229 protein-coding genes and 1 riboswitch (2 of these 230 running past the window's edge) are annotated in these 230686 nt (G+C 41.6%); of the genes, 218 read left to right on the top strand and 11 right to left on the bottom strand.

What is annotated here, in order from left to right; genetic code table 11:
- Together pyc and NST24_RS07310 are read left to right on the top strand one after the other, a co-directional pair.
- On the top strand, positions 1-1769 hold the 3' portion of the coding sequence (gene pyc / locus NST24_RS07305) for a pyruvate carboxylase (RefSeq protein ID WP_041507351.1). 1678 nt of this gene lie to the left of the window's left edge; 1769 of the gene's 3447 nt are visible here — the last part of the coding sequence; its start codon lies beyond the left edge, outside the window; its stop codon occupies positions 1767-1769.
- A gap of 100 nt (positions 1770-1869) precedes the next feature.
- Positions 1870-3303, top strand: a complete 1434-nt coding sequence (locus NST24_RS07310) for a deoxyribodipyrimidine photo-lyase (protein WP_342462492.1) — start codon at positions 1870-1872, stop codon at positions 3301-3303.
- 39 nt (positions 3304-3342) lie between these two features.
- On the opposite strand, the gene NST24_RS07315 is transcribed toward NST24_RS07310, so the two are convergent.
- Positions 3343-4266, bottom strand: coding sequence for a heme A synthase (locus NST24_RS07315; RefSeq protein WP_024720295.1), 924 nt, complete (start codon positions 4264-4266; stop codon positions 3343-3345).
- A 389-nt stretch (positions 4267-4655) separates the two neighbouring features.
- On the opposite strand from NST24_RS07315, the gene cyoE reads away from it, so the two are divergent.
- The 6 genes from cyoE to ctaG all read left to right on the top strand — a co-directional run bounded on the left by cyoE (position 4656) and on the right by ctaG (position 10840).
- On the top strand, positions 4656-5573 hold the full coding sequence (gene cyoE, locus NST24_RS07320; RefSeq protein ID WP_024720296.1) for a heme o synthase: 918 nt from the start codon (positions 4656-4658) through the stop codon (positions 5571-5573).
- Between the two features lie 278 nt (positions 5574-5851).
- Complete coding sequence (gene coxB / locus NST24_RS07325) at positions 5852-6919, top strand: cytochrome c oxidase subunit II (protein ID WP_342462493.1); 1068 nt, start codon at positions 5852-5854, stop codon at positions 6917-6919.
- A gap of 188 nt (positions 6920-7107) precedes the next feature.
- On the top strand, positions 7108-8979 hold the full coding sequence (gene ctaD, locus NST24_RS07330) for a cytochrome c oxidase subunit I (protein ID WP_007499823.1): 1872 nt from the start codon (positions 7108-7110) through the stop codon (positions 8977-8979).
- Complete coding sequence (ctaE, locus tag NST24_RS07335) at positions 8976-9599, top strand: cytochrome c oxidase subunit III (RefSeq protein WP_089374148.1); 624 nt, start codon at positions 8976-8978, stop codon at positions 9597-9599. The genes ctaD and ctaE overlap by 4 nt, the downstream gene beginning before the upstream one ends.
- Before the next feature lie 2 nt (positions 9600-9601).
- Positions 9602-9931: a cytochrome c oxidase subunit IVB gene (gene ctaF / locus NST24_RS07340; RefSeq protein WP_003211520.1), complete on the top strand. Its 330-nt coding sequence runs from the start codon at positions 9602-9604 to the stop codon at positions 9929-9931.
- A gap of 30 nt (positions 9932-9961) precedes the next feature.
- On the top strand, positions 9962-10840 hold the full coding sequence (gene ctaG / locus NST24_RS07345) for a cytochrome c oxidase assembly factor CtaG (protein ID WP_326111703.1): 879 nt from the start codon (positions 9962-9964) through the stop codon (positions 10838-10840).
- A gap of 31 nt (positions 10841-10871) precedes the next feature.
- Here ctaG and NST24_RS07350 read toward each other — a convergent pair whose 3' ends face one another.
- The gene (locus tag NST24_RS07350) at positions 10872-11237 is read right to left on the bottom strand and encodes a YugN family protein (RefSeq protein ID WP_342462494.1); all 366 of its coding nucleotides are present in this window, start codon (positions 11235-11237) and stop codon (positions 10872-10874) included.
- Between the two features lie 161 nt (positions 11238-11398).
- Here NST24_RS07350 and NST24_RS07355 point away from each other — a divergent pair, with 161 nt between their 5' ends.
- The 9 genes from NST24_RS07355 (at position 11399) to coaD (ending at position 16460) form a co-directional block, all read left to right on the top strand.
- A complete protein-coding gene (locus NST24_RS07355) occupies positions 11399-11821 on the top strand; it encodes a CBS domain-containing protein (protein WP_045034299.1) in 423 nt (140 codons plus the stop codon).
- 122 nt (positions 11822-11943) lie between these two features.
- Positions 11944-12987 carry a CAP domain-containing protein gene (locus NST24_RS07360; RefSeq protein ID WP_008345031.1) on the top strand — a complete coding sequence of 348 codons (1044 nt, stop codon included), beginning with the start codon at positions 11944-11946 and terminating at the stop codon, positions 12985-12987.
- A gap of 109 nt (positions 12988-13096) precedes the next feature.
- Entirely contained in the window at positions 13097-13510 is a 414-nt protein-coding gene (locus tag NST24_RS07365) for a YlbD family protein (RefSeq protein ID WP_024720298.1), read from the top strand.
- A gap of 19 nt (positions 13511-13529) precedes the next feature.
- Positions 13530-13778 carry a YlbE-like family protein gene (locus NST24_RS07370; protein ID WP_017359376.1) on the top strand — a complete coding sequence of 83 codons (249 nt, stop codon included), beginning with the start codon at positions 13530-13532 and terminating at the stop codon, positions 13776-13778.
- A gap of 73 nt (positions 13779-13851) precedes the next feature.
- Positions 13852-14259 (top strand): hypothetical protein, encoded by a 408-nt coding sequence (locus NST24_RS07375; RefSeq protein WP_007499810.1) that lies wholly within the window; start codon positions 13852-13854, stop codon positions 14257-14259.
- Positions 14260-14316: 57 nt separating this feature from the next.
- The gene (locus tag NST24_RS07380; RefSeq protein WP_007499807.1) at positions 14317-14766 is read left to right on the top strand and encodes a YlbF family regulator; all 450 of its coding nucleotides are present in this window, start codon (positions 14317-14319) and stop codon (positions 14764-14766) included.
- 65 nt (positions 14767-14831) lie between these two features.
- Complete coding sequence (locus NST24_RS07385) at positions 14832-15104, top strand: YlbG family protein (RefSeq protein WP_008345023.1); 273 nt, start codon at positions 14832-14834, stop codon at positions 15102-15104.
- Between the two features lie 312 nt (positions 15105-15416).
- A complete protein-coding gene (rsmD, locus tag NST24_RS07390; RefSeq protein WP_007499805.1) occupies positions 15417-15974 on the top strand; it encodes a 16S rRNA (guanine(966)-N(2))-methyltransferase RsmD in 558 nt (185 codons plus the stop codon).
- Between the two features lie 3 nt (positions 15975-15977).
- Positions 15978-16460, top strand: coding sequence for a pantetheine-phosphate adenylyltransferase (coaD, locus tag NST24_RS07395; protein WP_041507346.1), 483 nt, complete (start codon positions 15978-15980; stop codon positions 16458-16460).
- A 13-nt stretch (positions 16461-16473) separates the two neighbouring features.
- Here the strand turns inward: coaD and ylbJ are convergent, their stop codons facing one another.
- On the bottom strand, positions 16474-17682 hold the full coding sequence (ylbJ, locus tag NST24_RS07400) for a sporulation integral membrane protein YlbJ (protein WP_342462495.1): 1209 nt from the start codon (positions 17680-17682) through the stop codon (positions 16474-16476).
- 156 nt (positions 17683-17838) lie between these two features.
- On the opposite strand from ylbJ, the gene NST24_RS07405 reads away from it, so the two are divergent.
- Positions 17839-18618 carry a patatin-like phospholipase family protein gene (locus tag NST24_RS07405; RefSeq protein WP_017367186.1) on the top strand — a complete coding sequence of 260 codons (780 nt, stop codon included), beginning with the start codon at positions 17839-17841 and terminating at the stop codon, positions 18616-18618.
- Positions 18619-18622: 4 nt separating this feature from the next.
- Entirely contained in the window at positions 18623-19651 is a 1029-nt protein-coding gene (locus NST24_RS07410) for a SepM family pheromone-processing serine protease (protein WP_017359372.1), read from the top strand.
- 122 nt (positions 19652-19773) lie between these two features.
- On the opposite strand, the gene NST24_RS07415 is transcribed toward NST24_RS07410, so the two are convergent.
- A complete protein-coding gene (locus tag NST24_RS07415) occupies positions 19774-21126 on the bottom strand; it encodes an IS1182 family transposase (protein ID WP_096880954.1) in 1353 nt (450 codons plus the stop codon).
- A 129-nt stretch (positions 21127-21255) separates the two neighbouring features.
- Positions 21256-22683, bottom strand: a complete 1428-nt coding sequence (locus tag NST24_RS07420) for a nucleotidyltransferase (RefSeq protein ID WP_342462496.1) — start codon at positions 22681-22683, stop codon at positions 21256-21258.
- Positions 22684-22709: 26 nt separating this feature from the next.
- Here NST24_RS07420 and NST24_RS07425 point away from each other — a divergent pair, with 26 nt between their 5' ends.
- The 3 genes from NST24_RS07425 (at position 22710) to gerR (ending at position 24101) form a co-directional block, all read left to right on the top strand.
- Positions 22710-23228 carry a DUF177 domain-containing protein gene (locus tag NST24_RS07425; RefSeq protein ID WP_045034234.1) on the top strand — a complete coding sequence of 173 codons (519 nt, stop codon included), beginning with the start codon at positions 22710-22712 and terminating at the stop codon, positions 23226-23228.
- A 21-nt stretch (positions 23229-23249) separates the two neighbouring features.
- Positions 23250-23423 carry a 50S ribosomal protein L32 gene (gene rpmF, locus NST24_RS07430; RefSeq protein ID WP_008354700.1) on the top strand — a complete coding sequence of 58 codons (174 nt, stop codon included), beginning with the start codon at positions 23250-23252 and terminating at the stop codon, positions 23421-23423.
- Positions 23424-23561: 138 nt separating this feature from the next.
- On the top strand, positions 23562-24101 hold the full coding sequence (gerR, locus tag NST24_RS07435) for a sporulation-specific transcriptional regulator GerR (protein WP_017359370.1): 540 nt from the start codon (positions 23562-23564) through the stop codon (positions 24099-24101).
- A 53-nt stretch (positions 24102-24154) separates the two neighbouring features.
- Here the strand turns inward: gerR and NST24_RS07440 are convergent, their stop codons facing one another.
- Entirely contained in the window at positions 24155-24634 is a 480-nt protein-coding gene (locus NST24_RS07440) for an N-acetyltransferase (RefSeq protein WP_007499784.1), read from the bottom strand.
- Between the two features lie 210 nt (positions 24635-24844).
- Between NST24_RS07440 and NST24_RS07445 the strand changes: the two genes are divergently transcribed.
- The 59 genes from NST24_RS07445 (at position 24845) to NST24_RS07735 (ending at position 87264) form a co-directional block, all read left to right on the top strand.
- Positions 24845-25738 carry a 2-dehydropantoate 2-reductase gene (locus NST24_RS07445; protein ID WP_342462497.1) on the top strand — a complete coding sequence of 298 codons (894 nt, stop codon included), beginning with the start codon at positions 24845-24847 and terminating at the stop codon, positions 25736-25738.
- Between the two features lie 65 nt (positions 25739-25803).
- Positions 25804-27423 (top strand): bacillithiol biosynthesis cysteine-adding enzyme BshC, encoded by a 1620-nt coding sequence (bshC, locus tag NST24_RS07450; RefSeq protein ID WP_058337376.1) that lies wholly within the window; start codon positions 25804-25806, stop codon positions 27421-27423.
- A 128-nt stretch (positions 27424-27551) separates the two neighbouring features.
- Positions 27552-27983: a division/cell wall cluster transcriptional repressor MraZ gene (gene mraZ / locus NST24_RS07455; RefSeq protein WP_003211163.1), complete on the top strand. Its 432-nt coding sequence runs from the start codon at positions 27552-27554 to the stop codon at positions 27981-27983.
- Between the two features lie 66 nt (positions 27984-28049).
- Positions 28050-28982, top strand: coding sequence for a 16S rRNA (cytosine(1402)-N(4))-methyltransferase RsmH (rsmH, locus tag NST24_RS07460; protein WP_125588912.1), 933 nt, complete (start codon positions 28050-28052; stop codon positions 28980-28982).
- Positions 28983-29018: 36 nt separating this feature from the next.
- A complete protein-coding gene (gene ftsL, locus NST24_RS07465) occupies positions 29019-29366 on the top strand; it encodes a cell division protein FtsL (protein WP_342462498.1) in 348 nt (115 codons plus the stop codon).
- Positions 29367-29373: 7 nt separating this feature from the next.
- On the top strand, positions 29374-31524 hold the full coding sequence (locus tag NST24_RS07470; RefSeq protein WP_024720306.1) for a penicillin-binding protein: 2151 nt from the start codon (positions 29374-29376) through the stop codon (positions 31522-31524).
- A 125-nt stretch (positions 31525-31649) separates the two neighbouring features.
- Complete coding sequence (locus tag NST24_RS07475; protein ID WP_017359366.1) at positions 31650-33569, top strand: stage V sporulation protein D; 1920 nt, start codon at positions 31650-31652, stop codon at positions 33567-33569.
- A 211-nt stretch (positions 33570-33780) separates the two neighbouring features.
- Positions 33781-35256, top strand: coding sequence for a UDP-N-acetylmuramoyl-L-alanyl-D-glutamate--2,6-diaminopimelate ligase (locus NST24_RS07480; protein WP_342462499.1), 1476 nt, complete (start codon positions 33781-33783; stop codon positions 35254-35256).
- A gap of 136 nt (positions 35257-35392) precedes the next feature.
- Positions 35393-36367 carry a phospho-N-acetylmuramoyl-pentapeptide-transferase gene (gene mraY, locus NST24_RS07485; protein ID WP_007499771.1) on the top strand — a complete coding sequence of 325 codons (975 nt, stop codon included), beginning with the start codon at positions 35393-35395 and terminating at the stop codon, positions 36365-36367.
- A complete protein-coding gene (murD, locus tag NST24_RS07490; RefSeq protein ID WP_342462500.1) occupies positions 36368-37723 on the top strand; it encodes a UDP-N-acetylmuramoyl-L-alanine--D-glutamate ligase in 1356 nt (451 codons plus the stop codon).
- A 59-nt stretch (positions 37724-37782) separates the two neighbouring features.
- The gene (spoVE, locus tag NST24_RS07495) at positions 37783-38883 is read left to right on the top strand and encodes a stage V sporulation protein E (protein WP_039166797.1); all 1101 of its coding nucleotides are present in this window, start codon (positions 37783-37785) and stop codon (positions 38881-38883) included.
- Between the two features lie 198 nt (positions 38884-39081).
- Entirely contained in the window at positions 39082-40176 is a 1095-nt protein-coding gene (gene murG, locus NST24_RS07500; RefSeq protein ID WP_024720309.1) for an undecaprenyldiphospho-muramoylpentapeptide beta-N-acetylglucosaminyltransferase, read from the top strand.
- Positions 40177-40206: 30 nt separating this feature from the next.
- Positions 40207-41118 (top strand): UDP-N-acetylmuramate dehydrogenase, encoded by a 912-nt coding sequence (gene murB / locus NST24_RS07505; protein WP_007499764.1) that lies wholly within the window; start codon positions 40207-40209, stop codon positions 41116-41118.
- Between the two features lie 136 nt (positions 41119-41254).
- A complete protein-coding gene (locus NST24_RS07510; RefSeq protein ID WP_039166792.1) occupies positions 41255-42034 on the top strand; it encodes a cell division protein FtsQ/DivIB in 780 nt (259 codons plus the stop codon).
- Positions 42031-42720, top strand: coding sequence for a DUF881 domain-containing protein (locus NST24_RS07515; RefSeq protein WP_007499760.1), 690 nt, complete (start codon positions 42031-42033; stop codon positions 42718-42720). Before NST24_RS07510 ends, NST24_RS07515 begins: the two co-directional genes overlap by 4 nt.
- 20 nt (positions 42721-42740) lie before the next feature.
- Positions 42741-43466 (top strand): DUF881 domain-containing protein, encoded by a 726-nt coding sequence (locus NST24_RS07520; protein ID WP_007499758.1) that lies wholly within the window; start codon positions 42741-42743, stop codon positions 43464-43466.
- Entirely contained in the window at positions 43466-43834 is a 369-nt protein-coding gene (locus NST24_RS07525; RefSeq protein ID WP_003210988.1) for a small basic family protein, read from the top strand. The genes NST24_RS07520 and NST24_RS07525 overlap by 1 nt, the downstream gene beginning before the upstream one ends.
- A gap of 159 nt (positions 43835-43993) precedes the next feature.
- Positions 43994-45316, top strand: a complete 1323-nt coding sequence (gene ftsA / locus NST24_RS07530) for a cell division protein FtsA (protein ID WP_007499754.1) — start codon at positions 43994-43996, stop codon at positions 45314-45316.
- 33 nt (positions 45317-45349) lie between these two features.
- Entirely contained in the window at positions 45350-46495 is a 1146-nt protein-coding gene (ftsZ, locus tag NST24_RS07535; protein ID WP_007499752.1) for a cell division protein FtsZ, read from the top strand.
- A 305-nt stretch (positions 46496-46800) separates the two neighbouring features.
- A complete protein-coding gene (locus NST24_RS07540) occupies positions 46801-51114 on the top strand; it encodes a S8 family serine peptidase (RefSeq protein ID WP_342462628.1) in 4314 nt (1437 codons plus the stop codon).
- A gap of 249 nt (positions 51115-51363) precedes the next feature.
- The gene (gene spoIIGA, locus NST24_RS07545) at positions 51364-52293 is read left to right on the top strand and encodes a sigma-E processing peptidase SpoIIGA (RefSeq protein WP_342462501.1); all 930 of its coding nucleotides are present in this window, start codon (positions 51364-51366) and stop codon (positions 52291-52293) included.
- A gap of 59 nt (positions 52294-52352) precedes the next feature.
- On the top strand, positions 52353-53072 hold the full coding sequence (gene sigE, locus NST24_RS07550; RefSeq protein WP_007499746.1) for an RNA polymerase sporulation sigma factor SigE: 720 nt from the start codon (positions 52353-52355) through the stop codon (positions 53070-53072).
- Between the two features lie 143 nt (positions 53073-53215).
- Positions 53216-53995, top strand: coding sequence for an RNA polymerase sporulation sigma factor SigG (sigG, locus tag NST24_RS07555; RefSeq protein ID WP_003211879.1), 780 nt, complete (start codon positions 53216-53218; stop codon positions 53993-53995).
- 150 nt (positions 53996-54145) lie between these two features.
- The gene (locus NST24_RS07560) at positions 54146-55084 is read left to right on the top strand and encodes a sugar-binding transcriptional regulator (RefSeq protein WP_024720314.1); all 939 of its coding nucleotides are present in this window, start codon (positions 54146-54148) and stop codon (positions 55082-55084) included.
- Between the two features lie 243 nt (positions 55085-55327).
- Complete coding sequence (locus NST24_RS07565; RefSeq protein ID WP_007499740.1) at positions 55328-56572, top strand: SAF domain-containing protein; 1245 nt, start codon at positions 55328-55330, stop codon at positions 56570-56572.
- Positions 56573-56584: 12 nt separating this feature from the next.
- Positions 56585-57016, top strand: a complete 432-nt coding sequence (locus NST24_RS07570; protein ID WP_008354650.1) for a transcriptional regulator GutM — start codon at positions 56585-56587, stop codon at positions 57014-57016.
- A 17-nt stretch (positions 57017-57033) separates the two neighbouring features.
- Positions 57034-57564: a PTS glucitol/sorbitol transporter subunit IIC gene (locus NST24_RS07575; RefSeq protein WP_003210918.1), complete on the top strand. Its 531-nt coding sequence runs from the start codon at positions 57034-57036 to the stop codon at positions 57562-57564.
- Between the two features lie 13 nt (positions 57565-57577).
- Positions 57578-58588, top strand: a complete 1011-nt coding sequence (locus NST24_RS07580; protein WP_024720315.1) for a PTS glucitol/sorbitol transporter subunit IIB — start codon at positions 57578-57580, stop codon at positions 58586-58588.
- A gap of 26 nt (positions 58589-58614) precedes the next feature.
- Entirely contained in the window at positions 58615-58971 is a 357-nt protein-coding gene (locus tag NST24_RS07585; protein ID WP_007499733.1) for a PTS glucitol/sorbitol transporter subunit IIA, read from the top strand.
- A 128-nt stretch (positions 58972-59099) separates the two neighbouring features.
- Positions 59100-59876 (top strand): ABC transporter ATP-binding protein, encoded by a 777-nt coding sequence (locus NST24_RS07590; RefSeq protein ID WP_019743283.1) that lies wholly within the window; start codon positions 59100-59102, stop codon positions 59874-59876.
- 79 nt (positions 59877-59955) lie between these two features.
- On the top strand, positions 59956-60192 hold the full coding sequence (locus NST24_RS07595) for a YlmC/YmxH family sporulation protein (protein WP_008344958.1): 237 nt from the start codon (positions 59956-59958) through the stop codon (positions 60190-60192).
- 212 nt (positions 60193-60404) lie between these two features.
- Positions 60405-61268, top strand: coding sequence for a peptidoglycan editing factor PgeF (gene pgeF, locus NST24_RS07600; protein WP_268355681.1), 864 nt, complete (start codon positions 60405-60407; stop codon positions 61266-61268).
- Between the two features lie 6 nt (positions 61269-61274).
- Positions 61275-61964 (top strand): YggS family pyridoxal phosphate-dependent enzyme, encoded by a 690-nt coding sequence (locus tag NST24_RS07605; protein WP_026050091.1) that lies wholly within the window; start codon positions 61275-61277, stop codon positions 61962-61964.
- Position 61965: 1 nt separating this feature from the next.
- Positions 61966-62424 carry a cell division protein SepF gene (sepF, locus tag NST24_RS07610; RefSeq protein WP_017359354.1) on the top strand — a complete coding sequence of 153 codons (459 nt, stop codon included), beginning with the start codon at positions 61966-61968 and terminating at the stop codon, positions 62422-62424.
- Positions 62425-62430: 6 nt separating this feature from the next.
- Positions 62431-62712, top strand: a complete 282-nt coding sequence (locus tag NST24_RS07615; protein ID WP_024720319.1) for a YggT family protein — start codon at positions 62431-62433, stop codon at positions 62710-62712.
- A gap of 54 nt (positions 62713-62766) precedes the next feature.
- Entirely contained in the window at positions 62767-63543 is a 777-nt protein-coding gene (locus tag NST24_RS07620; RefSeq protein ID WP_159145663.1) for an RNA-binding protein, read from the top strand.
- A gap of 26 nt (positions 63544-63569) precedes the next feature.
- On the top strand, positions 63570-64064 hold the full coding sequence (locus NST24_RS07625) for a DivIVA domain-containing protein (protein ID WP_008344947.1): 495 nt from the start codon (positions 63570-63572) through the stop codon (positions 64062-64064).
- Between the two features lie 356 nt (positions 64065-64420).
- The gene (gene ileS, locus NST24_RS07630; protein WP_008344945.1) at positions 64421-67186 is read left to right on the top strand and encodes an isoleucine--tRNA ligase; all 2766 of its coding nucleotides are present in this window, start codon (positions 64421-64423) and stop codon (positions 67184-67186) included.
- A gap of 160 nt (positions 67187-67346) precedes the next feature.
- The gene (locus tag NST24_RS07635; RefSeq protein ID WP_008344944.1) at positions 67347-67721 is read left to right on the top strand and encodes a hypothetical protein; all 375 of its coding nucleotides are present in this window, start codon (positions 67347-67349) and stop codon (positions 67719-67721) included.
- A 94-nt stretch (positions 67722-67815) separates the two neighbouring features.
- Complete coding sequence (gene lspA, locus NST24_RS07640) at positions 67816-68283, top strand: signal peptidase II (RefSeq protein ID WP_008344942.1); 468 nt, start codon at positions 67816-67818, stop codon at positions 68281-68283.
- Positions 68280-69194, top strand: coding sequence for an RluA family pseudouridine synthase (locus tag NST24_RS07645; RefSeq protein ID WP_342462502.1), 915 nt, complete (start codon positions 68280-68282; stop codon positions 69192-69194). Before lspA ends, NST24_RS07645 begins: the two co-directional genes overlap by 4 nt.
- Positions 69195-69364: 170 nt before the next feature.
- Positions 69365-69907, top strand: a complete 543-nt coding sequence (pyrR, locus tag NST24_RS07650; RefSeq protein WP_007499718.1) for a bifunctional pyr operon transcriptional regulator/uracil phosphoribosyltransferase PyrR — start codon at positions 69365-69367, stop codon at positions 69905-69907.
- 155 nt (positions 69908-70062) lie between these two features.
- Positions 70063-71391 carry a solute carrier family 23 protein gene (locus NST24_RS07655; protein ID WP_024720322.1) on the top strand — a complete coding sequence of 443 codons (1329 nt, stop codon included), beginning with the start codon at positions 70063-70065 and terminating at the stop codon, positions 71389-71391.
- A gap of 129 nt (positions 71392-71520) precedes the next feature.
- Entirely contained in the window at positions 71521-72444 is a 924-nt protein-coding gene (locus NST24_RS07660; protein ID WP_342462503.1) for an aspartate carbamoyltransferase catalytic subunit, read from the top strand.
- Entirely contained in the window at positions 72428-73714 is a 1287-nt protein-coding gene (locus NST24_RS07665) for a dihydroorotase (RefSeq protein ID WP_035392124.1), read from the top strand. Before NST24_RS07660 ends, NST24_RS07665 begins: the two co-directional genes overlap by 17 nt.
- Positions 73711-74805, top strand: a complete 1095-nt coding sequence (locus NST24_RS07670) for a carbamoyl phosphate synthase small subunit (RefSeq protein WP_019743288.1) — start codon at positions 73711-73713, stop codon at positions 74803-74805. Before NST24_RS07665 ends, NST24_RS07670 begins: the two co-directional genes overlap by 4 nt.
- Positions 74790-78005, top strand: a complete 3216-nt coding sequence (carB, locus tag NST24_RS07675; RefSeq protein ID WP_039166760.1) for a carbamoyl-phosphate synthase (glutamine-hydrolyzing) large subunit — start codon at positions 74790-74792, stop codon at positions 78003-78005. The genes NST24_RS07670 and carB overlap by 16 nt, the downstream gene beginning before the upstream one ends.
- Entirely contained in the window at positions 78002-78778 is a 777-nt protein-coding gene (locus NST24_RS07680) for a dihydroorotate dehydrogenase electron transfer subunit (RefSeq protein WP_342462504.1), read from the top strand. The genes carB and NST24_RS07680 overlap by 4 nt, the downstream gene beginning before the upstream one ends.
- Positions 78772-79704, top strand: coding sequence for a dihydroorotate dehydrogenase (locus NST24_RS07685; RefSeq protein ID WP_017359348.1), 933 nt, complete (start codon positions 78772-78774; stop codon positions 79702-79704). The genes NST24_RS07680 and NST24_RS07685 overlap by 7 nt, the downstream gene beginning before the upstream one ends.
- Positions 79676-80380, top strand: a complete 705-nt coding sequence (gene pyrF / locus NST24_RS07690) for an orotidine-5'-phosphate decarboxylase (RefSeq protein ID WP_159145666.1) — start codon at positions 79676-79678, stop codon at positions 80378-80380. The genes NST24_RS07685 and pyrF overlap by 29 nt, the downstream gene beginning before the upstream one ends.
- Positions 80381-80387: 7 nt before the next feature.
- Positions 80388-81026 (top strand): orotate phosphoribosyltransferase, encoded by a 639-nt coding sequence (gene pyrE, locus NST24_RS07695; RefSeq protein ID WP_017359346.1) that lies wholly within the window; start codon positions 80388-80390, stop codon positions 81024-81026.
- Between the two features lie 158 nt (positions 81027-81184).
- Positions 81185-81287: riboswitch (SAM riboswitch) on the top strand.
- Positions 81288-81361: 74 nt separating this feature from the next.
- The gene (locus NST24_RS07700) at positions 81362-81508 is read left to right on the top strand and encodes a YezD family protein (protein ID WP_008344920.1); all 147 of its coding nucleotides are present in this window, start codon (positions 81362-81364) and stop codon (positions 81506-81508) included.
- Positions 81509-81553: 45 nt separating this feature from the next.
- Entirely contained in the window at positions 81554-82255 is a 702-nt protein-coding gene (locus NST24_RS07705; protein ID WP_342462505.1) for a phosphoadenylyl-sulfate reductase, read from the top strand.
- Between the two features lie 13 nt (positions 82256-82268).
- A complete protein-coding gene (locus NST24_RS07710) occupies positions 82269-83333 on the top strand; it encodes an inorganic phosphate transporter (RefSeq protein WP_008344915.1) in 1065 nt (354 codons plus the stop codon).
- Between the two features lie 57 nt (positions 83334-83390).
- Positions 83391-84527: a sulfate adenylyltransferase gene (sat, locus tag NST24_RS07715; RefSeq protein ID WP_008344912.1), complete on the top strand. Its 1137-nt coding sequence runs from the start codon at positions 83391-83393 to the stop codon at positions 84525-84527.
- A 13-nt stretch (positions 84528-84540) separates the two neighbouring features.
- Positions 84541-85134 carry an adenylyl-sulfate kinase gene (cysC, locus tag NST24_RS07720; protein WP_008344911.1) on the top strand — a complete coding sequence of 198 codons (594 nt, stop codon included), beginning with the start codon at positions 84541-84543 and terminating at the stop codon, positions 85132-85134.
- 28 nt (positions 85135-85162) lie between these two features.
- Positions 85163-85918 (top strand): uroporphyrinogen-III C-methyltransferase, encoded by a 756-nt coding sequence (gene cobA, locus NST24_RS07725; protein ID WP_035700704.1) that lies wholly within the window; start codon positions 85163-85165, stop codon positions 85916-85918.
- 76 nt (positions 85919-85994) lie between these two features.
- Positions 85995-86780, top strand: coding sequence for a sirohydrochlorin chelatase (locus NST24_RS07730; RefSeq protein ID WP_342462506.1), 786 nt, complete (start codon positions 85995-85997; stop codon positions 86778-86780).
- Positions 86761-87264 carry an NAD(P)-dependent oxidoreductase gene (locus tag NST24_RS07735; protein ID WP_277519255.1) on the top strand — a complete coding sequence of 168 codons (504 nt, stop codon included), beginning with the start codon at positions 86761-86763 and terminating at the stop codon, positions 87262-87264. Before NST24_RS07730 ends, NST24_RS07735 begins: the two co-directional genes overlap by 20 nt.
- A 31-nt stretch (positions 87265-87295) precedes the next feature.
- Here the strand turns inward: NST24_RS07735 and NST24_RS07740 are convergent, their stop codons facing one another.
- Positions 87296-89005 (bottom strand): NFACT RNA binding domain-containing protein, encoded by a 1710-nt coding sequence (locus NST24_RS07740; RefSeq protein ID WP_342462507.1) that lies wholly within the window; start codon positions 89003-89005, stop codon positions 87296-87298.
- 165 nt (positions 89006-89170) lie between these two features.
- On the opposite strand from NST24_RS07740, the gene NST24_RS07745 reads away from it, so the two are divergent.
- The 17 genes from NST24_RS07745 to spoVM all read left to right on the top strand — a co-directional run bounded on the left by NST24_RS07745 (position 89171) and on the right by spoVM (position 106741).
- Positions 89171-91846 (top strand): calcium-translocating P-type ATPase, SERCA-type, encoded by a 2676-nt coding sequence (locus NST24_RS07745; protein ID WP_007499684.1) that lies wholly within the window; start codon positions 89171-89173, stop codon positions 91844-91846.
- Between the two features lie 83 nt (positions 91847-91929).
- The gene (locus NST24_RS07750) at positions 91930-92805 is read left to right on the top strand and encodes a YicC/YloC family endoribonuclease (protein WP_007499682.1); all 876 of its coding nucleotides are present in this window, start codon (positions 91930-91932) and stop codon (positions 92803-92805) included.
- A 76-nt stretch (positions 92806-92881) separates the two neighbouring features.
- Positions 92882-93151 (top strand): extracellular matrix/biofilm regulator RemA, encoded by a 270-nt coding sequence (gene remA / locus NST24_RS07755; protein WP_008344898.1) that lies wholly within the window; start codon positions 92882-92884, stop codon positions 93149-93151.
- 9 nt (positions 93152-93160) lie between these two features.
- The gene (gene gmk, locus NST24_RS07760) at positions 93161-93775 is read left to right on the top strand and encodes a guanylate kinase (protein WP_007499680.1); all 615 of its coding nucleotides are present in this window, start codon (positions 93161-93163) and stop codon (positions 93773-93775) included.
- 3 nt (positions 93776-93778) lie between these two features.
- Entirely contained in the window at positions 93779-93982 is a 204-nt protein-coding gene (rpoZ, locus tag NST24_RS07765) for a DNA-directed RNA polymerase subunit omega (protein ID WP_008344896.1), read from the top strand.
- Between the two features lie 115 nt (positions 93983-94097).
- Positions 94098-95315 (top strand): bifunctional phosphopantothenoylcysteine decarboxylase/phosphopantothenate--cysteine ligase CoaBC, encoded by a 1218-nt coding sequence (gene coaBC, locus NST24_RS07770; protein ID WP_342462508.1) that lies wholly within the window; start codon positions 94098-94100, stop codon positions 95313-95315.
- The gene (priA, locus tag NST24_RS07775) at positions 95312-97720 is read left to right on the top strand and encodes a primosomal protein N' (protein ID WP_251210740.1); all 2409 of its coding nucleotides are present in this window, start codon (positions 95312-95314) and stop codon (positions 97718-97720) included. The genes coaBC and priA overlap by 4 nt, the downstream gene beginning before the upstream one ends.
- Positions 97721-97735: 15 nt before the next feature.
- The gene (gene def, locus NST24_RS07780) at positions 97736-98218 is read left to right on the top strand and encodes a peptide deformylase (protein WP_008344891.1); all 483 of its coding nucleotides are present in this window, start codon (positions 97736-97738) and stop codon (positions 98216-98218) included.
- Between the two features lie 5 nt (positions 98219-98223).
- Positions 98224-99177: a methionyl-tRNA formyltransferase gene (gene fmt, locus NST24_RS07785; protein WP_041090553.1), complete on the top strand. Its 954-nt coding sequence runs from the start codon at positions 98224-98226 to the stop codon at positions 99175-99177.
- A complete protein-coding gene (gene rsmB / locus NST24_RS07790; RefSeq protein WP_039166732.1) occupies positions 99164-100507 on the top strand; it encodes a 16S rRNA (cytosine(967)-C(5))-methyltransferase RsmB in 1344 nt (447 codons plus the stop codon). The genes fmt and rsmB overlap by 14 nt, the downstream gene beginning before the upstream one ends.
- Before the next feature lie 3 nt (positions 100508-100510).
- Positions 100511-101599, top strand: coding sequence for a 23S rRNA (adenine(2503)-C(2))-methyltransferase RlmN (rlmN, locus tag NST24_RS07795; protein ID WP_024720337.1), 1089 nt, complete (start codon positions 100511-100513; stop codon positions 101597-101599).
- A gap of 3 nt (positions 101600-101602) precedes the next feature.
- Positions 101603-102373: a Stp1/IreP family PP2C-type Ser/Thr phosphatase gene (locus NST24_RS07800; protein WP_034647887.1), complete on the top strand. Its 771-nt coding sequence runs from the start codon at positions 101603-101605 to the stop codon at positions 102371-102373.
- The gene (pknB, locus tag NST24_RS07805) at positions 102367-104322 is read left to right on the top strand and encodes a Stk1 family PASTA domain-containing Ser/Thr kinase (RefSeq protein WP_041090547.1); all 1956 of its coding nucleotides are present in this window, start codon (positions 102367-102369) and stop codon (positions 104320-104322) included. Before NST24_RS07800 ends, pknB begins: the two co-directional genes overlap by 7 nt.
- A gap of 12 nt (positions 104323-104334) precedes the next feature.
- Positions 104335-105231 carry a ribosome small subunit-dependent GTPase A gene (gene rsgA / locus NST24_RS07810; protein WP_017367225.1) on the top strand — a complete coding sequence of 299 codons (897 nt, stop codon included), beginning with the start codon at positions 104335-104337 and terminating at the stop codon, positions 105229-105231.
- Between the two features lie 3 nt (positions 105232-105234).
- Complete coding sequence (rpe, locus tag NST24_RS07815) at positions 105235-105885, top strand: ribulose-phosphate 3-epimerase (RefSeq protein WP_217967218.1); 651 nt, start codon at positions 105235-105237, stop codon at positions 105883-105885.
- Between the two features lie 59 nt (positions 105886-105944).
- A complete protein-coding gene (locus tag NST24_RS07820; RefSeq protein WP_047947055.1) occupies positions 105945-106589 on the top strand; it encodes a thiamine diphosphokinase in 645 nt (214 codons plus the stop codon).
- 71 nt (positions 106590-106660) lie between these two features.
- Positions 106661-106741 carry a stage V sporulation protein SpoVM gene (spoVM, locus tag NST24_RS07825; protein ID WP_008354550.1) on the top strand — a complete coding sequence of 27 codons (81 nt, stop codon included), beginning with the start codon at positions 106661-106663 and terminating at the stop codon, positions 106739-106741.
- Between the two features lie 69 nt (positions 106742-106810).
- Here spoVM and rpmB read toward each other — a convergent pair whose 3' ends face one another.
- Positions 106811-106999, bottom strand: a complete 189-nt coding sequence (rpmB, locus tag NST24_RS07830) for a 50S ribosomal protein L28 (RefSeq protein WP_003212514.1) — start codon at positions 106997-106999, stop codon at positions 106811-106813.
- Positions 107000-107270: 271 nt separating this feature from the next.
- Between rpmB and NST24_RS07835 the strand changes: the two genes are divergently transcribed.
- The 93 genes from NST24_RS07835 (at position 107271) to NST24_RS08295 (ending at position 201120) form a co-directional block, all read left to right on the top strand.
- Positions 107271-107633 carry an Asp23/Gls24 family envelope stress response protein gene (locus tag NST24_RS07835; RefSeq protein WP_008344871.1) on the top strand — a complete coding sequence of 121 codons (363 nt, stop codon included), beginning with the start codon at positions 107271-107273 and terminating at the stop codon, positions 107631-107633.
- 15 nt (positions 107634-107648) lie between these two features.
- The gene (locus NST24_RS07840) at positions 107649-109322 is read left to right on the top strand and encodes a DAK2 domain-containing protein (RefSeq protein ID WP_017367228.1); all 1674 of its coding nucleotides are present in this window, start codon (positions 107649-107651) and stop codon (positions 109320-109322) included.
- Positions 109323-109469: 147 nt separating this feature from the next.
- Entirely contained in the window at positions 109470-110132 is a 663-nt protein-coding gene (gene sdaAB, locus NST24_RS07845; protein WP_017367229.1) for an L-serine ammonia-lyase, iron-sulfur-dependent subunit beta, read from the top strand.
- A gap of 20 nt (positions 110133-110152) precedes the next feature.
- A complete protein-coding gene (gene sdaAA, locus NST24_RS07850) occupies positions 110153-111055 on the top strand; it encodes an L-serine ammonia-lyase, iron-sulfur-dependent, subunit alpha (RefSeq protein WP_024720342.1) in 903 nt (300 codons plus the stop codon).
- The gene (gene recG / locus NST24_RS07855) at positions 111033-113081 is read left to right on the top strand and encodes an ATP-dependent DNA helicase RecG (protein ID WP_342462509.1); all 2049 of its coding nucleotides are present in this window, start codon (positions 111033-111035) and stop codon (positions 113079-113081) included. Before sdaAA ends, recG begins: the two co-directional genes overlap by 23 nt.
- A 112-nt stretch (positions 113082-113193) precedes the next feature.
- A complete protein-coding gene (fapR, locus tag NST24_RS07860; protein ID WP_008344859.1) occupies positions 113194-113760 on the top strand; it encodes a transcription factor FapR in 567 nt (188 codons plus the stop codon).
- A 15-nt stretch (positions 113761-113775) separates the two neighbouring features.
- Positions 113776-114774, top strand: coding sequence for a phosphate acyltransferase PlsX (gene plsX / locus NST24_RS07865; protein WP_342462510.1), 999 nt, complete (start codon positions 113776-113778; stop codon positions 114772-114774).
- Between the two features lie 15 nt (positions 114775-114789).
- On the top strand, positions 114790-115734 hold the full coding sequence (fabD, locus tag NST24_RS07870; protein WP_046343522.1) for an ACP S-malonyltransferase: 945 nt from the start codon (positions 114790-114792) through the stop codon (positions 115732-115734).
- Positions 115734-116477, top strand: coding sequence for a 3-oxoacyl-[acyl-carrier-protein] reductase (gene fabG / locus NST24_RS07875; protein ID WP_008344855.1), 744 nt, complete (start codon positions 115734-115736; stop codon positions 116475-116477). Before fabD ends, fabG begins: the two co-directional genes overlap by 1 nt.
- Positions 116478-116558: 81 nt before the next feature.
- Positions 116559-116792: an acyl carrier protein gene (acpP, locus tag NST24_RS07880; protein ID WP_003212028.1), complete on the top strand. Its 234-nt coding sequence runs from the start codon at positions 116559-116561 to the stop codon at positions 116790-116792.
- A 184-nt stretch (positions 116793-116976) separates the two neighbouring features.
- Positions 116977-117720 carry a ribonuclease III gene (gene rnc / locus NST24_RS07885; protein WP_017367233.1) on the top strand — a complete coding sequence of 248 codons (744 nt, stop codon included), beginning with the start codon at positions 116977-116979 and terminating at the stop codon, positions 117718-117720.
- A 105-nt stretch (positions 117721-117825) separates the two neighbouring features.
- Positions 117826-121386 carry a chromosome segregation protein SMC gene (gene smc / locus NST24_RS07890; RefSeq protein ID WP_046343525.1) on the top strand — a complete coding sequence of 1187 codons (3561 nt, stop codon included), beginning with the start codon at positions 117826-117828 and terminating at the stop codon, positions 121384-121386.
- A gap of 21 nt (positions 121387-121407) precedes the next feature.
- The gene (ftsY, locus tag NST24_RS07895) at positions 121408-122394 is read left to right on the top strand and encodes a signal recognition particle-docking protein FtsY (protein WP_017359097.1); all 987 of its coding nucleotides are present in this window, start codon (positions 121408-121410) and stop codon (positions 122392-122394) included.
- Positions 122395-122535: 141 nt separating this feature from the next.
- Positions 122536-122868: a putative DNA-binding protein gene (locus NST24_RS07900; RefSeq protein WP_008344844.1), complete on the top strand. Its 333-nt coding sequence runs from the start codon at positions 122536-122538 to the stop codon at positions 122866-122868.
- Between the two features lie 13 nt (positions 122869-122881).
- Complete coding sequence (gene ffh / locus NST24_RS07905; RefSeq protein WP_008344842.1) at positions 122882-124225, top strand: signal recognition particle protein; 1344 nt, start codon at positions 122882-122884, stop codon at positions 124223-124225.
- Positions 124226-124330: 105 nt separating this feature from the next.
- Positions 124331-124603 (top strand): 30S ribosomal protein S16, encoded by a 273-nt coding sequence (gene rpsP, locus NST24_RS07910; protein ID WP_003212139.1) that lies wholly within the window; start codon positions 124331-124333, stop codon positions 124601-124603.
- Positions 124603-124848 carry a KH domain-containing protein gene (locus NST24_RS07915; protein ID WP_012009937.1) on the top strand — a complete coding sequence of 82 codons (246 nt, stop codon included), beginning with the start codon at positions 124603-124605 and terminating at the stop codon, positions 124846-124848. The genes rpsP and NST24_RS07915 overlap by 1 nt, the downstream gene beginning before the upstream one ends.
- A 103-nt stretch (positions 124849-124951) precedes the next feature.
- Positions 124952-125338, top strand: a complete 387-nt coding sequence (locus NST24_RS07920) for a YlqD family protein (RefSeq protein ID WP_008344839.1) — start codon at positions 124952-124954, stop codon at positions 125336-125338.
- A 9-nt stretch (positions 125339-125347) separates the two neighbouring features.
- Entirely contained in the window at positions 125348-125872 is a 525-nt protein-coding gene (rimM, locus tag NST24_RS07925) for a ribosome maturation factor RimM (protein WP_008344836.1), read from the top strand.
- Positions 125869-126603, top strand: coding sequence for a tRNA (guanosine(37)-N1)-methyltransferase TrmD (gene trmD, locus NST24_RS07930; RefSeq protein WP_007499635.1), 735 nt, complete (start codon positions 125869-125871; stop codon positions 126601-126603). Before rimM ends, trmD begins: the two co-directional genes overlap by 4 nt.
- Positions 126604-126740: 137 nt before the next feature.
- Positions 126741-127088, top strand: a complete 348-nt coding sequence (rplS, locus tag NST24_RS07935) for a 50S ribosomal protein L19 (RefSeq protein ID WP_008344834.1) — start codon at positions 126741-126743, stop codon at positions 127086-127088.
- Between the two features lie 90 nt (positions 127089-127178).
- On the top strand, positions 127179-128027 hold the full coding sequence (gene ylqF, locus NST24_RS07940) for a ribosome biogenesis GTPase YlqF (protein ID WP_007499632.1): 849 nt from the start codon (positions 127179-127181) through the stop codon (positions 128025-128027).
- Positions 128028-128103: 76 nt separating this feature from the next.
- Entirely contained in the window at positions 128104-128868 is a 765-nt protein-coding gene (locus NST24_RS07945) for a ribonuclease HII (RefSeq protein WP_110487246.1), read from the top strand.
- Positions 128869-128896: 28 nt separating this feature from the next.
- On the top strand, positions 128897-130630 hold the full coding sequence (locus NST24_RS07950; RefSeq protein WP_342462511.1) for a glycosyltransferase: 1734 nt from the start codon (positions 128897-128899) through the stop codon (positions 130628-130630).
- On the top strand, positions 130627-130902 hold the full coding sequence (locus NST24_RS07955) for a FlhB-like flagellar biosynthesis protein (RefSeq protein WP_008344827.1): 276 nt from the start codon (positions 130627-130629) through the stop codon (positions 130900-130902). The genes NST24_RS07950 and NST24_RS07955 overlap by 4 nt, the downstream gene beginning before the upstream one ends.
- 176 nt (positions 130903-131078) lie before the next feature.
- Complete coding sequence (sucC, locus tag NST24_RS07960) at positions 131079-132239, top strand: ADP-forming succinate--CoA ligase subunit beta (protein WP_008344824.1); 1161 nt, start codon at positions 131079-131081, stop codon at positions 132237-132239.
- A 22-nt stretch (positions 132240-132261) separates the two neighbouring features.
- Positions 132262-133164: a succinate--CoA ligase subunit alpha gene (sucD, locus tag NST24_RS07965; protein WP_007499624.1), complete on the top strand. Its 903-nt coding sequence runs from the start codon at positions 132262-132264 to the stop codon at positions 133162-133164.
- A gap of 63 nt (positions 133165-133227) precedes the next feature.
- Positions 133228-134130 (top strand): DNA-processing protein DprA, encoded by a 903-nt coding sequence (dprA, locus tag NST24_RS07970; RefSeq protein ID WP_024720349.1) that lies wholly within the window; start codon positions 133228-133230, stop codon positions 134128-134130.
- Between the two features lie 194 nt (positions 134131-134324).
- Positions 134325-136400 carry a type I DNA topoisomerase gene (topA, locus tag NST24_RS07975; protein ID WP_008344821.1) on the top strand — a complete coding sequence of 692 codons (2076 nt, stop codon included), beginning with the start codon at positions 134325-134327 and terminating at the stop codon, positions 136398-136400.
- A 70-nt stretch (positions 136401-136470) separates the two neighbouring features.
- Positions 136471-137775: an FADH(2)-oxidizing methylenetetrahydrofolate--tRNA-(uracil(54)-C(5))-methyltransferase TrmFO gene (trmFO, locus tag NST24_RS07980; RefSeq protein ID WP_007499618.1), complete on the top strand. Its 1305-nt coding sequence runs from the start codon at positions 136471-136473 to the stop codon at positions 137773-137775.
- Between the two features lie 62 nt (positions 137776-137837).
- Positions 137838-138755, top strand: a complete 918-nt coding sequence (xerC, locus tag NST24_RS07985) for a tyrosine recombinase XerC (RefSeq protein WP_007499616.1) — start codon at positions 137838-137840, stop codon at positions 138753-138755.
- A 14-nt stretch (positions 138756-138769) separates the two neighbouring features.
- Positions 138770-139315: an ATP-dependent protease subunit HslV gene (gene hslV, locus NST24_RS07990; protein WP_007499614.1), complete on the top strand. Its 546-nt coding sequence runs from the start codon at positions 138770-138772 to the stop codon at positions 139313-139315.
- 16 nt (positions 139316-139331) lie between these two features.
- Positions 139332-140732 (top strand): HslU--HslV peptidase ATPase subunit, encoded by a 1401-nt coding sequence (gene hslU, locus NST24_RS07995; RefSeq protein ID WP_008344818.1) that lies wholly within the window; start codon positions 139332-139334, stop codon positions 140730-140732.
- 34 nt (positions 140733-140766) lie between these two features.
- The gene (codY, locus tag NST24_RS08000) at positions 140767-141546 is read left to right on the top strand and encodes a GTP-sensing pleiotropic transcriptional regulator CodY (protein ID WP_007499612.1); all 780 of its coding nucleotides are present in this window, start codon (positions 140767-140769) and stop codon (positions 141544-141546) included.
- A gap of 290 nt (positions 141547-141836) precedes the next feature.
- Positions 141837-142226: a flagellar basal body rod protein FlgB gene (gene flgB / locus NST24_RS08005; protein WP_017359092.1), complete on the top strand. Its 390-nt coding sequence runs from the start codon at positions 141837-141839 to the stop codon at positions 142224-142226.
- Positions 142226-142678 carry a flagellar basal body rod protein FlgC gene (flgC, locus tag NST24_RS08010; RefSeq protein WP_007499610.1) on the top strand — a complete coding sequence of 151 codons (453 nt, stop codon included), beginning with the start codon at positions 142226-142228 and terminating at the stop codon, positions 142676-142678. The genes flgB and flgC overlap by 1 nt, the downstream gene beginning before the upstream one ends.
- A gap of 11 nt (positions 142679-142689) precedes the next feature.
- Positions 142690-143007 (top strand): flagellar hook-basal body complex protein FliE, encoded by a 318-nt coding sequence (gene fliE / locus NST24_RS08015; RefSeq protein ID WP_007499609.1) that lies wholly within the window; start codon positions 142690-142692, stop codon positions 143005-143007.
- A gap of 50 nt (positions 143008-143057) precedes the next feature.
- A complete protein-coding gene (gene fliF, locus NST24_RS08020) occupies positions 143058-144650 on the top strand; it encodes a flagellar basal-body MS-ring/collar protein FliF (RefSeq protein WP_017359091.1) in 1593 nt (530 codons plus the stop codon).
- Positions 144651-144661: 11 nt separating this feature from the next.
- Positions 144662-145678, top strand: a complete 1017-nt coding sequence (gene fliG / locus NST24_RS08025) for a flagellar motor switch protein FliG (protein ID WP_034281776.1) — start codon at positions 144662-144664, stop codon at positions 145676-145678.
- Positions 145671-146435: a flagellar assembly protein FliH gene (fliH, locus tag NST24_RS08030; RefSeq protein ID WP_342462512.1), complete on the top strand. Its 765-nt coding sequence runs from the start codon at positions 145671-145673 to the stop codon at positions 146433-146435. Before fliG ends, fliH begins: the two co-directional genes overlap by 8 nt.
- The gene (gene fliI / locus NST24_RS08035) at positions 146432-147748 is read left to right on the top strand and encodes a flagellar protein export ATPase FliI (RefSeq protein ID WP_008344803.1); all 1317 of its coding nucleotides are present in this window, start codon (positions 146432-146434) and stop codon (positions 147746-147748) included. Before fliH ends, fliI begins: the two co-directional genes overlap by 4 nt.
- Positions 147749-147756: 8 nt before the next feature.
- A complete protein-coding gene (gene fliJ, locus NST24_RS08040) occupies positions 147757-148200 on the top strand; it encodes a flagellar export protein FliJ (protein ID WP_024720352.1) in 444 nt (147 codons plus the stop codon).
- Between the two features lie 12 nt (positions 148201-148212).
- Positions 148213-148899 carry a MotE family protein gene (locus NST24_RS08045; protein ID WP_342462513.1) on the top strand — a complete coding sequence of 229 codons (687 nt, stop codon included), beginning with the start codon at positions 148213-148215 and terminating at the stop codon, positions 148897-148899.
- A complete protein-coding gene (locus tag NST24_RS08050) occupies positions 148900-150222 on the top strand; it encodes a flagellar hook-length control protein FliK (RefSeq protein ID WP_342462514.1) in 1323 nt (440 codons plus the stop codon).
- Entirely contained in the window at positions 150222-150665 is a 444-nt protein-coding gene (gene flgD, locus NST24_RS08055; protein WP_041507305.1) for a flagellar hook assembly protein FlgD, read from the top strand. Before NST24_RS08050 ends, flgD begins: the two co-directional genes overlap by 1 nt.
- A gap of 21 nt (positions 150666-150686) precedes the next feature.
- A complete protein-coding gene (gene flgG / locus NST24_RS08060; RefSeq protein WP_008344796.1) occupies positions 150687-151481 on the top strand; it encodes a flagellar basal body rod protein FlgG in 795 nt (264 codons plus the stop codon).
- A 37-nt stretch (positions 151482-151518) separates the two neighbouring features.
- Complete coding sequence (locus tag NST24_RS08065; RefSeq protein ID WP_008344794.1) at positions 151519-151734, top strand: flagellar FlbD family protein; 216 nt, start codon at positions 151519-151521, stop codon at positions 151732-151734.
- Positions 151731-152159: a flagellar basal body-associated protein FliL gene (gene fliL, locus NST24_RS08070; protein WP_007499592.1), complete on the top strand. Its 429-nt coding sequence runs from the start codon at positions 151731-151733 to the stop codon at positions 152157-152159. Before NST24_RS08065 ends, fliL begins: the two co-directional genes overlap by 4 nt.
- A gap of 32 nt (positions 152160-152191) precedes the next feature.
- Positions 152192-153190: a flagellar motor switch protein FliM gene (gene fliM / locus NST24_RS08075; RefSeq protein WP_008354483.1), complete on the top strand. Its 999-nt coding sequence runs from the start codon at positions 152192-152194 to the stop codon at positions 153188-153190.
- Entirely contained in the window at positions 153180-154301 is a 1122-nt protein-coding gene (gene fliY, locus NST24_RS08080; protein ID WP_007499588.1) for a flagellar motor switch phosphatase FliY, read from the top strand. The genes fliM and fliY overlap by 11 nt, the downstream gene beginning before the upstream one ends.
- 27 nt (positions 154302-154328) lie before the next feature.
- Complete coding sequence (locus NST24_RS08085) at positions 154329-154691, top strand: response regulator (RefSeq protein ID WP_003212360.1); 363 nt, start codon at positions 154329-154331, stop codon at positions 154689-154691.
- Between the two features lie 18 nt (positions 154692-154709).
- The gene (gene fliZ, locus NST24_RS08090; RefSeq protein WP_041090515.1) at positions 154710-155369 is read left to right on the top strand and encodes a flagella biosynthesis regulatory protein FliZ; all 660 of its coding nucleotides are present in this window, start codon (positions 154710-154712) and stop codon (positions 155367-155369) included.
- On the top strand, positions 155362-156027 hold the full coding sequence (gene fliP / locus NST24_RS08095; protein WP_007499580.1) for a flagellar type III secretion system pore protein FliP: 666 nt from the start codon (positions 155362-155364) through the stop codon (positions 156025-156027). Before fliZ ends, fliP begins: the two co-directional genes overlap by 8 nt.
- A 16-nt stretch (positions 156028-156043) precedes the next feature.
- Positions 156044-156313 (top strand): flagellar biosynthesis protein FliQ, encoded by a 270-nt coding sequence (gene fliQ / locus NST24_RS08100; RefSeq protein ID WP_003211206.1) that lies wholly within the window; start codon positions 156044-156046, stop codon positions 156311-156313.
- Positions 156314-156319: 6 nt separating this feature from the next.
- Positions 156320-157099 carry a flagellar biosynthetic protein FliR gene (fliR, locus tag NST24_RS08105; RefSeq protein WP_007499578.1) on the top strand — a complete coding sequence of 260 codons (780 nt, stop codon included), beginning with the start codon at positions 156320-156322 and terminating at the stop codon, positions 157097-157099.
- Positions 157096-158184: a flagellar biosynthesis protein FlhB gene (flhB, locus tag NST24_RS08110; RefSeq protein WP_039166670.1), complete on the top strand. Its 1089-nt coding sequence runs from the start codon at positions 157096-157098 to the stop codon at positions 158182-158184. Before fliR ends, flhB begins: the two co-directional genes overlap by 4 nt.
- Before the next feature lie 29 nt (positions 158185-158213).
- Positions 158214-160247 carry a flagellar biosynthesis protein FlhA gene (gene flhA, locus NST24_RS08115; protein WP_007499573.1) on the top strand — a complete coding sequence of 678 codons (2034 nt, stop codon included), beginning with the start codon at positions 158214-158216 and terminating at the stop codon, positions 160245-160247.
- A complete protein-coding gene (gene flhF, locus NST24_RS08120; protein ID WP_342462515.1) occupies positions 160247-161365 on the top strand; it encodes a flagellar biosynthesis protein FlhF in 1119 nt (372 codons plus the stop codon). The genes flhA and flhF overlap by 1 nt, the downstream gene beginning before the upstream one ends.
- Positions 161362-162267 (top strand): MinD/ParA family protein, encoded by a 906-nt coding sequence (locus NST24_RS08125; protein ID WP_058337350.1) that lies wholly within the window; start codon positions 161362-161364, stop codon positions 162265-162267. The genes flhF and NST24_RS08125 overlap by 4 nt, the downstream gene beginning before the upstream one ends.
- The gene (locus tag NST24_RS08130; RefSeq protein ID WP_008344775.1) at positions 162264-163346 is read left to right on the top strand and encodes a chemotaxis response regulator protein-glutamate methylesterase; all 1083 of its coding nucleotides are present in this window, start codon (positions 162264-162266) and stop codon (positions 163344-163346) included. Before NST24_RS08125 ends, NST24_RS08130 begins: the two co-directional genes overlap by 4 nt.
- A gap of 5 nt (positions 163347-163351) precedes the next feature.
- Positions 163352-165379, top strand: a complete 2028-nt coding sequence (locus tag NST24_RS08135; protein WP_024720362.1) for a chemotaxis protein CheA — start codon at positions 163352-163354, stop codon at positions 165377-165379.
- A gap of 24 nt (positions 165380-165403) precedes the next feature.
- Entirely contained in the window at positions 165404-165865 is a 462-nt protein-coding gene (locus NST24_RS08140; RefSeq protein WP_008344771.1) for a chemotaxis protein CheW, read from the top strand.
- A 12-nt stretch (positions 165866-165877) separates the two neighbouring features.
- A complete protein-coding gene (locus tag NST24_RS08145; RefSeq protein ID WP_024720363.1) occupies positions 165878-166504 on the top strand; it encodes a chemotaxis protein CheC in 627 nt (208 codons plus the stop codon).
- The gene (locus NST24_RS08150; RefSeq protein WP_007499566.1) at positions 166504-167004 is read left to right on the top strand and encodes a chemotaxis protein CheD; all 501 of its coding nucleotides are present in this window, start codon (positions 166504-166506) and stop codon (positions 167002-167004) included. The genes NST24_RS08145 and NST24_RS08150 overlap by 1 nt, the downstream gene beginning before the upstream one ends.
- A gap of 24 nt (positions 167005-167028) precedes the next feature.
- Complete coding sequence (locus tag NST24_RS08155) at positions 167029-167796, top strand: FliA/WhiG family RNA polymerase sigma factor (RefSeq protein WP_007499565.1); 768 nt, start codon at positions 167029-167031, stop codon at positions 167794-167796.
- Positions 167797-167817: 21 nt separating this feature from the next.
- Positions 167818-168357 (top strand): Swarming motility protein SwrB, encoded by a 540-nt coding sequence (locus NST24_RS08160; RefSeq protein WP_212356364.1) that lies wholly within the window; start codon positions 167818-167820, stop codon positions 168355-168357.
- A 155-nt stretch (positions 168358-168512) separates the two neighbouring features.
- A complete protein-coding gene (gene rpsB, locus NST24_RS08165) occupies positions 168513-169247 on the top strand; it encodes a 30S ribosomal protein S2 (protein ID WP_007499561.1) in 735 nt (244 codons plus the stop codon).
- A gap of 91 nt (positions 169248-169338) precedes the next feature.
- Positions 169339-170220 carry a translation elongation factor Ts gene (gene tsf, locus NST24_RS08170; RefSeq protein WP_007499558.1) on the top strand — a complete coding sequence of 294 codons (882 nt, stop codon included), beginning with the start codon at positions 169339-169341 and terminating at the stop codon, positions 170218-170220.
- Positions 170221-170354: 134 nt separating this feature from the next.
- The gene (pyrH, locus tag NST24_RS08175) at positions 170355-171077 is read left to right on the top strand and encodes a UMP kinase (RefSeq protein ID WP_008344767.1); all 723 of its coding nucleotides are present in this window, start codon (positions 170355-170357) and stop codon (positions 171075-171077) included.
- 1 nt (position 171078) lies between these two features.
- A complete protein-coding gene (frr, locus tag NST24_RS08180) occupies positions 171079-171636 on the top strand; it encodes a ribosome recycling factor (RefSeq protein ID WP_008344764.1) in 558 nt (185 codons plus the stop codon).
- A 129-nt stretch (positions 171637-171765) separates the two neighbouring features.
- Positions 171766-172548 (top strand): isoprenyl transferase, encoded by a 783-nt coding sequence (locus NST24_RS08185; RefSeq protein WP_007499552.1) that lies wholly within the window; start codon positions 171766-171768, stop codon positions 172546-172548.
- 12 nt (positions 172549-172560) lie between these two features.
- Complete coding sequence (locus NST24_RS08190; RefSeq protein ID WP_007499550.1) at positions 172561-173355, top strand: phosphatidate cytidylyltransferase; 795 nt, start codon at positions 172561-172563, stop codon at positions 173353-173355.
- A 39-nt stretch (positions 173356-173394) separates the two neighbouring features.
- Positions 173395-174546, top strand: a complete 1152-nt coding sequence (gene dxr, locus NST24_RS08195; protein WP_342462516.1) for a 1-deoxy-D-xylulose-5-phosphate reductoisomerase — start codon at positions 173395-173397, stop codon at positions 174544-174546.
- Between the two features lie 6 nt (positions 174547-174552).
- Positions 174553-175818: an RIP metalloprotease RseP gene (gene rseP, locus NST24_RS08200; protein WP_007499546.1), complete on the top strand. Its 1266-nt coding sequence runs from the start codon at positions 174553-174555 to the stop codon at positions 175816-175818.
- 80 nt (positions 175819-175898) lie between these two features.
- The gene (locus tag NST24_RS08205; RefSeq protein WP_045034268.1) at positions 175899-177596 is read left to right on the top strand and encodes a proline--tRNA ligase; all 1698 of its coding nucleotides are present in this window, start codon (positions 175899-175901) and stop codon (positions 177594-177596) included.
- Positions 177597-177731: 135 nt separating this feature from the next.
- Complete coding sequence (locus tag NST24_RS08210) at positions 177732-181985, top strand: PolC-type DNA polymerase III (protein ID WP_282747424.1); 4254 nt, start codon at positions 177732-177734, stop codon at positions 181983-181985.
- 419 nt (positions 181986-182404) lie between these two features.
- Positions 182405-184255: a glycoside hydrolase family 9 protein gene (locus NST24_RS08215; protein ID WP_342462517.1), complete on the top strand. Its 1851-nt coding sequence runs from the start codon at positions 182405-182407 to the stop codon at positions 184253-184255.
- 17 nt (positions 184256-184272) lie between these two features.
- Positions 184273-186381 (top strand): glycoside hydrolase family 48 protein, encoded by a 2109-nt coding sequence (locus NST24_RS08220; RefSeq protein ID WP_268374173.1) that lies wholly within the window; start codon positions 184273-184275, stop codon positions 186379-186381.
- Positions 186382-186460: 79 nt separating this feature from the next.
- Positions 186461-187687 carry an endo-1,4-beta-xylanase gene (locus NST24_RS08225; protein ID WP_342462518.1) on the top strand — a complete coding sequence of 409 codons (1227 nt, stop codon included), beginning with the start codon at positions 186461-186463 and terminating at the stop codon, positions 187685-187687.
- Positions 187688-187710: 23 nt separating this feature from the next.
- On the top strand, positions 187711-188841 hold the full coding sequence (locus tag NST24_RS08230; protein ID WP_342462519.1) for a glycoside hydrolase: 1131 nt from the start codon (positions 187711-187713) through the stop codon (positions 188839-188841).
- Positions 188842-189082: 241 nt separating this feature from the next.
- Positions 189083-189556: a ribosome maturation factor RimP gene (rimP, locus tag NST24_RS08235; protein ID WP_008344744.1), complete on the top strand. Its 474-nt coding sequence runs from the start codon at positions 189083-189085 to the stop codon at positions 189554-189556.
- Between the two features lie 32 nt (positions 189557-189588).
- A complete protein-coding gene (gene nusA, locus NST24_RS08240) occupies positions 189589-190704 on the top strand; it encodes a transcription termination factor NusA (protein ID WP_007499530.1) in 1116 nt (371 codons plus the stop codon).
- A 15-nt stretch (positions 190705-190719) separates the two neighbouring features.
- Positions 190720-191004, top strand: coding sequence for a YlxR family protein (locus NST24_RS08245; protein ID WP_008344742.1), 285 nt, complete (start codon positions 190720-190722; stop codon positions 191002-191004).
- Positions 190997-191299, top strand: coding sequence for a YlxQ family RNA-binding protein (locus tag NST24_RS08250; protein WP_007499528.1), 303 nt, complete (start codon positions 190997-190999; stop codon positions 191297-191299). Before NST24_RS08245 ends, NST24_RS08250 begins: the two co-directional genes overlap by 8 nt.
- Before the next feature lie 19 nt (positions 191300-191318).
- On the top strand, positions 191319-193439 hold the full coding sequence (gene infB, locus NST24_RS08255) for a translation initiation factor IF-2 (protein ID WP_007499526.1): 2121 nt from the start codon (positions 191319-191321) through the stop codon (positions 193437-193439).
- Positions 193436-193714, top strand: coding sequence for a DUF503 domain-containing protein (locus tag NST24_RS08260; RefSeq protein WP_017359071.1), 279 nt, complete (start codon positions 193436-193438; stop codon positions 193712-193714). Before infB ends, NST24_RS08260 begins: the two co-directional genes overlap by 4 nt.
- 17 nt (positions 193715-193731) lie before the next feature.
- Complete coding sequence (rbfA, locus tag NST24_RS08265) at positions 193732-194082, top strand: 30S ribosome-binding factor RbfA (RefSeq protein WP_007499525.1); 351 nt, start codon at positions 193732-193734, stop codon at positions 194080-194082.
- A 68-nt stretch (positions 194083-194150) separates the two neighbouring features.
- A complete protein-coding gene (gene truB, locus NST24_RS08270) occupies positions 194151-195080 on the top strand; it encodes a tRNA pseudouridine(55) synthase TruB (protein WP_110487240.1) in 930 nt (309 codons plus the stop codon).
- Positions 195081-195098: 18 nt separating this feature from the next.
- Positions 195099-196049: a bifunctional riboflavin kinase/FAD synthetase gene (ribF, locus tag NST24_RS08275; RefSeq protein ID WP_342462520.1), complete on the top strand. Its 951-nt coding sequence runs from the start codon at positions 195099-195101 to the stop codon at positions 196047-196049.
- A 155-nt stretch (positions 196050-196204) separates the two neighbouring features.
- Positions 196205-196474 (top strand): 30S ribosomal protein S15, encoded by a 270-nt coding sequence (gene rpsO / locus NST24_RS08280; RefSeq protein WP_008354438.1) that lies wholly within the window; start codon positions 196205-196207, stop codon positions 196472-196474.
- 183 nt (positions 196475-196657) lie between these two features.
- On the top strand, positions 196658-198775 hold the full coding sequence (gene pnp, locus NST24_RS08285) for a polyribonucleotide nucleotidyltransferase (protein ID WP_041090492.1): 2118 nt from the start codon (positions 196658-196660) through the stop codon (positions 198773-198775).
- A 185-nt stretch (positions 198776-198960) separates the two neighbouring features.
- Positions 198961-199854, top strand: coding sequence for a polysaccharide deacetylase family protein (locus NST24_RS08290; RefSeq protein WP_234717186.1), 894 nt, complete (start codon positions 198961-198963; stop codon positions 199852-199854).
- Between the two features lie 33 nt (positions 199855-199887).
- A complete protein-coding gene (locus tag NST24_RS08295) occupies positions 199888-201120 on the top strand; it encodes a pitrilysin family protein (RefSeq protein ID WP_041090488.1) in 1233 nt (410 codons plus the stop codon).
- A gap of 52 nt (positions 201121-201172) precedes the next feature.
- Here the strand turns inward: NST24_RS08295 and NST24_RS08300 are convergent, their stop codons facing one another.
- Positions 201173-201436, bottom strand: coding sequence for an acyl carrier protein (locus NST24_RS08300; protein WP_052463354.1), 264 nt, complete (start codon positions 201434-201436; stop codon positions 201173-201175).
- Positions 201437-201606: 170 nt separating this feature from the next.
- Between NST24_RS08300 and NST24_RS08305 the strand changes: the two genes are divergently transcribed.
- The 3 genes from NST24_RS08305 (at position 201607) to NST24_RS08315 (ending at position 206182) form a co-directional block, all read left to right on the top strand.
- Positions 201607-202527 (top strand): aminoglycoside phosphotransferase family protein, encoded by a 921-nt coding sequence (locus NST24_RS08305; RefSeq protein WP_342462521.1) that lies wholly within the window; start codon positions 201607-201609, stop codon positions 202525-202527.
- Positions 202528-202700: 173 nt separating this feature from the next.
- Entirely contained in the window at positions 202701-204470 is a 1770-nt protein-coding gene (locus tag NST24_RS08310) for an ABC transporter ATP-binding protein (RefSeq protein ID WP_160757700.1), read from the top strand.
- Entirely contained in the window at positions 204467-206182 is a 1716-nt protein-coding gene (locus tag NST24_RS08315; RefSeq protein ID WP_342462522.1) for an ABC transporter ATP-binding protein, read from the top strand. Before NST24_RS08310 ends, NST24_RS08315 begins: the two co-directional genes overlap by 4 nt.
- Here the strand turns inward: NST24_RS08315 and NST24_RS08320 are convergent.
- Positions 206169-206429 (bottom strand): phosphopantetheine-binding protein, encoded by a 261-nt coding sequence (locus tag NST24_RS08320; protein ID WP_041507289.1) that lies wholly within the window; start codon positions 206427-206429, stop codon positions 206169-206171. The two genes, NST24_RS08315 and NST24_RS08320, sit on opposite strands and share 14 nt — an antisense overlap.
- A 101-nt stretch (positions 206430-206530) precedes the next feature.
- Between NST24_RS08320 and NST24_RS08325 the strand changes: the two genes are divergently transcribed.
- Genes NST24_RS08325 through NST24_RS08340 form a run of 4 tightly spaced genes read left to right on the top strand, consistent with a single transcriptional unit; the run spans position 206531 to position 210486 of the window.
- Positions 206531-207544, top strand: coding sequence for a hypothetical protein (locus NST24_RS08325; RefSeq protein ID WP_342462523.1), 1014 nt, complete (start codon positions 206531-206533; stop codon positions 207542-207544).
- A gap of 19 nt (positions 207545-207563) precedes the next feature.
- Positions 207564-208142 carry a CYTH domain-containing protein gene (locus NST24_RS08330; protein WP_342462524.1) on the top strand — a complete coding sequence of 193 codons (579 nt, stop codon included), beginning with the start codon at positions 207564-207566 and terminating at the stop codon, positions 208140-208142.
- Positions 208143-208147: 5 nt separating this feature from the next.
- The gene (locus tag NST24_RS08335; RefSeq protein WP_148780414.1) at positions 208148-209293 is read left to right on the top strand and encodes a nucleotidyltransferase family protein; all 1146 of its coding nucleotides are present in this window, start codon (positions 208148-208150) and stop codon (positions 209291-209293) included.
- Between the two features lie 23 nt (positions 209294-209316).
- The gene (locus tag NST24_RS08340; RefSeq protein WP_251185394.1) at positions 209317-210486 is read left to right on the top strand and encodes a hypothetical protein; all 1170 of its coding nucleotides are present in this window, start codon (positions 209317-209319) and stop codon (positions 210484-210486) included.
- On the opposite strand, the gene NST24_RS08345 is transcribed toward NST24_RS08340, so the two are convergent.
- Positions 210483-211565, bottom strand: coding sequence for a serine hydrolase domain-containing protein (locus NST24_RS08345; protein ID WP_342462525.1), 1083 nt, complete (start codon positions 211563-211565; stop codon positions 210483-210485). The two genes, NST24_RS08340 and NST24_RS08345, sit on opposite strands and share 4 nt — an antisense overlap.
- Positions 211566-211674: 109 nt before the next feature.
- Between NST24_RS08345 and NST24_RS08350 the strand changes: the two genes are divergently transcribed.
- The 20 genes from NST24_RS08350 to dpaB form a co-directional block, all read left to right on the top strand.
- Complete coding sequence (locus NST24_RS08350; RefSeq protein ID WP_073413546.1) at positions 211675-212904, top strand: methionine adenosyltransferase; 1230 nt, start codon at positions 211675-211677, stop codon at positions 212902-212904.
- A 2-nt stretch (positions 212905-212906) separates the two neighbouring features.
- A complete protein-coding gene (locus NST24_RS08355; protein WP_342462526.1) occupies positions 212907-213941 on the top strand; it encodes a hypothetical protein in 1035 nt (344 codons plus the stop codon).
- A 14-nt stretch (positions 213942-213955) separates the two neighbouring features.
- Positions 213956-214507, top strand: coding sequence for an AAA family ATPase (locus NST24_RS08360; protein ID WP_052472184.1), 552 nt, complete (start codon positions 213956-213958; stop codon positions 214505-214507).
- A 4-nt stretch (positions 214508-214511) separates the two neighbouring features.
- The gene (locus NST24_RS08365) at positions 214512-215501 is read left to right on the top strand and encodes a phosphotransferase (protein WP_342462527.1); all 990 of its coding nucleotides are present in this window, start codon (positions 214512-214514) and stop codon (positions 215499-215501) included.
- Positions 215498-216226, top strand: coding sequence for an SDR family NAD(P)-dependent oxidoreductase (locus NST24_RS08370; RefSeq protein ID WP_045034282.1), 729 nt, complete (start codon positions 215498-215500; stop codon positions 216224-216226). The genes NST24_RS08365 and NST24_RS08370 overlap by 4 nt, the downstream gene beginning before the upstream one ends.
- Before the next feature lie 14 nt (positions 216227-216240).
- On the top strand, positions 216241-217014 hold the full coding sequence (locus tag NST24_RS08375) for an SDR family oxidoreductase (protein WP_100325000.1): 774 nt from the start codon (positions 216241-216243) through the stop codon (positions 217012-217014).
- A gap of 16 nt (positions 217015-217030) precedes the next feature.
- Entirely contained in the window at positions 217031-217837 is an 807-nt protein-coding gene (locus tag NST24_RS08380) for a histidinol-phosphatase (protein ID WP_342462528.1), read from the top strand.
- Positions 217838-217861: 24 nt separating this feature from the next.
- Positions 217862-218944, top strand: coding sequence for a myo-inositol-1-phosphate synthase (locus tag NST24_RS08385; RefSeq protein ID WP_057079536.1), 1083 nt, complete (start codon positions 217862-217864; stop codon positions 218942-218944).
- Positions 218945-218947: 3 nt separating this feature from the next.
- Complete coding sequence (locus NST24_RS08390) at positions 218948-219799, top strand: HAD hydrolase family protein (protein ID WP_342462529.1); 852 nt, start codon at positions 218948-218950, stop codon at positions 219797-219799.
- A complete protein-coding gene (locus tag NST24_RS08395) occupies positions 219800-220936 on the top strand; it encodes an aminoacyl--tRNA ligase-related protein (RefSeq protein WP_342462530.1) in 1137 nt (378 codons plus the stop codon).
- The gene (locus NST24_RS08400) at positions 220923-222053 is read left to right on the top strand and encodes a nucleotidyltransferase family protein (RefSeq protein ID WP_041507277.1); all 1131 of its coding nucleotides are present in this window, start codon (positions 220923-220925) and stop codon (positions 222051-222053) included. The genes NST24_RS08395 and NST24_RS08400 overlap by 14 nt, the downstream gene beginning before the upstream one ends.
- Before the next feature lie 4 nt (positions 222054-222057).
- Positions 222058-223314: an ATP-grasp domain-containing protein gene (locus tag NST24_RS08405; protein ID WP_342462531.1), complete on the top strand. Its 1257-nt coding sequence runs from the start codon at positions 222058-222060 to the stop codon at positions 223312-223314.
- Complete coding sequence (locus NST24_RS08410; protein ID WP_342462532.1) at positions 223301-224611, top strand: type III PLP-dependent enzyme; 1311 nt, start codon at positions 223301-223303, stop codon at positions 224609-224611. The genes NST24_RS08405 and NST24_RS08410 overlap by 14 nt, the downstream gene beginning before the upstream one ends.
- Positions 224577-225770 carry an acyl-CoA dehydrogenase family protein gene (locus NST24_RS08415; RefSeq protein WP_327862075.1) on the top strand — a complete coding sequence of 398 codons (1194 nt, stop codon included), beginning with the start codon at positions 224577-224579 and terminating at the stop codon, positions 225768-225770. The genes NST24_RS08410 and NST24_RS08415 overlap by 35 nt, the downstream gene beginning before the upstream one ends.
- Positions 225771-225795: 25 nt before the next feature.
- A complete protein-coding gene (locus NST24_RS08420; RefSeq protein WP_327862074.1) occupies positions 225796-226791 on the top strand; it encodes a hypothetical protein in 996 nt (331 codons plus the stop codon).
- Entirely contained in the window at positions 226760-227314 is a 555-nt protein-coding gene (locus tag NST24_RS08425; protein ID WP_041507274.1) for a hypothetical protein, read from the top strand. Before NST24_RS08420 ends, NST24_RS08425 begins: the two co-directional genes overlap by 32 nt.
- A 12-nt stretch (positions 227315-227326) precedes the next feature.
- Positions 227327-229294 (top strand): asparagine synthase (glutamine-hydrolyzing), encoded by a 1968-nt coding sequence (asnB, locus tag NST24_RS08430; protein ID WP_342462533.1) that lies wholly within the window; start codon positions 227327-227329, stop codon positions 229292-229294.
- A gap of 61 nt (positions 229295-229355) precedes the next feature.
- Positions 229356-229628 (top strand): YlmC/YmxH family sporulation protein, encoded by a 273-nt coding sequence (locus NST24_RS08435; RefSeq protein ID WP_342462534.1) that lies wholly within the window; start codon positions 229356-229358, stop codon positions 229626-229628.
- 123 nt (positions 229629-229751) lie between these two features.
- Positions 229752-230654 (top strand): dipicolinic acid synthetase subunit A, encoded by a 903-nt coding sequence (gene dpaA / locus NST24_RS08440; protein ID WP_217967196.1) that lies wholly within the window; start codon positions 229752-229754, stop codon positions 230652-230654.
- Positions 230651-230686, top strand: partial view of a dipicolinate synthase subunit B gene (gene dpaB / locus NST24_RS08445; protein ID WP_017367267.1) — the 5' end (the start) only. 558 nt of this gene lie beyond the right edge of the window; the window shows 36 of its 594 coding nt (coding positions 1-36); its start codon is at positions 230651-230653; the stop codon falls past the right edge of the window. The genes dpaA and dpaB overlap by 4 nt, the downstream gene beginning before the upstream one ends.

Raw genomic sequence — 230686 nt, forward strand, 5'->3', positions numbered from 1 at the left:
AAGTTGCTCAGCCAACAGCAGGCTTATGGCCAGAGTTATTCAGTATGGAAATGTGGGGCGGTGCTACATTTGATGTGGCATATCGTTTCTTGAAAGAAGATCCTTGGGAAAGATTGAAAGAGCTTCGTCAAGAAGTGCCAAACACTTTGTTCCAAATGCTATTAAGATCATCAAACGCTGTCGGATATACAAACTATGCGGATAATGTGATTAAAGCATTTGTAAAGGAATCGGCAGAGGCAGGCATTGACGTCTTCCGTATTTTCGACAGTCTAAACTGGGTCAAAGGTATGACGCTTGCCATTGATTCTGTTCGTGAATCCGGCAAAGTGGCAGAGGCAGCGATTTGTTATACAGGTGATATTCTTGATCCATCACGTCCGAAATATGATTTGAAATATTATGTCTCTCTTGCGAAGGAGCTTGAATCCGCAGGCGCTCATATTTTAGGTATTAAAGATATGGCGGGATTATTAAAACCGCAGGCGGCTTATGAACTTGTATCTGCTCTAAAAGACGAGCTCACGATTCCAATCCATCTTCATACACACGATACGAGTGGAAATGGACTCTTCACCTATGCAAGAGCGATTGATGCAGGTGTTGATATTGTTGATGTTGCTGTCAGCTCTATGGCGGGGCTCACATCACAACCAAGTGCGAGCTCATTATATTATGCTTTAGACGGACATGAAAGAAAGCCCGAAATGAATGTTCAAGCGGTTGAACATCTTTCTCAATATTGGGATTCCGTCAGAAAATATTACCATGAGTTTGAAAGCGGAATGAATTCACCGCATACAGAAATTTATGAGCATGAAATGCCTGGTGGTCAGTATAGTAACCTGCAACAGCAGGCGAAAGGGGTCGGCCTTGGCGACCGCTGGAATGAAGTAAAAGAAATGTACAGACGTGTAAATGACATGTTTGGTGACATTGTGAAAGTGACACCGTCTTCTAAAGTGGTCGGAGATATGGCACTTTATATGGTGCAAAACGATCTGACAGAAGAGGATGTTTATGAAAAAGGAGCAACACTGGATTTCCCAGATTCGGTTGTTGAATTGTTTAAAGGCTATTTAGGACAGCCTCATGGCGGATTCCCAGAAAAGCTGCAAAAGCTGATTTTAAAAGGGGAGGAGCCGCTTACTGTCAGACCGGGTGAGAAACTGAAGCCTGTGGACTTTGAAGAAATCAAAAAGCAGTTCAAAGAATCACATGATCTGACGTTGACAGAACAAGATGCCATTGCATATGCTTTATACCCGAAAGTCTTTTCTGAATTTGTTCAAACAGCAGAAAGCTATGGAGATATCTCTGTTCTTGACACACCAACCTTCTTCTACGGCATGAGACTTGGTGAAGAAATTGAGGTAGAAATTGAAAAAGGGAAAACCCTCATTGTCAAACTCGTGTCAATTGGAGAACCGAATCCGGACGCTACAAGAGTGCTTTACTTTGAACTGAATGGACAGCCGCGTGAAGTGGTCATTAAGGATGAAAGCATCAAATCCTCCGTTCAAGAAAAAATGAAGGCAGATCGCTCAAATCCAAATCACATTGCGGCATCAATGCCAGGCACTGTCATCAAAGTACTTGTTGAAAAAGGACAGAAAATTTCTCAAGGTGAGCACTTGATGATCAATGAAGCGATGAAAATGGAAACGACGGTACAAGCACCGTTCTCAGCAGTCGTGGATGAAATTCATGTCACGAATGGAGAAGGGATTCAAACTGGAGATCTGTTGATTGTCTTAAAGCCTGAATAATGAGTGAGACACATCCACTGCGATGTGTCTTTTTTTGAGCGCATTAAAATGTGCAGCCGCCCGCTAGAGTGATTACACTATAGAATGAGGTGAAGAAAGAGTGGAAATTGTCGTGATTTGGTTTCGCCGAGATATGCGATTGGATGATCATATCGCCTTATCAAAAGCGATCACATATGCAAAAAAACATCAGTACCGATTATTTGCTTTTTATCATCTAGATCCATTTTTTACAGAAATGGAACTGGATTTGAACAACGAACATTTCTTTCAAAACTTGGCCAATTTCGTCAAGGAAGCGAGAGAATCTCACATGTATGTTCATCTCATTCATGATGATATTTTGTCCGCTTTTCAAAAGCTCATGGATGCTTATGACATCAATGCGGTCTTTTTTAATGAGGACGAAGTAGGAAATGGTCGAATTCGTGATGAGCAAGTGACCCGTTTCTTAGAAGAAAAGGGCATTCATGTGTCAAAGTGGCAAGATACGCATCTGCATGGGGCGAGAGATATTTTAAAAGCGGATGGTTCTCATTATCAAGTGTTTACTCCATACTATCAAGCGTGGCGGAAGCAGGAGAAGCAGTCTGTGATAAAAGTTGACAAATCATTTCTGAGCAGCAAGCATACGATTTGTGATGAGTCACTTTCTGAAAAGGGAGATGCGAAACTAAGGGACATCATCAAGAAATGTACAAGGAAATTCGATCAGATGGGATCAGACAAAGCGATGAGCACGCTAGGCGGCTTTATTCAAGAAAGATTGACGCATTATCATGAGAAACGAGATATTCCGTCTGTTTTTGGGACGAGCAAGCTGTCTCGGTTCTTAAAAACCGGGACCATTTCTATTCGCACAATCTTTCATGCGGTCAATGAGGAAGAACTTTTTGAAGATGAGGGCAAGGAAACATTTATGAAAGAGCTAGCGTGGCGCGATTTTTATCATATGATCTTTGCGCATTATCCAGAGATGAAAGAAAAAGAAATCAACTCCTCCTTTCAACATATAAAATGGAATGATGATGAGACACTTTTTGAAGCTTGGTGTAAAGGACAAACAGGCTTCCCACTCGTTGACGCTGGGATGAGACAGTTAAATGAAGAAGGCTGGATGCATAACCGTTTGAGAATGGTGACGGCTTCATTTCTGACAAAAGATTATCTCATCGATTGGAGAATGGGCGAGGCGTATTTCGCGAGAAAACTTGTCGACTATGATGAGGCTTCGAATATTGGAGGATTTCAGTGGGCAGCCTCTGTCGGAACGGATGCTGTTCCTTACTTCCGTATTTTTAACCCAACGACCCAGTCGAAACGATTTGACCCAAGCGGAGAATATATTAGAAGGTATGTACCAGAACTAAAGCATGTGAATGAAAAATGGATTCATGAACCGAGTAAAATGCCGATAGATGAGCAAATGAAATCGGGATGCGTGCTGGGGGATACATATCCTCTGCCTACAGTCGATCATCAAGAAAGACGAAAAAAGGCCATTTCGCTATTCGAAGAAGCGAAACAAACATAAAAGAAATCCCCCTTTTCGGATGAAAGGGGGATTGTATGTTTATCTGAAAGGCTCTCTATTTTCATATTTAAACCGGGCAATGAGTAAGCAGAAGTAGCATAGTACCCCAAACAAACAAGAAATAAAGAATGAATGAGCAAGCGCATAACCGAGTGCGAGCTGAGAATAAACAGACATGACACCAGAGATCGCTTGAAGTGTAATCAGAATGGCTGAAATGATCCATCCATAATACAGCTGCTTTTGTTCTTTATAATGTTTAAGGGCATGGAACATCGCAACAAATATCCAAACGAATAAAAGAAGGGCTGCTGCTCGGTGAGACATTTGAACCCATTGATTAAAATACGCTGGAAGTGCGCCGTCTTTTGAACAAAATGGGAAGACAGAGCATGCAAGACTTGATTTTGTATGTCTCACATAGGCGCCCGTATACACCACAATATACGTATATGTGATCAACCCATAAATATGGAACTGCATTCTTTTGCCGATATGAAGTGGCTTCACAAGCTTTGTTTCAGATCTGGTGGCTTCAAACACAAGCAGTGCCAGCAGTAAAACGGAAGCAAAAGAAATCAGTGAAATACCGAAGTGCAGTGCCATGACAAGTGCGTTAGAACCAAACACAACGGCGAGTGCCCCTAACAGCGCTTGAAGCAGTAAGAATATAATGGACATGATGACCAAAAATTTGGTTTCACGGAATACTGGACTGATTTTTTTCCAGCATAAGACCGCCAGTGCCAGTACAAGAATGGTGGAAACTCCTGTTGACATGCGGTGGCTCCATTCGATAATGGAAGCAGGGTTCATTTCTGGAAAGAAACGACCGTGGCAAAGGGGCCATTGTCTGCCGCAGCCAAGACCGGAGCCAGTTTTTGTCACAAGCGCACCGCCAATCAGAACGATCAGCATCACAAATGTTGTGACAACGCTCAATAACCTTAAAGCAAATTTCATCAAATGATTTCACCTTCTCTAAATAACTTCTGATCTAAATGAAAACCTCACATGCTCTCAAGTTTAAGCCAAATGCGTGTTCTGTTGCAATTCATAATGACCAAAGTTCACAAAAAAATGATATGTTAGTTCACAAAGTTTACAGATTTAGAGTGCTTGATCTTTCTTTGACAGTCTGATAGAAATAGAGGAGAGAATATTTCATTTTGCACCGCCTTCTGAAACGCACATCCTAATAAATTCACGAAAAGTTCACAAATAACTTCAAGTTTGTCGTTTATTATTTAATAGGATGTTTTTTTACAGCTCTTTATCTTGTATGATAGAGTTGTAACGATTTTACGTTTTATTCGTTCGTTTGAAGGTTTGGGCAAGGGAGGTTATACACATTGGCAAATTCCAAAACAGCCGCGGAAGCAGCTATTCATGGACAAATAGAAGAAACAACCGCTTTAAAAGATTTTCTTGCTCTTATTAAAATGGGCATCGTCAATTCCAATTTCATTACAACATTTACTGGAATGTGGCTTGCTTTTTATTTTACAGGTATGAGTTTCCTTGGGAATCTTGATATTGTGCTGTTAACAATGATTGGTTCTTCTCTTATTATTGCCGGTTCATGCGCCATTAATAATGCGTTTGACCGTGATATTGATATACTAATGGAAAGAACAAAAACAAGACCGACGGTGACAGGTAAAGTTCAGCCAGGTCAAGCGTATGCATTTGGTATTCTGCTTGTTGTACTTGGACTGATTATGCTTCTGATGACAACTGTTACATCAGCAGTGATTGGATTTATCGGTGTCTTTACTTATGCAGTTCTATACACGATGTGGTCTAAACGCCATTACACCATTAATACAGTCATTGGGAGTGTATCTGGTGCGGTTCCGCCATTAATTGGCTGGACAGCTGTTACAGGCACCATCGACACAACGGCTTGGGTCCTGTTTATGATTATGTTCATCTGGCAAATTCCGCATTTCTTATCACTTGCGATTAAGAAAACGGAAGATTACCGCAAAGCAGGTATTCCAATGCTGCCAGTTGTTTACGGCTTTGAAGTCACAAAACGCCAAATCATCATTTGGACAGCATGTCTTCTTCCGCTTCCATTTTTCTTAGGTGGATTAGGATGGCCGATTGTCGCACTTGGCACATTGCTGAACATTGGATGGCTCGTCATTGGTCTTATGGGCTTTAAAATGAAAGATATCATGAAGTGGTCAACACTCATGTTTGTTTATTCATTAAACTACTTAACGATCTTTTTCGTTGCGATGATTATTATTACACTATTCTAGAGTGAAATACACTTTGATCACATCAAAACAATGGCTATATCTTATAACACAACATTTTCTTACAACTATGAAAGCCGCCTGATATTCAGTTCTATTTAGGCGGCTTTCTGTTTATACATAGATGGTATTTTGAGTAAAAACATCATTTTTTTATGAAAAGAGGAAATGTAAGTGCTTTTATAAGAGGCGGGGGTTATGGATGGGTGAAAGGTGATTTTATAAATAAGAGGTAAAAGCGAAAGGCAAAGGAGATCAAGCAAAAGGGGTTGGGACAAATTATGATAAGAAAATGGCGTGTTTATTCACTGTTTCTCTTACTGACGCTCGTTTTGGCGGGCTGCGGTGAACCATACTTATCAACACTCAAGCCAGTTGGGGAAGTAGCAGATAAACAGTTTTTCCTAACGGTACTGAGTACACTTATTATGGTTCTTGTCGTTATTGTTGTATCGATCATTTTCTTTTACGTCATCATTAAATTCAAACGTTCTAAAGTGGGAGAAGATACGATTCCTAAACAGGTAGAAGGGAATCGTAACCTCGAAATTACGTGGACAGCGATTCCGATACTTCTACTCATTATTCTCGTTGTACCTGTTGTGGCATACACGCTTGAGCTAGGGGATACAAGCGCCATGGATAAGAAAAAACGAGATCCTGAAAAGACACTTGTAGTGAATGTAAGAGCCAGCTTATATTGGTGGGAATTTGAATACCCTGATTATGGGATTGTGACAAGTCAGGAATTGATTGTTCCAACTGATCAAAAGGTTTATTTTAAGCTGAAAGCATCTGATGTGAAACACTCATTCTGGATTCCATCAGCTGGGGGTAAAATTGATACAAATACAGACAACGAGAACAAGTTTTATTTAACGTTTGACTCAAAACGAACGAAAGATGCTGGAGAATATTTCTATGGGAAATGTGCAGAGCTTTGTGGTCCATCACATGCTTTAATGGACTTTAAAGTTAAAACGCTTTCTCAAGATGAGTTTTTAGGCTGGACGAAAAAGATGACAGATTATAAGAAGCCTGCATCTACGTCAGATCTAGCCCTTGAGGGTGAAAAACTCTTTAAAGAGAAAAACTGTTTAAGCTGTCATGCGGTAGAGCCTGGAGATGAACGGCCAGAGGCGGCAAGGACTGCACCAAACCTTGCAACCTTCGGAGAGCGGACAAAAGTAGCTGGAATTAAAGACATGAACAAAGAAAATGTCAAAGCATGGCTGAAAGATCCAGAGAGCTTTAAACCAGGTAATAAGATGACAAGGACGTACCCTAAACTAAATGACTCAGAAGCAGATGCACTCTACGAGTATTTAAAAGGTCTTAAAATACAGTAAATGCCTTGAGCAGCTTGAAGTTGCGCACATTCAAAAGGGTATACGATCTATGTGAAGTTTTTGTTAAGAGCTCCCGAATAAGTCTCTACATCCAAGAATAAGTCATCTGTCAGATATAGTCTGTTTTTAGAACGTGAAGATAGACATTGATATGAAAAGGGGCAAATGGGAGATAAGAGGGGGATTTCATGGTGAGTACAATAGCTAAAAAGCGGGGGTTTGGCGCTGTCTTATGGGATTACTTAACGACGGTTGACCACAAAAAAATTGCCATACTATATTTAGTGGCAGGGGGATTTTTCTTTTTAATTGGTGGCCTGGAAGCGATGATTATCCGTATTCAGCTAGCCATCCCTGAAAATGATTTTGTGAGTGCAGGGTTTTACAATGAAGTCATGACGATGCATGGAACAACGATGATTTTCCTTGCAGCAATGCCGCTTTTATTTGCATTAATGAATGCGGTTGTACCCATTCAAATCGGTGCACGTGACGTAGCGTTTCCATTTGTGAATTCACTTGGTTTTTGGCTGTTCTTTTTCGGAGGTATTTTCTTAAACCTTGGATGGTTTATGGGCGGAGCACCTGATGCAGGCTGGACTGCCTATGCGTCGCTCACGCTGAATTCAGAAGGACACGGCATGGATTTCTATATTTTAGGGTTGCAGATAGCAGGTATTGGTACGCTAATTGCCGGAATCAACTTTCTTGCAACGATTATTAATATGAGAGCGCCAGGTATGACGTATATGAGAATGCCGCTCTTTACCTGGACGACGTTTGTGGCATCCGCACTAATTTTATTCGCATTCCCGCCGCTGACAGCAGGACTTGCGATGCTGATGCTTGATCGAATGTTTGATACGAGCTTTTTTAATCCAGAGCTCGGCGGAAATACAATCATCTGGGAGCATTTGTTCTGGATTTTTGGACACCCAGAAGTGTATATCTTGATTTTGCCGGCATTTGGGATTTTCTCTGAGATCATTCCGGTGTTTGCAAGAAAAAGATTGTTTGGTTATTCGTCCATGGTGTTTGCGACTGTATTAATTGGTTTCCTTGGATTCATGGTGTGGGCGCATCACATGTTCACAACAGGACTTGGTCCAATTGCCAATGCGATCTTTGCCGTAGCCACAATGGCGATTGCGGTGCCAACTGGAATTAAAGTTTTTAACTGGTTGCTCACCATATGGGGAGGTAATGTGAAGTTCACAACGCCGATGCTATATTCAGTTGCGTTCATTCCGTCATTCTTACTTGGCGGTGTAACCGGCGTCATGCTTGCAGCAGCAGCAGCGGATTATCAGTTCCATGACACGTACTTCGTTGTGGCGCATTTCCACTATGTCATTATCGGTGGTGTGGTCTTCGGTATTTTAGCAGGTGTGCATTATTGGTGGCCGAAGATGTTTGGGAAAATACTGAATGAGAAGCTTGGGAAAATTGGCTTTGTGCTGTTTTTCGTCGGTTTCCATTTAACGTTCTTTATCCAGCATTTTCTCGGTCTTTGGGGCATGCCGCGCCGAGTCTTTACATTCTTGCCAGGTCAGGGTCTAGACCTTGGGAACTTGGTGAGTACGATTGGGGCACTGTTCATGTTTGTAGCAGTTGTCATCATGCTGATTAATATCATCTGGACGACAGCAAAAGGGGAGCGTGTATCGGGCGATCCTTGGGGAGATGGAAGAACGCTTGAATGGGCAGTATCTTCACCTCCGCCAGAATATAACTTTAAGCAGCTGCCTCTTGTACGGGGACTTGATCCATTATGGATTGAGAAAATGGATGGTAAAAAAGGAATGACAGCATCTGAACCGCTCGATGATATTCACATGCCGAATAATTCCATCTTGCCTATCATTATCTCATTCGGTCTATTTGTGTCAGCGTTTGGTTTTATGTATCGTCAAGAACACAGCTGGGGTCTACCGGTGATCTTCATTGGTCTTGGCATCACGTTTGCGACCATGCTCGTTCGCTCTCTTAAAGATGATCATGGATACCATATTCACAAAGAAGATTTGACGGATGACGATGACAAAGGGGTGAAAGCATAATGGAACCACAAAAAATGACAGCGGAAACCTTTCCGGCTTCTCCTGAGAAAGCCACGTTAGAAGGAAAGAATAAGTTCGTCGGGTTCTGGTTGTTTCTTGGGGGAGAAACGGTCCTGTTTGCATCTTTGTTTGCCACTTATTTGGCGCTGAAAAATTCAAATGCAGGCGGTGCAACAACAACTGAAATGTTTGACCTCACACTTGTCTTTATTGCCACAATGCTTCTGTTAACGAGCAGTTTAACGAGTGTGTATGCTATGTATCATATGAAAAACTTTGCCTTTAAAAAAATGCAGCTTTGGTTAGGTGTAACCGTTCTTTTAGGTGCTGGATTTTTAGGGGTAGAAATTTATGAGTTTTATCATTATGTGCATGCGTATGAATTTACCATTACGAGCTCTGCACTTGGCTCTTCCTTCTATACGCTTGTTGGAACACACGGGGCTCACGTCGCATTTGGACTTTGCTGGATCACCGCTCTGATGATTCGGAATATGAGACGCGGACTCGATTTATACAATGCACCAAAATATTATGTGGCAAGCCTTTATTGGCACTTCATTGATGTTGTGTGGGTCTTCATCTTTACCGTTGTATATTTAATGGGAATGGTGGGATAAGAATGGGAAATAAAAACACAAATCAGTCCAAAGTCGATCTTGTCTATCGGAAAAAGAAAAATGCCGAAGAAATGAAGCATCAGCTCATTTCTTTCGGCTTGATGATTGGTTTAACGTTTGTTGCCTTTTTAACAATCGCCTCTGAAGACGTCGGAAATTGGTTCGCTGTCCCTTTTATTTTACTGCTTGCAGTGATTCAGGTCGCTTTTCAGCTTTATTATTTTATGCACATGAACCAAAAAGGGCATGAAACACCCGCGTTGTTTCTTTACTCAGGTGTGTTTGTCGCGTTTATTACCGTTTTAGCCTTTTTGACCATTATTTGGTGGTAAGCTCGCTTTGCCCTTGAAGGAGGCGCAGCAATGGAAAACTTAGAGATATTTGGATTTCGTGCATTATGGAGTCCTTACTATTTGACATGTATTGTAGCAGCAGCCGCTTTTTATCTGCTTCTCGTGACGAAGGGTAAGCACCGTGCGACGGTGAAAGAGAAAACGCTGTTTCTCACGGGGCTTGTGTTGCTTTATGCAGTGAAGGGGAGCCCGATTGATTTAATGGGGCATATTATGTTCAGTGCGCATATGGCGCAAATGGCAGTGCTCTATTTGGTCATCCCGCCCCTTCTTATTACAGGTGTACCTGCGGCGATTTGGGAGCGGATCATTCAAACACGGGGTATTCAGCCGATTTTCCGCTTGTTTTCTAAGCCGTTGATTGCCTTGCTCGGATTTAACGGGTTGTTTTCGCTGTATCATATTCCGCTTGTGTTCGATTTTGTCAAAACAGATCCGTTTTATCACGCATTGATGACGGTTGTCATTTTTATCGCTGCCTTTTTCATGTGGTGGCCGCTTGTCCATAAAGTGCAAAGTCAGCCGCAGATTACAGGCATTTTAAAGCTTGGATATATTATGGCAGATGGGATTTTAATGACACCTGCCTGCGCACTCATTATGTTTAGTGAAGCGCCTATCTATGCCACTTATTCAGATGCCGGCGCATGGATACAAGCACTGCACCTATGCGTACCGAGTGATATGCTTGCTGGTCTTGCGCTTACGGGACCTGACATGTTTCATACATTGCCGCTGCTAGAAGATCAGCAGCTAGGTGCTATTTTGATGAAAATCATTCAGGAGATTGTATACGGATCGATTCTTGCTGTTGTCTTCTTTGACTGGGCGAGAAAAGAAAGAGCGAAAGATGCCGTACCAGATGCGCTCATTCCGAAATATGAATAAATGAAAAGCACAGCCGCAAGGGCTGTGCTTTTTATGCTTCAGCAGTTATCGCTTCTAGTTTTTCTTTCAATTGGTTCAGTGTTTTTTTGCTGGATTGAATAAGAGATTTAGGGAAATCTTCGCCTTCTCCATATTCAACACCATGCGGATAATAGTGTTTTCCAAGTAAAGGTGTCAGCAGCTGGATGTGGGCTTTTTTGGAGCCGACATCTCCCTCAGTGGCGTAGCCAGAGATCCGTAAGTAAAACGTCCCCTCTACCATGTTATACTTCCTGTCGTACGTCACACGCTCATAATCCCATTGATCGGCTCGTACAAATCCTTCACTTTCCATAATGAAATCTAATTTATTTAAGTCAGCTGTTACATTTTCAATCCCCGTGCCTTCAAACTTCACCCAAAACCCCTCCTTATAAAAATTCCCTTTACTGACAATCATAGTATGAAAGCGTTAAACTTTCAACTGTGAAGGGTATGTTCTTTTATAAGCTGGTTACAGTAATAAAGAAAATAACGGATGGAGGAATCAACGTGAAAACGAAAAAAATCAAAGATATCATGACGAAAAAAGTAGTGACGTTGCAAAAGGACGACAATGCGTATGAAGCGGCAGTCAAAATGAAAGATGCTGACATTGGTGCCATTCCAGTAGTCGACGGAGATCAGCTTGTTGGTATTGTCACAGACCGCGACCTTGTACTTAGAGGTATTGCTGAGAAAAAGCCGAACTCACAAGAGGTTGGTGCCCTCATGACGAAGGAAGTTTTGACAGCTGAAGAAGATGCAACCCTAGAAGAAATTGTCCGGTTGATGTCAGAACATCAGCTCCGCCGTATCCCGGTTGTCAAAAATGGGGCACTCACAGGAATCGTAGCCCTTGGGGATTTATCAGTTGAAGATTTATCAAACGATCGTGCAGGTGATGCTCTGACGGAAATCTCTCAACAAGACCAGGATCATGGCCAAGGATTTCTTCATTAGGAGGGGCATATTTTAAATTCGTGTTAAATAGGCTGTATTGTCGTTGATAAATGGAGCAAGTTTTGTTTAAATGACAGTAGAAGGTACTTTTTGTACCTTGCCAATTTAACGGAGGTGTTTATTTGAAAACTGTGCTGAAAACACTCTTCATCCTCCTGATTATATCTGGAACGTACGTTCTGTTTATTCAATATGGATCTTCACCAGAAAAAGAAAACAGCAATGAGCCGAAGGTGTCTAATGAAGAAACATCTAGCGATAAGCCGATCAACATTCCGAAAAAAGGTCTCATGTCCTTTATGGGGAAGTCTTCAAACGAAGTGCTTAAACAGCTAGGGGAACCAGATCGCATTGATCCTTCCGCATATGATTATGACTGGTGGATATACAATCAATCGAAGAAACACTATATTCAAGTAGGGGTAAAGGACAGTAAAGTGGTGACCTTGTTTGCGACAGGGGATGGGCTGAATGTTGAGCCGTTTAAAATCGGTCAAGCCACAAGTGAAGTGTTTAAAAAAACACAAATCGCTCCTTACATTCATGTAGAGGACGAGGGAAATTCATATCGCTTTGAATTCTCAGAAGATGATATGAATACCAGGCCGACGGTGAAAGTGGGAGATGATGTGTATGTCCAGCTCTACATGGATAAGTTTGAAAGCACTCTTTCGAGCATTCGAGCCTTTAACGCAGATACATTTGTCAAACAAAAGCCGTATGAAGTCGTTTATCGAGGTCAATTAATTGAACCTGAGGCGATATCAGGCGAAAAGTGGAAGGATATTGAAGCGTCGAGTCAAAAACAAATTTTTGATATGACCAATATTATCCGCCATAAGTACAAACTGCCGACCTTAAAGTGGGACGATGAAACCTCTGAAGTGGCATTCATGCATAGTGAGGACATGAAGGATCATCATTATTTCTCCCATGAATCTAAAAAATACGGCACGCTGAAAGACCGGTTAGAAAGAGGCGAGGTCGCATTTCAGCTTGCGGGGGAAAACATTGCGTATAATTATGTTGATGGCCCTGCAGCTGTAGAAGGTTGGCTGAATAGCGAAGGTCACCGGAAGGCATTGTTAAATCAAGATTACACGCACCTTGGCGTTGGTGTGAAAGAAAAGTATTATACACAAAACTTCATTAAGAAAACGTCTTAATCCTCTAAACAGCTGCGCACAGATGGCGGCTGTTTTTTTATGAAAAGGGCTCACCAAAATAGACCCAGATGTATATAGTATAGTAGGCATTTGTATGGGGGGTGAGGATATGACAAATAAGCAAAAGCAAACATCCATTGATGAATTTAAACAGTTCGTCAGACGCCATCCGAAATTAATTCAAGAAGTGCAGACGCAAGAAAAAAGCTGGCAAAGTTTATACGAGAATTGGGTCATGTTTGGTGAGGAAGATGACATGTGGTCTCCTTACCGGCAAACACAAACGGAAGAAGCAAAAGAAGAAAAAGCCGCTAAGCAAAGTGAACCGGGAAAAGCAGATTTTATGTCTAAAATGGTTTCTGCAGTGAAAAAAATGGACGCTGATCAAATGAATGAACAGATTAATAAAATGAGCCAGTCTATTTCCTCTTTACAAAGCTTACTCGGTCAATTTTCATCAAATGGCTCAAAGAAGGGTTCATCTGGAGGCAGCCAGCACCCATTCTCCTTCAGGAAAGATTAATTGAAAGGGGATGCTTTTGGTGCGGAGAGAAGTACAAGAGTTTGTCATGGCCGAAGAGGATCGAATCAAATTCATCAGGCAGCGCCCACTCTGGTATAGACAGTTAACGCGGCATCCTGAAAATGTCACTTCGTTTGAATTAGATAAAATGAACTTTTACGAAAAAACCATTCCTCATCGTGTGAGCCAGTTGAGCAATAGTGTCCAAATGGCTGAAATGATGATCCAGATGTTCCAAGCAATGCGCAATCAAAATGGAGCCGGGTGAGGCTTTTTTTGAGTTGATTAAGATGTCTATTTCATGAGCATCCTATGAAAGTAGACGAAAGGAGAATCAGAACATGAAATGGATGCTGTCAATATGCGCATTGCTTTTTCTTCTCACCGGATGTCAAAGTCAACATGATCAAGAGCAAGTAACTAGGCAAGAACCAGCAGTACCAGTCATGCAGCAGACGCAAAGTGAAATGAAGCAGCAAGGCTTTTTAAAATACAAAGTGCAGGGATCTGTTGTGTATATAGAAAGTACACTTCAAGATTTTCACCTTGAACCTTCACCCCTAAAAAAGGATAAGAAGGCTGGGTATTTTACTGTGTATGTAGACGGGAAACGGGCAGGCAATGAGTATACTGCGGCGTTTGTGGTCAAGCACCTTTCAAAAGGAAAGCATAAAATGACCGTTGTGCTCAATTCTCGTCACCCTGAATATAAGCAGAAAAGAGAGACGTGGGATGTATTTGTCACGTAAAAGCATTTTCTGATCCATAGGTTTCGTGGTAAACTATGAATTGGAGGTGCAACATTTATGTATGCGACAATCGAATCTGTGGAGCTCCAAGAGGAAGCAAATCAATTGGCTGCCATGATTCTTCAGTCGGAGGAGGCTGAACATTACCGCAACTGCTTTAAGCGTCTCCAGCAAGACGAAGAAGCCCAACAAATTATTGCCCATTTTACAAAAGTAAAAGAGCAATATGAAGATGTGCAGCGGTTCGGCAAATACCATCCGGACTATAGAACGATCTCAAAAGAAATGCGTGAGGTCAAAAGAAAGCTAGATCTTCACGATACAGTGGTTGATTTCAAAAAAGCAGAAACAGCGATTCAATCCATCTTAGATGAGATTAGTATTGAAATCGGTCAAGCTGTATCAGCATATATTAAAGTTCCAACAGGGAACCCATATTTTGATGGTCTATCATCATGCGGCGGTGGCTGTGGATCAGGAGGCAGCTGTGGCTGTAAAGTATCTTGACGAGACTTGAACGTCTCGTCTTTTACATAATGAACGGAAAGAATTGAAAAGCGGCAGGTGAAAAGATGGATACCAAACGTCAAGGGATGGTCGTTTGGCTGCATTCGTTAAAGCAGTCAAAAGCGCTAAGGAAATTTGGGAATGTTCACTATATTTCAAGGAAAATGAAATATGCAGTGATTTATTGTGATATGAATGATCTTGAGCGCCACATGGCAAAGCTCAGTTCATTGCCATTTGTAAAACGTGTTGAGCCTTCCTATAAACCTTTTATTAAATTAGAGTACGAATCGAAATTGGACAAAGCAAAAGAGTATGATTATAAGGTGGGCTTTTAAAGACACAAAAAAATCCCCGCGGCATCACCCGCGGGGTCCTTCTATTCTTAATGATTCATTAAGGAGAAGGCAAAGGGAGAGGAGAAACCGGAGGAAGAACTTATGGGGAAACGTAAGTCTTCTCCGCGGTTGGCAACAGCACCACATCAGATGCTGTTAACAGTAGTATGACCCTCTCTTTTGTGATCTATACATAGAAAATGAATGGAATTCAGTGCATTGTCCCATGTGGAGTGGATATGGTAAGATAATGTTGAATTTTTTGTCATCAAACAATATTCAATAGATGCAAGCAGAAAAAGTGGTGGAAAAATGAGAGTGATTTCTGGAACAAAAAAAGGCCGCACGCTAAAAGCCGTACCCGGCCAATCAACAAGACCAACAACAGATAAAGTAAAAGAATCCATTTTTAATATGATTGGACCGTATTTTGATGGGGGATGGGCCCTTGATTTATTTGCTGGAAGTGGTGGTTTAGGTATTGAAGCGCTTTCTAGAGGATTCGATCATTGTATATTTGTGGATCGAGATATGAAGGCGATTCAGACGATTAAAGGCAACTTGAATCAATTGTCGCTGATGGATCAAAGTGAAGTGTTTCGAAATGATGCAAACCGTGCACTCGCCGCTGTAGTGAAGCGAGAAGAATCTTTTCAAGCCATCTTCCTTGATCCGCCGTATAAAGATCAAAAGTTGAAAGCACTTCTTGATACGATTGATGAGCATTCCTTATTAGCAGATGATGGCGTCATTGTGTGTGAGCATGATAAAGATGTGACACTGCCAGAGGAAGCAGGACAGCTGCATATCTCAAGGCAGGAAATGTACGGAATGACTGGCATTACGATCTATAGAAAGCGGGGAAATTAAAGCATGGGGAATATAGCCGTTTGTCCGGGTAGCTTCGATCCAGTCACATTGGGCCATTTGGATATTATCAAAAGAGGGGCAAAGATTTTTGATGAAGTATATGTGTGCGTCCTCAATAACTCGTCAAAAAAGCCGTTGTTTACTGTTGAAGAGCGATGTGAACTCATTCGTCAAGCAACAAAGGAGCTACCAAATATCAAAGTGGAATCCTTTCATGGACTGCTCGTTGATTATGCGAAACAAAAAGAGGCGAAAGTCATTTTACGCGGACTTAGAGCGGTGACGGACTTTGAATACGAAATGCAAGGGACATCAATGAACAAAGTGTTGAATGATGACATTGAAACGTTCTTTATGATGACGAATAATCAATACTCCTTCTTAAGTTCAAGCATTGTTAAAGAAGTAGCGAAATATCATGGATCAGTCAAAGAGCTTGTACCGCAAGAGGTCGAAGCTGCGCTGAAAGAAAAATTTAAGGGATGAGTGCATTGTGCACTCATCCCTTTTTTAATTTCTGATAATAGAGCGCAATATACACGATCAGACTGAACAAGGTGATGAGAGGACCAGCAGATACAAGCTGATTCCATAACACGCTGCTAAACATCACGACTTGCTCGCTTGTTTCAAATGCCCCTGCTGGAAGCGCCATGTCTGCTTTAGAGACATAAAGGGGTTTGAATAACAAAAAGGCAAAGACGGCTGCGTAAATACCGTGAAGTAAACGGGCGAAGAAAAACGGTTTAAAGCGTATATCGGTTGCTGCCAAAATGCCAGCTACCTGAGCTTGAACGGAGAATCCGCTAAATCCTAAAATAAAGCTGACCACAATTGTTTTAGCGAGCAGGGAAACCTCTTGTGACCCTGTGAGCTGACTTCCTAATGTGATTTCAAATAGACCCGCAATCATGGCTAGATCTAATTCCGGCGGAAGGTGCATCGTTTTCAGTATAGAGCCGATCCCGATCGAGAGAAGATCTGTTACATGCACAACAGCGAGCATTTTACTAAAGACAGAAAATAAAATGATAAAGCCGCCAATCATAAAGAGCGTTTGAACAGATGACATGACAGCGTCACTTAATATTTGGCCAAGTGGTCTTTTTTCTGCGAGTCTTGCCATATGAAGAGCGCTGAATGCTTCTCGAATTGGAGGCATTAAAAATCCTTTTCGGCTTCTGAGGTGCGCATCATGACGTGCTTTATATCCGCGCATCGTCACCCCAACCGCGAGATTTCCTAAATAATGTGCACAGGCTAACACAATGCCTAAAGCTGGGTGATGAAAAAATCCTACAGCCACTGCTCCAAAAATGAACAAAGGGTTTGAAGAATTGGTAAACGACACAAGGCGTTCTGCTTCAATTCTTGTCAGCTGTCCTTCCTGCCGAAGTCTTGTCGTCAATTTAGCGCCAGAAGGAAAACCAGAGGCCATTCCCATCGCTAGTACAAATCCGCCGACACCAGGCACCCGAAAGATAGGCCGCATAAATGGCTCTAATAATACGCCGACAAATCTGACAATCCCGAAACTGATTAATAGCTCGGACAAAATAAAAAAAGGTAGCAGCGATGGAAAAACCACTTCCCACCACATTGCAAGTCCATTTTTCGATGCTTGCAAAGAGGCTTGTGGATGTGTAATCACAGTGGCTGTTAAAAAGATAAAAAAAGCAGCGATGAACAGAGTGTTCCATTTTTTCATGGAGATGTCGCCCCTTGCCGTTATAATCTATTGGCGAGCTCGTGATTAAAGAAAAAGAGATGCTAGCCGAGCCTGTCTTCTATTACTATACGATGAGAAGGGGCATGTTTAGACCTATAGATTCGTATATATGCATAGAAAGAGGAGGGTGGATTCATGAAACGACCGATTATCGGGCTTGCGTTGGGCTCCGGGGGTGCCAGAGGGATGGCGCATATCGGGGTTTTATCTAGTCTTGAGAAACAAGGAATTCAGGTAGATATGATTGCAGGAAGCAGTATTGGTGCTCTTGTGGGGAGCTTTTATGCGGCAGGACAAGACGTAGAAAAAATGAAAAAACTTGCACTTGTCTTCAGAAGAAAGTATTATGCTGACTATACACTGCCAAAAATCGGTCTGTTAAAAGGAAATCGAATTTTGCAGCTGATTCACACGTTTACATATGGGAAGAATATTGAAGAAATGCGCGTGCCTCTTGCGATTGTCGCCTGTGACCTTCAGACAGGGGAGAAGGTTGTGTTCAAAGAAGGGTCTGTCTCACAAGCAGTCAGGGCGAGCATTAGCATTCCGGGTGTGTTTGTTCCGCATGAAATAGGCGGCAGGCAATTGGTGGATGGAGCGGTAGTGGACCGCATTCCTGTCTCTGTTCTCAAAGAAATGGGGGCAGATCTCATTATCGCCTCTGATGTATCAAGGGTGAAAAAAACAGAAAAGGCAACGAGATTATCGGATGTCATTATGCAAAGTTTGGACATCCTTCAAAATGAATTGGTTCGTCATCAAACCATTCATGCAGATCTCATGATTCGGCCGAAGCTCGAGACCTTTAGCTCTAGTGCGTTTACACAGGTTCAAGAAATGATTGAAGCAGGTGAACTCGCCGCCGACCAACTAAAAGGAAAACTGAAAGATGTCATTGATAAATGGGAGTGTTAATCGAATGAAAAAATTAAATATTCGCTGGCTCAGCTTTTTTGCTGTTGTTCTAGTCTTATTTGGCTTAACTTTTGTGAAACTGCCCTATTACGTCACAAAGCCAGGTGATGCAACAGAAATTGCGCCACACATTCAAGTAGACGGAGGATATGGCGAGAAGGGCAGCTTTTCTCTTATGACCATTAAAGTAGGTCCAGCCAATCCATATACGTATTTGCTTGCAAAAATGAACAAGTATGACGAAATTGTTCCAGAAGAAAATATTAAAGCGGACGGAGAGTCTGATGAGGATTATATGAAACGGCAGCTGCAGCTCATGAAAAGTTCTCAAGAAAATGCGATGATTGCCGCTTATACAAAAGCAGGGAAAAAAGTAGATTATACGTTTAATGGCGTATATGCGAGCTATGTGATGAAAGGAATGCCTGCATATGGGAAGATTGAAGTTGGCGATAAGATCAAAAGCGTCGACGGCCATACATATGAGTCAGCAGATAAAATGGTTTCGTATATCAGCAGTAAAAAAGCAGGCACGACTGTCCGTTTTGTACTTGAACGTAATGGCAAAGAAATCACGCAGAACGTGACGTTGAAACCATTTAAAGAAGAGCCAAAACGAGTGGGAATTGGCGTATCACTATTTACAGACCGTCATGTGAAAGTGTCTCCTTCTGTGAAAGTGGATATTGAAAACATCGGCGGTCCATCGGCTGGTTTAATGATGTCACTTGAAATTTACAATCAGCTGACAAAAGAAGATGAAACACATGGCTATGCGATCGCAGGAACTGGAACGATTGATGCAGATGGTACAGTCGGACCGATTGGCGGAATTGATCAAAAGGTTGTTGCAGCAGACAAAGCAGGGAAAGACATCTTCTTTGCACCGAATGATAAAGGTGACCCAAACTCTGACTACAAAAATGCAGTCAAAACAGCAAAAGATATTAAAAGTGATATGAAAATCGTTCCTGTGGATACCATGCAGGACGCACTAAACTATTTAAACAAATTAAAAGAGAAAGCATCATAAAAAAAGAGCAGCCTGCAATCAGGCTGCTCAGATTGTAGAGAAACTCATGTTTTTCTACAATCTTTTTTATTTTCATCGTAATGATGATGGATGAGATTGATTGAAAAAGGCCTCCCACACACCTAACCTAGCTTCGCTAGATGTGTGGCAATCTTCTTCATGTTCTGACAGGCAGCTGTGAGAAGAACTTGCTCACTCACATTTTGTTTTCCCCTCAACCGGCAGTAGCGAAGCCCGTGCAGTTGTTTTGAATCTGCAAAGCTTCGCTCTATTTTTTCTTTTCTTTTTTTATATAGCTCTTTTCCAGAGACAGATAGACGATTTTGTCTGATCTTTTCTTTATGTTCTTCCCATATGTGTCTTGAGATGACTTTTTGATGATTTTTCGACCTTGTGCATCTTTCAAGGAAAGAACACGATGCACATTTTTTAGGATCTGATTTGTAGAATCGATAACCCTTTCGATCAGTTGTTGTATATAATAGCTTCTCACCATTTGGGCATATGTAATGATCATGTTCAGAGTCATACTTGAATTTCCACTTCTCAAATAAACCTCTTGTTGGATGAAAGCGTCTATGTGCGATGACACCAAAAATACGGCGATCTGATAAACCTTTACAGATTGGGGTCGTCAAATAACCAGAATCAAGGGCAACAGCTTCTACTTGAAAACCAAATCGTGCGATTTGGTGATCCAACCGATCAAGATACGGAACAGAATCATGGACATTACCGGGCGTGATGTGGGCATCCGTGATGATATTGTACTTCATATCCGTTGTACGGTGGTCTAGGTAGAAAAAGCCTTCCGGTTTGTTTTCACGATAAAGATAGCCACTTTCAGGATCAGTCGTACTTTGACGAATGTCTTTTTCCGTTTTCACCTCCTCTTTTACCTTTAAGGGCTTTTTTCCGTGTGCCACCCGATCTTCTTGGATCGCTTCTTCTAAATCATTTATATAGTTCTGGGTATCTTGTTCAATCGTTTTTCTCATATATTTATGTTTATTGGCATTGGCTTTAAGATGAGTTGAATCAGTAAAAAGAACGCGGCCTCCTACCATATCATGATTGATAGCTTGAAGCACAATCTCGTCGAAAATGTCTTGAAAAATCGTTGTATCTTTGAATCGAGTACGACGATTCCAGCTAATGGTCGAGTGATGAGGAACGGGATCATTGATGTTCAAACCTAAAAACCATCTATACGCCATGTTATAGTAAATTTCTTTTTCAAGTTGTCTTTCAGAACGGATACCGTACAGGTATCCGATAAACATCATTTTGAACAAAATAAGTGGATCAAGAGAAGGACGACCTTTATTCTCGCTATAATACGGTCTTACTTTATCTACGATAAATGAAAAATCAATGTACTGATCAATTTTACGAAGCAGGTGATCCTCTTCGACCAGTTGATCTAGCAATACAAATTCAGCTTCGTGCTGAGAAGAATTTCTAGTGTGGAACATGAGAAAAACACCTTCCTTTAGTGGGCTTTTCTCTATTATAAAATGAGGAGATGTAAATTTTAAGGAAAAAAATAAAGCTGTCGAGATTTTCTCGACAGCCTGAGCAGCCTGCAATCAGGCTGCTTTTTTCTATCGAGATGAAAAGAGTCCGCTCTCTTCATCATATCGAATCGGTGATGTTTTAAACTCTGCTTTTGTTAACTCTGTTTGCATGGGTTCACAGATGGGAAGGCTGAACACCCTTGAAGCGCGAATATCAAGATCAAGGGCGGGATGTGAAAAGGAAGACAGTTTACTCACAAGTGGTACATCCAACTCTTTTTTTACAAGAGACAAGTACTGTTGTCCTTTCCTTGTCATTCCAAGTAAACGAATATAGGGCGCTTTTTTCTCTTCAAGCAGCTCGTGCATCGTCTTTTTCTTCACGTTCATTAATAGATGCGTATTCATCCGCTGTAACCTTGTCCACGTATATCGTTTTGTTTTGACAAGTGATAGATACTCCTCGTAGGAAGACGCATGTGTTATGGCTTTTTGCATGCGGTGTTCAATGCCTTCTTCAATTTCATAGATGCCCTCTAGTTCACTCGTATCCATTGTATGAAAAACGTGTTTCAGAAAGCGAAAATAGGCTTCTTGCGTATGTAAAAGACCATATGAAGAATGATAGTCGTGTAATTGCTTTAAAGTAGCGTCTGGGAGGTAGGGCTTGACTGCTTGAAATGAGCTCTGTTCTTTTAAAGCTTTTCGGATACTTGTGGCGCTTGCGATTTTTTGGGTGTCAGGCAGTTCTTCATCATGATAATCAGATGCAATTCTTTGAGACGTAAAAGGCTGCATGTGAGGAGCTCTCTCTAAGATGGCTTTAACATAATGAAAGCCTAAAATGTTATTTGGTTTGGACAAATCCAGTAAGTGTTCAGAATGAATGGCTTCTTGAAACGCACCTGCTGCTGCTGTGGGATAACTAAGACCTTCTTTCACCTTTTCTTTTGTTAAAAGATCAATCTCTGCCTTTTTTTCATGCCAAGCGTGTGCTGTGCGCTCAAATGCGTTGATCTCTCCATCTTCACTGCCGAAAAAAAGAGAATGGCATTTTAATGCATCTAGGATGGACACAGCGCCATTGGCGAAGGTTTCTGCCTTTTGTACGGCATATATGTATGGAAGCTCACACACAATGTCTACGCCGTTTTGCAGTGCCATTTTTGTACGTGCCCATTTTGAGACGATGGCAGGCTCCCCGCGCTGGAGGAAAGAACCGCTCATGACGGCAATGGCAACATCTGAGGAGGTTTGTTTTTTCGCCTGATTCACATGATAGGCATGCCCATAATGAAATGGATTGTACTCGACAACGACTCCCACTGCTTTCAATAGATGTTCCGCCTTTCTTGCTATGGTTAAATGGTCTGTGCTACAGTAGCATAAGGGAAAAAAGAAGACCATTTTTTTCAGTGTAGGCATTCCGAGAACTGATGTCAAACAGCCCTTTGACATCATGAAGGACTGTAAAGAAAAAATATTGACAAATAGCATGATGAAAGCTATAATCATGTTTGTTGCTCTTAGAGGTGATACAATTGAAATGGACAGTTTATCAGTTACATCAAAAAGCTAAAAACAGCTTCGATTTTCATGAGACGGTTGACTTAAATGAACTTACTAGCCTTCATTCAGATATACGTCGCATTTCACCAGTAGAGGTGAAAGGGACTGGAGTGATCGAATCAAAGCAAGTCGCATTTGATTTAACCATCACAGGTGAAATGACATTGCCTTGTTCAAGAACGCTTGTTGATGTAAATTATCCATTTGCGATTTCAACAAAAGAACTATTTGTACTTCATAAGACAGACGACATAGAAGATGAAGACGTTTCTATTGTAGAAGACGATATCATCGACTTAACGCCTATAGTCAAGGAAGAAATTCTTCTTGAAGTGCCCATGCAAATCTTTTGCGACCAAGCTGACGTAAAAGGTGCTGCACCACAGGAAGGGAATGACTGGGCGGTCATTTCGGAAGATGCACATCAAAACCGAATTGACCCTCGTCTAGAAGGCTTGAAAAAGCTCTTAGAAGAAAATAATGAATCTTAACTCTTTAAGGAGGTGGGAATAATGGCTGTACCTTTTAGAAGAACTTCTAAAATGAAAAAAAGATTGCGTCGTACGCATTTCAAACTACAAGTACCTGGTATGGTAGCTTGCCCAGAATGCGGTGAAATGAAAATTTCTCATCGTGTCTGCAAATCTTGCGGAACATACAAAGGCAAAGACGTAAAAAGCAACTAATGCTTGATAAAAAAACGTGAGGGAATCTTCCCTTGCGTTTTTTTATTGATCTATTTTTTAGGTTTCTCTCCTGCAAATAGTCTATCTACTCTAGTAAGCGCATATGATGTGGTATTCAGATTCAGGGGGGATGATGAGTTGACGATTACACGGCAGGACGCATGGACACAAGATGAAGATTTACTTTTAGCAGAAGTTGTTTTAAGGCATATCCGAGATGGGGGTACCCAGCTTTCAGCATTTGAAGAGGTTGGAAAAGCATTGTCAAGAACAGCAGCAGCATGTGGATTCAGGTGGAATTCTTACGTCAGAAAGCAGTACCAGGCAGGCATTGAGCTTGCCAAAAAACAGCGAAAAGAACTGCGTAAAAAAATTGGTATCCATTCTTCGGGTTTACCGCAGCATGCGTTCACCATAGAAGAGAAGGCATCTTCTGATCAGACTGAACTGACGCTTCGAGAAGTAATTCGGTTTCTAGAGCAGCTTGAGAAAGAACCATCTGGTCCAGCTTATTTACGGGAGGAGCTTAAAGATGCACAGCATCAATTAAAATCACTCACCGAAGAAAATGAACAGCTGAAACGTCAATTAAAAATGACAGAAGAAGATTACCGGGCACTTATTGGTATTGTTGAAAGAGTCAAACAGAATATCAGCTTAAAAGATTACGCAAAATAAGAAAACGCCCCTCATAGATGGAAAGAGGGGCGTTTTCTTAATGATTAAAATGATTAAGCGGACTCACCTGTGTTCTTTTGAATATGTGCAGGCTCCCAAATGAGTGGGTTTTCTCCTTTATCGCGTTCCATATCATATTTCACCGCTTCAAAGCCCATTTTATCCCAAAAACCGGCGGATTTGACGCGTGGATTCGTTCGAATTGGAAGGCCAAAAGATTTTGCGAAATCAACAAGTGCTTCGCCGTATCCTTTACGTTGATATCCTGGCAACACTTCTAGCTTCCACAGCTCTAGATAATCATGATTATGGTCAAAATACGTCGTCGTCGAGCCATCTACTTGATAGAGGCTCATACGTGCCACAAGCTTATCTCCAAAGTAAATCCCATAAAATGGAGAGTTGCTGTCATTTTCAATCATATTACTTTCTAGGTCTTCAAGCATGGAAAGTTCTTGTATGCCATATTCCTTAAATTGTTTAAATTCCTCTAATGTTTTGTAGTTAATCAGAAGACGTTTTACTTGTGTCATGTGATCTTCCCCCTTACACACATAATGTCGACAGTGATGTCATTGAAGGCGTTTTCATCCCATCCGCCTAAAAAAGTTTTTACACTTATTATTATAGTTTTTTAATTAAAAAAATTCAATCATAGCGCATTATCTGCTTTTTGCATCGTAGCACGAAACTGGTAAAATAGTTGATAACATGAAGTAAACAGAAAAAGGGAAGTGCGGCAATTGAAAATTGGAATCATTGGCGGTGGTGCGATTGGTCTGCTTTGTGCCAGTTATTTATCAGAACATCATGATATCACCGTCTTTACAAGAAGGAAACAGCAGGCAGAAGAAATTCGAGCATTAGGCATTGAACGAATGGTAAGAGGGGAAACCATTCAATCAGCTGTTGGGGCCGATACGGGGGTCAAAGGAATATTTGATTTGCTGATTGTGACAGTGAAGTATCATCATCTGCAAGATGTTCTAGGGGAATTATCGGGACTGCCTCGTCATCGGATCTTATTTTTGCAGAACGGAATGGCCCACCTCGTCGATTTAAAGAACTGGAAAACGGCACATCAGTTATATATTGGTGTAGTAGAGCATGGCGCAATGAAGGTGTCTGATCGCGCAGTAAACCATACAGGAATTGGTGTCATCAAGTGGGGAGCATTTCTGCATGAGGAAAAAGAACCTATGGGTAGTGAACTATCAACGTGCGATTTTCAAATGGTTTATACAGATGAATGGAAGAAAGTACTGGAAGAAAAGCTGCTCGTCAATGTGTGTATTAATCCGTTGACGGCTTTATTACATGTGAATAATGGGGAATTGGTATCGAACCCGTCATATGAACATATGATGACATGTGCATTTGAAGAAGCGGCTTCCATTCTAGGGTTGCTTGAGAAAGATCGTCTATGGGCTCATGTGAAATCAATTTGCCATCAAACGGCTGCCAATCAATCGTCGATGCTGCAAGATATCGTCAAAGGCCGCCAAACTGAAAGAAAAGCAATCATTGGCTACCTTTTAAAAAAAGCTCAAGGTCAAGGGATGACGCCGCCATTCCTCACTTTCTTGAATAGAAGCTTGGAAGTATTGGAAAAAAAGCAAACAAAATCTTTTGAGTGAGCTCATTTACATGCTATACTTTTTTCGGGAAACTAACTATTTATTGAAGAAAGGAAGTTCTAAACATGCAATTGACTGAACTTTCCATCCGAAGTCAGAATTTATTCATACGTGATTATATAGAAGAAAAAAAAGAGATGACTGCTTTTTTTGATTATGATATACATTCTGAGCACACATGGAAAAAGAGATACGACGATCTCATGGAAAGGAGCTTCCCGCGCGAGGCTTTAGCGGATTATATGAGCGCATATCATGCAAAATTTGATTCGGCTGCCATGCGTGAGAATATTGAGAAGATCCGTGATGAACGGAGCGTCATGGTGGTTGGAGGACAGCAGGCAGGCCTCTTAACAGGTCCGCTTTATACCATACATAAAATCATTTCCATTATTCAGTTTGCCAAAGAAAAAGAATCAGAGCTTGGCGTTCCTGTTATTCCGGTCTTTTGGGTAGCGGGTGAAGATCACGACGTAGACGAAATTAACTTTGTGTACACGTCTGGCGAAAAAGGCCCAGTCAAACAAAAGCTTCCATTACATCATGTGAAAAAAACAGCTGCGAAAAGAACACCTCTCCACCAAGAGAAAACAGAGAGATGGCTTCGTGATGTATTTTCAACCTATGAGGAATCTGCTTACACAAATGACTTGTTTGATCAGCTTCTTCGATGTTTACGCAAATCAGAAACGTTTACTGATTTCTTTGAGTGGATTGTTTGCGATCTATTTGAAGAAGATGGACTGCTGTTATTGAATTCAGGAGACTTCGGCGTGAAGCCACTTGAACGTACGTTATTCAAGCAAATTGTGGAGTCGAGTGATGCGATCGTGGCTCACTTAAATAACACGCAGGCTGCCATGGAACAAGCGGGGTATCAGCCGATTATTGAAGCTGGTGACCATCAAGCCAACTTGTTTTACGAATATGATGATGAGCGTTTCCTCATTGAACAAGAGAATGGCCAATTTTCTATATCTGAAGTGGGGCTTACTTGGACAAAAGATGAGCTTTTGCAGGAAGTCGAGGAGCACCCAGAGCGGTTTAGCAATAATGTGGTGACCCGTCCATTGATGCAGGAAACCCTTCTTCCAACGCTTGCTTTTATGGCTGGACACGGTGAAGTGAACTATTGGGGTGAGCTGAAAGGCATCTTCGAGTACTTCGATGTCAAAATGGCACCCGTTCTTCCAAGATTGCACGTCACCATTCTTGAAAGGCATATTGATAAGAAGCTGCCGATAAGAGAATTGTCAGTTGAAGAAGTGCTGACAAAAGGCGTGAAAGAAAAGAAGGATGCGCACTTTCAGCAAAGTCTTCCAGACAGCTTCGTTCAATCGGTTCAACATGCCAAACGTGAATTAGCGAATGTTCACGAGGCCATGAGACAAGAAGCGCTAGAGATCGAACCAAGCTTTGAACAGCTATTAGATAAAAATGCCAAATTTATAGAAGACCAGCTTCAATTTGTTTATCAAAAGGTTGCAAAGCGTGTGGAAGAGAAGGAAGGATACATCCTTCGAGATTTTGAACGGATTGAAAATAGTTTAAAACCACTCGAAGCACCACAAGAAAGAATTTGGAATATCATGTACTTTTTAAACAAATATGGTCCAGAATTCTTCAAAACGTTCAAAAATCTGCCATTTTCATTTCAAAACAAGCAACAAATTGTCAAACTTTGAAATAAAGTTTTAATGAACCCTGACTAGTTCAGGGTTTTTTTTTATGTAGAAACAGTGTAAAATAAGTTTTGTGGAGAGAAGTGGTGGATAGTGGAGAGTATAGGTGAGAAAGTGGGGCTCTGATGATCATGTTCATGGGTGAATACCAACATACGATTGATACAAAAGGGCGCATGATCATCCCTGCTAAATTTAGAGACGGTCTCGGAGAACAGTTTGTGCTGACGAGAGGGCTTGATCAATGTTTATTTGGCTACCCTATGAGTGAGTGGAAACTAATTGAAGAGAAACTCAAAGCACTGCCGCTAACGAAAAAAGATGCACGTGCGTTTACCCGGTTCTTCTTCTCCGGCGCAGTTGAATGTGATCTGGACAAGCAGGGGCGCATTAACATCGCATCCAACCTACTCCAATATGCAAAACTCGAAAAAGAATGTGTGGTCATCGGCGTTTCAAATCGAATTGAGTTGTGGAGTAAGTCGATCTGGGAACAATATACAGAAGAGCAAGAAGATTCTTTTGCTGAAATTGCTGAAAACATGATTGGATTTGATATATAATAATCCCTTGTGCAGCAAGCTTTCTACACATTCATTTCTATTTGAAAAAGGTGGGACCATATCATCATGTTTCAACATGAGACAGTATTATTAAAAGAAACAGTTGACGGTTTAAACGTCAAAGAAGACGGTACATATGTGGACTGCACGCTAGGCGGCGCAGGTCATAGCTCATATTTACTATCTCAATTATCAGAAAAAGGTACATTAATTGGGTTTGACCAAGACGATGCTGCACTGGATCATGCACGAGAGAAGCTCGCGGATTCTAAAGCGAACATTCTTTTCATAAAAAGCAACTTCCGATATTTAAAAGAACGTCTGAATGAACAAGGTATTACAAGCGTAGACGGTGTGATTTTTGACCTTGGGGTTTCATCACCTCAGCTTGACACACCAGAGAGAGGCTTTAGTTATCACCATGATGCACCTCTTGACATGCGAATGGATCAAACAGCCGCATTGTCGGCAAAACAAGTGGTGAATGAATGGCCATTTGAAGATCTAGTTCGGATTTTCTACAAATATGGGGAAGAAAAGTTCAGCAAGCAAATCGCACGCAAAATTGAAGAAGCTAGAAAAAAAGCGCCAATTGAAACAACAGGAGAGCTTGTCGACATTATTAAAGAAGGAATTCCCGCACCTGCAAGACGAAAAGGCGGACATCCAGCGAAAAGAGTATTTCAAGCGATCCGAATTGCCGTAAATGATGAATTGAAAGTATTTGAAGAAGCACTAGAACAAGCAATAGAGTTACTCAATCCGAAGGGGAGAATTTCTGTCATTACATTCCATTCACTTGAAGATCGGATTTGTAAAAGTACATTTAAAGAAATGTCTTCTCTTCCAGAACTTCCGCACGGACTGCCAGTGATTCCAGAAGGACTTGAACCAAAACTGAAGCTGATCACGAGAAAACCAATCGTTGCATCAGAACAAGAGCTGGAATATAACAACCGTGCCCGTTCAGCGAAGCTCCGAATTGCAGAAAAAAAGTAAACGACACCATAGATGATGATAAAAAGGAGGTTTCTTATGAGTAATTTGGCTTACCAAAGAGAAGTAAAGCAACATCAAACCGAGCAACAAGGTCAATCGGTTGTGATTAGAAGAAGAGGTTCTATTACACTTGGTGAAAAAATCTTACTTGTCATGTTTGTCATGGCTCTCATGTGCAGCTCGATCCTCATCATTTCGAAAGCCTTTGCTGTTTATCACGCAAATATCGAAGTGCAGAAGCTAGAACAGCAAGTGTCTTTAGAATCGAAAAAGATCACTGAACTGCAAAAGCAAAAAGATTTACTAAGTGAACCAGAGAGAATCATTGAAGCCGCTAAAAAAGCAGGCTTAAGAATGTCGAAAGATGTTAAGAAGGTCGATTAACATGGCGATGCCTAAAAAGAATAAAATGATGAACAGAGGCGCGGCAATTGCGAGTATTTGCTTCGCCCTGTTTTTCTTTATCATCCTTGCACGTTTTATTTATATTCAGATTACGGGAACCGTCGATGGACAAGTGTTAGCTGCAAAAGCCAATGAACAATATCAATCGAAAAAAACACTTGAAGCCAAAAGAGGGTCCATTTTAGACAGAAACGGAAATGTGATTGCGGAAGATACATCTGTGTATAAACTGATTGCGATCATGAGCAAGAAAATGACGGTCGATCCAAAGCATCCGATGCATGTCGTTGACAAAGAAAAGACAGCAAAAGAGCTGTCAAAAGTCATTGATATGAGTGAGAGTGAAATTTTAAAGCGTCTGAATACAAAAGATGCGTTCCAAGTCGAGTTTGGTAAAGCCGGAAAGGATATTAGTTTTTCAACTAAGGAAAAAATTGAAAAGCTAAAACTTCCTGGGATCGCCTTTGAAAAAGATACAAAGAGGTATTATCCAAACGGCATGTTTGCTTCGAACTTAATCGGTTATGCTAGATTAGATGAAGCCACCAAGGACATGTCAGGCGCAATGGGTCTAGAAAAGGCTCTGAATAAATATTTAAAAGAAAAAGATGGCTATGTAACGTATAACAGCGACAGAAGCGGATGGGCACTTCCGAATAGTAAAGAAGACATCGTTGCCCCGAAAGACGGGAAAAACGTCACACTGACCATCGACCAAAAAATTCAAGCATTTCTTGAAGAAAGTATGACGCAGGTCGCTAAAAAATATAAGCCGAAGAAAATCATTGCGACAGTCGTTGATCCGAAAACTGGAAGAGTTCTTGCAATGGGACAGCGGCCAAGCTTTAATTTAAATGAACTCGACATTACGAATTATAACAACGATGTCATTTCTTACGCATTTGAACCAGGTTCAACGATGAAAATTTTCACACTTGCTGCTGCTATCCAAGAAGGAGTGTACCAAGGCAGTGACAAGTATCAGTCTGGTACTTATAAAGTAGGCGGCGGTCTTGTAAGAGACCATAACAACGGAAATGGCTGGGGAAAAATTGATTTTCATGAAGGTGTTCTACGTTCTTCAAACGTAGCTTTTGCGAAATTGGCAAAAGAAAAATTAGGTTTCACACGCTACGAACAATACTTGCAAAAATTCCATTTCTATGACAAAACAGGCATAGACTTGCCAAACGAAGCGTCTAGTAAAATCAATTTCAGATACGAATATGACAAAGCATCGACTGCTTATGGTCAGGCGTCCGCGATTACCCCAATTCAGCAAATTGAAGCGGCGACAGCCATTGCAAACGGTGGAACGATGATGAAGCCATATGTAATCGATCATATTACAGATCCGAACACAAACAAAACAATTTTACAGCACGAACCAACAGTAGCAGGAAAACCAATTTCTTCTGATACAGCGAAGCAAGTCCGTGACATTTTAGGTGAGGTCGTTTCCTCAAAAATTGGCACAGGACAGCCATATCAAATCAAAGGTTTTGATGTCGCTGGGAAAACGGGTACAGGACAAATTGGCGGTGCTGGCGGCTACCTTCAAGGGAGAAACGATTACGTCTTTTCATTTATGGGAATGGCACCAAAAGATGATCCGAAGCTGCTCGTTTATGTGGCTGTCCAACAGCCTCAGCTATCTGAAACACAAACAGGCTCAGCCCCTGTTTCAGAAATCTTTAACCCTGTGATGAAAAATAGTTTGCTCTATTTAAATATCGCACCAACAAAAACAGACGATAAAAAATCTGGCAAACAGAAAATAAAACAAGAAACAATGCCGTCATTCCTAGATTTAGAAGTGAAACAGGCAGAAACAGAAGCAAAAAACAAAAAGTTATCACCTGTTGTCATTGGTGACGGTCTATCCATTAAACGCCAATGGCCAAATGCGGGCTCTGAATTCTCTGAAAGCCAGAAAGTCTTTTTGAAAACAGCAGGGAAAACCATTAAAATGCCTGATATGACAGGCTGGTCCAGAAGGGAAGTTCTTCAATATGCGTCTATTTCAGGTGTGCATATTGAAACAAATGGACAGGGATATGCTGTCAAACAAAGCGTGAAAAGTGGAGCGGAGATTTCAGATAAAGTCGTCACAGTGACCTTCAAAAGTCCAAATTAACTTGAAAACCTAGCAAATCATTTGCTAGGTTTTTTTCTTTTGCTTGAGCGATGGACGAGATCGTTCTATAAAAAGACGAGCCTGCATATGATGAAAACAAGCCATATGTAAGGAGTGAACCGGGCGTGCGAGTGTCAAGTGTAACAGTGAGAAAACGATTGCTTTTCGTGCTGCTGTTTGGGGTGATCATTTTTTTCATCATAGATACTAGATTAGGATATGTGCAGTTTATTATGGGCGAGAAGCTGACAAGTTTAGCGAAAGATTCATGGAGCCGTAACCTTCCATTTGAACCAGAACGAGGAGATATTTTGGATCGAAATGGGGTGGAGCTTGCGACGAACAAAAGTGCTCCCTCTATTTTAGTCGTGCCGCGGCAGGTGAAAGACCCAGCAGAAACAAGCAAAAAATTAGCAGCAGTACTGAATATGTCTGAGGAGAAAGCGTACAAGCATGTCACCAAGAAAACGTCTATAGAGCGGATTTCTCCAGAGGGGAGAAAAGTATCTCATGAAAAAGCAAAAGAAGTCAGAGAACTTGATTTAGATGGAGTCTATGTAGCAGAAGACAGCATTAGACATTACCCGTTTGGAAGTTTCTTATCTCATGTATTAGGTTTTGCTGGAATTGATAATCAAGGCTTACTTGGGCTAGAAGCGTACTATGATGATGACCTAAAAGGTGAAAAAGGCTCTGTGAAATTTTATTCTGATGCAAAAGGGCAGAAAATGCCAGATGAAGCAGATGATTATACACCGCCTAAAGATGGGCTTGATATGAAATTAACAGTTGATTCAAAAGTGCAAACCATCATCGAACGAGAACTAGACAATGCCCAGGCAAAATATAACCCAGATGGCATGATTGCCATTGCCATGAATCCGAAAAATGGTGAGGTGCTGGGAATGTCGAGCAGACCTGACTTTGATCCGGCTGACTATCAATCAGTTGATTCAAAAGTATTTAACCGAAACTTACCGGTGTGGAGCACATATGAGCCAGGATCGACGTTTAAAATCATTACACTGGCAGCTGCCCTGGAAGAAAATAAAGTAAATTTAAAACGTGATCATTTTTTTGACAGCGGATCTGTGACAGTGGATGGCGCAAGGCTCAGATGCTGGAAAAAGGGAGGACATGGATCACAGTCGTTTCTAGAAGTGGTACAAAACTCTTGTAACCCAGGTTTCGTCGAGCTAGGCGACCGTCTTGGAAAAGATAAACTATTTTCTTATATTAAAAATTTCGGCTTTGGTCAAAAGACAGGAATCGACCTTCAAGGAGAAGGTAGAGGAATTTTGTTCCCGCTTGATCGTGTTGGTCCTGTAGAACAGGCAACAACAGCCTTTGGTCAAGGTGTATCTGTTACGCCGATTCAACAAGTAGCTGCAGTGGCAGCCGCAGTAAATGGAGGAACGCTTTACACGCCGTATATTGCAAAAGAATGGATCGATCCAATTACAAAAGAGGTAGTTAAAAAGCAATCACCAATTGCCAAGAAGAAAGTCATTTCAGCGGAGACGTCTAAAGAAATCAGGTATGCCCTTGAAAGTGTAGTCGCTCAAGGAACTGGTCGGAATGCATTCGTTGAAGGATATCGGGTGGGCGGAAAAACAGGAACAGCACAGAAAGTAAAAGACGGAAAGTACATGGAAAATAACCACATTGTGTCATTTATCGGGTTTGCACCTGCGGATGATCCAAGCATTGTTGTATATGTAGCAGTAGATAACCCAAAAGGCACGATTCAATTTGGTGGGACAGTAGCCGCACCTATTGTGGGCCATATTATGCGAGACAGTCTGCCTGAAATGGGCGTGAAAAAAAGAAAAGGACAAATTGAAAAGAAGTATCAATGGCTGGACACAAAAACCATTGAGGTACCGAATCTTGTAGGAGGATCTGTTTCTGACCTTGAATCACTCCTGATTAATTTAAAGATTGATGCTTCAGGAACTGGCAGTAAAGTGGTGAAGCAATCGCCTGCTGCCGGCACAAAGGTCAAAGAAGGTTCCACGATCCGATTATACTTAAATGATGAATAATAAAGAATGAACAGAGGGTAGCCGCACTCATTCGGCTGCCTCTTTTTGTTGAAAGAGAAGGGTGGCTTTAAAAAAAGAGCATAAAGTGTGCTTTTTCCAAGAGAAACTTAAGGAATACGCTGGATGTATCCTTTTTTTTACGATAAAATATAGACTGTGTGTTTTTTTCACAAGACATGCACGTGAACGAATTTGAGAGGTTTGATATGAAATGAAATTACAAGAACTCCTTACATACTTTAAAAGTGAAAACAGTGAACTGATAAACGAAAATCCGGAGATTACTTCCATTGAAATGGATTCAAGAGAAGTGAAAAAAGGGAGTCTTTTTGTCTGTATAAAAGGCTATACAGTAGATGGACATGATTACGCTGAAAAAGCAGTGAAAAGCGGGGCTGCAGCGATTGTAGCAGAACACCCACTTCACATAACAGATGTACCAGTCATTATTGTAAAACACTCTCAAAGAGCACTTGCAAGAATAGCAGATGCTTTTTACGAACACCCAACTCATAAACTCAATCTAATTGGTATTACAGGAACGAACGGGAAAACGTCCACAACACACATGATTGAGCAAATCATGAGAAAAGCCGATAAAAAAACAGGTTTAATCGGTACGATGTATATGAAGGTAAACGATGAAATTCTCGAAGTGAAAAACACAACACCTGAGAGTGTCACCCTTCAGAAGACCTTTAAGCAGATGCTTGATCAAGACGTAGATACGGCCATTATGGAAGTATCATCACATGCTTTGCATCTTGGGCGTGTTCATGGATGTGATTATGATATTGCCGTCTTTACAAATCTTACCCAAGATCATTTGGACTACCACAACACAATGGAAGAATATAAACATGCAAAAAGCTTGCTCTTTTCCCAGCTCGGAAGTGCCTTTCAGCACGATAAGCCGAAGCATGCCATTTTAAATGCAGATGATGAAGCGTCTAGTTATTTTGAAAAAGTCACAGCTGCTGAAATTATGACGTATGGCTTAGAGCAAGAAGCAGATGTAATGGCAAAGAACATTCAAATCAAACCAAAGGGAACACAATTTGATTTGATTACCCCAATCGGCACAAAAAATGTGACGGTTGCCCTTATTGGGAAATTCAATGTGTATAACATTCTAGCAGCTGTATCAGTAGGCATTGTATCAGGCTTAACGTTTGAAACGATCGTTAGTGCCATTGAAGAACTTGAGGGAGTCAAAGGAAGATTCGAACTTGTGAATTTTGATCAAGACTTCCCAGTCATCGTTGATTATGCGCACACACCTGACAGTTTAGAAAATGTACTGACTACGTGCAGAGAATTAACAGAAGGTAGAATTTTCTGTGTAGTTGGCTGCGGGGGCGACCGTGATAAAACCAAGCGCCCTCAGATGGCCCAAATCGCTGTGAAATATGCAGATGAGCCTGTTTTTACATCAGATAATCCAAGAAGTGAAGATCCATCAGCCATTTTGAAAGACATGGAAAATGGCGTGCCAAACGCCTATTATCACAGCTTTGTGAACCGGAAACAGGCCATCTTTTTTGCCATTGCTAATGCAAAAAAGGGCGATACAGTCTTAATAGCTGGAAAAGGCCATGAGACGTACCAAATTATTGGTGATCAAGTCTATGACTTTGATGATGCCAAGGTGGCAGCGGACGCTATTTTAGATCTAAACAAATCTTAAAAATGATGAAAAGAGTGTAATGAAATGAAGAATTTTGTACAAAAACAACATACGAAAGACACGAATGAATATCATAATAATGAATGCTATTTTCTAATGGAAAACGGCTTTGGAAATTCGGAAGGAGTAAAGAACAATGCTTGAACAGGTGATATTGTTTACAATCATAATGGGATTTTTAATCAGTGTTCTTTTATCCCCGATTTTTATTCCGTTTTTAAGAAGACTTAAATTTGGTCAAAGTATTAGAGAAGAAGGACCTCAGTCTCACCAAAAGAAATCTGGTACCCCAACAATGGGTGGAATTATGATTATCTTTTCTATTACAATTACAACGATCGTGATGATTAACAAATTCTCTGAGATTAGTCCAGAAATGTTTTTATTGTTATTTGTCACCCTTGGCTACGGATTATTAGGATTTTTAGATGATTATATTAAAGTAGCGATGAAGCGAAATCTTGGCTTAACATCGAAACAAAAACTGATCGGGCAAATTGTGATTGCTGTGATTTTCTATGCAGTCTTCCATTATTATGAGTTTGCAACGACTATTCGCATTCCAGGAACAGATGTCAGCTTTGACTTAGGATGGGCATACTTTATCCTCGTCGTTTTCATGCTTGTCGGTGGTTCTAATGCGGTAAACCTTACGGATGGACTTGATGGTTTATTATCTGGAACAGCTGCTATTGCATTCGGAGCTTTTGCTATATTGGCTTGGAATCAATCTCAGTATGATGTGGCGATCTTTTCGGTAGCAGTAGCAGGCGCTGTCCTTGGGTTCCTTGTCTTTAATGCGCATCCTGCAAAAGTATTTATGGGTGATACGGGATCGCTTGCTTTAGGCGGTGCCATAGTGGCCATTGCCATTTTAACGAAACTTGAGATTTTACTCGTCATTATTGGAGGAGTATTTGTTGTTGAAACGTTATCCGTTATCCTTCAAGTCATCTCCTTCAAAACAACTGGAAAAAGAATCTTTAAGATGAGCCCGCTTCACCACCACTATGAGTTAGTTGGCTGGTCTGAGTGGAGAGTAGTTGTCACCTTCTGGACAGCTGGTTTATTGCTTGCTGTTTTAGGAATTTACATCGAGGTGTGGTTATAATTGAATAGGATGCAAATGTTAAAAGACGAACATGTACTAGTACTAGGCCTTGCAAAAAGCGGATATGCGGCAGCCTCAATTCTTCACGAGCACGGAATAAACGTGACGGTCAATGACCAAAAAGCTTTTGAAGAAAACGAGCCTGCTCAGTTACTTTCTGAAAAGGGGATTGATGTCATTTGTGGCAGTCATCCTCTTCGTATGTTCGACGATAAAGAAATTACGATTTTAATTAAGAACCCAGGAATTCCTTATGAGAATGTGATGGTTCAAGAGGCGCTTCGCCGAAAAATTCCAGTTTGGACTGAAATAGAATTGGCGTATCATTTGACCTCATCTCCTTTTATTGGGATTACCGGATCAAATGGAAAAACGACCACGACCACTTTGATTTATGAAATGTTGAAAAAAGACAGTCAAAAAACATTGGTAGCAGGTAATATCGGAACGGTCGCAAGTGAAGTTGCCGCGCGTGCAGCGGGCGATGAATGGATCGTAACTGAGCTCTCTTCATTTCAGTTAATGGGAACCGTTGAATTCAGACCTAAAATCAGCTTAATTTTAAATATTTTTGACGCACATTTAGACTATCATCACACGCGTGAAGAATACGAAAAAGCAAAACAGAAAGTGTATGCACATCAACAAGAAGATGACATAGCTGTGGTTAACCTAGGTGATCCATCTGTTGTCAAACTAGCAGAAGATTCGAAAGCGCAAAAAGTGTTTTTCTCAGTTAAAGAGCCGGTAGCACATGGAGCGTTTATTAAAGGTGGTGCCATCTACTATATGAATGAACATGTCATTGACCTCAAGGATGTTGTTCTTCCTGGTGAGCATAACCAAGAAAATATTCTAGCAGCTATTTGTGTTGTAAAAAATGCAGGCTGCTCAAACGAAGCGATTGCGCAAGTTCTTACTACATTTAGTGGAGTGAAGCATCGTTTGCAATTTGTGGAGACGATTCAAAATAGAAAATTTTATAATGACAGTAAAGCGACCAATATACTGGCAACAAGTAAAGCTTTGTCTGCCTTCAACCAGCCGACCATTTTACTAGCAGGTGGACTGGATCGTGGCAATGAATTTGATGAATTAAAACCTTTTATGAAGAATGTAAAAGGAATGATTACATTTGGTGAGACTGCGCCTAAGTTTGTGAAGCTTGGTGAAGAGCTGGGAATACATCACGTAAAACATGTCGATAATGTTGAACAAGCAGTACCTGCGGCGTTTAGCATATCTGAAGAAGAAGACGTGATTTTATTGTCTCCAGCTTGTGCAAGCTGGGATCAGCATAAAACATTTGAAGAACGTGGAGACATGTTTGTAAACGCCGTGCATATGCTTAAATAAGGGCTTGTCTCTCATATGACTGACAGCCCAAATGAAATTATGCTTGGGGTGTCGGTCTCTTGACGAATAAGAAAACTTCTCCGGATTTTTTGCTTGTTGTCATTACGTTACTTTTATTGACGATTGGTTTAATTATGGTGTACAGCGCAAGTGCTGTGTGGGCATCGTATAAATTTGATGATTCGTTTTATTTTGCAAAAAGACAGCTTTTGTTTGCCGGAATCGGAGTTATCGCAATGTTTTTCATTATGCGGGTCGATTATTGGACGTGGCGGACTTGGTCAAAGATACTGATTGCAGTGTGTTTTCTCCTCCTTGTGCTTGTCTTGATTCCTGGTATCGGTATGGAGAGAAATGGTTCAAGAAGCTGGATTGGTGTCGGTGCGTTTAGTATTCAGCCCTCTGAATTTATGAAGCTTGCGATGATTGCGTTTCTTGCAAAATTCTTATCTGAAAAACAAAAGAATATCACATCCTTTCGTAAAGGTTTCGCCCCAGCACTAGGCATTGTGTTTTCTGCATTTGCCATCATTATGCTGCAGCCGGACCTAGGTACAGGAACGGTTATGGTTGGAACCTGTATTATTATGATATTTGTTTCAGGTGCGAGAATCGCTCACTTTATCTTTCTCGGTCTTTTAGGGCTTAGCGGATTCGCCGCACTTGTCTTATCAGCACCCTATCGAATAAAACGAATTACATCTTATTTAAATCCTTGGGAGGATCCACTTGGCAGCGGGTTTCAAATTATTCAATCCTTATACGCTGTCGGTCCAGGCGGTCTGTTTGGAATGGGGCTAGGTCAGAGTAGACAAAAATTCTTCTATTTGCCTGAGCCTCAAACAGACTTTATCTTTGCTATATTGTCTGAAGAACTTGGATTTATAGGTGGATCACTCATTTTGCTGCTCTTTAGTGTTCTATTGTGGAGAGGCATTAGAATAGCCCTCGGTGCACCAGATTTATATGGAAGTTTCTTGGCAGTGGGCATCATCTCAATGGTTGCCATTCAAGTAATGATTAATATCGCAGTTGTCACTGGTCTCATCCCTGTGACGGGCATCACACTCCCATTCATAAGTTATGGCGGTTCATCACTGACATTAATGCTGATGGCAATTGGCGTACTTTTGAATGTAAGCAGGTATGCTAGATATTAATGTGCTGATAGTTCATGAAACCATATAGACTTTTATTTTGCAAAAGTATGAAAAAATGATTTGAAGAGTGAAAATGGCAGTTTCTGTTTCGAAAACATGATGATTGACTCTTCTTTACAGGTTTTGACGGAGCCCTGTTGTTTAAAACAGGGTTTATACTTTGTTCAGAGCAGAAAAAAATTGAGGGGAAATGGTATAATGCGTATAGTTATTAGTGGAGGCGGAACAGGCGGGCATATTTATCCTGCTCTAGCTTTTATTAAAGAAGTGAAAAGACTGCATCCTGATGTGGAATTTTTATATATTGGCACTGAGAATGGGCTTGAAAAGAAAATTGTAGAAAGAGAAAATATCCCTTTTAAATCAATTGAAATTTCAGGTTTTAAAAGAAAGCTTTCCTTTGATAATGTAAAAACAGTGATGAGGTTTCTAAAGGGCGTCCAAAAAAGTAAATCTTATTTAAAAGAATTTAAGCCGGATGCTGTTATTGGAACAGGTGGTTATGTGTGTGGTCCAGTTGTTTATGCTGCGTCTAAGCTAAAAATCCCGACGATCATTCACGAACAAAATAGCCTGCCAGGCATCACAAATAAGTTTCTGGCACGGTATGTGAATAAAGTAGCCATCTGTTTTGAAGAAGCAAAGGAACACTTTCCTTCAGAAAAGGTTGTTTTTACTGGAAACCCAAGAGCCTCTGAAGTCGTCTCTATTAAAGAGGGAAAATCTCTTAAAGAGTTTGGGCTGGATGAGAAGAAAAAAACGGTTCTCATTTTTGGCGGGAGCAGAGGTGCAGCTCCAATCAATCGAGCAGTGATTGACATGCAAGATGAATTAAAGGCAAAGAACTATCAGCTTTTATATATTACAGGTGAGGTTCATTATGAAAAAGTGCTGAACGAATTAAAAGAAAAAGGTGAAGCACCGAATATGATCACAAAGCCTTTCTTGCATCAAATGCCGGAGTATTTAAAATCAATTGATGTCATTGTTGCAAGAGCGGGAGCCACAACGATTGCTGAAGTGACGGCACTTGGAATTCCGACCATCTTCATTCCAAGTCCATACGTGACCGCAAATCATCAAGAAATTAACGCTAGATCACTTGAAAAACATGATGCTGCGATCGTTTTAAGAGAATCAGAGCTTTCTGGAGATCGCTTGCTTCATGCAATTGATGAAATTGCTGGTAATGACGAGAAACTACATCAAATGAGCCGTTTAACAAAAGAACTTGGAGTACCAGATGCGGCCACACGTTTATATAATGTGTTAAAAGAAATTACGACTTCATGATGAATGATATGAGGTAAGGCGGAGGGTAATATGGAGAACTTGAAGAATGAATTATTAGAAGCGCAAGTTGGTAAAGTACTTGAAAATGAACCGCTTGCAAATCATACGACAATGAAAATAGGCGGACCGGCCGATCTATTAGTCATCCCTAAAGATGTCGATGCTGTCAAAACAATTATGGATCAGGTGAAAAAACATGATACTCAATGGACGGTCATTGGGAGAGGATCCAATTTACTTGTCCTTGATAAAGGAATTCGCGGGGTCGTTTTAAAGCTGGGCGCTGGGCTTGATCACTTAACTGTCAATGATGAAGAGATTACAGTTGGTGGAGGCTATTCAGTTGTAAGACTCGCGACGTCTCTTAGTAAGCAGGGGCTGTCAGGATTGGAATTCGCAGCTGGTATTCCAGGTTCTATTGGTGGCGCTGTTTATATGAACGCAGGAGCACATGGATCTGATATCAGCAAGATTCTTGTGAAAGCGAGAGTCTTATTTGAAGATGGAACGATCGAGTGGTTAACTAATGAGCAAATGAACTTTAGCTATCGAACTTCTGTGCTTCAAAAGGAACGACCTGGAATTGTTCTCGAAGCAGTGTTCAAGCTTAAACAGGACGAACGTGAGAAAATCACAAAGAAAATGCAGCAAAATAAAGATTATCGCAAGGAAACACAACCGTATAATAAACCATGCGCCGGCAGTATTTTCCGAAATCCATTACCTGAATATGCAGGACAGCTTGTAGAAAAGGCGAATTTAAAAGGATATCAGATTGGCGGCGCTAGAATTTCTGATATGCACGGAAACTTTATTGTCAATGCTGGTGGGGCGAAGGCTCAAGATGTGCTCGACTTAATTCAGTACATTCAAAAGAAAATCAAAGATGACTACAATGTAGAGATGCATACAGAAGTAGAAATTATTGGTGAAGCAAATTAAAGGCTACTACTTATGAATGATGGTATCACAGGAAAACAAACGGCATTTTTTCATGCCGTTTGTTTTCTAATCAATATGAGATAAAGAATGATCCAAAGGTGCGGACAAGCAGCTTTGAATGAGGTGAAGAGTATATATGCGGCCTGATCATGAAAATGAAAAGATCGTCAATATAGAAGAGCGAATCCCTAAAATTAAAGAACAAAGGAAGCAGAAAGCGAATCGGAGATTAATCTCTTTTATTCTGCTGTTTTTTATCATGGTTTTAATTATTGTCTATTTGCAAACACCAATCAGTAAAATTTCTTCTTTAACCATTACCGGTAATGAACATGTACCAACAAAACAGCTCGTTAAACTTTCGCAAATTAAAGAAGGCGAGACAGAGTTTTGGAATTTAAATAAAGATATAACAGCAGACCATATAAAGCAAAATAAGTTGATTAAAAGTGTCAGTATCAAAAAACATTTCCCTAATAAGGTCAGTATTGCTGTCAAAGAGTATGCAAATATTGCGTATCTGCAAAAGGGACATTTTTATTATGAGCTTCTTGAAAACGGGACGGCTTTGCCAGATGAAGTAACGCCAAGTCACGCAGGACCTATTTTTGTCGATTGGGACAATAAAGAGAAATTGAAGCAAACAGTGAAAGCTCTGAATCAACTGCCGGCTTCTATTCAGGAACTAATCTCAGAAGTATATTACGTACCGACTAGCTCCAATCAGTGGCTCGTTAAATTTTATATGAATGATGGAAACACCGTTATTGCATCAATTAAAACATTCGCAGATAAAATGACAACGTACCCTGCCATTGTCAAAGAGCTTTCGTCCTCTGAGAAAGGTACGATTCATATGGAAGTAGCTACGTATTTTGAAGCTTTTAAATCTAAGAAAAAGGAAGATGAACGTTGAGAGGCAAAACCGTCATATTCTCAATTGTAATGCTTGTTCTTGGATTTCTGATTTCTTTTTCATACCAATATACGAAGCAGCATCGAGCAGATGTCAATCGAACAGAACAATGGAAAAAAGAATATTCTTTGAAAAGTCAGCTAACAAAGCAAGAAAAGGCGAATCAAAAACTTGAAAAAGAACTTTATCGTCTTCAATCAAAAGTCCAAGAAACAGAGTTTGGTTTGAAAAATGAAAAAGAGCAGTATTTTAATGTTTTGGAAGATGTTGAGAAATACAGAATGTTTACAGGAGAAATAGGTGTAAAAGGGAAAGGGGTAAAAGTATCTCTTGAAGATGCATCTTATATCCCGAGTGGACAAAATGTCAATAATTACATTGTGCATGAGAGCCACATTTTCCATGTGATAAACGAACTATTTATATCAGGGGCATCTGCTGTAGCTATAAACGGACAAAGAATCACACACCAATCATACATACATTGTAACGGTCCAGTCGTCACGGTTGATGGTGTTCAACATCCAGCACCATTTGTCATTTCTGCTATTGGAGATCCAGCTGTTTTAATTCCTGCATTAAACATTGCAGGCGGGGTGGTTGATCAGCTGACAAGTGATCATATTTCCATGACGATTGAAAAGAAGGATATTCGTATGAATCCTCTTCTAAGAAACAAAGATTAAATGTGAAAAGGTGAGTGGTGTTGAGGAAAAAGAAGCCATTACTTAGTTTGACAGTCCTGATGGTCATATTTGGCATCATGGTCTCCATCCAGTTTAACTCTCTACAAAAGCCTAAAGTTCGCGATACTCGAGACGTTTGGGAATTAAGAGAGGATTTATCTGCATCTAAAAGTAAAGAACTGGATTTATTGAAAGAAATTGATAAATATGATGAAATGCTAAAAAAGTATGGCAACCAAGAAGATCAATCAAAAGAAGCACAATTAACAAAAACGTTGAAGGATTTGAAAGAAAAGGCTGGTTTTACAGAGGTAACGGGTGAAGGAGTTGAAATAGAAATTACTCAGCTTTTTTCTAAGGAACTTACCGGAGAAGAAGTCAAAAACATACCACCTGATCTTCTAAAAAAATTAATCAACGAAGCCAATATGTTTGGGGCAAAACATATTTCCATTAATGAACACCGGGTGATTAACACCAGTGTTATTCGAGATATTAATGGTACGACGAAAATGGATGGTTACAGCATAGATGGTGATACAGTCACGATTAAGATGGTCAGCGAGCAGGCCGATAAATTATACAGCCGTTTAAATGTATCAGATATTGGTGATTTGTTTGCTCAGGAAAATTTCAGTTTGAGTATTAGACCGCCGAAGAAAAAAATTCATTTAAAAGCATTTGACGGTACAATTCAATTAAATGAATTGAAGCCTCTTGACGATGTAAAGGAGGGAAAATCTTAATGTGGCTTCCTGTACTTGGTTTAATCATAGGAGTTGCGATCGGTTTCTTAACGAATTTTACGATACCGAATGAGTATTCTAACTATCTTTCCCTCGCCGTACTTGCTGCGCTTGATACATTGATTGGTGGAATCAGAGCACATCTGCAAGGGGCATACGATGAACTAGTGTTTGTATCAGGTTTCTTCTTTAATATTATACTCGCAATAAGTTTAGCTTTTCTGGGCGTCCATCTTGGTGTAGACTTGTATTTAGTCGGAATGTTTGCATTCGGTGTTAGATTGTTTCAAAATATCGCCGTTATTCGAAGAATTCTACTAACAAAATGGACAATTTCTAGAGAAAAAAAGAAAAAAAGTGAGTCATAAAAAAGGATATACATATGATGTAACGAATATTTTCAGTAATCCTAATAAAAAATGTTGATTTTTTAAGTTTTGTTACACACTTGTAAAAACACATTCATTGTATTGTTGTTCAGCAAATAATAGAATAGAAAGTATTGATATGTGAGGAGGTGCCATAGAATGAACAACAATGAAATTTACGTCAGCCTTGACATCGGTACATCCAATATAAAAGTCATCGTCGGAGAAATGGCGGATGATTCGCTTAACATTATAGGTGTTGGAAATGTCCCTTCAGAGGGGTTAAAAAAAGGATCGATTGTTGATATAGATGAAACAGTTCATTCTATTAGACAAGCATTTGAACAGGCTGAGAGAATGGTAGGTTTTCCTTTACAAAAGGCGATAGTCGGAATTAACGGAAACCACATTCATATTCAGAATACGAGCGGCGTGGTCGCAGTGTCTAGTGAAAATAAAGAAATACATGCTGAAGATGTGAGACGTGTCTTGGATGCTGCACAGGTAGTATCTATTCCGCAAGAACATCTCGTAGTAGACGTAATTCCGAGACAATTTATCGTCGACGGAAGAGATGAGATCACAGATCCGAAAAAAATGCTAGGTGTACGGCTAGAAGTGGATGGATCGTTAATCACAGGTTCTAAAACGATTCTACATAACTGGCTCCGATGTGTAGAGCGGGCTGGTATTGAAATTATGGATATTTGCTTGCAGCCACTCGCATCGGGTTCAGCGGCGTTATCGAAAGATGAAAAAAATCTAGGGGTAGCTCTTGTCGATATTGGCGGCGGCTCTACTACGATATCCGTATTTGAAAACGGGCATCTCTATTCTACTCACAGTATCCCATTGGGCGGAGAGAACATTACAAAAGATTTGTCTATAGGACTTAGAACTTCCACTGAAGAAGCTGAACGAATCAAAAAGCAATTTGGGCATGCATTCTATGATGAGGCATCGTCTGAGGAGACATTTGAAGTTTCCGTCATCGGTACGGACCAAAAACAGACGTATACACAACTTGAAGCAGCCAATATCATCGAAGCGCGATTAGAAGAGATTCTGCTTTTTGTGGCAGAGGAATTACGCAATATGGGTGTCCATGATTTGCCTGGCGGATTCGTTCTAACAGGTGGACAGGCAGCTATACCAGGTATCCTTTCTCTGGCACAAACGGTCCTACAAAACAATGTAAGAATCGCAAGTCCTAATTATATTGGGGTCAGGGAACCTCAATATATGACAGGAGTGGGCTTGATCCATTTTGCTTATCGCAATGCAAAGATTCAGGGCAGACAGGTTGGATTCCAAATGCCGGATGAAGCATTTCATGAAGTAGGCGCGTCCATGGAGCCGGTTTCTTCTACACCACAAGTAAAAGAAGCTCAGCCAAGACCGAAAGTGAAACAAAAAGCGCAACAAGAGACAAATAAAAAACCGGGCAAAATGAAAAAACTATTTAATATGTTCTGGGAATAGAACTAGATTTTCGACGGATTAGGAGGATTCAGCATGTTGGAGTTTGAAACAAATATAGACGGCCTAGCATCAATTAAAGTAATCGGTGTAGGTGGCGGCGGAAATAACGCTGTCAACCGAATGATTGAAAATGACGTACAGGGTGTCGATTTTATTGCAGTGAATACAGATGCACAGGCGTTAAACTTATCAAAAGCAGAAACAAAAATGCAAATCGGTGCTAAGCTGACAAGAGGGCTTGGAGCAGGTGCGAATCCTGAAGTCGGTAAAAAAGCTGCTGAAGAAAGCAAAGAACAAATTGAAGAAGTCCTAAAAGGCGCTGACATGGTCTTTGTGACAGCCGGTATGGGCGGTGGAACTGGTACGGGTGCTGCACCTGTCATTGCGAAAATCGCAAAAGATTCTGGAGCCTTGACAGTTGGAGTTGTGACTCGTCCTTTCACATTTGAAGGAAGAAAGCGTCAGCTTCAAGCAGTTGAAGGGATTGCTTCTATGAAAGAAGCAGTTGATACGTTAATCGTGATTCCAAACGATCGCCTGCTTGAAATTGTCGATAAAAACACGCCAATGCTTGAAGCATTCCGTGCAGCAGATAACGTGTTAAGACAAGGTGTTCAAGGGATCTCAGATCTCATTGCAACACCAGGTTTAATTAACCTTGACTTTGCTGACGTGAAAACGATCATGTCTAACAAAGGTTCAGCTCTTATGGGAATTGGTGTCGCAACAGGCGAAAACCGTGCTGCTGAAGCAGCGAAAAAAGCCATTTCTTCACCACTTCTTGAAACAGCGATTGATGGAGCACAAGGTGTTATCATGAATATTACGGGTGGTACGAACCTTAGTCTTTATGAGGTACAAGAAGCAGCGGATATTGTTGCATCAGCCTCTGATGAAGATGTCAACATGATCTTTGGATCTGTCATTAATGATAACTTGAAGGATGAAATTGTGGTCACAGTCATCGCAACCGGTTTTATTGAGCAAGAGCCGGAAGTGACAAAACCTCAAAGAAATCCATTAGGACAAGGATTAAAGCAAAATCAATCCATTCCACAAAAGCGTGAAGTAAAACGTGAGGAACATCAGCAAACATCATCACAACCAAGACAAAATACACAGTCAAGTGATGATACATTGGATATCCCAACGTTCTTACGTAACCGCAACAAACGATAAGCAAGCACGATTCAACCCCTTCCTTTGGAAGGGGTTTTTTATGTCTGCATGGTGAGAAGATCCTGAGCTTGATTGATATAAAAGTCTTGTTTCCGCATGTTATTTGGAACTATCGTATGTGTTTTGGCTTGAGTCTATTAAGTCAAAAGAATCATTTTTAATTCCCTTTACAAAAAACGACAAAATGTTGAACTTTATTTGACTACATTAATGAGAACACCATGAAACTTGTCATGATCAAAAAGAAGGGGGAGGGGCAGGATACACACTGTTTGACCATTTGAGGAGGAGGGATTTTATTGAAAGTGAAGTTTCGCAAAACCGCCGTCTATCGTTTCATGAGTCTTTTGGTGATTGGTACTTTAACGATGACAAGCTTTGGGATGGTTCAAGCAAAATCGACTTCTACCTCATATCAGGAGGAAGCCGTTTCCTCTAAGACAACAAAAGCCAAGATTTCTTCGAGATTAAAGAAGCAGTTTCAAAAGGAAGATAAGGTGACCTTCTTAGTCAAAATGAAGGAACAAACGAATGTACAAAAAGTAGCAAAAGAAGCTGTATCAAAAGCAAAAAAACAAAAATTAACCGCGGCTAAAATGCAGTACACAAAAAGATCAGCCGTTGTATCTGAGCTGAGAGCAACATCTGATGAAACGCAGCAAGCGCTCCTAGCGTATTTACAAAAGGAAAAAAAGAATAAGCAAGTGAAAGATATTCATTCCTACTATATTGTGAATGGTCTAGCTGTGACGGCAACAAAAGAAGTGATGGAAAAGGTTGCTTCTTTTCCAGAAGTAGCTCAAGTGCTGCCGAATGAAACACGTCAACTTCATCGTCCTGTTGATTTGAAGCATGCTAAGCCAAACAAACAAATCAAAGCAGTAGATGGAGTCGAATGGAATATTGCTCAGGTGCATGCACCAGAAGCGTGGGATTTAGGCTATGACGGGACTGGAACCGTTGTGGCAAGTATTGATACAGGTGTCGAATGGGATCATCCTGCGCTAAAAGAAAAATACCGCGGGTTTGACCCTGCTCGTCCGAACGAACCATCTCATGAACTGAATTGGTATGATGCCACGACAGGCTCTGAAGTCCCTTATGATGACTTGGAGCATGGGACCCATGTGACAGGCACAATGGTTGGTTCTGAGCCAGATGGAAAGAATCAAATTGGGGTCGCACCGGGAGCAGAATGGATTGCAGTGAAAGCTTTTTCAGAAGATGGCGGTACAGATGCTGATCTGTTAGATGCCGGTGAGTGGATTTTAGCCCCGAAAGATCAAAACGGAAATCCTCACCCAGAAAAGGCACCTGATGTTGTGAATAATTCGTGGGGCGGTGGCCCAGGTCTTGATGATTGGTATAAAGATGTAGTGAATGCTTGGAGAGCAGCAGACATCTTTCCAGAATTTTCAGCCGGTAATACCGATTTATTCAATCCAGGCGGTGCGGGTTCGATTGCAAATCCTGCTAACTATCAAGAAGCCTTTGCTACAGGTGCAACAGACCAGGACAACAAGTTAGGGTCTTTCTCCCTTCAGGGTCCTTCTCCATATGGCGTAATGAAACCAGATATTGCTGCTCCGGGAGTAAACATTCGTTCTTCGATCCCGGGAAAAGGATATGAGGATGGGTGGAATGGTACATCGATGGCAGGTCCGCATGTCTCAGCTGTTGTTCTTCTTCTTCGCCAAGTGCAATCAGACCTTTCTGTTGATGAAATTCAGCAAATTCTCATTGAGACAGCGAAACCACTGACAGATCAGCAATTTCCTGAATCCCCTAACAACGGCTATGGGGCAGGGTTAGTGGATGCAAGAGAGGCGATTACTGCTTTAACCAATGGAATCGGTACGATTGAAGGTCAGGTGACAAAAGAGGGAGAAGATACAGAACCACCTGTTTTTTCACATAAAGGTCCGAATGAAATTTTTGCTGCAACGCCAACCCCATTGACCATCACTGCAGAAGATGGGATAGCAGTGGCAAATGTTTCTTTGATTTACCGAGTAGATCAAGGTGAATGGGAGACGTTGCAAGCCGACCGCACGGATGGAAATCATTTAAAAGGAACCTATACGGTGCAGCTCCCTGAACTTGAGGGGGAAAACGTGACGTACCGATGGATTGTGAAAGATTTTGGAGAAAATGAAGCGGCATCAGATTCTTATACACTTCCAATTAAAACATCCATCACCACTGGCTACTCACAAGATTTTGAAGCATGGCCAAGTGGATGGTTCAGTGGTGGAACAAAAGATCCGTGGCAGTGGGGAAAACCGTCCACAGGTCCAAAACAAGCATTTAGCGGGGAACATGTCTATGCCACCAATTTAGACAGTCCTTATGAAAATAAAACGGACGCCAATTTGTCTATGCCGCTCATTGCTGTACCAGATTCAGGTTCTTCCTACCTGCAATATCAATACTGGCATGATCTCGAAGCCAATTATGATTATGTGCATGTCTATGTACAGCCAGAGGGTGAAGACGCCGTTCAAGTGACAGCTTATACGGGGAAAACAAATGCGTGGACAGCAGGCGAAGTTGATTTATCTGCTTATAAAGGGCAAAAAGTGAGAGTCCTGTTTCAGATAAGAACAGATGGCAGTGTCACAAAAGATGGCTTTTATTTAGATGATGTGAAAATCACAGATGAGGCTTTGTCTCAACAAGCTAAGAACCAGCTAGGTGTGATCAAAAAAGAAAAATCCACAAGCCAGAATAAGAAATCAGTTGATCCAAAAAAGGCAAAGCCTGCTAAAGTAAAAAATAAACATGTACACATTCAAAAGCAAAACAGTCATGATACTCCGTCTATTCAAGCTCTTCCAATGAAAGCACAAATCAGTGTTCTAGAAAGCGGAAAATCAACTTCCACCGATGAAGCGACAGGGAAATATCAGCTGTCTCAAGGAGCAGGAGAATGGACAGTGAAAGCGGAAGCTTACGGCTTTGAATCACGGTCCCAAAAAGTCAAAGTGGCATCAAAAGAAACAGCAGAAGCGAATTTCTCCTTACAGCCGCTAGAGAAACGAACGATCTCCGGCACGGTCGTCAATGAAACAACTGGTGAAAAGGTGAAGAATGCAACTGTTTATCTTGTGGAGGACGCAAAAATTGAGCCGGTGAAAACAGATGAATCCGGTGAATTTTCTCTAGAGGCATTAAGCGGTGTCTATACAGTCAAAATTTTTGCAAAGGGGTTTAAAGGCTATACGTTTACAGCGGATGTGACGGAAAAGCCACTTGAAAAGTCAGTGAAACTTGAGCCTTTTATCGGTTTTCCGGGAGAGATTGGCTACGATGATGGAACGGCTGAAAATGCGCGGGCTTTCTACGATCCTGGCAATGGCTGGGCTGTGAAGTTTTCATTAGAAAAAGGAAAAAAACAAGCACAAGTCACAGGTGGTCTTTTCCGGTTTTGGACATCAGAATGGCCAGCTCCTGGAGGCGATGAATTTGCTGTTGAAGTATATGATGCTTCCGGGAAGGGTGGCGCACCAGGTGAGAAAATCGCAGGACCTTTAAAAGCAAATGCACTGCGTAATGGTGAATGGACAAAAGTAGATTTAGAAGATCAAGCCATTACAGTAGATGGTGATTTCTATCTTGTTTATATTCAAACGAAAAAGAATACCGAATCGCCGGGACTTGCCACAGATGAAGATGGCCCTAATGCTGAAAGAAGCTGGCAGCTGACGAGCGGTGCTTTTTCTCCTTCTCCGAAAGAAGAGGGGAATTATATGATTCGTGCGCTCGTAAACTATGAAGCAGATGTACCAGAAATCACTTCTCCAAAGGAAGGAACCATTACAAATCAAGGTGAATTGACGATTGAAGGCACAGCCTCTCCGGGTCTCGATGTGGCCATTTATCAGAATGATGAAGAGGTGGCCAACGTCAAATCAGATGAGTCGGGTACTTTCAAAGAAAATGTATCTGTTCCAAGTGGAGAGCATGTCTTCACGGCGGCGACTGTAACGGATAAAGGCTCAACAAAACATTCCAAGCCAGTCAAGGTGATCATCGATCAAACAGCACCGACATTGACCATTGATACACCGAAAAAAGGCGACAAGTTTAATAGAGAATCACTCACGGTGGAAGGGAAAGTAGCGGATGATTATCTAGATCAAGTCACAGTCAATGGAAAAAAAGCGACCGTAAAGGATGGGGCATATTCTGCAAGGGTGCTGCTTGAGAACGGGAAAAATACAATCAAAGTGACAGCAAAAGATGCGGCAGGAAACAAAACGACTAAAAAGGTCGACATCGATGTACAATATGATGCACCTGTCATTTCTGAATTAACGCCAAAAGACAATATGAATCTATCATCAGGTGAATCGGTTAAGATTTCATTTAAAAGCAGGGAAAAGCTAGATGCCACCTTTGTTCTTCATATGCCGCTGACAAATGCTAGATCAAAACTTCAAAACACAACCGAACTGCCGATTCGTGAAGTAGCACCGGGAACGTATGAAGGCTACTGGACGGCGACATCTATTGCAAAAGCAAAAGGTGCGGTGATTGAAGTCATTGTCAAAGATGATTATGGAAATGTCACAAGACAGAAGGCAGAAGGAACACTCACCATCAATGAGAAAGAATGACAGCGAAAAAGACACGACTCTTCGGAGCGTGTCTTTTTTTGTGCAATGAATAGAGGAGACACTTGTCCAACAAATCATTCGGATGTTCTTTCTGTCTCATACGTCGACAAAAACGATAACAATCCACCAAAAGTTCTCTATCATCCCCTACAAGAATTGACAGACTTCCATCCGATGACTGTTTTATACTGGTACAAACAAGTGCAAGTACTGCTTTTGATTCTTTGTTTCAGATGAAAGGAGCAGAAGGTGGTCATTTATTTAGATGTCATTTGGCTGTTAAACTTTTGTTTTGATCTATTGCTGCTCTTACTCACGGCATTTATTCTCAAACGACAAGTGAAAAAAAGGCGATATATGTTTGGAGCTCTCATTGGATCGAGCATTGTTCTCTTGCTCTTTACGCCATTTGCAATGGTTGTGTCGCACCCTTTAGGCAAACTGCTTTTTTCTGTCTTGATCGTGCTTGGAACCTTTGGCTTTCAAAGATTTCGTTCCTTTTTTCAAAACCTGTTTGCTTTTTACTTTGTCACATTTTTGATGGGAGGGGGCATGATCGGGGTTCATTCGTTTTTGCAGACAAATACAGTCATTCAAGATGGACTGCTTATTTCACAAAATGATGGATTTGGTGATCCCATTAGCTGGCTTTTTGTTCTCACTGGCTTTCCGGCCATTTGGCTGTTTTCAAAGAAACGATTAGGAGAGGTTGGTGCGAAAAAAAGACAATATGACGAACAAGTACTTGTGGAGATACACATTCAAGGAGAAACAATCCGCTTAAATGGTCTGGTCGATTCTGGAAATCAGCTGTATGATCCATTGACGAAAACACCTGTCATGATCGTCCAGCTCGATCAGCTCACATCTATTTTCGGAGAGCCATTTATAGAAAAAATGAAACAGTTTCATCCTGTTGAAGTGATGCAAAAGCTCGATGACCATTTTCCGCTGCTCGATCGTTTAAGACTCGTTCCGTATCGCGCAGTCGGTCATGATCACGGGTTTCTACTATGCTTTAAACCAGATACGGTCGTCCTTTATACAAAAACGCATATGATCCAGCCAGCGAAGTGTTTTGTTGGGATGAGTCTAAGTGGATTATCAGCAGATCAGGAATTTCAATCCATCATTCATCCAGAGATGTTAGACGGAAAAATGATACAAGGGGTGTCGTAGTTTTTTTGTGATGTCTTTTATCTTACGAAGTCAACTGGACATTTAGAAGGGAGAAGAAGATGAAAAAATTAAAATTTAAACTCACTTACTACTGGTATAAACTCCTCATGAAGCTAGGGCTAAAGAGTGATGAGATTTATTATATTGGTGGAAGTGAGGCACTGCCTCCGCCATTATCAAAGGATGAAGAACAAGAATTGCTCGTTAAATTACCTAAAGGTGATCAAACAGCAAGAGCCATTTTGATCGAAAGAAACTTGCGATTGGTCGTTTATATCGCAAGAAAATTTGAAAACACAGGCATTAATATTGAGGATTTGATTAGTATCGGAACGATAGGCCTCATAAAGGCAGTAAATACGTTTAATCCAGAAAAAAAGATCAAACTGGCCACATATGCGTCTAGATGTATTGAAAATGAGATTTTGATGTATTTGCGCCGAAATAATAAAATCCGTTCAGAAGTATCCTTTGATGAACCGCTTAACATCGACTGGGACGGCAATGAATTGCTTTTATCAGATGTACTTGGGACAGATGATGATATTATCACACGGGATATTGAAGCAAATGTCGATAAAAAATTACTGAAAAAAGCGTTAGAACAATTAAACGATCGTGAAAAACAGATCATGGAACTGAGGTTCGGTTTAGTTGGCGGTGAAGAAAAAACCCAAAAAGATGTTGCCGACATGCTTGGTATTTCTCAGTCCTATATTTCAAGGCTCGAAAAAAGAATTATTAAACGATTGCAAAAAGAATTTAATAAGATGGTCTAAAAAATTTTTTTTGAAAGCTTTATCCCTGCACTGTCAAAGGGATCACCATTTTTTCACATCTTTCTCGTCGTAGACCGTGCATATTTTTCCATCCCACGGAGATACTGAACTTTGTACAACAGCTCCTGTAGGGAGGGAAAAAAGTGTCCAGAAATAAAGTGGAAATCTGCGGAGTCGACACCTCCAAACTGCCTGTTCTGAAAAACGACGAGATGAGAAAATTATTCAGACAGCTGCAAGATGAAGGTGATGATACAGCAAGAGAAAAGCTAGTCAATGGCAATTTGCGGTTGGTTTTAAGTGTGATTCAGCGTTTTAACAACAGAGGCGAGTATGTTGATGATCTCTTCCAAGTAGGCTGTATCGGATTAATGAAATCAATTGATAATTTTGATTTAAGCCACAATGTCAGATTTTCAACTTATGCGGTCCCTATGATCATAGGAGAAATCCGTCGATACTTGCGCGATAACAACCCCATCCGGGTGTCTCGTTCACTAAGAGATATTGCCTATAAGGCGCTTCAAGTCCGTGAGAGACTGATTAGTGAGACAAGCAAGGAACCAACGGCAGAAGACATTGCCAAAGTGTTAGAAGTCCCTCATGAGGAAATTGTTTTTGCCCTAGATGCCATTCAAGATCCTGTTTCTTTGTTTGAACCGATTTATAATGACGGAGGAGATCCGATTTATGTGATGGATCAAATTAGTGATGAACGGAACAAAGATACACAATGGGTAGAAGAATTGGCCTTAAAAGAGGGAATGCGCAGATTGAATGATCGAGAAAAAATGATTCTTCGCAAACGCTTCTTCCAAGGTAAAACACAAATGGAAGTGGCAGAAGAAATCGGCATTTCTCAAGCACAAGTATCAAGGCTTGAAAAAGCAGCAATCAAACAAATGAATAAAAATATTTTTTAAAGCCGCCGCTGATGTGCGGCTTTTTTCATTCTTTTTAGAGAACCCATCTGTAGTATTGACTCTGTTATTTTTTTCATTTAATCTGTTTTTAACAAATGTTATTTAAAATATCATTTGTGAGGGAATAGAGAAGCGGAAAGAAGGGTTATTATGACATTCCATGATGAAAGAAGGCTGCTCATTAAGGTTGCGCATATGTACTATGAAGAAGGCGCCACTCAATCTAAAATTGCAGAAGCTGTTGGGGTTAGCCGTTCGCTCATATCGAAATATTTGGCAAAAGCACGTGAAGCAGGAATCGTGGAAATCATTATTCATGATGAAGTAAATCAACAATATGGTTCGTTAGAAAGAAAAATAGAGCGAAAATATGGGCTGCGAGAAGTCGTGTGTGTGGAATCTCTCAGTCAAGAAACAACAAAAAGTCGAATAGGAGCTGCGGCTGCGGGCTTTTTATTAAAAGTCATGAAGGATGGACAAGTCATCGGTTTTTCATCAGGGACAACCTTGCATGAAATGGCGAAAGCGCTTACGTCTGTTCAGCATTTTCCGTCTGTAACATTTGTTCCGCTAGTCGGAGGCGTCGGAAATGAAGATGTTGATATTCATGCCAACTATATTATTGGAAGATGCTCAGAAGCACTCAAATCCAAATGTGAGTTTTTACATGTGCCTGTCATGCTTGATACGAAAGAAGCGAAAGATGTACTCATTAGACAGCCGTCGATCAAAAAAGTCATTGAATTAGGAGAATCATCAAATATCGCGGTCGTAGGAATAGGCGGGGTTCCGCAACATTCAACGATGGTGAAATCCTATATGACAAGTGGTGAGGAAGATATCCTGCAAGCGAAAGATGTCGCGGGTGACATTTGTTATAACTTTATTGATCATAAAGGTGAAGTGTATCCGCATCCGTGGAACGACCGGGTGATGGGGATCAGTCCTCTAAAACTGAAAGAGATCCCACTTGTGATTGGTGTCGCTGGAGGAGAAGAAAAAATTGAAGCGATCAGGGCAGCGTTAGAAGGTGGATTAATTCATGTGTTAATTACAGATGAACAAACCGGAGATGCCCTATTAAAGTAACTACCTAAGCCGATTAGGTAGTTTTTTTGAGTCTTTAGACTCAAAAAGATTGAGAATTTTATCGATTTTATCTTGACACAAAGTTGACACATCATATAAACTAAGTTCATAACAAATGATAAATAAAATAACAAATGTTACAAGAAACAGATTTTTGTTAATTTTTATAACATTTGTTAAAAGTTTCAGATTATTTTTCTAGCAATCTATTGTGAAGCAAGAAAACCTGAAAGGATGATTTAGATGTCAATTTATCAACAATTGTTAGCACGAGAACGCAGCGGAGATCCAATCAAAGTTGGGATTATCGGGGCAGGTCAAATGGGGTTTGGACTCATTTCACAAATTTCTAAAATTCCAGGCATGATTGTCGCAGGTGTTTGTGATATTCATCTTAGTGCAGCTGAGAAAGCAGCGAATTTTTACAAGCAACATGCGAAACCACATCAAATGGTCGTCACAAATGATTACAGAGAAGTGATTCAATCAGATTCTGTGGAAGTCGTTGTGGATGCAACAGGTGTTCCAGAGGTCGGAGCAAACATTTCTTTGGAAGCGCTTAATTCAAAAAAACATCTCGTTCTTTTAAATGTAGAAGTCGATATTACGATCGGCTTGGTCATGCATAAATTATTCACGAATGCAGGACTTGTTTACTCTGGATCAGCTGGAGATGAACCAGCAGCAACGCTAGAACTATATGAATTTGCAAAAACAATGGGGCTTGAAGTATTGGTTGCTGGGAAAGGTAAGAACAACCCATTCTTCCCAGAAGCAAACCCAGATACGTGTAAAGCTGAAGCAGATAGTAAACATATGAGTGCCCACATGCTGGCAGCATTCCAAGACGGAACAAAAACGATGGCAGAAATGAACCTATTAAGTAATGCAACAGGACTTTTGCCTGATAAAGTCGGCATGCATGGAGTAGAAGCGAATTTAGAAAATGTAGCAGATAAATTAAATCAAAAACAGCAAGGCGGCGTACTGGATAACTTCGGAGTCGTTGAATATGTAAATGGACTGGCACCAGGTGTCTTTGTCATCGTCAAGAGTGATCTTGAGCCAGTAGATGAAGAACTTCGCTACTTAAAAGTTGGAAAAGGTCCTCACTACACACTGTATCGTCCTTTCCACTTAGCAAGTCTTGAAACACCAGTGACGATCGCAAAAGCAGTCTTACAACACGATTCTTCAATCCATCCAATTGGTGTACCAGTATCAGAAACTGTCGCTGTGGCGAAAAGAGATATTAAAGCAGGAGAAACACTTGATGGTATTGGCGGATACTCCGTAAGAGGTGTACTTGAAACACATCAAGACATGAAAGCGAACGGCCACATCCCAATTGGCTTAATCAGCGGAAAAGTGGTAGCGAAAAAAGATATCAAATTGGGGCAATTCCTATCTCATGATGATGTAGAACTTGATGCAAGCACAACGGTCTGGAAGCTGCGTTCATTACAAGATCACTTATTTCAATCATAAGGACGTGAGGCTATGGAAAAATTAGCAATCGTACTTTGTATCATTTTGATTGTGCAGTATGGTTTATCGTTTATTCAAATCAAGTACTACCGCAAGAGCATGGATTCACTGATTGACGACTATAAAGGGAAACAAGGCTATCACTTGTTTTCAGGAATGGAGCGGCGCAAATTTGGTCCTGGAGCCATTGCGCTCATCATTGTCGATGAATCATACATCATTCAAAAGTGTCATGTGCTGGGTGGCGTCTCGATTTTGTCTAAATTTAAGGAACTGCCTTCCTATGAAGGAAAACATGTGGGGGCTGTGCTTGATGAGCATCACATGATGAAACAAACATTGAAAAAGCGCAAAAGGGGACCAGCTGTCATGCAAGCACTCTCCATGGCAGCGGAGCAGGCGCTTGTCTCGATTTCTAAAAAAAATATAACAAATGTGAACTAAGAAAGGGGAGATGAAACATGGAATGGATTCAATGGTTTGGAGAGCACTTTATCGGGATGTTTGAAGCCGGCGGAAAGCAATTCATGGGTCTTGTTACAGGTATCGTTCCAACGCTTGTTGTGTTACTTACTTTCACTTATGCTGTCATGAAGTTTATTGGAGAAGAGCGAGTGAATAGAGCGATTCAGTTTGCAGCGAAATATACCATTTTGCGCTATACGTTAATGCCGATCTTATCCGTTCTTATTTTGACAAACCCAATGGCTTATACGTTTGGCCGCTTCTTACCTGAAAAACAAAAACCAGCATTCTATGATTCAGCTGTTTCATTTGTTCATCCGGTGACATCGCTGTTCCCGTATGCCAACGCAGGAGAACTGTTTGTCTACTTAGGAATTGCGAACGGGATTAAAGAAGCTGGATACTCTATGTCAGAGCTGGCTGTTCGTTACTTCTTAGTCGGGATCGTTGTCATTTTACTTCGCGGAATCATTACGGAATGGATCACAAAGTACTTAGCAGGAAAAATGAAAGCGAATTCACAATAGGGGAGGGTTAGACATGACAAACCACAAAGTATTTGTTGCAAAAGGTGCTGGCGGATGGGGAAAAGGATTAGAGCTTGAACCAACCGGTAAAAGAAGAAAGGTCGTTTCCATTACAGGAGGAGGCATTCACCCAGTTGCACGAAAAATTGCAGAAATGACAGGGACAGAAGCATGTGATGGCTTTAAAAATTCTATACCAGAAGATGAAATGATGTGTGTTGTCATTGACTGCGGAGGAACAGCGCGAATTGGGCTTTATCCAATGAAACGCATTCCTACTGTCGATGTGCTGGCATCCTCTCCTTCTGGACCGCTTGCAAAACACATTACAGAGGATATCTTCGTATCAGGTGTCACAGAAAAAGATATTTCCTTTGCTGAAGCATCTGATAGTGAAGGGAATGTAGAAGGTCAAGAAAGCAGCGGCCCAATTGACAAAGAGAATTTCAAAGAAACCTATTCAAAACTGAAAGAGGAAAATATCGAACGTCAAGAAAAAGGGAATTTCCTCATGAGATTCTCAAGAGGAATCGGAAAAGTAACCGGCACATTCTATCAAGCTGGTCGTGATTCTGTTGATATGCTCCTTAAAAACATTATTCCATTCATGGCCTTTGTCAGTATGTTAATTGGAATTATCAATTATACAAAAATCGGTGATCTGATTGCCCATTTCCTTTCACCTTTGGCAGGATCTTTATGGGGGCTCTTACTGCTCGTTGTTGTCTGTACCTTACCGTTCCTATCGCCTGTCTTAGGACCTGGGGCAGTCATTGCACAAGTCATCGGTGTACTGATTGGTAGTCAAATTGCACTAGGAAATATTCCGCCTCAATTTGCTCTTCCAGCACTGTTTGCGATCAACGGTCAAGTAGGGTGTGACTTTATCCCGGTGGGGCTATCACTTGGTGAAGCGAAGCCGGAAACGGTACAATATGGGGTACCAGCTGTTTTGTATAGCCGTCTCATTACAGGCGTTCTATCTGTTGTGATCGCATACGTTGCCAGCTTCGGTATGTATTAAACGTATTAAAGGAGGAATCGAGATACATGGTAACACAATCTGTCGTAAAAGAAATTGGGATCTTAGTCCCGCAATTTAAAGAAGATAAGCTGATTGTTTTATTTGGACCAGCAGCGCCGCAGGAATTAAGAGATATGTCTGTCATTCATGAGTTTGAACACTTAGAAGAAGAGCCGCTGAAATTAGGCGGAACGATTCAAGTGGGCGACCAAACTTATACCATTACTGCTTTAGGCAATAAAGCAAATGACAACTTTAAGGAACTCGGCCATATTTCGATCTACTTCCAAGAGCCGTTTGATGATGTATTACCGGGAGCTGTCTTTGCATCCCCGCATACGTTTCCTGATATTAAAGAAGGCGTACGAATTGAAATTTCGTAACCATGGAAAAAAGCTGTTCCTTATAGGGAGCAGCTTTTTTGCGTTAGGTTTACTGATTGAAACATTTGCGATATGCTGTAGACGTTATTATTTGTATATTCAGAATTTTTATTCAGGGGGAAAAGATCGTGTCGCTTGACTTGAAGGATGTTTCTTTAAAACGAAATGGAAAATGGCTGCTTCGTTCTATTGACTGGCAGGTGAAAAACCAGGAACACTGGGTGCTTTATGGTTTAAATGGTGCTGGGAAAACGGCTTTATTAAATATGCTTTGCTCATATTATTTTCCAACGTCAGGTGAGATGACGGTGTTAGGCCATGTGTTTGGCAAGGAGGCGCTTGGTGAAAAACTAAGGAAAAAAATTGGTCTCATCTCTGCTGGTCTTGAAAAGAAGCTGCACAGAGATGACAATGCATTTGAAATTGTTTTGAGCGGGGCATTTGCTTCCATCGGACTTTATGAAACACCGACAGATGAGATAAGAGAGAAGGCGATTGATTTATTAAAAACATTTGGCTCGTTTCAATATGCCAATCGCACGTATGAAACCCTGTCGCAAGGGGAGAAACAAAAAGTGCTCATCGCAAGAGCTTTAATGAATGATCCGAAGCTCCTAATATTAGATGAACCTGTGACGGGTCTTGATTTTTTAGCAAGAGAACAGGTGCTAGAGACGATCTCATTGATTGCATCAAAACCAGATGCGCCCACATTGCTCTATACGACCCACCATGCAGAAGAGATTCTCCCGATTTTTCAGCACACCTTATTATTAAAAGAAGGTACTGTTTTTCATAAAGGGGAGACAAAGCAGATGATGACAAGTGACTTGCTTTCTTCCTTTTTTGAATGTCCAGTCGAAGTCATGTGGCAAAACGGCCGCCCTCACTTAAGTAAATTGTAGATAAGAGAAACTATTGGTCTGCTTCCCTGCTTTTCCATCATACATATTATAGTAGAAAACGAAAGGCGGGGAAGGACAGATGATCAGTATTTCTGAATTCCAAATCAAAGATGTCGTCGATGTGTCCAGCGGAAAAAAATTAGGTACTATTGGAGACATCGATATCAATGTCACGAGCGGTAAAATACAAGCGATTATCATTGGCGGTACAGGTAAAATGATGGGATTTTTCGGAAAAGAAGAGGAAATGATTGTCCCGTGGCGAAATATAGTAAAAATTGGCGAAGATGTGATACTTGTCCGTTTGTCTTCTTAATTTGTGTAAATTCCTCAACTAATAGATCAAATTTTCCTTAAAACAAGCTCTCCATTCTCAGCAATCAATGTCTTTTTCGGGTAAAAAGATTACGTTTTCATATCAATTTGAAAAAAAACCTGTAGAAAGGGCACATTTGAGTGTAATATTTAATGAATCCCACTAACTGTCTTAGCAGGTCTTGTGGTAAAATAGGAGCGATATAAAGAGAGATGAATGAAAGGTGGGAGGCAGCTTTGATAGACAAATATGACCCCTTTCAGCAGAAATCACCTTATGCAATGCTGATTCATGATTGGACGAACATGACATGTTCTGGAAAAGAGATATTGGCCGGTTTTACGACAAAAAATGGCGGCTTTAGTCTTTCTCCATATCAATCAATGAACACTGGACTCCATGTAGGAGATGATGCTTCTAGTGTCCAAATGAATCGTCAAGTCATTGCAGACGCTACTGCTGTGCCGCTCTCTAATTGGGTGTTTGCTGACCAAACACACGAGGATCGCATCATGAAAGTCACGAAGGAACAAAAGGGAAGAGGAAGTCTTCAGTATGATGAAGCACTCTCTAGAACAGATGGTTTATACACCTCTGAACCAAACATCATGCTCGCTCTTTGTTTCGCTGACTGTGTTCCGCTTTATTTTCTAGCTCCGCAATCTGGGCTGATTGGAACGGCTCATGCCGGCTGGAAAGGAACCGTCAAACAAATTGGCGCCAACATGGTTGATGCATGGGTTCGCCAAGAAGGCGCTGATGCCGATCATATACAAGTCGTCATTGGACCATCCATTGGCAGCTGCTGCTACATAGTAGATGATGTTGTCATAGATCAAGTGAAACAGCTTCCTTTTTCAACAGAGGATGTGTATTCCGAGATGTCACAAGGACAATACAAAATTGACTTAAAAACACTAAACAAAAACGTATTACTTCATGCAGGATTAAAAGAAGAAAACATACATGTCAGTTCGATGTGCACAAGTTGCAATAAGCAGCATTTCTTCTCACACCGGCGTGATCAAGGGAAAACAGGACGTATGATGTCTTTTGTCGGGTTTAAGGAGGCATAAGTGCAATTGAATGTACGAGAGAATCTCAGACAAATAAATGAACAAATAAACGAAGCATGTAAAAGAGCAGGTAGACATCCAGACGATGTATCGGTTGTCGCTGTCACAAAGTATGTCTCGATTGAACGAGCATTAGAAGCCAAGGATGCCGGAATTTTGCACTTTGGTGAAAATCGTGACCAAGGGTTACTTGAAAAACAGGCAGCCATAACCGATGAAAACATTAGCTGGCACTTCATCGGCAGTTTACAGACGCGAAAAGTGAAATCTGTCATTCAGACCATTGACTACTTACATTCGCTAGACAGAATGTCCCTTGCGAATGAAATTGAAAAAAGAGCGGATCACACGGTTCGCTGTTTTGTACAGGTGAACACATCACTTGAGGAGTCAAAACACGGCTTACAAAGCGAAGACGTGATTCCATTTGTCAAACAGCTGGCTGATTTCAAACATATTGAAATTGCTGGACTCATGACGATGGCTCCATTTACAGATGATCACACGGTGATACGAAACTGTTTTAAAACATTAAAAAGCCTTCAACAAGAGGTAAAACAACTGAACCAAGTAAATGCACCTTGTCAGCATTTATCGATGGGCATGTCAAACGATTTTGAAATCGCAATTGAAGAAGGTGCGACATTTGTTCGGATTGGCTCTTCACTTGTTGGAAATGAAACAGGAGGTGCGTGACATGAGCATAAAAAATAAGTTTAAAAGCTTCTTCACACTCGATGATGAAGAGTATGAGTACGAATATATTGATGAAGAAAGAGAACCAGCACAAGAAGAAAAAAACACAAAAGATAAAGCGGCATTTCAAGAGCGTCCTCAGGCAGGAAAACAAAATGTCGTCAGCTTGCAAAGCGTGCAAAAATCCTCTAAAGTGGTGTTAAGTGAGCCGCGTGTTTATGCAGAGGCACAGGAGATTGCAGATCATATTAAAAATCGGCGTGCAGTCGTCGTCAATTTGCAGCGCATTCAGCACGATCAAGCAAAGCGAATCATCGACTTCTTAAGCGGAACGGTTTATGCAATCGGTGGAGACATTCAGCGTATTGGCTCGAATATATTCCTCTGCACTCCTGATAATGTGGATGTATCTGGCACAATATCAGAGCTATTGACAGAGGAAGAACCTCAGAGGTGGTAAACCAAAGTGACTCTATATTACATTTTTCAGTTTCTACAGACTGTATTAACGATTTACTCATTCGCGATCATTATTTACATCTTTATGTCATGGGTACCATCTGCAAGAGAAACAGCGATTGGCCGCTTCTTGACAAACATTTGCGAACCGTATTTAGAACCATTCCGTAAAATTATTCCGCCAATTGGCATGATTGACATCTCGCCAATTGTGGCATTGCTTGTGATTCGTTTCGCATCATTGTATGGACTAACTGGTCTTTATAATATGATTGTACGATTCATGTAAACAGGCTGCCGGGCTTGGCATCTGCCAGGCTCTTTTACATAAAAGGGGAACAAAATGAGCGATATTTATCAACATTTTAGAAAAGACGAACAGCCATTTGTCGACCAAGTATTAGGCTGGAAAAACATCGTACTCGAACAATATCGAATGAAATTAACAGACTTTCTTGATCCTCGTGAGCAGTTCATTACCCAGTCCGTGATTCAGCATTCTGATGAACTGGGTCTCATGTTTTTTGGCGGGTATGAGGAAGCGGAGCGAAAAAGGGCTTTGATCTATCCTGACTATTTAGCACCGACCATACAGGATTTTGAACTGACTTGTTTTCAGGTGAACTATGCGAAAAAGTTTATTTCTATAGAACACCCCAACCTTCTCGGTTCGCTCATTGGGACAGGCCTGAAGCGTCAAAAATTCGGTGATTTGTTGTTTTCAGAGGACAACGTGCAATTTATTTGTACAAGCGATGTTGCCGATTTTGTTCGGGCTCAGCTGACGCATGTCGGCAGAGCATCTGTTTCATTAGAGGAAATCAGTAAGGCAGATCTTCAGCCAGTCATCAGCAAAACCGATATCAAAGAAGATACGATTTCTTCACTGCGGCTTGACGCTGTATGTGCTGCTGTCAGCCGTCAGTCTCGGCAAAAAGCACAGCTTTTGGTCAAAAATGGTCTTGTCAAAGTAAACTGGAAAGTCACTGAAGACCCTTCCTTTACAATTGGTGAAGGTGATCAGCTCTCTGTCAGGGGATTTGGCCGCTTTAGCTTAAAAACAATTGATGGGAAGACGAAAAAAGATAAATTCAAAGTAACATTTGAGCTTCTGACATAACGAATTTGAATCTGGAGGTGGCAAGAGTGCCATTAACACCTAATGATATTCATAATAAAACGTTCACAAAAAGTTTTCGCGGCTATGACGAAGATGAAGTAAATGAGTTTTTAAGCCAAGTACGTAAAGATTACGAGATCGTACTTCGCAAAAAGAACGAGCTTGAAGACAAAGTCAACGAGCTTGATGAAAGACTAGGCCATTTTGCAACAATTGAAGAAACATTAAACAAATCCATTCTTGTGGCGCAAGAAGCAGCAGAAGACGTGAAGCGTCATTCTGATAAAGAAGCGAAATTGATCATTCGTGAAGCTGAGAAAAATGCAGACCGTATTATCAACGAAGCGTTATCAAAATCAAGAAAGATTGCAATGGAAATCGAAGAGCTCAAGAAACAGTCGAAAGTCTTTAGAACTCGTTTCCAAATGCTCATCGAAGCTCAGCTTGATCTTCTGAAAAATGATGATTGGGATCATTTGCTGGAATATGAAGTTGACGCTGTCTTTGACGAAAAAGAATAAGCGCATCACCTTGACATGACGTGCTCATGTTGCATATAATACCATCATAAATTAACAAGAGATAAACGTTTGAAAGGGACACTCGCAGCGGTTACATGCGTAATAAAGCGAATCAGGGACGGTGGAAGCCTGACATTACGAAACGCTGCAATGAGATCACCCCTTTAGTTCCTTTTCTGAAATGAATGAGTAAGAAAAGGCGTCAGATCACGTTACGATTTTAGAGTGGATAAGCGGCAATTTCAAAGCGCTTGTCTAAAAGGGTGGTACCGCGAGACAAGCCTTCTCGTCCCTTATGGGATGAGAGGGCTTTTTTTATTGTTTTTTAATACGAATTTGCATGTGGAGGAATAGGTATGAACTACAAAGACACCTTATTAATGCCAAAAACAGAATTCCCGATGAGAGGGAACTTGCCGAACAAAGAGCCTGAAATCCAAGAGGAGTGGGCAGAAAAAGACATCTATCAAATGGTTTTAGAGCGGACAAAAGGACGCCCGACCTTTATTTTGCATGATGGACCTCCATATGCGAATGGTGACATTCATATGGGGCACGCACTCAATAAAATCCTCAAAGATTTTATTGTCCGTTTTAAATCAATGAATGGATTCCATGCACCGTACGTACCGGGCTGGGATACACATGGCTTACCGATTGAAACAGCCCTTACGAAAAATAAAAAAGTCAAACGCAAAGAAATGTCGACAGCAGAATTCCGTAAACTATGTGAGGAGTATGCTTGGAAACAAATCGAAGGTCAGCGCAATCAGTTTAAACGTTTGGGCGTAAGAGCAGACTGGGACAATCCATATGTGACATTGAAGCCTGAATACGAAGCGCAGCAAATTCTTGTCTTTGGTGAAATGGCGAAAAGAGGCTATATTTACAAAGGTCTTAAGCCTGTTAACTGGTCTCCATCAAGTGAATCAGCACTTGCTGAAGCAGAAATTGAATACAAGGACAAACGTTCACCATCGATTTACGTATCATTTAAAGTGAAAGATGGCAAAGGAGTACTTGAAAACGGCGAGCAGTTCATCATCTGGACAACAACACCTTGGACACTTCCTGCAAACCTTGGCATTTGTGTACATCCAAACCTAGAGTACAGCGTGCTTCAAGTGGGTGCTGAGCGATATGTCATCGCATCTGAGCTAGTTGAACAAGTGGCAAAAACACTTGGCTTTGAAGAGTACGAAGTTGTGAAAACCTTAAAAGGTAAAGAATTAGATAAGGTCGTTGCAGCACATCCAATTTACGATAGAGATTCTCTAGTGATGCTTGGCGATCACGTCACAACAGATGCAGGAACAGGCTGTGTTCACACAGCGCCAGGTCACGGGGAAGATGACTTTATCGTAAGTATGAAGTACGGTCTTGATGTGTTATGTCCAGTAGATGAAAAAGGTGTGATGACAGAAGAAGCACCTGGTTTTGAAGGACTATTCTATGAGGATGCCAATAAAGCCATCACAGAACAGCTTGAAGCAAAAGGCGCATTGAAAAAGCTCGACTTTATCACGCACTCCTATCCGCATGACTGGAGAACGAAAAAACCAACAATTTATCGTGCAACTGCTCAGTGGTTTGCTTCCATTAAAGATTTCAGAGAAGCACTATTAGATAATATTAAAGAAACGAAATGGGTTCCAGCTTGGGGCGAAACGCGCCTGTTCAATATGGTGCGTGACAGAGGTGACTGGTGCATTTCAAGACAGCGTGTATGGGGCGTTCCAATCCCAGTCTTCTATGCTGAAAATGGTGAGCCAATCATCACAGATGAAACGATTCAACACGTCTCTCAATTATTTAGAGAACATGGCTCGAATATTTGGTTTGAAAAAGAAGCAAAAGAATTATTGCCTGAAGGCTTTACACATCCAGGCAGCCCGAACGGTGAATTTACAAAAGAGCAAGATATCATGGATGTATGGTTTGATTCTGGTTCTTCTCACCAAGCGGTATTAGAAGAACGAGATGACCTGGTTCGTCCGGCAGACCTTTACCTTGAAGGTTCTGATCAATATCGCGGCTGGTTTAACTCATCTTTATCTACAGCAGTTGCAGTCACTGGAAAAGCGCCATATAAAGGTGTTCTCAGCCATGGCTTTACGCTTGATAAAGAAGGACGCAAGATGAGTAAATCATTAGGCAATACGATTGATCCGACGAAAGTAGCGAAGCAGCTTGGTGCGGAGATTCTTAGACTTTGGGTATCTTCTGTCAACTATCAAGCCGATCATCCAGTGTCTGACGACATTTTAAAACAAGTCGCAGAAGTTTATCGTAAAATCCGTAACACGTTCCGCTTCTTGCATGGTAACCTGTTTGACTTTGATCCAGCAGTCAATGCAGTACCAGTCGAAGAGCTTCGCGAAGTGGATCAATATATCTTAATCAAATTAAACAAATTGATTGATAAAGTGAAAAAAGCTTATGATGATTACGAATTTGCGGTTGTCTATCATGCCATCCACAACTTCTGTACGATTGAGCTTAGCTCTTTCTATCTCGATTTTGCAAAAGATGTGGTATACATTGAGCATGCGGATCATCCAGACCGCCGCAGCATGCAGACGGTCTTCTACGAAACATTAATGGCGTTAGTGAAGCTGACAGCACCAATTCTTCCGCATACAGCAGATGAACTATGGAGCCACTTAAGCTTTGTTGAAGAGCCAAGTGTTCAGTTAACAGATATGCCAGAAGGTGTAGCTGTTCCTCAAGCAGAAGCGACAGAAGTGAAGTTTGACCGCTTTATGGAAGTACGTGACGATGTGCTAAAAGCGCTGGAAATTGCGCGTAATGAGAAAGTCATCGGACGTTCACTTGAAGCAAGTGTGACCCTTTATGCAACAGAGGAAGTGAAAAACCTTCTTGCATCCATTAAAGAAGATGTGAAGCAGCTTTTTATCATTTCTGAGTTAACAGTAGAAGATGAGAAGCATGCAGACGCATCAGCGCCTGAATACACATCAGGACGTATTGTTGTTCAAAAAGCAGAAGGCGAACTGTGCGAACGTTCCCGCATTATTTCAAAAGATGTTGGCGCAAATCCAAAATACCCAACATTGTCGCTCAAAAATGCTGAAATCGTGGAGAAATATTACCAGAATTAACAGCGTGATATCACCAACTAGCGCCCCGCATATAGCGAGGCGTTTTTGATATAGAGAAAATGACAGCGTTTAGAACGAAAGGAAAAATCTTATGGCTTTAAAGTGAACAGGCGGGGCAACAATATGATTATCACGACAGGGCAGGAGTTGAAACAGCGACATGAATGGCGATCTAGAGACGATTTACATGGAACTCCTTCAAATGAGAGAAGAACTGCAATCGAAACTGTTTGAATATGCATCATTGCGTTCACCCGCTGAACATGTCACTTTCGATCAAGCAAAAACGACCACGCTTCTTTATCACATCAAAGAAGAACTGCAAGATGTTTCGCTCGCGATTGCAAAAATTGAACAAGGAACTTATGGCATATGCGAGGCGACAGGGCATACAATGCCCATTGAACAAATGAGTATTCTTCCGACAGCTCGTACGACTGACGACTTTTTATATCATAAGCAATACGAGAAAAAAGCATTCACCCCTTATCCTTATGAATCAAACGATTCTCATTTTGAAGCCTTCCACATGTAGGGAGGTTTTTGTCTGTCAACTAAAGTTTCTTTACTCCATCCTGTTTTCTTGATAAAATGCATAAAGACCAAAGTATGAAGATGGAGGAACGTGTGTGTTCTATTACATAATCGCATTCGTGATAATTTGTTTAGATCAATTAACAAAATGGCTCATTGTCAAACATATGATGCTCGGTGATTCTATTCCTGTGATTGATGGCTTCTTTTACATCACATCCCACCGAAATTCAGGAGCCGCATGGGGGATTCTCCAAGGACAAATGTGGTTTTTCTATGTGATCACACTCGTTGTTATTGCAGGAATTGTTTATTATTTGCAAAAACATGGACAAAAGGACAAGCTACTTGGCGTAGCGCTTGCCTTAATGCTTGGCGGAGCGATTGGAAACTTTATTGACCGTATTTTCCGTCAAGAAGTGGTTGATTTTGCTCATTTCGTATTTGGGGATTATCATTATCCAATCTTTAATATCGCAGATTCCTCTCTATGTGTGGGGGTCATTCTGCTCTTTATTCAAATGCTGTTAGATGGAAAGAAAAATAAGGAGTCAACTACATGAATCAAGTAAACATTGCCGTTTCAGAAGAACAAACGAGTGAACGGCTTGATAAATTTTTAAGCACAACTGAACCAGAATGGTCAAGAACCCAAGTCCAGCAGTGGGTGAAAGATGGGCTCATCGAAGTAAATGGAAAACAAGTGAAGGCCAACTATAAAGTACAAGCTGGAGATCAAATCAAAGTAGAGATTCCAGATCCAGAAGCACTAGATGTAGAAGCGGAATCAATGGATCTTGATATTTATTATGAGGATGAAGATGTACTAGTGGTCAATAAACCAAGAGGAATGGTCGTTCATCCAGCACCAGGACATGTGACAGGTACTCTTGTCAATGGCCTCATGGCTCATTGCAATGATTTGTCAGGCATTAATGGTGTGATGAGACCAGGAATTGTCCACCGGATTGATAAAGATACGTCGGGGCTTTTAATGGTCGCAAAAAATGATATGGCGCATGAATCACTCGTCAATCAGTTGGTGGCGAAAACGGTCACTAGAAAATACACAGCCGTTGTTCATGGTATCATTCAGCATGATACTGGAACGATTGATGCACCAATTGGTCGAGACAAAAAAGATCGCCAAAGCATGACGGTCACAAAAGAAAATGCAAAGCAGGCAGTCACTCATTTTGATGTGATGGAGCGCTTTAAAGACTTTACCGTTGTAGAATGCCGCCTTGAAACAGGAAGAACCCACCAAATTCGTGTTCATATGAAATACATTGGTTATCCGCTTGCCGGAGATCCAAAATATGGCCCGAGAAAAACCGTTGATTTCAATGGACAACTGCTGCATGCAGGCGTGTTAGGATTTGATCACCCTAGAACAGGAGAATATATGGAGTTTACAGCTCCAATTCCAGCTGATATGCAAGCTTTTATCGATTCATTAAGAAATAACAATTGACAGGCCGTTCTTTTTTTGAAATAATAAACGAAGAAATTGAGATTCTTTAAAACAGTCCAGAGAGGCTGAGAAGGATAACGGATCAATTTGTGCACGAGTATGCACAAATGAGCGCCCCTCTCTGCCCTTTGCAGAAGGGGCTTTTTATTTGCCAAAAAGAGGTGTAAAAGATGGAACAAAAAGCAGTTATTCTTGATGAACAAGCGATAAGACGAGCGCTTACCCGTATTGCACATGAAATGATTGAGCGCAACAAAGGGATGAAGGATGTCATCCTGGCCGGGATCAAGACAAGAGGTATTCATCTTGCAAAGCGCCTTGCAGAGCGCATCGAGCAAATTGAAGGAAACCCCGTGACTGTGGGTGAACTGGATATTACGCTATACCGTGATGACCTGACAAAAAAGACAGAGAATCAAGACCCGCTTGTCAAGGGTGCAGACATTCCAGCTGACATTAATGACAAAACACTCATTGTCGTGGATGATGTGCTGTTCACAGGCAGAACGGTGAGAGCAGCTATGGATGCGCTTGTGGATGTAGGAAGACCATCTTCCATTCAGCTGGCTGTTCTAGTCGACCGGGGACACCGGGAGCTGCCGATTCGAGCGGATTATATCGGAAAAAACATCCCGACATCAAAAGCAGAGACAGTCATGGTTCAGCTCAATGAAGTAGATCAAAACGACCTTGTCGCTATATATGAAAAATAACCTTTTTAAATGCATTCCAGAGAGTTTGCAAAGAGGGCAATAACAGAGACACCGAGCACACGACTAAAGTGACGTGTACGGTTTTTCTAGGCCTCTTTGCGCATACTCGCAAAGAGGCTTTTTTAATGAAAAAGGACACATCTAGGAGGAAAATCATGAGTCAGCAAAAAGCCAATTTAGGCATTCGAGATATCCCAAAACCGTTCACATGGCTGTCACTCAGCCTGCAGCACTTGTTTGCCATGTTTGGTGCAACCATTCTTGTACCAAAGATCATTGATATGAGCCCAGCCGTTGCGCTCATATCAAGCGGGGTTGGAACCATTGTGTACTTAATCATCACAAGAGGACAGATTCCGGCGTATCTTGGATCGTCCTTTGCCTTTATCGCCCCTATCTTGAATGTAAAAGCCACCGGCGGCCCTGGAGCCGCAATGGTAGGTGCCTTTATGGCGGGTGTGGCATATGCACTCATCGCATTATTTATCAAATGGCTCGGCACAGGCTGGCTAATGAAGCTTCTGCCGCCTGTCGTTGTAGGACCCGTTATTATGGTCATCGGACTCGGACTCGCTGGAACAGCTGTTAACATGGCGATGTACGTGGATCCAAATGCAAAGGAGCTTGTTTACAGCCTGAAGCACTTAATGGTTGCAGGCTTCACGCTCGCTGTCACCATTATTAGTATGATCTTCCTAAGAGGATTCCTTAGCTTGATTCCAGTCTTAATCGGCATTATCAGCGGCTACCTTTTTGCTTTAACACAAGGCATTGTGAACTTCCAGCCGGTTATTGACGCAAAATGGTTTGCTGTACCAGACTTTGTTGTGCCATTTGTCGACTATACACCTGCTGTGACCTTAAGCATTCTCACAGTGATGGTGCCGGTTGCCTTTGTGACCATGTCTGAGCACATCGGCCATCAAGTCGTGTTAAGCAAAGTTGTTGGACAAGATTTTATTAAAAAGCCAGGTCTTCATCGCTCCATTTTAGGAGACAGTGCGGCGACAATCTTCGCTTCACTCATCGGCGGACCTCCAACAACGACTTATGGAGAGAACATTGGCGTCCTTGCGATCACAAGAGTGTTCAGTATCTTCGTTATCGGCGGAGCAGCGGTGTTTGCGATCTGCTTCGGCTTTGTTGGGAAAATTTCAGCATTAATCAGTACAGTACCGTCCGCGGTTATGGGGGGCGTTTCGTTCCTGCTCTTTGGAATCATAGCCTCAAGCGGACTGCGAATCCTGATTGATCATAAAGTGAACTTTGAAGAAAAGCGCAATCTCATTATCGCATCAGTCATCTTAGTCATTGGAATTGGCGGGGCATTCATTGAGGTGAAACAAATCAATCTGACGCTGTCAGGAATGGCACTCGCTGCCATTACTGGCGTCCTGTTAAACATGATTCTGCCGCATCAGAAGGCAGAAGATGATGAGTCAAATGAATCGAATACCGAAAACCTTTTAAAAGAAGTCCAGTGAGGCTGACAAGGGTTCTAAACGGAGCAGAACGTGCGAAAGCACCCCTGCTTCTTTTGGAGAACCCTAAGCTGCCGAGGCTTAGGGTTTTTTGAACCTGAAAGTGATGAAAAACTAGAGGGGGCAGAAAAAATGAATGATTTATCGACAATGAGCAGCTTGTCAAAGGAAGAAATTTTACAGCTGATTGAAGAAGCATGTGCATTGAAAAAAGGGAAACAGGAACATGATTTAGCAGGTGAATTTGTAGCGAACCTCTTCTTTGAACCAAGTACAAGAACGCGTTTTAGCTTTGAGGTGGCAGAGAAGAAACTTGGAATGAATGTGCTGAACCTAGACGCAGCAAGTACCTCTGTTCAAAAGGGAGAGACCCTTTACGATACAGTGAAAACACTTGAATCCATCGGAGTCAAGGCATGTGTCATCAGAGACAGTACAGACGAATATTACAAAGAGCTGATTGGGAAGGTCGGGATTCCAATCATTAATGCGGGAGATGGCTGCGGTCAGCATCCTACCCAATCATTGCTGGATTTGATGACGATTTATGAAGAGTTTGGCGGTTTTGAAGGCTTAACGATCTCGATTCATGGTGATATCAAACATAGCAGGGTGGCAAGGTCCAATGCTGAAGTCCTCGCAAGACTAGGAGCGACAGTGCTCTTTTCAGGACCAGCATCCTTCCAAGATGAACAAAACCCTCATGGAACGTATGTCGAAGTGGACGAAGCCATGAAGCGGTCTGACGTGGTGATGCTGCTGAGAATTCAGCATGAAAGACACTCAGAAAAGATGGGCAACGAGGGTTACTTATCGACTTATGGATTAACAGTAGACAGGGCAAGCAAAATGAAAGAAAGAGCAATTATTATGCATCCAGCACCAGTAAATAGAGGTGTTGAAATAGATGATTCATTAGTAGAGTCAAAACAGTCAAGGATTTTCAAACAAATGGAAAATGGTGTGTATATCCGAATGGCTGTGTTAAAAAGGGCTTTTCAAAATAGCAGACTACATCAAAAAGGGAGAGATTCTGTCTATGTCATATCTCATTAAAAACGGTTTTATCTTAACAAGCACAGGGGAAAGAGTGCAGCAGGATATTAGGGTAGAAGGAAAAGTGATTCAAGCAATGGGTCACTTAGAAAGAGAAGACGGAGAAGAAGTCATTGATGCAGCAGGGCTATTTGTATCACCAGGTTTGATTGATCTGCATGTGCATTTAAGAGAGCCAGGCGGCGAGAAAAAAGAAACCATTGAAACAGGTTCTAAGGCAGCAGCAAGAGGCGGGTATACGACCATTGCAGCGATGCCGAATACAAGACCAGTTCCAGATACAAAAGAACAAATGGAATGGCTGATGAATCGAATCAAAGAGACCTCCTCTGTAAGAGTACTGCCATACGCTTCCATCACGACGAGACAAATTGGCGAAGAGATGACAGACTTTGCAGCGTTAAAAGAAGCGGGCGCATTTGCCTTTACGGATGACGGTGTTGGTATTCAAACCGCAGGCATGATGTACGAAGCAATGAAAAAGGCAGCAAGCCTTGATCAAGCCATAGTGGCGCACTGTGAAGATAACTCACTCATTTATGGAGGATGCGTTCATGAAGGAGACTTTTCAAAAGCAAATGGGTTAAATGGGATACCGTCAATTTGTGAATCGGTGCATATTGCAAGAGATGTCCTCTTAGCAGAAGCAGCGAATTGTCATTATCATGTATGTCATATCAGTACAAAGGAATCCGTCCGAGTGGTACGCGATGCAAAAAAAGCAGGCATTCGTGTGACGGCTGAGGTCTCTCCACATCACCTTCTCTTATGTGATGCAGACATTCCAGGTCTTGACACAAACTATAAAATGAATCCGCCGCTCAGAGGAGCAGAAGATCGCGAGGCACTGATCGAGGGACTTTTAGATGGCACGATTGATTTTATTGCCACAGACCATGCACCGCATACAGAAGAAGAAAAGAACGAAACGATGCAGAGGGCACCATTTGGGATTGTCGGACTTGAAACAGCGTTCCCGCTTCTGTACACACGTTTTGTGAAAACAGGGGAATGGACATTAAAAGAACTAGTTGATTATATGACCATCAAACCAGCAGAAGCCTTTGCTCTTCCATACGGAAAGCTGGAAGAAGGTCAAATCGCTGATATCACACTGATTGATTTAAACAAAGAAATGGCAATTGACAAAAAAAGCTTCTTATCTAAAGGGCAAAATACACCGTTTGACAAATTGACTGTATCAGGATGGCCGGTCATGACACTTGCATCTGGGAAAGTCGTTTATGAAGAGGGGAGACTAGTAAAATGAAGAGACGCTTAGTGCTAGAAAACGGAACAGTATTCGAAGGAACAGGTTTTGGCAGCTTAGAACCGTCAGTCGGAGAAGTCGTCTTTAACACAGGGATGACAGGCTATCAAGAAATTTTGTCTGACCCGTCGTACTGCGGACAAATTGTCACACTCACTTACCCGCTGATCGGCAACTATGGCATTAACCGTGATGATTTTGAATCGATCACACCGTTTGTGAAAGGGCTGATCGTGAAAGAGCTTTGTGAAAAGCCTTCAAACTGGCGCTCTTCATACTCACTTGATGAGTATTTAAAAATGAAAAATATCCCGGGTCTTAGCGGCATTGATACACGCAAGCTCACGCGCATGATTCGAAGTGCAGGTACATTAAGAGGAGCTTTTGCAGGACCGGATGAACAAGTAGAAGACGTTGTGAGCCGCCTTCAAACAATGCAGCTACCAACAGATCAAGTAAGCCAAGTATCTGTGAAAAATGCGTATCCAAGTCCAGGAAGAGGCAAAAGAATTGTGCTTGTCGATTTCGGCATGAAGCATGGCATTTTGCGCGAACTCAATAAGCGAGATTGTGATGTCATTGTGGTGCCATACAATATCACGGCAGATGAAGTATTACAGTTAAAACCAGATGGCATCATGCTTTCAAACGGACCTGGGGATCCAGTCGATGTGCCAGAAGCGGTTGAAATGATTCAGCAGCTGATTGGAAAGGTACCACTCTTTGGTATCTGCCTAGGACACCAGTTATTCGCGCTTGCGTGCGGCGCAAGTACAGAAAAAATGAAATTTGGTCATAGAGGATCCAATCATCCAGTCAAAGAACTAGCAACTGGCAAGGTAACCTTGACGTCTCAAAACCATGGCTACACGGTTAGCGCCATTAATGAAGACGTGCTTGAAGTCACACATATTGCGCTAAATGATAATACGATTGAAGGATTAAAACATAAAGAAGCACCAGCATTCACTGTCCAGTATCACCCAGAAGCATCACCGGGTCCAGAAGATGCGAACTACTTATTTGACGAGTTCATGGACATGATTCATACAACTGAGAAAGAAGGGGAAGAAGTATGCCAAAACGCGTAGATATCAAAAAGATTTTAGTGATCGGTTCAGGTCCAATCATCATCGGTCAGGCAGCGGAGTTTGACTATGCAGGCACACAGGCTTGCTTAGCGCTAAAAGAAGAGGGCTATGAAGTCGTTCTTGTGAACTCTAACCCTGCGACGATCATGACAGATACAGAAATGGCCGATAAGGTATACATCGAACCACTGACACCAGAATTTTTAACACGAATCATTCGAAAAGAACGTCCTGATGCGATTTTGCCGACACTTGGCGGACAAACTGGATTGAACCTTGCTGTTGAATTATCAGATCTTGGTGTACTCGCTGAATGCGGTGTTGAAGTACTAGGCACCAAGCTGTCAGCTATTCAAAAAGCAGAGGACAGAGATTTATTCCGTAATCTAATGAATGAATTAAATGAACCTGTACCAGAAAGTGAAATCATCCATAACCTTGAAGAAGCGATGGCATTCACAGATCAAATCGGTTTCCCGGTCATTGTTAGACCAGCCTATACACTAGGCGGAACAGGCGGCGGAATTTGTACAAATGAGCAAGAATTAAAAGAAATCGTCGAGAATGGACTGAAGTTAAGTCCGGTGACACAATGTTTGCTTGAAAAAAGTATCGCAGGCTTTAAAGAAATTGAATATGAGGTCATGCGTGACAGCGGAGATCATGCCATTGTGGTTTGTAACATGGAAAACTTTGATCCTGTCGGCATCCACACAGGTGACAGTATCGTTGTGGCACCAAGTCAAACGCTAAGTGATCGTGAATATCAGCTGCTTCGTAATGTGTCACTCAAGCTGATCCGTGCACTTGGCATTGAAGGCGGATGTAACGTACAGCTGGCGATTGATCCAGACAGCTTCCAATACTATATTATCGAAGTAAACCCGCGCGTGAGCCGTTCTTCTGCTCTTGCGTCTAAAGCAACTGGATATCCAATTGCAAAACTTGCAGCGAAAATCGCAGTCGGCCTAACACTTGATGAAATGATGAACCCAGTCACAGGTAAAACATATGCAGCGTTCGAGCCAGCACTTGACTATATTGTTTCAAAAATCCCGCGCTGGCCGTTCGATAAATTTGAATCTGCCAACAGACGACTTGGAACACAAATGAAAGCAACAGGTGAAGTCATGGCGATTGGCCGCACATTAGAAGAGTCTCTTTTAAAGGCTGTTCGTTCACTTGAAGCGGATGTGCATCACATTGAATTAAAAGACGAAGCGGACATTACAAACGAAGTGCTTGAAAAGCGGATTATCAAAGCAGGAGATGAGCGTCTGTTTTATATCGCTGAGGCGCTAAGAAGAGGCTATACTGTCGAACAGATTCATGAATTCTCGAAAATTGATTATTTCTTCCTTCATAAACTGGAAGGCATCATCGCATTTGAAAAGACACTAAAAGAAAACAAAGGCAATGTAGACGTTTTAAAAGAAGCGAAAGAAAAAGGTTTCTCAGATATTTATATTAGCCGCGAATGGAATATGAATGAGGCAGATGTCTATAACCTAAGAACAGAAGCAGGCATCGTTCCTGTGTATAAGATGGTGGACACATGTGCGGCAGAATTTGAATCAGAAACACCGTATTTCTACAGCACATATGAAGATGAAAATGAATCCGAACGAACAGATAAGAAAAGTGTCATCGTGCTAGGCTCAGGTCCAATCAGAATCGGACAAGGGGTTGAATTCGATTATGCGACCGTTCATTCAGTGTGGGCAATCAAACAAGCAGGCTATGAAGCCATTATTATTAACAACAACCCTGAAACTGTCTCAACAGATTTTAGTATTTCAGATAAGCTCTACTTTGAACCACTCACTGTAGAAGATGTGATGCACATCATCGACCTTGAACAACCAGAAGGTGTCGTTGTTCAGTTTGGCGGACAAACAGCGATTAACTTAGCAGATGAATTATCAAATAGAGGGGTTAAGATTCTTGGAACTTCGCTTGAAGACCTTGACCGTGCGGAAAACCGTGACAAGTTTGAACAAACATTAGAAACACTCGGCGTGCCGCAGCCAAATGGTAAGACAGCGACGTCTGTACCAGAGGCAGTAGCGATTGCGAATCAAATCGGTTACCCCGTGCTTGTCCGTCCTTCCTATGTATTAGGCGGCCGTGCAATGGAAATTGTGTATCAAGAAGCTGAGCTCCTTCACTACATGGAGAATGCGGTGAAAGTCAATCCGCAGCATCCAGTGCTTATTGACAAGTATTTGACAGGAAAAGAAATTGAAGTAGATGCTGTGTCTGACGGAGAAACGGTTGTCATACCAGGCATTATGGAACACATTGAAAGAGCCGGCGTTCACTCTGGAGACTCCATTGCGGTCTACCCGCCGCAAACTTTGTCTGAGGACATCAAAGCGAAAATCGCAGAATACACGATTAAACTCGCAAAAGGGCTTAACATCATTGGGCTTTTGAACATTCAATTTGTGCTATCAAAAGGAGAAGTGTACGTACTTGAAGTGAATCCGCGCTCAAGCCGGACTGTCCCATTCTTAAGTAAAATTACAGGCATTCCAATGGCGAACTTAGCTACAAAGGTTATTTTAGGAGAAAAACTGAAAAACTATGGCTACCAAGAAGGGCTTCATGTTGAGCAAGAAGGCGTATATGTCAAAGTCCCAGTCTTCTCTTTTGCAAAACTAAGAAGAGTAGATATTACACTAGGGCCTGAAATGAAATCAACAGGTGAAGTCATGGGGAAAGATGTCACAATCGAAAAAGCCCTCTACAAAGGGCTGATTGCATCAGGCATTCAAATTCCAAAAGACGGAACGGTTCTCCTGACAGTGGCTGATAAAGATAAAGAAGAAGGACTTGAGATTGCAAGAAGATTCCATTCCATCGGCTATCATATTTTAGCAACAGAAGGAACAGCGAATTACTTAAAACAAGCTTCCATTCCATCAAGTGTTGTCGGCAAAATAGGAGAAGAAGGAAAGAATCTGCTGGATGTCATTCGAAATGGTGAAGCCCAATTTGTCATCAACACCTTAACAAAAGGAAAACAGCCAGCAAGAGACGGCTTTAGAATTAGACGTGAATCTGTTGAAAATGGTGTCGCTTGCTTAACGTCACTAGATACAGCGGAAGCGATTTTAAGAGTGCTAGAGAGCATGACATTTAGAGCAGATGAAATGCCAGAAGTGAAAACGAATGCTGAGGTGACAGTAACGATATGAAAAAAGCATACTTGACGGTCGTCTCGAACCGAGAGATCGCTGATCATATTTACGAAATGACATTAAAGGGTGATCTTGTTGAATCCTTTCAAACAGCTGGACAGTTTCTTCATATAAAGGTCAGTGAATCCATGACACCGCTGCTGAGAAGGCCGATCAGTATTGCCAACATTCATGCCGAAAAGCAAGAAGCAACCATCATTTACCGCGCAGAGGGAGAGGGCACAAAGCTCCTTTCCCAAAAGCGGGCGGGAGAGTCAGTCGATGTGTTAGGTCCGCTTGGAAACGGCTATGACCCTTCAGTCGTTCAGGCCGGACAGACCGCATTATTAGTCGGTGGAGGAATCGGTGTGCCTCCGCTATATGAACTGTCTAAGCGGTTAACGAAAAAAGGCGTCATCGTAAAGCATGTTCTCGGTTTTCAATCGAAAAAGGATGTATTTTATGAGGAGAAGTTTCAAGCACTCGGAGATACGCTTATCGCAACCGTTGATGGGACATATGGTTCGAAAGGTTTCGTGACAAATGTCATTGAAGAGAATGAGCTGGACTTTGATGTCTTGCTTTCCTGTGGACCGACACCTATGTTAAAAGCACTAAAAGACTCTTATCCCGATAAGCCTGTCTATATTTCAATGGAAGAACGAATGGGCTGCGGAATCGGTGCATGCTTTGCTTGTGTCTGTCATACCGATCAGCACGAGAAACCGTACGTTAAAGTTTGTCTGGATGGACCTGTTTTTAAAGCGGAGGAGGTGGCGCTATCATGCTAAACATCGAATTACCCGGCTTATCTTTAAAAAATCCAATCATTCCTGCATCAGGCTGTTTTGGATTTGGAAAAGAATTCGCATCATTATATGACCTTTCCTTGCTGGGCGGCATCATGATTAAAGCCACGACCCTTGAACCGAGATTTGGCAACCCGACACCGAGGGTAGCTGAGACAGGAGCCGGTATGCTGAATGCGATTGGTCTCCAAAATCCAGGTCTAAAAGGCGTGCTTGAACATGAATTACCTTGGCTTGAGCAGTTCGATACCCCTATTATTGCCAATGTTGCTGGATCACAAGTTGATGATTATGTTGAAGTAGCAAAGCAAATTAGTCAAGCAAGCAATGTTCACGCCCTTGAACTGAATATCTCGTGTCCGAATGTGAAAACAGGCGGAATTGCCTTTGGGACCGATCCAGAAATGGCGGCTACATTGACAAAAGCCGTGAAGGAAGTTTCCTCCGTTCCTGTTTATGTGAAACTGTCACCTAATGTAGCCAATATCGTTGAGATTGCTAAAGCGATTGAATCGGCTGGAGCGGATGGACTCACCATGATCAATACCTTGATTGGGATGCGTTTAGATTTAAAAACAGGCAAACCCATTCTTGCCAATAAAACAGGTGGATTATCAGGTCCTGCTGTAAAACCTGTTGCCATTCGAATGGTGCATGAGGTCAGTCAGGCCGTTTCTATTCCGATTATTGGGATGGGCGGGGTGCAAAGCGCTGAAGATGTACTTGAATTTTTACTAGCTGGCGCAAGTGCGGTAGCTGTTGGGACAGCCAATTTTGTGAACCCATTTATTTGCCCGGAAATCATTGATGAACTACCGAATGTGTTAGCGGCTTATGGGTATTCATCTGTAGAGGAATGCATCGGAAGGAGCTGGAAACATGAAGCACTTGCCCATCATCGCGCTTGATTTTCCATCAGGACAGGAGGCGCACGCCTTTATAGATCGTTTTGAAGGCACTCCATTATTCGTAAAGGTCGGCATGGAGCTGTTTTACCAAGAAGGTCCTGCCATTATTGATGCACTGAAAGAAAAAAATTGCCGTATTTTCCTTGATCTGAAGCTTCATGACATTCCAACAACTGTGCAAAAAGCGATGAACAGACTTGCTGCACTTGGTGTTGATTTGGTGAATGTGCATGCAGCCGGCGGGAAAAGAATGATGCAGGCGGCCGTAGAGGGGCTTGAAAGCGGAACCCCTGCCGGGCAAAATCGCCCAAGCATTATTGCAGTGACCCAGCTGACAAGCACGTCAGAAGATATGATGAAAAAAGAATTACTAATTGACCGCCCATTGCAAGAGGCTGTGCTTCATTATGGACAATTGGCATATGAAAGTGGACTTGATGGTGTGGTGTGCTCTGTTCATGAATCAAAACAGCTTCATGAACAAATCTCTCCTTCCTTTCTCACTGTGACGCCAGGAATTCGCTTACCAAATGATCAAACGGATGACCAAAAGCGTGTGGCGACACCTGCCTTTGCCAAAGAGCAGGGCGTTTCACAGATTGTTGTGGGAAGATCGATCACAAAAGCCACAAACCCAGTGGAAGCTTATCAACAAATTTTGAAAGAGTGGGAGTGACTGCCGGATGAAAACGAAAATCGCGAAGCATTTATTACAAATCAAAGCTGTCTCTTTAAAACCAGACGAACCATTTACATGGGCGAGCGGTATCAAATCACCGATTTACTGTGACAATCGCCTCACCTTGTCTTATCCTGAGGTCAGAGGGGACATTGCGGAAGGTTTAAAAGACTTGATTCTCACTCATTTTGAAGGAGCGGAAGTTGTCGCAGGTACAGCTACAGCTGGCATTCCTCATGCGGCATTAGCAGCTGATCGTCTGAATGTACCGATGTGTTATGTAAGAAGTAAACCAAAAGCACACGGAAAAGGAAATCAAATTGAAGGAGCCGTATCACCTGGACAAAAGGTGGTTGTCGTAGAAGACCTCATCTCAACTGGAGGCAGCGTTCTTGAAGTTGTGGCTGCGCTAGAAGAAGAAGGCTGTGACGTACTCGGAGTTGTTGCGATCTTTACTTATGGACTGCCAAAAGCAGCTGCGGCTTTTCAAGAGAAAAACATTCCCTATGTCACGCTGACAGACTATGACACACTGACAGAAGTGGCACTTGAGCTAAAAGCAATCGAGCCTTCTGCTATGAATAAACTAAAACGCTGGAGACAGGATCCTTCGTCTGAATCTTGGATGGAAGAAACGGTCTAAAAAGCTTGTCTTGTTTTAAAAAAGCTGTGCTGCACTGCACAGCTTTTTATTTGGTTAAAAATAGTAAAATAGACTCAAATTTAAATAAAAACTAATCCTATCAATAAAGTCGGGTTGACTTTTGTTTGAATTGTGTTAATATTTAATACAAATTAAAACTCTTATCCAGAGAGGTGGAGGGACTGGCCCGATGAAGCCCGGCAACCTGCGATTTGCAAGGTGCTACTTCCTGCAAAATGATTCTATTTTGAAAGATAAGGAAATCGTGAGCTTCCTCATCTTTCTTTCGGACTGAAAGAAAGTTTTTTTATTTTAACGGTGAGGAGGAAGAGGAGATGGAACTGAAACAAAACCAGGATGAGGACTTAGTGAAGCATATGCAAGAGCTGATTGGGGATATGAAATTCGGTTCAATTACGTTGATCGTTCAGGACGGTCAAGTGATTCAAGTGGAAAAAAATGAAAAAATCAGATTAAAGTAGTGCGGAGAATAGCAATAGAAGCAGTACTCCGGAAGGGGAGAAACAATGTTAACTTATGAAAATTGGCAAGAGCCGTCCATTACATTTCAAGAGGACGATTTGTATAAAGGAGCCCTATCTGTGCTGAAATGGGCGTACGGCCACTATGGTGATCAGCTCGTTTATGCATGCAGTTTTGGCATTGAAGGCATTGTCCTGATCGATCTTATTGTGAAAGTAAAAAAAGATGCAAGAATTGTCTTTTTAGATACAGGTCTGCATTTCAAGGAAACATACGACACCATTGATGCAGTTAAGGAAAGATATCCTGGGTTAGACATCGTGCTGAAAACACCTGAGCTGACGGTGGAAGAGCAGAATGAGCAGCATGGTGATAAATTATGGGAAACGAATCCTCAAAGCTGCTGTCATATGAGAAAGGTCATTCCATTGCAAGAGGCACTATCTGGCTATCCGGCATGGCTGTCTGGTTTAAGAAGAGAGCAGTCGCCTAAACGAGCAGGTACGAACTTCTTAAATAAGGATGAAAAATTCCAATCAGTCAAAGTATGTCCGCTCATCCACTGGACGTGGAAGGACATATGGAGATATGCGTCTAGAGAGGATCTTACTTATAATCCGCTGCATGACCAAGGGTATCCAAGCATCGGGTGTGCACCTTGTACACAGCCGGCATTTACTGCTGATGATTTGCGTTCTGGAAGATGGTCAGGGACAGCAAAGACTGAGTGCGGATTACATGAGTAAGGGAGCATAATGTATGGAAATCGCCGCAATTTTATTTAGCTTATTCTTTGCTTTAAATATTGGCGCAAGCGGAGCAGCCGCTTCGATGGGCATCGCATATGGTTCAGGTGCGATCAAAAAGCCAATATACGCGCTCAGCGTTTGTGCAGTTGGAATATTAGCAGGTTCAGTGATTGGCGGCGGTGAGGTCGTCAAAACGATCAGCTCCGGGATTATGCCTGAATCTGTCATCACACTTGAAATTGTGTGTATCATCATTGGCTCGGCCGCATTATCACTTTTCATAGCGAATCTCTTGGCCATTCCTTTATCCACAAGTGAGGTCACAGTAGGAGCTGTGGTCGGTGTGGCAGCCGCATATAAAGTGCTGTATGTGAAATCGATCTTAGTCATTGTCTCTTTTTGGGTGATTATTCCGATTGTTGCCTTTGTTTTTACCTTTGCTGTTGTCAAAATCATCAGATTGTTCCCTAAACGGACGTTATCCAAAAAAGGTACATTGATCTTATCTGTTGTTTTGATTATTAGTGGGTTTTTAGAAGCATTTTCAGCCGGCATGAACAATGTCGCCAATGCGGTCGGCCCGCTTGTCGCATCAGGTGTTTTATCAGTCGGGCAAGGAACCCTTTACGGCGGAATCTTTGTGGCCATTGGGGCACTGCTTCTAGGAAGAAGGGTACTAGAAACAAACGGAAAGAAAATTACACGCTATCAAACGGGTGAAGGCATTCTATTATCGAGCACCGGTGCAGGACTTGTCATCGTCAGCTCTATATTCGGACTCCCTGTTCCCCTTACTCAAATTACCTCCTCGTCCATTATTGGGCTTGGTATGGCAAAGGGTGGACCGAACATTTTTCATAAACATGTTGTGAAAAAAATGCTGAAGGTATGGGTTGTGTCACCTTTCTTATCACTTAGTCTATCTTATTTGTTGGTAAGCCTTTTCTTAAAAGGAGACTATTACTCTATCTTTATCATGATGAGTGTACTGCTTGCTTCACTAGGTGCACTGAGTCTTATGAAGGCAGTTAAAAATGAGAGCAGCTCGATTCATGAACAGGGCGGCGGGATTTAAATATAAATCCGACTATTAACATCTAATAAATATGAACATTGAGAGGAAGATGAACAAATGAGTTTAACACCACATGGTGGCGTATTAATTAATCGAGTAAATGAAGAATTTGATCTAAGCACAGCTGCGAAAGAAATTGAGCTGGATGCCATCTCTTTTGCAGACCTTGAACTCATCGCAATTGGCGGGTATAGTCCAATTGAAGGGTTTTTAACGAAAGCTGATTATGAAGCAGTTGTCAGCAGTATGCGACTAGCAAGTGGTGTCGTTTGGTCTCTTCCGATTACTTTGCCTGTCACAAAGGAAAAAGCAGCGGAGATCAATCAAGGTGACATTGTTCGTCTATCGTATAATGGAACAGTATACGGGGTCATTGAGGTGGAAGATCAATACACACCTGATAAGGAAAAAGAAGCAGTGAATGTGTATAAAACAGATGACCGCAATCACCCAGGCGTGAAAAAATTATTTGAACGCGGTGATACGTATATTGGTGGTAAAATTACACTGACGAAACGCAGTGAAAAACCTTTCCCGCAATTTACGTATGAGCCAGAAGAAACAAGAAAACATTTTAAAGAAAACGGCTGGAAAACCATTGTTGGTTTCCAAACGAGAAACCCAGTCCATCGTGCGCATGAATACATTCAAAAGACAGCACTGGAAACAGTGGATGGTCTATTTCTAAATCCACTTGTTGGTGAAACAAAATCTGATGATATTCCAGCAGATGTAAGAATGAAAAGCTATCAAGTGTTACTGAACGGTTATTACCCGAAAGACCGCGTCTTTTTAGGTGTTTTTCCTGCTGCCATGCGTTATGCTGGACCAAAAGAAGCCATTTTTCATGCGCTTGTGCGTAAAAATTATGGCTGTACACATTTTATTGTCGGCAGAGATCATGCGGGTGTTGGTGATTATTACGGCACATACGAAGCGCAGGAGCTATTTGAACAATTTACAAGCGAAGAAATTGGGATCACACCATTAAAATTTGAGCACAGCTTTTACTGCAATACATGTGAAGCCATGGCAACACCAAAAACATGCCCACATGATAAAAGCGAACATGTCATTCTCTCAGGTACAAAGGTCAGAACGATGCTGAGAAATGGTGAATTACCACCGAGCACGTTCAGCCGAAAAGAAGTCATTGAAACATTAATCGAAGGATTAAAAACGACGGTATCTTAAAGGAGGGTATGACATGAGCAACGAACATATCGTGTGGCATGATTCATCTATTACTAAAAAAGAATATCAACAGAAAAACAACCATACAAGCGGGATCATTTGGCTGACAGGTCTAAGCGGTTCAGGTAAATCGACGATCGCCAACGCAGCGGCTCGAGAGCTGTTTGAACAGGGGTACCAAGTGACAGTTCTTGATGGCGATAACGTACGCCATGGACTCAATAAAGACTTAGGCTTTTCAGATGACGACAGAAAAGAGAACATTCGTCGCATCGGTGAAGTGGCGAAATTATTTGTTGAGCAAGGAACGATTGTCATTACTGCTTTTATTTCACCATTTCAAGAAGACCGCCAAATCGTAAGACAGTTAGTCGAAGACGGAGAATTTCACGAAGTGTTTGTGAAATGTGATCTGAACGTGTGTGAAGAGCGTGATCCAAAGGGATTATATAAAAAAGCAAGAAACGGCGAAATTCCATTTTTCACGGGAATCGATTCACCATACGAAGAGCCAGCTGCGCCTGAGCTCGTCCTAGATACAGGTGAATTATCACGCGAGGAGTCAAAACAGCGCCTTGTTGATTATGTAAAGGATAAAACGAAATAATCGCCTGATGGCAGGGGGAGAAAGCAAGATGGGGAAAGTATACATTGTTGGTGCCGGACCGGGTGACCCAGACTTAATTACGCTAAAGGCCCATAAGGCAATACAGCAGGCAGATGTCATTTTATATGATCGTCTTGTCAATCAAGAGATTCTTGCCCATGCCAAACCGGAGGCGGAGTTGATCTATTGCGGCAAACTGCCGAATCATCATACGATGAGACAGGAAGCGATTAACGAAGCACTTGTTGCTCATGCGAAGGAAGGGAACATAGTCGTTCGTCTAAAAGGCGGTGATCCCTTTGTATTTGGCCGTGGCGGTGAAGAAATCGAATGCTTAGCTGAGCATGGTATTCCGTATGAAGTTGTCCCGGGGATTACTTCTGGCATTGCAGCGGCTGCTTATGCAGGCATTCCAGTCACGCACCGAGAATTCAGCTCAAATGTTGCGTTTGTGACAGGGCATTATCAAAAGGATGAACATTTTGAAGAAAAGTGGGAAGCGCTGGCGACGGGGATTGATACCCTTGTCATTTACATGGGCGTCAAAAACGTGGAAAGAGTCCAGCGGCTGCTTTTGAAAAATGGGCGGAATCCTGAAACCCCAGCTGCGTTTATTCACTGGGGAACGACCACAAGGCAAAAGACGACTTGCTGCACGGTGGCGACACTATCTGAAACGGTTGAAAAAGAAGGGATCGAGCACCCAAGTTTAATCGTGGTAGGAGATGTCGTTCACTTTCATCAAAAGTTGAACTGGTTTGAACCAGCACTGATTGAGAAATGAAAACAAAGGTGAAAAGACACGTGTAGACATCGTGTCTTTTCGTCTGAATAAAACTAAGGTCGCAAGGAGGAGTCAAATGAAACAAGCTGTCCTTTATGTTGGGCATGGAAGCAGGGTAAAAGAAGCACAGGATAAAGCCATTTCTTTTATGAAAAGCTGTATGCCGTTAGTGGAAGCAGATATCCAAGAAATTTGTTTTTTAGAGTTGACGGACCCTTCAATCGAAGAAGGGTTTGAGACTTGTGTACAAAAAGGAGCAACCCACATTGCGATCGTCCCGCTCCTCCTTTTAACTGCCATGCATGCCAAATCAGATATTCCAGATGAGATTGTGAAAGTACAAAAACGTTTCCCGCAAGTGAAGGTGACATATGGAAGACCTATAGGCGTGAACCAAGAAGTCACGAAAGCGGTTATCGCAAGGATTGAAGAAGCAGGATACAAGGGAGAGCACGCAAAAATTCTCTTAATTGGCCGCGGAAGCTCTGATCCAGATGTAAAGCGGGATGTGTTTGGCATTGCAGATGATGTCCGAAGCATGTTGCCTTGTGCAGAGGTTTTTCCGTGTTTTATTACAGCGTGTGAACCGAATTATCGTGACGTCTTAGCACAGTTAACAGTAGATGACGATACGTCTGTCTATCTCGTGCCTTATCTTTTATTTACCGGCATTTTAATGAAAGAGATTGAGAGTGAAGCGAATCAGGCGAGAGAGCGGCTGCGAGATGTCCGTGTCTGCCGATATATTGGGTTTCATCCCCATGTAAAAGCAGCTTATATTGAACGTGTGCAGGAAACCATCTTAAACAAAGAGGATGCGTTTCGTTTTCAAGGAGAAAGCCATGCTTCCAGTTCATCTTGATCTAACCAATAAACACGTGCTAATTGCCGGCGGTGGAAGGATTGCGGCTAGAAGGACGAGTGCGCTATGCATGGAGCCATGCAGCATAACCATTGTGAGCCCTGACATTTGTGCTGAAATGGCGAATCTCATTGAGACATATCAGCTGACTTGGAAGAAAAAGAAAGTGGATGCGGAAGATGTAAAGGATGCATTTTTAATTGTTGCTGCTACAGATGATCCTTCAGTAAACGAGTGGATGACGCAATCAGCGCTTCCACATCAGCTTGTCAACTGTGTGAGCCAGTCAGAGCTAGGCAATGTGATTGTGCCAAAGGTTGTAAGGGCAGGAAAAGTAACAATCTCCATATCTACGAGTGGTGCAAGCCCAGCCCGCACTAAACAGCTGGCTGCGGCCATTGAAACCTTGCTTGAACAAGAGGATGTAGATGCACTGGATGAGCTCTATATAGAAAGAAAAAAAAGACAAAGAAAAAGCCGATAAAATCTCATCTAAAGATTTAATCGGCTCTTTTTTATTTTCTCAGCTTTAGGACAACATCCTCATCAGGCGTCACAAATAATGTTTGCTGCTGATCATATGTGACAAAGCCCGGTTTTGCTCCGTTTGGTTTTTTCACATGCCGGATTTTCGTATAATCGACAGGGACGGAGCTTGATTCTTTTGCCTTCGAGAAGTAGGCAGCAATTTGTGCCGCTTCAAGCAAGGTTTGTTCATCAGGCGCTTTGTGACGAATGACAACATGTGATCCAGGAATATCCTTTGTGTGCAGCCAAATGTCATCACGAGCTGCCGCCTTTGTGGTCAAATATTCGTTTTGCTTGTTGTTTTTTCCAACGAGAATCGGAACACCTTGAGAAGATTCATATGCTTCAAGCTGAATGGCCGATGGTTTTTTCTTTTTGGCGTTGCGTTTTTGTTTGGGACGCAAATATTTTCCTTCCACCAGTTCTTCTCTTATTTCCTCTAAATCTTTTGGTGAGGCAGAGGACAGCTGCTGGATCAGCTCGTCAAAATAAACAATTTCTTCATGTGTTCGCTTGATTTGTTCATTTACGGCCTCTACTGCATTTTTTGCCTTTTGGTATTTTGTAAAATACGCTTGTGCATTTTCAGAAGGGGTTTTGTTTGTTTTGAGCGGGATCGTGATCTCTCCGCCTTCTTCATCATAATAATTGATGACAGTCGCTTCTTTATCCCCTTTTTTAATCGCATATATATTGGCAGTAAGCAATTCACCATAAAGCTGATACTTATGCGCATTTTGAGATTCTTCAAGCGTTCTTGTTAGTTTTTTTAGCTTGTTTTCATTTTTCTTTTTTTCATTCGCAACAAAACGTTCAAGATCAGCCGCCTGCTGTTTGACTCTATCTCTTTCAGCTTTTCCGAAATAAAAGCGGTCAAGTAGCTCACTAAGAGAATCAAACGTCTTCATGTCACCATCGACGTGATGAAGTTCTAATAAATAAAAATACTCTTTCCCGTCTTTTCTCGTGAGCTGAGGGGTAAAAGAATGCGCCTGAATGAGCTGAAACATCTCGAGCAATGTACTTGGAATCGTTTCCTGATTGGCAAGACCGGCCCTGTGGACAGCTTCCTTAGCAAACAGCGGAGAAACCCCAGAGAATGTATCGACAATTTGATTGGCGATTTTCCCTTCTTGAAAACGTAAATGCTTTAAAATATCTTCCTTCGTCACGTCAAAAGGATTCAGCTTTTGCTGTGCCGGCGGCAGAAGATATTGATGTCCGGGCAGCACCGTTCGATAGCTGTTCACAGATGGAGAAAGATGTTTCAGTCCGTCAATGATCTGCTCCGTTTCGTCCTCCACGAGAATTAAGTTGCTGTGCCGGCCCATAATTTCAATATATAGCTTACGGGTTTGTTCATCGCCAATTTCATTTCGGCTTCGCACGTGCAGCACGATCACCCGATCTAACCCAATTTGTTCAAAACGTTCAATAAACCCACCCTCAAGATGTTTTCTGAGGAGCATACAAAACATTGGCGGTTCGCTCGGATTATCATCATGGTGCTCAGTGAGCTGTACCCTTGCATAGCTCGGGTGAGCGGATAAAAGAAGTTTATGATTCTTCCCCTTTGACCGGATATGAAAAATCAGCTCATGCTTGTATGGCTGATGTATTTTCGAAATTCTTCCGCCAGTTAATGTTTCTTGCAATTCATTTGTCATACCGTATGTAAAAATGCCGTCAAATGACATGTTGGATACACCCTCTTCTTTCACACAAATCTACTGAAAGAACCTTACGTTTTCTCGTTCTTTAGGCAGTCTTATTATTATAGCATGATTTAGGACGAGTCTGAATAAACTGGCTTATAGAACACTGCATAAGAGAGAGAACAAAAGAGGAGTGGACGAGGTCAAATGAATTGGCATGAACTGAACCAAACCGATTTATTAAAAACAATGAATACATCGATAGGTGACGGACTGTCAGAAAAAGATGTGCAAAAGCGGCTTGAAAAGCATGGGCCAAATGAATTACAGGAAGGGAAAAAGGCGTCGGCGTTCGTTATTTTTTTAGCGCAATTTAAAGACTTTATGGTGTTAATCCTGCTTGCGGCAACGATTATTTCTGCTTTTTTAGGTGAATACATTGATGCTGTGGCGATTGTGGCGATTGTGCTGATAAATGGTGTGCTTGGCTTTTATCAGGAACGCCGTGCGGAAAAGTCCCTCCAAGCACTAAAGGAATTATCAACGCCGCATGTCTATGCAAGGAGAAACAATGAATGGGTCAAGATCCCGTCAAAGCACCTCGTGCCGGGAGATATTGTGAAGTTTTCAAGCGGGGACCGAATTGGGGCAGATATCAGATTACTAGAAACAAAGAGTTTGGAAATCGAAGAATCTGCCCTCACTGGAGAGTCCATCCCAGCGGTCAAACATGCGAGTCCGCTCTCGCGAGATCATGTCTCGCTTGGAGATTTGACGAATATGGCCTTTATGGGGACGCTTGTCACAAGAGGAAGCGGTGTAGGGGTTGTCATTGGTACAGGGATGAATACGGCGATGGGACAAATTGCCGGTATGCTGGATTCAGCAGGTAATATGGAAACACCGCTGCAAAGACGCCTTGAGCAGCTGGGGAAAATTTTAATTGTTGCTGCATTATTTTTAACTGTTCTTGTGGTTGTTCTTGGTGTGGTGCAAGGTCATGATTTGTATCATATGTTCTTAGCGGGTGTATCTCTCGCTGTTGCTGCGATTCCAGAAGGACTGCCGGCGATCGTCACTGTCGCACTTTCCCTAGGTGTGCAGCGGATGATTAAACAAAAATCCATTGTCAGAAAGCTGCCGGCTGTGGAAACACTCGGCTGCGCCTCGATTATTTGCTCAGATAAAACAGGCACAATGACACAAAATAAAATGACAGTGACACATGTATGGGCAGAGGGGAAAACGTGGAATATTTCTGGCACTGGGTACGAGCCGTCAGGTGATTTTACCTTAAACGGAGAACTTGTCCATGTAGACAAACATCCAAGCCTGCAAAAGGTGCTATTATACGGAGCACTTTGTAATACATCGACCATCGTTGAAAAAGACGGAGAGATGAGACTTGATGGTGATCCGACAGAAGGAGCACTTCTAACCGCTGCGCGTAAAGCGGGTTTTACAGAGCAATTCATCGAAGCGGGATTTCGTGTGGTGGAGGAATTCCCTTTTGACTCTGAAAGAAAAATGATGTCAGTCGTCGTGGAAACGAATCAGAAGGAGCGGTATGTCATTGCCAAAGGGGCGCCAGATGTGCTGATGAACCGTTCAAGTCATATGATGCACGGCGGACGCACCGCCTCATTTTCAAAGGCCCACCGGCAAGAAACAGAAGCTGCCATTCAAGGTTTAGCAAGACAAGCGCTTAGAACCATTGCGATTGCATATAAAAAAGTAAGCCTGACAGAAAAAATCACCTCTGTTCAGCAGGCAGAAACTGGCCTCACATTTATCGGTCTAGAGGGCATGATTGATCCACCTCGTCCTGAAGTGAGACGAGCGATTAAAGAATGCCGGGATGCTGGCATTAAAACAGTGATGATTACAGGCGATCACGTAGAAACGGCTAAAGCGATCGCTAAAGATTTAAGTCTCTTACCGAAGCAAGGAAAGGTGCTTGATGGAAAAGCTCTGGATCAGCTAAGCGACAAAGAGCTGGAGCAAACAGCAGAAGATGTGTACGTCTTTGCCCGTGTATCACCTGAGCATAAACTGAGAATTGTGAAGGCCTATCAAAAAAATGGCCATATTGTCGCGATGACAGGTGATGGGGTGAATGATGCGCCAGCGATTAAACAGGCGGATATCGGCATATCCATGGGGATTACCGGAACAGACGTTGCCAAAGAAGCTTCTTCTCTTATTTTGCTTGATGACAACTTTGCGACCATTAAATCCGCTATTAAAGAGGGCCGGAATATTTATGAAAACATTCGCAAATTTGTCCGCTATTTGCTGGCATCGAATGTGGGAGAGATTTTGGTCATGCTGTTTGCGATGCTTCTTGCGCTTCCATTGCCTCTCGTTCCAATTCAAATTTTGTGGGTAAACCTTGTCACAGACGGCTTGCCGGCTATGGCACTTGGAATGGATAAACCAGAAGGCGATGTCATGAAGAGAAAGCCGCGGAACATGAAAGAGGGGATTTTTGCAAGAGGGCTTGGCTGGAAGGTCATATCAAGAGGGTTTCTGATCGGGATTGCCACTTTGTTAGCCTTTATGTTTGTGTATCACCGTGATCCGAACAATCTTCAATATGCGCAGACGGTTGCATTCAGCACACTCGTTTTGGCGCAGCTCATTCATGTGTTTGACTGCCGCAGTGAACGGTCTATTTTTGAACGCAATCCATTTGGGAATATGTACTTGATCGGCGCCGTTGTGTCTTCCCTGCTGCTGATGCTTGTGGTCATTTATTATCCGCCGCTTCAGCCAATTTTCAAAACGGTGGCGGTCGCACCAGTCGATTGGCTTCTGATCATCGGTATGTCTGCATTGCCAACTTTTTTACTGGCGGGATCACTTTTGACAAGAAAAAAATAATTGGTTATGGTATAATTTTGAGGTAATAGTGTCTGCTATTACCTTTTTCATTTTATTAATATGAAAGAATTGGGTGTTTTCACATGATACGCAGTATGACGGGATTCGGCCAAGCGAGTAAAACGGATGGAGAACTGACAGTGTCAGTTGAGCTAAAATCGGTCAATCACCGTTTTAAAGAGGTTCATGCCCGTTTGCCGAGGCCGCTTTTATATTTCGAAGATACATTAAAAAAAATCATTCTTCGTCACGTGCAGCGCGGTCGAATTGAGCTGTTTGTTACGATTGAAGGCGGTAAACTTGCAAGCCGGTCTTTACAGATTGACTGGCCGCTGCTTGATGAATATATGAAAGCCGCAAAAGACCTTGAGGACCGCTATCATATCTCAGGTATTCAGCATGCACATGACTTACTGAAGCTGGAACAGGCTGTTCAGGTGGAAGAGTCAGTCAGCCGAAATGAGCAGCTGGAGCATTTGCTGATAGACACTTGTGAAGAAGCTGTCAAGGAGCTTTGCTTTATGAGAGAGCAGGAGGGAACATCACTTCAAAAAGACTGTGAACTCAGGCTGTCTGAACTCGAGGCATTTACAGAAGAAATCAAAGTGTTTGCACCAGAGGTTGTGAGTCAGTACAAAGAACGATTGAATCAAAGATTACAAGAATGGATCGGAGAGGCGCTTGAAGAGAGCAGGCTGACCACAGAGGCGGCCATCTTTGCTGATCGCTGTGACATTACAGAAGAGATTACCAGGCTGAAAAGTCATTTTCAGCAGTTCCAGCAAATTTTGACGCAAGGCGGCGCTGCCGGACGAAAGCTTGACTTTCTTGTACAGGAGCTCAACCGTGAAGTGAACACGATTGGATCAAAAGCAAACCATCACCATTTAACAAAGCTGGTGGTTGAAATGAAAAGCGCTATTGAAAAAATAAAAGAACAAGTGCAAAATATAGAATAGTCATTGTGTATGCTGTTTACAGTGCGTCTCTTTCGGCGAGACTAGAGACGTTTATATTACAGGGGGACGAAAGAAGATGACCATAAAGTTGATCAATATCGGATTTGGAAACATCATTTCAGCGAATCGGATGATTTCGATCGTCAGTCCGGAATCAGCACCGATTAAACGAATGATACAAGACGCAAGAGATCGAGGCATGCTCATTGATGCGACATACGGAAGAAGAACCCGTGCTGTTGTCATTATGGACAGTGACCATGTCATCTTATCTGCCGTTCAGCCTGAGACTGTCGCGCAAAGACTTTCTGTAAAAGAAGAAATCATAGATGAAGGGCAGGGGTAATACGCCATTATGAAAGAAAGAGGACTTTTAATCGTTCTCTCTGGACCTTCGGGAGTTGGAAAAGGAACGGTCAGACAAGCCATTTTCTCCCAGGAAGATACGAAATTTGAATACTCTATTTCTGTGACAACCCGCAAACCGCGTGAAGGTGAAAGAAATGGTGTTGATTATTTCTTTAAAACCAGGGAAGAATTTGAACATATGATTGAAAACAAAAAGCTGTTAGAATGGGCAGAATATGTCGGGAATTACTACGGCACGCCTGTTGACTATGTAGAACAAACATTGAGCGAAGGAAAAGATGTTTTCCTTGAAATCGAAGTGCAAGGTGCACTTCAAGTAAGAGAAGCATTCCCGGAAGGTCTCTTTATTTTCCTTGCACCGCCAAGTCTTTCAGAACTTCAAAACCGCATCATTACACGCGGGACAGAATCTGAGGATCTCATTCGTAACCGAATGGCTGCTGCAAAAGAAGAAATTGAAATGATGGATGCTTATGACTATGTCGTTGAAAACGACGATGTCGAGCTTGCATGTGAAAGAATTAAAGCGATCGTCCTTGCAGAGCACCTGCGAAGAGACAGAGTCGCACCAAGATATAAAAAAATGCTGGGGGTAGAATAAACCATGTTAGATCCTTCAATTGACTCATTGATGAACAAACTTGACTCAAAATATACACTTGTCACAGTGTCTGCACGCCGTGCACGTGAAATGCAAATCCATCAAGATCAACAAATCGAAAACACAAAATCCTACAAATTTGTAGGGAAAGCTCTTGAAGAAATCGATGCTGGTCTTTTGACATTTGAAAAAGAAGAGCAAGAATAACATCGCTTCTGCTATGCAGATACGATACGTTCAAAAAAGTCAAAACTATGATTGGTTTTGACTTTTTTGAATTGTAGACGAATTTGTGAAAAAGGCCGTTAAGGGGGACAAACAAATGTTACAGTCAAAAAATATTTTACTCGGCGTCAGCGGAGGAATCGCCGTATATAAAGCAGCTGCACTCACTAGTAAACTCGTACAGGCAGGCGCAAACGTAAGAGTGATTATGACAGAATCTGCCCGTGAGTTTGTGTCTCCGCTCACCTTTCAAGCCCTATCTCGGCATGAGGTGTATGTGGATACATTTAAAGAAAATAATCCAAAAGTCATAGCGCATATTGATGTAGCTGACTGGGCCGATCTCATTCTTGTTGCCCCTGCAACAGCACATACCATTGGTAAAATGGCCGCAGGACTTGCTGATGATATGCTCACAACGACCTTGCTTGCTTCAACAGCTCCTGTATGGGTTGCACCGGCTATGAATGTGCACATGTATGACCATCCAGCTGTCAAGCGAAACATCCGCACTTTATATGAAGACGGCTACCGGTTTATAGAGCCAAGTGAAGGCTATTTAGCATGCGGCTACATTGGAAAAGGACGCTTAGAGGAGCCTGAAAAAATTGTTGAACACATCCGTGCGTTTTTTGATGAGCCAACCAGCTTGCCGCTTTCAGGTAAAAAAGTCGTGGTCACAGCTGGTCCTACACGAGAAGTGATCGACCCTGTTCGTTTCCTTTCAAATCGATCTTCTGGGAAAATGGGCTATGCCATTGCAGAAGCTGCCGAGCAAATGGGGGCTGATGTCACGCTCATTTCAGGACCTGTTTCGTTAACTGAACCTAAGCATGTGAATGTGGTGCAAGTGGAATCGGCTGAGGAGATGTATCAAGCAGCATTAGAGGTGTACGAGAAAGCAGATATAGTGATTAAATCAGCAGCCGTTGCCGATTATACGCCTGTCACGACGTATTCTCATAAAATGAAAAAACAAGACGGTGAACTAGCGGTTGAATTTAAGCGGACGAAAGATATTTTAAAAGAGCTTGGGAAAAGAAAAGAACATCAGGTGCTAGTCGGCTTTGCAGCTGAGACGCAGGATGTAGAATACTATGCGAAAAAGAAAATCGAATCCAAGCATTTAGATATGATTGTCGCGAACAATGTTGCAGCAGAGGGCGCGGGCTTTGGCACAGATACGAATGTCGCAGCATTGATCAAAGCAGACGGAACAAAAAAAGAGCTGCCAATGATGAGCAAAAAAGATCTTGCCTTTGAAATCTTACAGGAGGCAAAGCAGCTGCTGCCAAAAGAGCGTGATCGAGCATGATTGCTGAAGTGATCGTCGATGTCACAACGAAAGCCATTGACAGGCCATTTGACTATCGTGTGCCAGACCGCTTTAAAGGCCTTGTCAAGGCTGGTATGAGGGTAGTGGTTCCTTTTGGCCCAAGGAAAATTCAAGGGTTTGTGACAAAAATCAAAGAAGAAACAGACGTACAGTCAGGAAATATCAAGGACATTGTCGATTTATTTGATTTATCTCCTGTTCTGACAGATGAGCTATTGGAGCTTTCCCACTGGCTGACGGAAAAAACATTGTCCTATCATATTACGGCGCTTCAATCGATGCTTCCAGCAGCGATGAAAGCCAAATATGAAAAAGAAATTCAGGTGTTATCAGCTGAGGAACTTCCGCAGTCATTGAAAGAGCTTTTCGGTCAGCAAGAGAGCATCCTTTACGCTGACATTCCGCCTGAACAGCTGAAGCCTATTCAAAAGCATGTCCAAAAAGGCCATCTAGAAGTCAGATATCACGTCTCACAAAAATCCGGAAAGAAAAAGGTGCGGACGCTTCAGGTAGCAGTTACGAAAGAAAAACTTGAAGAAAAACAGAAGCAGTTAAAGAAAAATGCGGTGAAACAGAAGGCGCTGCTTACCTTTTTATTTCAAGCGAATGAAACGACGTTTTTAGCAAAAGATTTGCAGCAGCAAACAGGCGCTAGTTCTCAAACGATAAAAGCCTTGATTCAAGAAGGCCTGTTAACAGAAAGCTATGAAGAGATTTATCGAGATCCTTATCGGGATAGGGAGTTTACACCATCTACTCCTCTTGATCTCACAACAGAGCAAGCAGAAGCGGCAAAACCCATTCATCAAGCAGTGAGCGATGAAAAACATGAAACGTTTTTACTGCACGGGGTCACAGGAAGCGGTAAAACCGAAATTTATTTACAGACGATTGATCATGTCCTCCAAAAGGGAAAAGAAGCGATCGTCCTAGTTCCTGAAATTTCATTAACGCCTCAAATGGTCCAGCGTTTTAAAGAGCGCTTCGGCTCCAATGTGGCTGTCCTTCATAGCGGCTTATCGACTGGGGAAAAATACGATGAATGGCGGAAAATCCACCGCAAGGAAGTCAAACTTGTCGTTGGCGCAAGATCGGCTGTTTTTGCCCCGTTTGAGAATCTAGGAATGATCATTATAGATGAAGAACACGAATCGTCATATAAACAAGAAGAAATGCCTCGGTATCATGCGAAAGATGTGGCCATTGAACGAGCAGGGCGGCACCAATGTCCGGTTGTATTAGGCAGTGCAACGCCTTCACTTGAGTCATATGCGCGTGCGAAAAAGGGTGTGTATACACTGCTGACGCTCAAACGGCGCGTCAATCAGCAGCAGCTGCCGCACGTTTCTTTAATTGATATGAGAGAAGAATTAAGAAACGGCAACCGCTCCATGTTCTCAGAAGAATTAATGCTCAGGTTAAAAGAAGTACTTGAAAGGAAAGAGCAGGCAGTTTTATTTCTCAATAAAAGAGGTTATTCATCCTTTGTGATGTGCCGGGATTGCGGATATGTGGAACAATGTCCTCATTGTGAGATCTCTCTCACTTATCACCGCTTTCAAAAACGGCTGAAGTGCCATTACTGCGGTCACGAAGCTCCTGTACCTGCAGAATGTCCAGAATGTCACAGTGAGCATATTCGCTATTTTGGTACAGGCACGCAGCGTGTGGAAGAAGAGCTGACGAAGGTATTGCCAGAAGCAAGGGTCATCCGAATGGATGTAGATACAACCTCTCGGAAAGGTGCGCACGAAAAGCTTCTCACGTCCTTTGGTAATAAAGAAGCAGACATTCTGCTTGGGACGCAAATGATTGCAAAAGGATTAGACTTCCCAGATGTTACACTTGTCGGTGTCCTTAGTGCGGATACGTCTCTTCACATCCCTGATTTTCGTTCAAGTGAAAAAACGTTTCAGCTTCTTACACAAGTAAGCGGACGTGCGGGACGTCATGAAAAAGCGGGATCAGTCATTATTCAATCATATACACCTTCGCATTATAGTATTGAATTAACCAAACAGCATGATTATGAAGCCTTTTATGAGCAGGAGATGTTGCACCGTCGTCATCAGTCCTATCCGCCATTTTATTTTTTGGCGATGGTGACTGTATCACATGAAGAAGTGACAAAGGCAGCGCATGTCACAGACAAAATTGTTCAGTTCCTGAAAATGAATTGTTCACCGAATACAAGAATTCTCGGTCCTGCTGCTTCTCCGATCGCTAAGATCAAAGATAGATATCGATATCAATGCGTGATAAAATACAAAAGGGAAAATGAACTGGCAAGTTTATTACGAAAAATACAAGATCATTATCAAAAAGAAATGGAACAAAAACAGTTGATGATATCAATCGATATGAATCCATATATGATGATGTAAAACGGAGGTCTTTTCGTGGCAATCAAACCGATAGTCTTACATCCTGCAGACGTGCTTGAACAACAAACAGAGCTTGTTGATACATTCGATAAAAAACTGAAAAAACTGCTGGATGATATGTATGATACAATGCTTGAACTAGATGGAGTCGGCCTAGCCGCACCACAAATCGGCATCTCAAAAAGAATCGCCGTGGTCGATATCGGAGAAGATTCTGGGAGGATTGACTTAGTAAATCCTGAGATTCTTGATGTGGAAGGGAGCCAGACAGACATTGAAGGCTGCCTGAGCTTTCCATCTTTGTACGGAACGGTTGAAAGACCAAATTATGTGAAGGTGAAAGCCTTTGATAAGAAAGGCAAACCATTTACAATAGAAGCAGAAGGATTTTTAGCAAGAGCTTTATTGCATGAAATTGATCACTTAGACGGCGTATTATTCACGTCGAAGATCATTCAAACCTATACAGAAAAAGAACTTGCGGAAATGGAAGGGTGAAGAAAATGGCACGTATCGTATTTATGGGAACCCCTGATTTCTCAGTACCTGTGCTGCAAACACTTATAACAGAAGGATACGAAGTTGTCGGGGTCGTCACACAGCCAGATCGCCCGAAAGGCAGAAAACGAGTGCTCACGCCGCCTCCTGTAAAAGTAGAAGCCTTAAAACACGGCATTCCAGTTTTACAGCCTGAAAAGGTACGTCTTGATGAAGAAATTGATAAAGTGCTTGCGTTAAAGCCAGATTTGATCGTAACAGCAGCGTTCGGACAAATTTTGCCAAAAAGATTACTTGATGAACCTGAATTTGGCTGTATCAACGTTCATGCCTCACTGCTGCCAGAACTAAGAGGCGGTGCACCGATCCATTATGCGATCCTGCAAGGCAAAAAGAAAACAGGCGTGACGATCATGTATATGGTAGAAAAGCTTGATGCAGGTGACATGATTAGCAAAGTAGAAGTAGAAATTGATGAATTAGACAACGTCGGAACACTGCACGATAAATTAAGTGTGGCTGGTGCGGCCTTATTAAAAGACACAGTTCCAAATGTGTTAAGCAGGTCTATCTCGCCAATTCCGCAAAATGAAGAGGCAGCAACGTATGCACCAAATATTAAGCGGGAGCAGGAAAGGTTAGACTGGACCAAGCCAGGAGAAGAGCTTTACAACCAAGTTCGCGGCTTAAATCCATGGCCAGTTGCCTATACTGAATGGAACGGTGCTAACTTAAAAGTATGGGAAGCGAAAAAAGTTCCGCTTCAAGCACCAGAAGAACCTGGGAAAGTGATTGAGCTTCAAAAAGAAGGACCAGTCGTTGGAACAGGAAATCAGCTAGGCCTTTTATTAACGAGTGTACAGCCCGCTGGAAAGAAAAAAATGAGCGGTGAAGACTTCTTAAGAGGCGCAAATATCGAAATTGGACAGAAATTAGGGCTAATCAATGAAGAAAAGTAATGTGAGAGAAGTAGCACTAGACGCTTTGATCAAACTCGAACAAAATCAAGCCTACAGTAACTTGCTTTTGCAGTCAGTGATGAAAGAGAAAGAACTCTCCGATCAAGACAAACCGCTATTAACAGAACTTGTATACGGTACACTGCAAAACAAGCTGGCACTTGATTATATGCTCACACCCTTTGTGAAAAAACCGCAAAAAGTGGCTCCTTGGGTGATGCAACTTTTGCGGATGTCTCTTTATCAGATGGTTTATCTTGAAAAAATTCCAGATCGTGCAGCCATCCACGAAGCAGTGGAACTAACGAAAAAGCGCGGACATAAAGGTATTTCTTCACTAGTCAACGGCGTTCTTCGTTCTGTGCAAAGAGAAGGCGTGCCATCATTTGATGCGATCAAAGATCCGGTCAAGCGGCTATCGGTTGAGACAAGCCATCCATTGTGGCTCGTACAAGAATGGGTGGAGGCGTACGGTTTTGAAGCAGCAGAAAGCATGTGCCGTATTCATTTAGTCCCACCAAAGCAGACATTGCGTGTCAATCAAATGAAAAAAACCCGCACTGCACTGCAGCAAGAACTCATGGATGCAGGAATTGAGACAGAGCTCGGCGATCTCTCTGAGGATGCACTCAAACTCATGAAAGGATCTATCGTATCCACTCCTTTCTTTCAAGAGGGCTTTGTCACGATCCAAGATGAAAGCTCCATGCTTGTCGCAAGAGCGCTGGACCCTCAGCCGGGAGAAATGGTGCTTGATGCCTGTGCCGCCCCTGGTGGTAAATCAACACATATTGCAGAGCGAATGAACGATGAGGGGAACATTGTGTCTCTTGATTTACATGAGCACAAAGTAAAACTGATCAAACAGGCGGCAAAGCGTCTGAACTTAACGCATATTGAGGCAAAAGCGCTTGATGCAAGAAAAGCATCCGACCATTATGATGATGCTTCGTTTGACCGTATTCTTATTGATGCACCATGTTCAGGTTTTGGCGTCATCAGACGAAAACCAGATATGAAATATACAAAGTCCTCGGAAGACTCAGCAAGACTTGCGACAATTCAGCAATCGATCTTGCATGAAACAGCCCAGCTGCTAAAGCCAGGCGGAACCCTTGTATACAGTACATGTACAATGGATCCAACAGAAAATCAACAAGTGATTCATGCGTTTTTACAAGAACACCAAGACTTCGAACCCGATCTATCTCTTAATGAACGGCTGCCTGAGCAGGTTGCTCCGTTTGTTCAAAACGGAAGTGTACAAATACTTCCTCATTATTTCGGAACAGATGGTTTCTTTATTTGCAGCATGAGAAAGAAGGGATAAAAAATGACAGAACAAAAACAAAAAGTAAGAAAAGAACTGAAAACAGACATGCCGTCGATCTACTCGTTTGAGCTAAATGAAATCAAAGACTGGTTAAAGGAACAAGGCGAAAAGCCTTTCCGTGCAACACAAATTTTTGAGTGGCTTTATGAAAAACGCGTCACATCCTTTGATGAAATGTCTAACCTTTCAAAGGAATTAAGAGAAAAATTAAAAGATCAATTCGCCATCACGACTTTAAAAACAGTGATCAAACAAACATCTCAAGATGGAACGATCAAGTTCTTATTTGAATTACACGATGGCTATACCATTGAAACCGTGCTAATGCGCCACGAATACGGCAACTCTGTCTGCGTCACAACACAGGTTGGCTGCCGGATTGGTTGTACATTCTGTGCATCTACACTTGGTGGTTTGAAACGTAACCTTGAGGCGGGAGAAATTGTGGCCCAAGTATTGAAAGTACAACAGGCGCTTGATGAAACAGATGAACGCGTCAGCTCAGTTGTCATCATGGGAATTGGCGAACCGTTTGATAACTTTGATGAAATGCTTGCATTCCTTAAAATCATTAACCATGATAACGGCTTAAATATTGGAGCACGTCATATTACGGTTTCGACGAGCGGGATCATTCCAAAGATTTATCAATTTGCGGATGAGCAAATGCAAATCAACTTTGCTGTCTCCCTGCACGCACCAAATACTGAAATTCGAAGCCGCCTCATGCCAATCAATAAGGCATACAAGCTGCCAAAATTAATGGAAGCTATTGAATACTACATTCAAAAAACAGGCAGACGCGTGAGCTTTGAATACGGTCTGTTTGGCGGAGTCAATGATCAAGTCCATCACGCAGAAGAACTTGCTGATTTATTAAAAGGAATCAAATGCCATGTAAACCTCATCCCGGTGAACTATGTACCAGAAAGAGATTACGTGAGAACACCAAGAGAACAAATCTTCCTATTTGAAAAAACGCTGAAAGAACGAGGCGTAAACGTAACGATTAGACGAGAGCAAGGCCATGATATTGATGCTGCTTGCGGTCAGCTAAGAGCGAAGGAGCGTCAGGAAGAGACGAGGTGACGAATGTTGATAAGGGCAGCCTTTCAAACCGATACAGGAAAAGTCCGTCAGCATAATGAAGATGATGCAGGTATTTTTGAAGCAAAAGAAGACACACTTCTAGCTGTTGTAGCAGATGGAATGGGAGGTCATCTTGCTGGTGATGTAGCCAGCAAGATGGCAGTTTCTTCTTTAAAAGAATACTGGCAGGAAACATCTTCAATTCCAAATAAACCAGCCGATCAAGAAAATTGGTTAATCTCAAAAATTAGCGACATTAATGACCAAGTATACGAACATGCGAAAAACAATGAGGAATGCCAAGGAATGGGGACGACCATCGTTTGTGCGCTCGTTCATTTGCAAACGGTCACAATTGCCCATATTGGTGACAGCCGCTGCTACTTGCTAAGAGAAGGCGCGCTGACCCAATTAACAGATGATCACTCACTAGTGAATGAGTTAGTGAAAACAGGAGAGATTTCAAAAGCGGATGCAGAATATCATCCAAGAAAAAATGTGCTGACCAAAGCGTTAGGAACAGATAAACACGTTCAAATTGATGCACGAACTTTTGAAGTGGATCCAGGAGATCAAATTTTGCTTTGCTCAGACGGATTATCGAATAAAGTAGAAGAAGAACATTTGATTCAGATTTTATCGCAAACAACCGCACCAGATGAAAAAGTAACAGAGTTAGTTCAAACAGCGAATGACAACGGCGGTGAAGATAACATTACAGCAGTACTGTTAGAAATCTCCTCCCAAACAGAGGAGGGTGACAGCAAGTGTTGATCGGAAAAAGGATCAGCGGCCGTTATCAAATTCTTCGCGCCATAGGCGGAGGCGGAATGGCCAACGTTTATTTGGCGGAGGATATGATTTTAGATCGCGAAGTGGCGATTAAAATTTTACGGTTTGACTTTGCAAGCGATGATGATTTTATTAGACGGTTCCGGAGAGAAGCGCAATCAGCAGCCAGCTTAGATCATCCGAATATTGTCAGTATCTACGATGTAGGAGAAGAAGATGACATTTATTATATTGTCATGGAATATGTCGAAGGGATGACGCTGAAAGAATACATACACGCCAATGGACCGCTTCATCCAAAAGAAGCCGTTCGCATCATGGAGCAAGTCGTTGCGGCGATGGAAGAAGCCCATGCGAAACAGCTCGTCCATAGAGACATTAAGCCTCACAATATATTAATAGACAACTTGGGGAATATCAAAGTCACTGATTTTGGCATTGCCATGGCACTTAGCTCAGCGACCATTACCCATACGAATTCTGTTCTTGGCTCCGTGCATTATTTGTCCCCAGAGCAAGCGCGCGGCGGTCTTGCAACGAAAAAGTCAGACATTTATTCACTTGGTATTGTTCTTTATGAGCTGATTTCAGGACGCATGCCATTTGAAGGAGAATCCGCTGTCAGTGTGGCACTGAAGCATTTGCAATCAGAGCCGCCATCTGTGAGAAGATGGAATCCTTCTGTTCCGCAAAGCGTGGAGAACATCATTTTAAAATCGATGGCCAAAGATCCATTCTATCGATACGAAGATGCATCTGAAATGCAAAAAGACTTAAAAACGGCTTTTGACCCTGCAAGACTAAAAGAAAAGCGCTTTGTCATTGAAGAAGATCATGAAGCAACAAAAGCCATTCCTATTATAAAAGATCATCAAGTCGATCAAGACAATGAAAAAACAGCCGTCCACCCGGTTCAAAAACCAAAGAAAAAAGAGAAACAAAAACCGAAGAAAAAACGGAAAAAATGGCCGTGGATTGTAGCGTCGATCTTATTTGTTTTGACGGCTGCGACCATTTTAGCGATCACGGTCTTCCCAGGATTACTCTTTCCAAAAGACGTAGAGGTAACCGATGTTTCTGGCATGACGGTTGAAAAAGCGGAAGATACCTTGAAGAAAGCCGGATTTACCGTCGCTTCTGAACCCATTGATATTGCCGACGAGAAGATTGAAAAAGGGCTGGTTGTCAAAACAGACCCGAAAATCGGAACGAAGGTAAAAGAAGGGACAGAAATTCAGCTTTATCAAAGTACAGGTAAAGAAAAAACCGAATTACCTGATGTAACAGGTGAAAAGGTCGAGAAAGCAAAAGAACTATTAGAGAAAAAAGGGTTTAAACAGGTTGTTGTGGAGGAAGTGAATGATAATGACACAGAATCAGGCATTGTCATGGAACAGAAACCTTCCGCGAATACAGAACTTGTCGCAGCAGATGAAGAAGTCACATTGACCGTCAGTATAGGCCCTGCCGATATTACCTTACGGGATTTAACGACGTATAGTAAACAGGCCGCATCAAATTATCTAGAGGATAATGGACTAAAGCTAGATGAAAAAGAAGCATATTCTGACGATGTGCCAAAAGGTGAGGTCATGAAGCAGGAACCAGGAGCGGGGACTGCTGTTAAACCTGGTGATACGGTTAAAATTACGTTCTCTCTTGGCCCAAAAGAGAAACCGGCTAAAACGGTGACTGAAAAGATTGCGATCCCCTATGAACCAGAAACAGAAGGACAAGAAATGAATGTTCAAATATCTATTGATGACGCAGAACATAGCATTTCTGATTTATATGAAACCTTTAAAATCACTGCGCCCACTGAGCGAACGATTAAATTTAAGATAGAACCTGGTCAAAAAGGATACTATCAGGTGACAGTGGATGATAAAGTAGTAAGCTCCAAAACGATTGAATACCCTGATGATGAATAAAGGAGGGACTTTATGCCTGAGGGCAAAATTATTAAAGCATTAAGCGGATTTTATTATGTGCTGGATGAGTCTCTAGAAAGTGGCAAAGTAATTCAGTGTAGAGCGAGAGGGATTTTTCGTAAAAACAAAATAACCCCTCTTGTTGGAGATTATGTCGTCTATCAAGCAGATAACGATAAGGAAGGCTATTTGCTGGAAGTAAAAGAGCGGACCAATGAGCTGATTCGGCCGCCTATTAGCAACGTTGATCAAGCGGTGCTCGTTTTCTCAGCAGCGGAGCCGACCTTTAGTACATCGCTTTTAGACAGATTCCTAGTGCTTGTTGAAGAGAGCCAGATTGAACCGATTATCTGCATCACAAAAATGGACTTGCTGAAAACAGAGCAAGAGCGAGAAACGATTCAAGCCTATGCAGAAGACTATCGCCAAATTGGATACGACGTTCATTTAACATCGACGATCGAAGGGGATGGAATTGAAAAGCTGACCCCGCATTTCCATCACAAGATTACTGTATTTGCAGGTCAATCAGGTGTAGGGAAGTCTTCTCTCTTAAATGCGATGAGTCCTGATTTAGCACTGAAAACAAATGATATTTCCTCCCATCTTGGCAGGGGGAAACATACAACAAGACATGTGGAACTCATTCGAACGGCTGAAGGGCTCATTGCTGATACACCAGGATTTAGCTCGCTTGAATTTACAGGTATCGAAGCGGAAGATTTAGGGCTCTATTTCTTAGAAATCAGAGAGAAGAGTGCAGAATGTAAATTCAGGGGCTGTTTGCACGTAAAAGAGCCAGGATGTGCGGTAAAAGAGGCAGTAGAACACGATCGCATCAGAGAGTATCGCTATCAGCATTATTTAGAGTTTTTAACTGAAATTAAAGACAGAAAGCCGAGGTACTAAATCATGGTTTATATTGCCCCATCCATTTTATCAGCCGATTTTGCCAATCTGGAGAAAGATATCCGTGATGTGGAACAAGGTGGAGCGGATTATATTCATATTGATGTGATGGACGGTCATTTTGTACCGAATATGACATTTGGACCAAATGTAGTGGAGGCGATCAGGCCGCATACAAAGTTGCCGCTCGATGTTCACTTAATGATTGAGCAGCCAGACCAGTATATCCCTGCATTTGCAAAAGCGGGCGCTGATATTATTTCTGTTCATGTCGAGGCGTGTCCACACTTACATCGCACGATTCAGCATATAAAAGAACAAGGTGTCAAAGCAGGGGTTGTTTTAAACCCGCACACACCCGTTTCTCAAATTGCGCATGTATTAGAGGATGTTGACCTAGTCTTATTCATGACGGTGAACCCTGGTTTTGGCGGACAGGCGTTTATTCCATCTGTTCTCTCAAAGGTAAAAGAAGTAAAGACACTTAGTGAACAAAAAGGCTTAACTGATTTACTCATTGAAATAGATGGCGGTGTCAATGTAGAGACAGCAAAGAGCTGCAAAGAAGCAGGCGCTAATCTACTTGTTGCCGGCTCAGCGGTATATGGGAAAGACGACCGCGCGGCGGCCATTCAGGCCATTCGAAAAGCATAACAAAAAGAACCAAAGTCATTGTGATCTTTGGTTCTTTTTCAATGGAGAGGAGCGTAATCATGCACATACATATCGTAGCCGGCGGTCCTTTTGCGTACATCCCGCCGCTTGATCATGAAGCATCTGAGGAGGACATTCTCTGGGTCGGCGTAGATCGGGGGACCCTTTTCTTACTAGAGCATGGCATTGTACCTGACAGAGCATTTGGTGATTTTGATAGTGTGACAGAAGAAGAGCTTCATGAACTGAAAAAGAAATTGCCTGCACTCAATTTATTTCAGGCAGAGAAAGATGAAACGGATTTAGAACTTGCGCTGAACTGGTCTTTGCGTCAGAATCCAGCACATATTCAAATTTACGGCATCACAGGCGGAAGAGCAGATCATTTTCTTGGGAATATCCATCTCCTTTACAAAGGCATTCAGCACAAACAGAGCATGACCCTTGTAGATAAACAAAATATCATTCAAATGTTTGGACCTGGTACATACGAAATCAAACAAGACTCGGATAAAAAATATGTGTCGTTTTTGCCCTTCGGTACATCGGTTGAAAAGCTGACATTAAAAGGTTTCAAATATCCTCTGAAAAATTGTCATATTGAGCCTGGTTCCACACTATGTATTAGTAACGAACTCATCCACTCAAATGGTACTTTTTCTTTTCATGAAGGCATATTAATAATGGTAAGAAGCAAAGATTGACCAACCTATCAATGTGGATGGCTGATTAAGCTCAATTGTGCTGCAAGCGGTACTTTTAGGAGGGGGACAAAATGAAATTTTATACAATCAAACTGCCTAGATTTCTTGGCGGCATTGTCCGTGCGATGCTTGGTTCATTTAAGAAAGATTAATGAGTAATCTCCTTTATTTCCACATAAAAACGCCTGCTACAGTTAAATGTAGCAGGCGTTTACTCTTGCTTATACACGCTCAACTTTACCAGATTTCAAAGCTCGAGCTGATACATATACTCTTTTAGGCTTACCGTCCACTAGAATACGAACTTTTTGAAGGTTCGCGCCCCATGTACGTTTTGTAGAGTTCATTGCGTGAGAACGGTTGTTCCCAGCTTTTGTTTTTCTGCCTGTAATAACGCATTTACGTGCCATTTGTTTCCCTCCTAACTGCGAAAACATCATCATATTCTTCATATACGTACTTAGAGATGCCTCAAGATACTTTAATAATTTACCACAGCTTCAAGGGGTTTGCAAGGATTGTTTACTCCTCTTTCAAGAAAAATACCTTGACATCTTGATAAAAAATCAAGGCTATAGTATAAGTAGGATTGGGTCGGATTGAATGATTTCTTTTAAAAAGAAGGGTCTTATAGTAAAATAGTGATAACTCAGGGCAATTTCTCAAAAAGGGGGAACCAATGTGTCCATTGAACTTAGAACGAAATACGGACAAATTGATATATCAAATGAAGTCATTGCAATGGTGGCAGGAGGCGCTGCGATCGATTGCTATGGTATTGTTGGCATGGCGTCCAAAAATCAAATAAAGGACGGCTTGACGGATATTCTCCGCAAAGAGAACTTCAGCCGGGGTGTTCTTGTGCGTCAAAAAGAAGATCGCATTCATATTGATATGTACATCATCGTCAGCTACGGTACAAAAATATCAGAAGTCGCACATAATGTTCAAACGAAAGTCAAATATACGATTCATCACACGATTGGACTTTCAGTTGACTCAGTCAACATTTATGTACAAGGAGTAAAAGTTACGAACCCGTAGTAAGGAGGAAATATATTGTCTATTAGAAATCTGGGTGGCCGCTCATTTGCAAAAATGATTCTTGCAGGTGCTCACCATCTTTCTCAAAACGCACAAATTGTTGATGCGTTAAATGTTTTTCCAGTGCCAGACGGAGACACGGGGACAAATATGAATTTGTCAATGACTTCAGGGGCAAAAGCAGTTGAAGAAACAAATACCGATCACATTGGTAAGGTCGGGGTGGCTCTGTCGAAAGGGCTGTTAATGGGGGCAAGAGGAAACTCAGGTGTGATCCTGTCTCAGCTCTTCAGAGGTTTTAGCAAAAATATAGAACAAAAAGAAACAATTGATGCAAAAGAATTTGCGCTTGCCTTGCAGGCCGGTGTTGATACAGCATATAAAGCCGTCATGAAACCGATTGAAGGAACCATCTTAACGGTTGCAAAAGACGCAGCAAAGAAAGCGGTTGCTGTTTCAGCAACAGAAGACCAAATCGATCGTGTGCTTGAATTAACGATTGAGGAAGCAAGAGCATCACTAGACCGCACACCAGATCTCCTTCCTGTTTTAAAAGAAGTCGGCGTTGTAGATAGCGGCGGTAAAGGACTTCTTTGTGTATATGAAGGTTTCCTTGCTTCATTAAGAGGAGAAGAGCTTCCTCCTAAAACGGCCTCTTTGCCAACATTAAAAGAATTAGTGAGTGCAGAGCATCATAAAAGTGCACAAAGCCATATGAACACAGAAGATATTGAATTTGGCTATTGTACAGAATTTATGGTGAAATTCGAAGAAGACAAACAGTCCTTTGACGAAAATGCCTTCAGAGAAGAATTAAGCGAATTCGGAGATTCACTTCTTGTGGTATCTGATGATACGCTTGCAAAAGTTCATATTCATGCAGAGCAGCCAGGAGATGTCTTATCATATGCACAGCGCTACGGCAGCTTAATTAATATGAAAATTGAAAACATGAGAGAGCAGCATAGCTCGATCGTCAATGAAGAAAAAGATCACTCGCCTGCTGCACCAAAAGCAACAGCTGCTGAAAAACAGCGTTTTGGAGTAGTGAGTGTCGCAATGGGAGAAGGGATTGCTGACTTGTTTAAAAGTATCGGAGCATCCGTCGTCATTGAAGGCGGACAGACAATGAATCCGAGCACAGAAGACATTGTCAAAGCAATTGATAGCATTCATGCCGAAACCGTCTTTATCTTACCTAATAATTCTAATATTGTCATGGCAGCTAAACAGGCGGCAACTGTCTCAAGTCGTGAGGTCGTTGTTATTCCGACAAAGACCGTTCCTCAAGGAATGTCGGCACTTCTTTCTCTAAATGAAGCAGCTTCAAATGAAGACAATGAAGCAGCGATGTTAGAAGCGATTGATCATGTGAAAAGCGGTCAAATTACCTTTGCAGTGAGAGATACTCAAATTGATGGGATCGACATTGCCAAAGGCGATTATATGGGCCTATACAATGGAAAAATCACCTTAACAGCTAAAAATCAATTAGATGCAGCAAAAGAGCTTTTGACCCAAATGGTGACAGAAGATGATGAGATTGTCACAATCATCAAAGGGGAAGATGCATCATCTGATGAGATGGAAGCTTTAGAAGCATATATTGAAGAAACATTTGAAGATGTAGAAGTTGAAGTCCACGATGGAAAACAGCCGCTTTATTCATATATTTTGGCTGTTGAATAAAGAAAGAAGGGCACATGAAGCCCTTCTTATTCTTTTGCATTTTTTTACTATGTGTTCATTCGTGAAATGAGTTGCGGGAATCGAATGAATCCATTAGTCTAAAGGGAGTAACAAACCAATGTGATTGGTGATGAGAGGGGAAGACCTATGAAATTTAGAAGTGTGTTTGATATTATTGGACCCGTCATGATTGGTCCATCAAGTTCGCACACGGCGGGTGCGGCTCGTATTGGAAGAGTGGCTCGCAGCTTGTTCGGAAGAGAACCGAAACGAATTACTGTATCGTTTTATGGCTCTTTTAAAGATACGTATAAAGGACACGGGACAGATGTAGCCATTATCGGCGGTGTTCTTGACTTTGATACATTTGATGAACGAATTAAAACAGCGATCGATATTGCAAAAAGCAAAGAAATCGACATTGAGTTTAAAGAAGAAGATGCGGTGCCAGCGCATCCAAATACAGCAAAAGTAGAAATTTCAGATGCGAATGGAAGCCTTGAATTAATCGGGATTTCCATTGGTGGAGGTAAAATTGAAATCACAGAATTAAATGGCTTTGAACTGAGACTCTCAGGGAATCACCCGGCCATTCTTGTGGTTCATAACGACCGTTACGGGACGATTGCAGCAGTTGCCAATGTGTTAGCGAAATTCGCCATCAACATTGGTCATATGGAAGTGGCACGTAAAGAGGTCGGGCAAGAAGCACTCATGACGATTGAAGTGGATCAAAATATTGATCCAGCGGTTTTAACAGAGCTTGAGACGCTGCCAAACATTATTCAAGTCACACAAATTGCAGAGTAACAACAAGGAGGTTATGTATGATGTTTAAAAACGTCAAAGAACTCGTGCAGCTAACAGAAGAACGGAATACCTCCATTTCAGAAATTATGATTACTCAAGAAATGGAAGTGACAGGGAAGTCACGTGAAGACATTTTCTCGCAGATGTACCGCAACCTAGAAGTGATGGAACAGGCCGTTGAAAACGGACTGAAAGGTGTGAAATCATTATCTGGTTTAACAGGCGGGGATGCGGTGAAACTTCAAGCATATATCGCATCAGGCAAAACATTGTCTGGTCATACCATTTTAGATGCTGTCAGTAAGGCAGTGGCAACAAATGAAGTGAACGCAGCAATGGGAACGATCTGTGCAACGCCTACAGCTGGCTCAGCAGGTGTTGTGCCAGGAACGCTCTTTGCGGTGAAAGAAACATTAAAGCCAACAAAGGAACAAATGGTCAGATTCCTATTTACATCTGGTGCATTTGGTTTTGTTGTCGCCAATAACGCAAGTATCTCTGGTGCAGCAGGCGGCTGTCAGGCAGAAGTAGGATCTGCATCAGGTATGGCAGCAGCAGCCATTGTAGAAATGGCAGGCGGTACGCCGCAGCAATCCGCTGAAGCCATGGCCATCACCCTAAAAAATATGCTAGGTCTTGTTTGCGATCCAGTCGCAGGACTTGTGGAAGTGCCATGTGTGAAACGAAACGCAATGGGCGCTTCTAATGCGATGATTGCAGCAGATATGGCACTTGCCGGCATTACAAGCCGCATCCCTTGTGATGAAGTCATTGATGCGATGTACAAAATTGGTCAAACGATGCCAACCGCTCTTCGTGAGACCGCACAAGGCGGACTAGCTGCAACACCGACAGCAAGGGAGCTTGAAAAGAAGATTTTCGGAGGTGTGACCTCATCTCGTGATACAGAAATTGCAAGATAAGATCTCTGCCTTGAAAGGGATTGGAGAAGAAACAGAAAAAACACTAAATGAACTTGGAATCTACACAGTAGCCGATTTACTCGGCTACTTTCCTTATCGATATGACGACTATGAGCTTCGCAACTTAGAAGAAGTCAGGCATGACGAACGTGTCACAGTTGAAGGAAAAGTGCACAGTGAGCCCGTTCTCACCTATTATGGAAAAAAACGAAGCAGGCTGACATTCAGGCTGCTTGTCGGTCGTTTTTTGATTACAGCCATATGCTTCAATCGCCCTTATTTAAAACGAAGTCTTGTTTTAGGCGATACGGTATCCGTCACAGGGAAGTGGGATAAAAACCGGCAATCCATTATGGTTCAGGAATTTAAAAAAGGAACACACGAACAAGATGGCAGTATAGAACCTGTTTATTCGGTCAAAGAAAATGTAACCGTGAAAATGATGAGGCGTTTTGTGAAACAAGCGTTGTCACTCTATGTAGATCATGCAGAAGATCCACTGCCAAAGCAGCTTGTAGCTGCTTATAAACTCATGTCTTATCAAGAAGCACTAAAAACCATTCATCTCCCTGAAACGAGAGACTCGCTCAAGCAAGCAAGACGACGCTTCGTGTACGAGGAATTTCTCATCTTTCAGCTGAAGATGCAGGCGATCAGAAAAAAAGAACGAGAAAAAACATCAGGCATCCAGCATCTGTTCTCAAAAGAGGCGGTCTTTGAGTTTGTTCATAGCCTGCCGTTCCCGTTGACAAAAGCACAATCAAGAGTGCTGGATGAAATTATGTCAGATATGGCATCCCCGTACCGGATGAACCGGCTTCTTCAAGGGGATGTTGGATCGGGGAAAACAGCTGTAGCGGCAATTGCCCTTTATGCCGCTCATTTATCCGGCTTTCAAGGTGCGCTGATGGTGCCAACTGAAATCTTGGCTGAACAGCATGCCGATTCACTGTATCAACTATTTGAAAAATGGGGACTAAATATTGCTCTTTTGACAAGTTCAGTGAAAGGCAAGCGCCGCAGAGAACTGCTTGAACGTCTGAAAGAGGGCGAAATCGATATATTAGTCGGTACGCATGCCCTTATCCAGGACGAAGTGGAATTTCAGCAGCTTGGTCTTGTTATTACAGATGAACAGCACAGGTTCGGCGTGGAACAGCGGAAAAAACTCCGAAGCAAAGGGCAGGACCCAGATGTTTTGTTTATGACCGCAACGCCTATTCCAAGAACGCTTGCCATCACAGTATTTGGAGAAATGGACGTTTCTGTCATTGATGAGCTGCCAGCTGGCCGAAAGCAGATTGAAACGTACTGGGTGAAGCATGACATGCTTGAGCGGATTCTTGCTTTTGTTGATAAAGAGCTGAGAAAAGGCAGACAAGCGTATATTATTTGTCCACTTATAGAAGAATCAGACAAACTGGATGTCCAAAATGCGATTGATGTTCACAGCATGCTGACAGAGGCGTATCGCGGAAAATGGTCGATCGGCTTAATGCATGGGAAACTTGCAAGTGATGAAAAAGATCAAGTGATGAGAGATTTCACTTCCAATGAAGTGCAAATCCTTGTGTCAACGACAGTTGTTGAAGTTGGAGTCAACGTGCCAAATGCGACCATCATGGTCATTTATGATGCGGACCGTTTTGGACTGTCACAGCTTCATCAGTTAAGAGGCCGAGTCGGACGCGGAGAGCATCAATCTTTTTGTATTTTAATGGCGGACCCTAAATCAGAGACCGGTAAAGAGCGCATGCGGATCATGTCTGAAACAACAGATGGCTTTGAACTGTCTGAAAAGGACTTAGAACTAAGAGGCCCTGGCGACTTCTTTGGCAAGAAACAAAGCGGAATGCCTGAATTTAAAGTGGCAGATATGGTTCATGACTATAGGGCGCTTGAAACCGCTAGAAAAGATGCGGCAGAGCTCGTGCAGTCTGAAGCCTTTTGGACAGACCCTGAATACAAAGAACTTAGGCAAACACTCGTAGACAGCGGTGTGCTCGGCGGAGATAAATTGAGCTGATCAAGTGCTGGAGGAATTTTCTTGTCTTTTTGAAACAAGGATTGATTTATCATCTATGAGATTATATACTACTATTAGTACCTAGTCATAAATGTACGGATGGTGTCTGCATATGAAACTAAATAAAAAAGAACGACAAAGGCTTCTCCAGCAAACGATCAGCTCGACTCCGTTCATTACTGATGAAGAATTGGCAAGTAAGTTCGGTGTAAGCATTCAAACAGTTCGTCTTGACCGTTTGGAGCTGTCAATCCCTGAGTTACGCGAACGAATTAAGCACGTGGCCGAAAAGACATTAGAGGATGAAGTGAAGTCTCTTCCGCTGGATGAAGTTATTGGAGAAATGATTGATGTAGAGCTTGATGATCAAGCGATTTCCATTTTTGAAGTAAGAAAAGAGCATGTATTCAGCCGTAACCAAATTGCCAGGGGACATCATCTTTTTGCCCAGGCAAATTCGCTGGCAGTAGCCGTCATCGACGATGAACTGGCTTTGACAGCAAAAGCAAATATTAAGTTTACAAGGCAGGTCAAACAAGGCGAAAGAGTCGTCTCAAAAGCCAAAGTTGCCTCACATGATAAAGAAAAAGGCAGAACGGTAGTTGAAGTAAACAGCTATGTAGGTGAGGAAGTTGTCTTCTCAGGCGATTTCGTCATGTATCGCTCAAAACAAAAGTAAAAGGTGGCACATAACATGAGAATTGCAGTCGATGCAATGGGGGGAGATCATGCCCCTAAAGCCATTATTGACGGTGTGCAAAAAAGCTTAGAAGCATTTTCAGATATCGAGATTACACTAGTCGGCGATGAAAGCAAGATCAAATCATACATAACAAATCATGAACGCATCACTATCTTAGATGCAAAAGAAGTCATTGAACCAACGGATGAGCCAGTGCGTGCAGTGAGACGTAAAAAGGATTCTTCTATGGTGAAAATGGCGCAGGAAGTTTCAGAAGGAAGAGCAGATGCCTGTATTTCAGCTGGAAATACTGGGGCTCTCATGACAGCAGGCCTGTTTATCGTAGGCAGAATTGATGGCATTGACAGACCAGCACTTGCTCCGACGTTGCCAACACTTGATGGCAGCGGGTTCTTATTGTTGGATGTCGGCGCAAACGTTGATGCAAAGCCAGAGCATCTTGTGCAATATGCCATGATGGGATCTATTTACGTAGAGCATGTCTTCCCGAAGAGCAATCCACGCGTTGGACTTTTAAATGTCGGGACAGAAGATAAAAAAGGCAACGATTTAACGAAAAAAACCTTTGAATTATTAAAAGCATCAGATTTGAATTTCGTAGGAAATGTAGAATCGCGTGACTTATTAGAGGGTGTAGCTGATGTCGTTGTCACAGATGGTTTCACTGGGAATATCGCCCTTAAAACGATCGAAGGCACAGCCCTTTCTGTTTTTAAAATGCTGAAAGAAACCTTAACATCCAGCTTCACAGCTAAAATAGCAGCAGGTATGATGAAGCCAAAATTAATGCAGATGAAATCTAAAATGGATTACTCCGAATATGGTGGTGCCGCATTATTTGGTTTAAAAGCACCCGTTATTAAAGCGCATGGTTCCTCTGATGAAAATGCGATTTTTCATGCCATTCGTCAGGCGCGCGACATCGTTAAAAAAGACGTTTCAGCTATCATTCATCAAGAAGTTCAAAAAGAAGACACGAATGAGTCGTAATGGAGGTAGAGCAGCATGAGTAAAATTGCTTTTTTATTCCCAGGCCAAGGCTCTCAAAAAATTGGCATGGGAAAAGATTTATTTGACCAAGAAGCAGCATCTAAAGCTGTGTTTGAAGAAGCAGATCAGACCCTTGGTTTTGATTTATCTTCAATGATTTTTGAAGGAGATGCAGAAGAACTGACGCTGACATATAATGCACAGCCAGCTCTTTTAACGACAAGCATCGCGATCTTAAAGAAATTTGAAGAGAGCGGAATCAAAGCAGATTATGCAGCAGGGCACAGCCTGGGTGAATATACAGCCCTTGTTGCAGCGGGAGCTCTTTCGTTTAAAGATGCCGTTTTCGCAGTGAGAAAGCGCGGCGAATTAATGAATGAAGCCGTTCCAGCAGGAGAAGGCGCAATGGCGGCGATTCTTGGCTTAGACCAAGCGGCGCTTGTAGAAGTGACAAAAGAAGTGACAGAAAGCGGTCATCTTGTAGAACTTGCGAACTTAAACTGTCCGGGCCAAATCGTCATCTCTGGTACAGCAAAAGGTGTGGAACTTGCATCAGAGAAAGCGAAAGAAAAGGGCGCAAAACGTGCAATTCCACTTGAAGTGAGTGGACCTTTCCATTCTGCATTAATGAAACCAGCAGCTGAAAAATTCACAGATGTATTATCTAAATTAGACATTTCTGATGCCGCGACGCCAGTCATTTCAAACGTAACAGCAGACATCGTGACATCACGTAATGAAATTGAAACGAAGCTGATTGAACAATTGTATTCTCCTGTTCGATTTGAAGAAAGTGTAGAACGCCTGATTGACTTAGGTGTGACAACATTTATTGAAATTGGTCCTGGTAAAGTGCTCTCAGGTCTTGTGAAAAAAGTCAATCGCCGCCTGACGACCATTTCCGTATCAGATCAAGAAACAATTGAAGCAGCCATTCAAACACTCAAGGGGGATTCTTGATGCTTACAAATAAAACAGCCGTTGTCACAGGTGCATCTCGCGGTATTGGTCGTTCGATTGCGATCGATTTGGCGAAAAAAGGTGCCAATGTTGTGGTGAACTATTCAGGCAACGAAGCAAAAGCAAATGAAGTCGTAGATGAGATCAAAGCACTTGGCCAGCAGGCTTTTGCTGTCAAAGCGGATGTGTCAAATGCAGAAGAAGTACAGGCATTAATGAAACAAGCCGTTGATACATTTGGTTCAATCGACATTCTTGTGAATAATGCTGGAATTACAAAGGACAACCTGCTCATGAGAATGAAAGAAAATGAATGGGATGATGTCATTAACATAAACTTAAAAGGTGTCTTCAACTGTACAAAAGCTGTGACACGTCAAATGATGAAACAGCGCAGCGGAAGAATCATCAATGTAGCATCTGTTGTCGGCGTTTGCGGAAACCCTGGACAAGCAAACTACGTTGCAGCAAAAGCTGGTGTGATCGGTTTAACGAAAACAACAGCGAAAGAGCTGGCCAGCCGTCATATTACAGTCAATGCCGTAGCACCAGGCTTTATTTCTACTGATATGACTGACAAGCTTGATGAGAATGTTCAAACAGAAATGCTGAAGCAAATCCCGCTCGCACGCTTTGGTGCGCCTGAAGATATAAGCAACGTTGTTGTCTTTTTAGCTTCAGAAGGAGCAGGTTATATTACAGGCCAAACCATCCAAGTGGATGGCGGAATGGTTATGTCCTAAGAAATATCAAAATTTCGTTACGTTTTCTCTAGTTTTTTAAAAACGAATCAACTATAATACTTTGAGGGGAGGTGAAAGGCAATGGCAGACGTATTAGAGCGTGTATCAAAAATTATTGTAGACCGCCTTGGCGTTGATGAGGCTGACGTGAAAATGGAAGCTTCATTTAAAGAAGATTTAGGCGCTGATTCCCTTGATGTAGTTGAGCTAGTTATGGAACTTGAAGATGAGTTCGATATGGAAATTTCTGACGAAGATGCTGAAAAAATTGCAACAGTCGGTGACGCTGTGAACTACATAAATAGCCAGCAATAAGCGTAACAAAGTCCCGTCTATTTTCATGGCGGGACTTTGAAAATTTATGTTAGTTTCAACATATTCAGCTGATCAATTGTCAGCCTTTTTCAGATGCTAAGGAGCACGGTTTCCTTGCATGTAGAAAGAGAGACTCCATATAATCAGTATCCTTAAAGGCGATGACGCCTACCTGGAGGTTGCTATGCCAAAACACTATAAAGACAAACAGAAACAGAGCAAAAAACTAGAGCAATTCAGAGAATTTCAGCAGCGCATTTCTGTACACTTTAAAAATGAAAAACTACTCTATCAAGCCTTTACACATTCCTCTTATGTGAATGAGCATCGGAAAAAACCTTATGAGGATAATGAAAGACTTGAATTTTTAGGGGACGCTGTTTTAGAATTAACGATCTCACAGTTCTTATTTGCAAAGTATCCAGCCATGAGCGAGGGAGATTTAACAAAACTGAGAGCGGCGATCGTATGTGAGCCATCACTTGTGTCATTAGCACATGAGCTGTCCTTCGGAGACCTTGTTCTTTTAGGAAAAGGGGAAGAAATGACAGGCGGCAGAAAGCGTCCGGCACTCTTAGCAGACGTATTTGAGGCGTTTATCGGAGCGCTTTATTTAGATCAAGGACTTGAGCCTGTTGAACGATTCCTAGAAGCCTATGTGTACCCGAAAATTAATGACGGGGCATTCTCACATGTCATGGACTTTAAAAGCCAGCTTCAAGAATTTGTTCAGCGAGATGGAAAAGGTGTACTTGAATACCGAATCCTGCATGAAAAAGGCCCAGCACATAACCGGGAATTTGAAGCCAATGTATCCCTTAGAGGAGAAGTGCTCGGAATTGGAAATGGCCGTTCAAAAAAAGAAGCGGAACAGCATGCTGCACAGGAAGCACTTGCTAAATTACAGAAACATCATATGAACCAATAAAATCCCCCTCGTGATTCAGGGGGATTTCACTCTGTTTTCCATCATCTTTTTTCAGTTCATATGGTAAGATAATAGTACTTTAAATACATAAGGAGGATCACTCTCATGTTCCTCAAACGTTTAGACGTGATAGGATTCAAATCTTTCGCACAGCGGGTGACTGTAGACTTTGTCAAAGGGGTTACAGCTGTTGTTGGACCAAACGGAAGCGGCAAAAGTAATATTACTGATGCGATCCGCTGGGTACTTGGAGAGCAATCAGCAAAAAGCCTCCGCGGAGGAAAAATGGAAGACATCATTTTTGCAGGAAGTGACTCAAGAAAACGAGTCAACTTAGCAGAAGTGACATTAACGCTCGATAACGAAGATCACTTTTTGCCGATCGATTTTCACGAAGTCAGTGTGACAAGAAGAGTCTATCGTTCTGGAGAAAGTGAATTTCTCATTAACAATCAATCTGTCCGCTTAAAGGATATTATTGATCTTTTCATGGATTCAGGTCTTGGAAAAGAAGCTTTTTCGATCATCAGCCAAGGTAAGGTAGAAGAGATTCTATCGAGTAAAGCTGAAGAAAGACGTAGCATCTTTGAAGAAGCAGCTGGTGTCCTGAAATATAAAACAAGAAAGAAAAAAGCCGAGAATAAACTGTTTGAAACGCAGGACAACTTAAACCGGGTAGAAGATATTCTGCATGAACTAGAAGATCAAGTAGAACCACTAAGAATGCAGGCATCTATTGCAAAAGACTATTTGCAAAAGAAAGAAGAACTTGAAAATGTAGAAATTGCTCTCACCGTCCATGATATTGAAGCACTGCACAAAAAATGGACAACACTTGGTGAAGCTGTCGAGCGGTTCAAACAAGATGAAATGAAGCAGTCCACAGACATTCAAGCGAAGGAAGCCAAAATCGAAGAATCGAGAGACCGTATTCAGGCGCTTGACGATTCGATTCATGACCTTCAAGAAGTCCTCCTTTTCACAAGTGAAGAACTAGAAAAGCTTGAAGGGAAAAAAGAAGTTCTAAAAGAACGGAAAAAAAATGCGGCCGCTAACCAAGGTCAGCTAGAAGATACGCTCGTGCGTTTAACCGAAAAACAGGCGTTGTTAACGGAAAAGATTGAACAGCAGAAAGTCACACGTGACAGCCTGCAAACAGAAGTGCAGCAGCTAAAAGATGAAGTGAAAACAAAACAGCATCAGCTGTCTCTTCATAGTGAAGATGTGGAAGGGCAAATTGAACAGCTGAAAAGCGATTATTTTGACCTATTAAACGAGCAAGCTTCTATCCGAAACGAACGTACATTACTAGAAGAACAGCAGCGCCAAGCTGCCTTGCAGCTAGAGCGGTTAACGCAAAATAATCAGAAACATATCGAAGAACGGGTATCTGTGAAGGAAAAGAAAACAGAAGCCGAGAAGCAACTTTCAGAACGAGAAGAAGACATTTTGGCTCAGGTGAAACGCTTTAGAGAAGCGGAACAAAAGCTAGAGCAGATGAAACGTCAATACGAGAAAAAAGAAACGGCACTTTACCAAGCCTATCAATATGTACAGCAGGCAAAATCTAAAAAAGAAATGCTTGAATCCATGCAGGAAGACTTCTCAGGATTTTTCCAAGGAGTGAAAGAGGTTTTAAAGGCAAAGGACCGGTTAGGCGGTATTCACGGGGCGATTGCAGAGCTGATTCAAACAGAGCAGCAACATGAAACAGCGATTGAAATTGCACTTGGCGCAGCCACGCAGCATGTCGTTACTGAAAATGAAGCGGCTGCCAGACAGGCCATTGGATACTTAAAGCAGCATTCCTTTGGGCGTGCGACCTTCCTGCCAATGAACGTCATCAAAGAACGAACCATTCAGTTCAGAGATATTCAAACAGCTGAGCAGCATGACGCATTTATCGGCGTAGCGAGTCAGCTCGTTTCCTTTGATGAAAAGTATGAAAAAGTCATTCGGAATTTGCTTGGAACGGTCCTAATCGTGAAAGACTTAAAAGGTGCCAACGAGCTAGCGAAAATGCTTGGACATCGTTATCGTATCGTGACCCTTGATGGGGACGTGGTGAACCCAGGCGGTTCAATGACTGGGGGAGGCGTAAAGAAAAAGAACAATTCCCTCCTCTCCAGAAACCGAGAGATTGAAACATTAACAAAGCAGCTCGTTGAAATGGAAGAAAAAACAACGATCCTTGAAAAAGAAACAAAAGAAACGAAGCAATCGATTGCCGAAAGCGAAGTCCAATTAAATGAATTGCGTCAGCGCGGCGAAATGCTTCGAGAAAAGCAGCAAGAGTTAAAAGGGACATTATATGAACTGCAAGTAGCTGAAAAAAATATTAACGCTCATCTAGAGCTCTATGATCAAGAAAAAGAAGAGTTGCAGCAGCGCTCTAGCGAACTTGCGAGCAAGGATAAAGAGCAGGCAGCCCTTGAAACATCTATAGGTGAGAAACTGACCTCTCTTGACGAAGAGATCAACACGTTAACAAAACGGAAGCAGACCCAAAGCTCAACGAAAGAAACCATTTCTTCCGAATTAACAGAGCTGAAAATCTCGCTTGCCAAAAAAGAGCAGTCTTTAGCAAATGAACAAGAAAAACTGTCGAGCTTAACGGCTGAATTAGAAGAGGCTGAAAAGACGCTGACGGAAACAAAAGAAGATTTGTCCCTCTTAACAAGTGAAATGTCATCCAGCTCAAGCGGCGCCGAACAACTGGAAGAAGCGGCAAAAGAGAAACTGGAGCATAAAAACAAAACGACAGCGCTTATCTCAGAGCGACGCAAACAGCGCCTGGCTCTTTCTGAAACATTAGAATTCGCTGAACGTGAACTGAAAGAGCAAAAACGCCTGTATAAACAGCTCACGACAAGCTTAAAAGATGAAGAAATCAAGCTTGGCCGCATGGAAGTTGAACTTGATAACCTCATCGCCTATTTAAACGAAGAGTATGCCCTTTCGTTTGAAGGAGCAAAAGAAATGTATCATCTGACGCTATCGCCGGATGAAGCAAGAAAACGCGTGAAATTGATCAAACTAGCCATTGAAGAGCTTGGAACAGTGAACTTAGGCAGCATTGACGAGTATGAACGTGTGAATGAACGTTTTCTCTTCTTAACTGAACAGCGCAATGATCTGACAGAAGCGAAAAATACGTTATTCCAAGTCATTGAAGAAATGGATCAGGAGATGACGAAACGTTTCTCTGAGACATTCTCTCAAATCCGCGGGCATTTTGAATCTGTTTTCCAAGCATTATTTGGCGGAGGAAGAGCAGACCTTAAGTTGACAGATCCAAACGATTTACTAAACTCAGGTGTCGATATTGTGGCGCAGCCGCCGGGGAAAAAGCTGCAAAATCTAAGCCTGCTTTCAGGCGGAGAAAGAGCATTAACAGCCATCGCTTTATTATTCTCGATCTTAAAAGTGAGACCAGTTCCATTCTGTGTGCTAGATGAGGTAGAAGCGGCACTTGATGAAGCGAATGTGTTCCGCTTTGCCCAGTATTTAAAGAAATACAGCCAAGAAACACAGTTCATTGTGATTACACATCGAAAAGGAACCATGGAAGAAGCAGATGTTCTGTACGGTGTCACGATGCAGGAGTCAGGTGTCTCAAAACTGGTATCTGTCAAACTAGAGGAAACGAAAGAGCTTGTCCAGTAATTAAAGGAGGTTTTTGAACCCATGAGCTTTTTTAAGAAATTAAAAGAAAAATTTACGCAGCAAACCGATTCAGTATCAGAAAAGTTTAAAGATGGACTTGAAAAAACGAGAAATTCGTTTCAGGGAAAAGTAAATGAACTCATTTCTCGCTATCGTAAAGTGGATGAAGACTTTTTTGAAGAACTAGAAGAAGTGTTAATCGGTGCGGATGTTGGTTTCACGACTGTGATGGAACTGATTGATGAGCTGAAAAAAGAAGTGAAATTAAGAAACATTCAAGACCCAAGTGAAGTACAAGCAGTCATCTCTGAAAAACTCGTGGAGATTTACAATAGCGGTGAGGAACAAATCTCTGAACTGAACATTGAAGACGGCCGTTTAAATATTATTTTATTCGTAGGCGTGAACGGTGTCGGTAAAACCACAACCATTGGTAAGCTGGCAAACAAGCTAAAAAATGAAGGGAAATCCGTCATTTTAGCAGCAGGTGATACGTTCCGTGCGGGGGCGATTGAGCAGCTTGAAGTATGGGGCGAGCGCTCTGGTGTTCCTGTCGTTAAACAAACAGCAGGCTCTGACCCGGCAGCGGTCATCTATGATGCTGTTCAATCAGCTAAAGCCAAAAAAGCAGATGTCTTGATCTGTGATACAGCAGGCAGACTGCAAAACAAAGTCAACTTGATGAAAGAGCTAGAGAAGGTCAAGAGAGTCATTGAGCGCGAAGTGCCCGATGCACCGCACGAAGTACTGCTTGCCCTTGATGCGACAACGGGTCAAAATGCGATGGCGCAAGCGAAGGAATTTTCTAAAGCGACAAACGTGACAGGTATCGCTTTAACAAAGCTTGACGGTACTGCAAAAGGCGGGATTGTTCTTGCCATTCGCAATGAGCTCAACATCCCTGTAAAACTTGTCGGATTAGGTGAAAAAGTAGACGATCTGCAAGAGTTCGATGCTGAATCGTATGTGTACGGATTATTCTCAGACATGATTGATCAAGAAGACTAATCAAAATGCCGGCAAAACTGCCGGCTTTTTTATTTAAATATCGCCGCAGGAAGTGACAAGATAAAAACTTGACACATAGATCAGAACCGTGTAAACTTAGTTGTTGTAAAGGGAATGAACTTAACAAAGGGGAGAGAGCCCATGACGCTTGAAAAGACAACGAGAATGAACTACTTGTTTGATTTCTATCAATCGTTGTTGACCGCAAAACAAAAGAGCTACATGTCGCTTTACTACCTAGACGATTTTTCCCTCGGTGAAATTGCGGATGAATATGAAGTATCAAGACAGGCTGTTTATGATAATATTAAACGGACTGAAGCGATGCTTGAACAATATGAAGAAAAGCTGCTCTTGTTTAAGAAATTTAAAGAGCGTAAAGAACTTCTCACAAAAATGAGAGAGCTTGTAGCAGATTCCGCGCAAAAGGAAGAAGCAGAAGCTTTAATTGAATCGCTTGAGAAATTAGATTAGGAGGCGGCACAGTATGGCATTTGAAGGATTAGCCGACCGACTGCAGCAGACGATTTCAAAAATCCGCGGCAAAGGAAAAGTGTCAGAGCAAGATGTAAAAGAAATGATGCGCGAGGTACGCCTTGCCCTTCTTGAAGCTGACGTCAATTTTAAAGTAGTCAAAGACTTTGTGAAAAAAGTAAGCGAGCGGGCAGTTGGACAAGAGGTCATGCAAAGTCTTACCCCAGGACAACAGGTCATTAAAGTTGTAAAAGAAGAGCTCACTGAATTAATGGGCGGGGAAGAGAGTAAAATCGCTGTAGCGAAAAAATCTCCGACTGTCATTATGATGGTTGGTCTTCAAGGGGCAGGTAAAACGACCACAACTGGAAAGCTTGCCAACTTACTTCGCAAAAAACATAATCGCAAGCCGATGATGGTGGCCGCTGATATTTACAGACCAGCAGCGATCCAGCAGCTTCAAACGCTTGGGAAACAGCTTGATATGCCCGTATTCTCATTAGGTGATCAAGTTAGTCCTGTCGAAATTGCCAAACAGGCAATTGAAAAAGCGAAAGAAGAACATCATGATTATGTCATTTTAGATACAGCAGGACGTCTTCATATTGATGAAGACTTAATGGATGAACTTCAGAAAGTAAAAGAAGTCGCAAATCCAGAAGAGATTTTCCTCGTTGTTGACTCGATGACTGGTCAAGATGCTGTCAATGTCGCAAAAAGCTTTAATGAACAGCTTGGTTTAACAGGTGTCGTTCTGACAAAACTAGACGGTGATACGCGAGGCGGGGCAGCACTATCAATTCGTGCAGTCACAAATACGCCGATTAAATTCGCCGCACTAGGTGAAAAGCTTGATGCAATTGAACCATTCCATCCAGAGCGGATGGCATCGAGAATTCTTGGCATGGGAGATGTGCTCACGCTTATTGAAAAAGCACAAGCAAACGTTGACCAAGATAAAGCGAAAGAGCTTGAACAAAAAATGCGGACAATGAGCTTCACGCTCGATGATTTCCTCGAGCAGCTTGGGCAGGTTCGCAACATGGGTCCACTTGATGAACTGATCCAAATGATGCCGGGAGCCGGTAAAATGAAAGGGCTCAAAAACGTCCAAGTAGACGAAAAGCAGCTCAATCACATCGAAGCGATCATTAAATCAATGACGACCGAAGAAAAAGAACAGCCAGAGGTCATCAATGCAAGCCGCAGAAAACGGATTGCAAAAGGAAGCGGAACATCTGTACAGGAAGTCAATCGCCTTTTAAAACAATTTGACGAAATGAAAAAGATGATGAAGCAAATGACCAATATGTCCAAAGGAAAGAAAAAAGGCGGCTTTAAATTACCATTTATGTAATTGGTTATACATGATAAAACCGTTGTTAAGAAAAAACACTTTACAAACCCTTTTATCATTGTTAATATACTATCTTGTTGAAATATTTTCGGAGGTGCTAGTAAAATGGCAGTAAAAATTCGTTTAAAACGTATGGGATCAAAAAGATCTCCTTTCTATCGTATTGTTGTAGCAGATTCTCGTTCACCACGTGACGGTCGTTTCATCGAAACAGTTGGAACATACAATCCAGTGTTATCACCAGCTGAGGTGAAAATCAACGAAGAATTAGCGCTTAAATGGCTTCAAAATGGTGCGAAACCATCTGATACAGTTCGTAACCTTTTCTCAAGCCAAGGAATTCTTGAAAAATTTCATAATGCGAAAAACAGCAAATAATGAATGAGCTGTCCTTGGAAGAATTGATTGTGTCCATCGTCGAGCCACTTGTTGATTTCCCTGAAGATATTCACGTATCTTCATTAGAAAAAGATGAGCAGGTCATTTACACACTGTCTGTCAATGCTGAAGATACCGGAAAAGTGATCGGAAAGCAGGGACGTACAGCTAAAGCGATACGAACAGTCATGTTTGCAGCAAGTGCAGAGTCTTCTAAGAAAGTTCAACTTGAGATTGCTGACTAAAAAGGGAGAGGGCTTAGGACCTCCCCTTTTTTTACACGTTTAAATCTATTTTTCGTTATACTGTAGAGGACAAATGCCTTCGGATAGGGGGACAAAAAGGAAGATGCAGATCATTCAACATGTCACCGTCATGCAAGTATTAACTGAAAGCAGTAAGGACAAACTGTTAACGACTTTTTTGGAGAAAAAAGAAAGACTAGAACGTGAGTGCAATCAACTATATTTTCAACTAAAAAAGCATGAAAAAGAACCACATCAGCAAGAAGCCATCCCTCAATTTCAAAAAGCCATTGAAAAAAGACAAGAGAAAATGAGGCAAATTGACTTTCAAGTCGAGCAGCTGCATATCTTGCCTCTTGGCAGTGAAATGAAAGAAACAGAAGTGGATGCGCTGATTGAAGTAAAAATAGGTGATAAATGGGATGACAAAATGCAAGACAATGTCATCGTCGTGAAAGACGGCACCATTGTGGAAATACGTCAGGGGTGATTATAGAACATGGAACTAGAATGGTTGAATGTCGGAAAGATCGTCAATACACATGGAGTGCGCGGAGAAGTACGTGTTGTGTCAAAGACTGATTTCCCAGAAGAACGCTACAAAAAAGGCAGCGTCCTTTATATTTTCAAACAAAATCAAAAAGAACCGCTAAAAGTGACTGTCGCATCACATAGACAGCACAAACAATTTGATTTACTGACATTTGAAGAAGTCGGTTCATTAAATGAAGCTGAGCAATTAAAAGAGTCGATTTTAAAAGTAGAAAAAGAACATCTTGGTTCATTAGATGAAGGGGAATTCTATTTCCACGAAATCATCGGCTGTGAAGTATATGATGAAGAGGACAAACTGATTGGTCAAATCAAAGAAGTTTTAACGCCAGGGGCAAATGATGTATGGGTGGTTGGAAGAAAAGGCAAAAAAGATGCCCTCATCCCTTATATTCCATCTGTCGTCAAAACAGTTGATATTTCATCCAAGAAAGTACACATTGAAGTGATGGAAGGACTCATTGACGAATGAAAATTGACTTTTTAACACTGTTTCCTGAAATGTTTGAAGGAGTGCTTCACTCATCGATCTTAAAAAAAGCTCAGGAAAAAGATGCGGTCTCATTTGATGTCGTGAATTTTAGGGAGTATTCCGATCATAAACATAAAACAGTGGATGACTATCCGTATGGCGGCGGTGCTGGCATGGTTCTGAAAGCACAGCCTGTATTTGATGCGGTAGAAGATTTAACGAAAAAAGCAAACAAGAAGCCCCGCATTATTCTTGTCTGTCCTCAAGGAGAAAGATATACACAAAAGAAAGCAGAAGAGCTTGCAAAAGAAGAGCATCTTATGTTCATTTGTGGCCACTATGAAGGCTACGATGAGCGCATCAGGGAGCATCTTGTCACAGATGAAATCTCAATCGGGGATTTCGTTCTCACAGGCGGAGAGCTGCCGGCGATGATGATTGCAGACAGTGTGGTCAGGCTTTTGCCTCATGTGCTTGGAAAAGAAGCGTCTCATATCGAAGATTCATTTAGTACAGGTCTGCTTGAGCATCCGCACTATACAAGACCAGCTGATTATAAAGGATTGAAAGTACCAGATGTGCTTCTCTCTGGAAATCATGCCAAAATTGAAGAGTGGCGGCGTAAAGAATCGTTGAAGCGAACCTATACAAGACGGCCAGATTTGATCGATTCTTGCAAAACATTAACGGATGAAGAAAAAAGATGGCTTTGGCAGCTTCATAATGACTAGATTGTATTGCACAAGGTATACAGGTGTGGTATGATACTACTTGTGACTTGGACGGCTTGCCGATTCAAGTTTGAAAACGATGTTCCGCTGCAATGAAGAAAGAGGACATGAGCATCTGTTGGAAGGAGTTGAAAACGATGCAACAATTGATTGAAGAAATCACAAAAGAACAATTACGCACTGATCTTCCTGCGTTCCGTCCTGGTGACACTTTACGTGTACACGTGAAAGTTGTCGAGGGTACTCGTGAGCGTATCCAGATCTTTGAAGGTGTTGTAATTAAGCGTCGTGGTGGTGGAATCAGCGAAACTTTCACAGTTCGTAAGATCTCTTACGGTGTAGGCGTTGAGCGTACATTCCCTGTACACACACCAAAAATCGCTAAGATCGAAGTTGTACGTCACGGTAAGGTACGTCGTGCGAAACTTTACTACCTACGTGAACTTCGCGGTAAAGCGGCTCGTATCAAAGAAATCAGACGATAATGATATCAAAGGAAAGAGCTTGTTACCTGTAACAGGCTCTTTTTTTGTACAATGTATAGAGACAACCGTTAGAAGAGAGAAGGTGCACATATGACAATTCAATGGTTTCCAGGCCATATGGCAAAAGCAAGACGGGAAGTCACAGAAAAATTAAAGCTCATCGACATCGTATTTGAATTAACCGATGCAAGAATTCCGATGTCCTCTAGAAACCCAATGATTGAAGAAATCCTCCAAAACAAACCGAAAATTATGCTTTTGAACAAAGCAGATAAAGCAGATCCTCGTATGACAAAAGAGTGGCAGGCACACTTTGAAGCGCAAGGTGTACGGTCACTTGCCATTAATTCTGTCGATGGACAAGGGTTAAATCAAATCATTACGACATCAAAAGAAATCTTAAAAGAAAAGTTCGATCGAATGAAAGCAAAAGGTGTTAAGCCGCGTGCCATTCGAGCTTTGATTATCGGAATTCCCAATGTCGGCAAATCAACGCTGATCAATCGGTTGGCAAAGAAAAATATTGCGAAAACAGGAGATCGACCTGGTATTACGACGTCACAACAATGGGTGAAGGTCGGAAAAGAACTTGAACTGCTCGATACCCCCGGAATTCTCTGGCCAAAATTTGAAGATGAACAAGTAGGTCTTAGGCTGGCCGTCACTGGAGCGATTAAAGACTCAATCATCAACTTGCAGGATGTCGCTGTGTATGCGCTCCGCTTTTTAGAAGAGCACTATCCAGAGCGGTTAAAAAAACGCTATGATTTAGCAGAAATACCTGAAGATACAGTTGAGCTGTTTGATGCCATTGGCACAAAACGCGGCTGTCTGATGAGTGGAGGATTCATTAATTACGACAAAACGACCGAAATCATTATTCGGGATATTCGAACGGAAAAATTTGGTCCCCTCACTTTTGAGAAGCCTGAAAGCTAAAAGACACGCAGCTCATGCGGGTCTTTATTTTTTGCGAAAAACTGCCGATATAAAGAAGGAGGCTGCGGAAAAGCCAATGTACACGGTCAAACAAATAAAAGAATTAATAGAACAACATGCTGACGACGAGTCATACATTCGTGAACTATTGAAAGACGATACAAGAAAAAGTGTCCATAAGCTGATGGGCAAATGGAACAAAGAGAGAGAAAAGCAGCAAGAACTACGTGCAGCATGGAAGCAAATGCTGCAATTTGAAACCAAAGCAAGAGCGCAAGGATACACTTGTATTGCAGGCATAGATGAAGCAGGAAGAGGACCACTGGCTGGCCCAGTTGTTGCGGCAGCTGTGATATTAAAAGAAGATACCGTCCTACTCGGTTTAAATGATTCAAAACAGCTATCTGAGAAAAAAAGAATGACCTATTATGAGCTCATTCAAAAGGAAGCACTCGACATCGGCATCGGCATTGTTGATGCGGCAACGATTGACGAAATGAATATATACGAAGCATCAAGACTGGCGATGGTGAAGGCTGTAAAGCAGCTCACTCACACACCTGATTATCTACTCATAGATGCGATGACGCTCCCGCTTCCTACTCAACAGGAGAATATCATCAAAGGAGATGCTAAAAGCGCATCTATCGCAGCTGGTGCATGTATTGCCAAAGTGACAAGGGACAAAATGATGGAAGAGTATGGACGCCAGTACCCTGAGTATCAATTTGAAAAACATAAAGGGTATGGAACGAAAGAGCACCTGGCTGCCATTCAAACACATGGCGCCACACCTATCCACCGGTTATCATTTGCACCAGTGAAATCTGTTATTTCATAAATATTTTGACACAAGGAGGCTGCCTGTGATGACAAGAGTTGAAGATATACATACTGCACTGAATAGTCGGCTGAATACGGCAGAATCTGTTCCGCTTAACACGGAAGGAAAGGAAAATATTCATCGGCTCATTCTCGGCAAAGTACTGAAAATGCTTGGGGATGATACAGCACTTGTTCAAATAGGTTCGACCAAAATCAAAGCGCAGCTAGCGGCTCAGCTCAAAGCCGATTCTTTCTACTGGTTCCAATTAGAACAAGAAGGTGGAGGCAGTCTGAGTAAATTAAGACCTGTTCAGCAATTTGACCAAGATCCTAAAACATTAAAGGATGCCGCAGCTAAACTACTAGAAGGTCTGTCGCTTAAAAATGGACTTGAACAAATGTTAACAGCTACAGCCTTTTTAAAAGAAAAACCGGTCATCAACGAAGCAGAGTTAAAAACGGCAGTAAAATGGATTGAACAACTTCAAGGCGCGGATATCAAAAAAGGCCTGCAAGCACTTCTTTTTGCTTTAAAGAAAGATTTGCCGATTCAGCAAGGAGTGCTCCAATCAATATTAGCGATGAAATCCCCCTCTGCACTTCATCAGGATGTGACAGCACTGCTAGATCGATTAACACAGCTTCCGAAGCAATCAGAAGCCACACAGGCTCTTACACAGGCCGTTCGTACGGTTGTGAATGCTGAGACAACTGTTCATGCAGAAAAGCTCTTATCGGTGCTTCTAGGAGCAAAAGAAGGTCAAACGAAGCAAGGAGAAAGCTTGCAGCAGGTGCAGCCTCATGTCAATCCGGCTCAGCAAACAAAGCAGAGCCAGCCCGCCGTTATACAAGGGCGACAGGTGGATACAGTGAATCAGAACAGCGTGCAGCAATTATTAAGTCCAAAACAGCTCCCGCTTCAGCAAATAGAACGCATTCTGACAAGCATCACAAAGCAAGGCACAGACGGACAGCAGCAGCTTGATGTAAAACAACTCACATCACTGGTTCAAGCAGTCCAGCAGGCAGGGCCACAGGCTGAGTCAAAGGCAGCCGTGCTTCAAAAGGAATTTCCGTTTCTTTCAAAAACAGAGGCGAACGCATTGGTAAAGGTCATTCAGCAGACTGAACCAGCATTAAGCAATAAAACCGATGTACTCGATTTACTGATGACGATGAAAAAAGCGATAGGTGTACGAGATGAAATTGGGATGCTGAAATTACTGGAAAAGGGCAGCCAAGATGTTAAAAGCCAAGAGCTTCACCAATTAAAGATGGTTTTAAATGATGCAAGGCAAGCTGATGTTCCGGAACCCGTAAAAAAAGAAATGGATCAATTATTTCATAGATTAAATGGGCAGTTACTAGTGCATCAGGAAAACCAAACAGTTAGTCAAATGATGGTTTCTTACCCTCTTTTCTCAAAACATAGTGTTCAAGATTTAACCTTTATTCTAAAAGGGCATAAGAAAAAAGATGGCTCTATTGATATTTCTCAGTGCCGTTTAATGTTTTATTTAAACATGGAGAACTTAGAAGAAACGTTAATAGACTGTACGATTCAGCAAAAAGTGATGTCAATTACAGTCGAGACGGCTCACGAACTTCAAGGGACCATTAATCCAATGATTCCAGCTGTTCGAGAGAATTTAAATGCCCTAGGGTATAGTTTAACGGGGATTACAGCGAAAAAGAGAGAAGAGCCAATTGATCCGTCTGACTTTCTAGATGAACACTTTCATAAAATCAGCGAGAAAGGGCTGGACTTACGAGTATGAAAGATTCAAAACCGCTTAGAAGAGCGGTCGCTCTACACTATGATGAAGAAAAACAAAAGGCGCCAAAAGTCGTTGCAACAGGCAGCGGCTATGTGGCTGATCATATTATTGAAGAAGCTCAAAAAGCTGGCGTCCCTATCCAAGAAGACCGTAATTTAGTAGAACTGATGCGCCACTTAACGCTCGATGAGGAAATCCCAGAAGCGTTATACGATACTGTAGCAGAAATATTTTCATTTATCTATCGGTTGGATCAAAAAATGAAAAAATAAGGTAAAATAAGTGTTTTGACTGAAAAATTTATATTTTTAATAAAATAAAAGTTTGAATGTTTAGAAGGATTTTACGATTTTACATAGAACCCTAGACATTCTCTTTTTTATTCTTTAAAATGAAAGCGCAGTCTATTTTATAATTTTTGTTTCTACATATGTTGGGAGGATGGGAAATGAATATCCATGAGTACCAAGGAAAAGAAATCCTAAGAAAATATGGGGTTTCAGTTCCAAATGGTAAAGTAGCATTTACACCTGATGAAGCAGTGAAAGCATCAGAAGAGCTAGGAAGCTCTGTATATGTCGTAAAAGCACAGATTCATGCAGGCGGCCGTGGTAAAGCAGGTGGGGTAAAAATTGCAAAAACAAAAGATGAAGTGAAAGGGTTTGCAGAGGAATTGCTCGGCAAGACACTTGTCACACATCAAACAGGGCCTGAAGGGCGCGAAATAAAACGCTTACTTATTGAAGAAGGCTGCGATATTCAAAAAGAGTACTATGTAGGACTCGTTTTGGATAGAGCGACATCAAGAATTGTTTTGATGGCTTCTGAAGAAGGCGGTACTGAAATTGAAGAAGTAGCAGAAAAAACGCCAGAAAAAATCGTGAAAGTGGTCATCGACCCAGCGATTGGTCTCCAAGCCTATCAGGCGAGAGAAGTTGCGTTTAAAATTAATATTCCAACAAAATTAGTTGGTCAAGCTGTTAAGTTTATGACAAGCCTTTACAATGCGTTTATTGAAAAGGATTGTTCAATTGCCGAGATAAATCCTCTTGTTGTAACAGGTGATGGAAAAGTCATGGCACTTGACGCAAAATTAAACTTTGATAGCAATGCCTTATATAGACAAAAAGATATATTAGAATACCGTGACCTTGATGAAGAAGATCCAAAAGAGATTGAAGCATCTAAATATGACCTAAGCTACATTTCTCTAGATGGGAATATTGGCTGTATGGTGAATGGAGCAGGCCTTGCGATGTCTACAATGGATATCATCAAGCATTACGGCGGGGACCCTGCAAACTTCCTTGATGTTGGCGGCGGTGCAACTGCTGAAAAAGTAACGGAAGCATTTAAAATCATCTTATCTGATCAAAATGTCAAAGGGATTTTCGTGAACATTTTTGGCGGCATCATGAAATGTGATGTCATCGCAGAAGGTGTTGTTGAAGCGACGAAACAAGTCGGCTTAACATTACCACTCGTTGTACGTCTTGAAGGAACTAACGTTGAATTAGGGAAGAAAATCCTAAGTGATTCAGGCTTAAATATCACTTCTGCTGAGTCTATGGCTGACGGGGCAGAAAAGATCGTATCTTTAGTCAAGTAGAGCAGAAAGGCAGGGAACCTAAATGAGTGTATTTATTAATAAAAATACGAGAGTAATTGTTCAGGGGATTACCGGTTCAACCGCATTATTCCATACAAAACAAATGATTGAGTATGGAACAAATATCGTTGGCGGTGTCACACCTGGAAAAGGTGGAACTGAAGTAGAGGGAGTTCCTGTATTTAATACTGTATCTGAAGCAGTACAGACAACTGGAGCAAATGCTTCTGTTATCTATGTACCAGCACCATTTGCAGCAGACGCCATTTTAGAGGCTGTTGATGCAGAAGTGGATCTAGTGATTTGTATCACAGAACACATTCCAGTTCTGGATATGGTTAAAGTGAAACGCTATATGGAAGGTAAGAAGACAAGACTTGTTGGACCGAACTGTCCTGGCGTGATTACACCTGAAGAATGTAAAATTGGCATCATGCCTGGCTACATTCATAAAAAAGGTCATGTTGGTGTTGTGTCTCGTTCTGGAACGCTTACATATGAAGCGGTACATCAGCTTTCAGAGGCTGGTGTTGGTCAATCAACAGCTGTAGGAATTGGCGGAGACCCTGTCAATGGCACGAACTTTATTGATGTATTAAAAGCCTTTAATGAAGATCCTGAAACGCATGCTGTGATCATGATTGGTGAAATCGGTGGTACTGCTGAAGAAGAAGCAGCTGAATGGGTAAAAGCAAATATGACCAAGCCGGTTGTTGGCTTTATTGGCGGTAAAACAGCGCCTCCAGGAAAACGTATGGGACATGCTGGTGCCATTATTTCTGGTGGTAAAGGAACTGCTGATGAAAAAGTAAAAACAATGCGTGAATGTGGAATTGAAGTGGCAGAGACACCATCTGTCATGGGAGAAACCTTAATTAAAGTGTTAAAAGAGAAGAATCTCTTCGAAGCTTGTAAAACGCATTAATGACACAAGAAGACTTGTTCTTTGACAAGTCTTCTTCTTTCTATCTTAAACTGGAGGAATGGTATGTACAACGTGTCCGAAAGAATGATTTTTCACCGCTTAAAAGGCCTCATCTCACCCTCTTTGTTAACAAAATGGTGGAAAGTCGATCCTGAGCTATATATAAATGAAGAAACACATCATTTCAAACAGGATCGATCATTACAAAAGATCGACTTTACCCGCTTACAACAAGCTGAAGAAAATGAATTCCCCATTTTTCAACACATCGTTCAAGCCTATTTAAAGCAAAATATTCACATGATTCCCATCACATCACCTTTATATCCCAGTTCACTAAAACACATTTATGATCCTCCCCCAGTATTATTCCTAAAAGGAAACGTTACCTATTTAAATGAAGAAAAAAGTTTAGGTGTAGTAGGTACACGAGTGCCATCCTCTTATGGAGAAGCGTGCGTGAAGAAACTTGTTGGAGAACTTGTAGAGGAAGATTGGATGATTGTGAGTGGTTTAGCAAAAGGAATTGATGGACTTGCACACAAAGAGTGCATAAGAAAAAAAGGAAAAACGATTGGTGTTGTAGCTGGCGGCTTTCAACATGTATATCCAAAAGAACATGTGCAAATGGCTCAATATATGGGAGAACATCATTTACTGTTGTCAGAGCATCCGCCTTATATCAAACCAGAAAAATGGCATTTTCCAATGAGAAACCGATTAATTAGTGCCCTGACAAGAGGAACCATCGTGGTCCAGTGCAAAGAAAAGAGCGGTTCGCTTATTACAGCCTACCAGGCATTAGAGCAAGGAAAAGAAGTGTTTGCTGTTGCAGGATCGATCTTTGATTCTAATTCTATAGGTCCAGCTAGACTGATTCAGCAAGGTGCCAAGCTTGTTCATTCAACGAAGGATATTTTAGAGGAATTCTCCTTGAGTGGTGTTCAATATACTGAACTCCCATAAAAATATCGTTTGACAAAAGACATCGGAATATTTAATAATAGTGAGGATTTAAGTTTACACTTTGTTTTTCGTGTTTATAATGATGTTCATCATAAAGAATTTTTAACGATTGCCTGTTAGATAGGTGCAATTAACATAAATATAAATTTGTGAAATGGATAAAGAGAGAACACCTCTTAAGGGGGATTTTGAGTATGGCTGATTATTTAGTCATCGTTGAGTCGCCAGCAAAGGCGAAAACGATTGAGCGTTATTTAGGAAAAAAGTATAAAGTAAAGGCTTCAATGGGGCACGTAAGGGATTTACCGAAAAGTCAGCTTGGTGTTGACACTGAGCATGACTTCGAACCGAGATATATTACGATTCGAGGAAAAGGTCCAGTCTTAAAAGAATTAAAAACAGCAGCGAAAAAAGCAAAAAAAGTATATCTCGCAGCTGACCCCGACAGAGAGGGAGAAGCGATTGCTTGGCATTTAGCCCACAGCCTTGACCTTGACCTCTCTTCAGATTGCCGCGTTGTCTTTAACGAGATTACAAAAGATGCAATTAAAGATTCCTTTAAACATCCACGTATGATCGATATGGACTTGGTTGATGCGCAGCAGGCAAGACGAATCTTAGATCGTCTCGTTGGATATAAAATCAGCCCAATTTTATGGAAGAAAGTCAAAAAGGGCTTAAGCGCCGGTCGTGTTCAATCAGTTGCACTCCGCCTGATTATTGACCGCGAGAATGAAATTAATGAATTCAAACCAGAAGAATACTGGACAATTGATGGTACCTTCCTAAAGGGGAAAGAAAGCTTTGAAGCTAGTTTCTTTGGCGTAAATGGCAAAAAACATCCGCTAAAAACAAAAGAAGATGTAAAAGAAATCCTTTCGAAATTAAAAGGAAGCAAGTTTTCTGTTGAAAAAGTGACGAAAAAAGAACGTAAACGCAACCCAGCTGTTCCGTTTACAACATCTACCTTACAACAAGAGGCAGCGAGAAAACTAAACTTCCGTGCGAAGAAAACGATGATGATTGCACAGCAACTATATGAAGGAATTGATCTTGGTAAAGAAGGTACAGTAGGTCTCATTACATATATGAGAACGGACTCGACACGTATTTCCAATACGGCAATTGAAGAAGTATCTGCTTTCATTGATCAAACGTATGGCAAGAATTTCTTGAATACAACAAAACGTACTGCCAAAAAGAATGAAAATGCACAGGATGCTCACGAAGCCATCCGTCCGACTTCTACGCTAAGAAAACCAGCAGATGTCAAACACGTGCTAAGCAGAGATCAGCTTCGTCTTTATAAATTGATTTGGGAACGTTTTGTGGCAAGCCAAATGGCACCAGCTGTTCTTGATACAATGAGTGTGGATCTTGAAAATAACGGGCTTACTTTCCGTGCAAATGGAAGTAAGGTGAAATTCCCTGGATTTATGAAAGTATATGTTGAAGGGAAGGACGACCAGTTAGAAGAAAAGGACAAAATGCTTCCTGATCTGAAAGAGGGAGACACCGTTCTTTCAAAAGATATTGAACCAGAGCAGCACTTTACGCAGCCGCCTCCACGCTACACTGAGGCTAGACTTGTCAAAACCCTTGAAGAGCTAGGTATCGGCCGACCATCGACGTATGCACCAACATTAGATACCATTCAAAAGCGCGGCTACGTGGCACTTGATAACAAACGGTTTATTCCAACAGAGCTTGGAGAGATTGTGCTCAACTTAATTATTGAATTCTTCCCTGAAATCATTAACGTAGAATTTACTGCGAAAATGGAAAAAGAACTTGATAGCGTTGAAGAAGGTACGATTGAATGGGTACGCATTATCGACAGTTTCTATCAAGATTTTGCAAAACGGGTAGAAAAAGCAGAAGCAGAGATGCAGGAAGTTGAGATCGAGCCTGAATACGCCGGAGTTGATTGCGAAGAGTGTGGTCATCCAATGGTGTACAAAATGGGGAGATACGGTAAGTTCATGGCATGCTCTAATTTCCCTGACTGCCGTAACACAAAACCAATTGTCAAAGATATTGGTGTCAAATGCCCAACTTGTCACGAAGGAAATATCGTTGAACGGAAATCTAAGAAGCGCCGCATTTTTTACGGTTGCGATCGTTTTCCAGAGTGTGAATTCGTCTCTTGGGACAAACCAATTGAAAGAAAGTGTCCAAAATGCGAAAATATGCTTGTAGAGAAAAAGCTGAAAAAAGGCATTCAAGTTCAATGTGTGAACTGTGATTATAAAGAGGAACAACAAAAATAGCGGTGAGCAGCCTTGTTCACCTGCTTTTTTATGTCATCAAATAGAACTTACGAAATAGGAGAGTTGTACAATGAGTCAATTTGTAAATGTGATCGGAGCAGGTTTAGCAGGAAGTGAAGCGGCATGGCAGATTGCTAAGCGCGGAATTAAAGTTCATCTGTATGAAATGAGACCTGTCAAACAAACACCAGCTCACCACACTGATAAATTTGCGGAGCTCGTATGCAGTAACTCATTGCGTGCGAACGCTTTAACAAACGCAGTAGGTGTACTAAAGGAAGAAATGCGTCATTTAGACTCAGCAATCATCGCAGCAGCAGATGAAAGCTCGGTTCCTGCTGGTGGAGCGCTTGCAGTAGATCGTCATGAATTTGCAGCTAACGTCACAGACCGCGTGAAAAATCACCCGAATGTGACGGTCTTTCAAGAAGAAGTGCAAAGCATTCCAGAAGGTCCGACGATTATCGCAACGGGTCCTCTAACATCAGAAGCACTTTCAAAAGAATTAAAATCCTTAACAGGTGAAGAGTATTTATATTTCTACGATGCAGCAGCGCCGATCCTCGAGAAAGACAGCATCGATATGGATAAAGTGTACTTGAAATCACGTTATGATAAAGGGGAAGCGGCTTATTTAAACTGTCCGATGACAGAAGAAGAATTCGATCGTTTTTATGAGGCGCTCATTTCTGCTGAAACTGTGCCGTTAAAAGAGTTCGAAAAAGAAATCTTCTTCGAAGGCTGTATGCCCATTGAAGTCATGGCCAAAAGAGGGAAAAAAACCATGTTGTTTGGCCCGATGAAACCAGTTGGACTTGAAGATCCAAAAACAGGGAAAAGACCTTACGCTGTTGTTCAATTAAGACAGGATGATGCAGCAGGTACTTTATATAATATTGTTGGGTTCCAAACACATCTAAAATGGGGCGATCAAAAGGAAGTATTCCGTTTGATCCCAGGTCTTGAAGAGGCAGAGATTGTTCGCTATGGTGTGATGCACCGTAATACATTTATTAACTCACCAAGCCTTCTAAAACCGACGTATCAATTTAAAAATAGAGACGACTTATTCTTTGCCGGACAAATGACTGGTGTTGAAGGATATGTTGAGTCCGCGGCTTCAGGATTAGTGGCTGGAATCAACGCAGCTCGTTTTGTTAAAGGAGAAGAGCTTGTGACACTTCCAGAAGAAACAGCGATTGGCAGTATGGCTTACTACATCACATCAACAAACAAGAAAAGCTTCCAGCCGATGAATGCAAACTTTGGCTTGCTGAAAGATCTTGGCGTTCGAATTAAAAACAAACAAGAGCGTTATGCAGAGTACGCTAAACGCGCAATCGAAACTATTCAAACTATTTCGAAATCTCTGTAGTAAAACATTGCACGGGAAGCAAGATATGTGATACCATTTAAAAGCCTTAAAGAGGTGTAAAAATGACAGATAAACAGCGTCTTGTCCACTTATTCATTGAATATTTGCAGATTGAAAAGAACTATTCAGCTTTAACGATCTCGGGTTATACTGAGGCGATTGAAGAGTTTGTCAGATTTATGAACATTCAAGGAATAGACGGTTTTGAAGAGGTATCCTATCAAGATACGAGAATTTATTTAACAGAAGCTTATGAAAAAGGCCTTACAAGAAGAACGATTAGTAAGAAAGTCTCTGCACTTCGCAGCTTTTATAAATTTTTATTAAGAGAACAGCTTGTGAAAGAAAATCCTTTTTTACTCGTTAGCTTACCAAAGCAGGATAAGCGAATTCCTTCATTTTTGTATGAAGAGGAACTAAAAGAGCTATTTACAGTTTCTGATGTAAATACACCGCTTGGTCAGAGAAATCAAGCCATTTTAGAACTTCTTTATGCAACAGGTATGAGGGTCAGTGAGTTATGTTCATTAAAAGAATCTGATCTTGATTTATCGATGGATACAGTGCTTGTTCATGGGAAAGGCAGCAAACAACGGTATGTACCTTTCGGCTCTTATGCACATGAAGCGCTCTCCACATATTTAGAGGATGGAAGGCAGAAGCTGAAAGTGAAGGGAAAAGATCGTGCTGATTCACATGTGTTTTTGAATCAGCGCGGAGCTCCTCTTACAGACAGAGGCGTTCGATTCATTCTAACTGAATTAATGAAAAAGGCGTCTGGCACATTACATATCCATCCTCACATGTTAAGGCACACCTTTGCTACGCATCTTTTAAACGAGGGAGCGGATTTAAGAAGTGTTCAAGAACTTCTCGGTCACTCAAATTTATCATCAACACAGGTGTACACGCATGTATCAAAAGATTCTTTAAGAAAAACGTACATGTCTCATCACCCAAGGGCTTTTAAACGATCCTAAAAGGAGGTTTTTTCATGTCATCATTTCATGCAACCACAATCTTTGCCGTTCAACATAAAGGAAAAAGTGCGATGGCTGGAGACGGTCAAGTCACTTTTGGGCAGGCTGTCGTCATGAAACACACAGCAAAAAAAGTGCGCCGTCTTTTCGGAGGCAAAGTACTCGCAGGTTTTGCTGGTTCAGTTGCAGATGCATTTACACTCTTTGAGAAGTTTGAAACGAAGCTTGAAGAATACGGTGGTAACCTAAAACGAGCAGCTGTAGAACTGGCGAAAGAATGGCGAAGTGACAAGATGCTCAGACAGCTTGAGGCCATGCTGATCGTCATGAATAAAGAAAGCATCCTGCTCGTATCTGGAACAGGAGAGGTCATCGAGCCAGACGATGGCATTTTGGCTATCGGGTCAGGCGGTAACTACGCGCTTAGCGCCGGGAGAGCACTCAAAAAACATGCAGGTGACCATCTCTCAGCTCGAGAGATTGCAAAGGCGGCTCTTGAAACGGCCGGAGAAATCTGTGTCTACACGAACGATCAAATCACTTTAGAAGAGCTTGAATAGAAAGGACATGAGACGTATGGAGAAAAAGCCGTTCACCCCAAGAGAGATAGTTGAAAAGCTCGATCAGTACATTATTGGTCAGCTTGATGCGAAAAAAGCAGTGGCGGTGGCTTTAAGAAACCGTTACAGAAGAAGTCTTTTACATGATAAGCTAAAGGATGAAGTCGTTCCTAAAAACATCTTAATGATTGGTCCGACAGGTGTGGGGAAAACAGAAATTGCCCGCAGAATTGCAAGGATTTCTGGTGCACCTTTCATTAAAGTGGAAGCGACGAAGTTTACTGAAGTTGGATATGTCGGACGTGACGTAGAATCAATGGTCAGAGATTTAGTGGAAACAGCAATCAGACTAGTCAAAGAAGAAAAAATGAAGGATGTTCAAGAAGAAGCGGAAAAACAAGCAAACAAACGGCTTGTTCATCTACTTGTTCCTGGAAAGAAAAAAAGTCAGTCTGTGAAAAATCCTTTTGAGATGCTGTTTGGTGGTTCTGATGCTGATGAAAGTGATCGAGATCACTCAAGTGAAGAAGTAGAGCTTGAGTCGACGAGAAAACGCATTGCGCACCAGCTGGCGATGGGTGAACTTGAAGACCATTACGTCACGATTGAAGTCGAAGAGCAGCAGCCTTCCATGTTTGATATGCTTCAAGGCTCGGGTATGGAGCAAATGGGTATGAACATGCAGGATGCGCTTAGCAATCTCATGCCTAAAAAGAAAAAACGCAGAAAGCTGACCGTCAGAGAAGCGAGAAAAGCGTTAACTGCTGAGGAAGCTTCAAAACTGATTGATATGGATGAAGTCGGTCAGGAAGCCGTGCAAAAAGCAGAGCAGCAAGGAATAATCTTTATCGATGAGATCGATAAAATTGCCAAAAGCGGTGGTGCATCGTCTGCAGATGTTTCTCGTGAAGGGGTTCAACGTGATATTTTACCGATTGTAGAAGGTTCCACTGTGATGACGAAGTATGGGGCTGTGAAAACAGATCATGTTCTATTTGTAGCAGCAGGCGCTTTTCATATGGCGAAACCCTCGGATTTGATTCCAGAGCTTCAAGGACGCTTCCCAATCCGTGTAGAATTAGATAAATTAAGTATAGAAGACTTTGTGAAAATCTTAACGGAACCAGATAACGCGTTATTAAAGCAATATAAGGCTCTACTTGAAACAGAAGGTATATCTCTTGAATTTTCTGACGATGCTATTCATAAGATTGCCGAAGTGGCTTATCACGTCAATCAGGAGACGGATAACATCGGTGCAAGAAGGCTTCACACCATACTTGAGAAGCTGCTAGAAGAGCTCTCATTTGAGGCGCCTGATATTACAATGGAAACAGTGACCATTACCCCTCAGTATGTAGAAGAGAAGCTAGGAAAGATTGCAAATAATAAAGACTTAAGTCAATTTATACTTTAACAAATGAATAAAGTAATCTAGGAGGATCATTATTATGGCGTTACTACAAAAAACAAGGATTATTAACTCGATGCTGCAAGATGCAGCGGGGAAGCCGGTTAATTTTAAAGAAATGGCAGAAACATTGAGAGATGTCATTGATTCAAACATTTTCGTATTAAGCAGAAGAGGGAAGCTTCTTGGCTACTCCATTAACCAGCAGATTGAAAATGCACGTATGAAAAAAATGCTGGAAGATCGTCAGTTCCCTGAAGAATATACAAAAAGCTTATTCAATGTCCCTGAAACATCTTCAAACCTTGACATCAACAGTGAGTACACAGCTTTCCCGATTGAGAACCGTGATTTATTCCAATCAGGTTTGACAACGATTGTACCAATCATCGGAGGCGGAGACCGCTTAGGGACGTTAATCCTTTCTCGTTTGCAAGATACATTCACAGATGATGATTTAATTCTTGCTGAATACGGCGCAACAGTTGTTGGAATGGAGATTCTTCGCGAGAAAGCGGAAGAAATTGAAGAAGAAGCAAGAAGTAAAGCGGTTGTTCAAATGGCAATCAGCTCTCTTTCATATAGTGAGCTTGAAGCGATTGAGCATATCTTTGAAGAACTTGATGGAAACGAAGGGCTGCTTGTGGCAAGTAAGATTGCTGACCGTGTAGGAATCACTCGTTCAGTGATCGTAAACGCACTTCGTAAATTAGAAAGTGCAGGCGTTATTGAATCTCGTTCTCTTGGAATGAAGGGAACATACATCAAAGTGTTAAACAACAAATTTTTAATTGAACTTGAAAATTTAAAATCTCACTAATCAAAAAAAACCCTTTTCGGCCGAAATAAACGCTGAAAAGGGTTTTTTTGTATAAAAAATGAGGATTTGTCCGAAAAATGACACTCTTTTTTCCAAGAAACCCCTTACAATTCTGTAGTGCTTTGAATCTAGGTCTTTATACCTATTCGTAAAATAGATATATATTACGAGTTTTTTTTACAATTACATCATAGACTTTAATCCTATTATTTCTTACAATGAACATATGGTTTTACAAATCTCGACATGATTAAATGGAATGAAATACATATGATTGGAGGTATATGGTTTTGGATATATTTTCTGGAACGATAAGTAACCTTGAGAATGCCTTGGGCAGAGCGAACGTTAAGCAAAAAGTCATAAGCAATAATATCGCGAATATAGACACACCGAACTACAAGTCTAAAAAAGTTGCATTCCACGACATGCTAAATGATGCGTCAATCAAATTAGATGCTAAAAAAACATACCAAGGTCACATTGATTTCTCTAAAACAGGGTCTAATTATTCAGTTGTTTCGAGTAACCGTACTTCTTATCAAGAAAACGGAAATAATGTCGATATTGATCAAGAGATGAGTGAACTCGCTAAAAACCAAATTCAGTATAATGCGTTGGTTGAAAGAATGAGCGGAAAGTTCAATTCTCTTAAAACAGTTTTGACAGGAGGTAAGTGATGTCGATTTTTTCAGGCGTGAACGCTTCGGCCTCAGCATTAACAGCACAGAGGCTCAGAATGGACGTTGTATCTTCTAACCTTGCGAATATGGATACAACAAGAGCTAAACAGGTTGATGGCAAGTGGGAGCCTTATAGACGCAAGCTCGTCACATTACAGCCGTCAGGTGAATCATTTTCATCTATATTGAACTCAAGCATGAATTCGAGCGGCAAATTAGGAAACGGCGTCAAAGTAACAAAAATTACTGAAGACGAAACTCCATTCAACCTTCAATATGATCCTACAAATCCCGATGCCAATGAAAATGGATATGTTCAAACACCAAACGTTGATCCATTAAAGGAAATGGTTGATCTCATCAGCAGCTCAAGATCATATGAAGCAAACGTGACTGCGCTGAATGCGAATAAAAGCATGCTGATGAAAGCTTTAGAAATAGGAAAGTAAGGTGAAAAGAATTGGTTAACGCAATATCTCCTTTCCAGCTTCAAACCGCTCAGCAAGCAAGTGAATTGACGAATGCATCGTCTGTGCAGGCGGCTGCACCTAAAAGTCAAACGAATTTCTCTGATGTGCTGAAGAATTCCATTGAGGCATTAAATCAATCACAGCTGAAATCAGACCAGTATACGAATGCTCTCGCACAAGGGAAAGATGTCAATCTCGATGAAGTCATGATTGCTTCACAAAAAGCGAGTGTGACACTCACAGCTGCAACCGAGTTTCGGAATAAAGCAGTCGAAGCGTACCAAGAGATTATGAGAATGCAGATGTAGGAGGTGCTGGTGGACAAAAAATAGACTGAATGGAATGACCGGGGGTTAAGATGAATCGTACTTTAATGCAATTAAGAACAAAAACAGTTGAGTTTTGGCGAAATCGATCAAAATTACAAAAAATACTCATGATTGGCGGCGTAGCTGCCCTAGCAATCATTATTACGGTTGTTAGCATCTTTGCTTCTTCTGAAAAAATGGTTCCGTTGTTTAGAGATTTGTCTGAGGCAGAAGCAGGACAAATCAAACAGGAACTGGATGGCAAAAACGTTAAATCGGAACTTGCAAATAACGGAACGACGATTTTAGTTCCAGAAAAGCAAGCAGACACTTTAAAAGTAACACTTGCATCAGAAGGACTTCCTAAAACGGGGAATATTGATTACTCCTTCTTTGCGAACAATTCCGGCTTCGGTTTAACAGATAATGAATTTGATGTTCTGAAAGTAGACGCAACTCAGACAGAACTATCCAATCTGATCAACACGATTGATGGGATTAAAGATTCAAAGGTTATGATTAACCTGCCAAAAGATTCCGTTTTTGTTGGAGAAGAGCAAAGTAATGCATCAGCATCAATTGTGCTGCAAGTTCAACCAGGCTACACGCTTACTCAGCAACAAGTAAAAGGCCTTTATCATCTTATTTCAAAAAGTGTGCCGAATTTAAAAACAGAAAACATTGTCATTATGGACCAAGATTCCAACTACTATGACTTAAACAGCAGCTCAGATTCCTATGCAAGTGGAATGGATGCACAGCAGCAGAAAAAAGAGGAGATTGAAAAGAATCTTCAACGAAAAATTCAACAGCTGCTTGGAACGATGATGGGTCAAGAGAAAGTTGCCGTATCGGTCACTACAGACATTGATTTTACTGAAGAAAAAAGAAAAGAAGATCTTGTCGAACCAGTTGATCAAGAAAACATGCAAGGAATTGCTGTCAGCGCTGAAAAGATTGCTGAAACTTATTCAGGTAATGGCGCAGCAGCTGGAGGCACCGCTGGAACAGGTGACGATGATGTCACAAATTATCAAGGTGCCGATGGAACGAACGGAAGCGGAGATTACGAAAAGAGCGAAGATCGTATCAATTATGAAGTCAACCGCATTCATAAAGATATCAAAGAAAGTCCTTATAAAATCAGAGACGTTGGCATTCAGGCACTGGTTGAACCGCCTACTGCAAACGATCCGAACTCATTAACTGCTGAAAGGCAGGATGATATCAAAAAAATTCTTTCAACCATCATCAGTACATCGATTGATAAAGAATACACAAACGGTCAAGCGCTCACTCAAGCTGACTTAGATAACAAAATCGTTTTATCTGTATCAAAATTAGACGGTAAACAGCAAACGGCAGCAGAAAACCCTTCAAACAATATTCCAATTTGGGTTTATATTGTTGGCGGTGTGCTACTACTCGCCATTATCGCTCTCATCATTCTTCTCGTACGTAAGCGGAGAAAAGAAGAGGAAGAAGAGTTTGAGTTTGATGAACGTACACCAATTCATGTTCCTGATATCGATACTGAGCCAGAAACAGAAGAAATGGTGAGAAAAAATCAGCTTGAAAAAATGGCAAAAGATAAACCAGAAGACTTTGCTAAATTGCTACGCAGCTGGCTGTCCGAGGATTAGGAGGAATACACATGTCGAGAAAAGATCCAAATCGACTAACAGGCAGACAAAAAGCAGCAATCCTAATGATTTCCTTAGGGCTAGACGTGTCAGCATCTGTATACAAACATCTGTCTGAAGACGAAATAGAAAAATTAACATTAGAAATTTCCAATGTACGAAGTGTAGATACTGCTAAAAAAGATGAAGTCATCGAAGAGTTTCACAGCATTGCCATCGCGCAGGACTACATATCACAAGGCGGCCTTATGTACGCAAGACAAGTGCTTGAAAAAGCGCTTGGTGAGGACAAAGCGGACAGCATCTTAAATCGCTTAACATCCTCACTTCAAGTGAAACCATTTGATTTTGCGAGAAAGGCTGACCCAGAGCAAATTTTAAACTTTATCCAGCATGAGCATCCACAAACCATTGCGCTCATTCTTTCCTACTTAGATCCAGTACAGGCTGGACAGATTTTATCTGAGTTAGGCGAGGAAGTACAAACTGAGGTTGCAAGAAGAATTGCTTTAATGGATCGCACATCTCCAGAGATCATCAATGAGGTGGAACGTATTCTTGAACAAAAGCTTTCTTCAACCTTTACGCAAGATTATACCCAAACGGGCGGAGTTGAAGCGGTAGTCGAAGTACTGAATGGTGTAGACCGTGCAACGGAGAAAACCATTTTAGATACACTGGAAATTCAAGATCCTGAGCTTGCTGATGAAATTAAGAAACGTATGTTTGTCTTTGAAGACATTGTTACTCTTGATAGCAGAGCCATTCAGCGCGTGATTCGAGATGTTGAAAATGACGATTTACTACTTGCACTCAAAGTGGCAAGCGAAGAAGTCAAAGAAATTGTCTTCCGCAACATGTCGCAACGTATGGTCGAAACGTTCAAAGAAGAAATGGAGTTTATGGGGCCTGTCCGGCTTAGAGATGTCGAGGAAGCACAGACTCGTATTGTCAGCATCGTAAGACGACTTGAAGAGGCTGGAGAAATCGTCATAGCTCGAGGTGGAGGAGACGATATCATTGTCTAGGATTATCAAACATGAAACATCTGTTATTCCTGAACAAGGCCGTCAAACCATTCCCTTGCAGCAAGTGGAATTCAAAAGAGAACATCACGAAGAAGAGCTTGTCAACGAGACAGAAGCATCTCAGCTTGTATTAAGTGATGCACAAGATGAAGCAAGCCGTATTTTAGAACAAGCAAATCGTGAGCTGGAACAAACAATGGCTGAAATCAATCAGCGGCGAGCTGATTTTGAAGCAGAAAGAGTACAGCTCATTGAAGAAGCGAAACAAACAGGATATCAAGATGGTTTTCAAAAGGGCGAAGCAGATGCGAATTTACAGTATCAATCGATTCTTGATCAAGCGAATGACATTGTCAGCCTTGCAAAGCAGGACTATGAAGCGAAAATCGAAAGCTCTGCTGAAGAAATTGTCGAACTTGCCTTTGAGCTCGCTAAACGAGTATGGAATGCAGCTGAGGACACAAAAGAACAATTTTTAACGCTAGTGAAGCAGGTCATTTCAGAAGTGAAGGAATATGACGATATTTCCATCTATGTCGACCCTGCACATTACGAACATGTGATGGAATATAAAGATGAATTATATAGAATCCTTCAAAAGAATACACATCTTGCCATTTACTCGGATGAAAAAGCACCAAAAGGTACTTGTTACGTCGAAACAAGCTTTGGAAAAGTGGAAGCGAGCGTTGATACCCAAATGAATCAGTTAAAAGAAAAGTTATTAGAAGTCATTGATTCAGGTGATCACAAATGAACATAGATGTGCTAAAAGAAACGATTGAAACCGCCGATCCTTATAAACGTTTTGGTAAAGTCAATCGAGTTGTTGGACTGATGATCGAGTCCAAGGGGCCAGAAAGCTCAATCGGTGATGTATGTCTTATTCACAAAAAAGGGAGTAAGAATCATCCGATCAAAGCAGAAGTCGTTGGCTTTAAAGATGAAAACATTTTGCTCATGCCCTACGTAGAAGCCTCTAACATCTCACCAGGCAGTCTTGTTGAAGCAACAGGTGAGTCGTTAAAGGTCAAAGTAGGAACTGGTTTAATCGGTCAGGTTGTTGATGCCTTCGGTGATCCACTGGACGGCAGCATGCTTCCTAAAGGACTTGCACCTGTCTCAACAGAACAATCTCCTCCAAACCCGATGGACAGACCGCCTATTCGTGAAAAAATGGGCGTTGGTGTCAGAGTGATCGACAGCTTGCTCACAGTCGGCACTGGTCAAAGAATTGGCATATTCGCGGGAAGCGGTGTTGGAAAAAGTACCTTGATGGGGATGATTGCCAAGCAGACAGAAGCGGATCTCAATGTCATTGCACTTGTTGGAGAGCGTGGACGTGAAGTTCGCGAGTTTATCGAAAAAGATTTAGGAGCTGAAGGCCTGAAGCGTTCGATTGTTGTTGTCGCAACTTCAGATCAGCCCGCACTGACAAGATTAAAAGCAGCCTATACTGCAACAGCTATTGCCGAATATTTCAGAGACAGAGGCAAAAATGTCATGTTTATGATGGATTCTGTCACAAGGGTCGCCATGGCACAGCGGGAAATAGGACTTGCAACCGGTGAACCGCCAACAACAAAAGGATATACGCCTTCAGTGTTCGCTATACTGCCAAAATTGCTAGAACGAACTGGTACAAATCAACTTGGTTCCATCACAGCGTTTTACACAGTGCTTGTTGATGGTGACGATATGAATGAGCCGATCGCTGATACAGTGCGGGGGATTTTAGATGGCCACATAGTACTTGATCGTGCACTGGCCAACAAAGGACAGTTTCCAGCTGTCAATATTCTGAAAAGTATCAGTCGTGTCATGAGTAATATCGCAAGTCATGATCACAAGGAAGCGGCTAACCGGTTCCGCCAGCTTTTATCCACATATCAAAACGCTGAAGACCTCATTAACATTGGAGCATATAAAAAAGGCTCCTCTAAAGATATTGATGAGGCCATGCAAGCTTACCCACAACTGATTTCATTTTTGAAGCAGGACGTTGAAGAGGCTGTATCGATTGAAGACAGCGTGAGGATATTGCTCAGTTTGATGAATAGAGAGGATTGACAAAAACAGTGAGATATCAATACAAATTTCAAAAGCTCTTAGAATTGAAAGAAAGTGAAAAAGACAAATCACTCGCAGCGTATCAACAATCCGTTTCGGCATTTGAGCAAGCCGCTGAAAAACTCTATGAAAATATGAGTAAAAAAGAGCTAATGGAAAAGAGCAAAGAAGAAAAGCTGAGAAGTGGGATGAGTGTTCAAGAAATGCGTCATTATCAGCAATTTGTGACGAACTTAGATAACACCATTCATCATTATCAGCAGCTTGTGATCATGAAACGCCATCAAATGAATGAAAAACAATCTGATTTAACAGAAAAAAATATTGAGTTTAAAAAGTTTGAAAAAATGAAAGAAAAGCAATTTGAAAAGTTCTCCCTTGAACATAAGGCAATTGAAATGAAAGAAATGGATGATATCTCTATCAGCCAATTCATGTTTCAAGGACATTAGGAGTCGAGATGAATGCCTAAGAAGGAAAAAACAAAGGAATCAAGCGGCGGCGGTAAATTTCAATGGATCTTGTTTATTGTCATTATCCCATTGGTTGTGCTTGTGATTGTAACTGGCACAATCCTTTATATGGCAGGTTATGATCTAAAGAAACCGCTCCAAAACATTCCAGGGATTAGCAGCTTGATTGGATCAGATGACACATCAAAAACGTCATCTTCAAATAACGATCAACGTGATACAGAGTTGAAAGCGTTGAAAAAGACGATTAAAGAACAAGAGAATGAACTTGAAATTGCTCAAAAAGACTTGAAGACAAGCGATGAAGAGATTAAACGATTGAATCAAAAAATCAATTCACTTGAAAAAACATCTGATAAAGAGAACACGTCAGCAAGTGACAGTTCATCAAACAGTACATCATCAAGTAATAACGCATCAGGATCTTCAACTGATTCGTCAGCATCTTCTAATCAGCAATCAAAAGGAAAGGTCGCCAGCATTTATGAAAGCATGGATGCAGGGAAATCTGCCAAAATTCTATCAGAGCTAAGTGATAAAGAAGCTTTGAAGATCCTTGAAGAGCTGAGTAAAAATAAGCTGACGGACATATTAGCAAAACTGACACCTCAGAAGGCAGCAACGTTCACGAAGGAGCTTGCCAAAAAAGAAGAAAGTGAAAATGGAGGTGGACAATAAGTGAAGCTATTGGACATTGGAGCCTTACAGCAATCTTCCCAAGGTCTCTCGGGACTAAAGGGAGAGGGGGCAGTATATGCTCGCGGTCTGTTTAAACAATTGTTAAATGGCGCAGGTATTCAAAGTGGTCCAGCTATTTCTCAGCCAGCGGAAACCAATCTATCCATGAATGATGCGATGCAAATCATTGAAAAATGGATGCAATCACCTGAAGAGGGAATAGATGGAGATCTTCTTGCGGCACTTCAGGCGCTGCAAGGGCAAAAGCTTGAGGGGGCTGACTTAAAGTCACTTGAAGAGCTATTTCAAAAGATGGAATCGGTTATCTATGGCGATCAGGATGAGAAGCCAGTTGCTGAACATAGTGAACAGCTCATACAAGTCCACTTTTTCTTATATCAAATACTGAATCAGCAGCCGGTTAGCTTTGATGCAAAACTTGTACAGGATATCCAAGCAAAAGGTGAAGATTTCATCAAGTTTCTAACGAAAAACGGAGCAGATGAAAAGCTCATTCAACAAGTAAAAGAGCAGTTCTTCTCGCAAGGATCGGCACCTAAGCTGAATAATATGTCGCAAAGCGAGCTGAAACACTTTAATCAGTTAATCGATCATATGATGGCGAATGCGAAAGGGTCAGATAAAGAGTGGAAAATTTCCTTAGGAGAGTTAAAAGAAATGGTTGCTCCAAGGCAAGAATCTTCCTTCTCATCTCCAGCAAAAGGTGTTGCCTCACTTGAATGGCTCATGAAAAAAGAAGTCACCAAAGGTCAAGGCACTACGGCACCTGCTTCTGAAAAAACAATCACCCATACGCTGCTTCCAGGGCATAAACAGTTCTTCCAACTGCAATCAGCTGCTCCTGTGCAGCAGACGCAAACAACTGACGAAAAGCCAGGCACGGTTGATCAGCAGATTTTAAATACGTGGAAACAAATGAAGTTCACACCATTTGGCAATTCAAGCGGACGGTTTACCGTACGATTAAATCCAGAAAATCTAGGGTTTATTACCATCCAGCTAACGAAACAAAACGGGATGTATGCGAGTAAAATTACAGCTTCAACGCAAGCAGCAAAAGAGCTGCTCGAGCATCATCTGCCGCAGCTCAAGCAGGCGCTACCGAATATGTCGGTTCAAGTTGACCGTTTCCATATACCGCTTCAGTCAAATGAGCAGCCGTCTTTTGGACAATTTAATGAGGAAGGCAAGCAGCAGCCATCAAAAGGACAAAGTTTCCAGCAGCCTGATGAACAGGAAGCTGAATTCCAAGATGTACTAGATGCGCTTGTTGGATCAGAAGAAGAAGAGGAGGAGATCTAATGGCAACTGTTGATGCGACGAATAGAACAGCCGCACAAGCGGACACTTCTTCAAACGCAGCAAAGAAAACAGATACACTTGGCCGAGATCAGTTCTTGAAAATCTTACTTACGCAGCTTCAAAACCAAGATCCGACAAACCCGATTGATGACCGTGAGTTTGTCACACAGCTTGCAACATTTTCTTCTTTAGAACAGCAAATGAATATGAACGAATCTATCACTCAAATGAATCAGATCATGTCTACATTTGTTGCACACCAAGATCCATTTACGACATATGTAGGCTGGATTGGTAAAGAAGTAGCGGGCAAACAAGATGATAAAGACATATCTGGCACTGTGAAGTCTGTGAAAAACATAAACAATGAATATTTCCTATATTTGGAAGATGGGACGAAAATCAGCCCTTGGGACGTTACAACTGTTGGAGAAAAATCGTAAGCAAATCGAGGAGGAAAATAAATGTTACGCTCACTTTACTCAGGAATTAGCGGAATGAAAAACTTCCAAACAAAATTAGATGTTGTAGCCAATAACGTGGCCAACGTCAATACACATGGATACAAAAAAAGCCGTATCACTTTTAAAGATATGGTCAGTCAAACCATTGCAAGTTCTGGTGGACCGACGAATAACTCTGGTTCAATCAACTCAAAACAAGTTGGATTAGGATCAGCTTTATCTTCTATTGATAAAATCATGACATCAGGTTCTTCTCAAAATACAGACGAACCATATGATTTCTATATTAATGGAGATGGATTTTTCCGTATTGAAAAGCAAGGTGAAATCCTTTTTACAAGAACAGGGAACTTCAAACCTGATTCAAATGGGGATTTGGTAACATCTGATGGAAACTATCTTCTTGGTATGGATGGGCAAAGAATCAACATTCCACGAGACAATGTGTCAAGTGTTAGTGTTGGGCCAGATGGGACCGTTTCTGTTGTGGAGAACAACGTTTCTCGTACTGTTGGACAAGTATCACTTGTGTCTTTCAGTAATGCAGGAGGACTAGATAAAGTTGGGGATAACTTATATCGCCAAACACTCAGTTCCGGTGCACCAAGTAATGCCATGGCTCCTGGAACTCAAGGAACAGGTGAACTTCAAACAGGTAAACTTGAAATGTCAAACGTTGATTTAACAGACGAGTTTACAGAAATGATTATCGCACAGCGTGGATTCCAATCGAATGCAAAGACGATCACAACATCTGATGAAATTCTGCAAGAACTTGTGAATCTGAAACGATAGGAGGTAGGGGGAGCGATTTATCGCTTCTCTGCTTAATATGATTGAAGTGACAAGATTAAATGGCAAAGGATTTATGCTCAACGCTCTCCATATCGAGCAAATCGAAAGCTTTCCAGACACGACCATTACACTCGCCAATGGAAAGAAATTCGTTGTGAAAGAAGATGAAGAGCAGCTTCAGGAGAAAATCATTTCTTTCTATAGAAAAATCCAAGTCATTTCATTGAATCAAGGAATAGAGGAGTTTGAATGAAGAAGAAATTAGTCGTAGTAATGCTAATCATGATTATTGCTATCGTCGGAATTGGAGCAGGTATTGTCTTTCTGGTGAATGGGTCAGACGAAGCAAAAGCAGAAAAAGAGCCAACAGCAGATGAAGTCGTAAAAGCTTCTGTTGAAATTCCTGAGATTGTGACCAATTTAAAATCTGAAGGAAATGCGGTTAAACTTGTACTAAATATTGAAACAGATTCAGAAAAAGCCAAAGAAGAGCTTGAAAAAAGAAGCTTCCAAGTGAAAGATGCTGTGATCGACATTTTATCAGACACGAATGCAGATGAACTTGATGGCAAAAAAGGCAGAGAACATTTTAAAACACAGGTCAAAAACAAAGTGAATAACTATTTGCAAGATGGCAAGGTGAAAGAAGTTTATATAACCTCCTTTAATCTGCAATAGAGGCGATTAATTGACACGATGGAGGTGAAGAAATGTCAGGAGAAGTGCTTTCCCAGAATGAGATCGATGCATTATTATCCGCCATATCAACAGGTGAAATGGATGCAGAAGAGCTGAAAAAAGAAGAAACGACGAAAAAAGTGAAAGTGTACGACTTTAAACGTGCACTGCGCTTTTCAAAAGACCAGATTCGAAGTTTAACAAGAATTCATGATAACTTCGCTAGACTGCTTACCACACACTTTTCAGCGCAGCTAAGATCATATATTCAAATTTCTGTCAGCTCGGTTGACCAAGTGCCATATGAAGAATTTATTCGTTCGATTCCTAATATGACATTATTAAACTTATTTTACGTCAGCCCGCTTGAAGGAAGAATCATGCTTGAAGTGAACCCAACGATTGGCTATGCCATGATGGATAGGCTGATGGGTGGGATTGGCATTAGTCATAATAAGACAGAATCACTGACAGAAATCGAAACAAAGATTATCTCAAACATGTTTGAGGGAGCTTTGGAAAACTACAGAGAAGCGTGGCAGTCCATAACCGACATCGAGCCAGAAATGGCAGATTTCGAGGTAAATCCCCAGTTTGTTCAAATGGTGTCACCAAACGAAACAGTTGTCGTCATTTCTCTTAATACACAAATTGGTGAGGTAAGCGGGGTTATTAACCTCTGTATTCCTCACGTAGTATTAGAGCCTATTATTCCGAAGCTGTCTGTACACTACTGGATGCAATCTGAACGAAATGAACCGAAACAAGAAGAAACAAAGGCCATTGAAAAACGGATTATGACGGCGAAAATACCGGTAGTCGCAGAGCTTGGACAATCGGAAATGACGGTGGAAGAGTTTTTGAATTTGGAAATTGGTGATTGTATTGCCTTGGACAAACCAGTAAATGCGCCTCTTACTGTTATGGTCGGAAATAAACCGAAATTCTTGGGACAGGCCGGCCGCGTGAATCGGAAACAGGCGATTCAAATTCTAGATCACGACATAAGAGGTGAAGAAGATGGAGAATAACGGAAGTAAATTATCACAAGATGAAATCGATGCGCTCCTTAAAGGAGGCAGCAATGACGATATAGAGCCTGATACACTCCTTTCTGCAATGGAACAAGATGCCATTGGGGAAATCGGAAATATATCATTTGGAAGCTCTGCAACAGCACTTTCAACCCTATTAAGTCAAAAAGTGGAGATTACAACTCCAACTGTCACAGTGATTCAAAAAAGCAAGCTGAATGAGGAATTTCCTCATCCGTATGTCGCGATTGAAGTGAATTATACGGAAGGCTTCAGCGCTAGTAACCTGCTTGTCATCCAGCAAACCGATGCGGCAGTCATTGCGGATTTAATGATGGGCGGAGATGGAACAAATGCTGACCCGTCGTTAAGTGAAATTCACTTAAGTGCAGTACAAGAAGCGATGAACCAAATGATGGGTTCAGCAGCGACGTCCATGTCAACAGTCTTTAATAAAAAGATTGATATTTCTCCGCCTCGCGTTGAGTTGCTTGATGTGAAAGAAGGAGAAGGCACAGACCGCATTCCAGCTGAAGAGATGCTTGTTAAAGTGTCCTTTAGATTAACAATAGGTGAACTCATAGATTCAAATATTATGCAGCTTTACCCTATTACGTTTGCGAAAGATTTGATTGCAGAATTAACAGACCCAGCGGAAGAAGAGCCGGTTCAAGAAGCACCTCAGAGTGCACCTGAACCACAGCAGGCTGCTCCGCAAGCACAATCTGCTCCTATGCAGCAATCGGCACCGCCGAAAAGACAGGCGAAGCCAAAGCCGGCAGAACCAGTCAATGTGGCGCCAGTTGAATTTGAGGCATTTAGTGAGCCTCAGCATACAACAAGTCAGCTCGGTAATCTTGATATGCTGATGGATATTCCACTTTCCATTACAGTGGAGCTAGGAAGAACGCAGCGCAGTGTGAAAGAAGTACTTGAACTTTCCGCTGGAAGTATCATTGAACTGGACAAACTTGCAGGTGAGCCAGTCGACATTCTGGTCAACAAACGAATCGTCGCCAAAGGAGAAGTTGTTGTCATTGATGAGAACTTTGGTGTACGTGTGACTGACATTTTAAGTCAGTCTGAAAGACTTTCTAATTTAAAATAAACAAACATATAGGGAGAGAATAAGTAAATGGCTACTAAGGTATTAATCGTAGATGATGCAGCATTCATGAGAATGATGATTAAGGATATTCTTGTAAAAAACGGATTTGATGTAGTAGGAGAAGCAGAAAACGGCGCACAAGCTGTTGAAAAATTTAAAGAAACATCTCCTGATCTAGTCACAATGGATATCACAATGCCAGAAATGGACGGGATCACAGCATTAAAAGAAATTAAACAAATCGATGCTTCTGCAAAAATCATTATGTGCTCAGCGATGGGACAACAATCAATGGTTATTGATGCCATTCAAGCAGGTGCAAAAGACTTTATCGTGAAGCCATTCCAGGCAGACCGTGTACTTGAAGCAATTAATAAAACGTTAGGCTAAAAAAGGGTGTAAGACTTGTTGAAAAAACGTTTGATATGTATAGCAATGATCAGTTTTATGCTTTTCTTGACAGCGCAGCCAGCCTCACTGTTTGCTGAAACAAAAGATCCTGAAAATGGAATGGTGAATGACTGGATCAAAGATGAGAAAGAAAGCAAAAAGGATACAGAAAAGAAAACCACTGACAATCAAACGAATCCGGCAGAAGAAGTTCCCTCTTCTTCTGTCTCCATTATGGATTTTGTCAAAATGATTGGTGCCTTACTTTTTGTCATCCTGCTCATTTACGGATTGGTGAGATTTGTTGGAAAGCAAAACCGCTTACTCAAGCCATTTCGCTATGTTGAAAATATTGGCGGAACGACGGTTGGTCAAAATCGTTCAGTTCAGCTGATCAAAGTGGGCAAACGAGTATTAGTTGTCGGCGTAGCAGACTCAATCCAGCTGCTAAAAGAAATCGATGATGAACAAGAATGCGAAGCGATTGTGAAACAATACGAAGAAGCGATGGAAAGTAAGACTGACTTACCGAAAATGATGCAAAAATTAACATCGCAAGTGAAGAAACACGATCAGCCGACCACTTCTTCTTTTTCAGCCAATTTAAAGGCGCAGCTAGCCGAATTGAAAAAGACCCAATCAGAAGTCAGAAAGAAAGGCCCGAAACAAAATGAATGAGTTTATCGATTTATTTAATTCCAGTGGCGCAGGGAATATTAGCACATCTGTCCGTCTTCTTTTATTGTTAACTGTATTTTCAGTTGCACCAGGCATTCTTATTTTAATGACCTGTTTTACACGGATTGTGATTGTTCTTTCGTTCGTCAGAACATCACTTGCAACCAACTCAATGCCGCCAAACCAAGTGCTTGTAGGACTTGCTTTGTTTCTCACATTTTTTATTATGGCACCCACGTTCTCAGAGATTAATAAAGAGGCACTCACGCCGCTTTTAAATGATGATATTACGTTAAATCAGGCCTATGAAAAAGCCGAAGTGCCAATTAAAGAGTTTATGAGTAAACATACGAGACAGAAAGATTTGGCTTTATTTCTTAGTTACGCAAAAATGGATACCCCTGAATCGATTAAAGATATTCCCTTAACGGCGATGGTACCAGCGTTTGCAATTTCAGAATTAAAGACGGCATTTCAAATTGGTTTCATGATCTTTATTCCATTTTTAATTATTGACATGGTGGTCGCAAGTGTCCTGATGTCGATGGGGATGATGATGCTTCCGCCGGTTATGATATCGCTCCCTTTCAAAATATTGTTATTTGTATTAGTTGATGGATGGTATTTGATTGTTAAATCTTTGCTGCAAAGCTTTTAGAGTAGGTGCTTAAAACATGAGTTCAGAATTTGTCATTACGATGGCTGAAAGATCAGTGTATGTTGTATTACTTGTCAGCGGGCCGCTTCTAGCGCTCGCACTAATCGTGGGACTAATTGTCAGTGTGTTTCAGGCGACAACCCAAATCCAAGAACAGACGCTTGCGTTCATTCCAAAAATTGTTGCAGTGCTCATTGGACTTGTTGTGTTTGGTCCGTGGATGCTTTCAACAATTGTGTCATTTACAACAGAGCTGTTCTCGAATTTAGATCGATTTGCAGGTTAATCAGAGATGTCAATCATAGAATTATTTCCTGCCTTTCTTCTCGTTTTCATTCGGATCACCGCTTTTTTCGTGACAGTGCCGCTATTAGCGCATCGAACGATACCAGCAGTTCACAGAGTTGGTTTTTCACTGTTTTTGGCTGTCATTAGTTTTAGCACCATTAAAGAACCGCCAGCACTCGATATCGACGGTCTTTACATGATGCTTGCCGTGAAAGAAGCAATGGTCGGACTTCTGCTTGGACTGATTGCATATATCATGGTGTCCGCAGTTCAAATTGCCGGCTCATTCATCGATTTTCAAATGGGTTTTGCGATTGCCAATATTATTGATCCACAAACAGGGGCGCAAACGCCGCTGATGGGGCAGTTTTTTTATACGGTGACCTTGCTACTGATGCTGGCAACAAATGCACATCATTTGCTGCTTGATGGAATCTATTACAGTTTTCAATATATTCAAGTTGATCAGTATGCGCTGAACTTCGGCAGTGAATCTTTTGCTTACTTTATTGCAAAGAGCTTCAACCAAATGTTCATCATAGCCTTTCAAATCTCAGCACCTGTTGTGGCTAGTTTGTTTTTAGTCGATTTGGCATTAGGAATTGTGGCACGTACAGTTCCGCAAATGAACGTATTTGTCGTTGGACTGCCCATTAAAATGGGCGTGAGTTTTATTATGATCATCATTTGTATGGGTGTCATCTTCGGGGTCGTCCAAAATACATTTGAAACGATTGTGCTCACCATGAGGAATTTCTTAGCATTGGTCGGTGGTTCGTCATGACGACAAGACTTAGACTCGACTTGCAATTTTTCGCAGGTGAAAAAACAGAAAAAGCAACACCGAAAAAGAGACGGGATTCACGTAAAAAAGGGCAGGTTGCCAAAAGTACCGACGTCAATACAGCCATCTCATTTCTACTAATCTTTTTATCATTCTTTTTTATTGGGCCTTTTATGAAAGAGCGTATTATTGCGCTCATTGAACGTTTTTATTCAACAACGATGCTAATGAAGGTTAGCACATCTAATATTCATCAACTATTTGTGGAATTGCTTCAGGAAACAGGACTCCTCCTCATGCCAATCCTTGGTGTTGGTATGCTGGCAGGGATCATTAGTAACTATTTGCAGGTTGGCTTTCTCTTTTCGACAGAAGTAATCAAACCGAAATTAGAAAAACTCGATCCAATCAAAGGGTTTAAACGCATATACAGTATTCGAGCCCTCGTAGAGCTATTAAAATCCATTTTGAAAATTGGTTTAATTGGTTTTGCGACATTTATTGCACTTTGGATGCACTTTGACGATATCCTGAGGCTTCCTTTATTAACAGCAGAGGAAACTCTTCATTTCGTGGCAAATATGACCTTGATTATGGGTCTATATGCAGCAGGTGCTCTCATGATCTTAGCAGGGCTTGATTATATGTATCAGAAATTTGATTATGAAAAAAACTTACGGATGTCTAAACAAGACATCAAAGATGAGTATAAAAAATCAGAGGGTGACCCGCTCATAAAATCAAAAATTAAACAGCGGCAAAGGGAAATGGCCATGAGACGGATGATGCAGGAAGTCCCAAAAGCGGACGTCATCATTACAAACCCGACCCACTACGCAATTGCCTTGAAATATGACGAAGAAAAGATGGACGCGCCGTTTGTTGTGGCAAAGGGAACAGATATTTTGGCTTTGAAAATTAGAACAATTGCGAAAGAACATGATGTCATGACTGTAGAGAACCGGCCACTCGCCCGCGCCCTCTATGATCAAGTGGATATCGACCAAGCGGTGCCGGAAGAATATTTTAAGGCGATCGCAGAAATTTTGGCTTACGTATATAAAACGAAACAAAAGATTTTATGAATTTTTGGTTTTAAAAGGAGAGAACAGGCATGTCAGCAAGAGATTTATCTGTTTTATTCAGTGTTATTTTAATCGTGGCGATGCTGGTCATACCGTTTCCGCCCGTCCTATTAAGTATTTTAATCATTATTAATATTTCTCTTGCGCTTATCGTGCTTCTCACCACAATGAACATGCAAGAACCACTGCAATTTTCCATTTTTCCATCGTTACTTTTGCTCTTAACACTGTTTCGTTTAGGGCTTAACATCTCTACAACCCGTTCTATTTTATCAACTGGAGATGCTGGTAAGGTTGTAGAAACGTTTGGATCATTTGTTGTTGGGGGCAATATACTCGTTGGTCTGGTTGTCTTCCTTATTCTCATCATCATTCAGTTTGTTGTCATCACCAAAGGGGCAGAGCGTGTATCAGAGGTTGCGGCCAGATTTACACTCGATGCGATGCCAGGTAAACAGATGAGTATTGACGCAGATTTGAATGCAGGAATGCTGACAGAAAGTGAAGCTAGAAACCGCCGTGAAAAAGTAGCAAGAGAAGCAGACTTTTATGGTGCGATGGATGGTGCAAGTAAGTTCGTTAAAGGGGATGCCATCGCAGGTATTATCATCGTTATTATCAATATTATTTTTGGCATCATTATTGGGATGATTCAGCAAGGAATGTCGATTCAAGAATCAGCTTCCCACTTTACTCTTTTAACAGTAGGGGACGGAATCGTGTCGCAAATTCCTGCACTTCTTATTTCAACAGCGACAGGGATTGTTGTCACGAGAGCGGCTTCTAACGGAAACCTCGGTTCAGACATTACGGGTCAGCTCTTTGCCTTCCCTGCCATGCTTTATGTCACAGCAGGTACGATCTTCCTGCTTGGATTGTTTACGCCAATTGGCGTACTTTTGACAGGGCCGATCGCAGGTTTACTTGCACTCGGTGCCTACATGATGTCGAAAAACAAACAGGATCAAGAAGAGATTGAAGAAGTACTGGAAGAACAGGCAGAGGTAGAAGAGATGAAAAGTCCAGAAAGCGTCATTCATCTCCTGCAAATGGATGCCATTGAATTTGAATTTGGCTACGGGTTGATCCCGCTTGCAGATGCCAATCAAGGCGGAGACCTGCTAGACCGAATTGTCATGATCAGAAGGCAGCTTGCTCTTGAACTAGGTCTTGTCATTCCAGTTGTCCGTATTCGAGACAACATTGCGCTGAACCCGAATGAATACAGGCTCAAAATAAAAGGGAACGAAGTGGCAAAAGGAGAGCTGCTGCTCGATCATTACTTAGCGATGTCTCCAACGCCTGATGATGATCCGATTGAAGGAATTGAAACAATCGAACCATCCTTTGGTCTGCCGGCAAAATGGATATCAGAAGCAGAAAAAGATCAGGCTGAAATGCTTGGGTATACAGTGGTCGATCCAGCATCTGTTGTGTCTACCCACATCACAGAGAAGATTAGACAAAACACCCATGAACTGCTTGGACGCCAAGAAACGAAGCAATTAATCGATCATCTGAAAGAAAGTTATCCAGTTCTAGTAGATGAGGTAACACCGAATCCACTAGCAGTCGGGGATATCCAAAAAGTACTTGCAAAGCTTCTGAAAGAAAAGGTCTCCATTCGAAACCTTGTGACCATTTTTGAGACCCTTGCAGACTACGGAAAATTAACGACTGATACAGATTTGCTAACAGAGTATGTTAGACAGGCACTTGCAAGACAGATTACTGCACAGTATGCAAGAGAAAATGAATCACTGAAAGTCGTGACATGCTCAGGCCGAGTCGAAAAGGTGATTGCAGACAGCGTGCAGCAAACAGAGCATGGGAACTACTTATCGTTAGATCCAGAATCCTCTGAAAGTGTGATTCAATCAGTGGCGAGAGAAATTGAACAGCTTTCGCTTCGTCAGGAAACGCCGGTTCTATTATGCTCACCTCCTATAAGAATGTACGTCAAACAGTTGTTAGAAAGATATTTCCCAGATTTACCGGTACTATCTTATAACGAACTAGAAGCAAATGTGGAAGTACAGAGCATCGGAGTGGTGGATATCTAATGAAAATGAAAAAAATCACAGCGAATTCTATGCAGGAGGCAACGATCCAAATCAGGCAGCAGCTTGGGAAGGATGCCGTCATATTAAATTCGAAAACCGTTGTCAAACGAAAGCTGTTCGGTTTAAAAAAACAGCAAATGGTCGAAGTGATTGCAGTGCTGGATCAAGATTTTGAAGAAAGAGCCGGTAAAGGATTACAACCAGCAGCTGCGCCTATCCCGGTGTTACCGAAAAAGGAGCAGACTCAACACCTTACACAAGAGCTGCCGGCTGCTGCTCAAGCAGTCAAAGCAGCGCCTTCTCATTCTCAGCCTATAGAATATACAAGAAACGAACGCCATGCCGGGATCTTGCCGGATTCTCTCATGAAAATGGATCAAAAGCTAAAGGATCAAGGTCTTGATGCTGAGATTCGAGATGAGTGCTTAAAGGGTCTTTTAACAAAAGGTGCTGTGAAAGAAGAGCAGATTGAAAAAGAACTTGAAAAACTACTCACAGGGATGCTGCCGGCTCACACTTCTGATGAGCCGATGATTCGTTCGAAATACATTGTGCTGTTTGGTTCAACTGGTGCTGGTAAAACGACAACGATTGCAAAGCTGGCTGCGAAAACGGCTATTCAGCAGCAAAAGAAAATTGCTTTTATCACAACAGATACGTACCGGATTGCAGCGATTGAACAACTAAAAACATATGCTGAACTGCTGAATGCACCTCTTGAAGTTTGTTATTCAAGAGAGGACTTTGTGAAAGCACAGCAGACCTTTAAAGATTATGATCATATTTTCATCGATACAGCAGGCCGTAACTTTAAAGAAGAGGCGTACATCAAAGAGCTGACAGATATCATTCCATTTGATGAAAGCATTCAAAGTTTTCTCGTCATGAGTGCGACATCGAAATATCAAGATATGAAAGCCATGGTCAAACGTTTTGAACACGTTCCAATCGATCAATTTATTTTTACAAAAGTTGATGAAACAGACACGATGGGAACGATCTTTCAAATCATTGCAGAATCTCAAATCGGGCTCGGATTTTTAACAAATGGTCAAAATGTACCTGAGGATATTCTTGAGAGTTCCCCCCTTGATTTGACAAGGATGGTCTTACAATGATGAAGCCTGACCAAGCCGAAGGTTTAAGAAAGCTTGTTCAGCAGAATCAACTGATTGTACCGAACACTCTTCGTGCGAATGGACAGGCGAAAACCATTGCTGTCATGAGCGGTAAAGGCGGAGTAGGTAAATCGAATTTGACGCTGAATATGGCACTGTCTATCGCAAGTACGGGCAAGCAAGTGCTCATCATCGACCTCGACTTTGGCATGGGGAATATTGATATTTTACTAGGGAAAACATCGACCAGCTCTATATTAGACGTGCTTGTTAGAAAAAAATCCTTCCAAGCGGCTATGACAAAAGGAACGGACAATCTGTATTACATTTCTGGCGGAAGCGGGCTTGAACAGCTGTTTTCTTTAGACAAAGATCAATGGTCGTTCTTTTTAGAAGAGATGGAGAAAATATTGAATGACTTTGATTGTATATTTTTTGATATGGGTGCAGGCTTGTCAAAAGATCAACTCCCTTTTGTCTTATCGGCAGGAGAGGTGGTCGTTGTGACAACGCCAGAACCAACATCCATCATGGATGCCTACAGCGCAATTAAGCACTTAGCCATTCATCAGTTTGAACAGTCTGTTCAAATCATCGTCAACCGGTGTAAAACCCCGTCAGAAGGGTCTGAAACGTACCGGAAATTAGCAGGAGTGGTGACGTCCTTTCTACACCGAAAGCTTGTGTTTGCTGGGGCGGTGCCTGATGATCCTGCTGTTCCTAAAGCAGTCACTGAACAAATGCCATTTTATATGAAGCAGCCTCATTCAAGGCTAAGTAAAACCATTAAAATGCTAGCTGAAACACTGTATCATCAGCAGATAAGAGAGGCACGGAGAGAGCAGCATACGTTTATAGATAAGTTGTCCTCTTTTTTTAAAAGGAGGAAGGTGGACTCATGATTAGAGTGCTTGTAGTAGATGACTCGGCTTTTATGAGAAAACTCATCAGTGATTTCCTAAGTGCCGAGCAAGAAATTGAAGTCGTCGGAACGGCGCGAAATGGAGAAGATGCCTTAAAGCGGATTAAGGAATTGAATCCAGATGTTGTCACACTTGATGTGGAAATGCCTGTTCTAAATGGAACAGAAGCATTAAAACAAATTCTGGCTGAACACGACCTTGCTGTGATTATGGTGTCAAGCCAGACGAAGCAAGGGAAGGAATTAACCATCCATTGCTTAGAACTCGGTGCTTTTGACTTTGTGACAAAGCCTTCAGGAAGTATTTCGCTCGATTTACACAAAGTAAGAGGTCAAATTGTAGAGCGGGTACTTGCGGCAGGCCTGTCTAGAAAACGTACTGAGAAACAAGTTTCTCCTAAGCCGTTCATGAAGCCGCCAAGTCCAATTCCAGCGGCCGCTCCCCGCCTGCAAGAAGTAAGAAGCGGTTCATCACTCCGAAAGATTATTTCAATCGGAACTTCTACGGGAGGGCCTAGGGCGCTTCAACGAGTCGTCACGAAGCTGCCAAAAGACATAGAGGCGCCGATTTTGATTGTGCAGCATATGCCGGCAGGATTTACGGCATCGCTGGCTACTAGATTAGATCATTTATCACAAATTACGATCAAAGAAGCTCAAGATGGAGACATCGCTAAAAATGGAGTGGCTTACATAGCTCCTGGTGGATTGAATATGTCACTTCACGAACAAGGGGCAGCTTTAGTGATCAGGCTGTCCCCAGAAGACACTGACAGCCGTCACAAACCTTCTGTTAACTATTTATTTGAATCCATCAGCAACATAAAAGGTTACGAGAAAATCGCTGTCATTATGACAGGAATGGGTAGTGATGGCACAGAAGGTGTCAAAAAAATGGTCGCAAGCGGTCATACAAAAGTCATTGCAGAAAAAGAAGAATCATGTGTTGTTTTCGGAATGCCTAAATCAGTCATTAAAGCAGGCCTTGCACATGAAACAAGGCATGTGGATGACATCGCACATGCAATTATAAGCTCCATGAAAAAAGAGAGGGCGTGAACACGTTGGATGTAAACCAATACTTAGATATCTTTTTAGATGAAAGCAGAGAACACTTACAAACTTGTAATGAAAAACTTCTTGAATTAGAAAAGAACCCAACAGACTTGCAGCTAGTGAATGATATATTCAGAGCCGCTCATACACTGAAAGGCATGAGTGCAACGATGGGCTTTGATGATATGGCTCAATTAACACATCATTTAGAAAACATGTTTGATGCCATCAGAAACGAACAAATGATTGTCACTCCTGAATCAATGGATACGATGTTTGAAGCACTCGATCACCTTGAAGCAATGGTTCAATCGATTGCAGAGGGCGGGGATGGAAAACGTGATGTCACAGAGATTAGTAAAAAACTAGATGTGACAGGAAGCCATGCAGAAACAGCATCTGCCGTTGAGACTGCTGAAGCATCATCAGCTGCAAGCGACCTAGATTATAACGAATTTGAACGAACAGTTCTTGATGAAGCGAGAGAACAAGGCTTTAAATGTTATGAGCTGAACGTGACATTAAGTGACGCATGCTTATTAAAAGCCGTTCGTGTCTATATGATTTTTGAAAGACTGAACGAAGCAGGAGAAGTTGTCAAAACGGTTCCGAATGCAGAACTTTTAGAATCAGAAGATTTTGAATCTGAATTCAGCATTTCTTACTTATCGAAACAGCCGATGGAAGAAGTGAAAAAAATCGTGACAGCGATCTCAGAGGTTGAACAAGTGGAGATTTCTGAAGTCTCTGCCTTTGAAGAAGCGGCTCCGGCTGAAACAAAAGCAGAGAAACCTGAGCAGAAAAATGAAGAAGTCGCAGCTCCTGCTGCTAAAGCGCCAGCAAACGATGCGCCAAAAGCAAATGGCAATAACGGTGCAGCTGCCGGCGGAACGAAAACGATCCGTGTCAACATCGATCGTCTAGATTCACTTATGAACTTGTTTGAAGAGCTTGTCATTGATAGAGGACGTTTAGAACAGATTGCTAAAGAACTTGAAAACAACGAACTCACGGATACAGTGGAAAGAATGTCCCGTATTTCTGGAGACCTGCAATCGATCATCTTGAACATGAGAATGGTGCCTGTAGAAACGGTGTTTAACAGATTCCCACGTATGATTCGTCAATTGACGAAAGAGCTCAATAAGAAAATTGAACTGATCATTGAAGGTGCTGAGACAGAGCTTGATCGAACAGTGATCGATGAAATTGGCGATCCACTCTTACACTTACTTAGAAACAGTCTCGATCACGGGATTGAATCACCAGAAGAACGTGTGAAAAAAGGCAAACCAGAAAAAGGAACTGTTCTTTTAAAAGCATATCATAGCGGAAACCATGTCTTCATTGAGGTCGAAGATGATGGCGGCGGGATTAACCGTAAAAAGGTCCTTGAGAAAGCATTAGAGCGCGGGGTTATTACAGAAAGAGAAGCGGAAACACTTGAAGATCACCAAATTGATTCATTGATCTTTGCAGCAGGGTTCTCTACAGCTGATACGATTTCTGATATCTCGGGCCGAGGTGTAGGTCTTGACGTTGTGAAAAACAAGCTGGAATCATTAGGTGGTTCTGTGAGTATTAACTCAACAGAAGGTCAAGGCTCACTGTTCTCAATTCAGCTTCCACTCACATTATCGATCATTTCCGTACTTCTTGTGAAACTAGAGGAAGAAACATTTGCTATTCCGATTTCTTCTATTATAGAAACGGCTGTCATTAAGAAGAGTGACATCCTTCAAACGCATGATCGTGAAGTCATTGATTTCCGTGGATTTATCGTACCGGTTGTGTACTTGAAGAAACAGTTCAACGTACCAAATGCGAATGATTTAGAAGAAGAACTGCACATTATTGTTGTCCGTAAAGGAGACAAGCTAACAGCATTTGTGGTCGATTCGTTTATCGGTCAGCAAGAGGTTGTATTGAAATCACTTGGAGATTACCTACCAAACGTATTTGCGATATCAGGCGCAACAATCTTAGGTGACGGTCAGGTTGCACTCATCGTTGACTGTAATGCACTGATTAAGTAAAAAACAATAGAGGAGCGGTCTGAAATGAGTACAGATATCAAAACTGGCGAAAAGATGATTGTGTTTATCGTAAACAAAAAAGAATACGCCATTTCAGTATCAGAAGTAAAGTCCATTGAAAAATGGCAGCAGCCGACAAGAGTTCCTGGCGTTGCCCCTTATATATGCGGTGTCATTAATCTACGTGGTGTCGTGACACCTGTCATTGACCTTAGAGTGAGACTTGGATCAACTGACAACGAGATTACAGACGAAACAAGAATGATTATTGTACAAGTTGGTGACATTGAAGTCGGCTGGATTGTTGATGAAGCAAATGATGTCATTACTGTTCATCAGGAAGAGGTAGAATCTTCTACTGATTCAGCTGAAAAAGAAGGACTGTCATGGGTGACAGGAATTATTAAGCATGATCAGCGTCTATTCAATATCATTCATGCTGGTGCGGTCCTCGACAAGAGCGTGCAAGATGCACCTGTTCATTAAGGGGGATGTGAAATGAGCATTTTCAATGAAATTAAAGATGAACAGCTAGATATATTAAGTGAGGTTGGGAATATCGGAGCAGGCCATGCAGCGTCTGCTCTTGCCAGCCTATTGAATCGCAAAATTGATATGGCTGTTCCTTTTGTCAAAGTTCTCTCGTTTGAAGATTTAATGGATTTCTTTGGTGGAGCAGACCTTCCAGTTGCCAGTATCTTTTTGCGAATGGAGGGTGATCTTACCGGTTCAATCTTTTTCATTATGCCGTTTGAACAAGCTGAACAATTTGTAAGAGAGCTTGTTCAGGACCCAGCATTTGATATTGATACGATTCATGAACACATGCTAGGAACATCAGCGCTTCATGAGCTAGGAAATATTTTAGCAGGCTCTTATTTATCAGCACTTGCCGATTTAACAAAACTGCAGCTTCAACCAAGTGTTCCAGATGTCACGCTCGACATGTTCGGGGCTGTCATTAGTGAAGGATTAATGCAGTTTAGCCCTCTCGGCGATCAGGCGATTGTGATTGATACATCGATTTTCGATGATCAAAATCAGCAAGAGCTGAAAGGAAATATGTTTCTATTACCAGACTTTGAATCGTTTGAAAAACTGTTCAAAGCATTAGGTAACCTATAATGAACGTGCAGATTCCGGCAGTTGTAAAGGTTGGTATAGCGGATGTTCAGCTTGTGAAAACACCGGACCGTATACGGACATCCGGTCTCGGTTCTTGCGTAGGACTTGTCCTTTTTGACCAAGAAAAAAAACTGGCAGGACTTGTCCATGTCATGCTTCCAGACTCCTCTCTTTCAAAAGGAGCGGTAGAGAACTTGGCTAAGTATGCAGATACAGGTGTCAAGCATACAATTGATCTGCTCTTAAAAGAAGGAGCGCGCAAACATGCGCTAAAAGCGAAGCTTGCTGGCGGCGCAGAAATGTTTAAATTTAAGTCAACCAATGATCTGATGAGAATTGGACCTAGAAATGTATCAGCTGTGAAAGAACATCTGTCTCTTCATCATATCCCGATCATTAGTGAGGACACGGGCGGAAACAATGGACGCACGATTGAATTCGATCCGCTTACAACAGAACTTGAGATCCGCACTGTGAAACAAGGCATTATGAAGATATAACTAAGGAAGTATAGGGGGAGAAAGATGCAATCCTTAAATTACGAAGATCAGGCGCTATGGGCTAGATGGAAAGAGTGGAAGGACCCAGCTGCTGGAGATGATCTTATGCGCCGCTATATGCCGCTCGTCACATATCATGTTGGAAGAATTTCCATCGGTCTCCCGAAGTCAGTGCACAAAGAAGACTTGATCAGTCTAGGGATGCTCGGTTTATATGATGCCCTTGAAAAATTTGACCCCGGAAGAGATCTGAAGTTTGATACATATGCATCCTTCAGAATTCGCGGGGCCATCATCGACGGTCTTCGTAAAGAGGACTGGCTGCCTCGTACATCAAGAGAAAAAACAAAAAAAGTAGAAGCGGCAATTGAAAAGCTTGAACAGCGATATTTACGAAATGTGACACCAACAGAGGTTGCTGAAGAACTCGGCATGAGTGAACAAGATGTGGTCACAACGATGAATGAAGGATTCTTTGCGAATTTGCTCTCGATTGATGAGAAGCTGCATGATCAAGAAGACGGAGAAAACGTTCAAGTCATGATTCGCGACGAAAAGACTGTGACACCTGAAGAGAAAATGCTGAAAGATGAATTAATTGAACAGCTTGCCGAAAAAATGACAGAGCTTTCGGAAAAAGAAAAGCTTGTGATTAGTCTTTTCTATAAAGAGGAATTGACGTTAACGGAAATTGGTCAAGTGCTTAATTTATCGACCTCCCGCATTTCGCAAATTCATTCAAAGGCATTGTTCAAGCTTAAGCATCTGCTTGATAAAGCCATTCAATCTTAAAGAGTTAGTGAGTGAAAAAATATGCTATGGCTGATTAGCTTTATGCTTCATGCTGCACTTATTTATTTTGTGATCATTTTATACACGAGAATGAATTCGCTGAAGGCAACAGAACAAAAGCAGCGAGAGCTTTTAGAAGAAACGGAAAATACCCTGGCTGCATTTTTGATGGAAGTCAAAGAAGAGAATGAAAAACTATCAAAAGCTGCAGCCACTTCCCCTGATTTTTCTGCTGAAGAGCTGAAATCGGATCTTCAGACACCAAAGCAGCCACAACCACCAATTGAATCCCAGCAATCGGTAGAAAGTGAAGATCCAGTTCCAGAGCACCTGTCGGCTCTCCTTAGCGAAGTTGAGGTGCAGGAAGAGAAGGTAAACGAACCCGTTTCAAGTCTCGAAACAGAAGCTTCTGCGCCTTCTGAAAGTGAAATAGAAGAAACATTTGAGGATCAAGTAAAGGCCTTATATGATCAAGGGCTATCATTAGAAGAAATAGCGAAAGAATTAAAAACGGGCAAGACAGAAATCGAGCTTTTATTAAAATTTAGCGGAAAGCTGTAAAGGATTCTTGATTGTCAGTCCATCATGTGTTATATTATTTCTTGGTGTTAAATACACACGCTTAATGATTCGTATGAAGGTGCTGCCGTGGCGCAGTTTTATGTGAACATGACTTAAGCGGAGGAAAAAAAACCATTATATTAGGAGGCAACAACATGTCAGTTATTTCTATGAAACAATTGCTAGAAGCTGGTGTTCACTTCGGTCACCAAACACGCCGTTGGAACCCAAAAATGAAGCGTTACATCTTTACAGAGCGTAACGGTATCTACATCATCGATCTTCAAAAAACGGTGAAAAAAGTAGAGGAAGCTTACAACTTCACGAAAAACCTTGCTGCTGACGGAGGAAAAATCCTTTTCGTTGGTACGAAAAAGCAAGCACAAGATTCAGTGAAAGAAGAAGCAATCCGTTCTGGTATGTTCTATGTAAACCAACGCTGGCTTGGTGGAACGTTAACAAACTTTGAAACAATCCAAAAACGTATCAAACGTTTAAAAGATATCGAAAAAATGCAAGAAAACGGTACGTTCGAAGTTCTTCCTAAGAAAGAAGTCGTTCAACTGAAAAAAGAATTAGAACGTCTTGAAAAATTCCTAGGCGGAATCAAAGACATGAAGGGTCTTCCAGATGCACTTTTCATTATCGACCCTCGTAAAGAGCGTATTGCAGTTGCAGAAGCTCGTAAATTGAATATCCCAATTATCGGTATCGTTGACACAAACTGTGATCCAGACGAAATTGATGTTGTGATCCCTGCAAACGATGATGCAATCCGTGCTGTAAAACTTCTAACTGCTAAAATGGCAGATGCGATTCTTGAGTCTAAACAAGGCGAAGAAGAAGCTGTTGTAGAAGAAACGACAGAAACTGAAACAACAACTGCGTAACCTATTCAAAAGGTGATAAGAGGGAACTGCCTTTTATCACCTTTTTTTCACCTAGTAATCCGTGTTTTAACATAGAAGGAGGAAATGTAAAATGGCAATTACTGCTCAATTAGTAAAAGAACTGCGTCAAAAAACTGGTGCAGGTATGATGGACTGTAAAAAAGCGTTAACAGAAACTGATGGTGACATCGACAAAGCAATCGATCTTCTAAGAGAAAAAGGGATCGCAAAAGCTGCGAAAAAAGCAGACCGTATTGCGGCAGAAGGATTAACTCTTATTAAAACTGACGGCAATACTGGCGTTATCCTAGAAGTGAACTCTGAGACTGATTTCGTTGCGAAAAACGAAGGATTCCAAAATCTTCTTAACGAACTTGCTGATCATTTACTTGCTGCAAAACCTGCAACAATTGAAGAAGCACATGCTTCTAAAATGGAAAATGGTTCAACAGTTGAAGAACATATTACTTCTGCAATTGCGAAAATCGGAGAAAAAATTACGCTGCGCCGTTTCTCAGTCATCACAAAAGAAGATAACGCTGCATTCGGTTCTTACTTACACATGGGCGGACGCATCGGTGTATTAGCGGTTCTTAACGGAACAACTGATGAAGAGCTTGCGAGAGACATCGCAATGCACGTTGCTGCTGTAAACCCTAAATACATTTCTCGTGACCAAGTGTCTGAAGAAGAAGCAAACCGTGAGCGTGAAGTATTAACACAACAAGCGCTTCAAGAAGGAAAGCCTGAAAATATCGTTGCTAAAATGGTAGAAGGCCGTCTAAACAAATTCTTCGAAGAAATTTGCTTACTTGACCAAGCATTCGTTAAAAACCCAGATGAAAAAGTGAAACAAGTTGTAGGTGCGAAAAACGCAACTGTTCAAACTTATGTTCGCTATGAAGTGGGCGAAGGTATCGAAAAACGTCAAGACAACTTTGCTGAAGAAGTCATGAGCCAAGTGAAAAAATAATGTTTGAAAAGCTCTCTGGGGCTTTTTTAGGGAGCACAAGCACTGTGTTCCCTATTTTTTAGAGGATATTGATTTACAAAAGACGGTTTCTTACGCATAATAAGAGACGGTATAGTTTACACTTGGAGGTTATCATGAGCAAACCGAAATATAATCGCATTGTACTGAAGCTAAGTGGAGAAGCACTAGCTGGTGATGCTGGAAATGGAATTAACCCAACTGTCATTCAATCAATTGCAAAGCAAGTAAAAGAAATTGCAGAACTTGATGTTGAAGTTGCAGTCGTTGTAGGTGGAGGAAACCTTTGGCGTGGTAAGACAGGCAGTGACTTAGGAATGGACCGGGCAACAGCAGACTATATGGGGATGCTTGCAACAGTGATGAATTCATTGGCATTACAAGACAGCCTAGAAACGCTTGGCATTCAGTCTAGAGTACAAACCTCTATCGAAATGAGACAGGTTGCAGAGCCATACATAAGAAGAAAAGCGATCCGTCACCTTGAGAAGAAACGTGTCGTGATTTTTGCTGCAGGTACTGGTAACCCTTATTTCTCTACTGATACAACAGCAGCACTTCGTGCAGCTGAAATTGAAGCAGATGTCATTTTAATGGCGAAAAACAATGTAGACGGTGTCTACAGTGCTGATCCTCGTACAGATGCGGATGCAGTAAAATATGATAAGCTTTCATATCTTGATGTACTAAAAGAAGGGCTTGCTGTAATGGATTCTACTGCGTCCTCATTATGTATGGACAATGACATTCCATTAATCGTCTTCTCTATTATGGAAGAAGGAAATATTAAACGTGCCGTCAATGGCGAATCAATCGGAACGATCGTGAGGGGGAAATAACGTGTCAAAAGAAGTGTTGAACCAAACAAAAGAAAAAATGGAAAAAGCCGTTCAAGCATACGGACGTGAACTAGCAACTGTCCGTGCGGGCAGAGCTAATGCTTCCCTTTTAGACAAAGTAACAGTGGATTACTATGGTGCGCAAACACCACTAAACCAAATTGCGTCAATTACAGTGCCAGAAGCACGTATGCTGATTATCACACCTTACGATAAAACAGCGATCGGTGATATCGAAAAGGCGATCCAAAAGTCTGATCTTGGTATCACACCAACAAGTGACGGAAACGTGATCCGTATTGCGATCCCAGCACTAACAGAAGAAAGACGTAAAGAACTTGTAAAAGTTGTGAGAAAATACTCAGAAGAAGCAAAAGTAGCTGTTCGTAACGTTCGTCGTGATGCAAACGATGAATTGAAGAAGCTAGAGAAAAATGGGGAGATCACTGAAGATGAATTAAGATCATCTACAGAGGATGTTCAAAAATTGACAGATGAATATGTCGCTAAAATTGATGAAGTGACAAAAGATAAAGAAAAAGAAATCATGGAAGTTTAAGAAAAAACTATGTACAATAGATAATAGTGAAAAGACCCTCTTCATGTTTACAGGGGGTTTTTTTGTTAATACTGTTGAGGACTATATTATTAGCGGGAACGCAACCTTTTTGGGTGATGGAGGAATCTCATGCTCAATATACTCAAAAATTGGAAGAATCAGCAAACAGCAGCTTCCAACTTAGAAAGCCTGACAAAAGAAGACATATTAAATGGAGAAATTCCTGAACATATCGCCATTATCATGGATGGGAATGGAAGATGGGCGAAGAAACGTGCGCTTCCACGGGTAGCAGGACATCATGAAGGAATGAAAGTTGTCAAGCGCATGACCAAGCTTGCAAATGAGCTGAATGTCAAAGTGCTGACTTTGTATGCTTTCTCTACAGAAAATTGGAAACGTCCAAAACTAGAAGTAGACTTTTTAATGAAGCTTCCTGAAGAGTTTCTAAACATCTATCTGCCTGAACTCATCGAGGAAAATGTCCGTGTACGTTTAACAGGTGATCCAGACGGCCTCCCGCAGCATACGAAAAAAGCGGTAGAGAACGCAGTGAAGAGTACGGCGAATAATGACGGACTCATTTTAAATTTTGCGCTCAATTATGGAGGACGGACAGAAATTATTTCTGCATGCAGACAAATTTCTGAAAAAGTCAAAGAAGGCAAGCTTCGAGCAGAAGACATCACAGAAGAGATGTTTTCAGCTTATTTAATGACAGAATCTCTTCAAGATCCGGATTTGCTTATTCGTACGAGTGGAGAAATTAGATTAAGCAACTTTATGCTTTGGCAAATTGCATACAGCGAGTTTGTCTTTACGGATGTGCTTTGGCCTGACTTTTCTGATGAGCATCTCATAGGCGCTATCGGAGAGTACCAGCGCCGCGGCCGGAGGTTCGGTGGAATTTAGAGGGTGGTGCAGATGAAACAAAGAATTTTGACGGGTGTTCTGGCAGCTGCAGTGTTTTTACTTGCAGTGATTTATGGACAAATGCCATTTACCCTGCTGATTTATTTAATGGGAAGTGTCGCTCTCTTTGAGCTTCTTAGAATGAAAAAGATTTCGATTTTCAGCTTTCCTGGCATTGTCAGCTTAATATTGCTTTGGCTTTTAATGGGCGGAGAAAATAGCTTCTTCCCGAACGTAGACGCATCAAAAATGCAGATTGCTTTATTTGCAGTCTTAATCCTTTTAACTTATACAGTTCTGAGCAAAAACTCTTTCACATTCGATGAGGTTGCTTTTGTTATATTAGCCACATTATATATTGGCGTTAGTTTCTATTATTTTATTCAAATTAGAGGCTTGTATGGCATGAGTGCGATCTTCTTCGCAGCGGTGATTATTTGGTCCACTGACTCAGGTGCCTATTTTATTGGGAAATCTATGGGGAAACGAAAGCTTTGGCCAGAGATCAGCCCAAACAAAACAGTAGAAGGATTTATCGGCGGAATCGTCACAGCGGTCGTGCTGTCACTTGTGTTCCAGGCGGTTACAGGATTTTTGCCATCATATCTGCTTGTTATGTTTATTACTCTTTTGCTCAGTATTTTTGGACAGCTTGGCGACCTTGTGGAATCTGCTTTAAAGCGTCATTACCATGTGAAGGATTCAGGGACAATACTCCCAGGTCATGGCGGAATTTTGGACAGGTTTGACAGCTTTTTATTCGTTCTGCCGTTTTTATATTTATTGCTGGCCACGTTTGCTAGCTAACCTCATAGAAACTAATTGAACGAGAGAAGGAGTGGCAATTTGAAATATATTTCGCTATTAGGCGCAACAGGATCAATTGGAGAACAAACATTAGATGTGATCAGGCAGCATCCAGACAAATTCAAGTTGAAAGCGATGACGTTTGGCAGAAATATAGACAAGGCCATCCCTATCATTGAACAATTTCAGCCTGAATTTGTTGGATGTGTAGACGAAGCGACCTATCGCACGTTAAAAGGTCATTCATTTCAAAACGATGTCAAAATGGCTGCGGGTGATGAAGCAAACATCGAGGCAGCGACCTATGATGCAGTGGATGTTGTGGTCAATGCACTGGTAGGAAGTGTCGGACTTGTGCCGACATTAAAAGCCATTGAACAAAAAAAGACGATCGCACTTGCAAATAAGGAAACACTTGTGACAGCTGGTCATATAGTAAAAGAGTACGCCAAAAAGTATGACGTGCCTTTACTTCCTGTCGATAGTGAACACTCCGCTATTTTTCAATCCCTGCAAGGTGAACAAGCTAAAAACATTGAACGCTTAATCGTCACAGCTTCAGGCGGCAGTTTCCGAGATAAAAAACGCACGGAGCTTGAAGGTGTAACGGTTGAAGAAGCGCTGAATCATCCAAACTGGTCCATGGGCGCAAAAATCACGATCGATTCAGCGACCATGATGAATAAGGGGCTTGAGGTGATTGAGGCGCATTGGCTGTTTGATATCCCATACGATCAAATTGATGTGCTGTTACATAAAGAGAGCATCATCCATTCCATGGTGGAATTCCATGACAAAAGTGTCATGGCTCAGTTAGGTACACCTGACATGAGGGTTCCGATTCAATACGCGCTCACTTATCCTGATAGAGCGCCATTAAAAGAAGCGAAATCATTAAACCTTTGGGAGATTGGACAATTAAATTTCCAAAAAGCGGATTTTGACAGGTATCGCTGCTTACATTTTGCTTATGAATCAGGTAAAATAGGAGGGACAATGCCTACTGTGCTTAATGCAGCCAATGAAATAGCTGTTGATGCATTTTTAAAAGGCAAAGTAACGTTCCTGCAAATTGAAGAATTGATTGAAAAGGCACTGAACAGACATCATGTGATTTCAACGCCTAGTTTGCAAGATATCCATGAAGTGGACAAAGATACACGAGACTTTGTTCAATCAATCCTCGCATAAGGTGGTATGTTCGTGAATACAGTGATTGCGTTTATTATTATTTTTGGAACGCTCGTTTTTTTCCACGAGCTTGGCCATTTAATTATGGCGCAGCGCGCAGGCATTTTATGCCGCGAGTTCGCAATTGGTTTTGGACCGAAGATTTTCTCCTTTAAACGAAAAGAAACCGTCTATACCATCAGACTTCTGCCAATCGGCGGATTTGTTAAAATGGCTGGAGAAGACCCTGAAGTCATTGAAATTAAACCGGGTCATACAGTGGGGCTCTTATTCAATGAGCAAAATGAAGTAGAAAAAATCATTTTAAATGATAAAGAAAAATATCCTGATGCACTTGTCATTGAAGTTGAACAAATTGATTTAGATCATGCGATGAGAATTTCAGGATATGAGGCTGGAAATGAAGACATTCTGACTGGCTACAATGTAAGCCAAACAAGCTTCTATATTGCAGATGGTGAAGAAATTCAAATTGCGCCATACAACCGTCAGTTTGGTTCAAAAACAGTATGGCAGCGTATTAAAGCCATTGCAGCTGGACCGATTATGAACTTTATCCTGGCATATGTGATTCTAGTGGCTTTAGGATTTATTCAAGGTGTAACCGTGGATGATCCTGTACTTGGTAAGCTGACAAAAGACGGCCGGGCAGCGCAAGCCGGGCTTATGCAGGGAGATCATATCGTTTCAATTAACGGGGATAAAATGAATTCTTGGACAGACGTTGTTCAAACGGTTCAAAAGAACCCAGATAAAAAAATGAATGTCGTCATTGACCGAGATGGCAAAGAAAGCACCATTCAAGTTGTACCGGAAGCTGTGAAGGCCGAAGGAAAAACCATTGGCCGTTTTGGCTCTTACCCGCCAACAGAAAATGGCTTTCTCAAAGTCATCTCATCCTCAGGAACGACAGTGATATCAACAGCAGGTCTCATCTTAACGAACTTGCAAAAGATTGTCACAGGACAATTTTCATTAGATATGCTTGCAGGTCCTGTTGGAATATATGATATGACAGGAGAAGTAGCGAAACAAGGTGTGTTAACATTAATGCAGTTTGCTGCGTTTCTTAGTATCAACTTAGGGATCGTGAATTTATTACCGATTCCTGCATTAGACGGAGGAAGATTACTTTTCCTATTCGTTGAAGCCATTCGCGGCAAACCAATTAATCGTGAGAAAGAGGCACTTGTTGTCTTCATTGGTGTTGCGTTCCTCATGCTATTAATGCTAGTAGTGACATGGAATGACATCCAGCGATTATTTTTATAAAAACCAATGTCTCTTGTTTCTCATTCTGGGAAACAAGAGTTTTTGTGAGAAGTCCTATTTCTTAAATGAGGTGTAACGACATGAGACAATCCCTGACTTTCATTCCAACTCTTCGAGAGGTGCCGGCAGATGCTGAGGCAAAAAGTCATCAGCTATTAGTAAGAGCTGGATTTATTAGACAAAACACGAGCGGTATCTATCATTATTTGCCGCTAGCACATAAAGTGATTCAGCACATTCAATCCATTGTTCGCAAGGAAATGGAAAAGGCGGGTGCAGCTGAGCTGTTAATGCCAGTGCTGCAGCAAGCAGAAATGTGGCAAGAGTCAGGAAGATGGTATACATACGGTCCAGAACTCATGCGTATGAAAGATCGCCACGGCCGCGAGTTTGCACTTGGCCCAACACACGAAGAAGTGATCACATCACTCGTACGCAGTGAAGTCAAATCGTATAAAAAGCTTCCTTTGACACTTTATCAAATCCAATCTAAATTCCGTGATGAACAAAGACCTCGCTTTGGGTTATTGCGCGGACGTGAATTTATTATGAAGGACGCCTATTCATTCCACTCTTCACCAGAGAGCCTTGATGACACATACAACAAAATGTTTACAGCTTACTCGAATGTCTTTTCAAAAGTAGGTCTTAACTTTAGACCCGTCATTGCCGATTCTGGGGCAATGGGAGGAAAAGATACACATGAGTTTATGGCACTGTCAGAAGTAGGAGAAGATACAATCGCATACTCTGACACATCTTCCTACGCTGCGAACATTGAAATGGCTGAGGCTGTGTATCACGGAGAAGAAGCAAACCCTGCGGACTTCAAAGAACTTGAGAAAGTACACACGCCGCAGGTGAAGACGATACAAGATGTTGCGTCATTCTTAGAAGTGGCTCCTTCTACATGTATCAAATCTGTCTTGTTTAAAGCGGACGATGCGTATGTACTTGTCCTGACAAGAGGCGATCATGAAGTAAATGATGTGAAAGTGAAAAACTTAGTTGGAGCACAGCTTGTAGAGCTTGCTTCACGTGAGGAAGTACTAGACGTGATCGGAACAGAACCAGGATTTGTTGGACCAGTGAAGCTTGAAGCGGAAGTAACGATTTATGCAGACCACGCTGTAAAAGGAATGACAAATGCAGTTGCAGGTGCAAATGAATCGGATTATCACTATGTCAATGTTAATCCTGCTCGTGATCTGTCAGTGAAGGAATATACAGATCTTCGCTTGATTCAAGAAGGAGACGTTTCTCCAGATGGTGAAGGCACAATCCAGTTCGCAAAAGGAATTGAAGTAGGACAAGTCTTTAAGCTAGGCACACGTTATTCAGAGGCAATGGATGCAACATACCTCGATGAAAATGGACGTGCGCAGCCAATGATCATGGGCTGCTATGGCATCGGAATTTCTAGAACCCTTTCTGCGATTGTTGAACAACATCATGATGACAAGGGGATTATTTGGCCAGAAACAGTTGCGCCATATGATCTTCATCTACTTGCTTTAAATATGAAAAACGATGCACAAAAGGAACTGGCTGAAACGCTGTATGAGCGTTTACAGGAAGAGGGTTATGAAGTCCTTTTCGATGACCGCCAAGAGCGTGCAGGCGTCAAATTTGCCGACAGTGACTTAATTGGACTGCCAATTCGCATTAGCTGCGGGAAACGTTCAGAAGAAGGTATTGTCGAAGTGAAATTCAGAAAATCAGGTGAATCACACGAAGTATCTGTTGATGAACTGATTTCATTTATACGCCAAGCATAAAAAACGAACAAAAAAATGAAGGTACCTCCTGCAAAAAAGAGGTACCTTTCTGATTTGCAAAAGGAGGGTCCTGTCTTGGATGAACAATTACCGATTACCCGGCGGCAATTTCATATATTACTCAATCAGATTCAAATGACAGATGATGACCTCAGCCGTTACTTTGAAGAAGGCGAGATCGTCAAATTGACGGTGCATAAGGCGGCAAAAACGTGGCATTTCCATTTTAAATTTAAGGCGCTTTTGCCTTACAAAGTATATGCAATGTTTTTAAGCAGGCTGACAAATGCATTTTCTCATATCGCACAAGTCACTTGTACGATTGAAGTCAATGATCCGCACATATCTGAAGAGCTCGTTCAATCGTATTGGTCACATTGTGTGGAAGAGCTTCAAGGAATTTCTCCCCCAATCATCAGCTTGCTTCAACAGCAAAAACCAGCGCTGTCTGGACATAAGATCATCATCAAAACAAAAAGCGAAACTGAGGCTCTGGCCATCAAGAAGAAATATAGCCCAATGCTTCAGGCTGCATTTAAACAAGTTGGTTTTCCAGAACTTCAATTTGATACAGAAATTTTTGTATCAGATCAAGAGATTCAGAAGTTCAGAGAACAAAAACTTGCTGAAGATCAAGAAAGAGCCATGCAAGCCCTTGTTGAGATGGAGAAGAAGGAAAGTGAGGATCAAGAGGAAGCCCCTTCTGGCCCTCTGATGATTGGCTATCAAATCAAAGACAATGAAGAAATACGTACGCTTGATAGTATTATGGACGAAGAAAGACGAATCACCGTCCAAGGGTATGTGTTTGATGCAGAAACGCGCGAACTAAAAAGCGGCAGAACCCTTTGTATCTTTAAGATTACCGATTATACGAATAGTATTTTGATCAAAATGTTTGCGAGAGAAAAAGAAGATGCCCAGCTCATGAAATCCTTGAAAAAAGGGATGTGGGTCAAAGCAAGAGGAAGCATTCAAAACGATACGTTTGTGAGAGATCTTGTCATGATCGCAAATGACGTCAATGAAATGAAACCTCAGCTGAAAGAAGATACTGCACCAGAGGGAGAAAAGCGTGTTGAGCTTCATTTGCATTCGCCAATGAGCCAGATGGATGCTGTCACTGGCATCGGTAGACTTGTTGAACAAGCAAAAAAATGGGGGCATGAGGCCATTGCCCTGACAGATCACGCCGTTGTACAATCCTTTCCAGATGCGTATGCAGCAAGTAAAAAGCATGGCATCAAAATGATGTACGGGGTGGAAATCAATTTAGTCGATGACGGGGTACCGATTGCGTATAATCCAGAGCACCGCTTGTTAGAAGATGCGACGTTTGTCGTATTTGATGTTGAGACAACGGGACTCTCTGCTGTGTATGATACGATCATTGAGCTTGCAGCCGTGAAAATCAAAGGCGGAGAAATCATTGACCGCTTTGAGGCATTTGCAAACCCTCATCATCCGTTATCAGCGACAACCATTGAACTAACCGGTATCACGGATGACATGGTGAGAGATGCACCAGATGTGGTCGATGTTGTTCGGGATTTCAAAGAGTGGATTGGACAAGATATCCTTGTTGCTCACAATGCGAGCTTTGATATGGGCTTTTTAAATGCAGCATATAAGCGACTGTTAAAAACAGATAAAGCGTCAAACCCTGTCATTGATACACTAGAACTTGGCCGATTCCTTTATCCTGAATTTAAAAATCACCGGCTGAACACGCTGTGTAAAAAGTTCGATATTGAACTCACGCAGCATCACCGGGCGATTTATGATGCAGAAGCAACTGGTTACCTCATGCTGAAGATGCTAAAAGATGCGGCTGAAAAAGAGATTGCTTACCACGATCAATTAAATGAAAACATGGGGCAGTCCAATGCGTATCAGCGCTCACGTCCTTACCATGCAACCGTGATTGCACAAAATGAAACGGGTCTAAAGAATTTATTTAAGCTTGTTTCACTTTCTCATATTCATTATTTCTACCGCGTGCCGCGTATCCCTCGCTCACAGCTTGAGAAATATCGAGAAGGTTTAATTGTTGGGTCTGCTTGTGATAAGGGTGAAGTGTTTGAAGGGATGATGCAGAAGTCACCTGATGAGGTAGAAGACATTGCCGCATTTTACGACTATTTAGAAGTTCATCCGCCAGAAGTGTATCAGCATTTACTCCAGCTGGAGCTTGTTCGGGATGAACGTGCATTAAAAGAGATCATCACAAACATTGTGAAACTTGGTGAAAAACTGAATAAACCAGTCGTGGCGACTGGAAATGTGCACTACCTGCATCCAGAAGACAAAATTTATCGCAAAATCTTAATTTCATCACAAGGCGGGGCGAATCCGCTTAATCGTCATGAACTGCCAAAAGTTCATTTTAGAACAACTGATGAAATGCTAGAAGCCTTCTCTTTCCTTGGAGACGAAAAGGCGAAAGAGATTGTCGTGACGAATACGCATAAAGTATCTGAGATGGTCGAAAGTATTAAACCAATCAAAGACGATCTTTATACACCAAAAATCGAAGGTGCAGATGAAGAAATTCGGGAAATGAGCTATAACATGGCTCGTAGCATCTACGGTGACGATTTACCGAAAATTGTAGAAGACCGGATTGAGAAAGAATTAAAGAGTATTATTGGTCACGGTTTCGCTGTTATTTATTTAATTTCTCATAAGCTTGTTAAGAAATCACTTGATGATGGATATCTAGTTGGTTCAAGGGGATCAGTTGGTTCATCTCTCGTTGCGACATTAACAGAGATTACAGAAGTAAACCCGCTTGCGCCGCACTATGTATGTCCAAGTTGCAAGCACTCTGAGTTCTTTAATGATGGATCGGTTGGCTCAGGATTTGACCTTCCTGATAAAGACTGTCCTGAATGCGGGACGCCGTATAAAAAAGACGGACACGATATTCCGTTTGAAACGTTCTTAGGTTTTAAAGGAGATAAAGTGCCTGATATCGACTTGAACTTCTCAGGAGAATATCAGCCGATTGCCCATAACTATACGAAAGAGCTGTTTGGTGAAGAGTATGTATACCGTGCAGGTACAATCGGTACCGTTGCAGAAAAAACGGCATATGGTTATGTGAAAGGCTACGCAGGAGATCATAACCTTCATATGAGAGGTGCTGAAATTGACCGGCTCGTACAGGGCTGTACGGGCGTCAAACGGACAACAGGCCAACATCCAGGCGGTATTATCGTAGTGCCGGATTATATGGACATTTACGATTTCTCACCAATACAATATCCAGCAGATGCGACAGGTTCTGATTGGAAAACGACGCATTTTGATTTCCATTCAATCCATGATAACTTGCTGAAACTAGATATTCTTGGACACGATGATCCAACGGTCATTCGGATGCTTCAGGACTTGAGCGGAATTGATCCAAAAACGATTCCGACAGATGATCCTGAGGTCATGAAAATCTTCCAAGGAACGGAACCTCTCGGTGTCACAGAAGAACAAATTGGATGTAAAACGGGAACACTTGGGATCCCAGAGTTTGGCACAAGGTTTGTTCGTCAGATGCTTGAGGATACAAAACCGACCACCTTCTCGGAACTTGTTCAGATCTCTGGTCTATCTCACGGTACAGATGTATGGCTCGGCAACGCCCAAGAGCTGATTCATAATAAAACGTGTGAACTAAGCGAAGTGATTGGCTGTCGTGATGATATTATGGTCTATCTGATTTATCAAGGTTTAGAGCCGTCACTTGCCTTTAAAATCATGGAATCTGTTCGTAAAGGGAAGGGACTTCCTCCTGAATGGGAAGAAGAAATGAAGAATAATAACGTACCGAACTGGTACATTGATTCTTGTAAAAAGATTAAATACATGTTCCCTAAAGCCCACGCGGCTGCTTATGTATTAATGGCTGTTCGGATTGCTTATTTCAAGGTGCACCATGCACTTCTGTACTATGCGGCTTATTTTACCGTTCGTGCTGATGATTTTGATATCGAAACGATGACAAAAGGATCGAATGCGATTCGAGCGGTCATGGACGATATTAACTCAAAAGGTCTTGATGCATCACCGAAAGAGAAGAACCTATTAACTGTACTAGAGCTTGCACTTGAAATGTGTGAAAGAGGCTATCACTTTAAAAAAGTAGACCTATACCGATCAAGTGCCACTGAGTTTATCATTGATGGAGACGGGCTAATCCCGCCATTCAACTCCATCCCTGGACTCGGAACAAACGTTGCGTTAAATATTGTACGCGCACGCCAAGATGGTGAATTCCTTTCAAAAGAAGATTTACAAAAACGAGGAAAAGTGTCTAAGACCATCCTTGAGTATTTGGATCGTCAAGGCTGCTTAGAAGCACTTCCTGATCAAAACCAGCTTTCTTTGTTCTAATGTGAAAAATGAAGAGCGCCCTTAAAGGGCGTTCTTTTTTGTATATACAATAATATTATTATGTTAACTAAATATTTTAACTGGAATTATTTTCTTGTTGGTTCATATATCTTGATTTAACGTCGTGTTTTGAGAGAAGAGATGTATGTCATTCTTTCTACCCAAATAGAGCAAAAAAGAGAATTTAGCCGTCTGAAATGTTCTCATACGACATATGATCATTTTGGGTACAGTCACATGAAGAATCAGGAGAAAACCCTCGGTGAGCGTCAAGCTGATGGCTGTTTACTATGCACATTTTTGAAACACGCTTGATTCTTTTCAACACTGTACAAAACACGAACGGAATAACAAGGAGGTGGTCATTTCTTGTTCAATGTTTCACGTTTAAGAAAAATGAAGGGGTGAGAAGTAGGTACATGTCAGATTACAACTATGTAGAGGTGCTTCAAAAATCCATTTTGTTTTACGAAGCCCAGCGTTCCGGAAAGCTTCCTGAAAGCAATCGTCTTAACTGGCGAGGGGATTCTGGACTAGAGGATGGGAAAGATGTTGGTCATGATTTAACAGGCGGCTGGTACGATGCTGGTGATCATGTGAAGTTCGGACTTCCGATGGCTTACTCGGCAGCCGTGCTTGCATGGACAGTCTATGAGTACCGAGAAGCTTACGAAGAGGCAGAGCTGCTTGATGATATATTAGATCAAATCAAGTGGGCAACCGATTATTTTTTGAAAGCCCATACAGGTCCAAATGAATTTTGGGCACAAGTAGGCGATGGGAACGCAGATCATGGCTGGTGGGGTCCAGCAGAAGTGATGCCGATGAACCGGCCAGCATTTAAAATTGATGAACATTGTCCAGGAACAGAAGTAGCCGCCCAAACCGCAGCCGCTTTAGCAGCGGGTTCAATTATTTTTAAAGAAACTGATGCGCCTTATGCAGCAAAGCTTCTCACCCATGCAAAGCAGCTTTATGCATTTGCTGACCAATATCGCGGTGAGTATACAGATTGTGTCACCAATGCGCAGCCATTTTATAACTCTTGGAGCGGCTATATTGATGAGCTCATTTGGGGGGGAATATGGCTGTACTTGGCGACAAATGACCAGACCTATTTAAACAAAGCACTAAAAGCAGTAGAAGAATGGCCGAAGGATTGGGACTATACGTTTACGATGTCGTGGGACAATACCTTTTTTGCTTCGCAAATTTTACTTGCGAGAATCACAAAGGAGAAAAGGTTTATCGAATCGACGGAGCGTAATCTCGATTACTGGTCGACGGGTTTTGTTCAAAATGGAAAAGTAGAAAGAATCACTTATACGCCTGGCGGACTAGCGTGGTTAGATCAATGGGGTTCACTTCGTTATACAGCAAATGCTGCATTTTTAGCGTTTGTGTACGCAGATTGGGTCTCTGATCAAGAAAAAAAGAATCGTTACCAAACGTTTGCGATCAGGCAAACACACTATATGTTAGGGGATAATCCGCAAAATAGAAGCTATGTCGTTGGGTTTGGCAAAAATCCGCCGATGCATCCACACCATCGAACTGCACATGGCTCATGGTCTAATCAGCTGACAACTCCTTCTTCTCATCGGCACACGCTTTATGGAGCGCTTGTTGGGGGGCCTAATGCACAGGATCAGTATACCGATGACATCTCTGACTATGTATCAAACGAGGTAGCAACAGACTATAATGCCGCCTTTACTGGAAATGTAGCCAAAATGGTGCAGCTGTTTGGTCAGGGGCAGTCAAAGCTGCCGAATTTTCCGCCTAAAGAAAAAGTGGAAGATGAGTTTTTTGTAGAGGCAGCTGTCATGAGTAACGATACAACATCTACTCAGATCAAAGCCATTCTATACAATCGATCAGGCTGGCCGGCAAGAAGTAGTCAATCACTTTCTTTTAGATATTATGTCAATCTAAGCGAGATATTTGCGAAGGGATTCACTGATAAAGATATTCAAGTGACAGCTGTCTACAATGAAGGCGCTTCCTTATCTCCGTTAACGGTGTATGACGCATCATCCCATATCTATTTTACAGAAATCGATTTTACTGGCGTAGCTATTTTTCCAGGAGGCGAATCGCTTCATAAGAAGGAAATACAGTTCCGGTTATCTGCGCCAAATGGTGCGAATATATGGGATGCCTCAAATGATTATTCCTTTCAAGGATTAACATCCAATATGCAAAAAACAACGAGAATTCCTGTTTTTGATCAAGGTGTTTTAGTATTTGGTACGCTTCCGAATAAATAAATATAAAGGGTGAGGACATGACAAATAAAGAACGGTTTTTAACACTTTATCATCAAATGAAAAACGAGACGAATGGATATTTTTCAAAAGAAGGCATTCCGTATCATTCCGTTGAGACACTCATTTGTGAGGCACCTGATTACGGGCATATGACAACTTCAGAAGCTTACAGCTATTGGTTATGGCTTGAAGCATTGTATGGTCACTACACAGGCGATTGGAGCAAACTAGAAGCGGCTTGGGATAATATGGAGAAGTTTATCATTCCAGTAAACGAAGATGGACATGACGAACAGCCGCATATGAGTTCTTACAATCCATCCAGCCCAGCCACATACGCTTCAGAAAAACCATATCCAGATCAATATCCGAGTCAGTTGACGGGTGCTCGCCCTGCTGGTCAAGATCCAATTGATCATGAACTGAGGTCAACTTACGGAACGAATGAAACGTATTTAATGCACTGGCTTCTTGATGTAGACAACTGGTATGAATATGGGAATTTGCTCAACCCATCACATACTGCTGCATATGTAAACACATTTCAGCGGGGTCCGCAAGAATCCGTATGGGAGGCCATCCCTCATCCATCACAAGATGATAAAACAGCCGGAAAGCCCAATGAAGGTTTCATGAGTTTGTTCACAAAAGAAAATCAAGCGCCCGCCGCCCAGTGGCGCTATACAAATGCGACGGATGCTGATGCGCGTGCAATACAGGCGATGTATTGGGCAAAGGAACTTGGCTATAATGGGTCAGTCTATCTTGATAAAGCGAAAAAAATGGGTGATTTCCTTCGTTACGGAATGTACGATAAATATTTTCAAACAATTGGAAGCGGCAAGCAAGGTAATCCGTATCCTGGAAATGGGAAAAGTGCATGTCATCACTTAATGGCGTGGTACACCTCTTGGGGCGGGGGACTTGGAGAATATGCGAATTGGTCATGGCGTATCGGTGCGAGCCATTGTCATCAAGGGTATCAAAACCCAGTCGCTGCCTACGCTTTATCCTCAGATAAGGGAGGCTTAAAGCCATCGTCACCGACTGCTGCAAGTGATTGGGAAAAGACGTTAAAGAGACAGCTTGAATTTTACGTCTGGCTTCAATCAAAAGAGGGAGCGATTGCAGGAGGTGCTACCAACAGCTGGAATGGAGACTATAGCGCTTATCCAGCAGGAAGAAGTACATTTTATGATATGGCTTATGAAGATGCGCCTGTTTACCATGATCCTCCGTCCAATAATTGGTTTGGAATGCAAGCATGGCCGATTGAGCGTGTAGCAGAGCTTTATTATATCTTTGCAAAAGATGGCGACAAAACATCTGAAAATTTCCAAATGGCCAAATCTGTCATCACAAAATGGGTCAACTATTCACTAGATTATATTTTTATTGGCACTCGTCCTGTGTCGGATCAAGATGGGTATTTTTTAGATGGTCAGGGTCAAAGGATTCTAGGGGGGACAAATGTTGCTGTTGCTACGACGAGTGCACCGGGAGAGTTTTGGATTCCTGGGAATATAGAATGGAGCGGCCAGCCTGACACTTGGAGCGGGTTCCAATCTGCAACAGGTAATCCAAATTTAACGGCAGTTACAAAAGATCCTACTCAAGATACTGGTGTACTGGGCAGTTTAATCAAAGCACTCACATTCTTTGCTGCTGCAACACAGAAAGAGACAGGAAACTACACAGCACTTGGCATAAGAGCAAAAGAGACAGCGGCACAACTCCTTGAGGTTGCTTGGAATTACAATGATGGTGTAGGGATTGTGACAGAGGAAGACAGAGAAGACTACCACCGTTTCTTTAAAAAAGAAGTGTACTTCCCAAATGGCTGGAACGGAACATTTGGTCAAGGAAATCAGATCCCTGGTTCCAGCACCATTCCTTCTGACCCGCAACGAGGAGGTAACGGAGTGTATACGAGCTTTGCAGATCTTCGTCCGAAAATCAAGCAAGATCCAGCTTGGTCAGCCCTGGAGAGTAAATATCAATCATCTTTTAATGAAGCAACAGGCAAATGGGAAAACGGAGCGCCAAGTTTCACCTATCACCGTTTCTGGTCGCAAGTTGATATGGCTACAGCTTATGCAGAATACCATCGTCTCATAAACGAATAGAACCTAGTGCAGCTGCCGGCTTTTTTAGCCGGCGGTTTCCTAATAAGATAAATGAAATGAAAGCAAAGGTGATGTCATCATGGTTAATAAGAAAGAATTTATGAATCATTCATCGAATGGCGGATCACAGGAACAAGAAAATCAAAGCTGGAGAAAAGAAGCAAATAATCGAATCTTACAACATAGACAAAGAGAGCTTGTCATAAACGTCATCAATAAGGAACAAAAGCCAGTTGCCGGAATAGAGGTGGAAATAAAACAAATCAGACATGAATTTGCATTTGGTTCAGCAATGAATGACCAAGTACTATTCAATCAAACGTATGCTGATTTTTTTGTTCAACATTTTAATTGGGCTGTGTTTGAAAATGAGGCAAAATGGTATGCAAATGAGCCCGAAAGAGGGAAAATAACCTACGAAAAAGCAGATGCCATGCTGAATTTTGCCAATAGACACCAAATTCCAGTGAGGGGGCACGCCTTATTTTGGGAGGTAGAGGATGCCAATCCAAACTGGCTGAAGTCGTTACCGAATCACGAAGTATATGAAGCCATGAAAAGGCGGCTTGAGCATGCAGGGAATCATTTCAAAGGGAAATTCCGTCATTGGGATGTAAACAACGAAATGATGCATGGTTCATTTTTTAAAGACCGGTTTGGGAAACAGATTTGGAAATGGATGTATGAAGAAACGAAAAAAATTGATCCTCAAGCCTTGCTGTTTGTCAATGATTATAATGTAATCTCATACGGCGAACATCACGCATATAAAGCACATATCAATGAACTTCGTCAGTTGGGGGCACCAGTTGAGGCCATTGGAGTTCAAGGTCATTTTGAAGATCGAGTGGATCCAGTCGTTGTAAAACAAAGACTAGATGTGCTTGCTGAGCTTGGTCTACCGATATGGGTGACAGAGTATGACTCTGTTCATCCGGATGCCAATAGACGAGCGGATAACTTAGAAGCTTTATATCGGGTTGCCTTTAGTCATCCAGCCGTAAAAGGTGTGCTGATGTGGGGATTTTGGGCGGGTGCTCATTGGAGAGGTGAGCACGCAGCCATCGTGAATCATGATTGGTCGTTAAATGAAGCAGGCAGGCGTTATGAAAAGCTACTACAGGAGTGGACGACACAAAGAGTGGAAAAAACAGATGCGAATGGCCAAGTGACATGTCCAGCGTTTCACGGGACGTATGAGGTTCGAATTGGTGAAGAAAGTAAAATGTTGCAGCAGCAGACGATGGAACTTGATTCAACTAAACAAACACCGCTTCAACTAGATATCATCGTACCAGTAGAATAAGAGATTGTGAGGAGGAGAATGGAATGAAAAAATGGGTTCAACGAGTGGCTTGTTTTATGCTGCTGATCACTTTATGGGCGGGTTGGTTCACTCTGACTGTAAAGGCCTCCTCCTATGTGCAAACATCTGGTACACATTTTGTATTGAACAACCACCCATTTTACTTTGCTGGCACAAATAATTATTATTTCCATTACAAATCAAAAAAGATGGTAGATGCTGTTTTTGACGATATGAAGGCAATGGATTTAAAGGTTATTCGTATTTGGGGATTTCACGATGGTACCCCTCAAGAAAACTCAGTCTTACAATCTCGTCCAGGTGTTTATGAAGAATCCGGTTTTCAAAAACTAGACTATGCGATTTATAAAGCAGGGCAGGAAGGAATCAAGCTGGTCATCCCACTCGTGAACAATTGGGATGACTTTGGCGGGATGAATCAATATGTGAAGTGGTTTCAGGCAGGATCACATGATCACTTTTATACAGATTCTCGGATTAAAACAGCTTACAAAAACTATGTGCGCTATGTATTAGAGAGAACCAATACGTACTCAGGTGTTCAATATAAAGATGATCCTGCTATTATGACATGGGAGCTCGCCAATGAGCCGCGCGCTCAGTCAGACCCTTCGGGAGATATACTAGTAAACTGGGCAGATGAAATGAGTGCATGGATCAAATCAATTGACTCGAATCACCTTGTTGCAGTAGGAGACGAAGGGTTCTTTCGCATGACAGGTCATGACGATTGGTTTTACAATGGGGGAGAAGGTGTTGATTGGGATCGTTTGACTGCTCTCCCTCATATTGATTATGGAACCTATCATTTATACCCGGATCACTGGAATCAGTCTGCTGCATGGGGAGTGAAATGGATAAAAGATCATATCACCCGAGGAAACGCAATTGGCAAACCTGTTGTATTAGAAGAGTTTGGCTATCAAAATCAAGCAGCCCGTCCTGATGTATATGATAGCTGGCTGAAAACAGTTGAACAGCTCGGAGGCGCAGGTAGCCAATTTTGGATTTTAACAAGCATTCAAGACGATGATTCCCTCTACCCGGATTATGACGGGTTTCGAGTTTTAAAGGAGAGCCGGGAGGCAGGAATCATTCGTGAACACGCCAAAAGAATGAATGAAAAGAACTGATGAAGAATGCCTGTTTATAAGGAACTTCATTTGCATAAAAAAATTGGATATGGTATAGTTTTTATGGAAATGCTAACGATTACCGAGACAAGAGTGGGGAAACCCGCTCTTTTGTATTGAACAGGCAATTTTTGTCTCGACATTATTCATCCGTTTTCTGCTCCCCCTGCTCACAATAAAGCAGGGTTTTTATGCAGAATGATTGATAAGAGCGTTTATCGAAAGCACAAGGAGGAAGAGAATGAGCAAAAAAGTAGTGGACATCGTAAGCGACATGGTACAGCCAATTTTAGATGGCTTACAGCTTGAACTCGTTGATGTTGAATTTGTCAAAGAGGGTCAAAACTGGTTCCTTCGCGTATTTATTGACTCTGACAAAGGCGTCGATATCGAGGAGTGTGCCAAAGTGAGCGAAGCCTTGAGCGAAAAGCTTGATGAGGCAGATCCAATTAGCCAAAACTACTTTCTTGAAGTGTCCTCTCCTGGAGCGGAGCGCCCATTAAAGAAAAAAGCTGATTTTGAAAAAGCACTTGGAAAAAATGTTTTCATGAAAACATACGAACCAATTGATGGTGAAAAGGCATTTGAAGGTGAGCTTACAAGCTTTGATGGTGAGATTGCAACAGTGACAGTGAAGATCAAGACAAGAAAGAAAGAGATCAATATTCCATACGAAAAAATTGCTAACGCAAGATTAGCAGTTTCGTTCAATTAACCTTTTCATTGATATAAGGGGGAACCATAAAAATGAGTAGTGAGTTGTTAGATGCCCTGACTGTTCTTGAGAAAGAGAAGGGCATTAGTAAAGAAATTATTATTGAAGCGATAGAAGCTGCACTCATTTCTGCATACAAGCGTAATTTTAACCAAGCACAAAATGTGCGTGTTGATTTAAACCGTGAAACGGGAACGATTCGCGTATTCGCAAGAAAAGATGTTGTAGATGAAGTGTATGATTCTCGCCTTGAAATCTCTGTAGATGATGCAGCAAATATCAACCCAAATTACATGGTTGGTGACGTGGTTGAAATTGAAGTCACACCAAAAGATTTCGGACGCATTGCAGCTCAGACAGCGAAACAAGTCGTGACGCAGCGAGTGAGAGAAGCAGAGCGAGGTGTGATTTACACTGAGTTTATCGATCGTGAGGAAGACATCATGACGGGAATCGTTCAGCGAATTGACAGTAAATTCATTTACGTGTCACTTGGCAAAATCGAAGCCCTTCTTCCGGTCAATGAACAAATGCCAAATGAGGACTACAAACCACATGACCGCATTAAAGTGTTTATTACGAAAGTAGAAAAAACAACAAAAGGACCACAAATTTATGTATCAAGAACACACCCAGGTCTTTTAAAGCGTTTATTTGAAATCGAAGTGCCAGAAATTTATGATGGTACTGTAGAGCTTAAATCTGTCGCTAGAGAAGCTGGGGACCGTTCTAAAATATCTGTTCGTACAGATGATCCTGATGTTGATCCAGTTGGTTCTTGTGTTGGACCTAAAGGTCAGCGTGTACAAGCAATTGTCAATGAGCTGAAAGGCGAAAAAATTGACATTGTTCATTGGTCTAATGACCCGGTTGAATTTGTTGCCAATGCGTTAAGTCCATCAAAAGTTCTTGATGTCATTGTAAATGAAGAAGATAAGGCGACAACTGTCATTGTCCCTGATTATCAGCTGTCATTAGCCATTGGCAAAAGAGGTCAAAATGCGCGTCTTGCAGCGAAATTAACGAGCTGGAAGATTGACATTAAAAGCGAAACAGATGCAAGAGAACTCGGTATTTTCCCAAGAACTGAAGACTCTGAATCTCTTTTCTTAGAGGCTGAACCAGTAGCTGAGGAATCTGACGAATAAGAGGTGATATAAAAGGTGAAAAGCCGAAAAAAAATCCCGCTTAGAAAATGCGTCGTGACGGGAGAAATGAAACCAAAGAAAGAACTGATTCGCGTTGTTCGTTCAAAAGAAGGTGAAGTGTCTGTTGACGCAACCGGAAAAATGAACGGGCGCGGCGCTTACCTTTCTCTCGATAAAGAAACCATTCTTGCGGCGAAGAACAAACGTAGTTTACAGCAGCAATTTCAGACACAGATTGACGAACACATTTTTGAAGAATTACTAGAACTAGCTGAAAAGGTGAAAAAACCTAATGACTGAATCTGAATGGTATCCTTTGCTTGGTCTAGCAAATCGAGCTCGTAAAGTCGTGTCAGGAGAAGATCTGGTGATCAAAGAAATTAGACATGCGCGTGCTAAGCTGGTTCTTCTTGCAGCAGATGCCTCATCCAACACAGAGAAAAAGGTATCTGACAAATGCAAATTTTACAATGTTCCGGTTAGAAAAGTTGAAGACCGTTCCGTTCTCGGACGTTCTATTGGGAAGGAAGCTCGCGTAGTTGTCGCTGTCACTGACCAAGGCTTCGCTAAGAAGCTCATAAGCTTGCTCGATTAATTTATTTGGGGGTGAACGAATGGCTAAAGTGAGAGTATATGAATACGCAAAAGCCATAGATGTTTCAAGTAAAGATATTATAGCAGCGCTTAAGGATATGAACGTGGAAGTGAACAACCACATGGCGACGCTTGAAGACGATACTGTGAAAAAGCTAGACGCTATCTATAAAAAAGCCAAAGCAAAAGAGACAGCTAACGAGAAACCCGCAGAACAAAAAAAACAATCATCTAACAAAAACAATGATAGAAAGAAGAATGACGTGCAGAATAATCAATTTAATAAAAACAAAAAAAACAACAACCAAAACAAAAACAAAAATAAACGTGGCGGCAACAACAAGGCGCAGCATCAGCAAGCAAGACCTGTGAAGCCGAAAAAAGAGCTTCCTGAAAAAATTGAATTTACAAATTCAATGACAGTCGGCCAGCTTGCTGACGAGCTTGGCAAAGAAACTGCTGAAATCATCAAAAAACTGATGATGCTTGGTGTCATGGCTACGATCAACCAAGAGCTCGACAAAGATACAGTTGAATTAATTGCTTCTGAATATGGTGTTCCAGTAGAAGAAGTGATCATTTTAGAAGAAACTGAACTTGAAAAGTATGAAGTTGAAGATAAAGAAGAAGATATGCAAGTACGCCCTCCAGTAGTAACGATCATGGGACACGTTGACCACGGAAAAACAACGCTTCTTGACAGCATTCGTAAAACGAAAGTTGTTGAAGGCGAAGCGGGTGGAATTACGCAGCATATTGGTGCATACCAAATTGAAGAAAACGGCAAGAAAATCACGTTCCTTGATACACCAGGACACGCAGCTTTCACTACGATGCGAGCACGTGGTGCTGAAGTAACAGATACGACGATCTTGGTCGTTGCAGCAGATGACGGTGTCATGCCGCAAACGATTGAAGCAATCAACCACGCAAAAGCGGCAGAGGTGCCAATCATTGTGGCTGTCAATAAAATTGACAAACCAACAGCGAACCCTGACCGCGTGATGCAGGAATTAACTGAGCATGGTCTTGTACCTGAGGCTTGGGGCGGCGAAACCATTTTCGTTCCTTTATCTGCAAAAACAGGTGAAGGCATTGACGAATTGATCGAAATGATCCTTCTTGTCAGCGAAGTTGCAGAACTAAAAGCCAACCCAAATCGTGCGGCAAAAGGGACTGTCATCGAGGCTGAGCTTGATAAAGGAAGAGGTTCTGTTGCAACCCTTCTCGTTCAAACTGGTACACTTCAAGTAGGTGACCCAATCGTTGTCGGAAATACATTTGGGCGTGTACGTGCAATGGTCAATGACATCGGACGCCGCGTGAAAACAGCAGGACCATCTACACCTGTTGAAATCACTGGTTTAAATGATGTACCACATGCAGGGGATCAGTTCCTCGTATTCAAAGATGAAAAAACAGCTCGTCAAGTCGGTGAGGCGCGTGCGTCTAAACAACTTGATGAACAGCGTTCAGACAAAGCGAAATTATCTCTCGATGACCTATTTGAGCAAATCAAACAAGGTGATGTGAAAGATATCAACTTAATCGTAAAAGCAGACGTACAAGGTTCTGCTGAAGCACTGACGGCAGCTCTTCAAAAAATTGAAGTAGAAGGCGTCAAAGTGAAAATCATCCATACGGGTGTTGGAGCGATTACAGAATCTGATATCATTTTAGCAAGTGCTTCTAATGCGATTGTGATCGGATTTAACGTACGTCCTGATGGCAATGCGAAGAGCACAGCTGAAACAGAAAACGTAGATATCCGCTTACACCGCATCATCTACAAAGTCATCGATGAAATTGAAGCTGCGATGAAAGGGATGCTTGACCCTGAATATGAAGAAAAAGTCATCGGTCAAGTTGAAGTTCGTCAAACGTTCAAAGTATCAAAAATCGGTACAATTGCTGGTGGCTATGTCACTGAAGGTACCATTACTAGAGACAGTGGTATCCGCTTAATTCGTGATGGCGTCGTCATCTTTGAAGGTGAAGTCGACGTATTAAAACGATTCAAAGACGATGTGAAAGAAGTTTCACAAGGCTATGAATGTGGTATTACCATTAAGAAATACAATGATATCCGTGAAGGTGATGTCATGGAATCATTCGTTATGCAAGAAATCGAAAGAAAATGATCGGTTATACCGAGTGTGAGTGTATGATCTATGATGCATCCTCACTGAAGGAAAAACGTGCGGTTCTGCAGCGTATCATGACAAGAACACGCCATAAATTCAATGTGACCATTGCTGAAATGGATTATCAGGATACATGGCAGCGTACTTCGATCGGAATCGCCGTCATTTCCTCCTCCCGGGTTCAAGTGGAAAAGGAACTTCAGCGTGTGTTAAGCTTTATTGATTCTTTTCCTGAAATTGAACGAACGATCACGAAAACTGAATGGTTTTAACTAGAGGTGATAAGATCATGAGTATGAGAGCAACCCGTGTGGGTGAGCAAATGAAAAAAGAATTGGGCGACATCCTAGGCAGAAAGCTAAAAGATCCAAGAATCGGCTTTTTGACTGTAACGGATGTCGAAGTATCCGGTGATTTGCAAATTGCCAAAGTCTACATTTCTGTTCTTGGCGACGAGAAGAAAAGAGAGGAAACCTTAAAAGGCCTTGCAAAGGCGAAAGGGTATATCCGCTCTGAAATTGGCAATCGAATCAGACTTCGCAAAACACCAGAGCTTCACTTTGAATTCGATGAGTCTGTAGATTACGGTAACCGAATTGAAAGCCTGATTGCTGAACTAAACACAAAAGATCACGAATAAGACGTTGAAATAAGGATAGGCGATGATCGTCTGTCCTTTTTCATCGTTTATGAAAGGAGAGAACGCAGGTGCAAAACGGTGTTCTTTTATTACATAAAGAAAGAGGCATGACCTCTCACGACTGTGTGTTTAAAGTGAGAAAGATTTTACACACAAAAAAAGTGGGACATACAGGGACACTCGATCCAGAGGTTTCAGGTGTTCTGCCTATTTGTATTGGACGAGCGACAAAAATTGTGGAGTACTTAACAGATAAATCGAAAACGTATGATGCGGAAATCACCATTGGATTTTCTACAACGACAGAAGACCAAACAGGTGAAGTAGTAGAAGAAAAAAAGGTGCCGGTACCGATGTCAGAAGATGACATTGATGCTGCGTTGACACAATTTGAAGGAACCATTGAACAGATCCCCCCCATGTTTTCTGCTGTCAAAATTGGCGGAAAAAAGCTCTATGAATATGCAAGGCAAGGCATTGAAATTGAACGTCCAAGCCGTGAAATTACCATTCACCGCATCGAGCGGACAACACCTGTCACATTTGAAAATGGAAAGGTATCCTTTAGATTCACCGTCCTGTGTTCAAAAGGCACATATGTGAGAACGTTAGCCGTCGATATTGGAAAAAAACTTGGGTTTCCAGCCCACATGTCTCACCTCATTCGCATAGGATCTGGTGACTTTACGTTAGATGAATGTATCACTCTTGATGAGTTGCGGGAGATCAGCGAGGAAGGAACGGTTGAGGAACATCTTGTGCCGATCGAGCGTGCGCTCAATCATTTGCCGAAATGGGAGATAAATGATACATTAGCAAGTAAAGTGGAAAACGGTGCAGTCCTACCTATGCCTGATGAATTTGCTCATTTTGCAGAGGAAGATCGTGTCGCTGTCTTTGCTCCTTCAGGCCGTTGTATGGCGATTTATATGAAGCACCCGACCAAACAGAACCTGATGAAGCCGGCGAAGATTTTATCACAGGACAAGCAATCTTAAAGAAAAGGTGACCATCTCGTGAAGACTATACATATTTCACACCCACATACATTGAATCAAAAGGATCAAGTCCCGTCTGTGATGGCTTTAGGGTATTTTGACGGTGTTCACCTCGGACACCAAAAAGTGATTGATGCAGCGAAAAACATTGCCGAAAAAGAGGGTTTAGCTCTAGCTGTCATGACTTTTCATCCGCATCCATCACATGTTCTGCAAAAAGCACGTGAACCAAAAGACTTAATTACACCGCTTGAGGATAAGATTGATTTTATCGAACAATTAGGTGCTGACTACTTATACATTGTGCAATTCAGCGAAAGCTTTGCAGCACTGTCTCCTCAAGAGTTTGTCGATCAATATTTGGACGAACTGAATGTGGAGCATGCAGTCGCTGGTTTCGATTTTACCTTCGGCCGGTTTGGTGCAGGCACAATGGAAACGTTTGACGAATACGGGAAAGGGCGGATTGCTGCGACCATTGTACCTAAGCTTTCCAACCAAGACCGGAAAGTCAGCTCGACCCTTATACGTTCCGCATTGAAAAATGGAGACGTTGAATATGTGAGTGAGCTTTTAGGGAAACCGTATCAGCTGCGCGGCATTGTGATTCATGGAGATAAACGAGGACGCACGATTGGCTTTCCAACCGCCAATGTTGGTTTATCTGCTGAATACATCATCCCGCCAACAGGCGTATATGCAGTGAGAGCACAAGTGAAAGGCAAGGTGTATGACGGTGTTTGTAACGTTGGCTACAAACCAACATTTTACGAAAAACGTCCTGATCAGCCTGCGATTGAAGTGAACCTTTTTGATTTTAACGAAGAAATTTATGGTGAACCGATTAAATTACAGTGGTACAAACGGATTCGCAGTGAACAAAAATTTAACGGTATCCAAGAATTAACGGCTCAAATTAGTCAAGATAAAGAAGAAGCGATTCAGTTTTTTCAAGATCATCTTCATTAAACAAAAAAATCGCAGAAAAACCGCTCTATCATTTGCAAAATCGGCATATTTTTAGTATGATAATTCCTGTAGCTTTAAAACCACTTACTTGGCAGGCCGACTTCACCGACGGTTGCGAGGTAGATGGGGCTAACATGATTTGGAGGTGAAACAGGATGGCTATTACTCAAGAGCGTAAAACTCAATTAATTAATGAGTTCAAAACACACGAATCTGATACTGGATCTCCAGAAGTTCAGATCGCTGTCCTAACAGAATCAATTAACAACTTGAACGAGCATTTACGTACTCATAAGAAAGATCACCACTCACGTCGCGGTCTTTTGAAAATGGTAGGTAGACGTCGTAATCTTCTTACGTATCTACGTAATAAAGACGTAACTCGTTACCGTGAGTTAATTAACAAACTAGGCTTACGTCGATAATCGTAAAAAGCGGGAGGATTCCCGCTTTTTTATCGTATAATCACTAATATTTTATGGTTAAAATGTTGAAAGAATGGCAAAAACCCTTCTACATACAGCTTTCACATTGATATGTGAAAATCATTTTGTTCATAATAAGAAATAACCTAAAAACTTTACGACAAGAGAGGAGTTTATCTCAGAATGGGACAAGAGAAACAAGTCTTCACCATAGACTGGGCTGGACGTCAACTGACAGTTGAAACTGGCCAGCTTGCAAAGCAAGCAAACGGAGCGGTTCTCGTACGCTACGGAGATACGGCTGTGCTTAGCTCAGCAACAGCTTCTAAAGAACCAAAACCACTTGATTTTTTCCCGCTCACTGTAAACTACGAAGAAAGATTATATGCAGTTGGTAAAATTCCTGGTGGTTTCATTAAAAGAGAAGGCCGCCCAAGTGAAAAAGCAATCCTTGCGAGCCGCTTAATTGACAGACCGATCCGTCCACTATTTGCAGACGGATTTAGAAATGAAGTACAAGTCATTAGTATTGTCATGAGTGTGGATCAAGATTGTTCATCTGAAATGGCTGCAATGTTTGGCTCATCTTTAGCTTTATGTGTGTCTGACATTCCATTTGAGGGACCAATCGCTGGCGTGACAGTAGGACGAGTAGATGGAAAACTCATCATCAACCCAAATGTTGAGCAGCTTGAACAAAGCGATATCAACCTTGTTGTAGCTGGAACAAAAGATGCAATCAACATGGTAGAGGCTGGTGCTGATGAAGTACCAGAAGAAACAATGCTTGAAGCCATCATGTACGGCCATCAAGAGATCAAACGCTTAATCGAATTCCAAGAAGAAATTGTGAAAGCTGTCGGTAAAGAAAAAATCGATATTCCTTTATATGAAGTCGATCAAACATTAGCAGAGGAAGTAAAACAACTTGCTGAAGCGGATTTACTGAAAGCGATTCAAGTACATGAGAAGCATGCTCGTGAAGATGCCATCAGTGCTGTGAAAAAAGCTGTTGTTCAAAAATTTGAAGAAGAAGAGCGTGACGAAGCAACGATTAAACAAGCGAAGGATGTCTTAAATAAGCTTGTGAAAAACGAAGTTCGCCGCCTTATTACTGAAGAGAAAGTACGTCCAGATGGACGCGGCGTCGATCAAATCCGTCCACTTTCTTCAGAAGTAGGACTTCTTCCAAGAACGCACGGTTCAGGATTGTTTACAAGAGGCCAAACACAGGCACTCAGTATTTGTACATTAGGTGCACTTGGTGATGTACAGATTCTTGATGGTCTTGGTGTTGAAGAGTCTAAGCGATTCATGCACCATTATAACTTCCCGCAATTCAGTGTTGGTGAGACCGGCCCAATGCGTGGTCCAGGCCGTCGTGAGATTGGACATGGTGCGCTAGGCGAACGAGCATTAGAGCCAGTCATTCCATCTGAAAAAGATTTCCCTTATACGGTTCGTCTTGTGTCTGAGGTGTTAGAATCAAACGGTTCTACTTCACAAGCAAGTATTTGTGCGAGCACACTTGCGATGATGGATGCAGGTGTTCCAATTAAAGCACCAGTTGCAGGGATTGCAATGGGACTTGTTAAATCTGGTGAATACTACACAGTGCTGACAGACATTCAAGGAATGGAAGATGCACTTGGAGATATGGACTTTAAAGTAGCAGGTACATCTAAAGGTGTAACAGCGCTTCAAATGGACATCAAAATCGATGGTCTATCAAAAGACATTTTAGAAGAAGCACTTCAACAAGCGAAAAAAGGAAGAATGGAAATTTTAGATAGCATGCTGTCAACGATTCCAGCTTCTAGAGGAGAATTGTCACGTTATGCACCAAAAATCTTAACGATGACAATCAATCCAGATAAAATTCGCGATGTCATTGGACCAAGCGGTAAACAAATCAATAAAATCATTGAAGATACCGGTGTGAAAATTGATATTGAACAAGACGGTACAATCTTTATCTCTTCTACTGAAGAAGACATGAACCAAAAAGCGAAGAAAATCATTGAAGATCTTGTCAGAGAAGTTGAAGTTGGCCAACTTTACCTAGGTAAAGTGAAACGAATTGAAAAATTCGGTGCCTTCCTTGAAATCTTCAGCGGCAAAGATGGACTTGTTCATATTTCTGAGCTTGCACTTGAACGTGTTGGCAAAGTAGAAGATGTCGTGAAGATTGGTGACGAGCTACTCGTCAAAGTCACTGAGATCGATAAACAAGGCCGTGTGAACCTTTCTCGTAAAGCTGTTTTACGTGAAGAAAAGGAAAAAGAAGAAAAGCAGTCTTAATGAGAACAAATAAAATGTGTTAGAAGCCAGGTATCCGTGCCAGGCTTCTTTCTTTTCTTGCGCGTAACAATAGTTCTAGCTTGTTTCTCCCTATCATAATTTGTGGTAAAGGGGAGGGACAACCATTGAAAAAAACGATACCATTCTTTGTGTTTGTATTTTTACTGCTCGTGTCATATCAAACGATGAAGCAGCCGGCTGCTGTTACATATATGAATTCAATGAAAGAGCACGCCGAGGTAGCATCTGTTTCAAAAGATATTCTGTATCAAGAGATCGAATCGAAGTCTTCTGACTATGAAGAGAAGCCGCAAAATGCTAAGATTGATAAAGTGTGGAAAAAGATGCCTGGTTTAAACGGACAGACAGTCGATATCGATGCTTCTTACGAAAAAATGAAAAAACAGGGCTCTTTCGATGAAAAGCTGCTTGTTTTTAAAGAAACAAAACCATCTGTCCATTTACATGAACTTGGTGCTGAACCTATCTATAAGGGACATCCGGACAAAAAGATGAATGCATTCCTGATCAATGTAGCTTGGGGCGACGAGCATTTAACAAAGATGTTGAATACACTAGAAAAGCATCAAGTGAAGGCAACCTTTTTCTTAGAAGGCAAATGGGTGAAAAACAGTCCAGACCTTGCTAAAAAAATCGTGGCAGATGGTCATGAAATTGGAAATCATTCATACAATCACCCGGATATGCGCACACTGACAAGAGAACGAGCATTAGAGCAGATGATTAAAACAAATCGCCAAATTGAAGAATCCCTTGGGAAAAAACCGATATGGTTTGCGCCTCCAAGTGGCAGCTTTAAAGAAGAAACAGTAAAGCTTGCGAAACAAGAAGGAATGGAAACCATTATGTGGACAGTAGACACGATCGACTGGCAAAAACCATCACCAGCTGTATTACAAAAACGAGTGCTTGGGAAAATTCACAATGGGGCGATGATATTAATGCATCCAACAGACGCAACAGCGAGAAGTCTTGACGCACTTATCATTCAAATCAAAGAAAGAGGATATGAATTAGGAACGGTTTCTGACCTCCTAAGTGAAAAAAGACATCCGTGATGCGATCTGTTTGTTGAATAGGAGGAGCAAAACTTGGTCAAAACGTATACATGCCAAAACGGAGTAAGAATTGTACTTGAAAACAATCCCACTGTAAGGTCTGTCGCAATTGGCGTCTGGATTGGAACAGGTTCTAGACATGAGACACCAGAAGTAAATGGGATCTCACACTTTTTAGAGCATATGTTCTTTAAAGGAACAAAGACGAGATCTGCACGTGATATCGCAGAATCCTTTGACCGCATTGGTGGTCAAGTGAATGCCTTTACGTCAAAAGAATATACTTGCTATTATGCAAAGGTACTTGATTCACATGCTGGCTATGCCCTCGATGTATTGAGTGACATGTTTTTCAACTCTGCTTTTGACGAAGAAGAGCTGAAGAAAGAAAAAAATGTGGTCTATGAAGAAATTAAAATGTATGAAGATACTCCTGATGACATCGTTCATGATTTGTTAAGCAAAGCTATTTACGGTGATCATTCATTAGGTTATCCGATTTTAGGGACAGAGGAAACACTCTCTACTTTTAACGGTGATTCCCTTAGAAAATATATGGACGAATTCTATACGCCGGATCGCGTCGTCATCTCTGTAGCAGGGAACGTCGATGACACCTTCATTCGTGAGGTCGAAACATTATTTGGTTCGTATGAAGGAAAGGGGAAAAAGCAGCCTGTCGAAGCCCCGCAATTCCACTATGACAAACTGACACGCAAAAAGGAAACAGAGCAGGCGCACCTTTGCATGGGCTTTAACGGACTTCCTGCTGGAGATCAGGGCATCTATGACTTAATCGTCTTAAATAATGTTCTAGGCGGTAGCATGAGCAGCCGATTGTTCCAAGACGTAAGAGAAGATAAAGGACTTGCGTATTCTGTATTCAGCTATCATAGTTCATTTGCAGATAACGGAATGCTGACGATCTATGGTGGAACTGGAGCGAAACAGCTGAATCTGCTATCTGAAACCATCTTACAAACATTAGACGTCTTAAAACGTGAGGGAATTACGCAGAAAGAACTTGAAAACTCTAAGGAGCAAATGAAAGGAAACCTCATGCTTAGTCTTGAAAGCACAAACAGCAAGATGAGCCGAAATGGTAAAAATGAATTACTCCTTGGCAAACATCGTACGCTTGATGAAATTATTGATGAAATCAATCGCGTCTCATTAGACGGCGTGAACAATTTATCGAAAAGAATCTTTACAGAAGATTATGCCCTCTCGCTTATTAGTCCAACGGGTGATGTACCTTCTGCTTAATCAAAAAAAGGCATGTCTTTTAAAAGAGATGCCTTTTTTTCATGTCTAAAGATTAATCAGCTAACTTGTTTTGCAGCTGATGAACAATTTTATTGATTGTCGAAAAGTGCTCGGTCAATAGTTCCTCATCTGCAAATTGAATATCAAAAACCTCTTCTAATTCCAAAATGAGTGAAACTGCTTTAATTGAATCGAGACCGTGATTTGTTAACTCTTCATCTGCACCAATAGAAATCTTGCTATCATCGTCCAAAGAACGCAGGACCAAATCCTTTACTTGACTTGATAGTGAAAGGGCATCCGTCGTTTCATTCATCTGCAACGCTCCTCTTTACAAATTTTCTATTCTTTACATAAATTAACTATATTAGAATGGAAAAACATTGTAAAGCAGTTTCGTTATAAATAGGAATTGTTGATCATTCTCTTCAAATGAAAAATTTGGTAGAGTGAGAAGAAAAGAGACTGGGAAGGATGGATCAATCCATGAATAAAACAGACCTTATGCAGCACATTCCCTTATTAAAAAAAGCGATCTCCATAGACCAGATTGATAAAGGCTATTCTCGAGATGAAAAATGGGTCGTGACGATGTCATCAGGTGAAAAGTATGTCCTTCGATTCACAGATCAAGACCAATATGACAAAATAAAGACGCAATTTGAGCTCCTTTCCCAATTAAGACGTCACGGTGTTCAGTGTGCTGATCCAGTGAAAATGGGTGTTCTAGATGAAACACAGCAAGTGTACTATATTTTATCGTTTGTAGAAGGTCAAGAAGCAAAAGAAATCATGAGTCAGTTAACAGAAGAACAGCAGTATGCGATCGGGGTAAGTGCAGGACGGGATTTACGAAACATGCATACATATCCAGCGCCATCACATATCGAACCTTGGGAAGAGCGTGTTGTGAAAAAGCATCATCGATATTTAACTGCTTATCGGGAAAGCGGTATCTCCATAGAAGGGGATGAAAAAGTTGCGCAGTTTATCGCACAGCACATCGATAAGGTGAAGGGAAGGCCTAACCAATTTCAGCACGATGACTTTCATTTAGGGAATATTATTATAAAGAATGATAAATATGCAGGCGTTATTGATTTTAATAATTTTGATTGGGGAGACCCCATTCATGATTTTTATAAAGTAGCTCTTTTCAGTAGAGAAACAAGTGAAGCCTTTGCGGCTGGTCAAATAAAGGGGTATTTTGATGGTGAAATACCAGCTGATTTTTGGCAGCTTTACTCTGTATATGTCGCAATGAGCATCTTTTCATCGATTATGTGGGTCATTAAATTTGATCCAGGTCAAATGGATGAGATGATCGAAAGACTAGAAAATGTATTAAAAGATCATGATTATTTTCGTCAAATAGAACCTCATTGGTATACGCATATCACTAGATAACAGTGAAATATAGGACGATTAGGCGGTGATGGAAGTCACTGCCTTTTCTGTTATAATGATACAAATTACACATTGTCATGAGTAGAAACATTTTATATAATCCAAACAAGGATCGAAAAAGTTGTAAAAAAATTCCGTTTTTTGTTGAAAAAGAGCAAAAGGCTGGTGATGGATTGAAACAAATCGACAAAGATTCAAAGCAGTTATGGCGTGTATATTTATGGACACTCTCATTTTTAAAGCCTTATACAGGTAAAGTGATTCTAGTCATTATGAGTGGATTCGTTATTACCTTGAGCGAACTCATTATACCTAAATTTATTCAATATTTTATTGAAACGATTTTGCCAGCAAAAGACTTTTCTAAAATGAATGGATTATTGTTAGGTCTGACTGGCTTGATAGCACTTGGTATTATACTGACAGCTGCACGAAATTTATGGCAAAGAAAATTAATCGAACAAGCCTCAAGAGATTCACAATTTGCTGCCTTCCAGCAAATCCGTCAACTCGGTTTCTCATACTACGAACAACACTCTGTTAGTGAAACACTCTCCTTTGTTAACACACAAACACGAGCTGTACAAGAAATTTACAGACGCTACTTCCCACAATTTATTAATCAGACACTATTTATCGCCATCTCACTATACTTTATGATACAAATTTCTATCTTACTCACTCTCATCATCATTCCAAGTTTTATTCTCTACTATATCTTTGGACCTTGGCTTGAAAAAAAGGCAACGATCTACGGAAGACAAAGTGCAGAAGGTTTTCGCACGTTGCAAACAAAATTATACGAAAGTCTTGCTTCAATGGAAGAGCTTAGAATTTTAGGTTATATGAATTGGGACATGGAGCGGATTCAAAAGCTGCATGAACAGGTCCGCCAAGATCATGAAAAAAATGTTTTTTTCGCTTACTTACGAGGAAGCAACCGCAGGCTCACTTATTATATTGGTGCTCTAGCTACATTTGCTCTCGGCATCTACCTTGTAAATAATGGCCAGCTAACGACAGGCGGTTTTGTGGCATATATACTATATTATTTTTCAGCAATGCATATGCTTACTTCTATTGTCACACTTCTAACAGAACAACGAATCTTAACCTTTCAAATTGAACCTTTATATCATTTTATGAAAAAAACACCCGATATTAGAGAGCCTCGTCACCCAATACTACTTGATCAAGTCGAAGGCGATATCGTGTTTCATGACGTTGATTTTCATTATCCCAATCATCCTCCTTTATTAAAAGGGATGAATCTACATATTCGGCGTGGTGAAAAAGTGGCGCTTGTCGGTACGAGCGGTGGAGGGAAAACATCGCTACTTAAATTAATTGGACGCTTTTATGACCCCTCATCTGGGATGATTACACTTGATGGAGTTGATTTGCGCTGTTTATCTACTAGTCAAATAAGAGGTGCGATGGGGTTTGTTTTTCAAGAAACGTTTTTATTTAATATGAGTGTAAAGGACAATATTCGTTTTGGAGATACAAGTCTTTCAGATCAACAGATCATTGAAGCCGCTAAAAAAGCTGATTGCGACTCATTTATAAGAGAACTAGAAAACGGATACGACACCATACTTGGGGAAAGAGGATTAAAACTATCTGGTGGTCAAAAGCAAAAGATCGCCATTGCCCGGCTATTTGCTAAAAATCCAAGTGTTGTATTACTCGATGAAGCAACAGCATCTCTTGACAGTGTCAGCGAGCAAAAAGTCCAGCAGGCATTACATCAAACATTTAAGGAATCGACTGTTATTGCAGTCGCACATCGTTTATCTACTGTAAGACATTTTGACAGAATTATTTTGATAGAAGACGGTCGTATGTTAGAAACTGGACATTTTAATGAATTGATGAGAAAAAAGGGACATTTTTATCAATTGGCGTCTGACCGCTCAGAAAAGGAGGCAGGTGTAACATGAGGAAAAATTGGCTGTTTCTTTTGATCACAAAGCAAAAATGGATGCTCATCCTCGCTCTTTTACTCGTTTTGATTGAAGCAGCAGCTAATTTAGCCATGATTGGGCTGCAAAAGTGGCTCATTGACGATGTCCTTTTGAATAGCGGCAATCAACATTTCCCCCATATCTTGATGCTGTTTGCCATCATTTTTCTTGTCTATGTTGTCATGTTTGTCGCCAGCCCATATGTGATGCACAAAAACTACCTTACCATCCACCATTCATTACAGAAAATGATGTTAGATCAGCTTCAGCAAGTATCGATGAGATCATATAAAATTCATCCAGTTAGTTATTATCTACACAAGCTTAACCAAGATGTAAAGACAGTCGCTGTCACAGCTGCTTTACATATACCAAAGATTGTACAAACCATTTTTATGGCCGTTGTTTTATCGATCATTTTACTATCAGTGAGTCCTGTATTATTTTTCTTGCTTCTTTTTGCAAGTATGTGTTATTTCATTGTCGGTAAAAAAATGGCGAAAACGGCAACAAACATCGCAAAAGAAGTGCAAGAGAGAAAGTCAGATCTATTCGTGCATGTCGAAGAAGGAATTTCTTCTACAAGAGAAGTGGTTGCATTTGATCGACGTAAATGGGAAATCGGTTTGTATGAAAAGCTATTTAACAACATGATGGATCGTGTCATAAAAGAAGGTAAGTTTCAAAATAAGCTTCTATTTTTAACAGAACCATTGAAATGGTTTGGAATACTATCTGTGCTTGTGTTTGGCACATATCAAGTAGCAGCAGGAAACATGTCAATCGGCTTGTTTGTCGTCATTTACCAATATGCTTCTCAATTAATGAAAAGTTATCAGGAGTTATTCCAGTATGTATTTGAATTTTTCCAGCAGCGTGCATCTGTTCATCGAATTGCAGAAGTACTGCAAATAGAAAACGAAGAAAAAGGAACGAAGCGAATACATTCTGTGGAAGAGGTGGTGTTTGAAGATGTTTGTTTTTCTTATGAACAAACATCTAAAGGGGCTTTAAACGACTTGAATCTTCATATTCAAAAAGGAAAAAAAGTGGCCATTGTTGGAGCGAGCGGCAGCGGGAAATCGACTATCTCAAAGCTGGCACTGGGACTTTATCAACCGGATAGCGGAAACATTTTAGTAAATGGCGTTGAACGATCAGAGATAGAGCCATCTCATTTCTTAAAAAAGGTAGCCGTTGTCCCGCAAGAACCCTATTTCTTCCCAGACACCATACGCCTCAATCTCATCATGGGATTAACTGATATTACTGAAGAACAACTTGAACAGGTTTGTGAGATTGCACAAATTCTTCCCTTCATTAAAGGACTTGAAAAAGGATTTGATACAGTCATTGGAGAGAGGGGAATCTCCTTGTCAGGGGGACAACGACAGCGTTTAGCTATCGCTAGAGCGCTTTTAAAACAGGCTGATTTCTTGATATTGGATGAGGCGACATCGGCCCTTGACCGGCAGACAGAAAGGCAGGTTCAAAAAGGGATAGACGATACAAAAGGAGGAAGCACACTGCTTGTGATTGCACACAGATTATCGACCATACAAAATGCAGATATGATCTATGTACTTGCAGACGGTGCCGTTCAAAGCTGCGGTACTCATGAGGAGCTGATGGAAGCCTCCTCGCATTACCGCTCTTTATTTATGGCGCAGGTCATCACAGCGTCTTAGTCAGTTTGGTTTTGACCAAAGTAAAAAGTCGATCTAAGGTGCGGAAGTGGTCAGGGTGTAATTCTTCGTCTTCAAACGCAATGTGAAAGGTGTCCTCTAATGAAATAACAAAAGAGACAATTTGGACAGAATTTAATCCTAAAGCTTTTAAACTATCATCAAGGCCTGGCTGCTCAGTGAGCGACAACTTATTCATCACAAGTTGGACAATTTTTTCTTCAACTTCTGTTCGTGTCAGTTCATTCATGTCGTGGCTCCTTTCTAAAAGATTAATATGTGTTATATTTTGGTGGATTAAGGAGAAAATTGCAATTGTTTTTATCAATCTATCATAAGGGGTGGCATTCATTGTCATATGTAAGCTATCAAAAAAATAATGTTCGTGTGGTATTAGGGGCAGATGAATCAGTTCAGAATTTAGTCATCAGTAAAGTACATCCCTATGTTGAGTGCAGCAAAATAACAGACAGACTTGAAGGAGACGTTTGGACGATTTTAACCAGCAAATATGCACAAGACATTCAAACAGAAGTGCCACTTGAAGAAGTCTTTTATCAAACCAAGATGGAACCTCGCTGCCGCTACCTGTATCACGGAGAGAAGAAAATCGTTGTAATAGATGAACCAAAAGATGTCAGATGGACAGCCCAACACGCACTGCGTTTAATAAGAGTATTGCTTCGCCTTTTGTGTTATCAGGATGGACTTGTTTATTTGCATGGCGGCATGATGGAGATGAATCAAAAAGGGATTGCACTAGTAGGCGGATCAAGAGCGGGCAAAACATCTACCATTTTATCCTTGTTATCCTTAACCGATGCAACGTACATCACAAACGATGATATAGGGATTTCATATACGAACAACGAGTATAAAGGAACTGGTTGGCCGAGATCTATGAGTATTCGGAAAGATTCTTTTGAAGCCATTGAAAAGCTTGGTTCACCATATAGGCTTCAAACATCGAGTCACCCATTTAATGAAGATGATAAGAACTACCATTTCGTCTATCCGGAGGAATTAGAAAAATGGTTTTCACGTGAAGTCAAAACAATGGGGAAAATCGATGTCATGGTGTTTCCTGAGTTTTTACCTCATGGGCAAACGGGCGCCACACTTTCGAAAATCAGTCCACATGAAGCAGCGGAACGTCTAAAGGAGCACACAGTCATCAATCCTGGAAGACATAATGAATTCCTCTTACCATATTTCACATTACCGACACCCGAAGCGCTAGAACCATTTCTTGAACATCTAGCGGAAAAGATCCCTTGTTATTCATTAAAACAGGCATTTACTTCTTTAGAGAAAGGAATCTTTCTCATTCAAGAGCTTCTTGAACAATCCGATATGGTCGTGTAAGACGTTTTGGAGGTGAGTCATGGTTGAGCAGGAGTATAAATATTTGTTGTCACAAACAGATTTTCAACACATCTACAACATGTTAAGTCAAAATCATAAACCCGCGTATCTACTTAACTTCAATTACTATTACGACACCTCAGATTTTTTATTAAAACGATATGGCTATACCGTACGGATCCGTCAAACCAGCGGCAAACGAACACTTGAGATCAAATGTCCCAGTCAAACGTCTGGTTATAAAAGAGTAAGAGAAGAAAAGTCATTTCCTATTGAGGATCTACCGCAAAAACTAGATGTACAGAACATCGTAACGTCTTTACCTTTTACAATGACTGAACAGCCAGAGTTGTTAGGACTATTGGTTACTGAACGAACTACCTTTTATATCGAGACAGGCATCAAAGTGGATTTGGATCAAAGCAGCTATCTTGGCATCACAGATCATGAATTAGAAATTGAATATGACAGTGAAAAAGCATATGAGGCAGCTCAATGGTTTCATAGACTAACGGATGATTTGGACATACCAGTCAATCGAAAAGGGAAACGCTCTCGATTTATCACTAGATTTAAATCACTATACGGGAAGGAGTAATCCACATGCGGGCTGTTTTGGATCAATCCACTCTCTCAAATGAAGAGAGGCTACTATTACTTGGCTCACGTATTCAATTAAATGAAAAAGAAGAAGAGTTGATGAGAGATGTATTAAAAGACGGCATCGATGTACCTCAATTGATTGGACTTGCATCAAGACATAAGGTACTTCAACTGATGACGCCTCATTTGATTCGCCTTGATGATGAAAAAAAAATCACGACAACCTACAAATTTTTACTTCATTATCATTATATCGGGAATCGCCAAAAAAATATGGAGAGATTCAAGGAATTAAAGCGTCTTTTACAAACATTTCGAAAAGCAAAGCTGAAAGCAGTCCCTCTCAAAGGAGCCATTTTAACGCCTCTTGTTTACAAAGATTATGGACTCCGAATGATGTCAGACATTGATTTCTTAATTCATCCAGATGATCGAAAAAGAGCTTCTTCATTGCTCAAGGAGGAAGGGTTTATCATCGGGAAATATGACTGGGCAACCGATCAAGAAATACCGATTTCCCGAGAAGAAGAAATGATGTGGAGAATGAATGCTGGGAATCTTTATTCGCATATTAAACGGAGCGGAGAAGACTTTTTAAAGGTTCACCGTGTTGATTTTTCATACGATGTTGAGCTGAAAAAAAACTACGACGCGACAAATGCCTTGCTAGATGCTGCTAATGAAAAGTCATTTTTGCAAACGGATACTTATATGCTTGAACCTTTAGATTTTCTCATTCATCTTGCTTTCCATTTATACAAGGAAGCAACAAATGTGCAGTATGTCTATTTACATGCAGATCTCAATTTGATTAAGTTTTGCGATGTAAGGGAGTACGTCAAGTTTGCTGAAGAGCAAAACCAACTTGATTGGCATGCTTTGCAAGCAAGAGCGAAGGAATTAGGGGCCGAGAAAGCACTTTTTTACACGTTTACGTTTGTAGATTTATTGTATCAAACGAACTATATCGATCAATTGCAGCAGTTAGACATGAGTGACCAATCGTTCTTAGAAACCTATGGAGAAAATGATTTTGGTTCTTCGAAAATGTGGAAAAAATCTTTTGTTGAGCGTTTTTTCAGCTTGGATAATCGTGATGAGCTTGAAGAGGAGCCTGTCGTACAGCTGTTCCCTGAAAGGCAGTAGCAAAATGAAGAGGAGGATTCTATATGGAGATAAAAGCGCTTTTTGAAAAGCCAAAGAACGATTTTCCTTATGAAAAATCATTTGTGTTTGCAGGTATTCATTTTCACATTTTATCAACCGAATCGCTGGCAATTGAAGATATCGAACATTATATCCCGAAAGAACCAGACAGCCATGTGGGGGATATGCCTTCACAGATTGATATACGGTTCATCATTGATCCTGAGCTTGAACAGTCCGTTCGCAATGCGTGCTTTCAAAAGGGTGAAACGATTACAGCAAAAAGGAAGTTTACTTACAAACGATTGAAATTAGACGATCAAGTATTGTTTGCCTCGCATGAAGGTGACGAGCCGCACAGTGTGGCGGTCTTTAAAGGGCGTTATGCTGTGATTGGAAAAAACAATAATGAATCTGCGATACGCTGTCCACTGCGAATCGTTCGAGAAATTGCCCTTAGAACATTAGAAAACCAAGGTGGATGCTTTACGCATGCAGCGGCTGTCTCTTTTGAAGATGGCCAAAAAGGAGCGCTCATTATTGGCGATAAAGGTGCCGGGAAGTCAACCACTATGTGGCAGTTTTTGCATCATGGAGGAGCAGATTTTATCACAAACGATCGTTCCATTTCAGTGCTTGAAGATCAGGAGCTTACTGTGTATGGATGGCCGATGTGCTTGGCGCTTGGAGTAGGAACCGTCCAAGCCACAACAAATATACAGGAACTGAAAAACAAAAAATTCAGCCGGTCTCAAGATCATAGAATATGGGATGAAACCATATCAACAGAAGAAGAGGCAAAAGAAAAATGGGCGAGCGGCTGTAAGTTTGAAATTACACCAAAAGAAGCTGCTGACATGACAGGAACAACGATTCGGAGCTCTACGAAAGTAAATATGGTGATTTTCCCTTCACTCAAAATAGGATCAGGTGAGATCAGGCTTGTACCAGTAAAAAAAGATGATCAGAGAGCAAAAGATATCATGGTCGCCAATATAAGAGAACCAGAAGATCCTGACTATTTAAAAGGCTGGCTCGGCCTTCGGCATGTGTCAGATACCTTTCTGGAACAAAAGGCATCTGAGCTGATCCATCATTTATTCAATATGCCATGTTTTTATTTAGAGGGTGATCCACGGTATCTGCAGGACGCGATTCCAGATTTATTAAACAAAAAAGTGAGTTCCATTTAAAGAGACGATTGTCTAAACATTCGTTTGAGCCGGTCTTCACGCTTTTTCATCAGTTCGTGATCTGCTGGCAGCATGATTTGAAAGAGCATGTCGGCAATCGGCCGAGCGAGCCTTTCGTCAGAGTTTAAGAGAATGCAAACACCTAATTTACGCTTTGGAATGAAGCCAATATAGGAGGTGAAGCCTTTAATTTCTCCGCTATGTTCAGCTAAGGTGAATCCGTTAAAAGGTCTCAAAAACCATGAAAGACCAACACCTCTAGTGAAATCTTCTTCAACCATAACGGGGCTTTGCATTTCTTTTAGCGAATGCTGATGAAGCAGACGGTTTCCGTCGTATTGAGCTTGAATGAATCGAATCAAATCGTCTGCTGTAGAGAATAGTCCGCTTGAACCGTCCTCCCAAGATGGTGTTTCAGCACTTGGATAAGATATGCCGGAAAGACCAGAGGAAGAAAGGGTATACCCTTTGGCTGTGGATGCTGTTTCAATAAATCCAGTTTGCTGCAAATCGAGCGGTTCTAGTATGTGGGTATGCACTAATTCTCTAAATGGCTGTTGACTCACTTTTTCTAGTACTTTACTTAAGATTGAATAGCCAAGACTGGAATAATTGATGATAGACCAAGGCGGTGTAAAAATAGTCAGTATTTCCATGCACTGAGCTAATGTCATATCTCCCAGATGAGTTGCTTTATCGAGTGTTTTGGGCAGGCCTGAGATATGAGAGGCAATCATTCGGAAAGTGAGTGGAATTGGTTCAGATATGTGACTTTTTATGAAAGATAGTAAAGGTTCGTAAGTATGAATAGGCTCATCGAGTTGAATCAATCCTTCCTCTCGTATTTTCATCATGACCATTGCAGTAAAAGGCTTAGTCACAGAACCAATTCGAAAGGTTGTTTCTTTTGTAACAGGGGTGCCGCTTTCAATATCAGCTAGGCCCTCATGCCACGACCAAATGTGCTTATCTTCATGACAAATACAAATAGAGCAGCCAGGGATTTGATGTTGATTCAATAACTTCTTCATGTCAGTGGTTGTATCTTGCAATCGTTGTAGGATCGATTCATTGATCAAAATAGACACCTCTTTCATACAGAATATATATATATTACCAAATGTTTCATGTTGTTTTAAGGTAAAGGATCAATATTTTTATATTTTAAAAGAGAGCGGGCGATTGATAATGAAAACAATTCAAAAAACCATTCTTGATATTTTAAAAGGCGATGGCCAGGATATCGAACAAATTCCATATGAGCTTGTAGAACGTAAAGGAGTAGGGCATCCAGATACGATGTGTGACGCCATCGCAGAAAGAGCTTCTCAATATTATTCTCAATATTGCATGGAGCATTTCGGCAGAGTAGCACACCACTGGTTTGACAAAGTGATGCTTCTTGGCGGAGATGCTGATGTATCGTACGGAAAAGGAACAATGGTCAAACCTTATCAAGTTGTGTTTGCTGGAAAAGGGGCATATGCATACGGTGATGAGCCGATTCCTCTTAAAAAGATTCTTTTCGATGCAGCCAAAGATGTGTTATCAGAGGTGACGACCGGATTTGATGCTGACGAACATCTCGTCATTGACTGCCGGATTGTTGATCATCAAGGGGCAGGCCGTAAAAATTCAAGATATCGTCCGATGGTTGAAACAGACATGATCGAAATCGGGGATCCAAAGCTTGTTTCAAATGACTGTAATTTACTGCATGCTCATGCCCCGTTAAGCCGTCTTGAGAAACTCGTTCTCTATACAGAGCGTTATGTGAATGGACCAGAATTTAAAAAGGTGAACCCTGATACCGGCTGGGATGTGAAAATATTTGGAAGCAGACGTCATGAAGATTTCAAACTCATAGTAAACATGCCTTTTCTAGCAAAAGATATTCATAGTCTTGAGGAATATTTTTCCCGTAAAAAAGAGTGTCAGGATCAAATTGCTCGCTATATTCATGAAACGTTAGGACTTACGCCTGATCTTATGCTGAACGCAACAGATCGCAATGGTCGCCCGTACTTAACAGCACTTGGTTCTGTAGCAGATACAGGCGATGTAGGTGTTGTTGGAAGAGGAAATCGATTAAATGGATTGATCACCCCAATGCGGTCTATGAGTATTGAAGCGCCGGCTGGTAAAAACCCGCTTGATCATACAGGGAAATTGTATGGAGTGCTCGCACAACGATTGGCAGATCAAATTTTTGAGACCATTCAAAAGCCAACAGAAGTGCATATCTTTACTTCAAAAGAAGCACCGCTCCACAACCCTGATGAAATTGCCGTCCGTATTGAACAGTGGGATGGAAATGAAGTGGATAGAAAGAGAATTGAAGACATTGTCATGAATGCGGTTCATTCGATGGGCGATGTGACAAAAGATTTAATTTTTAAAGGCGTGACAATGTGGTAAGGATGAAAGAAAAAGTCATTGATGCCGTTCATGCATGTATTCATACAAAAGAACCCATGGCAGTGACCATTCATCCATATGAAATTGAAAAACACCAACAATTGAATCAACATCATCTTCTATTGATGCTAAAGCCTGAATTAACCAGTATCCACAAAGGTGTACAGCTTGATCGAATACTAGATGAACTTTTCCTACGCTTAGATAATCATGATGTAGAAATAGGAGCAGTGCGTGTTATATCATCCTTATATTTGAAGGAAAAGAAAATAATAGAAAAACAATATGGGATGCTGAACAAAATCTCTAAAAACGGTCTGAGTGAATTGTCAGATACGGCAAAAAAGATGCTGTTCTTTAAATATCCAGAGTTTAAACAGAAGGAACATTTCATATATGGAGGCCATCAATTTTTACAAAAGTACGAAGAGCTTACGCCATATGGTTTAGAGCTTCTTACACGGAACATGAAGGTGGACAAGCTAGGTGCGGGCACATACGCCATAAAGGCCGAGGTGGATGGAGAACAGATGCTTCTGCTCAATTCATTCCACCCTTGTCAAATTGAGTGGTTCACTGCACCTGCAAAGTCTATTATCGTCATGGAATGTTTTTCAAAGAAGCCTATGAGGATGTTAAGAGAAGATTTTATCGGTGCAACGGACCCTAAAGAGGCAAAAGCAGGTTCTTTTAAACACATGCTGCTGTCGGAGCAAAAACAGTTTGGTTTAACGAACGTGTGTACTCGATTTAATGGCATTCACCTGTCACCAGGACCTGTAGAAGCAATGGCGGGAATGATTCACTATTTTCGTACACCTGAAACAAGGCTGACTCCCGCACATACACTTTTTGGCCAGTTGTTAAAGAAAAGTGGCTTTTCGGAGGAATCACTAGATCTGTTATGTGAAGATGTGTCCATTCATTCAAGCGAAGTACCAGTATTTGAATTAACTGAAAACCTCAATTGGGATGAATCATTAGATCTGTTAACAAAAGTGAGAAACGACATTCAAAAGCATGAACGTGTTCTGTAACAGGGGGGAACCACTTGAATAATGAAGGAGCTAGCCAGCGAATATGGATTGTTGGTCCACCTGGATCTGGAAAAACGACCCTTGCCCATCACTTGAAACAGGAATTCATGTTACCTCACTATGAGCTCGATGCCCTGTTTTGGCAAGCGAACTGGAAAAAAACAGATCGGAAGTTGTTTATCGATAACGTCCATGAAGTTGTTAAACAAAAGAAATGGGTGATTGATGGTCAATATTCATCTGTTCACCATATCTTGACTGAATATGCTGATACGATCATATGGCTTGATGTGAAGAGAAGGAAGACATTCCCCCGTCTCATGAAAAGGACGTTCAAGCGGCTCATGACAAGGGAAAAACTTTGGAATGGAAATAAGGAGCGACTAGGGAATGCGCTCCAATTTTTCTCATATGCCTTTCATGTGTATCCAGAGGTGCTCCATCAAAACGAGAAGCTTTTTCATAAATTAAAAAAAGAATCACGTGTGAAATGCCTGCGCATAGACAAGCAGGAAGCAGCAGATCTGGTACTTAGGAAAATCAAAAACCTTGAGAAAAAGGGGTGAGGACATGATGAAATCTGATGATGCTGATAATGTCCTGAAATATTGGTTTTCGGAACAGCCAATCCGCTTAACACCTTTAAACGGAAGAAGCCCTAATGAAGGCTGGCTTGTAGAGGATGCTAAAAACCGCTTTGTCTTAAAAAAATGTGCGAGAAATCATGATGCAAAGTGGCTTCAATATTTAGAAGATTTAACAGATGCTTTGCTTGATCATGGTTTCCCGATTCAACCAATGATAGAGGCAGAGAACGGTCGTAAAACCATTTTATTCAAAGAACATTTTTGGCAGTTGCGGCCCTATTTTGAAGGAAGACCATATGAAATGGGAAATCGTTCAGATGAACAAGAAGCCATTCGGGTATTAAGACACCTTCATTCATTAAAGAACTTACCGAAAGGGCCTGTGAACCCAAACTGTGAATTGAAAAACTGGATAACTTCACCGGACGAAACACTGGATAAGACGGCAAGTGTATTAAAGAAAGTCGTTTCTTCTCAAAAGGCTACTTCTTTGCTTAAAGTGTATGAACAGGAGCTGATGAATGTACTCACGCTGCTAAATCCTAGTCTGTATGAGGCATTACCACATGCTGTCACACATGGTGATTTTCATTCTGGCAACCTGCTCATCCGTCATAAGAAGCTCGCCATGGTTCTTGATTTTGATACAGCAGGTTATAGACCACGAATTTATGATGCAGCCATATCTGCTTTTTTGTTAACGAGAATCAAGCGGGGAACATTTCAACTAGACATTGTGAAAACGATTCAATTTTTAAAGGCATATGCCAATGACTTATCTGAAAACGAGTGGCGTTCTATATCTGGTTTTATCAGACTTTTATATATTCCGACAGGTCGGTATTTAACACTTCTGCATACTTACACACCTCACTTATTGAACTGGTATATTGATTGGTCCTTGGAAGCACTAGAATCCGCATCAAGCCAGCTGAAAGAAGAATGGTATCTCCAAAAGGAGATGAGGATTTGAAGGTTGCTGTTGTCACTGGTGGAAATAGAGGCATTGGAAAAGAAGTGTGCAGACAGCTTGCGCAAGATGGCATGCTTGTCATTTTAACAGCGCGGCAGATTGAAAATGCTGAATTAGCTGCTTCTGATATAAATGAGCAGGTTGTGCCATACCAGCTGGATGTGACAAACGAAGAATCGGTTGAACGTCTGTCGGCATTTATGAAGGATTCGTACGGGAGAGTGGATGTGCTGATTAATAATGCGGGAGTCTTTCTTGACAACATAATGGATGACGCCTTTCCATCTTTTTTAGATCTTCCTGTATCGACACTTCAAGAAACGATGAATGTCAATGTGTATGGCGCAGCCAGAATGACCAAGGCGGTTTTCCCTTACATGAAAGAGGCTGGATATGGACGAATCGTCAATGTATCTAGCGGCATGGGAAGGCTCTCCGCCATCTCCGCTTCAAACGATGTTAGGCGTGACGGAAAAAGCGGTCCTTACTACAGGATGTCAAAAGCGGCTTTGCACGTTCTGACAAAAGTCACGGCTTTAGAGGGGGCGCCATTTTCTATTCTTGCGAATGCGGTTTGTCCTGGCTGGGTACAAACGGACATGGGGACATCAGAGGCTGTTAAAACTGTACAGGAAGGTGCATCAGGAATCGTATGGGCGGCACAGCTCCCCCGAGATGGACCAACAGGGGAGCTACTAAGAGACGGTAAAAGACTTCAGTGGTAAGAGGAGGCAGCTACATGCGAGGGATGAAAGAAAAGACAGTGATTGTGACAGGCGGGGCGCAGGGGATTGGATATGCGGTCGCAGAACGAGCAGCACAAGAAGGTGCGCAAGTCGTCATTGCTGATCACCATGTAGATTACGGATTAGCAGCAGAAAAAAGGCTCAAAGAAATTGGATATGATGTGTTGTTTATAGAAGCTGATATTGCTGATGAGGCAGCCATTGTCTCAATGGTAGAAAGAACAGTCGATCATTTTGGGAAAATTGACATGCTTGTGAATTGTGCAGCCGTTTTTATCATGCGTGGCCTTGAAGCTACTGTTGAAGAATGGCGGCGCATCATGGACTTAAATATTATGGGGCAAGCCCTATGTGTCAAACACACGTCACCTTACATGGAGAAAATAGGAAAAGGATCCATTGTAAATATTGCCTCCATTTCAGGTCATATTGCCCAGCCGAAATATTTAACATACAACGCAACAAAAGCAGCCGTCGTGAATATGACGCGATGCATGGCAATGGATTTAGCAGATGCAGGTATTCGTGTGAATGCAGTGAATCCCGGTACGGTGTGGAACAAAAATAACGAACGATTTCACTTGGAAGAACTTGGATTAACAAGAGATCAAGCAAATCAGCACCCTGATATTGGAGGGATGCACATGTTAAAACGAACAGCTGATCCAGAAGAGATCGCATCTGCTGTCATCTTTCTTCTCTCTGATGAAGCGAGTTTTATCACAGGAGAAAATCTAATGGTTGACGGCGGCTATACTGCCATGTAGAGGAGTAAACATTTTGATGAAATTTGATCTGCACACACATCATCAGCGCTGTGGTCATGCGGAGGGAAACATCAGAGAATATATCGATGAGGCTGTTAAACTAGGTCTAGAATTTATCGGAATATCGGATCACTCCCCGTTTTTTGGTGAAGAGGCTGATCATTTTAAACCATGGGTAGCGATGGCGAAGAGTGAATTTCAATCATATGTAGAGGAAGTCCAGCAATTGAAAAAGGAATATGAGGGGAAAATTCACGTGCTATTAGGTGTTGAATCTGACTATTTTCCAGAACACGAAGCCCTCTACCGAGACGTGTATCGACATTATCCATTTGATTATATCATTGGCTCGGTTCATGTCAGTAATGGATACGATCTATTCAACCGGAAACGCTGGGAACGAATCACAGAGCAACAAGCAATCATTGAAAAAGAGACGTATTACCAGTTGATTAAGATGTCTGCTGAGAGTCAAATGTTCGACGTTTTAGGGCATATTGACGCCTTAAAAGGTTTTTATCCAGAAATTGCTCATCTCAAAACAGAAGCTGTCGATGATGCGCTAAAAGTCATTGCGGAGAGTGGTTCTGTGATTGAAGTGAATACCTCTGGCAAAACAAAAGACTGCGGAGGCTGGTATCCATCAATGGATCTATTAGAGCGAGCCAAATTTTATGGTGTGGAAGTCACGTTTGGCTCAGATGCTCATCAGCCCACCCGCGTGGCAGATGATTGGCTGAAAGTGAAACAAACGCTAAAGGAATTAGGTTACCAGGAATGGTGTATTTTTCAATCTCGTCAAAAGCGAAAATTGGCTCTATAAATTCATAAAAAAGGGGTTATGAAAATGACAAAAGTTCGTGTAGCAATTGCAGGAGTAGGATCATGTGCGTCAAGTATCGTTCAATTTGTTGAGTTGGCTAAGGAAAAGAAGGATACGCTCTCTGGTGTTATGCATGACGTCATTGGAGGCTATCAGTTATCTGATGTCGAATTTGTTGCCGCTTTTGAAGTAGATCAAAATAAAGTCGGAAAAGACTTATCAGAGGCCATTTTTACTAAACCAACAGCTGCAGTGAAACATATCGATGTTCCGTTTTTCCAAGTAACCGTCGAAGCTGGTCCTTTATGTGATGGACTTGAAGGAGATTTGTCCAACTGCATTCAACCACATGAACATTCACTGAACATGAAAACACATGATGTGACGCAAAGGTTAAAAGATGTTCAGGCAGATGTACTCGTCTGCTTCTTACCAACAGGTTCGTTTGAAGCAGTTCGTGTGTACGCAGAGGCGTGTGCACACGCTCAAACAGCCTTTATTAATGCGACACCTGAACCGGTGGCAAATGATCCTGAGTTTGTCAAAATGTTTGAAGAGTCGGAGACCCCGCTCCTTGGAGACGATTTAAGAAGTCACTTAGGTGCAACCACACTGCATACAGCCTTAATTGAACTTTTAAAATCCCGCGGGATTGATATCACCAATACGTACCAACTAAATGTTGGAGGCAATACGGACTTTTTAAACCTAGCCAACCCTATGAGATCAACGAGTAAGCAAAAATCGAAGAGAAAAGCATTGTTCGCTTCAGGGATTGATGCCAGTGAAGTGGCAGCAGGTCCAAATGGTTATGTCAGCTATTTAGGGGATCATAAAGTCTGCTTCTTGCGATTAGAAGGGAATTCGGTTTTAGATTCTGACATTTCACTTGAAATTCGTTTACAAGTAGAAGATAGTCCGAATTCAGCTGGTGTCATTGCGAATGCGATGCGTGTTGCAAAAGCAGCTAAAGATATGAATCATAGCGGTGTCATACATGACGTCTGCCCATTCTTATTTAAAAGTCCACCAATTGGACAAGTCGATTCAGAATCATTACGTCTGTTCAATGAATATGTGGCAAATGCTGAGCTGAAAAAGGTGTAACCAGTGGAAGCGGAACTCAATCTTCGCAAGATAAAATTTGCCGCTTTTGACTTGGATGGAACATTAATTGATGACAGAGGCGAGCTTATTGGTGATGTCCATGGCGCAGTGAACATGCTGCGCCAAAGAGGCATTATACCCATTATTGTGACAGGAAGAACCTATGATTCTTTCTTCTCTCTGGATTTAGATCGATCTCTACTCGCCTTATTTCATCATGATGTTTTGTTGAATGATGGGAATGTCATTTGTCATCATGAAAAGAAAACATTTGAGGTGAAGCGGTATGTAGATGCAGCTTTATGCCAACAGATCATCACATCACTTGATGGAAAAGCTGAATTTGTCATGGAATCTCATGGGAAGCACGTGGCATCAAGTAAAAGTGCTAAGTTGAAATACTGCATGCTATACACCTTTCCACGAGAAAAAATAGAGGTTGGTCACAAGAAAGAATTCAACTTTGAGCGTGTCACAAAACTATTTATTTTACCAAAAGAAAAAGTGGATCTTGCTCGACAATTAAAAGATTGTCATTGCGACGTAGCAGATGCCCAGTTTTTAAATGCTCAAGTCATATCTCCAAAAGGGATTTGTAAGGCAGACATGCTTGAGCACCATTTATTCGATTGTTTTGGAGAAAGAGATTTAGATCGTGTGATTGCCTTTGGAAATGGTCATAATGACAGGCTGATGCTGAAGAAGGTCAAGTGGGGGCTAGCCGTTCAAGATAGTCATCCGTCGGCGATTGAGTTAAGTGATGTTCATTTACAGGAGCCTATTTCTGATTATCTATTTAAAGTTTTACAATCATTTGAAACGCCGCACGTTATCAATGAAAAGGGAGGTATTTAGTTGAGGACCCTTCAACTGCCTTTACCAGAAGCATTAGAAGATACAATGATATCGGATTTTATGGAAAGAGTTTCATTTCTATCTGCTCATATTGTGCACGTGGCTCTTAACGAAGAGGAATCTATGATTGAAGTAACCGTAGATAAAATGGGAGACAAGGAGGCAATATCAACTGCGTTTTCGAATCTATCGTCAAATATCGCACAGTTGCGGAGATTTCGTGAAAAAGAAATAAAGTCAAATATTCATTTATCTAGTGAGCCTGTTCATTCGAAACTAAGCGAGGAAGATCAGAAAAGATCCTTCTATGATGAAGTTGAATTGGAACTTTCAAACTACTTTGATCAATTATTTTTAAATATAGGGATTTCACTTGGAGCGAAAGTAAGGCGATACCCTTCGACGATCAGTAAAGATTTAATGGAAAAATGTAAGTATCATACGAATTTTCCACAAAATATTTATTCTGTTTTTGAGATCCCTCATGATTATCAAATCATTGATGATATTCGAGAAAAGCATCATGGTTTTCAGCCTGAACACTTCCAGCAGGCAGGCCGTTTTTTACAGCCGTGTATTTGTTATCACTGCTATGAGGAATGGGAAGGGAAGACGTATACAGACAATCAAATGATGACAGCAGCGGGGCAATGTTTTAGACATGAAATCTCTTGGAAAGTGGACCCTCTCAGGAAAATAGAATTTAGTATGCGCGAAATTGTCTTTATTGGTCATCAAGAATTTATCAATGAAACGAGAAAAACACTCCTTGAGAACACATGGGAATGCTTTCATCAACTTGGTCTAAGTGGAAAGGTCACGACCGCAAATGACCCTTTTTTCTTTTATGATGATATGGATAAAGCGAATTATCAATTAATGGCTAATAGCAAATATGAATTAGTCGCTGTCACAGAAAAGAAAGACGTTTCAATCGCTTCTTTTAACGACTGCGGAGAGATGCTTTGTGAAAGGTTCCATATTAGCGGAGAAGATGGTATGCCGCTTTATTCAGGTTGTGCGGCATTTGGGATCGATCGTTGGGTTCAAGTGTTTTTACAAACATACGGTCGAAATCGAAAGGATTGGCCGAAAGACATGCTTCATTTAAAGGAGGAGCGCTATGCTGCAAAGTAATCTGACTCAAGAAGAACATACAGCTCTCACTTTATCCACTCCTTTTTTAAAAGCCAGTCAAATTGAAGAGATGCAGGAGCTTTTGTATAAGCAGCAAGACTGGAATGTCATTCTCGGAATGCTGCATGTTCACCGGACAGCAGGCATTGCGTGGAAGAATATTAAACGTTATGCCATTCATTTAAGAAAAGAGTTTAAAGCGACTTATTTTTTAAAGTCATTAGAGATTATGTATAAGGGTCAACTAGAAACGGCTCGAGACAATATCAAGTTAAATGATCAGTTATTTCAAGCACTTGATCAAAAAGGAATTGAATATGCCATTGTAAAAGGAAGTGTGATTGGCCAGTGGGCATACGGTGATGTTGGGCTTCGCTTGTTTGGGGACAACGATCTCTTTATCTCACAAGATCAGCTGCAAGAAACTGGACACGTATTAAACGAATTAGGCTATATTCAAGGTTCTTGGAACTATGAAACGGAGACAGTCACACCTGCCAAACGCAAAGACATCCTTTACCTCATCATGAACTCACATCAAACCTACACCTATATGAAACCTACACCAGATTGCCGCTTTATTGATTGTCATAAAATTGATGTTCAGTTTTCAGTTGACCTCATGACAGGGAACCGAACGGATTCAATCGTCAAAGAAATGCTGTCTAGACGAATTCAAACGTCTGTTGACGAGCACCTTGTATGGTCTTTAAAAGAAGAGGATATGCTTCTTTTCCTATGTATTCATTTTTATAAAGAAGCGATTTATTTAAATGAAGTGGAGTCAATGAAAGATTTACTGCTTTATAAACTGCTAGATATATATGGCATGTTTATGAAGGAAGACCTACTTGATGTGGATTTGTTTGTCCGCCAGACGAAAGCGTATGGCTTTGAAAAGATGGTCTATTTTGCTTTTCATTATGTGAATGAGGTCTTTCCTCAAACGATTCCTGAACTTGTCATGGATGCACTTCAGCCTGAATCGCTTACTTATTTATCCGAAGTGCTGGATGCAAATGATGTCGTTCATACTTGGAATCAACCAATTCGTAAACGATTCTTTCATATTAATCGATCTTTAGATATTAACAAGCATTCTGTGCATAAGGAGTAGTGTCATGAAAGATCCGGCATCGCTATTTGATTTTAAGGGAAGAAATGACGTGATTTGGTATGGAAATATGAATCAAGAACAAAGCTGGGATCAAACAAGAGCGTTACCAGTCATGACAGACCATGTTCAAAATGATCTGGTTCTTCAGCAAGAACAACAACTGCTTTTGATTGCATCTAAAGAGCATCATGTCATCTTGCATCATCAGCCTGATAAAGCTTTTTTAGCCTATTTGGAAAATCAAGGTGTCCAGCTTCCGCATATGACTCAACTAGACCATGCATTTAAATTAAATGGACTGATTGTACCGTATCTTTTAGATGAATCCCTTGAAAAAGAAGCATTGATTGAAAAAAGAACGATATACGGCTCAAATGCTACACTCGTAAAGCGGTTCAATCATAAGATTTCTACTAGAAGATGGGCAGAAGAACATCAGTTTAACGTCACATGCGGCGCTATCTGCCATCATGCTGACGAATTAAAACAGACGTATGAAGAATTAAAGGCGAAGAATTTCTCAAAAATGGTTCTGAAAATACCTTATGGATCATCTGGGAAGGGGCTGCGTATTTTAAAAAGTGACCGAGAATTTATCCAGCTGCTGACCTTTATTGAAAGAAGGAATATCGAAACGGATTTGCTCTTAGAGGGATGGCATCCGATTAAACGGTCCTTAAATGCCCAATTGCTCATTCAAGAGGAGGGGTCACACTTACTCTCCATTACAGAGCAGAAAATCAATGAGGACGGCATTTACTTAGGGACAGATTTTGCGCCTGTGTATGAATTGGATAAAAAACGTGAATACGAAGCAAGTATGCATCGAATCATAGAGCTTCTTTATGATGAAGGGTATCGTGGTGTGGTTGGTGTCGATTCAATTATTGATGAAAATGAACAGCTCATACCGATCATTGAAATAAATGCCCGGTTCACACAGGTCACTTATTTACTCCCGCTGATTTGTCGTTTTTTTTCAACCTACGAATATATCGAAAGCCGCTTTAAAAGATTCTCATGCCGCGCTGACCTGCCATTTGAAGATGTCTTAACGGAGGTAACAGAAGCACTTAATCCGGGAGAAGATGGCGGGTTCTTTATTTATACTTTTGGTAAGACGAGATCTGATGATATGTGGCACTATCGATTGTTTATCTTGTTTTACCATATGAAGAAGGACAAGCAGATTCATATGCTGACAATGTTTGATGAGATGGAATTTTCATCAGAAAGGAGGAGGAGAAGTGCTGGAAAATGACTTTACGCTCTTAGAGAAAGCGAATCGTTATGGGACGCCGATGTATGTATACGATGGAGATGCATTGAAAGAGCACTATGAGCACATTACATCATGGCTCCATCAAACAGCTGAGGTGTTCTTTTCATTTAAGTCCAATGGAAATGTCTCGATTGCATCATTGTTACGGTCTTTTGGAGCTGGTATAGAAGTGGCTTCTGAAGGAGAGCTTTTCATGGCGATAAAAGCAGGTTATTCACCGCAGCAAATCATTTTTTCTGGACCGGGTAAGCAGAAGGAAGAGATTGATACCGCTGTTCAGCATGAGATCTATTGTATTATCGCCGAATCTAAGGAAGAACTCACCTACATCGCTGAGTCTGCAAAACGTCAAGACAAGCAGGCATCAGTAGGCATTCGGATCAATCCAGAATCAATTGAGTCACGGGCCAAAATAAAAATGGGCGGAGTTCCAAGTCCGTTTGGAATAGATGAATCTAAACTGAATGATGTATTTGATCTGTTTCAGAAGTATGATCATTCGCTGCTATTTAAAGGGATTCATATGTATCTGGGAACTCAAGTTCTTGATGAAACATCGCTTTTATCATCGTTTGAATACACACTTAACACAGCTGTTCGAATCAAGAATGAATATGGACGAACATGCCAGATGGTTGATTTAGGTGGCGGTTTTGGCATTCCGTATTTTCAGCATGAAACCCCGCTTCATGCTGAAAGGCTATTTCAACACGTAGCGGATTTGATTAGATCATATGAAACGGAGCTTGAATTTCCGAGGTTTATTATAGAAATGGGGAGATTTCTTTTAGCAGAATGTGGTGTTTATTTAACAACCATACAATATGTAAAAGAATCAAAAGGGCAGCCGTTTTTAATAGCAGATGGCGGGATGCATCATCATCAAGCGATGACGTTTAGAGGCAGACTGCTCCGCAATAATTACCCTATGCGGCTCATTAAACATTCCAGCAACACCGCAGACGTAGTGAAACAATCAATTGTTGGTCCACTTTGTACACCAGAAGACTTAATTGGCAGGCAGGTGGAGCTTCCGCAAGGGGAAGTAGGGGATCTTCTTTGTATTGAGAAATCTGGTGCATATGGACTGAGCTACAGCCCTACCTTATTTTTAGGTCATTCTTCTCCGCTTGAGCTACTGTTGTTTGAGGGGAACGATTATGTTGTGCGAGATAGAGGGGCCCCGGAAGATCTCTTATGGAAACAAAATAGATCACTCTTTAGACAAAGGAGGGGTGAAGATGAAACTGACAGAGCTTCGACAAGAAATGATTGATCGTCTCATTCACCAATTTTCAGAAAGAGCAGGGCAGCTGGATGCCGAATCTCGGTTCCCGCATCAGAATCTAGACGAGCTGATTGATTGTGGATTACATGTCGCCAATATGCCGAAACAAGACGGAGGTCTTGGATATGGATTTGAAGAAACGATCACCTTGTTGTCACACATATCTAAAGGGTGTGCGTCAACAGGCCTCATTATGGCAATGCATTACTATTCGCTCGGCGCATTTTCTGAAGTGCTGACAAGTGAGCAGCAGGCTTCGGTATTTGACGATATTCGGCATTCAGGAGAGTTCATCGCTTCTGTCAGCGACCCGAATGTGATTTTTATTTATCAGCGAAAGCAAATGGAGGGAATTCCAACCATCACCGCCGAAAAAACAGATGGCGGATATCTTGTGAGTGGAACTAAGTTTACTGTGACAGGTGCACCGCGCATTAAATATTTGCCAATCTATTGTGAGTATGCCCCGTCGTCATGTACATCTCAATATGGAATGACGGCGCTTTTAATGACATTACCGAGTGAAGGTGCTGCGGTGGAGGAATCGTGGAATTATTCGGGAATGAGAGCATCGATGAGTCATCACATTCATTTTGATCAAGTGTTTATACCCGATCATCAGCTCATCGGGCGGGAAGGCTACGCAATAGAAGATACTGAACATTTAATCTATTGGTTTCGTTTAGCTGTTACCGCTGTTTATTACGGGATTGCAAAGGCAGCATATGAACATGCCCTCGGTATGGCATATAAAAGGAATGATCGAATTTCTAAGAAGAAATCAGCCTTTTTACCAGGTCAACAATTTCGTATTGCAGATATGAAAATGAAATTAGATGTTGCACATTCTCAGCTCATGGCCTGTGCCCAGCAAGCAGATCGAGAAAAGAAACAAACTCATTACTCGAGTGAGTTGTATACGAAGACGCTGATTACTAAACACTTTGTGACGCAGGCGGCAGAAGAAATCGTGGAGCTGGCTTCTCAGGTCGAGGGTTTTTCTTCATTACAGCAAGGATCTTTGCTCGAGCGCTTAAGCCGAGATGTGAAAGCGGCAAAATTTCATCCGCCTTCAGAAGATGTATTAAAAGAAGTGATTGCGAAAAAAGAGCTGGGCATTATCCCGTTAAAAAATCGCTGGGTATGATGGCGGAAAAAAGGAGGAGACAGATGTGGCTACTGCAGCACCTATTTACCGAAACAATTATTTAAACTGTTCACAATTAACGATTGCAGCCATGCTTCTTAGACAAGGAATTCAAATCGACAGGATTTGGAGGCAAGCTGGTCTTGTTTATAGATCTCAAGACCAAGGATTTGTTTTGATCGGTTCCTTTAAACATTTTCGTGAAGATATTCTGCATCATAATGGCATTCATTTAGAAGAAATTTTTTACACCGAAGAGGAATTAGACCTCTATATGAATCGGGTATTTAAACAGCATCCTGAGAGAGGCACTGTGTCTGTTTCTTTAGATATATTTGAATTACCGTACTGTCCATTTTTTGAAAGAGAACATGGATATCATACATTGGAAGTACTTGAGGTGAGTGATGATCATGTAGTGATCAGTGACCATGCTTATTCCTATCATGGCACATTGAGTAAAGATCATTTGATGAAAGCCGCACGCTCTGTCTACGAACATACGCCTCGAACCGAAAATCGTTATAAATGGATCAAACAGGTTGATCTTGAGAAAGAACCGGATGTAATGAAAGTTTTAAAAGAGCATGTCGCCATATTAGAAGGTGCACCGCCACATTTTGAATTGCCTGGAGCTATCACAGGACTTGACGCAATTTCAGTCATTCAAAGAGATTATATAGATAGTATCAAAGGTGATGAAAATGGTAATTTATTAGACAATGTTTATTTTGAAGGACTAAAGGATGTCGCCAACTCCAGAAAACATATGGTGACATTTTTATCATCATATGAAAATGAGCATTTACAACCCCTTATTCAAGCATTTGAAGATGCTTATCAAAGCTGGACAGTGCTTGCTAATTTTACAGCTAGAGTCGGCCTCAGCAAAAATCCTCGCAGTATGATTGAAAGGACGTCGAATCGGTTTCAAAAAACATTAGAAGTGGAGACAAGCCTTCTCACGCAACTAAAAGAGGTGATTCAAAATGAAAACCTATCAACCCCTCACTCTTCATGATTATGTCAATAACAGAGGCATCACATATCAAAATGAATATGAAAAAGGCCAATTAACCATTGGTGGGGCTTCTTTGCCGGCTGAGTTGGTCATGAACGTGAAAGACTCTTTGGTCGAAGGCATTCCTTTTCAGTTCATTTATCAAGATCAAGGAGACAATATTGAATTAGAGGGTCAATCTATTCAACTTCAGGCAGTTGAAGCAGAAGCGCTCCATGTCGTTGGCTGTTCATCTAATGGTAATCTCTACGAAAAGATGACATTATTACGAGAGGGTACCGTTGTCTTGGAGTCTCGTCTTTCATTAACCGATGTGATTGAACGTGAACCTGCATTTGATGATCGATTGGCTTATGCATTTGATTATATTCATACGGTAGCCGGCATCAATCACCATTTGACATCAAACCTATGGATTGATTCGCTTTCCTTCTCGCAAAAAATCGTTTTTGATGAAATCCGCTTTCAAGATAATCCATTTATGCATATTTTCGCAATGACGATCCAGCAGTCAGATCATTGATGGAAGGGAGCCATGTCTATGTGCGGCATTGCAGGTTATTGTCATTTTAACAAAGCACCACTTGATCCACACATCTTACTGAAGATGAAAAACGCACTTAGTGTGCGTGGACCTGATGATAGTGGTGTATATCAAGACGACTCAGTTGGTTTGGTTCATACGCGGCTTTCCATTATCGATATTCAATCTGGGCCGCAGCCAATAACAAATGAAGATGAGTCTATTTGTGTGATTTTAAATGGCGAGATTTATAATTTCCAAGAATTAAGAGAGGACTTATGGAATAAAGGTCATACGTTTCGTACGCTGACAGATACAGAAGTACTTGTTCATGGCTATGAAGAATATGGGATTTCTTTTATTGAGCAATTAAATGGAATGTTTGCAGCTGCGATATGGGATCAAAAGAAGAAAGAATTCTTTTTATTTAGAGACCGGTCTGGGATTAAGCCGCTTTATGTTTCAGAATGTAGAGGAGGGCTTATTTTCGGATCGGAAATGAAGGCTCTTCTTCAGCATCCAGATATACAAATTGCCATTCAGCCTGAGGCTGTCCTTAGTTATTTATCCTTCCGTTATGCGATCGGCGAGCAAACTTTCTTTCAAGGAATTCAAACATTACCCCCAGGTGTCATCTTGAAAATAGATGAAACAGGAATGACAAAAGAGGCCTATTGGCAATATCCTTTCCCATCTGATGGAATTGATAAGGGAGAACGTTATTATCAAAAGGGATTGTTTGAATTACTTCAAGATAGTGTGCAAAAACAAATGATGTCTGATGTACCTGTAGGAGCTTTTTTGAGTGGAGGAGTGGATTCGACTTCGATTGTTGCTTTGATGTCCAAATATGCGAACGAGAATATTCACTGTTTTTCGACCAGCTTTGAAGAGGAAGGCTTTTCTGAAGAAAGCTATGCCAAACTCGCGGCAGATCAATACAATGTCAAGCTTCACTCACATCGAATGAGTGAAGAAGAATACTTTCAATTATTGCCAGAAGTTGTGAAACGAAGAGATCATCCTCTTTCCATTCCTCATGAAGTCGCTTTTTACCATATGTCACGTGAAGCAAAAAAGCATGTAACGGTTGTTTTGTGTGGTGAAGGAGCGGACGAATTGTTTGCAGGGTATGGTCGTGTATTTAGGAGTCCTTCAGATTGGCGTAAAATTTTATGGCTTCAAAAAAACCGAAAGCTGTCATCGATCCTTTCAAAGGTATTATTTGAACCATCCTTTCAACAGCAGGTGCATCAATTTATCCATCTTGATGGGGAAATGGAACATTATAAAAAAAGATATGCTTGGTTTACGGATAGCGAAAAAGAGCAGCTTTTAGGTCAGCAAGCTCATTCAATTGATTCTGCTGATTTGCACATGAATCAGTTGATCGCCCATTGCTTTAAAGAGATGGAAGGGGCGTCGTATGAAAACAAACTGCTCTATTTATTTCAACAAATCCATTTACCCAACTTGTTAGACCGGCTTGATATGATGACGATGTCACATGGACTAGAAGCACGTGTACCGTTTCTTGATCATCGCATCATCCAATTTGTCAACGATATGCCTTTCAAGTACAAACTTCCTTATAAAGGGCTACCTAGCAAAGTGCAAGCATTTTTCCAATCGAGCCTTAAAACAAGTGAGGTCCAAGATATTCCGAAATATATGTTGAAAAAGACAATGGAGCAAACGGTGGATAAGCGTATATTATATAGAAGAAAAATGGGTTTTCCGGTTCCGGTGTATCATTGGATGAACAAAAGAATGGGAGAAATCGAAGAGAAACTTCTTGATCAACAAAGCTTTGCAACACAATTATTTCAAAAAGAGCCGCTAGAACAATTTTTGCGACATCATTCGAATCAGAAGAACAAAAATGGAGCGGACCAAAAAGTGTGGATGCTTTACAACTTGGAATTATGGCATGATCACTATATCAAAGGGGCGCGTCTTCCGCTCCAAACCAGTCATTAAGAGGCCCGGTCTATTCCCCCGCCCTGTTGCATATATGATATGGAAGGGGAGTGATGCGATTTTGAGGCTGAGTGAGCTGTCAGGAAAAGAGATCGTCGATATTAAAAGAGCGGAGCGGCTTGGCGTGCTTGGACAAACCGACCTTGAAATAAATGAACAGGACGGTCAAATTACAGCACTCATCATACCTTGCGTCAAATGGTTTGGCTTTCGAAAACAAGGAAATGACATCCGCGTTCCGTGGAATCACATTCAAAAAATAGGATCAGATATGATCATTCTCGATGTGCCTGAAGAACTTCAGCCGCACGGAGAAAAAGAGCACCCATCATAAAAGGGTGCTCTTTTTCTTTTCTCTCTCCGATTTGTTCACAGGCTGAATCCTCTCCTCATATGCTGAAAGGGAGATTCGGAAAATATTACAGACTTTTTTAAATAAAGAAGGTGAACGGTCAGTATGTTGAGCGGTTTAACGGTTGCGGTGATCGGGGGAGATGCTAGGCAGCTTGAAATCATTCGCAAGCTGTCACAGCAGCATGCCAAAGTGTTTTTGGTCGGATTTGATCAGCTGGATCATGGATTTATTGGTGCTGAAAAGCTGAAAATGTCAGAGCTTCCATTTGAACAAGTGGATAGTATGATCCTTCCGGTATCAGGTGCTACAGACGAAGGGGTCGTTGCCACCGTTTTTTCAAATGAGAAGGTCGTGCTAGAAGCTAAATATTTAGAAAGAACCCCTGCACATTGTACCTTGTACTCAGGTATTTCTAATATGTACTTAGACAATATGGCAAAGCAGGTGAACCGGAAGCTTGTGAAGCTGTTTGAGCGAGATGATATTGCCATATATAACTCTATTCCAACAGTTGAAGGGATTATCATGATGGCCATTCAGCAAACGGACTATACGATTCATGGGTCACATGTCGCTGTTCTCGGACTTGGTCGAACAGGGCTCACCATTGCCCGCACATTTCGGGCGCTAGGTGCGGAAGTGAAAGTTGGTGCTGCGGATACAGCCCATTTAGCGCGAGCCTTTGAGATGGGACTTGATCCATTTTCAATGGACCGTTTAAAAGATGAAGTAACGGATGTCGACATCATCATCAATACGATTCCAAGCTTAGTATTAGATTCATCTGTCATCGTCAGCATGACACCAAAGACACTCATTTTGGATATCGCCTCCCGCCCAGGTGGAACAGACTTTGACTTTGCACAAAAGCATGGAGTGAAGGCACTTCTTGCACCAGGACTTCCAGGGATTGTGGCACCAAAGACAGCCGGGCAGATCATTGCAAAAGTGCTATCTGGGCTCTTATGTGAACTTGCGGAGGAAATAAGGGGGATGGAATCATGACTACACTAAAAGGGAAAAGAATCGGCTTTGGT

It is taken from the genome of Bacillus sp. FSL R5-0286, from assembly GCF_038593245.1.
Classification (GTDB): Bacteria; Bacillota; Bacilli; order Bacillales; family Bacillaceae; genus Bacillus; species Bacillus altitudinis.

Bases quoted from the DNA above. Each gene is read 5' to 3' on its own strand.
- NST24_RS07315 (WP_024720295.1), bottom strand. From the start codon at position 4,266: ATGAAATTTGCTTTAAGGTTATTGAGCGTTGTCACAACATTTGTGATG.
- coxB (WP_342462493.1), top strand. From the start codon at position 5,852: ATGATAAGAAAATGGCGTGTTTATTCACTGTTTCTCTTACTGACGCTC.
- ctaD (WP_007499823.1), top strand. From the start codon at position 7,108: ATGGTGAGTACAATAGCTAAAAAGCGGGGGTTTGGCGCTGTCTTATGG.
- ctaF (WP_003211520.1), top strand. From the start codon at position 9,602: ATGGGAAATAAAAACACAAATCAGTCCAAAGTCGATCTTGTCTATCGG.
- ctaG (WP_326111703.1), top strand. From the start codon at position 9,962: ATGGAAAACTTAGAGATATTTGGATTTCGTGCATTATGGAGTCCTTAC.
- NST24_RS07355 (WP_045034299.1), top strand. From the start codon at position 11,399: ATGACGAAAAAAGTAGTGACGTTGCAAAAGGACGACAATGCGTATGAA.
- NST24_RS07365 (WP_024720298.1), top strand. From the start codon at position 13,097: ATGACAAATAAGCAAAAGCAAACATCCATTGATGAATTTAAACAGTTC.
- NST24_RS07375 (WP_007499810.1), top strand. From the start codon at position 13,852: ATGAAATGGATGCTGTCAATATGCGCATTGCTTTTTCTTCTCACCGGA.
- NST24_RS07380 (WP_007499807.1), top strand. From the start codon at position 14,317: ATGTATGCGACAATCGAATCTGTGGAGCTCCAAGAGGAAGCAAATCAA.
- NST24_RS07385 (WP_008345023.1), top strand. From the start codon at position 14,832: ATGGATACCAAACGTCAAGGGATGGTCGTTTGGCTGCATTCGTTAAAG.
- rsmD (WP_007499805.1), top strand. From the start codon at position 15,417: ATGAGAGTGATTTCTGGAACAAAAAAAGGCCGCACGCTAAAAGCCGTA.
- coaD (WP_041507346.1), top strand. From the start codon at position 15,978: ATGGGGAATATAGCCGTTTGTCCGGGTAGCTTCGATCCAGTCACATTG.
- ylbJ (WP_342462495.1), bottom strand. From the start codon at position 17,682: ATGAAAAAATGGAACACTCTGTTCATCGCTGCTTTTTTTATCTTTTTA.
- NST24_RS07405 (WP_017367186.1), top strand. From the start codon at position 17,839: ATGAAACGACCGATTATCGGGCTTGCGTTGGGCTCCGGGGGTGCCAGA.
- NST24_RS07410 (WP_017359372.1), top strand. From the start codon at position 18,623: ATGAAAAAATTAAATATTCGCTGGCTCAGCTTTTTTGCTGTTGTTCTA.
- NST24_RS07415 (WP_096880954.1), bottom strand. From the start codon at position 21,126: ATGTTCCACACTAGAAATTCTTCTCAGCACGAAGCTGAATTTGTATTG.
- NST24_RS07420 (WP_342462496.1), bottom strand. From the start codon at position 22,683: ATGATTATAGCTTTCATCATGCTATTTGTCAATATTTTTTCTTTACAG.
- rpmF (WP_008354700.1), top strand. From the start codon at position 23,250: ATGGCTGTACCTTTTAGAAGAACTTCTAAAATGAAAAAAAGATTGCGT.
- NST24_RS07440 (WP_007499784.1), bottom strand. From the start codon at position 24,634: ATGACACAAGTAAAACGTCTTCTGATTAACTACAAAACATTAGAGGAA.
- bshC (WP_058337376.1), top strand. From the start codon at position 25,804: ATGCAATTGACTGAACTTTCCATCCGAAGTCAGAATTTATTCATACGT.
- mraZ (WP_003211163.1), top strand. From the start codon at position 27,552: ATGTTCATGGGTGAATACCAACATACGATTGATACAAAAGGGCGCATG.
- rsmH (WP_125588912.1), top strand. From the start codon at position 28,050: ATGTTTCAACATGAGACAGTATTATTAAAAGAAACAGTTGACGGTTTA.
- ftsL (WP_342462498.1), top strand. From the start codon at position 29,019: ATGAGTAATTTGGCTTACCAAAGAGAAGTAAAGCAACATCAAACCGAG.
- NST24_RS07470 (WP_024720306.1), top strand. From the start codon at position 29,374: ATGCCTAAAAAGAATAAAATGATGAACAGAGGCGCGGCAATTGCGAGT.
- NST24_RS07480 (WP_342462499.1), top strand. From the start codon at position 33,781: ATGAAATTACAAGAACTCCTTACATACTTTAAAAGTGAAAACAGTGAA.
- mraY (WP_007499771.1), top strand. From the start codon at position 35,393: ATGCTTGAACAGGTGATATTGTTTACAATCATAATGGGATTTTTAATC.
- murG (WP_024720309.1), top strand. From the start codon at position 39,082: ATGCGTATAGTTATTAGTGGAGGCGGAACAGGCGGGCATATTTATCCT.
- murB (WP_007499764.1), top strand. From the start codon at position 40,207: ATGGAGAACTTGAAGAATGAATTATTAGAAGCGCAAGTTGGTAAAGTA.
- NST24_RS07510 (WP_039166792.1), top strand. From the start codon at position 41,255: ATGCGGCCTGATCATGAAAATGAAAAGATCGTCAATATAGAAGAGCGA.
- NST24_RS07525 (WP_003210988.1), top strand. From the start codon at position 43,466: ATGTGGCTTCCTGTACTTGGTTTAATCATAGGAGTTGCGATCGGTTTC.
- ftsA (WP_007499754.1), top strand. From the start codon at position 43,994: ATGAACAACAATGAAATTTACGTCAGCCTTGACATCGGTACATCCAAT.
- ftsZ (WP_007499752.1), top strand. From the start codon at position 45,350: ATGTTGGAGTTTGAAACAAATATAGACGGCCTAGCATCAATTAAAGTA.
- sigE (WP_007499746.1), top strand. From the start codon at position 52,353: ATGAAAAAATTAAAATTTAAACTCACTTACTACTGGTATAAACTCCTC.
- NST24_RS07560 (WP_024720314.1), top strand. From the start codon at position 54,146: ATGACATTCCATGATGAAAGAAGGCTGCTCATTAAGGTTGCGCATATG.
- NST24_RS07565 (WP_007499740.1), top strand. From the start codon at position 55,328: ATGTCAATTTATCAACAATTGTTAGCACGAGAACGCAGCGGAGATCCA.
- NST24_RS07570 (WP_008354650.1), top strand. From the start codon at position 56,585: ATGGAAAAATTAGCAATCGTACTTTGTATCATTTTGATTGTGCAGTAT.
- NST24_RS07575 (WP_003210918.1), top strand. From the start codon at position 57,034: ATGGAATGGATTCAATGGTTTGGAGAGCACTTTATCGGGATGTTTGAA.
- NST24_RS07580 (WP_024720315.1), top strand. From the start codon at position 57,578: ATGACAAACCACAAAGTATTTGTTGCAAAAGGTGCTGGCGGATGGGGA.
- NST24_RS07585 (WP_007499733.1), top strand. From the start codon at position 58,615: ATGGTAACACAATCTGTCGTAAAAGAAATTGGGATCTTAGTCCCGCAA.
- NST24_RS07595 (WP_008344958.1), top strand. From the start codon at position 59,956: ATGATCAGTATTTCTGAATTCCAAATCAAAGATGTCGTCGATGTGTCC.
- pgeF (WP_268355681.1), top strand. From the start codon at position 60,405: ATGAATGAAAGGTGGGAGGCAGCTTTGATAGACAAATATGACCCCTTT.
- sepF (WP_017359354.1), top strand. From the start codon at position 61,966: ATGAGCATAAAAAATAAGTTTAAAAGCTTCTTCACACTCGATGATGAA.
- NST24_RS07620 (WP_159145663.1), top strand. From the start codon at position 62,767: ATGAGCGATATTTATCAACATTTTAGAAAAGACGAACAGCCATTTGTC.
- ileS (WP_008344945.1), top strand. From the start codon at position 64,421: ATGAACTACAAAGACACCTTATTAATGCCAAAAACAGAATTCCCGATG.
- NST24_RS07635 (WP_008344944.1), top strand. From the start codon at position 67,347: ATGAATGGCGATCTAGAGACGATTTACATGGAACTCCTTCAAATGAGA.
- NST24_RS07645 (WP_342462502.1), top strand. From the start codon at position 68,280: ATGAATCAAGTAAACATTGCCGTTTCAGAAGAACAAACGAGTGAACGG.
- pyrR (WP_007499718.1), top strand. From the start codon at position 69,365: ATGGAACAAAAAGCAGTTATTCTTGATGAACAAGCGATAAGACGAGCG.
- NST24_RS07655 (WP_024720322.1), top strand. From the start codon at position 70,063: ATGAGTCAGCAAAAAGCCAATTTAGGCATTCGAGATATCCCAAAACCG.
- NST24_RS07660 (WP_342462503.1), top strand. From the start codon at position 71,521: ATGAATGATTTATCGACAATGAGCAGCTTGTCAAAGGAAGAAATTTTA.
- NST24_RS07665 (WP_035392124.1), top strand. From the start codon at position 72,428: ATGTCATATCTCATTAAAAACGGTTTTATCTTAACAAGCACAGGGGAA.
- NST24_RS07670 (WP_019743288.1), top strand. From the start codon at position 73,711: ATGAAGAGACGCTTAGTGCTAGAAAACGGAACAGTATTCGAAGGAACA.
- carB (WP_039166760.1), top strand. From the start codon at position 74,790: ATGCCAAAACGCGTAGATATCAAAAAGATTTTAGTGATCGGTTCAGGT.
- NST24_RS07680 (WP_342462504.1), top strand. From the start codon at position 78,002: ATGAAAAAAGCATACTTGACGGTCGTCTCGAACCGAGAGATCGCTGAT.
- NST24_RS07685 (WP_017359348.1), top strand. From the start codon at position 78,772: ATGCTAAACATCGAATTACCCGGCTTATCTTTAAAAAATCCAATCATT.
- pyrF (WP_159145666.1), top strand. From the start codon at position 79,676: ATGAAGCACTTGCCCATCATCGCGCTTGATTTTCCATCAGGACAGGAG.
- pyrE (WP_017359346.1), top strand. From the start codon at position 80,388: ATGAAAACGAAAATCGCGAAGCATTTATTACAAATCAAAGCTGTCTCT.
- NST24_RS07700 (WP_008344920.1), top strand. From the start codon at position 81,362: ATGGAACTGAAACAAAACCAGGATGAGGACTTAGTGAAGCATATGCAA.
- NST24_RS07705 (WP_342462505.1), top strand. From the start codon at position 81,554: ATGTTAACTTATGAAAATTGGCAAGAGCCGTCCATTACATTTCAAGAG.
- NST24_RS07710 (WP_008344915.1), top strand. From the start codon at position 82,269: ATGGAAATCGCCGCAATTTTATTTAGCTTATTCTTTGCTTTAAATATT.
- sat (WP_008344912.1), top strand. From the start codon at position 83,391: ATGAGTTTAACACCACATGGTGGCGTATTAATTAATCGAGTAAATGAA.
- cysC (WP_008344911.1), top strand. From the start codon at position 84,541: ATGAGCAACGAACATATCGTGTGGCATGATTCATCTATTACTAAAAAA.
- cobA (WP_035700704.1), top strand. From the start codon at position 85,163: ATGGGGAAAGTATACATTGTTGGTGCCGGACCGGGTGACCCAGACTTA.
- NST24_RS07730 (WP_342462506.1), top strand. From the start codon at position 85,995: ATGAAACAAGCTGTCCTTTATGTTGGGCATGGAAGCAGGGTAAAAGAA.
- NST24_RS07735 (WP_277519255.1), top strand. From the start codon at position 86,761: ATGCTTCCAGTTCATCTTGATCTAACCAATAAACACGTGCTAATTGCC.
- NST24_RS07740 (WP_342462507.1), bottom strand. From the start codon at position 89,005: ATGTCATTTGACGGCATTTTTACATACGGTATGACAAATGAATTGCAA.
- NST24_RS07745 (WP_007499684.1), top strand. From the start codon at position 89,171: ATGAATTGGCATGAACTGAACCAAACCGATTTATTAAAAACAATGAAT.
- NST24_RS07750 (WP_007499682.1), top strand. From the start codon at position 91,930: ATGATACGCAGTATGACGGGATTCGGCCAAGCGAGTAAAACGGATGGA.
- remA (WP_008344898.1), top strand. From the start codon at position 92,882: ATGACCATAAAGTTGATCAATATCGGATTTGGAAACATCATTTCAGCG.
- gmk (WP_007499680.1), top strand. From the start codon at position 93,161: ATGAAAGAAAGAGGACTTTTAATCGTTCTCTCTGGACCTTCGGGAGTT.
- rpoZ (WP_008344896.1), top strand. From the start codon at position 93,779: ATGTTAGATCCTTCAATTGACTCATTGATGAACAAACTTGACTCAAAA.
- coaBC (WP_342462508.1), top strand. From the start codon at position 94,098: ATGTTACAGTCAAAAAATATTTTACTCGGCGTCAGCGGAGGAATCGCC.
- priA (WP_251210740.1), top strand. From the start codon at position 95,312: ATGATTGCTGAAGTGATCGTCGATGTCACAACGAAAGCCATTGACAGG.
- fmt (WP_041090553.1), top strand. From the start codon at position 98,224: ATGGCACGTATCGTATTTATGGGAACCCCTGATTTCTCAGTACCTGTG.
- rsmB (WP_039166732.1), top strand. From the start codon at position 99,164: ATGAAGAAAAGTAATGTGAGAGAAGTAGCACTAGACGCTTTGATCAAA.
- rlmN (WP_024720337.1), top strand. From the start codon at position 100,511: ATGACAGAACAAAAACAAAAAGTAAGAAAAGAACTGAAAACAGACATG.
- NST24_RS07800 (WP_034647887.1), top strand. From the start codon at position 101,603: ATGTTGATAAGGGCAGCCTTTCAAACCGATACAGGAAAAGTCCGTCAG.
- rsgA (WP_017367225.1), top strand. From the start codon at position 104,335: ATGCCTGAGGGCAAAATTATTAAAGCATTAAGCGGATTTTATTATGTG.
- rpe (WP_217967218.1), top strand. From the start codon at position 105,235: ATGGTTTATATTGCCCCATCCATTTTATCAGCCGATTTTGCCAATCTG.
- NST24_RS07820 (WP_047947055.1), top strand. From the start codon at position 105,945: ATGCACATACATATCGTAGCCGGCGGTCCTTTTGCGTACATCCCGCCG.
- spoVM (WP_008354550.1), top strand. From the start codon at position 106,661: ATGAAATTTTATACAATCAAACTGCCTAGATTTCTTGGCGGCATTGTC.
- rpmB (WP_003212514.1), bottom strand. From the start codon at position 106,999: ATGGCACGTAAATGCGTTATTACAGGCAGAAAAACAAAAGCTGGGAAC.
- sdaAB (WP_017367229.1), top strand. From the start codon at position 109,470: ATGAAATTTAGAAGTGTGTTTGATATTATTGGACCCGTCATGATTGGT.
- sdaAA (WP_024720342.1), top strand. From the start codon at position 110,153: ATGTTTAAAAACGTCAAAGAACTCGTGCAGCTAACAGAAGAACGGAAT.
- fapR (WP_008344859.1), top strand. From the start codon at position 113,194: ATGAAACTAAATAAAAAAGAACGACAAAGGCTTCTCCAGCAAACGATC.
- plsX (WP_342462510.1), top strand. From the start codon at position 113,776: ATGAGAATTGCAGTCGATGCAATGGGGGGAGATCATGCCCCTAAAGCC.
- fabD (WP_046343522.1), top strand. From the start codon at position 114,790: ATGAGTAAAATTGCTTTTTTATTCCCAGGCCAAGGCTCTCAAAAAATT.
- fabG (WP_008344855.1), top strand. From the start codon at position 115,734: ATGCTTACAAATAAAACAGCCGTTGTCACAGGTGCATCTCGCGGTATT.
- acpP (WP_003212028.1), top strand. From the start codon at position 116,559: ATGGCAGACGTATTAGAGCGTGTATCAAAAATTATTGTAGACCGCCTT.
- rnc (WP_017367233.1), top strand. From the start codon at position 116,977: ATGCCAAAACACTATAAAGACAAACAGAAACAGAGCAAAAAACTAGAG.
- smc (WP_046343525.1), top strand. From the start codon at position 117,826: ATGTTCCTCAAACGTTTAGACGTGATAGGATTCAAATCTTTCGCACAG.
- ftsY (WP_017359097.1), top strand. From the start codon at position 121,408: ATGAGCTTTTTTAAGAAATTAAAAGAAAAATTTACGCAGCAAACCGAT.
- NST24_RS07900 (WP_008344844.1), top strand. From the start codon at position 122,536: ATGACGCTTGAAAAGACAACGAGAATGAACTACTTGTTTGATTTCTAT.
- ffh (WP_008344842.1), top strand. From the start codon at position 122,882: ATGGCATTTGAAGGATTAGCCGACCGACTGCAGCAGACGATTTCAAAA.
- rpsP (WP_003212139.1), top strand. From the start codon at position 124,331: ATGGCAGTAAAAATTCGTTTAAAACGTATGGGATCAAAAAGATCTCCT.
- NST24_RS07915 (WP_012009937.1), top strand. From the start codon at position 124,603: ATGAATGAGCTGTCCTTGGAAGAATTGATTGTGTCCATCGTCGAGCCA.
- NST24_RS07920 (WP_008344839.1), top strand. From the start codon at position 124,952: ATGCAGATCATTCAACATGTCACCGTCATGCAAGTATTAACTGAAAGC.
- rimM (WP_008344836.1), top strand. From the start codon at position 125,348: ATGGAACTAGAATGGTTGAATGTCGGAAAGATCGTCAATACACATGGA.
- trmD (WP_007499635.1), top strand. From the start codon at position 125,869: ATGAAAATTGACTTTTTAACACTGTTTCCTGAAATGTTTGAAGGAGTG.
- rplS (WP_008344834.1), top strand. From the start codon at position 126,741: ATGCAACAATTGATTGAAGAAATCACAAAAGAACAATTACGCACTGAT.
- ylqF (WP_007499632.1), top strand. From the start codon at position 127,179: ATGACAATTCAATGGTTTCCAGGCCATATGGCAAAAGCAAGACGGGAA.
- NST24_RS07945 (WP_110487246.1), top strand. From the start codon at position 128,104: ATGTACACGGTCAAACAAATAAAAGAATTAATAGAACAACATGCTGAC.
- NST24_RS07950 (WP_342462511.1), top strand. From the start codon at position 128,897: ATGACAAGAGTTGAAGATATACATACTGCACTGAATAGTCGGCTGAAT.
- NST24_RS07955 (WP_008344827.1), top strand. From the start codon at position 130,627: ATGAAAGATTCAAAACCGCTTAGAAGAGCGGTCGCTCTACACTATGAT.
- sucC (WP_008344824.1), top strand. From the start codon at position 131,079: ATGAATATCCATGAGTACCAAGGAAAAGAAATCCTAAGAAAATATGGG.
- sucD (WP_007499624.1), top strand. From the start codon at position 132,262: ATGAGTGTATTTATTAATAAAAATACGAGAGTAATTGTTCAGGGGATT.
- dprA (WP_024720349.1), top strand. From the start codon at position 133,228: ATGTACAACGTGTCCGAAAGAATGATTTTTCACCGCTTAAAAGGCCTC.
- topA (WP_008344821.1), top strand. From the start codon at position 134,325: ATGGCTGATTATTTAGTCATCGTTGAGTCGCCAGCAAAGGCGAAAACG.
- trmFO (WP_007499618.1), top strand. From the start codon at position 136,471: ATGAGTCAATTTGTAAATGTGATCGGAGCAGGTTTAGCAGGAAGTGAA.
- xerC (WP_007499616.1), top strand. From the start codon at position 137,838: ATGACAGATAAACAGCGTCTTGTCCACTTATTCATTGAATATTTGCAG.
- hslV (WP_007499614.1), top strand. From the start codon at position 138,770: ATGTCATCATTTCATGCAACCACAATCTTTGCCGTTCAACATAAAGGA.
- hslU (WP_008344818.1), top strand. From the start codon at position 139,332: ATGGAGAAAAAGCCGTTCACCCCAAGAGAGATAGTTGAAAAGCTCGAT.
- codY (WP_007499612.1), top strand. From the start codon at position 140,767: ATGGCGTTACTACAAAAAACAAGGATTATTAACTCGATGCTGCAAGAT.
- flgC (WP_007499610.1), top strand. From the start codon at position 142,226: ATGTCGATTTTTTCAGGCGTGAACGCTTCGGCCTCAGCATTAACAGCA.
- fliF (WP_017359091.1), top strand. From the start codon at position 143,058: ATGAATCGTACTTTAATGCAATTAAGAACAAAAACAGTTGAGTTTTGG.
- fliG (WP_034281776.1), top strand. From the start codon at position 144,662: ATGTCGAGAAAAGATCCAAATCGACTAACAGGCAGACAAAAAGCAGCA.
- fliI (WP_008344803.1), top strand. From the start codon at position 146,432: ATGAACATAGATGTGCTAAAAGAAACGATTGAAACCGCCGATCCTTAT.
- NST24_RS08045 (WP_342462513.1), top strand. From the start codon at position 148,213: ATGCCTAAGAAGGAAAAAACAAAGGAATCAAGCGGCGGCGGTAAATTT.
- flgD (WP_041507305.1), top strand. From the start codon at position 150,222: ATGGCAACTGTTGATGCGACGAATAGAACAGCCGCACAAGCGGACACT.
- flgG (WP_008344796.1), top strand. From the start codon at position 150,687: ATGTTACGCTCACTTTACTCAGGAATTAGCGGAATGAAAAACTTCCAA.
- NST24_RS08065 (WP_008344794.1), top strand. From the start codon at position 151,519: ATGATTGAAGTGACAAGATTAAATGGCAAAGGATTTATGCTCAACGCT.
- fliL (WP_007499592.1), top strand. From the start codon at position 151,731: ATGAAGAAGAAATTAGTCGTAGTAATGCTAATCATGATTATTGCTATC.
- fliM (WP_008354483.1), top strand. From the start codon at position 152,192: ATGTCAGGAGAAGTGCTTTCCCAGAATGAGATCGATGCATTATTATCC.
- fliY (WP_007499588.1), top strand. From the start codon at position 153,180: ATGGAGAATAACGGAAGTAAATTATCACAAGATGAAATCGATGCGCTC.
- NST24_RS08085 (WP_003212360.1), top strand. From the start codon at position 154,329: ATGGCTACTAAGGTATTAATCGTAGATGATGCAGCATTCATGAGAATG.
- fliP (WP_007499580.1), top strand. From the start codon at position 155,362: ATGAATGAGTTTATCGATTTATTTAATTCCAGTGGCGCAGGGAATATT.
- fliQ (WP_003211206.1), top strand. From the start codon at position 156,044: ATGAGTTCAGAATTTGTCATTACGATGGCTGAAAGATCAGTGTATGTT.
- fliR (WP_007499578.1), top strand. From the start codon at position 156,320: ATGTCAATCATAGAATTATTTCCTGCCTTTCTTCTCGTTTTCATTCGG.
- flhB (WP_039166670.1), top strand. From the start codon at position 157,096: ATGACGACAAGACTTAGACTCGACTTGCAATTTTTCGCAGGTGAAAAA.
- flhA (WP_007499573.1), top strand. From the start codon at position 158,214: ATGTCAGCAAGAGATTTATCTGTTTTATTCAGTGTTATTTTAATCGTG.
- flhF (WP_342462515.1), top strand. From the start codon at position 160,247: ATGAAAATGAAAAAAATCACAGCGAATTCTATGCAGGAGGCAACGATC.
- NST24_RS08125 (WP_058337350.1), top strand. From the start codon at position 161,362: ATGATGAAGCCTGACCAAGCCGAAGGTTTAAGAAAGCTTGTTCAGCAG.
- NST24_RS08130 (WP_008344775.1), top strand. From the start codon at position 162,264: ATGATTAGAGTGCTTGTAGTAGATGACTCGGCTTTTATGAGAAAACTC.
- NST24_RS08140 (WP_008344771.1), top strand. From the start codon at position 165,404: ATGAGTACAGATATCAAAACTGGCGAAAAGATGATTGTGTTTATCGTA.
- NST24_RS08145 (WP_024720363.1), top strand. From the start codon at position 165,878: ATGAGCATTTTCAATGAAATTAAAGATGAACAGCTAGATATATTAAGT.
- NST24_RS08150 (WP_007499566.1), top strand. From the start codon at position 166,504: ATGAACGTGCAGATTCCGGCAGTTGTAAAGGTTGGTATAGCGGATGTT.
- NST24_RS08155 (WP_007499565.1), top strand. From the start codon at position 167,029: ATGCAATCCTTAAATTACGAAGATCAGGCGCTATGGGCTAGATGGAAA.
- NST24_RS08160 (WP_212356364.1), top strand. From the start codon at position 167,818: ATGCTATGGCTGATTAGCTTTATGCTTCATGCTGCACTTATTTATTTT.
- rpsB (WP_007499561.1), top strand. From the start codon at position 168,513: ATGTCAGTTATTTCTATGAAACAATTGCTAGAAGCTGGTGTTCACTTC.
- tsf (WP_007499558.1), top strand. From the start codon at position 169,339: ATGGCAATTACTGCTCAATTAGTAAAAGAACTGCGTCAAAAAACTGGT.
- pyrH (WP_008344767.1), top strand. From the start codon at position 170,355: ATGAGCAAACCGAAATATAATCGCATTGTACTGAAGCTAAGTGGAGAA.
- NST24_RS08185 (WP_007499552.1), top strand. From the start codon at position 171,766: ATGCTCAATATACTCAAAAATTGGAAGAATCAGCAAACAGCAGCTTCC.
- NST24_RS08190 (WP_007499550.1), top strand. From the start codon at position 172,561: ATGAAACAAAGAATTTTGACGGGTGTTCTGGCAGCTGCAGTGTTTTTA.
- rseP (WP_007499546.1), top strand. From the start codon at position 174,553: ATGTTCGTGAATACAGTGATTGCGTTTATTATTATTTTTGGAACGCTC.
- NST24_RS08205 (WP_045034268.1), top strand. From the start codon at position 175,899: ATGAGACAATCCCTGACTTTCATTCCAACTCTTCGAGAGGTGCCGGCA.
- NST24_RS08210 (WP_282747424.1), top strand. From the start codon at position 177,732: ATGACAGATGATGACCTCAGCCGTTACTTTGAAGAAGGCGAGATCGTC.
- NST24_RS08215 (WP_342462517.1), top strand. From the start codon at position 182,405: ATGTCAGATTACAACTATGTAGAGGTGCTTCAAAAATCCATTTTGTTT.
- NST24_RS08220 (WP_268374173.1), top strand. From the start codon at position 184,273: ATGACAAATAAAGAACGGTTTTTAACACTTTATCATCAAATGAAAAAC.
- NST24_RS08225 (WP_342462518.1), top strand. From the start codon at position 186,461: ATGGTTAATAAGAAAGAATTTATGAATCATTCATCGAATGGCGGATCA.
- NST24_RS08230 (WP_342462519.1), top strand. From the start codon at position 187,711: ATGAAAAAATGGGTTCAACGAGTGGCTTGTTTTATGCTGCTGATCACT.
- rimP (WP_008344744.1), top strand. From the start codon at position 189,083: ATGAGCAAAAAAGTAGTGGACATCGTAAGCGACATGGTACAGCCAATT.
- nusA (WP_007499530.1), top strand. From the start codon at position 189,589: ATGAGTAGTGAGTTGTTAGATGCCCTGACTGTTCTTGAGAAAGAGAAG.
- NST24_RS08250 (WP_007499528.1), top strand. From the start codon at position 190,997: ATGACTGAATCTGAATGGTATCCTTTGCTTGGTCTAGCAAATCGAGCT.
- infB (WP_007499526.1), top strand. From the start codon at position 191,319: ATGGCTAAAGTGAGAGTATATGAATACGCAAAAGCCATAGATGTTTCA.
- NST24_RS08260 (WP_017359071.1), top strand. From the start codon at position 193,436: ATGATCGGTTATACCGAGTGTGAGTGTATGATCTATGATGCATCCTCA.
- rbfA (WP_007499525.1), top strand. From the start codon at position 193,732: ATGAGTATGAGAGCAACCCGTGTGGGTGAGCAAATGAAAAAAGAATTG.
- rpsO (WP_008354438.1), top strand. From the start codon at position 196,205: ATGGCTATTACTCAAGAGCGTAAAACTCAATTAATTAATGAGTTCAAA.
- pnp (WP_041090492.1), top strand. From the start codon at position 196,658: ATGGGACAAGAGAAACAAGTCTTCACCATAGACTGGGCTGGACGTCAA.
- NST24_RS08290 (WP_234717186.1), top strand. From the start codon at position 198,961: ATGAAGCAGCCGGCTGCTGTTACATATATGAATTCAATGAAAGAGCAC.
- NST24_RS08300 (WP_052463354.1), bottom strand. From the start codon at position 201,436: ATGAATGAAACGACGGATGCCCTTTCACTATCAAGTCAAGTAAAGGAT.
- NST24_RS08305 (WP_342462521.1), top strand. From the start codon at position 201,607: ATGAATAAAACAGACCTTATGCAGCACATTCCCTTATTAAAAAAAGCG.
- NST24_RS08315 (WP_342462522.1), top strand. From the start codon at position 204,467: ATGAGGAAAAATTGGCTGTTTCTTTTGATCACAAAGCAAAAATGGATG.
- NST24_RS08320 (WP_041507289.1), bottom strand. From the start codon at position 206,429: ATGAATGAACTGACACGAACAGAAGTTGAAGAAAAAATTGTCCAACTT.
- NST24_RS08330 (WP_342462524.1), top strand. From the start codon at position 207,564: ATGGTTGAGCAGGAGTATAAATATTTGTTGTCACAAACAGATTTTCAA.
- NST24_RS08335 (WP_148780414.1), top strand. From the start codon at position 208,148: ATGCGGGCTGTTTTGGATCAATCCACTCTCTCAAATGAAGAGAGGCTA.
- NST24_RS08340 (WP_251185394.1), top strand. From the start codon at position 209,317: ATGGAGATAAAAGCGCTTTTTGAAAAGCCAAAGAACGATTTTCCTTAT.
- NST24_RS08350 (WP_073413546.1), top strand. From the start codon at position 211,675: ATGAAAACAATTCAAAAAACCATTCTTGATATTTTAAAAGGCGATGGC.
- NST24_RS08355 (WP_342462526.1), top strand. From the start codon at position 212,907: ATGAAAGAAAAAGTCATTGATGCCGTTCATGCATGTATTCATACAAAA.
- NST24_RS08365 (WP_342462527.1), top strand. From the start codon at position 214,512: ATGATGAAATCTGATGATGCTGATAATGTCCTGAAATATTGGTTTTCG.
- NST24_RS08375 (WP_100325000.1), top strand. From the start codon at position 216,241: ATGCGAGGGATGAAAGAAAAGACAGTGATTGTGACAGGCGGGGCGCAG.
- NST24_RS08380 (WP_342462528.1), top strand. From the start codon at position 217,031: ATGAAATTTGATCTGCACACACATCATCAGCGCTGTGGTCATGCGGAG.
- NST24_RS08385 (WP_057079536.1), top strand. From the start codon at position 217,862: ATGACAAAAGTTCGTGTAGCAATTGCAGGAGTAGGATCATGTGCGTCA.
- NST24_RS08400 (WP_041507277.1), top strand. From the start codon at position 220,923: ATGCTGCAAAGTAATCTGACTCAAGAAGAACATACAGCTCTCACTTTA.
- NST24_RS08405 (WP_342462531.1), top strand. From the start codon at position 222,058: ATGAAAGATCCGGCATCGCTATTTGATTTTAAGGGAAGAAATGACGTG.
- NST24_RS08415 (WP_327862075.1), top strand. From the start codon at position 224,577: ATGAAACTGACAGAGCTTCGACAAGAAATGATTGATCGTCTCATTCAC.
- NST24_RS08425 (WP_041507274.1), top strand. From the start codon at position 226,760: ATGAAAACCTATCAACCCCTCACTCTTCATGATTATGTCAATAACAGA.
- asnB (WP_342462533.1), top strand. From the start codon at position 227,327: ATGTCTATGTGCGGCATTGCAGGTTATTGTCATTTTAACAAAGCACCA.
- dpaA (WP_217967196.1), top strand. From the start codon at position 229,752: ATGTTGAGCGGTTTAACGGTTGCGGTGATCGGGGGAGATGCTAGGCAG.